Source organism: Chromobacterium sp. ATCC 53434 (assembly GCF_002848345.1).
Classification (GTDB): Bacteria; Pseudomonadota; Gammaproteobacteria; order Burkholderiales; family Chromobacteriaceae; genus Chromobacterium.
On record NZ_CP025429.1, the window covers coordinates 1,908,963 to 2,134,929 of the forward strand.

General features: G+C 64.7%; 205 protein-coding genes, 2 tRNA genes, 3 pseudogenes and 2 riboswitches (2 of these 212 only partly in view). Of the genes and pseudogenes, 115 read left to right on the forward strand and 95 right to left on the reverse strand.

Features of this window, described 5'->3' with window-relative positions; translation table 11 throughout:
- Positions 1-501, reverse strand: the beginning of a protein-coding gene (locus CXB49_RS08580; RefSeq protein ID WP_101708008.1) for a M23 family metallopeptidase. 729 nt of this gene lie to the left of the window's left edge; the window shows 501 of its 1,230 coding nt (coding positions 1-501); its start codon is at positions 499-501; its stop codon lies beyond the left edge, outside the window.
- Between the two features lie 343 nt (positions 502-844).
- On the opposite strand from CXB49_RS08580, the gene CXB49_RS08585 reads away from it, so the two are divergent.
- Positions 845-1,585, forward strand: coding sequence for a hypothetical protein (locus tag CXB49_RS08585; RefSeq protein ID WP_101708009.1), 741 nt, complete (start codon positions 845-847; stop codon positions 1,583-1,585).
- Between the two features lie 57 nt (positions 1,586-1,642).
- Here the strand turns inward: CXB49_RS08585 and CXB49_RS08590 are convergent, their stop codons facing one another.
- From CXB49_RS08590 to CXB49_RS08615, 6 genes are all read right to left on the reverse strand, one after another.
- Positions 1,643-2,938: an MFS transporter gene (locus tag CXB49_RS08590; protein WP_101708010.1), complete on the reverse strand. Its 1,296-nt coding sequence runs from the start codon at positions 2,936-2,938 to the stop codon at positions 1,643-1,645.
- A 121-nt stretch (positions 2,939-3,059) separates the two neighbouring features.
- Positions 3,060-3,734 (reverse strand): TIGR02117 family protein, encoded by a 675-nt coding sequence (locus CXB49_RS08595; protein WP_101708011.1) that lies wholly within the window; start codon positions 3,732-3,734, stop codon positions 3,060-3,062.
- A 43-nt stretch (positions 3,735-3,777) separates the two neighbouring features.
- Positions 3,778-4,392, reverse strand: coding sequence for a trimeric intracellular cation channel family protein (locus CXB49_RS08600; protein ID WP_101708012.1), 615 nt, complete (start codon positions 4,390-4,392; stop codon positions 3,778-3,780).
- Between the two features lie 154 nt (positions 4,393-4,546).
- Positions 4,547-4,644: riboswitch (glycine riboswitch) on the reverse strand.
- Between the two features lie 4 nt (positions 4,645-4,648).
- Positions 4,649-4,735, reverse strand: a riboswitch (glycine riboswitch).
- Positions 4,736-4,808: 73 nt separating this feature from the next.
- Positions 4,809-7,355 carry a DUF3141 domain-containing protein gene (locus CXB49_RS08605; protein WP_233492997.1) on the reverse strand — a complete coding sequence of 849 codons (2,547 nt, stop codon included), beginning with the start codon at positions 7,353-7,355 and terminating at the stop codon, positions 4,809-4,811.
- 358 nt (positions 7,356-7,713) lie between these two features.
- Positions 7,714-8,139, reverse strand: coding sequence for a GNAT family N-acetyltransferase (locus CXB49_RS08610; protein WP_101708013.1), 426 nt, complete (start codon positions 8,137-8,139; stop codon positions 7,714-7,716).
- Positions 8,140-8,181: 42 nt separating this feature from the next.
- Positions 8,182-9,123: a LysR substrate-binding domain-containing protein gene (locus CXB49_RS08615; protein ID WP_101708014.1), complete on the reverse strand. Its 942-nt coding sequence runs from the start codon at positions 9,121-9,123 to the stop codon at positions 8,182-8,184.
- 106 nt (positions 9,124-9,229) lie between these two features.
- Between CXB49_RS08615 and CXB49_RS08620 the strand changes: the two genes are divergently transcribed.
- Positions 9,230-9,838 carry an FMN-dependent NADH-azoreductase gene (locus tag CXB49_RS08620; RefSeq protein WP_101708015.1) on the forward strand — a complete coding sequence of 203 codons (609 nt, stop codon included), beginning with the start codon at positions 9,230-9,232 and terminating at the stop codon, positions 9,836-9,838.
- Positions 9,839-9,887: 49 nt separating this feature from the next.
- Here CXB49_RS08620 and CXB49_RS08625 read toward each other — a convergent pair whose 3' ends face one another.
- The 6 genes from CXB49_RS08625 to CXB49_RS08650 form a co-directional block, all read right to left on the reverse strand.
- A complete protein-coding gene (locus CXB49_RS08625; protein ID WP_101708016.1) occupies positions 9,888-10,679 on the reverse strand; it encodes an ABC transporter substrate-binding protein in 792 nt (263 codons plus the stop codon).
- Positions 10,680-10,711: 32 nt separating this feature from the next.
- Entirely contained in the window at positions 10,712-11,509 is a 798-nt protein-coding gene (locus CXB49_RS08630; RefSeq protein ID WP_233493000.1) for an ABC transporter substrate-binding protein, read from the reverse strand.
- Positions 11,510-11,622: 113 nt separating this feature from the next.
- Positions 11,623-12,327 carry an ABC transporter substrate-binding protein gene (locus CXB49_RS08635; protein WP_158300689.1) on the reverse strand — a complete coding sequence of 235 codons (705 nt, stop codon included), beginning with the start codon at positions 12,325-12,327 and terminating at the stop codon, positions 11,623-11,625.
- Between the two features lie 347 nt (positions 12,328-12,674).
- Positions 12,675-14,162 (reverse strand): aldehyde dehydrogenase, encoded by a 1,488-nt coding sequence (locus tag CXB49_RS08640; RefSeq protein WP_101708019.1) that lies wholly within the window; start codon positions 14,160-14,162, stop codon positions 12,675-12,677.
- Positions 14,163-14,206: 44 nt separating this feature from the next.
- Positions 14,207-14,599, reverse strand: coding sequence for a VOC family protein (locus CXB49_RS08645; RefSeq protein WP_101708020.1), 393 nt, complete (start codon positions 14,597-14,599; stop codon positions 14,207-14,209).
- A 14-nt stretch (positions 14,600-14,613) separates the two neighbouring features.
- Positions 14,614-15,159: a cupin domain-containing protein gene (locus tag CXB49_RS08650; protein ID WP_101708021.1), complete on the reverse strand. Its 546-nt coding sequence runs from the start codon at positions 15,157-15,159 to the stop codon at positions 14,614-14,616.
- A gap of 213 nt (positions 15,160-15,372) precedes the next feature.
- Here CXB49_RS08650 and ald point away from each other — a divergent pair, with 213 nt between their 5' ends.
- The 9 genes from ald (at position 15,373) to CXB49_RS08695 (ending at position 25,187) form a co-directional block, all read left to right on the forward strand.
- On the forward strand, positions 15,373-16,497 hold the full coding sequence (ald, locus tag CXB49_RS08655) for an alanine dehydrogenase (RefSeq protein WP_101708022.1): 1,125 nt from the start codon (positions 15,373-15,375) through the stop codon (positions 16,495-16,497).
- Between the two features lie 19 nt (positions 16,498-16,516).
- Positions 16,517-17,272 carry a gamma-glutamyl-gamma-aminobutyrate hydrolase family protein gene (locus CXB49_RS08660; RefSeq protein WP_101708023.1) on the forward strand — a complete coding sequence of 252 codons (756 nt, stop codon included), beginning with the start codon at positions 16,517-16,519 and terminating at the stop codon, positions 17,270-17,272.
- A 198-nt stretch (positions 17,273-17,470) separates the two neighbouring features.
- Positions 17,471-18,805, forward strand: coding sequence for a glutamine synthetase family protein (locus CXB49_RS08665; protein WP_101708024.1), 1,335 nt, complete (start codon positions 17,471-17,473; stop codon positions 18,803-18,805).
- Positions 18,806-18,930: 125 nt separating this feature from the next.
- Positions 18,931-20,310 (forward strand): aspartate aminotransferase family protein, encoded by a 1,380-nt coding sequence (locus tag CXB49_RS08670; protein WP_101708025.1) that lies wholly within the window; start codon positions 18,931-18,933, stop codon positions 20,308-20,310.
- Between the two features lie 174 nt (positions 20,311-20,484).
- Positions 20,485-21,339, forward strand: coding sequence for a flagellar motor stator protein MotA (gene motA, locus CXB49_RS08675; RefSeq protein ID WP_101708026.1), 855 nt, complete (start codon positions 20,485-20,487; stop codon positions 21,337-21,339).
- A 17-nt stretch (positions 21,340-21,356) separates the two neighbouring features.
- A complete protein-coding gene (motB, locus tag CXB49_RS08680; RefSeq protein ID WP_101708027.1) occupies positions 21,357-22,271 on the forward strand; it encodes a flagellar motor protein MotB in 915 nt (304 codons plus the stop codon).
- Between the two features lie 2 nt (positions 22,272-22,273).
- A complete protein-coding gene (locus tag CXB49_RS08685; RefSeq protein WP_101708028.1) occupies positions 22,274-23,014 on the forward strand; it encodes a class I SAM-dependent methyltransferase in 741 nt (246 codons plus the stop codon).
- Positions 23,001-24,326: an HDOD domain-containing protein gene (locus tag CXB49_RS08690; protein ID WP_101708029.1), complete on the forward strand. Its 1,326-nt coding sequence runs from the start codon at positions 23,001-23,003 to the stop codon at positions 24,324-24,326. Before CXB49_RS08685 ends, CXB49_RS08690 begins: the two co-directional genes overlap by 14 nt.
- A gap of 69 nt (positions 24,327-24,395) precedes the next feature.
- On the forward strand, positions 24,396-25,187 hold the full coding sequence (locus CXB49_RS08695) for an RNA methyltransferase (protein ID WP_101708030.1): 792 nt from the start codon (positions 24,396-24,398) through the stop codon (positions 25,185-25,187).
- On the opposite strand, the gene CXB49_RS08700 is transcribed toward CXB49_RS08695, so the two are convergent.
- From CXB49_RS08700 to CXB49_RS08820, 25 genes are all read right to left on the reverse strand, one after another.
- Positions 25,188-25,856 carry a 4'-phosphopantetheinyl transferase superfamily protein gene (locus tag CXB49_RS08700; protein WP_158300690.1) on the reverse strand — a complete coding sequence of 223 codons (669 nt, stop codon included), beginning with the start codon at positions 25,854-25,856 and terminating at the stop codon, positions 25,188-25,190.
- A 2-nt stretch (positions 25,857-25,858) separates the two neighbouring features.
- Positions 25,859-26,293 carry an excinuclease ATPase subunit gene (locus CXB49_RS08705; RefSeq protein ID WP_101708032.1) on the reverse strand — a complete coding sequence of 145 codons (435 nt, stop codon included), beginning with the start codon at positions 26,291-26,293 and terminating at the stop codon, positions 25,859-25,861.
- Between the two features lie 56 nt (positions 26,294-26,349).
- The gene (locus CXB49_RS08710) at positions 26,350-27,582 is read right to left on the reverse strand and encodes a beta-ketoacyl-ACP synthase (RefSeq protein WP_101708033.1); all 1,233 of its coding nucleotides are present in this window, start codon (positions 27,580-27,582) and stop codon (positions 26,350-26,352) included.
- Positions 27,579-28,310, reverse strand: coding sequence for a 3-oxoacyl-ACP reductase FabG (gene fabG / locus CXB49_RS08715; protein ID WP_101708034.1), 732 nt, complete (start codon positions 28,308-28,310; stop codon positions 27,579-27,581). Before fabG ends, CXB49_RS08710 begins: the two co-directional genes overlap by 4 nt.
- Complete coding sequence (locus CXB49_RS08720) at positions 28,307-28,765, reverse strand: hotdog family protein (protein WP_101708035.1); 459 nt, start codon at positions 28,763-28,765, stop codon at positions 28,307-28,309. Before CXB49_RS08720 ends, fabG begins: the two co-directional genes overlap by 4 nt.
- Positions 28,762-29,949: a beta-ketoacyl-ACP synthase gene (locus CXB49_RS08725; RefSeq protein WP_101708036.1), complete on the reverse strand. Its 1,188-nt coding sequence runs from the start codon at positions 29,947-29,949 to the stop codon at positions 28,762-28,764. The genes CXB49_RS08720 and CXB49_RS08725 overlap by 4 nt, the downstream gene beginning before the upstream one ends.
- Positions 29,950-29,956: 7 nt before the next feature.
- On the reverse strand, positions 29,957-30,511 hold the full coding sequence (locus tag CXB49_RS08730; protein ID WP_101708037.1) for a DUF3261 domain-containing protein: 555 nt from the start codon (positions 30,509-30,511) through the stop codon (positions 29,957-29,959).
- 1 nt (position 30,512) lies between these two features.
- Positions 30,513-31,610 carry a class I SAM-dependent methyltransferase gene (locus tag CXB49_RS08735; protein ID WP_101708038.1) on the reverse strand — a complete coding sequence of 366 codons (1,098 nt, stop codon included), beginning with the start codon at positions 31,608-31,610 and terminating at the stop codon, positions 30,513-30,515.
- An 18-nt stretch (positions 31,611-31,628) separates the two neighbouring features.
- Positions 31,629-33,959, reverse strand: coding sequence for an MMPL family transporter (locus CXB49_RS08740; RefSeq protein ID WP_101708039.1), 2,331 nt, complete (start codon positions 33,957-33,959; stop codon positions 31,629-31,631).
- A complete protein-coding gene (locus tag CXB49_RS08745; protein WP_158300691.1) occupies positions 33,952-34,557 on the reverse strand; it encodes an outer membrane lipoprotein carrier protein LolA in 606 nt (201 codons plus the stop codon). Before CXB49_RS08745 ends, CXB49_RS08740 begins: the two co-directional genes overlap by 8 nt.
- Positions 34,554-34,970 (reverse strand): thioesterase family protein, encoded by a 417-nt coding sequence (locus CXB49_RS08750; protein ID WP_101708041.1) that lies wholly within the window; start codon positions 34,968-34,970, stop codon positions 34,554-34,556. The genes CXB49_RS08745 and CXB49_RS08750 overlap by 4 nt, the downstream gene beginning before the upstream one ends.
- Positions 34,963-36,504, reverse strand: coding sequence for a histidine ammonia-lyase (gene hutH / locus CXB49_RS08755; RefSeq protein ID WP_101708042.1), 1,542 nt, complete (start codon positions 36,502-36,504; stop codon positions 34,963-34,965). The genes CXB49_RS08750 and hutH overlap by 8 nt, the downstream gene beginning before the upstream one ends.
- 5 nt (positions 36,505-36,509) lie before the next feature.
- Positions 36,510-37,433, reverse strand: coding sequence for an acyltransferase (locus tag CXB49_RS08760; protein ID WP_101708043.1), 924 nt, complete (start codon positions 37,431-37,433; stop codon positions 36,510-36,512).
- On the reverse strand, positions 37,430-38,164 hold the full coding sequence (locus CXB49_RS08765) for a glycosyltransferase family 2 protein (protein WP_101708044.1): 735 nt from the start codon (positions 38,162-38,164) through the stop codon (positions 37,430-37,432). The genes CXB49_RS08760 and CXB49_RS08765 overlap by 4 nt, the downstream gene beginning before the upstream one ends.
- Positions 38,158-39,822 carry an AMP-binding protein gene (locus tag CXB49_RS08770; RefSeq protein ID WP_101708045.1) on the reverse strand — a complete coding sequence of 555 codons (1,665 nt, stop codon included), beginning with the start codon at positions 39,820-39,822 and terminating at the stop codon, positions 38,158-38,160. Before CXB49_RS08770 ends, CXB49_RS08765 begins: the two co-directional genes overlap by 7 nt.
- The gene (locus tag CXB49_RS08775; protein WP_101708046.1) at positions 39,815-40,360 is read right to left on the reverse strand and encodes a hypothetical protein; all 546 of its coding nucleotides are present in this window, start codon (positions 40,358-40,360) and stop codon (positions 39,815-39,817) included. Before CXB49_RS08775 ends, CXB49_RS08770 begins: the two co-directional genes overlap by 8 nt.
- Before the next feature lie 2 nt (positions 40,361-40,362).
- Entirely contained in the window at positions 40,363-40,614 is a 252-nt protein-coding gene (locus CXB49_RS08780; protein WP_101708047.1) for an acyl carrier protein, read from the reverse strand.
- 26 nt (positions 40,615-40,640) lie between these two features.
- Complete coding sequence (locus CXB49_RS08785; RefSeq protein ID WP_101708048.1) at positions 40,641-40,901, reverse strand: phosphopantetheine-binding protein; 261 nt, start codon at positions 40,899-40,901, stop codon at positions 40,641-40,643.
- Positions 40,882-41,664 (reverse strand): 1-acyl-sn-glycerol-3-phosphate acyltransferase, encoded by a 783-nt coding sequence (locus tag CXB49_RS08790; RefSeq protein WP_101708049.1) that lies wholly within the window; start codon positions 41,662-41,664, stop codon positions 40,882-40,884. The genes CXB49_RS08785 and CXB49_RS08790 overlap by 20 nt, the downstream gene beginning before the upstream one ends.
- Positions 41,657-42,328: a beta-ketoacyl synthase chain length factor gene (locus CXB49_RS08795; protein WP_101708050.1), complete on the reverse strand. Its 672-nt coding sequence runs from the start codon at positions 42,326-42,328 to the stop codon at positions 41,657-41,659. The genes CXB49_RS08790 and CXB49_RS08795 overlap by 8 nt, the downstream gene beginning before the upstream one ends.
- A 175-nt stretch (positions 42,329-42,503) precedes the next feature.
- Positions 42,504-43,616 carry a 2-methylaconitate cis-trans isomerase PrpF family protein gene (locus tag CXB49_RS08800; protein WP_101710658.1) on the reverse strand — a complete coding sequence of 371 codons (1,113 nt, stop codon included), beginning with the start codon at positions 43,614-43,616 and terminating at the stop codon, positions 42,504-42,506.
- Positions 43,616-44,839 carry a multifunctional CCA addition/repair protein gene (locus tag CXB49_RS08805; RefSeq protein WP_101708051.1) on the reverse strand — a complete coding sequence of 408 codons (1,224 nt, stop codon included), beginning with the start codon at positions 44,837-44,839 and terminating at the stop codon, positions 43,616-43,618. Before CXB49_RS08805 ends, CXB49_RS08800 begins: the two co-directional genes overlap by 1 nt.
- Before the next feature lies 1 nt (position 44,840).
- Positions 44,841-45,782, reverse strand: a complete 942-nt coding sequence (locus CXB49_RS08810) for a complex I NDUFA9 subunit family protein (RefSeq protein ID WP_101708052.1) — start codon at positions 45,780-45,782, stop codon at positions 44,841-44,843.
- A 10-nt stretch (positions 45,783-45,792) separates the two neighbouring features.
- On the reverse strand, positions 45,793-47,682 hold the full coding sequence (locus CXB49_RS08815; RefSeq protein WP_101708053.1) for a lytic transglycosylase domain-containing protein: 1,890 nt from the start codon (positions 47,680-47,682) through the stop codon (positions 45,793-45,795).
- 133 nt (positions 47,683-47,815) lie between these two features.
- A complete protein-coding gene (locus tag CXB49_RS08820; RefSeq protein WP_101708054.1) occupies positions 47,816-48,214 on the reverse strand; it encodes a VOC family protein in 399 nt (132 codons plus the stop codon).
- A 189-nt stretch (positions 48,215-48,403) separates the two neighbouring features.
- Here CXB49_RS08820 and CXB49_RS08825 point away from each other — a divergent pair, with 189 nt between their 5' ends.
- From CXB49_RS08825 to CXB49_RS08835, 3 genes are all read left to right on the forward strand, one after another.
- Entirely contained in the window at positions 48,404-49,135 is a 732-nt protein-coding gene (locus CXB49_RS08825; protein WP_101708055.1) for a glutathione peroxidase, read from the forward strand.
- Between the two features lie 156 nt (positions 49,136-49,291).
- A complete protein-coding gene (locus tag CXB49_RS08830) occupies positions 49,292-50,686 on the forward strand; it encodes a dihydrolipoyl dehydrogenase (RefSeq protein ID WP_101708056.1) in 1,395 nt (464 codons plus the stop codon).
- A gap of 214 nt (positions 50,687-50,900) precedes the next feature.
- On the forward strand, positions 50,901-52,364 hold the full coding sequence (locus CXB49_RS08835; RefSeq protein ID WP_101708057.1) for a T3SS effector OspC family protein: 1,464 nt from the start codon (positions 50,901-50,903) through the stop codon (positions 52,362-52,364).
- 70 nt (positions 52,365-52,434) lie between these two features.
- Here the strand turns inward: CXB49_RS08835 and CXB49_RS08840 are convergent, their stop codons facing one another.
- From CXB49_RS08840 to CXB49_RS08860, 5 genes and pseudogenes are all read right to left on the reverse strand, one after another.
- Positions 52,435-53,742: an MFS transporter gene (locus CXB49_RS08840; protein WP_101708058.1), complete on the reverse strand. Its 1,308-nt coding sequence runs from the start codon at positions 53,740-53,742 to the stop codon at positions 52,435-52,437.
- Positions 53,743-54,057: 315 nt separating this feature from the next.
- Positions 54,058-55,359, reverse strand: coding sequence for a NupC/NupG family nucleoside CNT transporter (locus CXB49_RS08845; protein WP_101708059.1), 1,302 nt, complete (start codon positions 55,357-55,359; stop codon positions 54,058-54,060).
- A 129-nt stretch (positions 55,360-55,488) separates the two neighbouring features.
- A pseudogene (locus CXB49_RS24420) lies at positions 55,489-56,097 on the reverse strand (methyl-accepting chemotaxis protein); the annotation flags it as partial.
- 797 nt (positions 56,098-56,894) lie between these two features.
- Positions 56,895-57,074 carry a cbb3-type cytochrome oxidase assembly protein CcoS gene (gene ccoS / locus CXB49_RS08855; protein ID WP_101708061.1) on the reverse strand — a complete coding sequence of 60 codons (180 nt, stop codon included), beginning with the start codon at positions 57,072-57,074 and terminating at the stop codon, positions 56,895-56,897.
- Positions 57,074-59,503 carry a heavy metal translocating P-type ATPase gene (locus CXB49_RS08860; RefSeq protein WP_101708062.1) on the reverse strand — a complete coding sequence of 810 codons (2,430 nt, stop codon included), beginning with the start codon at positions 59,501-59,503 and terminating at the stop codon, positions 57,074-57,076. Before CXB49_RS08860 ends, ccoS begins: the two co-directional genes overlap by 1 nt.
- 142 nt (positions 59,504-59,645) lie before the next feature.
- On the opposite strand from CXB49_RS08860, the gene CXB49_RS08865 reads away from it, so the two are divergent.
- The gene (locus tag CXB49_RS08865; RefSeq protein WP_101708063.1) at positions 59,646-60,641 is read left to right on the forward strand and encodes an NAD(P)H-quinone oxidoreductase; all 996 of its coding nucleotides are present in this window, start codon (positions 59,646-59,648) and stop codon (positions 60,639-60,641) included.
- A gap of 7 nt (positions 60,642-60,648) precedes the next feature.
- Here the strand turns inward: CXB49_RS08865 and CXB49_RS08870 are convergent, their stop codons facing one another.
- Entirely contained in the window at positions 60,649-61,524 is an 876-nt protein-coding gene (locus CXB49_RS08870; RefSeq protein ID WP_101708064.1) for a hypothetical protein, read from the reverse strand.
- 194 nt (positions 61,525-61,718) lie between these two features.
- Here CXB49_RS08870 and typA point away from each other — a divergent pair, with 194 nt between their 5' ends.
- Positions 61,719-63,536: a translational GTPase TypA gene (gene typA / locus CXB49_RS08875; RefSeq protein ID WP_101708065.1), complete on the forward strand. Its 1,818-nt coding sequence runs from the start codon at positions 61,719-61,721 to the stop codon at positions 63,534-63,536.
- Positions 63,537-63,593: 57 nt separating this feature from the next.
- On the opposite strand, the gene CXB49_RS08880 is transcribed toward typA, so the two are convergent.
- Positions 63,594-64,127 (reverse strand): hypothetical protein, encoded by a 534-nt coding sequence (locus CXB49_RS08880; protein ID WP_101708066.1) that lies wholly within the window; start codon positions 64,125-64,127, stop codon positions 63,594-63,596.
- 256 nt (positions 64,128-64,383) lie between these two features.
- On the opposite strand from CXB49_RS08880, the gene nrdD reads away from it, so the two are divergent.
- The 4 genes from nrdD to CXB49_RS08900 all read left to right on the forward strand — a co-directional run bounded on the left by nrdD (position 64,384) and on the right by CXB49_RS08900 (position 69,146).
- Positions 64,384-66,522: an anaerobic ribonucleoside-triphosphate reductase gene (nrdD, locus tag CXB49_RS08885; protein WP_101708067.1), complete on the forward strand. Its 2,139-nt coding sequence runs from the start codon at positions 64,384-64,386 to the stop codon at positions 66,520-66,522.
- Positions 66,512-66,976 carry an anaerobic ribonucleoside-triphosphate reductase activating protein gene (gene nrdG / locus CXB49_RS08890; RefSeq protein WP_233493002.1) on the forward strand — a complete coding sequence of 155 codons (465 nt, stop codon included), beginning with the start codon at positions 66,512-66,514 and terminating at the stop codon, positions 66,974-66,976. Before nrdD ends, nrdG begins: the two co-directional genes overlap by 11 nt.
- A 69-nt stretch (positions 66,977-67,045) precedes the next feature.
- Entirely contained in the window at positions 67,046-67,825 is a 780-nt protein-coding gene (locus tag CXB49_RS08895; RefSeq protein WP_101708069.1) for an ABC transporter substrate-binding protein, read from the forward strand.
- Between the two features lie 106 nt (positions 67,826-67,931).
- On the forward strand, positions 67,932-69,146 hold the full coding sequence (locus CXB49_RS08900) for an MFS transporter (RefSeq protein WP_101708070.1): 1,215 nt from the start codon (positions 67,932-67,934) through the stop codon (positions 69,144-69,146).
- Here the strand turns inward: CXB49_RS08900 and CXB49_RS08905 are convergent.
- Positions 69,135-70,172: a nitronate monooxygenase family protein gene (locus CXB49_RS08905; RefSeq protein WP_101708071.1), complete on the reverse strand. Its 1,038-nt coding sequence runs from the start codon at positions 70,170-70,172 to the stop codon at positions 69,135-69,137. The two genes, CXB49_RS08900 and CXB49_RS08905, sit on opposite strands and share 12 nt — an antisense overlap.
- A gap of 76 nt (positions 70,173-70,248) precedes the next feature.
- Between CXB49_RS08905 and CXB49_RS08910 the strand changes: the two genes are divergently transcribed.
- The 18 genes from CXB49_RS08910 (at position 70,249) to CXB49_RS08995 (ending at position 85,587) form a co-directional block, all read left to right on the forward strand.
- On the forward strand, positions 70,249-70,440 hold the full coding sequence (locus CXB49_RS08910; protein ID WP_101708072.1) for a hypothetical protein: 192 nt from the start codon (positions 70,249-70,251) through the stop codon (positions 70,438-70,440).
- Positions 70,441-70,601: 161 nt separating this feature from the next.
- Positions 70,602-71,333 carry a 30S ribosomal protein S2 gene (rpsB, locus tag CXB49_RS08915; protein WP_101708073.1) on the forward strand — a complete coding sequence of 244 codons (732 nt, stop codon included), beginning with the start codon at positions 70,602-70,604 and terminating at the stop codon, positions 71,331-71,333.
- A gap of 74 nt (positions 71,334-71,407) precedes the next feature.
- Positions 71,408-72,274 carry a translation elongation factor Ts gene (gene tsf / locus CXB49_RS08920; RefSeq protein ID WP_101708074.1) on the forward strand — a complete coding sequence of 289 codons (867 nt, stop codon included), beginning with the start codon at positions 71,408-71,410 and terminating at the stop codon, positions 72,272-72,274.
- An 88-nt stretch (positions 72,275-72,362) separates the two neighbouring features.
- A complete protein-coding gene (pyrH, locus tag CXB49_RS08925) occupies positions 72,363-73,082 on the forward strand; it encodes a UMP kinase (protein ID WP_101708075.1) in 720 nt (239 codons plus the stop codon).
- A 78-nt stretch (positions 73,083-73,160) separates the two neighbouring features.
- Positions 73,161-73,718, forward strand: coding sequence for a ribosome recycling factor (gene frr / locus CXB49_RS08930; protein ID WP_101708076.1), 558 nt, complete (start codon positions 73,161-73,163; stop codon positions 73,716-73,718).
- Positions 73,719-73,749: 31 nt separating this feature from the next.
- Complete coding sequence (locus CXB49_RS08935; protein WP_369826574.1) at positions 73,750-74,490, forward strand: isoprenyl transferase; 741 nt, start codon at positions 73,750-73,752, stop codon at positions 74,488-74,490.
- 3 nt (positions 74,491-74,493) lie between these two features.
- On the forward strand, positions 74,494-75,300 hold the full coding sequence (locus tag CXB49_RS08940; protein ID WP_101708078.1) for a phosphatidate cytidylyltransferase: 807 nt from the start codon (positions 74,494-74,496) through the stop codon (positions 75,298-75,300).
- Between the two features lie 13 nt (positions 75,301-75,313).
- Entirely contained in the window at positions 75,314-76,498 is a 1,185-nt protein-coding gene (ispC, locus tag CXB49_RS08945) for a 1-deoxy-D-xylulose-5-phosphate reductoisomerase (RefSeq protein WP_101708079.1), read from the forward strand.
- Positions 76,492-77,835, forward strand: a complete 1,344-nt coding sequence (gene rseP, locus CXB49_RS08950; protein WP_101708080.1) for an RIP metalloprotease RseP — start codon at positions 76,492-76,494, stop codon at positions 77,833-77,835. Before ispC ends, rseP begins: the two co-directional genes overlap by 7 nt.
- 9 nt (positions 77,836-77,844) lie before the next feature.
- The gene (gene bamA / locus CXB49_RS08955; protein ID WP_101708081.1) at positions 77,845-80,160 is read left to right on the forward strand and encodes an outer membrane protein assembly factor BamA; all 2,316 of its coding nucleotides are present in this window, start codon (positions 77,845-77,847) and stop codon (positions 80,158-80,160) included.
- 21 nt (positions 80,161-80,181) lie between these two features.
- Positions 80,182-80,667 carry an OmpH family outer membrane protein gene (locus tag CXB49_RS08960; RefSeq protein ID WP_101708082.1) on the forward strand — a complete coding sequence of 162 codons (486 nt, stop codon included), beginning with the start codon at positions 80,182-80,184 and terminating at the stop codon, positions 80,665-80,667.
- A 50-nt stretch (positions 80,668-80,717) separates the two neighbouring features.
- Entirely contained in the window at positions 80,718-81,764 is a 1,047-nt protein-coding gene (gene lpxD / locus CXB49_RS08965) for a UDP-3-O-(3-hydroxymyristoyl)glucosamine N-acyltransferase (protein WP_101710659.1), read from the forward strand.
- A complete protein-coding gene (fabZ, locus tag CXB49_RS08970; protein ID WP_101708083.1) occupies positions 81,757-82,209 on the forward strand; it encodes a 3-hydroxyacyl-ACP dehydratase FabZ in 453 nt (150 codons plus the stop codon). Before lpxD ends, fabZ begins: the two co-directional genes overlap by 8 nt.
- A gap of 2 nt (positions 82,210-82,211) precedes the next feature.
- The gene (gene lpxA / locus CXB49_RS08975; protein WP_101708084.1) at positions 82,212-82,988 is read left to right on the forward strand and encodes an acyl-ACP--UDP-N-acetylglucosamine O-acyltransferase; all 777 of its coding nucleotides are present in this window, start codon (positions 82,212-82,214) and stop codon (positions 82,986-82,988) included.
- A gap of 4 nt (positions 82,989-82,992) precedes the next feature.
- Entirely contained in the window at positions 82,993-84,165 is a 1,173-nt protein-coding gene (gene lpxB / locus CXB49_RS08980; RefSeq protein WP_101708085.1) for a lipid-A-disaccharide synthase, read from the forward strand.
- Positions 84,156-84,752: a ribonuclease HII gene (gene rnhB / locus CXB49_RS08985; RefSeq protein ID WP_199406810.1), complete on the forward strand. Its 597-nt coding sequence runs from the start codon at positions 84,156-84,158 to the stop codon at positions 84,750-84,752. The genes lpxB and rnhB overlap by 10 nt, the downstream gene beginning before the upstream one ends.
- Positions 84,753-85,277, forward strand: coding sequence for a DNA-deoxyinosine glycosylase (locus CXB49_RS08990; RefSeq protein WP_101708086.1), 525 nt, complete (start codon positions 84,753-84,755; stop codon positions 85,275-85,277).
- A 94-nt stretch (positions 85,278-85,371) separates the two neighbouring features.
- Entirely contained in the window at positions 85,372-85,587 is a 216-nt protein-coding gene (locus CXB49_RS08995; protein WP_101708087.1) for a hypothetical protein, read from the forward strand.
- A gap of 12 nt (positions 85,588-85,599) precedes the next feature.
- Here CXB49_RS08995 and CXB49_RS09000 read toward each other — a convergent pair whose 3' ends face one another.
- From CXB49_RS09000 to CXB49_RS09015, 4 genes are all read right to left on the reverse strand, one after another.
- The gene (locus CXB49_RS09000; protein WP_101708088.1) at positions 85,600-87,798 is read right to left on the reverse strand and encodes a response regulator; all 2,199 of its coding nucleotides are present in this window, start codon (positions 87,796-87,798) and stop codon (positions 85,600-85,602) included.
- Between the two features lie 5 nt (positions 87,799-87,803).
- Positions 87,804-88,310 (reverse strand): molybdopterin-dependent oxidoreductase, encoded by a 507-nt coding sequence (locus CXB49_RS09005; protein ID WP_101708089.1) that lies wholly within the window; start codon positions 88,308-88,310, stop codon positions 87,804-87,806.
- Complete coding sequence (locus CXB49_RS09010; protein WP_101708090.1) at positions 88,304-89,536, reverse strand: EAL domain-containing protein; 1,233 nt, start codon at positions 89,534-89,536, stop codon at positions 88,304-88,306. The genes CXB49_RS09005 and CXB49_RS09010 overlap by 7 nt, the downstream gene beginning before the upstream one ends.
- A 143-nt stretch (positions 89,537-89,679) precedes the next feature.
- Positions 89,680-90,000, reverse strand: a complete 321-nt coding sequence (locus tag CXB49_RS09015; protein WP_101708091.1) for a hypothetical protein — start codon at positions 89,998-90,000, stop codon at positions 89,680-89,682.
- Positions 90,001-90,356: 356 nt separating this feature from the next.
- On the opposite strand from CXB49_RS09015, the gene CXB49_RS09020 reads away from it, so the two are divergent.
- Positions 90,357-91,961, forward strand: coding sequence for an NAD(P)/FAD-dependent oxidoreductase (locus CXB49_RS09020; RefSeq protein ID WP_101708092.1), 1,605 nt, complete (start codon positions 90,357-90,359; stop codon positions 91,959-91,961).
- 69 nt (positions 91,962-92,030) lie between these two features.
- Here the strand turns inward: CXB49_RS09020 and CXB49_RS09025 are convergent, their stop codons facing one another.
- A complete protein-coding gene (locus CXB49_RS09025) occupies positions 92,031-92,468 on the reverse strand; it encodes a cytidine deaminase (RefSeq protein WP_101708093.1) in 438 nt (145 codons plus the stop codon).
- Positions 92,469-92,545: 77 nt separating this feature from the next.
- The gene (locus tag CXB49_RS09030) at positions 92,546-93,469 is read right to left on the reverse strand and encodes an ArgP/LysG family DNA-binding transcriptional regulator (protein ID WP_101708094.1); all 924 of its coding nucleotides are present in this window, start codon (positions 93,467-93,469) and stop codon (positions 92,546-92,548) included.
- Between the two features lie 234 nt (positions 93,470-93,703).
- On the opposite strand from CXB49_RS09030, the gene CXB49_RS09035 reads away from it, so the two are divergent.
- Both CXB49_RS09035 and CXB49_RS09040 read left to right on the forward strand, forming a co-directional pair.
- Positions 93,704-96,079: an EAL domain-containing protein gene (locus CXB49_RS09035; protein ID WP_101708095.1), complete on the forward strand. Its 2,376-nt coding sequence runs from the start codon at positions 93,704-93,706 to the stop codon at positions 96,077-96,079.
- 68 nt (positions 96,080-96,147) lie between these two features.
- Entirely contained in the window at positions 96,148-96,783 is a 636-nt protein-coding gene (locus tag CXB49_RS09040; RefSeq protein ID WP_101708096.1) for a LysE/ArgO family amino acid transporter, read from the forward strand.
- Positions 96,784-96,998: 215 nt separating this feature from the next.
- Here CXB49_RS09040 and CXB49_RS09045 read toward each other — a convergent pair whose 3' ends face one another.
- Positions 96,999-97,874: a LysR family transcriptional regulator gene (locus tag CXB49_RS09045; protein WP_101708097.1), complete on the reverse strand. Its 876-nt coding sequence runs from the start codon at positions 97,872-97,874 to the stop codon at positions 96,999-97,001.
- A gap of 110 nt (positions 97,875-97,984) precedes the next feature.
- On the opposite strand from CXB49_RS09045, the gene CXB49_RS09050 reads away from it, so the two are divergent.
- The 3 genes from CXB49_RS09050 to CXB49_RS23355 all read left to right on the forward strand — a co-directional run bounded on the left by CXB49_RS09050 (position 97,985) and on the right by CXB49_RS23355 (position 100,158).
- Positions 97,985-98,707: an SDR family oxidoreductase gene (locus CXB49_RS09050; protein ID WP_101708098.1), complete on the forward strand. Its 723-nt coding sequence runs from the start codon at positions 97,985-97,987 to the stop codon at positions 98,705-98,707.
- A 186-nt stretch (positions 98,708-98,893) separates the two neighbouring features.
- A complete protein-coding gene (locus CXB49_RS09055) occupies positions 98,894-99,439 on the forward strand; it encodes a hypothetical protein (protein WP_101708099.1) in 546 nt (181 codons plus the stop codon).
- Positions 99,440-99,441: 2 nt separating this feature from the next.
- On the forward strand, positions 99,442-100,158 hold the full coding sequence (locus CXB49_RS23355) for a hypothetical protein (RefSeq protein WP_158300693.1): 717 nt from the start codon (positions 99,442-99,444) through the stop codon (positions 100,156-100,158).
- A 3-nt stretch (positions 100,159-100,161) separates the two neighbouring features.
- On the opposite strand, the gene pbpC is transcribed toward CXB49_RS23355, so the two are convergent.
- Complete coding sequence (pbpC, locus tag CXB49_RS09065) at positions 100,162-102,324, reverse strand: penicillin-binding protein 1C (RefSeq protein ID WP_233493004.1); 2,163 nt, start codon at positions 102,322-102,324, stop codon at positions 100,162-100,164.
- Positions 102,325-102,428: 104 nt separating this feature from the next.
- Here pbpC and CXB49_RS23360 point away from each other — a divergent pair, with 104 nt between their 5' ends.
- Positions 102,429-103,511, forward strand: coding sequence for a hypothetical protein (locus CXB49_RS23360; RefSeq protein ID WP_158300694.1), 1,083 nt, complete (start codon positions 102,429-102,431; stop codon positions 103,509-103,511).
- A gap of 17 nt (positions 103,512-103,528) precedes the next feature.
- On the opposite strand, the gene CXB49_RS09070 is transcribed toward CXB49_RS23360, so the two are convergent.
- Together CXB49_RS09070 and CXB49_RS09075 are read right to left on the reverse strand one after the other, a co-directional pair.
- On the reverse strand, positions 103,529-103,981 hold the full coding sequence (locus tag CXB49_RS09070) for an HIT family protein (RefSeq protein ID WP_101708102.1): 453 nt from the start codon (positions 103,979-103,981) through the stop codon (positions 103,529-103,531).
- A gap of 60 nt (positions 103,982-104,041) precedes the next feature.
- Complete coding sequence (locus tag CXB49_RS09075) at positions 104,042-109,723, reverse strand: alpha-2-macroglobulin (RefSeq protein WP_101708103.1); 5,682 nt, start codon at positions 109,721-109,723, stop codon at positions 104,042-104,044.
- Between the two features lie 393 nt (positions 109,724-110,116).
- Here CXB49_RS09075 and tig point away from each other — a divergent pair, with 393 nt between their 5' ends.
- The 8 genes from tig to CXB49_RS09115 all read left to right on the forward strand — a co-directional run bounded on the left by tig (position 110,117) and on the right by CXB49_RS09115 (position 118,495).
- A complete protein-coding gene (gene tig / locus CXB49_RS09080; RefSeq protein ID WP_101708104.1) occupies positions 110,117-111,424 on the forward strand; it encodes a trigger factor in 1,308 nt (435 codons plus the stop codon).
- 21 nt (positions 111,425-111,445) lie between these two features.
- On the forward strand, positions 111,446-112,078 hold the full coding sequence (clpP, locus tag CXB49_RS09085; RefSeq protein WP_101708105.1) for an ATP-dependent Clp endopeptidase proteolytic subunit ClpP: 633 nt from the start codon (positions 111,446-111,448) through the stop codon (positions 112,076-112,078).
- A gap of 16 nt (positions 112,079-112,094) precedes the next feature.
- A complete protein-coding gene (clpX, locus tag CXB49_RS09090) occupies positions 112,095-113,375 on the forward strand; it encodes an ATP-dependent Clp protease ATP-binding subunit ClpX (protein ID WP_101708106.1) in 1,281 nt (426 codons plus the stop codon).
- Between the two features lie 143 nt (positions 113,376-113,518).
- Positions 113,519-115,933, forward strand: a complete 2,415-nt coding sequence (gene lon / locus CXB49_RS09095; RefSeq protein WP_101708107.1) for an endopeptidase La — start codon at positions 113,519-113,521, stop codon at positions 115,931-115,933.
- Between the two features lie 173 nt (positions 115,934-116,106).
- Positions 116,107-116,376, forward strand: a complete 270-nt coding sequence (locus CXB49_RS09100; RefSeq protein ID WP_019101406.1) for an HU family DNA-binding protein — start codon at positions 116,107-116,109, stop codon at positions 116,374-116,376.
- Between the two features lie 48 nt (positions 116,377-116,424).
- Positions 116,425-116,500 (forward strand) — tRNA-Val (locus CXB49_RS09105).
- 6 nt (positions 116,501-116,506) lie between these two features.
- Positions 116,507-116,583: transfer RNA gene (locus CXB49_RS09110), tRNA-Asp, on the forward strand.
- A 73-nt stretch (positions 116,584-116,656) separates the two neighbouring features.
- Positions 116,657-118,495: a peptidylprolyl isomerase gene (locus CXB49_RS09115; protein WP_101708108.1), complete on the forward strand. Its 1,839-nt coding sequence runs from the start codon at positions 116,657-116,659 to the stop codon at positions 118,493-118,495.
- A 49-nt stretch (positions 118,496-118,544) separates the two neighbouring features.
- On the opposite strand, the gene CXB49_RS09120 is transcribed toward CXB49_RS09115, so the two are convergent.
- A complete protein-coding gene (locus CXB49_RS09120) occupies positions 118,545-119,468 on the reverse strand; it encodes a LysR family transcriptional regulator (protein ID WP_101708109.1) in 924 nt (307 codons plus the stop codon).
- Between the two features lie 89 nt (positions 119,469-119,557).
- Between CXB49_RS09120 and CXB49_RS09125 the strand changes: the two genes are divergently transcribed.
- From CXB49_RS09125 to narI, 12 genes are all read left to right on the forward strand, one after another.
- Positions 119,558-120,322, forward strand: coding sequence for a TSUP family transporter (locus tag CXB49_RS09125; protein ID WP_199406811.1), 765 nt, complete (start codon positions 119,558-119,560; stop codon positions 120,320-120,322).
- Positions 120,323-120,391: 69 nt separating this feature from the next.
- Positions 120,392-120,682 (forward strand): helix-hairpin-helix domain-containing protein, encoded by a 291-nt coding sequence (locus tag CXB49_RS09130; RefSeq protein ID WP_101708110.1) that lies wholly within the window; start codon positions 120,392-120,394, stop codon positions 120,680-120,682.
- On the forward strand, positions 120,670-121,305 hold the full coding sequence (locus tag CXB49_RS09135) for a paraquat-inducible protein A (RefSeq protein ID WP_101708111.1): 636 nt from the start codon (positions 120,670-120,672) through the stop codon (positions 121,303-121,305). Before CXB49_RS09130 ends, CXB49_RS09135 begins: the two co-directional genes overlap by 13 nt.
- Complete coding sequence (locus CXB49_RS09140; RefSeq protein ID WP_233493006.1) at positions 121,287-121,994, forward strand: paraquat-inducible protein A; 708 nt, start codon at positions 121,287-121,289, stop codon at positions 121,992-121,994. Before CXB49_RS09135 ends, CXB49_RS09140 begins: the two co-directional genes overlap by 19 nt.
- Positions 121,995-122,045: 51 nt before the next feature.
- Entirely contained in the window at positions 122,046-123,659 is a 1,614-nt protein-coding gene (locus CXB49_RS09145) for an intermembrane transport protein PqiB (RefSeq protein WP_101708112.1), read from the forward strand.
- A complete protein-coding gene (locus CXB49_RS09150) occupies positions 123,656-124,249 on the forward strand; it encodes a membrane integrity-associated transporter subunit PqiC (protein WP_101708113.1) in 594 nt (197 codons plus the stop codon). Before CXB49_RS09145 ends, CXB49_RS09150 begins: the two co-directional genes overlap by 4 nt.
- A gap of 252 nt (positions 124,250-124,501) precedes the next feature.
- Complete coding sequence (locus CXB49_RS09155) at positions 124,502-125,773, forward strand: nitrate/nitrite transporter (protein ID WP_101708114.1); 1,272 nt, start codon at positions 124,502-124,504, stop codon at positions 125,771-125,773.
- Positions 125,774-125,793: 20 nt separating this feature from the next.
- Complete coding sequence (locus CXB49_RS09160; RefSeq protein ID WP_199406812.1) at positions 125,794-127,173, forward strand: NarK family nitrate/nitrite MFS transporter; 1,380 nt, start codon at positions 125,794-125,796, stop codon at positions 127,171-127,173.
- A gap of 258 nt (positions 127,174-127,431) precedes the next feature.
- Positions 127,432-131,139, forward strand: coding sequence for a nitrate reductase subunit alpha (locus tag CXB49_RS09165; protein ID WP_101708116.1), 3,708 nt, complete (start codon positions 127,432-127,434; stop codon positions 131,137-131,139).
- Positions 131,136-132,686 carry a nitrate reductase subunit beta gene (narH, locus tag CXB49_RS09170; RefSeq protein ID WP_101708117.1) on the forward strand — a complete coding sequence of 517 codons (1,551 nt, stop codon included), beginning with the start codon at positions 131,136-131,138 and terminating at the stop codon, positions 132,684-132,686. Before CXB49_RS09165 ends, narH begins: the two co-directional genes overlap by 4 nt.
- A gap of 10 nt (positions 132,687-132,696) precedes the next feature.
- Entirely contained in the window at positions 132,697-133,335 is a 639-nt protein-coding gene (narJ, locus tag CXB49_RS09175) for a nitrate reductase molybdenum cofactor assembly chaperone (protein ID WP_101708118.1), read from the forward strand.
- A 178-nt stretch (positions 133,336-133,513) separates the two neighbouring features.
- Positions 133,514-134,200 (forward strand): respiratory nitrate reductase subunit gamma, encoded by a 687-nt coding sequence (gene narI / locus CXB49_RS09180; protein WP_101708119.1) that lies wholly within the window; start codon positions 133,514-133,516, stop codon positions 134,198-134,200.
- A gap of 118 nt (positions 134,201-134,318) precedes the next feature.
- On the opposite strand, the gene CXB49_RS23365 is transcribed toward narI, so the two are convergent.
- The 4 genes from CXB49_RS23365 to CXB49_RS23375 form a co-directional block, all read right to left on the reverse strand.
- A complete protein-coding gene (locus CXB49_RS23365; RefSeq protein ID WP_158300695.1) occupies positions 134,319-134,807 on the reverse strand; it encodes a hypothetical protein in 489 nt (162 codons plus the stop codon).
- 60 nt (positions 134,808-134,867) lie between these two features.
- The gene (locus tag CXB49_RS24425) at positions 134,868-135,080 is read right to left on the reverse strand and encodes an ankyrin repeat domain-containing protein (protein ID WP_101710662.1); all 213 of its coding nucleotides are present in this window, start codon (positions 135,078-135,080) and stop codon (positions 134,868-134,870) included.
- The gene (locus tag CXB49_RS23370; protein WP_158300696.1) at positions 135,064-135,306 is read right to left on the reverse strand and encodes a hypothetical protein; all 243 of its coding nucleotides are present in this window, start codon (positions 135,304-135,306) and stop codon (positions 135,064-135,066) included. Before CXB49_RS23370 ends, CXB49_RS24425 begins: the two co-directional genes overlap by 17 nt.
- A gap of 120 nt (positions 135,307-135,426) precedes the next feature.
- A complete protein-coding gene (locus CXB49_RS23375; RefSeq protein ID WP_158300697.1) occupies positions 135,427-136,041 on the reverse strand; it encodes a hypothetical protein in 615 nt (204 codons plus the stop codon).
- A 12-nt stretch (positions 136,042-136,053) separates the two neighbouring features.
- On the opposite strand from CXB49_RS23375, the gene CXB49_RS09190 reads away from it, so the two are divergent.
- Together CXB49_RS09190 and CXB49_RS09195 are read left to right on the forward strand one after the other, a co-directional pair.
- The gene (locus CXB49_RS09190; RefSeq protein WP_046158739.1) at positions 136,054-136,347 is read left to right on the forward strand and encodes a transposase; all 294 of its coding nucleotides are present in this window, start codon (positions 136,054-136,056) and stop codon (positions 136,345-136,347) included.
- Positions 136,344-137,213, forward strand: coding sequence for an IS3 family transposase (locus CXB49_RS09195; protein ID WP_101706526.1), 870 nt, complete (start codon positions 136,344-136,346; stop codon positions 137,211-137,213). The genes CXB49_RS09190 and CXB49_RS09195 overlap by 4 nt, the downstream gene beginning before the upstream one ends.
- 378 nt (positions 137,214-137,591) lie before the next feature.
- On the opposite strand, the pseudogene CXB49_RS24105 reads toward CXB49_RS09195, so the two are convergent.
- The 4 genes and pseudogenes from CXB49_RS24105 to CXB49_RS09210 form a co-directional block, all read right to left on the reverse strand.
- Positions 137,592-137,792 (reverse strand): annotated as a pseudogene (locus CXB49_RS24105) (IS110 family transposase); the annotation flags it as partial.
- A gap of 6 nt (positions 137,793-137,798) precedes the next feature.
- Complete coding sequence (locus CXB49_RS09200; protein WP_101708120.1) at positions 137,799-138,449, reverse strand: response regulator transcription factor; 651 nt, start codon at positions 138,447-138,449, stop codon at positions 137,799-137,801.
- Positions 138,446-140,350, reverse strand: a complete 1,905-nt coding sequence (locus tag CXB49_RS09205; RefSeq protein WP_233493009.1) for a type IV pili methyl-accepting chemotaxis transducer N-terminal domain-containing protein — start codon at positions 140,348-140,350, stop codon at positions 138,446-138,448. The genes CXB49_RS09200 and CXB49_RS09205 overlap by 4 nt, the downstream gene beginning before the upstream one ends.
- 133 nt (positions 140,351-140,483) lie before the next feature.
- On the reverse strand, positions 140,484-142,313 hold the full coding sequence (locus tag CXB49_RS09210) for a type IV pili methyl-accepting chemotaxis transducer N-terminal domain-containing protein (RefSeq protein ID WP_101708121.1): 1,830 nt from the start codon (positions 142,311-142,313) through the stop codon (positions 140,484-140,486).
- A gap of 163 nt (positions 142,314-142,476) precedes the next feature.
- Between CXB49_RS09210 and mobB the strand changes: the two genes are divergently transcribed.
- The gene (mobB, locus tag CXB49_RS09215; protein ID WP_101708122.1) at positions 142,477-142,977 is read left to right on the forward strand and encodes a molybdopterin-guanine dinucleotide biosynthesis protein B; all 501 of its coding nucleotides are present in this window, start codon (positions 142,477-142,479) and stop codon (positions 142,975-142,977) included.
- Positions 142,978-143,136: 159 nt separating this feature from the next.
- A complete protein-coding gene (locus CXB49_RS09220; protein WP_158300698.1) occupies positions 143,137-144,084 on the forward strand; it encodes a DMT family transporter in 948 nt (315 codons plus the stop codon).
- Between the two features lie 58 nt (positions 144,085-144,142).
- On the opposite strand, the gene CXB49_RS09225 is transcribed toward CXB49_RS09220, so the two are convergent.
- The 7 genes and pseudogenes from CXB49_RS09225 to CXB49_RS09255 all read right to left on the reverse strand — a co-directional run bounded on the left by CXB49_RS09225 (position 144,143) and on the right by CXB49_RS09255 (position 150,249).
- The gene (locus CXB49_RS09225) at positions 144,143-144,712 is read right to left on the reverse strand and encodes a hypothetical protein (protein ID WP_101708124.1); all 570 of its coding nucleotides are present in this window, start codon (positions 144,710-144,712) and stop codon (positions 144,143-144,145) included.
- On the reverse strand, positions 144,709-145,362 hold the full coding sequence (locus CXB49_RS09230; protein WP_101708125.1) for a DUF484 family protein: 654 nt from the start codon (positions 145,360-145,362) through the stop codon (positions 144,709-144,711). Before CXB49_RS09230 ends, CXB49_RS09225 begins: the two co-directional genes overlap by 4 nt.
- A 54-nt stretch (positions 145,363-145,416) precedes the next feature.
- Positions 145,417-146,247, reverse strand: a complete 831-nt coding sequence (gene dapF / locus CXB49_RS09235; RefSeq protein WP_101708126.1) for a diaminopimelate epimerase — start codon at positions 146,245-146,247, stop codon at positions 145,417-145,419.
- Between the two features lie 138 nt (positions 146,248-146,385).
- On the reverse strand, positions 146,386-147,171 hold the full coding sequence (locus tag CXB49_RS09240; RefSeq protein ID WP_101708127.1) for an anti-sigma factor: 786 nt from the start codon (positions 147,169-147,171) through the stop codon (positions 146,386-146,388).
- Complete coding sequence (locus CXB49_RS09245) at positions 147,168-147,677, reverse strand: sigma-70 family RNA polymerase sigma factor (RefSeq protein WP_369826575.1); 510 nt, start codon at positions 147,675-147,677, stop codon at positions 147,168-147,170. Before CXB49_RS09245 ends, CXB49_RS09240 begins: the two co-directional genes overlap by 4 nt.
- Positions 147,665-148,639: a YncE family protein gene (locus CXB49_RS09250; RefSeq protein ID WP_101708129.1), complete on the reverse strand. Its 975-nt coding sequence runs from the start codon at positions 148,637-148,639 to the stop codon at positions 147,665-147,667. Before CXB49_RS09250 ends, CXB49_RS09245 begins: the two co-directional genes overlap by 13 nt.
- A 385-nt stretch (positions 148,640-149,024) precedes the next feature.
- A pseudogene (locus CXB49_RS09255) lies at positions 149,025-150,249 on the reverse strand (IS256 family transposase).
- 70 nt (positions 150,250-150,319) lie between these two features.
- On the opposite strand from CXB49_RS09255, the gene CXB49_RS09260 reads away from it, so the two are divergent.
- Genes CXB49_RS09260 through CXB49_RS09270 form a run of 3 tightly spaced genes read left to right on the forward strand, consistent with a single transcriptional unit; the run spans position 150,320 to position 151,942 of the window.
- Entirely contained in the window at positions 150,320-150,898 is a 579-nt protein-coding gene (locus CXB49_RS09260; protein WP_158300699.1) for a phage tail tape measure C-terminal domain-containing protein, read from the forward strand.
- A complete protein-coding gene (locus CXB49_RS09265) occupies positions 150,898-151,245 on the forward strand; it encodes a phage tail protein (RefSeq protein ID WP_101708131.1) in 348 nt (115 codons plus the stop codon). The genes CXB49_RS09260 and CXB49_RS09265 overlap by 1 nt, the downstream gene beginning before the upstream one ends.
- A gap of 1 nt (position 151,246) precedes the next feature.
- Positions 151,247-151,942, forward strand: a complete 696-nt coding sequence (locus CXB49_RS09270; RefSeq protein WP_101708132.1) for a phage minor tail protein L — start codon at positions 151,247-151,249, stop codon at positions 151,940-151,942.
- On the opposite strand, the gene CXB49_RS09275 is transcribed toward CXB49_RS09270, so the two are convergent.
- Positions 151,874-152,920 (reverse strand): IS630 family transposase, encoded by a 1,047-nt coding sequence (locus CXB49_RS09275; RefSeq protein WP_101706528.1) that lies wholly within the window; start codon positions 152,918-152,920, stop codon positions 151,874-151,876. The genes CXB49_RS09270 and CXB49_RS09275 overlap by 69 nt on opposite strands.
- A gap of 242 nt (positions 152,921-153,162) precedes the next feature.
- Here CXB49_RS09275 and CXB49_RS09280 point away from each other — a divergent pair, with 242 nt between their 5' ends.
- The 3 genes from CXB49_RS09280 (at position 153,163) to CXB49_RS09290 (ending at position 157,340) form a co-directional block, all read left to right on the forward strand.
- Positions 153,163-154,446: an aerolysin family beta-barrel pore-forming toxin gene (locus CXB49_RS09280; protein ID WP_101708133.1), complete on the forward strand. Its 1,284-nt coding sequence runs from the start codon at positions 153,163-153,165 to the stop codon at positions 154,444-154,446.
- 200 nt (positions 154,447-154,646) lie between these two features.
- Positions 154,647-155,843 (forward strand): aerolysin family beta-barrel pore-forming toxin, encoded by a 1,197-nt coding sequence (locus CXB49_RS09285; protein WP_158300700.1) that lies wholly within the window; start codon positions 154,647-154,649, stop codon positions 155,841-155,843.
- A 165-nt stretch (positions 155,844-156,008) separates the two neighbouring features.
- Complete coding sequence (locus tag CXB49_RS09290) at positions 156,009-157,340, forward strand: DUF3422 family protein (RefSeq protein WP_158300701.1); 1,332 nt, start codon at positions 156,009-156,011, stop codon at positions 157,338-157,340.
- Positions 157,341-157,419: 79 nt separating this feature from the next.
- Here CXB49_RS09290 and CXB49_RS09295 read toward each other — a convergent pair whose 3' ends face one another.
- Positions 157,420-158,649: a DUF3443 family protein gene (locus CXB49_RS09295; RefSeq protein ID WP_158300702.1), complete on the reverse strand. Its 1,230-nt coding sequence runs from the start codon at positions 158,647-158,649 to the stop codon at positions 157,420-157,422.
- A gap of 11 nt (positions 158,650-158,660) precedes the next feature.
- A complete protein-coding gene (locus tag CXB49_RS09300) occupies positions 158,661-159,185 on the reverse strand; it encodes a DUF2844 domain-containing protein (RefSeq protein WP_101708137.1) in 525 nt (174 codons plus the stop codon).
- A gap of 561 nt (positions 159,186-159,746) precedes the next feature.
- On the opposite strand from CXB49_RS09300, the gene CXB49_RS09305 reads away from it, so the two are divergent.
- Positions 159,747-160,013, forward strand: a complete 267-nt coding sequence (locus CXB49_RS09305; protein WP_101708138.1) for a hypothetical protein — start codon at positions 159,747-159,749, stop codon at positions 160,011-160,013.
- Positions 160,014-160,108: 95 nt separating this feature from the next.
- Here CXB49_RS09305 and CXB49_RS09310 read toward each other — a convergent pair whose 3' ends face one another.
- Entirely contained in the window at positions 160,109-160,408 is a 300-nt protein-coding gene (locus CXB49_RS09310) for a hypothetical protein (protein ID WP_158300703.1), read from the reverse strand.
- Positions 160,409-161,212: 804 nt separating this feature from the next.
- On the opposite strand from CXB49_RS09310, the gene CXB49_RS09315 reads away from it, so the two are divergent.
- The 8 genes from CXB49_RS09315 (at position 161,213) to serC (ending at position 169,612) form a co-directional block, all read left to right on the forward strand.
- A complete protein-coding gene (locus CXB49_RS09315; RefSeq protein ID WP_101708140.1) occupies positions 161,213-161,962 on the forward strand; it encodes an endonuclease/exonuclease/phosphatase family protein in 750 nt (249 codons plus the stop codon).
- Between the two features lie 322 nt (positions 161,963-162,284).
- Complete coding sequence (locus CXB49_RS09320) at positions 162,285-163,022, forward strand: methionine ABC transporter ATP-binding protein (protein ID WP_101708141.1); 738 nt, start codon at positions 162,285-162,287, stop codon at positions 163,020-163,022.
- Positions 163,022-163,708, forward strand: coding sequence for a methionine ABC transporter permease (locus CXB49_RS09325; RefSeq protein WP_101708142.1), 687 nt, complete (start codon positions 163,022-163,024; stop codon positions 163,706-163,708). Before CXB49_RS09320 ends, CXB49_RS09325 begins: the two co-directional genes overlap by 1 nt.
- Before the next feature lie 34 nt (positions 163,709-163,742).
- Positions 163,743-164,552, forward strand: coding sequence for a MetQ/NlpA family ABC transporter substrate-binding protein (locus tag CXB49_RS09330; protein ID WP_101708143.1), 810 nt, complete (start codon positions 163,743-163,745; stop codon positions 164,550-164,552).
- Between the two features lie 233 nt (positions 164,553-164,785).
- Positions 164,786-167,491, forward strand: a complete 2,706-nt coding sequence (gene gyrA, locus CXB49_RS09335; protein ID WP_101708144.1) for a DNA gyrase subunit A — start codon at positions 164,786-164,788, stop codon at positions 167,489-167,491.
- Positions 167,491-167,958 carry a PaaI family thioesterase gene (locus CXB49_RS09340; protein ID WP_101708145.1) on the forward strand — a complete coding sequence of 156 codons (468 nt, stop codon included), beginning with the start codon at positions 167,491-167,493 and terminating at the stop codon, positions 167,956-167,958. The genes gyrA and CXB49_RS09340 overlap by 1 nt, the downstream gene beginning before the upstream one ends.
- Positions 167,955-168,395: a PaaI family thioesterase gene (locus tag CXB49_RS09345; RefSeq protein ID WP_101708146.1), complete on the forward strand. Its 441-nt coding sequence runs from the start codon at positions 167,955-167,957 to the stop codon at positions 168,393-168,395. Before CXB49_RS09340 ends, CXB49_RS09345 begins: the two co-directional genes overlap by 4 nt.
- Positions 168,396-168,523: 128 nt before the next feature.
- Entirely contained in the window at positions 168,524-169,612 is a 1,089-nt protein-coding gene (gene serC / locus CXB49_RS09350; protein WP_101708147.1) for a 3-phosphoserine/phosphohydroxythreonine transaminase, read from the forward strand.
- Between the two features lie 39 nt (positions 169,613-169,651).
- Here the strand turns inward: serC and CXB49_RS09355 are convergent, their stop codons facing one another.
- The 4 genes from CXB49_RS09355 to fliD all read right to left on the reverse strand — a co-directional run bounded on the left by CXB49_RS09355 (position 169,652) and on the right by fliD (position 175,358).
- On the reverse strand, positions 169,652-170,059 hold the full coding sequence (locus CXB49_RS09355) for a hypothetical protein (RefSeq protein WP_101708148.1): 408 nt from the start codon (positions 170,057-170,059) through the stop codon (positions 169,652-169,654).
- 175 nt (positions 170,060-170,234) lie between these two features.
- Positions 170,235-172,685, reverse strand: coding sequence for a S9 family peptidase (locus tag CXB49_RS09360; RefSeq protein WP_101708149.1), 2,451 nt, complete (start codon positions 172,683-172,685; stop codon positions 170,235-170,237).
- 84 nt (positions 172,686-172,769) lie between these two features.
- Positions 172,770-173,849 (reverse strand): LD-carboxypeptidase, encoded by a 1,080-nt coding sequence (locus tag CXB49_RS09365; protein WP_101708150.1) that lies wholly within the window; start codon positions 173,847-173,849, stop codon positions 172,770-172,772.
- 126 nt (positions 173,850-173,975) lie between these two features.
- On the reverse strand, positions 173,976-175,358 hold the full coding sequence (gene fliD / locus CXB49_RS09370) for a flagellar filament capping protein FliD (protein WP_101708151.1): 1,383 nt from the start codon (positions 175,356-175,358) through the stop codon (positions 173,976-173,978).
- 349 nt (positions 175,359-175,707) lie between these two features.
- Between fliD and cysD the strand changes: the two genes are divergently transcribed.
- Together cysD and cysN are read left to right on the forward strand one after the other, a co-directional pair.
- Positions 175,708-176,634, forward strand: coding sequence for a sulfate adenylyltransferase subunit CysD (gene cysD / locus CXB49_RS09375; protein ID WP_101708152.1), 927 nt, complete (start codon positions 175,708-175,710; stop codon positions 176,632-176,634).
- The gene (cysN, locus tag CXB49_RS09380; protein WP_101708153.1) at positions 176,634-178,073 is read left to right on the forward strand and encodes a sulfate adenylyltransferase subunit CysN; all 1,440 of its coding nucleotides are present in this window, start codon (positions 176,634-176,636) and stop codon (positions 178,071-178,073) included. Before cysD ends, cysN begins: the two co-directional genes overlap by 1 nt.
- A gap of 64 nt (positions 178,074-178,137) precedes the next feature.
- Here the strand turns inward: cysN and CXB49_RS09385 are convergent, their stop codons facing one another.
- The 3 genes from CXB49_RS09385 to CXB49_RS09395 all read right to left on the reverse strand — a co-directional run bounded on the left by CXB49_RS09385 (position 178,138) and on the right by CXB49_RS09395 (position 182,901).
- Complete coding sequence (locus CXB49_RS09385) at positions 178,138-179,757, reverse strand: protease pro-enzyme activation domain-containing protein (protein WP_101708154.1); 1,620 nt, start codon at positions 179,755-179,757, stop codon at positions 178,138-178,140.
- Positions 179,758-180,260: 503 nt separating this feature from the next.
- Positions 180,261-180,692 carry an organic hydroperoxide resistance protein gene (locus CXB49_RS09390; RefSeq protein ID WP_199406813.1) on the reverse strand — a complete coding sequence of 144 codons (432 nt, stop codon included), beginning with the start codon at positions 180,690-180,692 and terminating at the stop codon, positions 180,261-180,263.
- Between the two features lie 91 nt (positions 180,693-180,783).
- The gene (locus tag CXB49_RS09395) at positions 180,784-182,901 is read right to left on the reverse strand and encodes a bifunctional diguanylate cyclase/phosphodiesterase (RefSeq protein WP_101708155.1); all 2,118 of its coding nucleotides are present in this window, start codon (positions 182,899-182,901) and stop codon (positions 180,784-180,786) included.
- Between the two features lie 179 nt (positions 182,902-183,080).
- On the opposite strand from CXB49_RS09395, the gene CXB49_RS09400 reads away from it, so the two are divergent.
- The 5 genes from CXB49_RS09400 (at position 183,081) to CXB49_RS09420 (ending at position 187,328) form a co-directional block, all read left to right on the forward strand.
- Positions 183,081-183,719 (forward strand): paraquat-inducible protein A, encoded by a 639-nt coding sequence (locus CXB49_RS09400; protein WP_158300704.1) that lies wholly within the window; start codon positions 183,081-183,083, stop codon positions 183,717-183,719.
- On the forward strand, positions 183,716-184,360 hold the full coding sequence (locus CXB49_RS09405; protein ID WP_101708157.1) for a paraquat-inducible protein A: 645 nt from the start codon (positions 183,716-183,718) through the stop codon (positions 184,358-184,360). Before CXB49_RS09400 ends, CXB49_RS09405 begins: the two co-directional genes overlap by 4 nt.
- Complete coding sequence (locus CXB49_RS09410) at positions 184,335-185,960, forward strand: intermembrane transport protein PqiB (RefSeq protein WP_101708158.1); 1,626 nt, start codon at positions 184,335-184,337, stop codon at positions 185,958-185,960. Before CXB49_RS09405 ends, CXB49_RS09410 begins: the two co-directional genes overlap by 26 nt.
- Complete coding sequence (locus CXB49_RS09415) at positions 185,957-186,532, forward strand: membrane integrity-associated transporter subunit PqiC (protein WP_101708159.1); 576 nt, start codon at positions 185,957-185,959, stop codon at positions 186,530-186,532. Before CXB49_RS09410 ends, CXB49_RS09415 begins: the two co-directional genes overlap by 4 nt.
- A gap of 184 nt (positions 186,533-186,716) precedes the next feature.
- Entirely contained in the window at positions 186,717-187,328 is a 612-nt protein-coding gene (locus tag CXB49_RS09420; protein ID WP_158300705.1) for a DUF3313 domain-containing protein, read from the forward strand.
- Positions 187,329-187,443: 115 nt separating this feature from the next.
- Here CXB49_RS09420 and CXB49_RS09425 read toward each other — a convergent pair whose 3' ends face one another.
- Positions 187,444-187,845, reverse strand: a complete 402-nt coding sequence (locus CXB49_RS09425) for a hypothetical protein (protein WP_101708161.1) — start codon at positions 187,843-187,845, stop codon at positions 187,444-187,446.
- 512 nt (positions 187,846-188,357) lie between these two features.
- Here CXB49_RS09425 and CXB49_RS09430 point away from each other — a divergent pair.
- Complete coding sequence (locus CXB49_RS09430) at positions 188,358-189,497, forward strand: DUF4158 domain-containing protein (RefSeq protein WP_158300706.1); 1,140 nt, start codon at positions 188,358-188,360, stop codon at positions 189,495-189,497.
- A 311-nt stretch (positions 189,498-189,808) separates the two neighbouring features.
- On the opposite strand, the gene CXB49_RS23380 is transcribed toward CXB49_RS09430, so the two are convergent.
- Positions 189,809-189,949: a hypothetical protein gene (locus CXB49_RS23380; protein WP_158300707.1), complete on the reverse strand. Its 141-nt coding sequence runs from the start codon at positions 189,947-189,949 to the stop codon at positions 189,809-189,811.
- A 203-nt stretch (positions 189,950-190,152) separates the two neighbouring features.
- On the opposite strand from CXB49_RS23380, the gene CXB49_RS09435 reads away from it, so the two are divergent.
- The 22 genes from CXB49_RS09435 to CXB49_RS09535 all read left to right on the forward strand — a co-directional run bounded on the left by CXB49_RS09435 (position 190,153) and on the right by CXB49_RS09535 (position 217,476).
- Entirely contained in the window at positions 190,153-191,130 is a 978-nt protein-coding gene (locus tag CXB49_RS09435) for an ImpA family type VI secretion system protein (protein WP_101708163.1), read from the forward strand.
- A 27-nt stretch (positions 191,131-191,157) separates the two neighbouring features.
- Positions 191,158-191,688: a type VI secretion system contractile sheath small subunit gene (gene tssB / locus CXB49_RS09440; RefSeq protein WP_101708164.1), complete on the forward strand. Its 531-nt coding sequence runs from the start codon at positions 191,158-191,160 to the stop codon at positions 191,686-191,688.
- Complete coding sequence (gene tssC, locus CXB49_RS09445; protein ID WP_101708165.1) at positions 191,685-193,199, forward strand: type VI secretion system contractile sheath large subunit; 1,515 nt, start codon at positions 191,685-191,687, stop codon at positions 193,197-193,199. The genes tssB and tssC overlap by 4 nt, the downstream gene beginning before the upstream one ends.
- 90 nt (positions 193,200-193,289) lie before the next feature.
- Positions 193,290-193,817 carry a type VI secretion system tube protein Hcp gene (locus CXB49_RS09450; RefSeq protein ID WP_101710665.1) on the forward strand — a complete coding sequence of 176 codons (528 nt, stop codon included), beginning with the start codon at positions 193,290-193,292 and terminating at the stop codon, positions 193,815-193,817.
- An 80-nt stretch (positions 193,818-193,897) separates the two neighbouring features.
- Entirely contained in the window at positions 193,898-194,323 is a 426-nt protein-coding gene (locus CXB49_RS09455) for a GPW/gp25 family protein (RefSeq protein WP_158300708.1), read from the forward strand.
- A complete protein-coding gene (gene tssF, locus CXB49_RS09460; protein ID WP_101708167.1) occupies positions 194,320-196,182 on the forward strand; it encodes a type VI secretion system baseplate subunit TssF in 1,863 nt (620 codons plus the stop codon). The genes CXB49_RS09455 and tssF overlap by 4 nt, the downstream gene beginning before the upstream one ends.
- On the forward strand, positions 196,179-197,156 hold the full coding sequence (locus CXB49_RS09465; protein ID WP_101708168.1) for a type VI secretion system baseplate subunit TssG: 978 nt from the start codon (positions 196,179-196,181) through the stop codon (positions 197,154-197,156). The genes tssF and CXB49_RS09465 overlap by 4 nt, the downstream gene beginning before the upstream one ends.
- Complete coding sequence (gene tssH / locus CXB49_RS09470; RefSeq protein ID WP_101708169.1) at positions 197,153-199,771, forward strand: type VI secretion system ATPase TssH; 2,619 nt, start codon at positions 197,153-197,155, stop codon at positions 199,769-199,771. Before CXB49_RS09465 ends, tssH begins: the two co-directional genes overlap by 4 nt.
- Positions 199,762-202,131: a type VI secretion system Vgr family protein gene (locus CXB49_RS09475; protein WP_101708170.1), complete on the forward strand. Its 2,370-nt coding sequence runs from the start codon at positions 199,762-199,764 to the stop codon at positions 202,129-202,131. The genes tssH and CXB49_RS09475 overlap by 10 nt, the downstream gene beginning before the upstream one ends.
- On the forward strand, positions 202,131-204,344 hold the full coding sequence (locus tag CXB49_RS09480; protein ID WP_101708171.1) for a pentapeptide repeat-containing protein: 2,214 nt from the start codon (positions 202,131-202,133) through the stop codon (positions 204,342-204,344). The genes CXB49_RS09475 and CXB49_RS09480 overlap by 1 nt, the downstream gene beginning before the upstream one ends.
- Positions 204,341-205,423 (forward strand): pentapeptide repeat-containing protein, encoded by a 1,083-nt coding sequence (locus tag CXB49_RS09485; RefSeq protein WP_158300709.1) that lies wholly within the window; start codon positions 204,341-204,343, stop codon positions 205,421-205,423. The genes CXB49_RS09480 and CXB49_RS09485 overlap by 4 nt, the downstream gene beginning before the upstream one ends.
- Positions 205,420-206,016: a DUF3540 domain-containing protein gene (locus CXB49_RS09490; RefSeq protein WP_101708173.1), complete on the forward strand. Its 597-nt coding sequence runs from the start codon at positions 205,420-205,422 to the stop codon at positions 206,014-206,016. Before CXB49_RS09485 ends, CXB49_RS09490 begins: the two co-directional genes overlap by 4 nt.
- A 51-nt stretch (positions 206,017-206,067) precedes the next feature.
- Positions 206,068-206,427 (forward strand): DUF4150 domain-containing protein, encoded by a 360-nt coding sequence (locus CXB49_RS09495; RefSeq protein ID WP_233493020.1) that lies wholly within the window; start codon positions 206,068-206,070, stop codon positions 206,425-206,427.
- Complete coding sequence (locus CXB49_RS09500) at positions 206,427-206,972, forward strand: type VI secretion lipoprotein TssJ (protein WP_101708175.1); 546 nt, start codon at positions 206,427-206,429, stop codon at positions 206,970-206,972. Before CXB49_RS09495 ends, CXB49_RS09500 begins: the two co-directional genes overlap by 1 nt.
- 29 nt (positions 206,973-207,001) lie before the next feature.
- The gene (tssK, locus tag CXB49_RS09505; RefSeq protein WP_101708176.1) at positions 207,002-208,363 is read left to right on the forward strand and encodes a type VI secretion system baseplate subunit TssK; all 1,362 of its coding nucleotides are present in this window, start codon (positions 207,002-207,004) and stop codon (positions 208,361-208,363) included.
- Positions 208,364-208,389: 26 nt separating this feature from the next.
- On the forward strand, positions 208,390-210,006 hold the full coding sequence (gene icmH / locus CXB49_RS09510) for a type IVB secretion system protein IcmH/DotU (protein ID WP_101708177.1): 1,617 nt from the start codon (positions 208,390-208,392) through the stop codon (positions 210,004-210,006).
- A complete protein-coding gene (tssM, locus tag CXB49_RS09515; protein ID WP_101708178.1) occupies positions 210,003-213,458 on the forward strand; it encodes a type VI secretion system membrane subunit TssM in 3,456 nt (1,151 codons plus the stop codon). The genes icmH and tssM overlap by 4 nt, the downstream gene beginning before the upstream one ends.
- Before the next feature lie 23 nt (positions 213,459-213,481).
- The gene (locus CXB49_RS09520) at positions 213,482-213,865 is read left to right on the forward strand and encodes a DUF6277 family protein (protein WP_199406815.1); all 384 of its coding nucleotides are present in this window, start codon (positions 213,482-213,484) and stop codon (positions 213,863-213,865) included.
- A 136-nt stretch (positions 213,866-214,001) separates the two neighbouring features.
- On the forward strand, positions 214,002-214,469 hold the full coding sequence (locus CXB49_RS09525; protein WP_101708179.1) for a hypothetical protein: 468 nt from the start codon (positions 214,002-214,004) through the stop codon (positions 214,467-214,469).
- Between the two features lie 107 nt (positions 214,470-214,576).
- A complete protein-coding gene (locus tag CXB49_RS09530) occupies positions 214,577-215,722 on the forward strand; it encodes an RHS repeat-associated core domain-containing protein (RefSeq protein ID WP_101708180.1) in 1,146 nt (381 codons plus the stop codon).
- 198 nt (positions 215,723-215,920) lie between these two features.
- Entirely contained in the window at positions 215,921-216,382 is a 462-nt protein-coding gene (locus CXB49_RS23385) for a hypothetical protein (RefSeq protein WP_158300710.1), read from the forward strand.
- A gap of 47 nt (positions 216,383-216,429) precedes the next feature.
- Entirely contained in the window at positions 216,430-217,476 is a 1,047-nt protein-coding gene (locus CXB49_RS09535; RefSeq protein WP_101706528.1) for an IS630 family transposase, read from the forward strand.
- A gap of 136 nt (positions 217,477-217,612) precedes the next feature.
- On the opposite strand, the gene CXB49_RS09540 is transcribed toward CXB49_RS09535, so the two are convergent.
- The 7 genes from CXB49_RS09540 to CXB49_RS09565 all read right to left on the reverse strand — a co-directional run bounded on the left by CXB49_RS09540 (position 217,613) and on the right by CXB49_RS09565 (position 222,005).
- Positions 217,613-218,839, reverse strand: coding sequence for an IS256 family transposase (locus CXB49_RS09540; protein WP_101706537.1), 1,227 nt, complete (start codon positions 218,837-218,839; stop codon positions 217,613-217,615).
- Between the two features lie 42 nt (positions 218,840-218,881).
- Positions 218,882-219,223 (reverse strand): hypothetical protein, encoded by a 342-nt coding sequence (locus CXB49_RS23390; RefSeq protein WP_158300711.1) that lies wholly within the window; start codon positions 219,221-219,223, stop codon positions 218,882-218,884.
- A 334-nt stretch (positions 219,224-219,557) separates the two neighbouring features.
- Complete coding sequence (locus tag CXB49_RS09545; RefSeq protein ID WP_158300712.1) at positions 219,558-219,899, reverse strand: hypothetical protein; 342 nt, start codon at positions 219,897-219,899, stop codon at positions 219,558-219,560.
- Complete coding sequence (locus CXB49_RS09550; RefSeq protein WP_199406816.1) at positions 219,896-220,495, reverse strand: glycoside hydrolase family 104 protein; 600 nt, start codon at positions 220,493-220,495, stop codon at positions 219,896-219,898. The genes CXB49_RS09545 and CXB49_RS09550 overlap by 4 nt, the downstream gene beginning before the upstream one ends.
- Positions 220,488-221,033, reverse strand: coding sequence for a PAAR domain-containing protein (locus CXB49_RS09555; protein ID WP_101708182.1), 546 nt, complete (start codon positions 221,031-221,033; stop codon positions 220,488-220,490). Before CXB49_RS09555 ends, CXB49_RS09550 begins: the two co-directional genes overlap by 8 nt.
- A 359-nt stretch (positions 221,034-221,392) precedes the next feature.
- Positions 221,393-221,719, reverse strand: a complete 327-nt coding sequence (locus tag CXB49_RS09560) for a hypothetical protein (protein ID WP_101708183.1) — start codon at positions 221,717-221,719, stop codon at positions 221,393-221,395.
- A gap of 1 nt (position 221,720) precedes the next feature.
- A complete protein-coding gene (locus CXB49_RS09565; protein ID WP_158300713.1) occupies positions 221,721-222,005 on the reverse strand; it encodes a hypothetical protein in 285 nt (94 codons plus the stop codon).
- 288 nt (positions 222,006-222,293) lie between these two features.
- Between CXB49_RS09565 and CXB49_RS09570 the strand changes: the two genes are divergently transcribed.
- Positions 222,294-223,340, forward strand: a complete 1,047-nt coding sequence (locus tag CXB49_RS09570) for an IS630 family transposase (RefSeq protein WP_101706528.1) — start codon at positions 222,294-222,296, stop codon at positions 223,338-223,340.
- On the opposite strand, the gene CXB49_RS09575 is transcribed toward CXB49_RS09570, so the two are convergent.
- The 3 genes in view from CXB49_RS09575 to CXB49_RS09585 are tightly spaced (at most 4 nt apart) and all read right to left on the reverse strand, a layout consistent with a single transcriptional unit that may run on beyond the window.
- Entirely contained in the window at positions 223,272-224,573 is a 1,302-nt protein-coding gene (locus CXB49_RS09575) for a type II secretion system protein GspD (RefSeq protein WP_101708185.1), read from the reverse strand. The genes CXB49_RS09570 and CXB49_RS09575 overlap by 69 nt on opposite strands.
- Positions 224,570-225,682, reverse strand: a complete 1,113-nt coding sequence (locus CXB49_RS09580) for a zonular occludens toxin domain-containing protein (protein ID WP_101708186.1) — start codon at positions 225,680-225,682, stop codon at positions 224,570-224,572. The genes CXB49_RS09575 and CXB49_RS09580 overlap by 4 nt, the downstream gene beginning before the upstream one ends.
- A 4-nt stretch (positions 225,683-225,686) precedes the next feature.
- Positions 225,687-225,967, reverse strand: partial view of a DUF2523 family protein gene (locus tag CXB49_RS09585; RefSeq protein WP_101708187.1) — the 3' portion only. Its footprint extends 22 nt past the window's final position; 281 of the gene's 303 nt are visible here — the last part of the coding sequence; its start codon lies off the right edge, out of view; the stop codon is at positions 225,687-225,689.

Genomic DNA, 225,967 nt, shown 5'->3' on the forward strand with positions numbered 1-225,967 from the left:
GTAGCCGTGCGCGCCGCCGGTCAGGCTCCAGGCCGCGCCTTCCTGCCATGGCAGACCGAGTCCGGTGGCCTCCGGCGCCAGCCGTTTCTGCTGCCGGGTCTGGCTGAGCCAGGCGCGGCGTTCGTCCGCGCTCAGCCAGTCGGCCGGCGCGGCGGCGAGCAGCTCGGCGAAGCCGGTGTCGCCTTCCAGCGCCAGCTGCCAGCCGGCTGCTGTCTTGCGGGCCAGGAACAAGCGGGACAGCGGCACGCGGTCGTCGGCGCCGGCCAGGGTCGGCAGCGGCTGCGTCGTCGAACCCAGCACCCATTGCTTGTCCCGGCTTTCCCGATTCGTCTCGACCAGCGGGTCCGGCTGAACGCCCTTGGCCAGCGGTGCCAGCGGCGCGAGCGCGGCCGCGGCGGCCCGGCGCAGGGCCGGGTCCTGCGTTTCGGTGGCGGCCTGGGCGGCGGAGACGCCGAGGGCGAGCAGGGCGAGGGACAGCGATGGCATGGCGGCTTTGATCATCACGGACTCCTTTCTGGTTTTAGGCTTGGCCGGACTGCGACCGGCACAGGGACCATATCGGGAGCGGGGGCGGATTTCAGCTGGTCTTAAGGGGTGGCCTCGAGAGGGGAACCTTTTATCGATTCATGAGCGTATTGTTCGCTCTAGGTATTTGTTCGGAATGATTTTCCACGGCGGCGGCATATAAAACAGCTAGGCATGCAAGCATGCTCGAATACTTCCCCGAGCGGGACCGCATGGCGCCGACGCGCCGCAGCGGCTTTCCGTCCCCGGCAGTCTCGTCCCGATTTTCTTTTGATATGTCCGGATCCGGTTCAGGCCTGTTCCGGCTTGGGAGGAACTCATGTCTTCGAATACCCTGCGCATCACGGCCAGCGACAACGAGCTGTACATCATCGCCTATCAATGGGGCGCCAGCTACCAGCTGGCCCATATCCAGAGCGGCAGCGGCAATGCGGTCAACGTGAATGTCAACATCGGAACCGGCAACTACGTCGAGCCGGCGGTGCAGAACGGCGTCAACGGACCGCTGAACAGCACCTATTCGGTCAATCTGCCGGCCGGCGACTATGAGGTGATGGCGGTGGGCATCAACTGGGGCGGGCCGTGGAGTTTCGCTTTCAACGTCAACGGCGGCGCCCAGCATGCCGGCAGCGGAGGCGCCGGCAACGGCGTGGTCTGGTATACCGAGGGCGCCGGGTCCGGCGCCGGCATTCCGATCACGGTCGGGCAGTCGGCGCCGGTGGTCGAGACGGTGCAGGTCAGCACCCATCCGCCGATTCCATCCGGCCTGAAGGTGGCCTTCATGACAGGGCCGAACTCGCCGACGCCGGACGGAGAAAGCAGCACCTGCAATATCGTCAACTACAACGGCCTGAATTACTGGGCGTACTCCTATATCGACAACCGGTATTCCTTCGGCCTGGTGGGTTACCAGCCGTCGACCGGCAAATATGTCGAGCAGGAATTGAAGGGCGGGCGTTACCTGTGGAAGATCACCGTCGATGAAGTCAAGCAGACGGTGACCTTCTACGGCCAGTCCGGGCAGAACGTCACCGTGCCCTGGAGCCAGCTGCCGAAATAACGGCGCGGCGGGGACAGGACGGCCGCTCCCTGAGCGGCCGTTTTGCTTGGGCCGGACTCAGTCGGCTTCGGCGGCCGGGCGTTCGTGGAACAATATTAGCGCCAGCAGGCTGAGGCCGGTGCAAGCCATCGCGTACCAGGCCGGCGCCAGCGGATCGCCGCTGACGCTGATCAGCCAGGTGACGATGAACTGGGCGAAACCGCCGAACACGGTGACGCCGCAGGCGTAGACCACGGCCAGCCCGGTGGCTCGGCCATGGCGGGGCAGGGCCTCCATCACCAGCAGGAAGCCGGCCGGGCAGCCCAGCGCGAGGATGGTGGTCAGCAGCGTCGCCAGCAGCAGCGCGTTGCGCAGGGTCGGCTCGCCCAGCAGCAGGGCGAAACAGGGCAGGGTCAGCAACAGCAACAAGGTGTTGACGGCCAGCAGCAACGGTTTGCGGCGGCGCAGGCGGTCGGCCAGCCAGCCGGCGGGCGGCGACGCCAGCAACATCATCAGGCCGGCGGCGCAGCCGCTGAGCAGCGCGGATGATGGGGGCATGTGCAGCACCTTGCTCAGATAGGACGGCATGTAGTTGGCGATCACATAGGTATTGGCCGACATGCCCATCACCAGCATGCTGCCTAGCAGCAGCGTGCGCCGGTGTTTGCTCGCCAGCCGCAGCAGGCCGGGCTGGCGGCTGGCTTCGGGACGATGGGTCTCGTCTAGCTGGCCGCGGATATACAGTCCGAGCGGACCGATCAGCAGGCCGAACAGAAACGGCAGCCGCCAGCCCCAGCTTTCCAGCGCGTCGACGGTCAGCAGCGCGGTCAGCAGCGCGCCGCTGGCGGCGCCGACCAGCACCGCGGCGCCCTGGGTGGCGGTCTGCCAGCTGACCATGAAGCCGCGCCGGCTTTTCGGGGCGAACTCCATCAGATAGCTGGTCGAGGCGCCGATCTCGCCGCCGGCGGCGAAACCCTGCAGCAGGCGTCCGGCGACGATCAGCAGCGGCGCCGCCACGCCGATGTCGGCATGGGTGGGGGCGAGGCCGATCAGCGCGGTGCCGGCGGCCATCAGCCAGATGGTCAGCGTCAGCGCCGGCTTGCGGCCCGAGCGATCGGCGATGCGGCCTATCGCCAGGCCGCCCAACGGGCGCACCACGAAGCCGATGCCGAAGGTGGCCAGCGCCATCAGCAGTGAGCCGTACTCGCTGTCGGATGGGAAGTACAGCTTGCCTATCAGCATGGCGAAGAAGCTGAACACAGTGAAGTCGTACAGTTCCAGCCAGTTGCCCAGCGCGACGGCAATCAAGGTGCGGCGCGGGGACGCGGGGCGGATGAGGGGAGAGGGGGCGGCGACAGCCAGCGGCTTGCTCATGGCGGCTCCTGTTCTGGGTTGGCCGCCATCGGGCGGATTTTTACTTCACTATTTTATATGATAATAGCATTATTGGTTTATGTGTTGCCCGGCATGCGGGGCAAATCGAGAGCGATGGGGCTCAGTGGCCGATATGCCAGAACAGCGGCTGGCTGAACGGCGCCCACAGCGCCGTGCGCGCGCCGGCCGCGTCCAGCGCGTCGCGGACCCACTGGTTGCAGGTTTGGATAGGCGTGTAGCGGCCCATGGCCTGGTAGAAGGCGTCGTTGTCGTCGTAATGGCGGCCGGGCAGCCAGCGGGGGAGGCCGGCGGCATCGGTCGCCGCGCTGCGGCGGACGAAATCGGCGAGGCGCGCGTATTGGTCCGGCGCCAGCAGCAGCAGGCCGGCGTTTGCCGGTGCTTGCCACAGGTATTCCACGTGCAGCACGGAACGATCATAGGCCAGCGCGGCGAGCGTCTTGCCCGGGGTCAGGTCGGACCAGTTCCGCGTTTCCAGGTAGAAGGCGCGGCTGCCCCAGCCTATGGCGACATAGGGCGCGCCGCCGAAGCGGTCGGACCGCCGGAGCCGCTCGGGCGGGAACTGCGCTTTCCAGTCGGCGGCGGCGGTTTGCGCCGGCAGGACCAGGCTGGTGTGCACGCCGTTGCTGTCCAGATACACCGGCACGCCGGCGGCGGCGGGGCGCGCGTCGCGGTTGGCCGGCAGCAGGCCCAGGATCAGGGCGGCCAGCAGATAGCAGGCGGGCAGGGCGGCGGCGATGGCCGCGCCGCGCCCCAGTGCGCGAAGAAAGGGCGTCATCCGGCCATCATGGCATCGGCGCCGGACCGGCGGCAAGACCGGTTCAGTGGTTGTCGTGGCGGTAGGCGAACACCGGCAGCCGCCATTCGCGCCACAGCGCGGTCATTCGCAGCGCCAGGCCGAAGGCGAAGCTGGCGACGACGTTCCATTCGTGCTGCGCGCCCAGCCAGTTCAGACCGAGATACAGCCCGGCCACCAGCAGCGACACGCTGGCGTACAGTTCGCGCCGGAACACGATGGGGACGCGGTTGCACAGCACGTCGCGCAGAATGCCGCCGGCGATGCCGGTGATCATGCCGGCCATCACCACGATGACCGGGTGGTAATGCATGCCGAGGGCGACGTCGCAGCCTATGATGGTGAACGCCACCAGGCCGAACGCGTCCAGGATCAGGAACAACCGGTTCAGGTGGCGCATATAGCGCGAGATCAGCACGGCGGCGATGCCGCTGGCCACCACCAACAGCACGTATTCCGGGTGCTGGGTCCAGCCTATCGGGTAGCGGCCCAGCACGATGTCGCGCACGGTGCCGCCGCCCAGCGCGGTCAGGAAGGCGATGACGGTGACGCCGAAGATGTCCATGTGGCGGCGGCCGGCCGCCAGCGCGCCGGTCATCGCTTCCGCGGTGATGGCGATCAGGTAGATCAGGGTCAGCATGACGGGGCGTCCTTGCGGATGGCGGTTGCGGGCGCCGCCGGCTTGGCGGGGCGGAAAATCGGCTGCGGGCCGGGCGCGGGCAAAAGCCCGGCGCGCCGCGGGGCGGGTGCGCGGGACAAGGCAGACTCCTGGGTGGATTCCGGGCTACGGAACAGCCTCTCCCCTTGTCCTTTTACCTGAGAGTTGCATGGCCGGCGGCCACTTGCCCCTTCGGTGGGCTGCTCGGGGCAGCCTCTCTCCAATCGGCTTGATTCAATGAAACACTGCGGTACGGCTTGCCTGAGCGATTATGGGAGCTTGCGTCTTCGGCGGGGGCTGCGCCCCTCTCTCCCGCAGTTAGCCGGCCATATTAGCTTTTGCTATTTAAGTCGTCAATGCCGGGCAGGGCTGGGCCGGGTCGCCCCGGCCCAGCGGCTTCAGTGCTTGTCCGGCTCGCCGGCGACGGACTGGGCCGCGCCGTCGGGCGTGCGGCCATTGACCTTGGCCGGCCCCTTGCGGGGCGCCGCCGGCTTGGCCGCCGCCGCTTTGGGCTGGGCGTCGCCGGCGGTCTTGGCGGCGCTCTTGCGCCCGACCGTAGGCTTGACGGCTCCAGTCGCCGGTTTGGCCGCCTTGACCGCGGCGCCGTCGGATGCCGCCGGCGCCTTGCCGGAGACGGCGGGCTTGGCAGCTGTCGTCTTGGCCGAACTCGCCGGTTTGACGGCCTTGGCCGCGCTTCCGCCCGATGTCGCTTGCGCTTTGGCGGGTTTGGCCGCGGCCTTGCGCCGGCTCGCCGGCTTGACGGTCTTGGCCGGCGCCTTGCCCGGGGAGGCCGTCGGAGGTGCCGTCTCCTGGCTTGTCGGCGGCGCGGCTGCCGGCGTCTGCAGCGCCAGCGCCGAGGCGACTTCGTCCAGCCGCGCCTGGTGGATGGGCGCGATGGCGCCGCGCAGCGCCAGCAAGTCGCGGGCCAGCAGCCAGGCCTGATGGCGGCGGCGCGGATCGGGCAGCAGCAGGGCGAGGCCGCGCAGCGCGCGCGGCGCGTCCAGCCGCACCAGCGCCACCTGGCGCCGCACGATGTCCTTCAGCTGCATCAGCGTCAGCGGATACTCGTGTCGCACGTCGCGCATCACGCGGCGGATCGCGTTGAACGGCCGCTCGTCTACGACGCCGCCGCCGTTGCTGACATAGAGCAGCAGCCGCACGAAGCCGTCGGCCAGCGTGCCTTGTTCAAAGCCCGGATCCAGCGCCTCGCGCTTCAGCCGCGCCAGTTCGCGGCTTTCCCAGGCCAGGGCCCGGCTGCGCGGTTCGCTGGCGGGCGTGACGCCGACCAGGGTCGCCAGTTGAGGCGATTCGTAGATGGCGTGGAACAGCTGTTCCTGGGCGGCGTCGCGCAGATCGCGGTAGTGGTCCAGCGATTGAACGACGAAGTCGGACAGCTGCTGCTGCCAGCGCCACAGCGGATTGTCTTCGGTTATCGGCCGGCGTTGCTCGCGCACCTTGGCGGCCAGATCCGGCAGCCACCACAGCCACGGGTTTTTCGGCGAGATCAGCGTCCGCTCCAGCCGGGCCGGATGCCATTCGCGCAGCAGGCGGGCGCTGGTCTCGTTGCTGAGCGCGCGCACCGCCGGAGACAGGTAGCGGTCGTATACGCCCTGGTTGATCTCGGACACCCGCTTGACGACCTCGAAGGCGCGCTCGTCGTCGCGGCCGTCGTCCAGCGCCAGGATATCCGGCACGTCGCGCGCCTCGAAGCGGATGATGTAGCGCCCCTCGATGTATTCCAGGCCCGGCGCGTCCGGGGCGATGTCATCGATGACGGCCTCGTACAGCCCCGGCGCCAGCACGTCTATCAGGTCCAGCGCGCTGGCGAATTCGCTGTGCTCCTTGTTGGCGACGCCGGCGGACACGAAGATGCCGAGGTGGCCGACCTTGTTGTGCAGGCAGTAGACGATGGTCTGTTCGTTGTCGCGGATGTCGTCGACGCTGTCGTACAGGTCGGCGATCCAGTTCAGCGCCTGCTGCGGCGGCGTGATGTTGTCGCCCCAGGAGGCGAACACCACGATGGGGGAGCGGATGTTGCGCATGTCCACCCGCACCTTGCCGTCGTGGCTGGCTATCCTGCCGTGGACCAGCTCGTTGCCGACGAAGAGCTTCTGGGTGATCCACTCCATCTCAGCCTTGTTCAGCAGGTAGTGGCCGCCCCACCAGCGCTCGAAATCCAGGTAGCGCTGCGGCTCGGTGTCCACCTTGGCGTAGAGGTTGTACGACTTCTTCCACAGCGTGTTGGCCGGGTCCAGCTTTTCGAAATTCTCGACCAGATGGGCGCCGTCGAAATGGCCGTTGCCGAGGTCGCCGGCCAGCGAGGCGGCCCAGGTGCCGCCGTTCAGGCCCCCGGCATAGCGCATCGGGTTCTTGCCGCGCACGCCGGCCCAGTACGATAGCGGCGATCCGGCCAGCAGTATCGGGCCGACCAGGTCCGGCGCCACCGCCGCCAGCATCGCCAGCGCCCAGCCGCCCTGGCAGTTGCCGATGACGAAGGGCTTGCCGTCGCTGTCCGGATGCAGTTCGTTGACGCGTTTCAGGAAGTGTCCCTCGGCCTTGGTCACGCTTTCTATGGTCTGGCCGGGGACTGGTTGCGGGAAGAACATCACGAAATAGCAGGGATGACCCTGCTGCAGCGCGACGCCTATCTCGCTGTCCATCTTGAAGCCGCCTATGCCCGGGCCGTGGCCGGCGCGCGGATCGATGACGACGAAGGGGCGCTTGGCCGGGTCGGTGGCCGGGCTGCCGGCCGGGGGCTTGATGGCGGCCAGCGCGTAGTTGGCCGGGTCGGGCAGCTCGCGGCCGTCGACGATGATCCGGTATTCGAAGACCAGCACCGGCGGCTTGCCGCTCTCGCAGTGCTCCAGATAGGTGGCGCCGCGGCGGTACAGCGTGTCCCAGTACAGGATGCCGCGCTGGCAGGCATCCAGCCAGTAATCAAACAACGGTTGAGGGAACGGGAGCTTCCCGCCTTGAACTGCAGCAGTCGACCACATTGCAACCCCTTGTTCTTGAACGGTAGGAAAAGACGCGCGCAGCCTGTAGACGACCTTCGGAAAACGAACGCCGCCGAAGGGCGACCGTGAACGGGCCGCCGGCCGACGACAGGCCATGGCCGTCACTGTACTCGTTATTTGCTGCGATGCAATAAATGCGAACGGTCTGTCGGCGATCTGTGGCGCGCAGCCATCAACTGGCCCCGGCACGCGTGGGGGTTCGAGCCGCGGAGGCCGCCTGCAGTTCCTTGACCATCACCACGCTGGCGTAGGCCTTGTCCGGCCATTGCAGCGGCGCCTCGACGCGTTAGCCGCGTTTGGCGTAGCGCGCCACCAGATGGGCGGCCGGCTCGGCGGTGTCGAGGCGGATGCGGCGGTAGCCCTGGCGGCGGGCCCAGTCCTCGGCGGCGTCCATCAGCTGAGAGCCCAGGCCGTAGCCTCGCCAGACGGGATCGACGCCGAATTGCATCAGCACCGCGCCGTCCGGCTGGCGGAATTGCGGGCAGGACGAGGCCGGCTTCGGATGGTGCACCGTGATGGTGCCGACCAGCGCGTCTTCGCGCCAGGCCAGCAGACAGAGTCCGTCGGCTATGCGGCGGCGGGTGACGGCCGCGCTCTGGTCGACTGCGGTGTAGCGCAGGCCCATCGCCGCGAGTCCGGCGTAGGCGCGATGCAGCAGGGCCGTCAGTTGTTCGATTGAATCGGTCTCGGTCAGCGGGCGCAGGGTGAACATGTCTTTTGTTTCAGTGGCGGAAAGCACAGGGCAAAGCAAATGTCATGCCGGGCGAATGTCGGCGCGCTGCCAGTCGCCGGCCATTTCCTCGCTGATCAACTCTTCCGCGACGAAGTCTATGAAGGCGCGCACCGCCGGCGACAGGCCGCGCCGGGTCGGAAAGGCGGCGTGCAGTATGCCCCAGGGGAAGTCGTACTCGGGCAGGATGCGGCGCAGGCGGCCGTCGGCCAGCGCCTGGTGGCAGACATTGGCGGGCAGGGCGGTGACGCCGGCGCCGGCGATCGCCGCCTCCAGCAGCACGATCATGTCGTCGGTCATCAGGCGCGGGGCGTCCAGGTGAATGGTGTAGCTCTGACCGACATTGTCCAGCAGCAGCCATTGGCCGCGGCCGTCGGGCCGGCTCATCGTCAGGGCCGGCAGCGCGGCCAGCCTCTCCGGGGTCCGCGGTTCGCCGTGGCTGTCGAGAAAGGCCGGGTTGGCCACCAGGATCACCCGGCTTTTGCCCAGCCAGCGCACCACCAGGCTGGCGCTGTCCTCTATCACGTTGCGGACCCGGATCGCGACGTCGACGCCTTCCTCGATCAGGTCCACCCGGCGGTTGGTGGAGTCCAGCGCGACGCGCACCTGGGGGTGGCGGGACAGGAAGCGCGGCAACAGGGCGCTGAGCATGGTCTTGGACAGCAACTCCGGGCAGCTGACCCGTATCAGTCCGCGCGGTTCGGCGCTGCTTTGCAAAATGGCCTCGTCGGCGGCGTCGGCCTCGGCCAGCATCGCCTGGCAGTGCCGGTAATACTGGCCGCCGATTTCGGTCAGCGCCAGCCGGCGCGTGGTCCGCTGCAGCAGGCGCACGCCCAGGCGGGCCTCGAGCTCGGCCACGCGTCGGGACAGCCGCGACTTCGGAATGCCGAGCACCCGGCCGGCCGCCATGAAGCCGCCGTGTTCGACGACCTTGGCGAAGTACAGCAGATCGTTGAGGTCCTGCATGATTGTCTCATTAGTGGAACAATGTTTCCAATTCTAGCAGTCTAGTCCGGATTGTTGCGCGTGCCTATCATTGCTCCATCACAGTCCAACAACGGAAAGAACTGACATGAAACTGCTGCATCTCGACTCCAGCATCCTGGCCGACAACTCCGTCACCCGAGAACTGTCCGCCGTCGTCGCCAACACGCTGCGCCAGCGCCACGCCAATGTGGAAACCATCTACCGCGATCTGGCAGCCAACCCGATCGCCCATCTGTCCGGCGAGATCGTCGGCGCCCGCTTCTCGCCGGAATCGGACTGGACCGCGACGCAGCGCAGCGAGTCCGCGCTGAGCGAGCAGCTGATAGAGGAGTTCATCGCCGCCGACGTGCTGGTGATCGGCGCGCCGATGTACAACTTCACCATCCCGACCCAGCTGAAGAGCTGGATAGACCGGGTGGCCGCCGCCGGGCGCACCTTCAAGTACACCGAGAATGGTCCGGTGGGCCTGGTGCCGAACAAGAAGGTGGTGCTGGTGTCCGGTCGCGGCGGCGTGCACAGCGGCGAGCAGGGCAGCCTGCTGGATTTCCAGGAGGACTTCCTGGTGACGGTGCTGCGCTTCCTCGGCGTGACCGATGTGGAGATCATCCGCGCCGAGGCCATCGGCATGGGCCCGGACAAGCGCGCGACGTCCATCCATCTGGCCAAGGAAGCCATCGCCAAGCTGGCGCTGTAATCCGGCGCCCAGACGGCAAAAAGGCCCGGCATCGCCGGGCCTTTGTCGTTTAATCGAGCGGCTGCTTCAAGGACTGTTCGACGCTGGCCTCGCCCAGGTAGCGGCGCATGATCGCCCGCAGGCTGCCGTCGCGGTACATGCGCTGCAGCTCGGCGTTCCACAGCGCCGCGCTCTCCTGGCTGAAGCGGACCTTGCTCAGCGCGATGCCGCCGGCGATGATCTCGCTGTCCGGGAAGAAGTCCCGCACCGTGACTTGCTGGCCGGCCTGATGGCTTTGCAGCCAGGGATCGAAGCTGATCGGGTGGCCGAAGACCGCGGTGACCACGCCATTGCATACCATGTGGTACAGATCGTCCTCGTTGGAGGCGACGACGATCTTCCGCTGCTGGGTCAGCTCGTCCAGCAACTTGTCTTCGGCGGGGCTGTGGCGGTAGCCGCGGATCACGCCCCAGCGCAGCTCCGGCAGCTTCAGCAATTCCTGCAGCGTGTTCGCCTGCACGCCGCGGTGGAGCAGCACCATATTCTTGCTGTGGTGGTAGGGCAGCAGCCACAGATAGCGCTGGCGCTCTGGCGTGATGGTGGTGGACGCGCCGATGTCGGCCTGGCCGATTTCCAGCAGCTTCAGCACCCGCGGCCGCGGGTAGTCCGCCTCGCTCTGTATCGGGCAGCCCAGCCGCCGGGCGAGCTCGTGGATGATGTCGGGGTCGTAGCCCTTGCCCTGGTGGTAGGCGACGCCGAAGTCGTAATAGGCGATCACCAGCGGCGTGACGGGGCAGGGGTTGGGCGCCGCCCGGGCCGCGGGCAGGAACAACAGCAAGGCGCAGGCTGCCAGCCATCTCATCGGATTCTCCCGCGATGCCGGTCGGGCCGGCGTCATTCTATCGGCAGCTGCAGCATCTGTTTGACGGCGCCGTCGCTCAAGTGGCGGCGCAGAATGCTGTACAGGGTGCCGTCCTTGTACATCTTTACCAGTTCTCGATGCCAGCGTTCGGCCGCCTGCTGGCTGAAGCGCGCCTTGCTCAGCGCCAGGCCGCTGGCGATCATGTCGGTCTGCGGATACAGGTCCAGGATGACGATCTGCCGGGCCAGCAGCGGATCGCGCAGCCAGCGGCCATAGCTGAACGGCTGGGCGAAGGCGGCGGTGACGATGCCATTGGCCAGCATCTTGTACAAATCGTCCTCGTCGTCGGCCGTCACCAATTGGCGCCGCGCCGCGAGATCGGCCAGCAGCCTGTCCTGTTCCGGTCCGTGGTGGTAGCCGCGGATGGCGCCCCAGCGCAGCGTCGGGTCGCGATCCAGCTCCACCAGCGTGCGCGCCTTGACGCTGGGGTGTAGCAATACCATGTTCTTGCTATGGTTGTAGGGGTAAATCCAGGCGTAGGCCAGCCGTTCGGATGTCGGAATGGTCGAGGTGCCGATATCCAGTTGGCCGGTTTCCAGCATTTTCAGCGCCCGCAAGCGCGGCAGCTGGGTTTCGTTGGCGATCGGGCAGCGCAGTCGTTGCGCCAGTTCGTGGACCAGATCGACGTCATAGCCACGGTTGTCGCGATAGGCGGCTCCCATCTTGTAGAAGCCGATCTTGAGCGCCCCCTGCGGGCAGGCTGGACTGGTTGCGGCCTGGCAGGCCGAGGAGAGCAGCAGGGCAAACAAGAGCCGGATGTTTCGCCGCATTTCGTGTATCACCTCCATTAAGGCATTTTGCCGGCTTGCCCGCGCGATGCTTCCCTGTCCCTCCAGCCGCCCCATCGTCGCCGCGGACCTGGGGTCGGGCGATTCCGCCATCGTCAGGGAACCGGGAGGCGCAGCAGATAGTCGGTGGTTTCCTCGCTCAGCGAGCGGCGGAAAATGTCATGCAAGCTGCCGTCGCGGGACATTTTCCTCAGTTCCGCATGCCACAGTTCGGCCGCCGCTTCCGGGAAACGCTTCTTGCTCAGCGCCACGCCGCCGGCCGTCGCCTCGACATCGGGAAACAGGTCGAGCACGACCACCTGGTTGCGGATGGCCGGACTCCTGAGCCATTCGTCATAGCTGGTCGGATGGGCCAGCGCGCCGGTAATCACGCCTTCGGACAGCATCTTGTACAGGTCATGCTCGTCGATGGCCGACACGATCTTGTTTCTTTTGCCCAGTTCCGCCAGCAACTGCTCCTGCATCGGACTGAATTTCCAGCCGCGAATCACGCCCCATCTGAGCTTGGGGTCGTTCGGCAGCGAGGCCAGCGTGCGGGCCTGGACTTCGGTGCGCAGCAGCACCATGCTCTTGCTGTGTTTGTAGGGGTAGATCCAGGCGTACTGGAGGCGGTCCGGCGTCGGGGTGGCGGAGGTGGCGATGTCGATTTCGCCGATTTGCAGCAGTTTGAGTGTTCGAATCCATGGAAACACGCTTTCGCTGGCGACGGCGCAATGCAGGCGGCGCGCCAGCTCCCGTATCAGGTCCACGTCATAGCCATGGCCGTCGTGGTAGGCCAGGCCGTATTCGTAAAACCCCACTTTCAGCGGACCGGAAGGGCAGGCGGGATTGTTTTCTGCTGCATGGGCAAAGGATGTTAGCCATAAGAAACCGACAACAGTAAGTCTGTAGATTTGCTGCATGCTGACGCGCCACCCGGAAGTCTTTGATTTCAATAATAGCCGCGCTGTCGGCGGCTGCTACCCCGGTTGCGGATGGAAGTGGCGTTCGTTGCGCCCGCGCGCGCCGTTTTGCGACGGATTTGGCCGGGACGCGGCGGCCTGGGGAAAAGGCCGATGGCGGCCGGATGGCCGGTGGGCGAAAGGGGGCGGGCTGTCGTCCGAGATGGGAAGGCGCCGGCCGGGACGGGCCTGGCCGGCGCGGACGATCACAGCTTGATCAGCGTGCTCTTCAGTTCGCTGTACTTGTCCAGCGCGTGCAGCGACTTGTCGCGGCCGTTGCCGGACTGCTTGTAGCCGCCGAAGGGGAAGTTCATGTCGCCGCCCTCGTCATAGCAGTTGACCCACACGGTGCCGGCGCGCAGGCGGCGCGACACCTGGTGGGCGGTGCTGACATTGGAGGTCCACACCGCGGCCGCCAGGCCATAGGCGGTGTCGTTGGCGATGCGGATGGCGTCGTCCAGCTCGCTGAAGGTGATCACCGACAGCACCGGTCCGAAAATCTCCTCGCGGCAGATGGTCAGGTCGTCGCTCGGGCAGTCGAAGGCGGTCGGTTCGATGAACAGGCCCTTGTCGGTATGCGCGGCCTTGCCGCCCATCAGCAGCGTGGCGCCCTCGCTCAGGCCCTTGTCGATGTAGTTCAGCACCTTGCGGTACTGGATCTCGTCGACGATGGCGCCCATGCCGGTGGCCGGATCGAGCGGGTCGCCGGGGAAGAAGCCGGAGGCGGCCTTCTTGAACTCCTCGATGAAGCGTTCCTTGATGTCCTTGTGCACCAGCACGCGGGAGCCGGCGGTGCAGACCTCGCCCATATTGTAGAAGATGCCGCTGGCGGCGGAGCGCGCCGCGCGGGCCAGATCCGGGCAGTCCGGCAGAATGATGTTGGGCGATTTGCCGCCCAACTCCAGCCACGCGCGTTTCAGGTTCGACTGGGCGGCGTAGCCGGCGATCAGTTTGCCGACGGTGGTGGAGCCGGTGAAGGCGACGCAGTCGACGTCCATATGCAGCGCCAGCAGGCGGCCGACGTCGCCGGCGCCAGGCAGCACCTGGAAGATGCCGTCGGGAATGCCGGCCTCTTTGGCCAGCGCGGCGACGCGGATCGCGGTCAGCGGCGATTTCTCGGACGGCTTGACGATGACGGCGTTGCCGGCGGCCAGCGCCGGGCCGAATTTCCAGCTGGCCATCAGTATCGGGAAGTTCCACGGCACCACGGCGGCGACGACGCCGACCGGCTCGCGGGTGACCAGGCCGACCAGTTTGGGATCGACCGGCACCACTTCGCCGCCGACCTTGTCTATCGCCTCAGCGTACCAGTCCACGCAATAGGCGGAGGCCGGCACGTCGACGGCGGTGGTGTCGCCTATGGGCTTGCCGGCGTCCAGCGTTTCCAGCAGCGCCAGCTCGTCGCCGTGTTCGCGGATCAGCGCGGCGAAGCGCTTCAGGATGTCGGCGCGCTGGCGGGGCGCCAGGCCGGACCAGGCGCCGGAGTCGAAGGCGCGCCGAGCCGCCTTGACCGCCGTTTCCACTTCGGCCTCGCCGCAGTGGGCGATGTCGGCCAGCTTGGCGCCGTTGGCCGGATTGACGCAATCGAAACGTCGGCCGTCGGCGGCGGCGCGATAGGCGCCGTCGATGAAGGCGCGGCCTTCAATTTTCAGTTCTGCGGCAAATTGCTTCCATTCGGCGTGACTGCGGGACATGCTGCTCTCCTCGTCATATGGTGTTGTTTGGCGGAATCAAGCTTTCAAACGGCTATGGGACTGCAAAGTTCGATCAGCGCGCCGTCCGGCGCGCGAACGTAGGACACGGTCTGTCCCCAGGGTTTTTGCTTCGGCGCCGACAACTCGACGGCGCCGTGCGCCAGCGCTTTCGCGTGCGCCGCGGCCACGTCGTTGGTGACGAGGCCGATCTCCATGCCCAGCGGCCTGGCGGACTCGCTGGCACGGACGTGGCCGTCGGGCAGGTTGCCGGCGGCCAGTTCGTGCTGGGCGAAGGACAGCGTGGTCTCGCCGGTGTCCAGTTCGCCGTAGGCGTCGGATTCGTGCAGGAATTTGCGCTTGAGGCCGAAGGCGGCCTCGAAGAAGCGCAGCGATGCCGGCACATCCGGCACGTAAATGATGGTGTAAGCCAGCTTCAAGGTGTTTCCCCCTGTCAGAAAGTGGGCGGCGAGCTGGCGCTGACCACCTCGCAGATGTCGTCGCCGACATTGCGGAAGCGGTGAGGCAGCTTGCTGTCGAAGTAGTAGGCGTCGCCGGGGCCCAGCACCCGGCTGTCGTTGCCCACCGTCACTTCTATGCTGCCGCGTATGATGACGCCGCCTTCCTGGCCGTCGTGCACCAGCATGTCGGGCCCGGTGTCGGCGCCCGGCTGGTAGTGCTCGCGCAGGATGGCGATGTCGCGCTTGTCGTGGGCGGTGCCGACCAGCATCAGCCTGATGTCCTCGTTGCCGAGGTTGGGCAGCTCGTCTGCCTGGTAAAACACACGCGGCTGCCCCGGCTCGGCGTCGAAGGTGAAGAACTCCGCCAGCGTGATCGGCAGGCCTTCCAGCACCTTCTTCAGCGAGCTGACCGACGGGCTGACCCGGTTCTGCTCGATCAGCGAGATGGTGCCGTTGGTGACGCCGGCCCGCTTGGCGAGTTCCCGCTGCGACAGGCCGAAGCGTGTCCTGACCATTCTCAACCGTGCGCCGACGTCCATTGTTGCTGCTCCATCTATATGTTAATAATTTTAGACAAATGAGCGATTGTACCTCGTGCCGGCGGCGACGTGCTTGCTGCGTCGCAAAATCGAATATCTTTGCATGGATGAGGGTTTATAGTCAGAATCAGCTTAAACGGGCAAGCGTAATGTGAATTTTCTTAAACGGCTGTTGTTTGCCTGCCCATGGACAGAACCAGTTTGGAGACGACTATGCTGATCGGCGTTCCGAAGGAAATCAAAAACCATGAGTACCGGGTGGGTCTGACCCCGTCCGGCGTCCGCGAGCTGGTGGCGAACGGACACAAGGTGCTGGTGCAGACCCACGCAGGACTGGCCATTGGTTTTACCGACGAGCAGTACATCCAGGCGGGCGCGTCCATCGCGTCGAATGCCGAGGAGGTGTTCGAGCGCGCCGACATGATAGTCAAGGTCAAGGAGCCGCAGCCGGTCGAATGCCGGCTGCTGCGGCCGGGCCAGGTGCTGTTCACCTATCTGCACCTGGCGCCGGACCCGGAGCAGGCTAAGCTGCTGGCCGAGTCCGACGCGATCGCCATCGCCTACGAGACCGTCACCGACGAGCGCGGCGGCCTGCCGCTGCTGGCACCGATGTCCGAGGTGGCCGGCCGAATGGCGATACAGGCCGGCGCCCACGCGCTGGAGAAGGCGCAGGGCGGCCGCGGCGTGCTGCTGGGCGGCGTGCCCGGCGTGGCGCCGGCCAAGGTGGTGGTCATCGGTGGCGGCGTCGTCGGGCTGAACGCCGCGCGGATGGCGATGGGCGCCGGCGCCGACGTCACGATTCTGGACAAGTCGCTGTCCCGGCTGAAGGAAATCGACATGGTGTTCGGCGGCCGCATCAAGACGCTGATGTCCAATAGTTCCAATATCGACGACAGCATACGCGACGCCGATCTGGTGATAGGCGCGGTGCTGATCCCCGGCGCCGCGGCGCCGAAGCTGGTGACGCGGGCGATGCTGAAGACGATGAAGCCGGGCGCGGTGCTGGTCGACGTGGCGATAGACCAGGGCGGCTGTTTCGAGACCAGCCGCGCCACCACCCATCAGGATCCGATCTACACCGTCGACGGCATCGTCCACTACTGCGTGGCCAATATGCCGGGCGGCGTCGCGCGCACGTCCACCCAGGCGCTGACCAACGCCACGCTGCCGTATACGCTGGAGCTGGCCAACAAGGGCTGGCGCCAGGCGCTGCTGGACAACGCCCATCTGCGCAACGGCCTGAACATCTGTCGCGGCCGCGTCACCTACCGTGCCGTCGCGCAGGATCTGGGCCACCCCTACGTCGATCCGATCGAGGCCATCAAGGCCGCCAGCTGAAAGAGGAGCTTTGCATTCTATGTCGCAAGCAATCATCGGCATTCCGTGTGACATGAAAATGTTGGGCCTGCTGCCGTTCCACGCGGTGGGCGACAAATACATCGCGGCGGCGGCCGGCGGCGCCGGCGGCCTGCCGCTGCTGATCCCGGCGATGGGCGACGCCGACATCCTGCGCGCTACGCTGGCGACGCTGGACGGCCTGCTGCTGCCGGGCTCGCCGTCCAATGTCGAGCCCTACCATTACGGCGGCGGGTCCAGCCGCCAGGGCACGCTGCACGATCCGCGCCGCGACGCCACCACGCTGCCGCTGATCCGCATGGTGCTGGAGGCCGGCGTGCCGCTGCTGGGCATCTGCCGCGGCTTCCAGGAGATCAACGTCGCGCTGGGCGGCGAGCTGCATCAGCATGTGCAGGAGCAGCCGGGCCTGCGCGACCACCGCGAGATCGAGGGCGACGATATCGGCGCGATGTACGCGCCGGCGCACCGAGTCGACTTCGTCGACGGCGGCATGCTGGCGCGGTGGTCGGGCCGCGACGGCGACATGGTCAATTCGCTGCACCAGCAGGGCATCAAGCGGCTGGCGCCGGGCTTGGACGCCGAGGCCTACGCCGAGGACGGCCTGGTCGAGGCCTACCGCGTCCGCGACGCCAAGCGCTTCGCCTTCGCCGTGCAGTGGCACCCGGAATGGTGCTATTGGGACAATCCGGTGTCCCAGGCGATCTTCCAGGCTTTCGGCGACGCCTGCCGCGCTCGCCACGCGGAGCGCGTGGGCTAGATTCGGTGGTGTTGGCGCGCCGGTCGGTGAACCCGGCGCGCATTGCGATGACTCAATAGAGAGCCCGTTCGCGATTTTCCGCTCGCCGCGGCGCGGCCGAAAGGCCGGCGGCGCCGTCCAGTTTGTCGTGGACAGGCTCTACACACCTCCCGATCCAGAGCCGCAGCCAGCGGCCGGGGAGTCAACAGAGGAAGCGTTATGAATCACCAGATCAACGAATGGCTGCGAGAGCACCGAATCACCGAGGTCGAATGTATCGTGCCGGACATGACCGGCGTGGCGCGCGGCAAGATCGTGCCGAAGGACAAGTTCGTGTCCGATCCGGAAATGCGGCTGCCGGAAGCGGTGCTGATCCAGACCGTTACCGGCGACTATCCGGACGACAGCCTGCTCGATCTGACCGATCCGGACATGGTGCTGGAGCCGGACCCGAACACGCTGCGCTATGTGCCGTGGGCGGTCGATCCGACGGCGCAGCTGATCTACGACTGCTGCCGCGCCGACGGCAGCCCGGTGGACGTGGCGCCGCGCAATGTGCTGAAGCGCGTGCTGGGCCTGTTCGACGAGATGGGGCTGGAGCCGGTGCTGGCGCCGGAGATGGAGTTCTACCTGCTGTCGCCGAACCCGGACCCGGACATTCCGCTGGCGGCGCCGATAGGGCGCACCGGCAGGGCGGAGTTCGGCCGCCGCTCGTATTCGATAGACGCGGTCAACGAATTCGATCCGCTGTTCGAGGACATCTACGACTACTGCCACGCGCAGAACCTGGAAGTGGACACGCTGATCCACGAGATCGGCACCGCGCAGATGGAGATCAACTTCCTGCACGGCAATCCGCTGGAGCTGGCCGACCAGGTCTTCCTGTTCAAGCGCACCGTGCGCGAGGCCGCGTTCCGCCACAATATGTACGCCACCTTCATGGCCAAGCCGATGGAGAACGAGCCGGGCAGCGCGATGCACATCCATCAGAGCCTGGTCGACAAGAATACCGGCCGCAACGTGTTCACCAACGAGGACGGCAGCCCGTCCGACATCTTCTTCCAGTTCATCGCCGGCATGCAGAAATACATTCCGCAGACCATGCCGCTGTTCGCCCCCTACGTGAACTCATTCCGTCGTTTGTCTCGCTACACCGCGGCGCCGACCAATGTCGAATGGGGTTACGACAACCGCACAGTCGGACTGCGCGTGCCGCATTCGTCGCCGGCGGCGCGCCGCATCGAGAACCGGGTGCCCGGCGTCGACGTCAATCCCTATATCGCGATCGCCGCTACGCTGGCCTGCGGCTACCTGGGCATGGTCAACAAGCTCCAGCCGTCCGAGCCGAGGCAGACCGACGCCTACGAGCTGCCGTATCAGTTCCCGAACAGTTCGGAGGAATCGCTGCAGCGGCTGGCCGGCTGCCACGAGATCGCCGAGGTGCTGGGGCCGCGATTCGTCAGCATGTACGTGGCGATGAAGGAAAAGGAGTTCGCCGAGTATTTCCGCGTGATCAGCCCGTGGGAGCGCAAGTTCCTGCTGTTGCACGTTTGATGCGATCATCATGGTCTCGCGCTTAGAATCACCGAACAGACAGGACAACGAAAACAGAACGACGCCGCAGGCGCAGCAGGGGCGGACCGGTGTCCGTCCCGTCGGAGAAAACTGGAAGGATTGTTATGCAGAAACAACGTACCACCAGCCAATGGCGTGAACTGGACGCCGCCCACCACCTGCATCCGTTCACCGATACCGCATCGCTGAACCAGCAGGGCGCCCGAGTGATGACGCACGGGGACGGCGTCTATCTGTGGGATTCCGAGGGGAACAAGATCATAGACGGCATGGCCGGCCTGTGGTGTGTCAATGTCGGCTACGGCCGCAAGGACTTCGCCGAGGCGGCGCGCCGCCAGATGGACGAGCTGCCGTTCTACAACACCTTTTTCAAGACCACCCATCCGGCGGTGGTCGAGTTGTCCAGCCTGCTGGCCGAGGTGACGCCCGCCGGCTTCGACCACGTGTTCTACACCAACTCCGGCTCCGAGTCGGTGGACACGATGATAAGGATGGTGCGCCGCTACTGGGATGTGCAGGGCAAGCCGCAGAAGAAGACGCTGATCGGCCGCTGGAACGGCTATCACGGCTCGACGATAGGCGGCGCCAGCCTCGGCGGCATGAAATACATGCACGAGCAGGGCGACCTGCCGATTCCCGGCATGGCCCACATCGAGCAGCCGTGGTGGTACAAGCACGGCAAGGACATGACGCCGGAAGAGTTCGGCGTGGTGGCCGCGCGCTGGCTGGAAGAGCGGATTTTGGAGATCGGCGCCGACAAGGTGGCCGCCTTCGTCGCCGAGCCGATACAGGGCGCGGGCGGCGTCATCATCCCGCCGGCCACCTACTGGCCGGAGATCGAGCGCATCTGCCGCAAGCATGATGTGCTGATCGTCGCAGATGAGGTGATCTGCGGCTTCGGTCGCACCGGCGAATGGTTCGGCCATCAGCATTTCGGCTTCCAGCCGGACCTGTTCACTGCCGCCAAGGGCCTGTCGTCCGGCTATCTGCCGATAGGCGCGGTCTTCGTCGGCAAGCGCGTCGCCGAAGGCCTGGCCGCCGGCGGCGACTTCAACCACGGCTTCACCTACTCCGGCCATCCGGTCTGCGCCGCGGTCGCGCACGCCAATGTGGTGGCGCTGCGCGACGAGGGCATCGTCCAGCGCGTCAAGGACGACATCGGCCCGTACATGCAGCAGCGCTGGCGCGAGACTTTCAGCCGCTTCGAGCATGTCGACGACGTGCGCGGCGTCGGCATGATCCAGGCCTTCACCCTGGTGAAGAGCAAGGCGACGCGCGAGCTGTTCGCCGATTTCGGCGATGCCGGCACGCTGTGCCGCGACATCTTCTTCCGCAACAATCTGATCATGCGCGCCTGCGGCGACCATATCGTGTCGGCGCCGCCGCTGGTGATGACGCGGGCGGAGGTCGACGAAATGCTGACGGTGGCGGCGCGTTGCCTGGAGGAGTTCGAACGGACGCTGAAGGAGCGCGGCCTGGTGTGACGACGACTATGCTGGTGTGGGAACGGTAATTTTGTTCCCGTCCCGGTTTTGCAGCGGATGAAGCGGGTTGGTACAATTCCACCCGCTTTTTCTATTATTTCTATAATGAATTGCAAACAGGCTGGCGGTAATACAGACGCCGGCACGGGTAACGCACACAACAGGACTTGACGCATGTTCGTCGCAATCGGGTACATCCTTATCCTCGCATCGGTGCTTGGGGGCTTTGTCGCGGCAGGGGGGGAGTTGGCCGCGCTGATGCAGCCGCTGGAGGTGGTGATGATCGTAGGCGCCGCTCTCGGCGCCTTTGTCGTCGCCAACGGCGGCGCGCCGCTGAAGGCCACCATGAAGGCCATGCCCACCGTGTTCAAGGGCAGTCCCTACAGCAAGGCCTTCTATATGGACCTGTTCTCCTTGCTGTTCGAGATACTGACCAAGGTGCGCAAGGAGGGCCTGATGTCGATCGAGGCCGATGTCGAGAATCCCGAGGCCAGCCCGGTCTTCTCCAAGTATCCGACCGTGCTGCACGACCACCACATCGTCGAGTTCGTCTGCGACTATCTGCGGCTGATGGTCGGCGGCAATCTGAACGCCTTCGAGATCGAGAATCTGATGGATGTGGAGATCGACACCCACCACCACGAGGGCGAGGTGCCGGTCAACGCGGTCAAGGGGCTGGCGGACGGCATGCCGGCCTTCGGTATCGTCGCCGCGGTGATGGGCGTGGTGCACACGATGGCGTCGGTGGGCGCGCCGCCGGCCGAGCTGGGCATGCTGATCGCCCACGCGCTGGTGGGCACCTTCCTCGGTATTTTGCTGGCCTACGGCTTCGTCGGGCCGCTGGCGACCATCCTGGAACACAAGCTGGGCGACGGCACCCGCGTCTACCAGACCATCAAGGTCACGCTGCTGGCCAGCCTGAACGGCTACGCGCCGCAGGTGGCGGTGGAGTTCGGCCGCAAGGCCCTGACTTCGACTGATCGGCCGTCCTTCAAGGAATTGGAAGATCACGTCAAGCAGAAGAAATAAGCGGGAGCGGCACCAATATGGCAGACGAATCGCAACGGCCAATCATAGTCAAAAAGATCAAGAAGGGCGGGCACGGCCATCACGGCGGCGCCTGGAAGATCGCCTACGCCGACTTCGTGACGGCGATGATGGCCTTCTTTCTGCTGATGTGGCTGCTGGGCTCGGCCTCGCAGGGCACGCTGAACGGCATCGCCGAATACTTCAAGACGCCGCTGAAGGTGGCCTTGTCCGGCGGCGCCGGCGCCGGCGACGCCACCTCGGTGGTCAAGGGCGGCGGCAACGACCTGACCAAGCAGGCCGGCCAGGTCAACAAGGCCGGTTCCAAGAAGGAAGAGGTGATGCAGAAGCAGCAGGAACAGGCCAAGCTGAACCAGCTGCAGCAGAAGATCCAGCAGAACATCGAGCATAGCGAGCTCTTGAAGGAGTACAAGAATCAGCTGAAGCTGGAAATGACGCCGGAAGGGCTGAAGATCCAGATCGTCGACGAGCAGAACCGGCCGATGTTCGACTCCGGCAGCTCGCGGATGCTGCCGCATACCCGGGTGCTTCTGCAGCAACTGGCGCCGGACCTGAACCAGATGGCGAACAAGGTCAGCATTTCCGGCCATACCGACGCCAAGCCGTTCGCCGGCGGGCAGGGCGGCTACAGCAACTGGGAATTGTCGGCCGATCGCGCCAACACCGCGCGGCGCGAACTGGTCGCCGGCGGCCTCAGCGAAAGCAAGATACTGCGCGTGGTCGGCCTGTCCTCGGCCAATCCGCTGATCAAGAGCGACGTCTTCAGCCCGGAAAACCGCCGCATCACGATCCTGGTGCTGAACAAGGATACCGAATCGTCGATCCTGAACGACGGCTTCAAGCCGCAGATGAACCAGGAAGTGATAGGTGGGCCGGCCAGCAACGGCGAAGCGCCGGCGGCCGGCTCTCCGTAACGATGGGCCGTTTGCGCCACCCGCTGCTGCAATTGCTGGCCTGCGTCGGCGCCTGGGTGTTCATCGCGCCCGGACAGGATCTGGCCGCGTGGGCGGTGCTGCAAGGGGTGCTGGCGGCGCTGCTCGCCACGCTGTCGCGGCTGCCGGGCTGGCAGCGGGCGGCGCACGGTCTGTTCGTGCCGGCGGCGGTCTTGCTTGGACAGGCGGGCATTCCGCCGTGGTGTTATCTGCTGGCGCTGCTGGCGACGCTGGCGCTGGGGCGGAACGCCCTGGTCGAACGGGTGCCGCTGTATCGTTCGGCGCGGAAGGTGGCGGAACGGCTGGGCGCGAGGCTGGGGGACGGCTGGCGCGTGCTGGAGGCCGGCTGCGGCGATGGCCGCCTGGCGTTGCAGCTGTACCGGCTGCGGCCCGATCTCAGCCTGTCGGCGCTGGAGAACGCGCCGGGCAGCTGGCTGCTGGCGTGGCTGCGCTGGCTGGGGGCCGGCAGGCCGCCGGGGCTGGCGATAGGCTGTCGCAGCTTTTGGGGAGAGGACTGGGGGGCGTATGATGCGATCTACGTGTTCCTGTCGCCGGAGCCGATGCCGCGGGTGTGGCGCAAATTCATCGCCGAAGGCGCGCCGGGCAGCTTGCTGATCAGCAACACCTTCGTCGTGCCCGATGTCGAACCCGATGAACGGTTGCCCTTGGGCGGCCCCTTGCAAAAAGAACTATTGATCTGGCGTTACCCACATGGATCTGAATAACTGGACCAAGGCCATCGCGGAAAAGCGCTGGCCGATACTGCCGGACACGCTGGCCGAACTGCGCGACGCCTGCGCCCGGCACAGCGATCTGGTCAATTTCTCGGACCTGTCCAATCTCTGCCTGTCCGATCCCTTCCTGTTGCTGGACCTGTTGCGGGTCGTCGGTAATTCGCGCGCGCTGCAGCGCAACGAGAGCATTCCGTCGGTCGAGCAGACGCTGATGCTGATGGGGTTGGAGGCGGTGGTCAGCCGTTTCAACCGGGTCGAGGGCATGGAGCCGACGCCGGGAAAACTGGATCCCGAGGTCTACGAGGCGGTAGCCGACTGGATGGGCCGCAGCCGGGTGGCGGCGCTGCTGGTCAAGGAATGGCTGTCCATCATGGGCGATCTGAAGGTCGAGGACTGTTTCGTCGCCGCCCTGCTGTACAACCTGCCGGGCTGCCTCTACATGATCCAGCGCAACCGCCTGCCGGACAAGCCGCTGCTGCAAGAGATGTCGGAGGCCTTCGACACCGACTACGCCAAGATACTGGAAGCCTTCGTCAAGCACATGCCGTTGCCGGCCGGCTTCAACGGTCTGATCGGTCCGGGCAAGCCGAACAAGCGGCGCCAGTTGCTGAAGCTGGCCATCGCCACCGCCAATTCGCTGGAGCACGGCGTCGAGCGCAGCACCTGGCTGGTCGGCGTCGACGCCGCCGCCAAGATGATCAACGGCCATCCGGAACAGGCCTATATGGCGGTGGTGCATTCGGTGCTCAGCGTGGCGCGGCGGCCGCACGAGATAGGCTACACCTTTCCGGCGCGCGCCTTGCTGATGTTGCCCAACGACGCGCCGAAGGCCGAGATGAAGAAGGCGGCGGCGCTGGCGGACGGCGGCCAGCTGGAGAACGCGATACGCGAATCGATACGCTTCCTGGCCAACGATCTGAAGTTCGAGCGGGTGCTGTACTACCACTACGAGCACGAGCAGCACGCGCTGAAGCTGCGCTATCAAGTCGGCGTGGCGACCGACAGCCCGCTGCGCAAATTGCAGCTGGAACTGGAGCCGGGCAGCTTCTTCGGCGTTTTCGCCAGCAAGCCGCAGAGCTTCCACGCGCCGGCGGCGGTACGCCAGCAGTTGGCCAGGCGCTACGACGACGTTTTCTTCCAGCATGTCGGCGACGGCGAATTCGCGTTGATGACCCTGTTCGGCGGCCACAAGCTCAGCGGCGTGTTCTACGTCGACAATGTCCGCAGCGGCCGGGCGATAGACGACGGCACCTACCACCGCTTCAAGGACCTGGTCACCCGGCTGACGCTGCTGCCGCAATAATGCAAGAAGGCGCGGGGGCGGGTACACTCTAGCCCCTTCGCCTTTGTCCGGCTTTCAGCGGAATCCATCATGCATTACATCGCCAAGACCATCACCTCACCGCACAACGACGAAGTCAAGGCGCTGGCCCGACTGGTCCAGCACAGCCGCGACCGCCGCAAGGAGGGCGTGATGGTGCTGGAAGGCATCCACCTGGCGGAATCCTGTCTGCAGGCCGGCGGCGCGTTGCCGCGGCTGTATCTGAACGAGGCGGCGGCCGACAAGCCCGAGGTCAGGGCCTTGCTGGCCCGGTTGCCGGCCGACAGCGTGGTGGTGACGTTGCCGGAGGCGGTGATGGCCAAGGCGACGGCGCTGGCCAGCGCCGGCGAGTTGCTGGCGTTGTCGCCGCGGCCCAGGCCGCGGGCGCCGGACGCGTCGGCGGCGCGGGTGCTGCTGGAGGATATCCAGGACCCGGGCAATCTGGGTACGATACTGCGTTGCGCGGCGGCGGCCGGCGTCTGGGACGTCTTCCTGTCCAAGGGCTGCGTCGACGTGTTCTCGCCCAAGGTGCTGCGCGCCGGCATGGGCGCGCACTTCGCGCTGCGGATACACGAGCACGCCGATCTGGAGGCCGAGTTGCGCGGCTTCGCCGGCCGCAAGCTGGTCACGCATCTGGAAGGCTCCAGCTCGCTGTACGGCCACGACCTCTGCGGCGCGGTGGCCTTCGTGTTCGGCAACGAGGGCGCCGGGGTCGGCGACGCGCTGCTGGCGCTGGCCGACGCCCGCATCCGCATCCCGATGCCGGGCCACGCCGAGTCGCTGAATGTGGCGATGGCGGCGACGGTGTGCTTGTTCGAGCGGGTGCGGCAGCTGGAGGGCTGATCAGACGGCTTCAGATCGCCAGTGGCGTGGCGAGCTTCCGGCATCGGCCGGCAGCGCGAGCTCGGCGAACTGGCCGACGGCGCCGCTGAGGGCCAGCACCGCGCCGTCCTTCAGTTGCGCCGTCAGCGCGTCGGCGTTGTCGGGACGGGCGTCCAGCCAGCGAAGCGCGCGCATCGCGTCGCCGCTCAGTCCCTGGCCGCGCTGTTTCAGCCAGGCTTCGCGCAGGGTCCACATGTGCAGAAACAGGTCGGGTGCCTGGGCGGCGTTCTGCCGCAGCATTTCTTGCTCGTCCGGAGAAAAAAGCCACTCGGCGATTTGCGCGATGGAGCGCTTCGGGCTGGGCGTTTCCAGGTCCAGGCCGACCGGCTGGCGCGCCAGCGCGCATGCGACTCTCTCGCCGCTGTGGCTGATCGCGGGGAAGCAGCCGGGATGGTCTGGGAAGTACGGCGCGCCGGCCTCGCTTGCGTCCAGCGCCAAGCGCTCGGGCGCGATGCCCAGCTTTGCGCCGGCCAGCTTGCGCAGCAGCCAGCGGCTGGCCAGGAATTGCAGCCGCCGCGAAGGGCGGCGCATGGTCGACAGCCGCAGGCGCTCGGCCTGGCCCAGCCAGGCTTCGGCATCGGCCCAGTCCGGCTGGCCCAGCTCGCTCAACAGGCAGCTGTCGACCCACATCCTTACTTGCCTATCTTGGCGTATTCGCCCTTGATCGCCGCGCCGGCTATCATCGCGCCGGCATGGCATTCGATGGTCTGGCTGTCGCGGACTTCATCCTTCTTGTAGTAGCTGACGATATCCACCACGGCATTGGCGTCGTGCCGCTTGGCGGTGTTCTGGAACGAGATCAGCGTCGACAGAATGACCCAGCGGCAGGCTTGCTCGTCGGACTTGTTGAAGGCATTGGTCTTTTGATTGGACACATCGCTGCCCAGCTTTTGGCGGATGGCCGGCGTGTGCTGGCCAGCGAGGAAGAAGCGGACGGAACCGTCGAGCTTCTCCTTGGCTTCCGGCATGGCCAGCACGTCGGACAGCGCGACTTTGACCACGGTGTCGCGGGCCATCGCGTGGCCGGAGGCCAGGCACAGGGCGAGCAGGGGAATGGCGAAACGCATGTTTATGTCTCCTTGATTGATGGTCGATGCCGGCCCGGGCCGGCGCAGTAAAAAAATCAGTCGCGCCAGCGACGGAAGATCAATGAGGTGTTGATGCCGCCGAAGGCGAAGTTGTTGCTCATCGCCAACTCGGTTTCTAGGCGGCGGCCGTCTCCCGCGAGGTAGTCTAGCGGCGCGCAGCGCGGGTCGACTTCGGTCAGGTTCAGCGTCGGCGCGAACCAGCCATCGCGCATCATCTCTATCGTCATCCAGGCTTCCAGCGCGCCGCAGGCGCCCAGGGTGTGGCCCATATAGCTCTTCAGCGAGGAGATGGCGACCTTCTCGCCGAAGACGCTGTGGGTCGCCTGGGACTCGGCCACGTCGCCCTGATCGGTGGCGGTGCCGTGGGCATTGACGTAGGGGATGTCCGATGGGGCCAGGCCGGCATCGTCCAGCGCCAGCCGTATCGCGCCGGCCATCGTCTCTGCCTGCGGATGGGTGACGTGCTGGCCGTCGCTATTGGTGCCGAAGGCGAGAATCTCGGCCAGGATGTTGGCGCCGCGGGCGCGGGCGTGCTCCAACTCTTCCAGAATCAGCGTGCAGGCGCCTTCGCCCAGCACCAGGCCGTCGCGCTTGGCGTCGAACGGGCGCGGCGTCAGCTCGGGGGTGTCGTTATGCTCGGTGCTGGTGGCGAACAGGGTGTCGAACACGGCGGCCTGGGTCGGATCCAGTTCTTCCGCGCCGCCGGCTATCATCGCCAGCTGGCGGCCGCTCTGTATCGCTTCGAACGCGTAGCCTATGCCCTGGCTGCCCGAGGTGCAGGCGCTGGAGGTGGTGATCACCCGGCCGGTCACGCCGAAGAATACGCCGATGTTCACCGGCGCGGTGTGCGACATCATGCGGATATAGGTATTGGCGTTGATGCCTTCGGTGCTCTTGCACATCAGCATGCGGCCGAAATCGCCGATATTGGCCGGACAGCCGGACGAGGAGCCGTAGGAAATGCCCACCTTGCCGCTTTGCAGCAAGGGATCGTTCAAGAGGCCGGATTGCTCCAGCGCCATCTCGGTCGCGCGGGTGGCCATCAGCGCGACGCGCCCCATGCTGCGCGTGGTCTTGCGGTTATAGCGCGCGGGCAATTCGAACGGCGCGGCCGGCGCGCCGACCTGGGTCCCCAGGCCATCGTATTCGGCCCAGGGTCCCATGGTGCGCACGGCGTTGCGGCCGGATTGCAGCGAAGTCTTCACCGACGCCCAGTCGTGGCCCAGAGGGCTGATGGCGCCGATGCCGGTAATCACGACGCGCTTCATCCTACCATTCCTCCATTGACCGAGATCACCTGACGCGTGATATAGGCGGCATCCTCGCCGATCAGAAAACTGACGGCGGCGGCGACTTCTTCCGGCTTGCCGACGCGGCGGGTCGGGATCATCTTCATCGCCTCTTCCAGCACGTGCGGCTCCATCATTTCGGTGTCTATCAGGCCGGGGGCCACGCAGTTGACGGTGATGGCCCGGCTGGCCAGTTCCACCGCCAGCGCCTTGGTGGCGCCGATCACGCCGGCCTTGGCGGCGCTGTAGTTGACCTGGCCGCGATTGCCTACCAGGCCCGACACCGAAGCCAGCGTGACGATGCGGCCCGGCTTGCGACGGCGCACCAGCGGCATGGTCAGCGGCTGCAGCACATTGTAGAAGCTGCCCAGATCGGTATTGACCACCAGGTCCCAGTCCTCGGCGGGCATCGCCGGGAAGGCGTTGTCGCGCGCCAGGCCGGCGTTGCATACCACGCCGTAGTAACAGCCGTGGCTCGCGATGTCGCCGAGCAGGGCGGCGGAGGCGGCCTCGCGGTCGGTGACGTCGAATTGCAGCACCCGGGCCTGGCGGCCCATGGCGGCGATTTCGGCGGCGACGGCGTCGGCTTCGTCGCGGCGGCTGCGGCAATGCACCACCACGTCGTAGCCGTCGCGGGCCAGACGCAGGGCGATTGCACGTCCTATGCCCCGGCTGGAGCCGGTTACCAGTACGGTTTGGTTGTTCATTGCATCGATTCCTTGATGAATTGTTCTGTGTCGGAAGGTTCGAAAACCTTCAGTTGCGCGCTGGCAAGGCGTTTGCCGGCGCAATCTATGCTGCATTCAAACTGTCCCAGGCCGTTGTCGGCCAGGAATTGCAGTTCGACGCGCACTTGCAAGGCGGTATCGAATTCGAAAGCTGGCACGATGGCCTGGTAGCGACGACAGCCCAGCAGGAATCCCACCTTGGGGGCTTCGCCGCGCGCTCTGGCCTGCAGGCCCGCCCAGGCGGCGATGGCCTGGGCCATGTATTCGACGCCTACCCAGCTGCCTATCTCGCCGTCCCGGCAGAAAAGCTGGTTCGACTTCGGCGTGACTTCGGCAATCAGGCTGCTGTCGTCGGCGAAGAGCACGCGATCCAGCAGCGACATGTCGCCGGCGTGGGGCACCAGGTGCTCGATGGCGGGAATCGCGTCGCTCATCGCGTGGCCTCCAGAATCAGGCAGGCGTTGCTGCCGCCGAAGGCGAAGGAATTGCTCAGCGCGCGCCGCGGCTGGCGCGACAGGCTTTGGCCGGGGCATACCAGCCGCAACGGCGGGAGCCCTGGGTCGGTTTCGCCGTCCCATTGATGGACCGGCAGCAGGCCTTCGGCGTTGTCCTGCAGCGTCAGCCAGCAGATGGCTGCCTCCAGCGCGCCGGCCGCGCCCAGGGTGTGGCCGGTCAGCCCCTTGGTGGAGCTGGCGGCCACATCGGCGCCGAACAGCTGGCTGACGGCCAGGCTTTCCATCGCGTCGTTCTGCCGGGTGGCGGTACCGTGCAGATTGATGTAGTCGATGTCCGAAGGGACGAGCGCCGCTGTCGCCAGCGCTTCGCGCATCGCCGCCAGCGCGCCGGCGCCAGTCGGATCCGGCGCGGAAATATGGTGGGCGTCGGCGGTCTCTCCCCAGCCGGCCAGCCTGACCGCGCCGGCTTCCCGGCTGATCAGGAACAAGGCCGCGGCCTCGCCTATATGGATGCCGTCGCGGTTTCGGCTCATTGGATTGCAGCCGTTCCGGCCGACGGACTCCAGCGCGGCGAAGCCGGCCACGGTGAAGCGGCACAGCGAATCGGCGCCGCCGGCTATCACCGCGTCGCACTGGCCGCTTTTCAGCAGCCGCGCCGCGCTGGCCAGCGCCTTGGCGCTGGATGAGCAGGCGGTCGAGATCACCAGCGCCGGACCGCCGATGCCCAGAACCTCGCGCAGCAGCATCGCCGGGGAACCCAGTTCCTGCTGGCCGGGGTGGAAGTCTTCCGGCAGCGTTCCGCTTTCGCGGCGGACGAGGAAGGCGTGCTCGCTTTCCCCGATGCCGGAGGTGCTGGTGCCGAGGACGATGCCGACGCGGTTCGCGCCGAAGCGGGCGATGGCCGCGTCGACCTGCGGACGGATGTCTTCCAGCGCCGCCAGCAGCAGCGCGTTGTTGCGGCTGCGCAGCGGCAGCGGCAGATGGCTGGTCGAGGGCAGCGGGCCGTCGAACGGCGCCGATGGCCAGTCGCGGCCGTCAGGCAGCGCGAGGCGGGAGCGGGCGGCGCCGCTTGGCGGGTTGAACAGCGCCTCGCGCAGCGCCCGGTGGCCGCGGCCGGCGCTGCACAGCACGCCAAGATGGTTCAGATAGACGTCGGTCGTCATGGTGTTTTCACTGCAATGGCGCTGAGTCTATGCTCAGGCGGTAGCCTTCGCGCCGGTTGGTCAATTCGCTATGCCCCAGCCAGGCCGGCGAGGCCTGGTTTTCGATGCGCAGGGCCTCTTCGCCGTCCTGTCGCAGCACGCGCGCGCCGCTTTCCTCGTCCAGCGTCCAGCCGGCGGGCAGCGCGGCGCGCAGGGCCGGCAGCGGCCAGTAGGCCAGCTGGATGTCTCGCACGATGCGGGCCTCGTCGACGCTGGCCGGCAACAGCGGGCTGCGTTGGCTTTGCAGCGTCTTGCCGTCCCAGCTCAGCGTCAGTATCCGTTGTCCCAGCGCCAGACCGGCCAGTCTCAGTTGCGCGGCGTCTATCTCCAGCTGCACGTCCAGCGACGGCGACGCCTGGCCGTCGCGCGGGTTCAGCGGTCCGGCGCGCAGCCGCTGGACCAGACTCAGCTCGGCGCCGAAGCTGGACGGCGAGAGCGCGAGCGCCGGCAGGGCCGGGCGCGGCGGCGCGCCCTGGCAGGCGGCCAGCAGCAGAACGAGGGCGAGCAGGAGCAGGCGGCGCATATCAGTCGGCCCGTTCGAACTGTAGCAGCGTGTGGCAGTAACCGATGCCATCGCGCTCCTCCACCAGTTGCAAGCCGGCCTGTTGGCACAGGCGGATGTAGTCGTCGGCGCGGTACACCTTGCTGTTGCCGCTGGCCATCGCGGTGAAATACGGCGAGGTGTTGATCAGGCAATAGGCAGCGATATCGTATTTCTGCCGGTCCCACAATGTGTCCAGAATCATCACCCGGCCGCCGGCGGCCAGCGCGGTCGCCGCCCGGCGCAGAATGCCGGCGATGACTTCCTCGCTGAAGCAGGACAGAAACTGGCTCATCCAGACCACATCCATGCCGGACGGAAAGTCCAGCGTGGGATCCAGCATGTCGGTCGGGTGCAGCTTGACGCGATGCGACAAGCCCTGTTCCGCCAGCGTTTTTTCTATCACCGCCAGCTGGCCGGGCAGGTCCAGCAAATGCATTTCCACATCCGGGTCGTGGGCCAGCGCGGCCAGCGTGAATTTGCCGGTATTGGCGCCGATGTCCATCAGCTTGCGCGGGCGCCGCGCGAACACGTCGGGCAGGATTTCCGGAAACGAGGTGTCGGAGTAATGATGATCGAAGCGCAGCCAGCTGCTGCGGGCCGGCTCCGGCATCGTCGCCAGTCCCTGGTACAGCGTGTCCCAAGATCCCAGCGCGGCCAGACCGTGCGGTTTTTCCTCGTCCAGCGACCGTTCCAGTTCGAACAGACCCTGGTAGCAGACATCGTGGATGAAATCGAGGTTGATCTGGGTGATGGGGTCGGACAGCAGGCAATAGCCGGTCTTGTCCAGCGCGTAGCGGCCTGCGCGCAATTCGACGACGCCTGCCGACAAGCAGGTTTCCAGCAGCAGGTTCAGCGCATAGCGGCTGAGCTTGCCGTCGGCGGCCAGCTCCTCCACTGTCCGGCCGCGTTCGCCGGCCTCGGCCAGGTTTTGCAGGATGCCGCGCTTCCAGGCGAGGCGCACGCATTGGAAAACCACGGGGCCGAAAGCGATTTTCTGCGCGTCGAAACGCGCGTCCATCACGGATTGGCGCGCCGGGGCGAAGCGTTTGTCTTGCAAGGTTTGAGAGCGGGTTTCCATTGTTTCTTCGTTTCTGCTTTAAATGCTTGGGGTGAATAGCGGGTTGAGCAGCCAGCACAGGCTGATGCCGAGCAACATGGTCAGGCCGAAGGCGGCCAGCGCCGGGGTCGACGACAGCGCGAGCAGGCCGAAGGCGAGCAGCGTGCCGGCGGCGGCCAGCGTGACCGACAGGAAGGCCCGTGGGTCGGCGTCGGCGAGCAGGAACACGCCGTAGTCGACGCCCATGCCGAGTATCAGCAGCAGCGCGAGAATGGTGAACAGCTGCAGCGGCTGGCCGAACAGCGCCAGCAGCGCCACCGTCAAGACGCTGGCCAGCAGCGTCGGCAGCAGCGCGCGCCAGGCGCGGCGGCCGAAACGACGCCACAACATGGCCAGCACCAGCAGATAACTGGCGGCGATCACCCAGGTCATCAATTGGCGGTAGTGCCGCATCAGGCCGGAGATTTCCCCGACCTTGTCTATGAAGCGCACGCCCGCCACGGCAGGCGCGGCGGCGGCCAGAGCCGGCAGCGCGGCCGGGCCGGCCAGGCCGCGCAGCATCACGACGCTGGCGTAGCCGGTTCCGAAGCGGCCCAGCCATTGCGCGCGCAGCGGTTCGGACACCGGCGCGGCCAGCCAGGCATCGATGGTCAGCGGCCGCAGCGGCGGCAAGGACGGGCTTGGCATCGCTTGTCCGAGCAGGCCGGCGGCTTGTTCCAGCACGCCTCCGGGGGCGAAGACCACGCGTTGCAGCAGCGCCCGGTCGGCGGTCTGGCGCGATTCGGACGGCACCCAGTCGGATATCGCCTGCACGCCGGCGAACTTGCCGGCGGCGATCAGCGGCGCCAGCCGCGCTTTCAGGGCCTCTTCGCGTTGCAGCACCTGTTCAGGGCTGGCGCCGCTCACCAGGAAGAACTGTCCCGGACCGGCCATCTGCATCAATTCGCCGACTCGGCGCTGATCTTCCAGCAGTTGCCGGGGCGCGTTCTGCAAGGCGCGCACGTCGTCATTGGCCTGCAGTCGGACCAGGCCCGCCAGGCAGATGACGGCGGCGCAGACGGCGAACAGGATGGTGAAGCGGTTGCGGCCCCAGCGCGGCCAGGCGCGTCGCCAGTTGCCGACAGCCTGGGAAAAACCGTTGAACGGCATCTCGCCGCGGTCGGCGAACGGCAGGCAGCACAGCACGGTGGCGAAGGCGGAGAACAGGCCGGTCACGGAAAACACCGCCATCTGCCTCAGGCCGGGAAACGGCGCCAGCGCCAGCAGCCCGTAGCCTATGGCGGTGGTGGCGAAGGCCAGCCACATCGTCGAGCGCTGGCCGCGCAGCATCGCCCAGCGCTCGCCGGCGGGGCGGCCCAGGCGATAGGCGTAGTAGTTGTTGCCGTAGTTCTCGGCCACGCCTATCAGGCTGGCGCCGAACACCAGGGTGATCAGATGCAGTTTGCCGAACAGCAGCATGGTCAGCGATACGGCGCAGCCAAGGCCGGCGACGATGGACAGCGTCACCAGGATGCGCGGCCGCACGCCGTTGAAGGCCAGCACCGTCAGCAGCAGGATGCCCAGCAGGGAACCCGCGCCTATGGTGTGCACTTCGCGTTCGGCCTGGGTCGAGGCGGCGGCGGCGAACAGCGGTATGCCGGCCTCGATCACCCGCGCGCTGGGCGCGGCGGCGAGCGCCGCCTGGCGGGCCTTGGCCAGCGCCGGCAGCATCGCCTGCTGGGCCGACACTGAAAACGCCGGTCCCTGCTGCTCCAGCATCACCAGCGCATAATGCTGGTCGCCGTTGGACAGAGACAGCCGGTCGTCGCGCACGCGCACCTTGCTTTGCGACGCCCGCTCGCCCAGCCATTGCCCGTACAGATTCAGCGGATCGTCCTGCCAGCGGCCCTGCCTGGGCATGCCCACGGGCTGGAACAGCGCGGCCGCGGCCTGCTCGGCCAGCGTCGGGACCGGCGTGTTTGCCAAGCGATGCCGCGCGTCGTCGCCGAGCAGCTGGGCGCGGTAGCCGGCGTAGAAGCCCAGCCAGTCGCCGCTTTCGCGCGCGTCTATCCGGTAACGCAAGGCCAGGGGCAGGCCGGAGGCGCCGATGGCTGCGGCGTAGGCGTCGGCGGCGCGACGCGCGTCGTTCCAGCCGGACGCGCCCAGCAGCGCCACCACGCGGCGCGCGCCGGCGTCGGCCAGCTGGCGCGTGGCGTCCTGGGCCGCCGTGTCCTGGCGGTTTTGCGGCAGCATCGCCAGGATGTCGGTTTCCAGCCGGGCGCCGCCGCCCAGCCATAGCCAGCCGTTGTGGCCGGCGACGACCAGCAGCAGGGCCAGCCAGGCGGCCGCCAGCCAGCGGTGGGCGCGGGACGGGCCACCAAGCTCAGTCAAAACGGGCCTCTTCGTCGCGGCTCAGCGTCGCGGGGGCGGCGCTCTGGCCGCTGAACGCGATGCGGGTGGAGTCGCCGTTGCTTTCGTCGATGACGATGGCGCGGACATACTGGTCGCCGGACAGCTCGATCCGGCGCATCACCTTGCCCAGCGCGGCCTGCTTCGGCGTCAGCGTCAGCCGCCAGGCCTTGCCGTCCTGTCCGCCGGCGATGGCGAAGTAATTGTCCAGCGCCTGCAGATTGCCGCCCAGCAGCGAGAACATCAGTTCGTTGATCATCCGCACCGTCGGTTCTTTGGCGGCGGACAGCTGGAAGGACACGGCGCCGTTCTGGGTCGCGACGATTTCGCCGCGGGTGAGTCTGAGCCGGCTGGCGAACGGCTTCTGGGTGTCCCACAGCACGCCCTTGTCGCGCGAGACCAGGAAGACGCCGCGCGAGCGCAGCGGTTTGGCGAAACCGTTGACCTGCTTGCTCTGTTCGAATGCGCCGCGCAGCACCGCGGGGCGGGCCAGTTTCTGGCCGATGGCCGAGGCCAGGTCGGCGGCGCCGGCGGCCAGCGGCAGCAGCGCGAGACAGGCGGAGGCGATCAGTCTTTTCACGGCGCCGGCACTCCCAGTTTTTCCCACAGCACCGGCGGGCAGACGTAGAGCATCTCCTGGCTGGCCAGATCGACGGCCACTTGCACGGTGTAGGCCTTGTTGATCTTGTGGCCGGTGGCGGCGTCGCGGACCAGATAGGCTATCTTCAGCCGGTTTTCCCATTCGACTATGCTGGCCTCGATGGTCACTTTCTGGCCGAAGCGGATAGGCTGCACATACTTGAGCCGCATGTCGACGACAGGCCAGGCGTAGCCGGAGTCGCGCATCTGCGGGTAGTTGTAGTCGAAGCGCTCCAAGAGCGCGCAGCGGGCGATTTCCAGATATTTGACGTAATTGCCGTGCCAGACCACGTCCATCGGATCCAGGTTGTGGAAGGCCGGCTCCAGCTCGATCACGTGCGACAGCTCAGTCATACAGGCTCCAGGCGCGGGCGCGGATGGCCGCGATCAGCGCGATCAACTCCTTGTCCAGCGCGCGATCCTCGGCGATGCGCGGGATGCGGCCGGCCAGGTCCCGCTGCATCGCGGCCAGCGCCGGGCTCAGCGACAGTTCCGCGATCTCGCCGCGCAGCTCCACGCCCTGGCGGGCGGTGATCAGCAAGGCCGCCAGCACCTGCTCGCTCAATTCCAGCACCCGCAGCGCGTCGCGGGCGGCGATGGTGCCCATGCTGACCTTGTCCTGATTGTGGCACTCGGTGGAACGGGAGAACACCGAGGCCGGCATGGTCTGTTTCAAGGCCTCGGCGGTCCAGGCGGACGCGCTGATCTGCAACGCTTTCAGGCCGTGGTTGATCGGCGCGCGGTCGGCCGGGGCGCCGCTGAGGTTGCTCGGCAGGCCATGGTTGTAGCGGGTGTCGACCAACAGCGCCATCTGGCGGTCCATCAGGTCGGCCAGATTGGCCACGGCGTTTTTCAGGCCATCCATCGCGAAGGCGATATGGCCGCCGTAGAAATGGCCGCCATGCAGCACGCGCTCTTCGTCGGCGTCGATGATGGGATTGTCGTTGGCGCTGTTCAGCTCGTTTTCGATCAGGCCGCGCATGAAGGGCAGCGCGTCTTCCAGCACGCCGATCACGTGCGGCGCGCAGCGCAGCGAGTAGCGGTCTTGCAGCCGGCTGTCGTTGCGGCTGGGGCGGGGCGCGTCCAGATCGGCGCGGATGCGCGCGGCGGCGCGCTGCTGGCCCGGATGCGGCTTGACGGCGAACAGCGCCTCGTCGAAGTGATGGGCGTTGCCCGCCGAGGCCACCACGTTCATCGCGGTCAGCCGCGCGGCCAGCCGCGAGGCGTAGTCGGCGCGCCGCCATGCCAGGCAGGCCAGCGCGGTCATCACCGCGGTGCCGTTCATGATGGCCAGGCCTTCTTTCGGACGCAGCCGGAGCGGCGTCAGTCCGACGGCGCGGAGCGCGTCGGCGGCCGGGCCGCGTTGGCCGCGGAACATCACCTCGCGCTCGCCGCACAGCGCGGCGGCCACATAGGACAGCGGCGTCAGATCGCCGCTGGCGCCGACCGAGCCCTCGGCCGGGATCAGCGGCAGGATGTCGTGCTCCAGCAGCGCCGCCAGCTGGGCCAGCAGCGCGTAGCTGACGCCGGACACGCCGCGGCACAGCGAGGCCAGTCGCACCGCCAGCACCGCGCGGGTCTCCTCGGCGTCGAGGAAGCGCCCGGCGCCGCAGCCGTGATAGGTGTACAGATGGTGCGGCAGTTCGGCCACCAGCGCGGCCGGAATCTCCACGGTGCAGGAATCGCCGTAGCCGGTGGTGACGCCGTAGACCACGCCGTCCTCGGCCAGCAGGCGGTCGATGAAGCGGCTGCCCTTGTCTATGCGCTGGCGGAAGGCCTCGCTGTCGGACAGGCGCGCGCGCTTGTCGCCGCGGGCGATGGCGTCGATGTCGCTCAGACCGAGCCAGGAGCCGTCGAAGACGACGGTGTCGATTTGCGTATTGCTCATGATGTCTATTTCTGGTCCCAGAACGGGAAAAAGTTGAACCAGTCGTACGGCGAGGCGGCAAGCAGCCGCCCCAGCTCGTCGGCGTAACGCGCGGCGTGTCGGGCCATCTCGGTTTCGCGGCCGCTGCGCGGCAGGCGAAGCGCCTCGGCCAGCGGCAGGAAGCTCAGCCTATAACCGGGTCCGCCGCGCACGCAGGCCATCAGATACAGTGGGCAGCGCAACAGATGGGCCAGCAGATAGGGGCCGCAGGGAAAGGGCGCGTCCACGCCGAGGAAGGGCGCGCTGACGGTGCGCTCGCCCCGGACCGGCACGCGGTCGCCGGCGATGGCCACCACCTCGCCGGCGGCTATCTTTTCCTGCAGCAGCACCGCGGTGGCGGCGTTGACGTCGGTGACCTCGATCAGCCGCACCGACTGCTGCGGGTTGAGTCTGTCCAGCAGGTCGTTGAAGCGGCGGGCATGGCGGGTATGCACCAGCACGTTCACCGTCACGTCGGGCGAGTGGTCGGCCAGCGCGCGGCACAGCTCCAGGCAACCGATGTGGGCGGTGACGATCAGCACGCCGCGCCGCTGCCGCAGGCCGGCGATGATTTCGTCGGCGCCGTCTATGGCGACCTTGTCCATCGGATAATGGCCGGCGGTGGCCAAGAGCTTGTCCAGCATGGTGTCGGCGAAGCGCAGCAGATGGCGGAAAGTGTCCAGCCTGCCCGGCGACCGGCCCAGCGCGCCGCTGTACGCCTGCAGCCTTTGCAGATATTGCAGCGAGGCGGCGCGGGCCGGGGCGCAGGCCAGCCAGTAGCAGGCGACGATCGGCAGCAGGCAGGCGCGGAACAAGCGCCGCCCCAGCAGGCGGTGGACCCAGTACAGCAGCGAGATGCCGGCGACGAAGGTGTTCTCGCCGATGCCGGCCCAATGATGGGACCGCTTCATCGCCGCACCTTGCGGGCCAGCAGCAGCGGCATGCGCGGCAGCATGCCGAAGAACAGTTTGGCGTGCATGCGGCCGATGCGAAGATTGTCGCGCCACAGCTGGAAGTGCGACACACCGTCCAGCGGGTAGCTGACGCGGGTGGGCTGGTTGACGAAGCGCATGCCGCGCCAGCTCAGCCGCACCAGCACCTCGACGTCGAAATCCATCCGCAGGCCCAGCCTGACATGATCGAACAGCGGCACGGTGGCGGCCAGCGGGTAGACGCGGAAGCCGCACATCGCGTCGGCGATGTCCAGCGACAAGGTGTTGATCCAGACCCAGACGTGGGTGGCGTAGCGGCCGTAGCGGCGACTCTTGGGCGCGTCGGCGTCGTATAGCGGGCAGCCGCAGATCAGCGCCTCCGGATGGCGCCGGGCCAGATCGAGGAAGCGCGGGACGTCGGCGCCGTCGTGCTGGCCGTCGGCGTCGATTTGCAAGGCGTGGCTGAAGCCGAGCGCCTGCGCCGCGCGCAGTCCGGCTATCATCGCGCCGCCCTTGCCGCTGTTGACCGGCAGGCGGACCAGATGGATCCGTTCGTCGCCGGCGGCCAGCGCGTCCAGCACGCCGGCGCAATAGCCGTCGCTGCCGTCGTCGACCAGCACGCAGGGAAGGTCCTGGGCGCGCAGCGCGGCGACGACGCTGCCGACCGCGTCGCCATGGTTGTAAACGGGAACGACCGCGCAGATCAGCATGCGGGCTCCGAGAAGCGCAATTTGCCGCTGGCGTGCGCATGCTCGCCGCTGACGTAGCCGAAGCTGACGCAGCCGCGCTCGCGGTCGTGGCGCAGCTCCAGCCGGACGACGGCGCCCGGGTCGATGATGCGCTGGAATTTCAGGTTGTCGACGCCGCAGAAGGCCGGCGGCAGCTCGAACAGTTCGCGGGCGAAACGCACGCTCCAGTCCAGCTGGGTGACGCCGGGCAACAGCGGAAAACCGGGGAAGTGGCCGGCGAAGTCCGGCAGCGAGGCCGCGGCCTCGACTTGCAGCACCGCGTGTTCGGCGGAGCGTTCCAGCAGGGCGGCGTGCGGGCGGCTCGGCTCGAACCACGACAGCAGCGTCGCCTGGGTGATCTTGCCCTGGGCGTTGATCGGCAGGCGGAATCCGTAGCGCCAGTGGCGCGGCAGGGCCTCGGCGATCACGCTGTCCTTGATGCCGTTCAGCAGCGCGGCGGCGAAGGCGCGGCGACCGACGCGCGCCAGTTCGCTCCAGCCGGCGGCATTGGGCACCGCGGCGACGCCGAGCAGATCGCGCGCGCCGGGCAACGGCAGCGCTCGCAGCGCCTCGAACAGGCCGCTGGCGAGCAGGGCGTCCTCCACCGCGTCCAGCGACACGCGCTTCTCCTCGAGCTTGACGATGCGGTCGGCCCGGCCCAGCAAGGCGAAGCCGCCATCCTGGGCGCGGACCCGGTCGCAGGTCGCGTGCCAGCCGTCATCGGCCAGATGGGGGGAGCGCAGCGCCAGGCTCTCGCCGTCGATTCTGACTTCTATGCCGGGTAGCGCTTGCCAGGCGTCGCTCGCGTCCGCTTCGCGGCGGCGCCAGGCGATGCCGCCGGTCTCGGTGCTGCCGAACACCTCGTAAGGCGCCTGGCCCAGCGTTTCCCGGCAGTTTTGCAAGCCGGCCTCGTCCAGCGGGCCGCCGGACGAAAAAACCGCCGCCGGCCGCGCGGTCTGCCAGGCCAGCTGGCGAGGCAGACGCTTCAGGTGGGCGGGGCTGGCGATCAGCAGGCTGGGCGTGCCGTCAAGCGCGGCGAGCAGGCTTTCGGGAAAGGCGTGGCGGTTGCTGGCGAACGGCCTGCCGGCAGCCAGCGGCCACAACACGCGGAACAGCAGGCCATAGATGTGCTGGTGGGAGACGGTGGCTTCGACCCGACAGTTTGCCGGCAGCGAGCGGTCCCAGCGCTGCGACAACGTGACGGTTTCGGCGGCCAGCTGACGCAGTGTCTTGGCTATGGTCTGCGGTTCTCCGGTGGAGCCGGAGGTGAACAGCAGCAGGCCGCAATCGTCGGCCAGCGGGGCGAAAGCCTCGTCGCCGTCGGCCGCCGCTTGCTGCGGGTCCAGCCGTGGCATGCCCAGCCGGGCGATGCGCTCGCGGGTGGCGGGCAGGTCGTCGGCCGGCAGGCAGACGGTCTTGCCGGCATGCCAGGCGCCCAGCAGCGCGGCGGCGAATTCGAAGCCGTCCTCCAGATGGAGGGCGACGGCGGTTTCCGGCTGGCGGGCCAGCGCGGCGCGCCAGCGGGCGGCCAGGCGCCGCAAGTCGGCGAAGCTGTGCTCTCGTTGCCCGGAATAGGCAACGGGATGGGTGTCGGCGCGGCCTGCGCTGAGCAGCCGCTGCAGGGGGAGGAAATCAGCCATGAAAAGTATTGCGGGATTGGATGCGCCGGCGCACCAGCCATTCGCCGCCGAACAGCGCGCCCATCAGCAGATAGGAGACGCAGCCGTTGTAGGCGGTCCATACGGCATTGTCGGCCCATAGCGCGGTGGCCAGCGAGACGCCGCCGTTGACGATGAAGAAGCCGCACCATACCTGGGTGACGGCGCGCGTGTAGCGAACGCCGGCGGCGTCCAGTTCCGGCTCGGTCAGGCGGGCCAGCCGTTCGACCACCGGCGGGCCGAAGCGCAGGCTGGCGGCGAAAATGGCGAACAGGACGGCGTTGACCAGCAGTGGGTAGAGTTTCAGTGGCAGCAGGCCGTTGCCCAGCATGCTGAACGCGGCCAGCAGCAGTGTGGCGGCGCAAGCCCAGTACCATGCCCGTTGCCGCGTGCTCAGCGCGCGCAACAGCGCGATGCCGACCAGTGCGCCGGCGAGCAGTCGCGGATCGACGCGTCCCTGGCCGAAATAGATCAGGAACGGGTAGCAGAGGGTCAGCAGGCCGGCCAGCACGGTCGACATCGTTAGCCGTTTTCCTGCATCAGGCCGTGCAGAGCGTCGACCACGTCCTGCAGCGTGCGTACCGACTTGAACACGTCCGGCTGCAGGCGCTTGCCGATCAGCGGACGGAATTGCACGATCAGGTCGACCGCGTCGATGCTGTCTATGTCAAGATCCTCGCGCAGCCGCGCGTCGGGGCGGATGGCGTCGGCCTCGATTTCGAAAGTTTCCTGCAACACCTTGCTCAGGCGCTCGAAGAGTTCGTCTTTGGTCATGGCAGTCTCCGGGGTGAGTGGGGGCGTTACAGCTTGCGGGCGGTGGCGACGAAGCTCGCCAGCGCGGCGATGCTGGCGAAGTGGCGCCGGGTTTCCTCGGCGTCCGGAGACAGCGTCACGCCGTAGCGTTTCTGCAGGGCGAGGCCCAGCTCCAGCGCATCGATGGAGTCCAGCCCGAGGCCTTCCCCGAATAGCGCCGCGTCGCTTGCGATATCGTCGGCGGTGATGTCTTCGAGGTTCAGCGCGTCGATCAAGAGCGTCTTGATCTCAAGTTCCAGGTTTTGCATGCGGTTTTGATTGGCTCAGGAAAAAATCGTGCAAGTAATGGGTCAGGCTGCGGGCGGCGATAGCCTCGCCGCAGTCCTGGGTAAAGGGCTCGACCGGCAGGTCGTCTCTGACTTCTATCGTGAAGCGTATCGGTCTCGCGGGAATGCGCCACCATGGTTGACCCTTGGCAAGCCCGCGGGGTTCGCAGTGTATCGTGACCGGCGTGATGCTGCGCTGGCCTCGCACCGCGATATTGGCCGCTCCGCGCTGCAGTCTGAGCGAGCCGTCGAGCGGCGTGCGGGTGCCCTCGGGGAAAATCACCAGATTGTTGCCGGCCCGCAGCGAGTGTATGCAGTCCTGGATCAGGCCTTCGCTGGAGTCATTGCAAATATAGCCGGATGCGCGAACGGGGCCCCGGGTGAACGGGTTTCGCGCCAGCGAGGACTTCACCACGCAATCGGCGTTCGGCAGCAGGGAAATCAGGAACACCACGTCGATCAGCGTCGGATGGTTGGCCAGTATCAGCAGGCCGGACCGGTCCAGCTTTTCCGCGCCGACGATTCGGTAGCTGAGCAGGCCCAGCGCGCGCATCAGGCGAACGAAAGTCGCGAAGCTGATTTGCACGACGCGGCGCGACAGCCGGGCGCGCTTTTCGGCGTCCCAGACCAGCAGGAACAGCAGTGGAAAGACGCTCAGCGAAAACAGCGCGCCGCCCAGTCCGAACAAGGAAAAGGCGATGGCCGTGGCGAGCAGGCGCCATAAATAATTGCAGCGCTCAGTCATGTCGTTGCCAGAGCCAGGCGTGTTTGCCGCACTGATGATGATGGGAGGCGGCGTCGCCGTTCAGAAACGCCCAGGGGTGGCCCTGGTCTTCCCGGCAGCCTTGGGCGGCGCCGAGGCTGAGGCGGGGGCCCTGATCGGACAGCCGGAGCACACAGCCCCAGGCCAGCAGCGGCGAGTGTTCGGCCTCGTAGCCGGCGTACGGTTCCGGCAGCGGCGCGTCGCAAGCGATCAGACGCACCGATTCGGCGCCGTCGACCAGCATGCCCAGCGCTTCGCAGAATGCCGCCTCGACGGTTTCCGGCCCCGCCGCGATCGCGGTGTACTGGCCGCGGTGATTCGTCAGGATGCCATGCAGCGCCGCGATGGCGTTGTGCACCGACAGGCTGAACTGGGTGGGCGAGAGTCCCTCGCCGTCGCTGAGCTGGGTCAGCAATTCGATCGAGCGGGCGATGTCGCCATAGCGCGACGCGTAAACCAGCGGCGCGTCGCCGTGCTCCTGCAGGCCGAATGCGGCATGCAGCGAGGCCTTGCACAAGGGGCTCATGCGGCGGCGCTGCATCGGAGGCACTTGGGGCAAGGGCGGCTGGATTGTCTGGCTATCGATTTCGACGTGGCTGGGCCAGCTGATCAGCTTGTCGATAGAGAAATGCAGACTGGATGACATCGTGGCTTCATTGGTTCTAAATGGAATTACAGAAATCTTTAATATCGGTACACAAACAGATAGTGTGCGATTTTACATTTATAAATAAAAAAAATGAAATAAGGGAACAATTTTGCGCCCGCGATGTCTCATCTCGCGTCCGCAGGACGCGAGGAGTCGGGGCGGTTGAAGGCCGCTATTCCAGCGGAATGAAGGCTTCGCCGCGCATCAGCGGCCGGGCGGTGCGGGTCATCACCACCTCGTCGACGGTCCAGCCGAGCTCGCCCAGCCCCAGCACCGCCTCCAGCGTCTGCTGGCCGCCGGCATGGCCGAAGGTCAGCGGCATGCCGCGCACCGCGCCGCCGGCCAGCTCCGCCGCCAGCGTGCCTTCGACGGCGCAGGCGCAGGCCAGCGCGATGGCGCCGGTGCCGGAGTAGGCGTGATGGAGCCGCCGGCCCGACAGCACGCGGGCCTCGATCTGGCGCTCCGGCTCGCGGCTGGGCGCCAGGAAGCTGATCCGCGGCGTGCCGGGTCGTTCGCGTTCCGCCTCGAAAATGTCGGAAGCCAGGCCCATCGCCACCGAGGCGGTCGCGCGGGCCAGTTCCAGCCGGCGCAGCGCCGCCAGTTCGATCTCGCCGTTGCGCTCATGGCCTTGCAGGCCGAAATCGCGCGCCCGCACGAACAGGGTCGGGTTGCCGGCGTCGACCAGCGTCGCCTCGACATGGCTGCCGTCCGGCAGCTTCAGCTCGTCTATCAGCCTGCCGGTGGGAAAGAGCTCGCCGGAGCAGCCGCCTACCGGATCCAGGAAACGCAGCCGGATCGGCGCGCCCGGCGTGGCGATGCCGTCTATGCGGAAATCGCCCTGGCATACCGGCTGGCCGTTGAAGATCTCCAGCTCCGCCAGGATGCGCTTGCCGACGTTGGCCTGCCAGATGGAGAGGGTGGCGACGCCGTCTCCCGGCCGCGCCAGTCCCTCCATCACCGCGAACAACGGCACCGCCGAAGCCAGATTGCCGCAGTTGCCGGACCAGTCTATCCGCGCTTCGCGCAGGGCGACTTGGCCGAACAGGCAGTCGACGTCGCAATTTTCGCGGCGGGAAGGACTCAGGATGACCACCTTGCTGGTGCTGGACAGGCCGGCGCCCAGTCCGTCCAGTTGCAGTCCGTGAGGGTCGGGACTGCCGAGCGCGCGCAGCAGCATCGGCTCCCAGCACGCGGTGTCTTCCGGCAGCGCGTCGGCGCGAATGAACAATCCCTTGCTGGTGCCGCCTCGCATCAGCGTGGCGGGCAGGCGATAGACGTTGTCCATCAGCGGCTCTCCCATTGCTCCTTGCAGTTGGCGATGACTTCGGTCCGGGCCGCGTCCAGCGTCGCGGGAATGGCGGCCTTGTCGACGCAGGCGGCCGCTATGGCGCCGGCATCAATTTGCAGCGTAGCAGCCAGCAGCGCGGCGAGATAGTCTTTCTGCGGATATGGCGCGTCTTCGAAATGCAGCCGGCCGCGCGAATCGGCCAGGCAGGCATCCAGCATCAGCAGGAAACGTTCGGGCCGGCGCAGCGCGTCGCAGTCCTTGAACAGCCGCAGCACGGTGGCGGGCCGCAGTTGCCGCGCCTGGTGCACCTTGGTGTGATGCACCAGGGTGATATGGGCAAGATCGCGGCAGTCGCTGGGCACCCGCAGCCGGCGGCACAGCTCCGCCAGCGGGGCGATGCCGCGTTCCTCGTGGCCGATATGGCGCGGCAGCACCTCGTCCGGCGTCAGCGCCTTGCCCAGGTCGTGTCCCAGCGCGGCGAAGCGCACCGTCAGCGGATAGCCGGCCGCGGCGGCGTAGTCCAGCACCCGCATGGTGTGGTCGCCGCAGTCGATCTCCGGATGGTAGTCGGCGCGTTGCGGCACGCCGAACAGCGCGTCCACCTCGGGCAGCACGCGCGCCAGCGCGCCGCATTCGCGCAGCGTCAGCAGCATGCGAGACGGCTTGGCCTCCATCAGGCCCTTGGCCAGCTCCTGCCATACCCTTTCGGCCACCAGCGCGTCCGCCTCGCCGTCGCCCACCATCTGGCGCATCAGCGCCATCGTCTCCGGCGCCACCGCGAAGTCGAAGCGGGCGGCGAAGCGCGCCAGCCGCAGGATGCGCACCGGGTCCTCGGCGAAGGCCGGGCTGACGTGGCGCAGCACGCGCGCCTTCAGATCCGCCTGTCCGCCATACGGGTCGGTCAGGCTGCCGTCGGCCGCCTCGGCGATCGCGTTGATGGTCAGGTCGCGCCGGGCCAGGTCCTCCTCCAGCGTCACGTCGGGCGAGGTGTGGAAGGTGAAACCGTGGTAGCCCATGCCGACCTTGCGCTCGGTGCGGGCCAGCGCGTACTCCTCATGCGTCTCGGGGTGCAGGAACACCGGAAAATCCTTGCCGACCGGGCGGTAGCCGCGCGCGAGCATTTCATCCGGACCGGCGCCGACGACGACCCAATCCCTGTCCTTGACCGGCAGATTCAGCAGGCGGTCGCGCACGGCGCCGCCGACGATGTAAATCTCCATCTCAGCGCGCCGCCTTCGTCCGGTAGCCGGACATGGTGTCGTTGCGGTCGCGGCCGGCCAGCCAGTCCGGCGCCAGCGCCGACAGCGCCGCCGGCTCGAAGCCCAGCAGCTCGGACGGAAAGGGCTGCTCGGCTATATTGTCCCGCCGCAGCGAGCGCACATTGTCCCGGCTCATCAGCGTCGGTCCCGGCAGCCGCTCCATCAACGCGGCCTGCAGCATCGCCAGCGCGTCGGGCAGGCCGATCACCGGCCGCGGGTAGCCGCTGGCGCGTCCGGCCAGCCGGGCCAGCTCCGCCAGCGTGTAGATTTCCGGGCCGGCCAGGTCCAGCTTGCGGCCCGCGGTTTCGCCGCGCGCCAGGCTTTCGCAGACGGCGCGGGCCACGTCGTCGACCCAGACCGGCGCCATCCGGCAGCCGGAACCGGCCAGCGGCAGCACCGGCAGCAGCTTTTGCAGGGAGGCGAACATATTGAGGAAGGCGTCGTCTCGTCCGAACACCACGGACGGACGCAGTATGGTCCAGTCCAGCCCGCTGTTTTCCACCGCCAGCTCGCCCAGCGCCTTGGTCTGCTGATAGTCGCTGGGCGCGTCCTGGGCCGCGCCCAGGGCGCTGACATGCAATAGCCGGCGCACGCCATGCTGGCGGCAGGCGGCGGCGATTTTCTCCGGCAGCTCGGCGTGCGCCTTTTCGAACTGCGCCCGGCTGCCGTGCAGGATGCCGACCATGCTGATCACGGCGTCGTGGCCGGCGATCAGCCGCGCGAGCTCGGCGGGGGCGTGGATGTCGGCGCGGACCAGCTCGGCCGACGGCAGCACGCGGAACGCGGGCAGGTCGAGTCGGCGGCTGGCGATAGTCAGCCGGTGGCCGCGGCCGGCCAAGCGGGCGGCCAGGTGGCGGCCGATGAAGCCGCTGCCGCCTATCAGGCAAATCTTTTGTGCGCTCATGTCGTCTTCCTCAGCGCGCCGGCACCACGCCCATGCGGTTCTTCAGCGAGATGTTGGCGTGGCCGAAGGTGCTGGAGTAGTAGGCGGCGTTGGCCATCACTTTCTGCACGTAGTCGCGGGTTTCGCTGAACGGAATGGTTTCGGCGTAGATGGCGCCGTCCAGCGGCCGGTCGGCCTGCCAGTTGCGGGCGCGGCCCGGGCCGGCGTTGTAGGCGGCGGTGGCCATCACCATATTGCCGGACAGATTGTCCAGCACATAGCGTAGATACCAGGTGCCGAGCTGGACATTGGTGTCGATGTCGTTGACGGCGAAATGGGTCAGTCCTATCTTCTTGGCCGCCCATTTGGCGGTGGCCGGCATCAGCTGCATCAGGCCGGAGGCGCCGACGCCGGAACGCGCCATCGTGATGAAGCGGCTTTCCTGGCGGATCAGGCCGTAGACCCAGGCGTCGTCGATGTCGAGCTGGCCGGCGTATTTGCGCGTGATGTCACGATAGGGCGTCAGGTAGCGCAGCGAAAAGTCGTGCTCTTCCTTGGTGCGCTCCGCGCTGTAGATGGCCATGTCGTAGAAGCCTTCCTTGCGCGCGATCTCTGCGGCCGCCAAGAGCTCCATATCGTCGCGGCCGCGCATCGCCCAGCGCCATTCGCGCTGCGCGTCGGTGCGGAATTCGGGCTTGGTGTAGACCTCGGCCACGGCCAGCAGCGCCAGCGAGCGGCGGATCGCCGGGTCCGCCCGCATCTGGCTCACTTCGTCCGGGCCCGGCGTGCCTTTGCTGGCGGACGCGGACAGGCTGTTGCCCAGCTCTTCCAGCGACAACAGCGCGTAATAGCTGTGGCCGACGCTGGCCAGGCTGAACAACGGCGCGGCCTCGACCGGCCGTCCTTGCTGCTTCAGCGAGCGGGCCAGCCAGTAGCGCCAGGCGGGGCGGGACGATACTGTCTGCGGCATGCGGCGGATGATGCCGTCCAGCTGCGTCCATTGTTCCAGCCGCAGCGCCGAGCGCGCCCACCATTCCCATTGATCGGCGGTCAGCTGGCGAGCGTCGGCCTTGTCGAACCATTGCAAGGCCTGACCGGCCAGCTGCTTGCGCGCCGACAGCAGCGCCAGCTGGCCCCAGCCGAAGCCGCGGCGGTCCGGCGTCATCTCCGGCGCGGCGCGCAGCAGCGCGGAGGCGGCGCCGTCCAGATCGGTCTTGCCCTTGCGGACGATGTCAAACAGCGCGGCCTCCTGGCCGCCCGGCGTCGCCAGGCTGGCATTGGCCGGCTTGCTCAGCGCGGCGTTGTCCAGCGGCAGCTGGGTGTCGATGGCGAATTGCCGGGCCTGGCTGACGAAGTTGCCGGCCAGCAGCAGGCGGGTGCGCCGCCACAGCCAGTCCTGGTCGATCAGGCCGCGGGCATAGACGCCCTCTATCAGCCGGTTGCAGCCATCCGGCGTCGATTTGCTCTCGAGGAAACGATCGAGATTGTCCGGCTTCTGCCCCTGGCGCAGCAGCATCAGCTGGCCGTAGCAGCCGGACTCCTCGTCGCGGCCTTCCTCCGGCAGTTTCTTCCATTCCTCGGCGAAACTCGTCCAGTTTTCTCGCTGGCCCAGCTTCTTCACCCATTCATTGCGTATGCGCTCGGCCATCAGGCCGCCCGGGGCCCGCGCGAGGAAGCGCATCACCTCGACGTCGTCGTTGCGGTCCAGCGCGCGCCAGGCGAGCCAGTAGGCCGGGTAGTCCTTCAGCGGGTAGGCGGACGGCAGGCTGTCGCCGAGCTGGGCCAGTCGCGCCAGGTCGTTGGCGCGGTAGGCGTCGCGCGCGGCGAGCAGCGTGTCGTCGGGGCCGGCCAGGGCCGGCAGGGCGGCGCCGAGAGCCAGGCCCATGGCGGCCAGGCGGAAGGTGGAGGTCAAGACTTTCATGTGCATTCCGTGTGGTGGGTGGTGGCCGCGCCGGCGGGCGACCGCTGCGGACGGATGCCGTCCGCACGCATCGATATTTCACTATGACAGGCGGCGACGGCGCGTGCTGGCTTTCGCGCCGGTCCGTCGCCGCTCAGTTTTCGGTCTCGGTCTGATAGAACTCGATCGGCAACTGGTCGGGGTCGGCGCAGAAGAAAAAGCGCGCGCCGGTGTATTCGTCTGTCCGCAATGGCTCGACCGCGACGCCCTCGGCTTGCAGGCGTTCGCGCATCGCCGCCGCGTCGGCGCAGGCCAGCGCCAGGTGACGCAGGCCGCAGGCTTCCGGACGTGTCGGGCGCGGCGGCGGGGCCGGAAAGCTGAACAGCTCGATCCCGCCGCCGCCTGGCAGGGCCAAGTCGAGTTTCCAGGACTGTTTTTCCTCGCGCCAGTTCTCGGCGATCACGTCCAGGCCGAGGACGCGATGGTAGAAATCGCGCGAGCGCGCGTAGTCGGACGCGATGATGGCGATGTGGTGCAGGCCGGTGATATGCATGGCTGTTGAGGCTGGGTGTTGCCGGATGCCGCCATTTTAGCGTCGCGGCGGGCGGGCTGCCCAGCGGCGGCGATGCTTATTGAGAAAGACAATCGAAGTTCTTTGGACAATCAATTAGACGAATTTGTCGTTGGCTATCAGAATCCACTCATCGATTGAATTTAACCGAAGTCAACCCAGGAGATAAGCATGCTGCAACATCGTGAAGGCCAACGCGTACCGAACGTCACTTTCCGCATCCGCGAAAACAACGAGTGGAAAAACGTCAGCACCGACGAGCTGTTCGCCGGCAAGACCATCGCCTTGTTCTCGCTGCCGGGCGCGTTCACCCCGACCTGCTCGTCCACCCACCTGCCGCGCTACAACGAACTGGCGCCGGCATTCCGCGCCAACGGCGTCGACGCCATCCTGTGCGTGTCGGTCAACGACACCTTCGTGATGAACGAATGGGCCAGCGACCAGGAAGCCGCCAACATCGTGATGATCCCGGACGGCAACGGCGAGTTCACCGAAGGCATGGGCATGCTGGTCGACAAGGCCGATCTGGGCTTCGGCAAGCGCAGCTGGCGCTATTCGATGCTGGTCAAGGACGGCGTGGTGGAAAAGATGTTCATCGAGCCGCAGGAGCCGGGCGATCCGTTCAAGGTGTCCGACGCCGACACGATGCTGGACTACATCAACCCGACCGCCAAGAAGCCGGACCAGGTCGTGGTGTTCACCAAGGTGGGCTGCCCGCACTGCGCGCGCGCCAAGGCCGTGCTGAGCGAAAACGGCTACGAATTCGTCGAGGTGCCGCTGGACAACAAGGTGCGCGGCAAGGTGCTGGGCGCCGTGTCCGGCAAGATGACCGCCCCGCAGGTGTTCATCAACGGCGAGCTGATCGGCTCGGCCGACGAAGTGGAAAAGCGCTTCGCCAAGTAAGACGTTCGTGCCGATGGCTTCGGGCCCTGACGCCATCGGCAATCTTTGGGCCGGTACTCCTGCCGGCCGTTTTTTCCAGCTGGGATGCGGGACGGCATGTATTCCATCATGCGCAGCGTGCCGCGCCGCATCCCCGCCAGATAGAGGACAATAACGATGAAAACCGTTCATATCGACGTAGCCGTCATCGGCGCCGGCACCGCCGGCCTCGCCGCCTACCGCGCCGCCAAGGCTGGCGGCGCCTCCGCGCTGATCATCGAGGGCGGCGCGCACGGCACCACCTGCGCCCGCGTCGGCTGCATGCCGTCCAAGCTGTTGATCGCCGCCGCCGAGGCCGCCCATCATGCCGGCCACACCGATATGTTCGGCGTCCATGTCGATGGCGACATCCGCGTCGACGGCCGCGAGGTGATGGCCAGGGTCAGGAGCGAGCGCGACCGCTTCGTCGGCTTCGTCGTCCGCGGCGTCGACGGCATTCCGGCCAAAGACAAGCTGGCCGGCTATGCCCGCTTCGTCGACAACACCACGCTGCAGGTGGACAACCATACCATCGTCCAGGCCCGTCGCGTCGTGATCGCCACCGGTTCGTCGCCTTCGCTGCCGGCGCCGTTCACCGCCTTCGGCGACCGTCTGATCGTCAACGACGACGTATTCGACTGGGAGACGCTGCCGGAAAGCGTCGCGGTCTTCGGTCCCGGCGTGATCGGCCTGGAGCTGGGCCAGGCGCTGTCGCGCCTCGGGGTGCGGGTGCGCGTGTTCGGCGTCGGCGGCGGCGTCGGTCCGCTGAGCGATCCGGCGGTGCGGGCCTATGCCCGCGAGGCCTTGTCCGCGCAGTTCTATCTCGATCCGGACGCCAAGGTGCTGGAGATGGGCGTCGTCGACGGCCGGGCCAGGATACGCTTTGTCGCGCTGGACGGCGAGGAGACGACGGACAACTTCGACTATGTGCTGGCCGCCACCGGCCGCACGCCCAATGTCCGCGGCCTGGGACTGGAGAACACCAGCCTGAAGCTGGACGCCCGCGGCGTGCCGCTGTTCGACGCCCGCACGATGCAGTGCGGCGACTCTCCGGTCTTCATCGCCGGCGACGCCAACAACATCCTGCCGCTGTTGCACGAGGCGGCCGACGAGGGCAGGACCGCCGGCGCCAACGCCGCCGTCTATCCGGACGTCGGCGCCGGGCTGCGCCGCTCCACCATCGCCGTGGTGTTTTCCGATCCGCAGATGATGATGGTGGGCAGCCGCTTCGCCGACCTCGCCGACGGCGAGTTCGTCATCGGCGCGGTCAGTTTCGAGGACCAGGGCCGAAGCCGGGTGATGGGCGTCAACAGCGGTCTGCTGCATGTCTACGCCGACAAGGCGAGCGGCCGCTTCCTCGGCGCCGAGATGATAGGCCCGCGGGCCGAGAATCTGGCCCATCTGCTGGCCTGGAGCCATCAGCAGCAGTTGACCGTCGAGCGGATGCTGGACATGCCGTTCTATCACCCGGTGATAGAGGAAGGCCTGCGCACCGCCTTGCGCGACGCGGCCGCGAAGCTGGAACAGAAGTAAGCCAAGCCGGATCCCGCCGGTTTCGATGGCGGCCCGCCCGGCGCTTTTCGGCCCGCCGATGGCTTGACGCCATCGCGGGTTTTTTATTGTCAGGGCGGCGCCGACCGCCGTTGGCGGCCCGCGTTCAGGCGGGCCCGGGTGGGTGGTTTTTGCAAGCGACGGACCGGGCATTTAATAAAAATGCACGCTCACCTGATCTTGGAGCTGAGGCCCGATGCGAGTAGAAACCCATTCCCCGTCTTTCACAAACCCGAACCCGGCAGAAGCCTGCTCCGGCGACCCGACCGAGATGGGAAGCCGTCTGAGCGGCGTCAGCCGGGCGCCGTTGCCGCATGCGGCGGCCGGCCGGGACGGGGAGGCCGCGGCCGCCGGCAAAATCGGCGCTTTCTTGCGCAAGGCCGTGGCGGCGCAGTCCTATGGCCTGATGTTCGCGAACGGCAAGCTGTTCGAGGCCACCGGCGACGCGCTGGAAAAGCGGGAGCAATACGGCTTCAGCGCCTTGAAGCGGCTGGACGGCCTGTCCCGGCGCAATCTGGACGCGGTAGCGGCCAGGCTGGGCGCGCTGGATTCCGCCGAGCAGGCCTTGAAGCAACATATCATGGCCGGCGCCTGGCATTTTCGCCATCAGTCCAACGCGGCGCTGGACGATGGCGAGAAGGCGACGATCGCGTCCAATCATTTGCTGTCCCGACAGGCCCGGTCTTCTGGCGGCAACACCTTCGCCGACGACAAGGCCCTGTTGAGCAATCATGATTTCGTATTCTTCGGCGTGGAGTTCTCAGGGCGGGACAAGAACGACAAGCCGTTGAACCACAAGCACAGCACGATGGATTTCGGCGCGAACGCCTACGTTGTCTCCGACGCGCTGCCGGCGTGCCGCAATGGCTACCTGACCCTGACCGACCATTTTTTCAATAGGGTGCCCGGCGGACGCGAGGCCGAACATCAGGATTTCGTCGGGCGCTTTGCGCAGATGGGGCGGGAGTCGGGCCGCTGGATTCACGAGGGGAAGTACCGGCAGAACGCGCCCTTGTTCTGCTATCGCGACATGAAGGCCGCGGTGGCCCTGCACCTGATCGAGTTCATGCGCAATAGCCAGGACGAGGCTTTCAAGGCCTATGTGTTCGATCAAGCCACGCAGTCGGGGCCGGCGCTGGACCGGGTGCTGAACAGCGTCTTCCAGGCCGAGTTCCATATTCCGCGGCTGATGGCGACGACCGATTACGCCAAGCACCCGCTGCGCCCGATGCTGTTGAAGGAGGCGGTGGACTCGGTGAACCTGCCGGCCTTGTCGGACCTGGTTTCAAACCGGGGCGACGCGGTGACGGCGATGTGGCATGCCATCAACAAGGGAAAGGACGAGGTGGTGGCCTATTTGCTGGGCAACTGGCAGTTCGAGGCCAAGGACTTTTCCCACGCGCCGGCCGGTTTCTACCATGAGCTGAACTACGCGCTGAGCGAGTCCGGCGCCAGCGTTTATATCCTGGACCAGTTCCTGTCTCGCGGCTGGGCGGCGGTGAACGCGCCGTTCGAGCATGTGAATCGTGGCGACACGATGCTGGACAACGCGGTCAAATACGGCAATCGCGAAATGGTGGCGGCGTTGATCAAGCACGGGGCCGACCGAAACCTGCTGTCCAAGTGGCACAAGAGCGATCTGGACGCCTTGCTGGCCTAGCGTCGGCGACGCAGGCCGCATGAAAAAACCGTCCCGGTCGGGGACGGTTTTTTTTCGACGGCGGCGTGGGTCAGTTCCGCAGCGCCCGCAGCCAGTCGAAGCGCTGCCGCCAGATCGCCGGCGCGCACCAGGCGAGGTGGGCGGTGGCCAGCACGTTCAGCAGCGCCGCGGCCAGCAGCAGCATCGAAATGCTGTCGTACCATTTCAGCATCAGGGCGCTGCCGATGGCGGCCGCCACCATGTAGAAGCCGTTGATGATGTTGTTGGCGGCGACGGCCTGCGAGCGGAACTCGTCCGGGCTGCCGGTCTGCAGCCAGGTGTACAGCGGCACGGTGAAGAAGCCGCCGAAGAAGCCGAGCAGGGTCACGTCGACGATGGCGCGCCAGCTGCCGGCGCGGCCCAGGTATTCGGCCAGCGTGGCCAGCGGGCCGTGATAGGACGGTATCGCGCTCAGCGCCAGATCGCCGCCGAACAGCGTCATGCCGGCGCTGCCGACCAGCACGATGCCCAGCTGAAGTTTGCCGCGCGACAATTTGGCGCAGGCCATGGAGCCGGCGCCTATGCCTATCGAGAACAGCGCCAGCAGCAGGGTGTAGACGTCGGCGTCGCCGCCGAGGTGCAGGCGGGTGAAGGTGGGCAGCTGGGTGGTGTAGATCGCGCCCATCAGCCAGAACCAGGAAATGCCGATGATGGCGCAGCGGACGTCATCGATGCGCCAGGCCTCGCGGATCAGCCGCACCGAGTCGCCGAGGAAGTTCCACGACAGCTTCAGATGCGGCGCGCCCGGCGGCACCGAAGGCATCGCCATGCTGCTGAACAGGCCCAGCACGGAGGTGACGAGCAGCGCGCCGACGATCAGCGCCGCGCCGCTGTGGGTCAGCACGCTGCCTAGCAGCTGGCCCAGCAGGATGGCGAGAAAGGTGCCCATCTCGATCAAGCCGGTGCCGCCGACCAATTCGTGCGGCTTCAGGTATTGCGGCAGCACCGAATACTTCATCGGGCCGAAGAAGGCTGAATGGGTGCCCATCAGGAACAGCGCGGCCAGCAGCAGCGCGGCGGAGTGCGTCAGGAAGCCGGCGCCGGCCAGCAGCATGATGGCGATCTCGGCCAGCTTGATCAGCCGCGCCACCCGCGCCTTGTCGTAGCGTTCGGACAGCTTGCCGGCGCTGGCGGAAAACAGGAAGAACGGCAGGATGAAGATGCCGGCGGCCAGGTTGACCAGCTGTTGCGGCGGCAGGCCGGCGGCGGAGAGCCCGTGGAAGCTGATCAGCACCACGATGGCGGTTTTCAACATATTGTCGTTGAAGGCGCCGAGGAACTGGGTGCCGAACAGCGGCAGGAAGCGCCGGCTGGCGAAGAAGGAAAAGTCGGATTTCACGTTGGCGGATCATCGAAAGGGACGTGGACCGCATGCTAGCCGATTCACGCCCCTCTGTCAGGGTGTCGGAACCTGTCCGCGATCTTTTTCCGGCAGCGGCCCCCTCTGCTGGATGCAGGGCGCGGAAAACGGCCTGCCGCAGTGTCATTCAAAGCCATGCGCCGGCAGAAAGCGGCCCCGAAGGGCAGCCCAGCCAGGAGGCCATCTGCGGCGTTGTCGGGCTGGGCCTTGGAATGACCAAGGCCTGCCCCCTCCGCCTTGCATCTGGCCGCCTGGCTGGGCTGCGCTGCTTGAAAAAAGATCGTGCACAGGTTCTCAGAACACCGACATCCACAGGCCGGCGCAGGAGGCGGTCATGAAGCCGGTCAGCACCGAGGCCAGCAAGGCGCGCATGCCGATGGCCGCCAGCTCGTCGCGCCGCTCCGGCGCCAGCGCGCCGATGCCGGCGACGCAGATGCCCACCGACGACAGATTGGAAAAGCTGGCCAGCGCGAAGGTGGAGATCATCACCGTCGGCGCCGACAGCGCGCCGGAGGCCTTCATCTTGGCGAGGTCGAGGTAGGCGATGAACTCGTTCAGCACGATCTTCTGGCCCAGCAGGCTGCCGACGCTCAGCGTCTCATGCCAGCCCACGCCCATCAGGAAGGCGAACACGCGGAAGGCCTGGCCGGCCAAATACTGCAGCGTCAGTCCGTCGAACAGGCCGCCGGTGGAGGCGTGGATGGCGTCGTTGACGCCCAGCAAACCCCCCAGGCCGTCCCTGAGCAGATAATTGGCCAGCGCGATCAGCGCCACGATGGCCAGCAGGATGGTGGCGACGGCGGCCGCCATCTTCATGCCGTCCAGCGCGCCGCTCACCACGGCGCTGACGAAATTGCCCTCGCTCTTTTCGGCGCCGGCGACCAGCTTGCTGCACGACATCGCGTCCGGTTCGGTTTCCGGGAACACGATCTTGCAGAACACCACGGCGCCGGCGGCGTTCATGCACGAGGCGGTCAGCAGATAGGTGGCGAAACGCGCCTGTTCGGCCATGTCGTTGCCGCCGAGGAAGGCGACGTAGGCCGCCAGCACGCCGCCGGACAGCGTGGACATGCCGGCGATCATGATGCAGGCGAGCTCGGATCGCGTCATGTGGCGGATGTATGGGCGGGCCAGCAGCGGCGCCTCGGTCTGGCCGAGGAAGATATTGGCCGCCGCCACCACGCTCTCCGGACCGGAGATGCGCATGCTGCGGCGCATTGCCCACGCCAGGCCGGCCACCACCCGCTGCAGGATGCCGAAATGGTAGAGCAGGGCGCTGAAGGCGGAGAAGAAGATGATCACCGGCAAGACGGTGAAGGCGAACAGGAAGCCGAGCTTGCCGCCGGGATGGGCCAGGTCGCCGAAAATGAAGCGCGCGCCGTCGCCGGCGAAGCTCAGCACCTTGGCGAAGCCGGCGCCGAAGGCGTCGACGCCGTGATGGATGGCGGGGACGAAATTGATCAGCAGGAACAGGCCGCTCTGGATGGCCAGGCCGGTCAGCGCGGTGCGCCAGTTGACGGCGCGGCGGTTGGTGGAGCAGATATAGGCCACGCCGACCAGCAGCAGCATGCCGGCGAGTGCTTGGATGGTATTCACGGACGCCCTTAGTGTCCGACGGCGGGCAAGGCGGATGGCGCGCTGGCGGGCACCGTCGGGAAAAAGAGGGCGATTATATAAGCGGACGATAATTTGTCAATTTGTCGTTTGCCGACAAACGCTTCCGATTCAAAACAATTCGACGCCGCCGCCGGCATCGCCGCCCTTGGCGGCGTTCAGCGCCAACTCCTGGCTGCGGGCGGTGCCGCGTCGGCGGTCGTTCTGCATCGCGTCGCCGGTGTCGAACGCTTCCAGGCCCTGGCTGAGCTTCTTGGCCAGCTTGCGCAGATCGTCAGGCGACACCGACAGGATGCGGCTGGAGTCCAGCGCGTCCTGGTTCAGCTGGATCAGGATGTCACCGGACGATTTGGAGGCCTGGACCGAGCCGTTCTGCTCCATCACCGCCTGGCCTATGGCTTGCGAGGCGTGATCGATATTGCCGATGGAGGCGGTGACCTTGTCCAGTTGTTCGCGGGAGCTGCCGGCGTGGGCGGCGGCGGCGTCGGCGCGGCGGTGCGAGGCCTGCATCGCCTCGGCCACCTTGGCGGTGCCCTGCTGCACCTGTTGCATGATGCCCTGGATGTGGCGGGTGGCCTCCTGCGTGTGATGGGCCAGTTTGCGGACCTCGTCGGCCACCACGGCGAAGCCGCGGCCCATTTCGCCGGCGCGCGCCGCCTCTATCGCCGCGTTCAAGGCCAAGAGATTGGTCTGGTCGGCGATGTCTTGTATGGTCCCAAGAATGCTGCCGACTTGGCCGGAGGCCTGTTGCAGCGTGCCGACCTCCTGCGCCGATCTCTCCAGCAGCTGCGCCACCTCGGTGACGCCGTCTATCACTTCCAGTGTGGTCAGGCGGCTTTGCCGCATGTCGGCGTTGGCGTCGCCGGTGGCCTGGGTGATCTCCTCCAGGCTGGCGCGCAGCCGCTGCGCCTGTTCCATCATCGTGTCTATCGCCTCCAGCAGCACCTTGCCGTGATTGGCCTGCAGCAGGCTTTTCTGCAGCATGGTGCTGTAGGTGTCGGTCAGCTCCTGGGCCATCGGCATCAGCCTCGCCGAGGTGCTGGCGACGTCGCGGAAGGAGACGTCGGCGCGGTCCAGCAGCTGGTTGATCTTGGCGATGACGCCGTGCAGCGGATGGTCGGTCTGCAACGGTGACAGCGGCGTGCCCAGATGGATGGGCTCGTTCAGCAATTCGTCCAGCAGGCCTTCCACCGCCAGCATCGGGCCGAGCAGAAAGCGCTGGCGCAGCCATTGATGCAGCAGCACCGCCAGCACGCTGCTGACGCAGCCGCTGAGGAAGACCAGCGTGGACGAGGCCTGGGCGGCGGCGAAAGCCAGGGGCAGCAGCAGGCATAGTGGGAGGGTGAGCAGGAAGGTGCGCAGGTGCATCGCCGATCGCCGGATGAGTGACACGTGGCTTAGTTATAGGATGAAGATTTTTTCCGCCGCAAGATGGCTCGGCGCCCGCCGCGACCGTTTTCCGCGCCCGGCATCCGGCGGAAAACGGCCGCTGCCGCAAGGGGATGGTCAGCGTGTTGCTATTCGGGCGGCTCCCTGCGCGGCGCCTCCTGTCCCGGCGTGTCGTCGTCCATCAGGATGCGGTGGGCCGGGCCCTCCATATCGTCGAACTGACCGGAGCGGGTGGCCCACCAGAATATGGCGCCGATGACGAAGGCCAGCGCCAGGCTGAGCGGTATGAGCAGGTATAGGCTTTCCATCAACGGTCCCGTTTGGTCAGGCGCAGCGCGTTGCCCGCCACCAGCAGCGAGCTGAGCGCCATGCCCAGGCTGGCCAGCCACGGCGTGACGTGGCCGCTTATCGCCAGCGGCAGCGCCACGATATTATATCCCGCCGCCCACCACAGATTCTGGCGAATGACGGCCAGCGCGCGGCGGCTGACGTCGACGGCGTCGCCGACCGGGCCCAGCCGCTCGCCTATCAGCACCATGTCGCCGTTGGCGCGGGCCAGGTCGGTGCCGCCGCCCATCGCGATGGAGACGTCGGCCCGCGCCAGCACCGGCGCGTCGTTGACGCCGTCGCCTATCATCAGCACGCGCCGGCCGTCGGCCTGCAGCGCATGGACGAACTCCAGCTTGTCTTCCGGCATCGCGCGGGCGCGCCAGTGCGCGATGCCCAGCCGCTTGGCCAGCGTGGCGACGGCCTGCTCGCCGTCGCCGCTGAGCAGGCGCACCGTCAGGCCCTGAGCGCGCAGCCGGTCCACCAGCTCGATGGCGTCGTCGCGGCCGGCGTCGCCGATGGCGAAGCGCGCCCGCACGCCGTCGGCGTCGGCCAGCAGCACCTGGCTGCTGCCTGGATGCCAGTCGGCGTCGTCCTGTTGCGGGCGGCCCAGCCAGGCGGAGACGAAGGGCGCCGATCCCAGTCGCCACTCGCGGCCGTCTATGGTGGCGGCGACGCCATGGCCAGGCTGGTTGGTCGGGGATTCGGCCGGCGGCAGGTTCAGGCCGGCCGCGGCGTCGGAGATGGCCCGCGCCAGCGGGTGCTCCGAGCCCTGCTCCAGCGCGGCGGCTATCGCCAGCGCCGTTTCGCGCTCCAGCTCGCCGCGGATGTCCAGGAGCCGCATCCGGCCGTCGGTCAGCGTGCCGGTCTTGTCGAAGACCGCGTCGGTGGCGCGCGCCAGCGTTTCCAGCGCGTGGCCGCGGGCGGTCAGCACGCCCAGCGAGGCCAGGCGGCCCGAGGCGGCGGTCAGCGCCGCCGGCGTGGCCAGCGACAGCGCGCAGGGGCAGGAAATCACCAGCACCGCCACCATGATCCACAGCGCGCGGTCCGGGTCTATGAAGTGCCAGGCCAGGTAGCTGGCGGCGGCGGCGGCGAGCAGCAGCGCGACGAACCAGCTGGCGAAACGGTCGGCCAGCCGGGCCAGCCTCGGCTTCTCCGCCAGCGCCTGGTCCAGCAGCCGGACGATGCCGGCCAGCCGCGTGGCCTGGCCCGCGCGCTCCACCCGCATCACCAGCGGGCTGGCGGTGTTGACGCTGCCGGCGATCAGCGCGTCGCCGACGCGTTTCGGCACCGGCCGGCTCTCGCCGGTCAGCAGCGACTCGTCGCCGGCGCTGGCGCCGTCCAGCACGACGCCGTCGGCGGGAACGGTTTCGCCGGGCTTCAGCAGGATCACGTCGCCGGCGCTCAGGCTGGCGACGATGGCTTCGCGGCTGTCGCGGCTGTCGGGCCAGCCGTCGAGCTTGTGGGCGAAGGCCGGCACCAGCTTGACCAGGCTTTCGCTGGCGGCGCCGGCCTTGCGGCGGGCGATGCCTTCCAGATAGCGGCCGCCCAGCAGCAGAAACACGAACATCGACACCGAATCGAAATAGATGCCGTGCTCGTACTGGTTGATCAGCGCCCAGAAGCTGGCGCCGAAGGCGGTGACGATGCCGATGGCGACCGGCGTGTCCATGCCGACGCGGCCGGTTTTCAGGTCGCGCCAGGTGTTGCGATAGAAGGGCAGCGCCGAGTACAGCAGCACCGGCAGCGTCAAGATCAGGCCGGCCCAGTGCAGCAGCCACAGCATGTCGGGCGCGATGTCGCCGTCGGGCGCCAGATAGACCGGCACCGCGTACATCATCACCTGCATCATCGACAGGCCGGCCACCCACAGCCGGGTCAACGCCTGCTTGCGCTCTTTCTGCAGCAGCCTTTCCTGGCGCTCGGCGTCGTAGGGGTAGGCGCGGTAGCCGATGGCGGCGACGGCCTCCAGGATGGCGGACAGGCGGACGCGCTCGTTGTCCCAGCGCACGCGCGCGCGCTGGGTGCTGTAGTTGATGTCCACGCTGAGCACGCCGGGCAGCCGGCGCAACTGCTGCTCGTTGAGCCAGATGCAGGCGGCGCAGCTGATGCCTTCCAGCATCAGCGCGGCTTCGCGCGCCTGGCCGTCGGCGCGGTGGACGAAGCTTTGCTGCAGCTCCTCGGAGTCGTACAGGCGGATCTGCTCCAGCAGCGCCTGCGGCAAGGCGTCGGCGCGGGCGGCGCCCTCGGTGCGGTGCTGATAGTAGTCTGACAGGCCGGCGTCGATAATGGTGGCCGCCACCGCCTGGCAGCCGGCGCAGCAGGCCGCCTCTTCGCGCTGGCGGTAATGGATGGGGAAGCGGACGCCGGGCGGGACCGGCAAGCCGCAATGGAAACAGTTCTCGCTCATGACGAGGGATTGTAATCAAAGCGCGCGCGCCTTGCTTGATCCAGCTCATGGCGGCGTTTTTCAATGAGGATTATTTCCGTGCGGGGCTTGCGGCCGGGGCATCCGTCCGCATTTGTCCGATATCAAACGAGGAGATGGACGTATGGAAAAGATGCTGGCGGTGGTGCAGCGGACGCCGGGCGGCGTCGAGACGATGGAGATCGGCGAATGGGAACGGCCGCGCGCGACACCGGGCAAGCTGCTGGTGCGCGTGATGGCGGCCGGCGTCAACCGCGCCGACCTGATGCAGCGCGAGGGACGCTACCCGCCGCCGCCGGGCGCCAGTCCGCTGCTGGGGCTGGAAGTGGCCGGCTGGGTGGAGGACGTGGCCGGCGAGTCGGCGTTCCGGCCCGGCGACGCGGTGTTCGGCCTGGTGGAGGGCGGCGGCTACGCCGAGTACGCGCTGCTGGACGAGGCGTTGGCCATCGCCAAGCCGGACGAGTGGTCGTGGCTGATGGCGGCCAGCCTGCCCGAGGCCTGGATGACGGCCTGGTTCAATCTGGTGGAGAAGGCCGGGATCCGGGCCGGCGAGGCGGTGCTGATCCATGCCGGCGCCAGCGGCGTCGGCGCGGCGGCCATCCAGCTGGCCGGCCTCTTGGGCGCGCGGGCCTTCGCCAGCGCCGGCGGCGAGGAGAAGCTGGCTTTCTGCCGCGAGCTGGGCGCGGAGCGGGCATTCAATTATCGCGAGACGCCGGCTTTCGGCGCGCTGCTGAAGGACTGGGGCGGCGCCGACGTGGTGCTGGACCCGGTGGGCGCGGCGTATCTGGCCGAAAATCTGCAGGCCCTGAATCCGGACGGACGGCTGATCAACATCGGCCTGTTGGGCGGCAGCCGGGCCGAGCTGGACTTCGGCCGCCTGCTGATGAAGCGGATCAGCCTGATAGGCTCGACGCTGAGGCCGCAGCCGCTGGCGACCAAGGCCAGGCTGGCGGCGGCGCTGCGCGAGCGCATCGTGCCGGCCGTCGAGGCCGGGCGACTGCGCGCGATCGTCGATTGCAGCTTCCCGTGGACCCAGGTGGGGGACGCCCACCAGTACGTGGCGGAGAACCGCAACCTGGGCAAGGTGGCGCTGACGATGTTCGCGCCGCAGGCGGGCTAGTCGGGGCTTATTCCGACAGCGGCGACAGCGCCTCGATCAGCGCCACTTCCTGCGCGTAGCTCAGCCCCTTCATCCTGGCCAGCAGCGCTTCGCCGTCGACCTGGTGGCGCTGGTCCAGCTCGTCTTCGATGATGCGGGCCTCCACCGCCAGCCACACGCCGCGGCAGGAGGCGGCGCTGTCGAACTCCACGCTGCCGATGACGCCGGCGATCAGTCTGAGCTCGTCGTCGCTGAACAGCCGCGACAGGACGGCCTGCTCGCGGCGGACGATTTCGGCGTAGCGGTCGCAGATCTGCTGCACGCGCGTCGAATCGCCGTAGTGGGCGGCCGGCTCCTCGCTGCCGATGTCGGCGTCGCCGTGATGGAACCAGGCCTCGATCAGCGGCCGCAATTGCGGCAGATCCTCATGCCAGACCTGGGCCAGAGCCTCGCGGAATTCGGCCTGGTCGGTGAACGACAGCTCGTCGAAGGGCAGGGCCGGCAGCACGTCTTCGTCCAGCGTGCGCTTGCCTATCCAGATATGGCCGTCGTCGTCCAGCCGCGCTTCGCCGCGCCATACCGCCTGCTCCTCGGTGGCCAGGTTGTCGACGTGGATTTCGACATAGGGCAGCGGCACGTCCTGGCCCTCGTCCTCGCTGACGAAGCGCAGCGTGATGTCGAACAGGCCGTGCTTCATCACTTCCAGCAATTGCAGGCCGTCGGCGTGGCCGGCCAGCAGGTAGCGCTCGGCGTCCTCGTATACCGCCACTTCGCCAATGGCGGCGGCGGGATGGATCAGCCTGGCCCGCAGCGCGTCGGCCAGCTCGTTGGCGTCGTGGTGGCTGGCGTCGAAGCCGGCGCGGCAGGCTTCGCGCTGGTGCCACAGGGCGTTCCAGTCATACATGTTCTGTGTCCTCGTGTTGCCGGATGGCCGGCAGTGTAGCGCCAAACGCCGGCGGAGACGAATTCGGCGCGCGTTCACGAAAAAACTATGGGACTGTCATCTGTTTTTACCGAAATTTTCTTGATGATTGGCTAGCATGCTATAATCTTTCGATTTTTCTGTTTTCAGAATTCCAGCCGAAACACGCTAAACACATGACCCGACAAATCCGCAACATCGCCATCATCGCCCACGTCGACCATGGCAAGACCACCCTGGTCGACCAACTGCTGAAGCAAAGCGGCACCTTCCGCGAAAACCAGCAGGTCGACGAACGCGTAATGGACAGCAACGATCTTGAAAAAGAGCGCGGCATCACCATTCTCGCCAAGAACACCGCCATCAACTACGAAGGCGTGCACATCAACATCGTCGACACCCCGGGACACGCCGACTTCGGCGGCGAAGTGGAGCGCGTGCTGGGCATGGTGGACGGCGTGGTTCTGCTGGTGGACGCGGTCGAAGGCCCGATGCCCCAGACCCGTTTCGTCACCAAGAAGGCGCTGGCCCTCGGCCTGCGTCCTATCGTGGTGATCAACAAGATCGACCGTCCGGGCTCGCGTCCGGACTGGGTGGTGGACCAGACCTTCGACCTGTTCGACAAGCTGGGCGCCACCGACGAGCAACTGGACTTCCCGATCATCTATGCATCCGGCCTGTCCGGCTTCGCCAAGCATGAGCTGGAAGAAGAATCCAACGACATGCGTCCGCTGTTCGAGACCGTGCTGAAACACGTGCCGACGCCGGCCGGCGATGCCGAAGCGCCGCTGCAGCTGCAGATCTCCGCGCTGGACTACTCGACCTACACCGGTCGTCTGGGCCTGGGCCGCATCCTGAACGGCCGCATCAAGTCCGGTCAGCAGGTGGTGGTGATGAACCACGAAGAGCAGGTGGCCAGCGGCCGCATCAACCAGGTGCTGGGCTTCAAGGGCCTGGAGCGCGTGGAAGTGCCGGAAGCGGAAGCCGGCGACATCGTGATCATCTCCGGCATCGAGGATATCGGCATCGGCGTGACCATCTGCGACAAGGAGCAGCCGGTCGGTCTGCCGGTGCTGTCCGTGGACGAGCCGACGCTGACGATGGACTTCATGGTGAACACCTCGCCGCTGGCCGGCACCGAGGGCAAGTTCGTCACCAGCCGTCAGATCCGCGACCGCCTGAACAAGGAACTGCTGACCAACGTCGCGCTGCGCGTCGAAGACACCGGCGACGCCGATGTGTTCCGCGTGTCGGGCCGCGGCGAGCTGCACCTGACCATCCTGCTGGAAAGCATGCGCCGCGAAGGCTTTGAAATGGCCGTGGCCAAGCCGCGCGTCGTGTTCAAGGAAATCAACGGCCAGAAGTGCGAGCCGTACGAAAACCTGACCATCGACCTGGAAGACGACCACCAGGGCGGCGTGATGGAAGAAATCGGCCGCCGTCGCGGCGAGCTGACCAATATGGAATCGGACGGCATGGGCCGCACCCGCCTGGAATACCATATTCCGGCGCGCGGTCTGATCGGCTTCCAGTCCGACTTCATGACCATGACCCGCGGCACCGGCCTGATGAGCCACGTGTTCGACGACTACGCGCCGGTGAAGCCGGATCTGCCGGGCCGTCACAACGGCGTGCTGATCTCGCAGGAAAACGGCGAAGCCGTCGCCTACGCGCTGTGGAAGCTGGAAGACCGCGGCCGCATGTTCGTGTCCCCGGGCGACAAGCTGTACGAAGGCATGATCATCGGCATTCACAGCCGCGACAACGACCTGGTGGTGAACCCGGTCAAGGGCAAGCAGCTGACCAACGTCCGCGCCTCCGGCACCGACGAAGCGGTTCGCCTGACCACGCCGATCAAGCTGACGCTGGAATCCGCCGTGGAGTTCATCGACGACGACGAGCTGGTGGAAATCACGCCGAAGTCCATCCGCATCCGCAAGCGCTACCTGCAAGAGCACGAGCGCCGCAAGATGGCCAAGGTGGAAAACATCTGATCGGACCTGGTCCGGTCTGAAGCAAGCCCCGCGAAAGCGGGGCTTTTGTTTTGCGCGCTAGTTCGGTTTGGCGAGCGCGTCGTTCAGCTGCTCGAACAACTGGCGATAGACGGCCGGGTCACTGCACAGCAGCGTGCGCGAGTTGCCGTTGCTGTCCCAGACGATCTGGCGGATGTTCGCCCTGAGCAGCATCTGCCGGGGCTGCTCGCCGGGCTTCAGCGTCAGCAGCACTTCGGTGGTCTGGTGATCCGGCCTGCCCGGCAGCGGGAGCTTCCATCTCAACAGCCCGCGCAGCATCTGGCGCCCCTCGCTGACCAGCACCTCGTCTTTTTCCGCGCGGATCAGGCCGTAGTCGGCGTCGACATCGACCTGCTTGTATCCCAATCGCTCCAGCGCCCGGCGGCCGGCCTGCAGCGCCATCGGCGCGCTGGCGTCTTCCAGTCGCGCGTCCCGCGCCTGCTGATAGTCGCGCATCTCGTCGGGCGATGGCTGAACCCGCAGCTGGGTGGAGCTGTAACGCAGCAGGCGGCCCCCGTGGCCTTGAACGTGTTCGGTGTTGGCGTCTTTTGCGCGGCGGAGCAGGCGTCCCATCGGCGGTTTTCCCAAAGTCTGATGACATGCCATTTGATCGCAATTCGATGACGATTGCAATCCTTGCCGCCGCTGCCTCACTTTTAGACGACAAACACAATATATTGATCACACTCAAGTTTGGTGACCATATTTTGAAGAAAAACCGGCCCGCCAGCGGAGTAAATCGCCTACAGTATCGACGTTTCGGGGCCCGCTTGGCGCGGGCGTGTGCTATGTGGCCGGGAGCGGCCGGAAGTCGGGAGAGAACCAGGCGATGCTGCAAGTGAGCAAGCGCGATGGCGCGGTAGTGGGATTCGATATCGGCAAGATTGCCAGCGCCTGCCAGCGGGCGGCCATGGCGGCCGGGCATGTGGAGTCGGCCGGGCTGGCATTGGAAATCGCCGTCCAGCTGGAGCGCGAGTGTCGCGAACTGGCCCGCGACGGCCGGCTGGACATCCCGACCATCCAGAAGCGGGTGGAGGACGCGCTGATGCAGCGCTATCCGGAAGTGGCGCGGGTCTACATCGAGTATCGCCACGACCGCGACAATGTCCGCGCCCGCGGCTCCGAGCTGCATGCCAAGCTGATGGGCCTGGTGCACAAGACCGACCGGGAGGCCGCCACCGAGAACGCCAACAAGGACGCCAATGTGTTTCCGGTGATGCGCGACCTGATGGCCGGCATCGTGTCCAAGCAGTTTGCCGGCAATTTCCTGCCCAAGGACATCCTCGCCGCGCACGACGGCGGCGACATCCATTTCCACGATCTGGACTATTCGCCGTTCCTGCCGTTCACCAATTGCTGCCTGGTGGATCTGAAAGGCATGCTGGAGCAGGGCTTCCGCCTGGGCAACGCGCAGATCGAGAGTCCCAGGTCGATAGGGGTGGCCTGCGCCGTCACCGCGCAGATCATCGCCCAGGTGGCCAGCCATCAGTACGGCGGCACCACGATACCCAATATCGACCAGACCTTGGCGCCCTATGTGCTGAAAAGCTATCGCAAGAACCTGGACGTGGCGGCGCGGCACGGCATCGCCGAGCCGGAGCGCTACGCCAGGGAGCGGACGGAAAAGGAGTGCTACGACGGCATCCAGGCCTGCGAGTACGAGATCAACACGCTGTTCAGCTCCAACGGCCAGCAGCCCTTCGTCACCTTCTCCTTCGGCATGGGCACGGCCTGGCAGGAGCGCATCATCCAGCAGGCCATCTTGAAAGTGAGAATCAAGGGCCTGGGCAAGGAGGGCATCACGCCGGTTTTTCCCAAGCTGGTGATGTTCATCGACGCCGGCGTCAATCTGCGTCCGGGCGATCCCAATTACGACATCAAGCAACTGGCGCTGGAGTGCGCGTCCAAGCGCATGTATCCGGACATCATCTCGGCCGAGCTCAATCGCCGCATCACCGGCTCGGCGGTGCCGGTGTCGCCGATGGGTTGCCGCAGCTTCCTGCCGGTCTGGCGCGACCAGGACGGGCGGGAGGTGATGGACGGCCGCAACAATCTGGGCGTGGTCAGCCTGAACCTGCCGCGCATCGCCATCGAGGCCGCCGGCGACCAGCAGGCGTTCTGGCGCCTGCTGGCGTCCCGGCTGGAGCTGTGTTTTCGCGCGCTGATGCTGAGGGTGGAGCGGCTGCGCGGCGTCAAGGCCAATGTCGCGCCGATTCTGTATACCGAGGGCGCCTTCGGCGCGCGGCTGGATCCTGACGACGACATCATGAGCTTGTTCGACGGCGGCCGGGCCTCGATCTCCGTCGGCTACATCGGCCTGCACGAGGTCGGCGTGCTGCTGTTCGGCGCTCATCCGGCGGACAGCGCGGCGGCGCAGGACTTCCTGCACCGGGTGGTGGCGCGGATGGCCGAGGCCGCGGCGGTCTGGCGGCGGGAGACCGGCCTGGGCTTCTCCTTGTACTCGACGCCCAGCGAATCCTTGTGCCATCGCTTCTGCAAGCTGGACCGCGAACGCTTCGGCGTCGTCGCCGAGGTGACGGACAAGGGTTATTACACCAACTCCTTCCATCTGGACGTGTTCCGCAAGGCCAATCCGTTCGAGAAGATCGATTTCGAGGCCGGCTACGCCGAACTGGCCAGCGGCGGCCACATCAGCTATGTCGAACTGCCCAATATGCGGCACAACCTGAAGGCGCTGGAGACGATCTGGGACTATGCGCTGCAGCGGGTGCCTTATTTCGGCAGCAACACGCCGGTCGACTCCTGCGGCGCCTGCGGCTTCATGGGCGAGGCGACGGCCGACGCCGACGGTTTTTGCTGCCCGCAATGCGGCAACCGCGACAGCGCCTCGCTGTCGGTGACGCGGCGGGTGTGCGGCTATCTCGGCAGCCCCAACGCGCGGCCGTTCAACGCCGGCAAGCAGAAGGAAGTGATGCGCCGGGTCAAGCATTACGGCGGTGAGCATTGAGCCGGCGATGAACTACGAGCGCTACTACGTTTGCGATCTGCTCAATGGCGAGGGAGTGAGGGTGACGCTGTTCGTCACCGGCTGCCAGCACGCCTGCCCGGGCTGCCACAATCCGTCGACCTGGGACCGCAAGGCCGGCCGGCCGTTCACGGACGAGGTGCGCGAGCGCTTGCTGGATCTTTGCGCGACGCACGACGGCTTGAGCCTGTCCGGCGGCGATCCGCTGCACCCGGCCAATCGGGAGGCGGTGGGGGAGTTGTGCCGGCTGTTCCGGGCGCGCTATCCGGACAAGGACATCTGGCTGTGGACCGGCTATCGGCACGAGGAGGTGGCCGAGCTCGACGTCCTGCGCTTCGTCGACGTATTGGTGGACGGGCGCTACCGCCGCGAGCTGCCGACGAGCAAGCCCTGGCGCGGCTCCGACAATCAGCGGCTGATCCGCCTGCGTCGCTGAGTCCGCCGCGCTGGCGGGGCGCGCCGCCGCGGGCTAGTCTGGAGGGACGGCCGATGGGCGGAGGGTGGCATGCGCGGTTTCTGGCTGGGGATGGTTTGCTTGGGCTTGGCCTGCCGGGCCGTCGCGGCCGAGCCGCCGCCGGCCCGGATCGAGCTGGCCAACGGCGAGTGGGCGCCGTATCTGTCCGAGCGGCTGCCGCGGCGCGGCTTCGCCTCGCACATCGTCAGCGAGGCGTTTCGCTTGGCTGGCGTTCAGGTGGTCTACCGCTTTTATCCGTGGGCCCGGGCCGAGGCGATGGTGCGCGGCGGCGAGATCGCCGGTTCGGTGGTGTGGTCGGTCACGCCCGAGCGGCGACAGTTCGCGCTGTTCAGCGATCCGGTGGTGTCGGACGAGGAGGTGGCGTTCCATCTGGCGTCGCGGCCGATGAAGGCGGAGCGGATCGAGGACTTCTACGGCCTGGGCATGGCCACGCCGAACGGCTCGCGGCTGGGCGTCTGGCAACAGGCGGTGGATGCCGGCCGCATTCACCATTACGTCACCAAGGATGTGCAGTCCGGCATGCACCAGCTGTTGCTGGGGCGGATAGACTTCTTTCCCATTGTCCGCGCGGTCGGCCTGAGCGAGCTACGCCGGCATTTCAGCGCGACCGAGCGGGCCGCCATCGTCGCCGAGCCCCACGCCTTCTCCCGTTTCGACTACTGCCTGATGATCAGCCGCCGCCAGCCCGGCGCGGAAGCGCTGCTGGCCCGTTTCAACCAGGGTCTGGCGCGGCTGCGCGCCAGCGGCGAGTACCGCCGGCTGGAGCGGGATTTCCACGCCGGCGTCTACGATAGTCCATCCGTTCGATGACGGCTGGCAAATTGTTGCGAATTCTGTATTCCCGGCCGGCGCCTCGTGAATTCACTTATCCTGAATAAGACGCGATCGAAAAACAATTATCGCAGAGGAGAAGGCGATGGCTTGGACGAAGGAGCAAAAGCGGACGGTGCTGGCCTGCTATCTGGGCTGGACGCTGGATGCGTTCGATTTTTTCCTGATGGTCTTCGTGCTGAAGGACATCGCGCGCGAGTTCGGCACCGATATCGAGGCGGTCAGCTGGGCCACGATGCTGACGCTGGCGGCGCGGCCGGTCGGTGCGCTGATTTTCGGCCGCCTGGCCGACCGGTTCGGCCGCCGGCCGGTGCTGATGGGCAATATCGTGCTGTATTCGGTGCTGGGCTTCTCGTCGGCCTTCGCGCCCAATCTGATGGTGCTGCTGGTGCTGCGCACGCTGTTCGGCGTGGCGATGGGCGGCGAGTGGGGCGTCGGCTCCTCGCTGACGATGGAGACCATCCCGAAAGCGTCGCGCGGCTTCGTCTCCGGCCTGCTGCAGGCCGGCTATCCCAGCGGTTATCTGCTGGCGACGCTGGCTTTCGGCCAGTTGTTCGAGCATATAGGCTGGCGCGGCATGTTCATGCTGAGCCTGCTGCCGGCGCTGCTGACGCTGTACATCCGCCGCAATGTGCCGGAAAGCCCGACCTGGGAGGCGGCGCGCCATCGCGACAAGCCGGGGCTGTTGCAGGCCATCGCCGCGCAGTGGCGGCTGTCGCTGTACGCCATCGTGCTGATGACCTGCTTCAACTTCTTCTCGCACGGCACCCAGGACATGTACCCGACCTTTTTGCGGGTCCAGCACAAGTTCGATCCGCACACGGTGCAGATGATAGGCATCTGCCTGAACGTCGGCGCCATCGTCGGCGGCCTGTCCTTCGGCGCGCTGTCTGAAAAGATAGGCCGCCGCAACGCGATCACGCTGGCGGCGTTGATCGCGCTGCCGGTGCTGCCGCTGTGGGCCTTCTCCAGCACGCCGCTGATGCTGGCCGCCGGCGCCTTTCTGATGCAGATCGCCGTGCAGGGCGCCTGGGGCGTGATTCCGGTCCATCTGAACGAAATCTCGCCGATGGCGGTGCGCGCGACCTTTCCGGGTCTGATCTACCAGCTGGGCAATCTGCTGGCCTCGGTCAACAGCCCGCTGCAGGCGCACATCGCCAAGGGCAACGGCGGCGACTACGGCATGGCGATGGCCATGGTGGCCGGCATCGTCGCCGTCGCCATCGCGGTGCTGATCCGTTTCAGCGTCGAGCGCCGCGGCGAGACGATGGCGGTGGTGGAGGAACCGTCACCGCGCTGAGTCGGCCAGTCGCGCGCGGCAGCGCTCGGCCTCGGCGATGACGCGCTCGAATAGCGCCGCCACTGTCGGCACGTCGTCGATCAGGCCCTGGGCCTGGCCGATCAGCTGCACGCCTTTTTGATGGTCGCCTTCCTGTATCGCCAGCCGGATGGATTCGGTGGCGGCGCCGAACAGCGCCAGCTGCCGCAGCGCCTGCGGCTGGCTGATCATGCCGCCGATGGCGACCTTGATCACCGGCATGCCCATTCTGCCGGCCATCCTGCTGGCGCGGAAGGCGGCCGGGATCAGGCCCAGCGGCTTGCGGCAGGCGCGCCGCGCCGTCGGCGTGTCCATCATCCGGCACCACAGGCCGTCGAAATTCTTCGAGTACAGCGTGTCGGCGACGCCGCGCTGCAGCACCATGTCTTTGGTGGCGGCGTGCACCGGGCTTTCCTGCGTCATCGCCAGCCGCGAGCCCATCGCCACCGCGTCGGCGCCCAGCGCCAGCGCCGCGATCAGGCCGTCGCCGCCGGCGAAGCCGCCCGCGGCGACGATGGGCAGCGTCGACACCTTGCGGATCGCCGGAATCAGCACCAGCGAGGTGACGCTGCCGCCGTGGGCCGCCGCCTCGTGGCCGGTCACCAGCAGCGCGTCTGCGCCGCACTTCTCGGCCGAAATCGCGTGTTTTTCCATCGTCACCGTGGCCAGCACCTTGCCGCCGTAGCGGTGCGCCGCCTCGGCGATCCAGTCGCCCTTGCCCAGCGAGTAATTGATCACCGGCACCTTTTCCTCCAGCGCGACTCTGACATTGTCGGCGGCGCCGGGCATCATCAGCGTGCAACCGACGCCGAAAGGCTTGTCGCTCAGCTCGCGGATGCGGCGGATGGCCGCGCGGGTGGCCTCGGCGCTCAGCGGGCCGGTGGCGAGGATGCCGAGTCCGCCGGCGTTGCCGACGGCGGCCACCAGTTCCGGCGTGGCGATATAGCTCATGCCGGGGCAGAGCAGCGGACGTTCGATGCCGAACAGGCGGGTGAGGGCGGTGTGCATGGGGCGGGCGCGGCCGGGTTACAATGCCTTCTATTGTTGATGGTCTCGTTTCAAAATTCAAACAAATGTTTTAAATATGACGCGAATCATTGTGCTGATGGCCTGGCTGTACACCGTGTTGATGCTGTCCGTCGGGCAGCGCAGCGTGGCGGCGGGCGCCGCCGTTTTTCTGTTGTTGGGCGTGTTGCCGACCTGGTTTGTCGCGTGGACGGCACGCAATCGGCTGCGCCGTCGCCGCGCCGAGCGCGAAAACGATGGCCAGGCTTGAGCGGCGGGGCTTTCGGGTGCTACAATCTCGTGTTCCCCGCCATCCGGGTGGGGAATGTAAACCAAACTACGCACATCCGCGCCAAAGGGTGCTCGCGGCGAATCTGTTTCCCGTCGGGTTGTCTGCGCGGATGGAGGCTTAACCCTTTTAGGAGTTTTTGCATGTCCACCAACGTTACCATGCGTCAAATGCTTGAGGCCGGCGTTCACTTCGGCCACCAAACCCGCTTCTGGAACCCGAAGATGGCCAAGTACATCTTCGGCAGCCGCAACAAGATCCACATCATCAACCTGGAAAAGACCCTGCCGCTGTTCGTAGAGGCCCAGGAATATGTGCGTCGTCTGGCCGGCAACAAGGGTTCCGTGATGTTTGTGGGCACCAAGCGCCAGGCGCGTGAGATCGTCCGTGAAGAAGCTGCCCGTTGCGGCATGCCGTTTGTTGACCACCGCTGGCTGGGCGGCATGCTGACCAACTACAAGACCGTGAAGCAGTCGATCAAGCGTCTTGAAGAGAAGCGCGCCATCCTGGAATCCGCCGGCGAAACCGGTTACAACAAGAAGGAATTGCTGGACCTGCAGCGCGAAGTCGAGAAGCTCGAGCGCTCGCTGGGCGGCATCAAGGATATGAAGGGCCTGCCGGACGCCATCTTCGTTATCGACACCGGCTACCAGAAGGGTACCGTTGTTGAAGCCAAGAAGCTGGGCATCCCGGTCATCGGCGTTGTTGACACCAACAACTCCCCGGATGGCATCGATTACGTAGTGCCGGGTAACGACGACTCCTCCCGCGCGATCCGCCTGTACGCTCGCGGCATCGCCGACGCGGTGCTGGAAGGCCGCGCGCACTCGCTGCAAGAGATCGTCGCAGCTGCTGAAACGGCCCAGGCCGAGTAAGCAGACCAAAGGGGCGTAAGCCCCTTTTTTTGGACCCGATCGATTACGTAATCTCATATTTTTAGGAGTGAAGTATGGCGGAAATCACCGCAAAAATGGTTTCGGATCTGCGCGTGGCCACCGGCCTGGGCATGATGGAATGCAAGAAGGCCCTGGTCGAAGCCGAAGGCGACGCGGCCAAGGCTGAAGAAATCCTGCGTATCAAGTCCGGCAACAAGGCTTCCAAGATGGCTGGCCGCCTGGCCGCCGAAGGCATCATCGGTTCCCACGTGGAAGCCGGTGTTGGCGCCCTGGTGGAAGTGAACTGCGAAACCGACTTCGTCGCCAAGGATCCGACCTTCCTGGCCCTGGCCGCAGCAGCAGCCAAGGCTGCCGTGATCGCCAATCCGGCCGACGTCGAAGCGCTGTCCGCGGTTGAAGTCGATGGCCAGACCGTCGAAGACATCCGCAAGGCCGCCATCGCCAAGCTGGGCGAGAACATGACCATCCGCCGCTTCGTGCGCTACCAGACCGAGGGCGCGATCGCCACCTATCTGCACGGCGCGAAGATCGGCGTGATCGTCGACTACGCCGGCGCCGAGCAAGTGGGCAAGGACGTGGCCATGCACATCGCCGCCTCCAAGCCGATCTGCGTGTCCAAGGATCAGGTTCCGGCGGAAACGCTGGAGCAGGAACGCAAGATCTACTCCGCCCAGGCCGCCGAATCCGGCAAGCCGGCCGACATCGTCGCCAAGATGGTTGAAGGCCGCGTGACCAAGTATCTGGCCGAAGTGACCCTGCTGGGCCAGCCTTTCGTCAAGAACCCGGATCAGACCGTCGAGAAGCTGCTTGCCGAGCAAAAGGCTTCCGTCAAGGCGTTCGCCATGTTCGTAGTCGGCGAAGGCATTGAGAAGAAAGTAGTAGATTACGCAGCAGAAGTCGCCGCTGCTGCCAAGCTGTAAGGCTAGTCCTTACCGCCTTATCGACGGCACCCTGCCTGCAGGGTGCCGTTTTGCAAACTGAAAACACCACAGCCAATCCGAGGACATCATGAGCCAAGTTCCCGCCTACAAACGCATTCTGTTGAAACTTTCCGGCGAAGCCCTGATGGGGGATGACAGCTATGGCATCAACCGCACCATCATCGAGCAGATCGTCGGCCAGATCAAGGAAGTGGTCGAACTGGGCGTGGAGGTCGGTATCGTGATCGGCGGCGGCAACATCTTCCGCGGCGTGGCGCCGGCGGCGGCGGGCATGGACCGGGCCACCGCGGACTACATGGGCATGATGGCGACGGTGATGAACGCGCTGGCGCTGAAGGACGCGATGACCAAGGCCGGCCTGATTGCCCGCGTGCAGTCGGCACTGACGATGCAGCAGATCGCCGAGCCCTATGTGCGCGGCAAGGCGATGCAGTACCTGGAGGAGGGCAAGGTGGTGATCTTTGCCGCCGGTACCGGCAACCCCTTCTTCACCACCGACACCGCCGCCGCGCTGCGCGGCATGGAAATGAATGTCGACATCATGCTGAAGGCCACCAAGGTCGACGGCGTGTACACCGACGATCCGAAAAAGAACCCGGACGCGGTTCGCTACCAGAGCGTGACTTTCGACGAGGCCATCTCGCGCAATCTGAAGGTGATGGACGCCACCGCCTTCGCGCTGTGCCGCGATCAGCACCTGAATATCAAGGTGTTCAGCATCTTCAAGAACGGCGCGCTGCGCCGCGTCGTGCTTGGCGAAGACGAAGGCACGCTGGTACACTGCTGAGTTTGAAAATTGCTGAAGGCGAAAACGGCAATCGCCGTTTTCGCCTTGTCATTTGAAGTTTCGCTTTGGGAGTGCGACATGATTAACGACGTCAAGAAATCGGCCGAACAAAAAATGCAGAAATCGCTGGATGCGTTCAAGAACGATCTGGCCAAGGTCCGTACCGGCCGCGCCCACACCGGCATTCTGGATCATGTCATGGTTGATTATTACGGCAGCGACGTGCCGGTCAATCAGGTTGCCAACGTGACCCTGATAGACGCCCGCACCATAGGCGTGCAGCCGTGGGAAAAGCCGATGATGGCGAAGATCGAGAAGGCCATCCGCGATTCCGACCTGGGTCTGAATCCGGCGTCGATGGGCGAGATCATTCGCGTGCCGATGCCGATGCTGACCGAAGAGCGCCGCCGCGACCTGATCAAGGTGGTGCGCAGCGAGGCCGAAGGCGCCCGCGTGGCCGTGCGCAATATCCGCCGCGACTCCAATACCGAATTCAAGAATCTGCTGAAGGACAAGGCCATCACCGAGGACGACGAGCGCCGCGGCCAGGACGACATCCAGAAGCTGACCGACAAGTACACCGCAGAAATCGACAAGGCGCTGGCCGCCAAAGAAGCCGACCTGCTCGCAGTGTAATCGAGGGGCGCGCATCTTGTTTGCCGGTTCTATTACGCAGACGCCGGAGGGGCGCGAGCCTCCCCGGCATATCGCCATCATCATGGATGGCAACGGCCGTTGGGCCAAGAAACGCTTCCTGCCCCGGGTCGCCGGCCACAAGCGCGGGCTGGACGCGGTGCGCGAGGTGGTGACCGCGTGCAAGGAGATGGGCGTCGGCTATCTGACGCTGTTCGCCTTTTCCACCGAAAACTGGAGGCGGCCTCAAGAAGAGGTGAGCTTCCTGATGGACTTGTTCCTGCGCGCGTTGGAGCACGAGGTCAGCAAGCTGCACAGCAATAATATCCGTCTGCAGGTGTTGGGCTCGCGCGAGCGTTTCAGCGAGGAGCTGTCCGACCGCATCGCCCGCGCCGAGGCCAAGACGGCCGGCAACGACGGCCTGGTGCTGACCATCGCCGCCGATTACGGCGGCCGCTGGGACATCGTCAACGCGGTCAACGAGCTGATCGCCGAGGGCAAGGAGCGGGTCACCGAGGCCGAGCTGACCGAGAAACTGGCCATGTCGTGGGCGCCCGAGCCGGATTTGTTCATCCGCACCGGCGGCGAGCAGCGCATCAGCAACTTCCTGCTGTGGCAGCTGGCCTATTCCGAACTGTATTTCACCGATCTGCTGTGGCCGGATTTCGACCGCGCCGCGCTCGAGCAGGCCCTTTCCTCATACTGGCAACGTGAACGGCGCTTTGGTCGCACCAGCGAGCAATTGCCGGAACATCTGCGCCGCGACAAGCCCTGATCGATGCTGATAACGCGAATTTTGACCGCGCTGGTGCTGCTGCCGCTGATGCTGGCGGCGCTGTTCCTGTTTCCCGCCGAGGCCTGGGCGGGCTTTTCCTGGCTGATCGTCGTGCTGGCCCTGTGGGAATATTCCCGCATGGTCGGCATGCGCCTGCCGCAACAGGCGGCTTATCTTGGCTTGTCCACCTTGTTCGCCGCCGCGGCCTGGCAGGGTCACTGGCATATGAACGCGGCCGCGCACGGCGCGGTGCTGGCCTTGTGGCTGCTGCTGGTGCCGGCCTGGCTGTTCAAGCGCTGGCGCATTCCGAGCGGTCCGCTGGCCTGGGCGCTGGGCTGGGCGCTGATGCTGCCGGCCTGGTTCGCCTTCGTCGAATGGCGTCCGCAGGCGACGGCGCATGACGCGCTGGCGCTGCTGGCCGTGATGGGCCTGGTCTGGGTGGCCGACGTGGCCGCCTATTTTTCCGGCAAGGCCTTTGGCCGCCGCAAGCTGGCGCCGGCCATCAGTCCGGGCAAGAGCTGGGAGGGCGTCTACGGCGCCGTGGTCTGCGTGGCGCTGTACGTGGCGCTGGTCGATCATTTCGGCTGGCTGGACATCAGGCTGCCGCTGTGGGCGCTGTTGCTGCTGGCCCTGCCGATGACCGCCGTCAGCGTCTGCGGCGACTTGCTGGAGTCCTGGTTCAAGCGCTCGGCCGGCATCAAGGACAGCAGCCGCCTGCTGCCGGGCCATGGCGGCGTCTATGACCGCATTGACAGCCTGATCGCCGTGCTGGCGGTCGGCAACGCCCTGCGCGTATTGGGCGGCATGTAATTCTGGAATCGATATGACCAAACCTCAGGGTATTGCCGTACTGGGGGCGACCGGCAGCGTCGGCTGCAGCACGCTGGACGTGGTCGCCCGTCACCCCGAGCGCTACCGGGTGGTGGCGCTGACCGCTCATCGCCAGCTCGACAAGCTGTTCGAGCAGGCCTGCCGTTTCCGTCCCGATTATCTGGTGGTGGCCGACGCCGATGCCGCCGCCGGCCTGCGCGAGCGGCTGGCCGAGGCCGGCGTGCCCGGCGAGGTGCTGCACGGCGCCCGCGCGCTGGAACAGGTGGCGTCGCTGTCCGAGGTCGACGCGGTGATGGCCGCCATCGTCGGCGCGGCCGGCCTGCCGTCGGCGCTGGCCGCCGCGCGCGCCGGCAAGCGCATCCTGCTCGCCAACAAGGAGTCGCTGGTGGTGGCCGGCCGGCTGTTCATCGACGCGGTGCGCGCCAGCGGCGCCAGCCTGCTGCCGGTGGATAGCGAGCACAGCGCCATCTTCCAGTCGCTGCCGGCCGATTACGCCGGCGATCCGGACGCCTCCGGCATCCGCAAGATCATCCTGACCGCCTCGGGCGGGCCGTTCCGCAACAAGACGCCGGCCGAACTGGCCAATGTCGGTCCGGACGACGCCTGCCGCCATCCGAACTGGAGCATGGGACGCAAGATTTCCGTCGACTCCGCCACGCTGATGAACAAGGGCCTGGAGGTGATAGAGGCGCACTGGCTGTTTGGCGTGGCGCCGGAGCGGATCGAGGTGGTGGTCCATCCGCAGAGCGTGATCCATTCGATGGTGCAGTACCGCGATGGTTCGGTGATGGCCCAGCTCGGCTCGCCGGACATGCGCACGCCGATCGCCTGCGCGCTGGCCTGGCCCGAGCGCATCGAGGCCGGCGTCGAGTCGCTGGATTTCTTCTCCCTGTCCGATCTGACGTTTGAAAAGCCGGATCTGCAGCGCTTTCCCTGCCTGCGGCTGGCCTTCGACGCGCTGTCGGCCGGCGGCGACGCCCCGGCGGTGTTGAACGCGGCCAACGAGGTGGCGGTGGCGGCCTTTCTGGCCGGCCGCCTGCGCTTCGTCGACATTGCCCGCGTGGTGGCCGCGACGCTGCAGAGCGTGCCGCTGGCGGCCAGCGGCAGTCTGGAGGCGCTGCTGGACCGCGACGCCGAGGCCAGGCGCCGCGCCGAGGCGGAGGTGGCGGCATGCTGACCTTGCTGGCTTTCCTGGCGGCGATCGGCCTGCTGGTGACTTTTCACGAACTGGGCCACTACTGGGTGGCCAAGCTCTGCGGCGTGCGCGTGCTGCGCTTCTCCATCGGCTTCGGTTCGCCGCTGTTCCGCTTTCGTCCGCGCGAGACCGAGTGGGTGGTCTGTCCGATTCCGCTCGGCGGCTATGTCAAGATGCTGGACGAGCGCGAAGGTTTCGTCGCGCCGGCCGAGCGCGGCCGGGCGTTCAATAATCAACACGTATTGAAGCGGATGGCCATCGTGGTGGCCGGCCCGTTCGCCAATCTGCTGCTGGCGCTGCTTTTGTACTGGGGCGTGACCGCCCAGGGCGTGCCGCAGCTGAAGCCGCTGGTCGGCACGGTGATCGCGCAGACGCCGGCGGCGGCGGCCGGTTTCAAGGAAGGCGACCTGCTGCTCGGCGTCGGCGGCGTGTCGGTCTCCAGCTGGCAGGATGCCAGGCTGGCGCTGGTCGACGCGGCGATGGCCGGCGACGCGGTGACGGTCAGGGTCAGAGAGGCCTCGGGCGCCGAGCGCGAGCGCCGCATCGACGCCGGCCACTTCGGCGGCAAGGCGGTGTCGGCCTTGCAGCAGGGCGATCCCGGCCTGTCGCCGGGCCGTTATCTGCCGGTGCTGGGCGCGCTGGAGGAAAACAGCGTGGCGGCGCGCGCCGGACTGAAGAGCGGCGACAAGCTGGTCGCGGTCGGAGGCCAGCCGGTGGCGAGCTGGGAGCAATGGGTGCAGGTGGTGCGCAACAGTCCGGGCAAGGATTTGTCGCTGACCATCCACCGCGACGGCAAGCCTGTGGAAATCCGCCTGCGTCCGCAGGCGGTGACGCAGGACGACGAAGTGGTCGGGCGCATCGGCGTCGGGCCGATGCCGGACCGGGCCTGGAACGACAGCCTGGGCTTCACCCGGCATTACGACGTCGTCGGCGCGCTGGGCGCGGCCTGGCGCAAAACCGGCGATACCGCCTGGATGAGTTTGAAATTTCTCGGCAATATGTTGATCGGCCGCGCTTCGCTGGATAATCTTTCCGGACCGCTGACCATCGCCAGCGTCGCCGGGCAGACCGCCCGCGAGGGCCTGACCGCCTACCTGGAATTCCTGGCGCTGATCAGCATCAGCATCGGCGTGCTCAATCTACTGCCCATACCAGTTCTGGATGGCGGCCACTTAATGTATTATGTCGCGGAGCTGCTTAGAGGAAAGCCCGTCAGCGAACGGGCGCAAGTGCTCGGACAACGAATTGGTTTCATATTGCTGGCGTCTTTGATGGCGTTTGCCATGCTGAATGATTTCAGCCGCCTATTTGGGGGTTAAAACAAACCTATGAAATTGAAGCTACTCGCAGCGGCCGTAGCAGGCCTTTCGATGGCCGCCGTAGCCATGGCTGCCGACCCGTTTGTGATCAAGGATATCCGCGTTGAAGGCCTGCAGCGTACCGAGCCGGGCACGGTCTTCAACTACCTGCCGGTGAAGGTCGGAGACACCTTCACCGACGCCAAGGCGCAGGAATCGATCAAGGCGCTGTTCAACACCGGCTTTTTCAACGACGTCCGCGTCGAAAGCCGTGACACCACGCTGATCGTCACCGTGGCCGAACGGCCGGTGATCACCCAGCTCAACATCAACGGCGCCAAGGAATTCAGCAAGGACCAGCTGAAGAAGGCGCTGAAGGACAACGGCTTCTCCGAGTCGCTGATCTTCGATCAGGCATTGCTGGACAGCGCGGTGCAGGAGCTGAAGCGCCAGTATTACAGCCGCGGGAAGTATTCGGTGGAAATCACCCCGACCGTCACCAAGCTGGAACGCAATCGCGTGGCGGTGACGCTGGACATCAATGAGGGCGTGACCGCCCGCATCAGGGAAATCCGCATCGTCGGCGCCAACGCCTTCGCCCAGTCCAAGCTGCTCGACGAGTTCAGCCTGACGACCGGCGGCTGGCTGTCGTGGATGACCAAGGACGACCAGTACTCGAAGCAGAAGCTGACCGGCGATCTGGAGAAGCTGAAGGCTTTCTACCAGAACCAGGGCTATATGGAGTTCGGCATCGACTCGTCGCAGGTGTCGATCAGCCCGGACAAGGAAAGCATGTACCTGGTCATCAATGTGCACGAGGGCAAGAAGTTCACCGTGTCCGACGTGCGCCTGGCCGGTGACCTGAAGGTGCCGGAGCCGGAGCTGCGCAAGCTGATCCTGATCAAGAACGGCGACACCTTCAACAACGAGCTGGTGACCGAGTCGGTCAAGGCGATCAGCGACAGGCTCGGCGTCGCCGGCTACGCCTTCGCCAACGTCAACGTGCTGCCGGACATCGACCACGACAAGCAGACCGCGTCGTTCACCTTCTTCGTCGATCCGGGCCGCAAGACCTATGTCCGTCGCGTCAATGTCGCCGGCAACAGCAAGACCCGCGACGAAGTGATCCGCCGCGAGCTGCGCCAGATGGAAGGCGCGCCGTACAACGCCGCCGACGTCAAGCGAAGCAAGGAGCGCCTCGAGCTGCTCGGCTACTTCGAGGACGTCAACGTCGAGACGCCGGCCGTCGCTGACGCGCCCGACCAGGTGGACATGAACATCAGCCTGAAGGAACGCTCGACCGGCAGCATTTCCGGCAGCCTGGGCTATGTCCAGGGCGAGGGCCTGGTGCTGGGCGCCAGCATTTCGCAGAGCAATATCTTCGGCTCCGGCAAGTATATGTCGCTGAGCATGTCGACCGGCCAGGTCAACAAGAACTACGCGCTGTCGTTCACCGACCCGTATTTCACGCCGGACGGCGTCAGCCTGGGCTACGACCTGTACGATCGCGTCTACAACCCGGACGCCACGTCGATTTCCGCGTACAAGACCAGCACCATCGGCGCCGACATGCGCTTCGGGGTGCCGATCACAGAGTACGACCGCATCAATTTCACGATTGGCGCGGAAAAGACCGACATCACCACGTATTCGAACAGCCCGCAGCAGTACATCGACTTCGTCAACAAGTACGGCAGCAGCAACTACACCGTGCTTGGCACCGTGGGCTGGGGCCGCGACACCCGCGACAGCGCGCTGTGGCCGACCCGCGGCGCGTCGATCAAGGTCAACGCCGACGCCGGCCTGCCGGGCGGTTCGCTGCAGTACTACCGCCTGACGCACCAGCAGACCTGGTACTTCCCGCTGTCCAAGGACTTCACGCTGATGCTGAACGGCGAGCTGGGCTACGCCGACGGCTATGGCAAGACCCGCGTGCTGCCGTTCTTCCAGAACTTCTACATGGGCGGTCTGGGCTCGGTGCGCGGCTACGATACCAGCAGTATCGGTCCGTACGACGCTGCGTCGAACTCCTATCTCGGCGGTAACCGCAAGGCGGTGGCCAATGCGGAAATCCTGTTCCCCTTCCCGGGCATGAAGGATAATAAATCGCTGCGCGCCAGCATGTTCTTCGACGCCGGCACCTTGTGGAACACCAATCTGACGGCTCAGCAGAACGCCAGCGGCATCGTCAGCTCGGCCAGCGACGGCTTCCGTTATTCCGCCGGCCTGGCGCTGACCTGGCTGTCGCCGATGGGACCGATGAAGTTCAGTATCGCGAATCCGCTGAAGAAAGAGCCGAATGACAAGATCCAGCGCTTCCAGTTCCAGATGGGCGCGTCGTTCTAAATCGATATCCAGGACGGAATCATGAAAGCATTGAAATGGTGGCTTGCGGTACTCAGCGTTGCGGCCCTGCCGGTTCATGCTGCCGACTTCAAGCTGGGCTTCATCAATATCGAGCGCGTCTACCGGGAGGCCGGCGCCTCCGTGACCATCTATAAAAAGTTGGACAAGGAGTTCGCCAGCCGTCGCGACGAGTTGAAGAAGATGGAGTCCCGCGCGAAGGAGCTGGAGTCGATGCTGGGCAAGAGCAGCCTGTCTGCCGACGACCGCAAGCGCTATGAACGCGAGTACGCCGGCCTGGACCGCGACTACCGCGCCAAGTCGCGCGAGCTGGCCGAGGACTACAACCAGCGCCGCAACGAGGAATTCGCCAGCGTGACCGAGCGGGCCAACCGCGTGGTCAAGGATATCGCCCAGCGCGAGCAGTACGATCTGATCTTGCAGGAAGCGGTCTACATCAATCCGAAGTTCGACCTGACGCCCCAGGTGCTGAAAGAGCTGGACAAGTAAGCGTTCAACCCGTTACCGGAGAAGCCGACCCCGAGTCGGCTTTGTTTTTGATGTCCTACACACTCGAATATATCGTTGAGCGGCTCGGTGGCGAGGTGCGCGGCGGCAACCCGGCGGTGACGCGATTGGCGCCGCTGGAAAGCGCCGGCGCCGACGAGATCGCCTTCGTCGCCAACGCCAAGTTCCGCCGCCAGATGCTGGATAGCGCGGCTGGCGCGCTGATCGTCACCGAGGCACTGGCGGCCGAGCTGCCGGGGCGCCCGCTGATCGTCGCAGCCGAGCCCTACCTGTATTTCGCGCGACTGGCCACGCTGTTCCATCCGCCCAAGGCGCCGCGCGCCGGTATCCACCCGCGCGCGGTGGTCGGCGACGGCTGCCGGGTGGGCGAGGGCAGCGAGATCGCCGCCAACGTCACGCTGGGCGATAATGTGACTATCGGCGAGCGCTGCCGGCTGCTGCCGGGCGTCGTCGTCGGCGACGGCTGCGTGATCGGCGACGACGTCACGCTTTACCCCAATGTCACCGTCTACCACGGCTGCGTGATCGGCGACCGCGTCGGCGTGCACTCCGGCAGCGTCATCGGCGCCGACGGCTTCGGCCTGACCTGGGACAAGGACCACTGGTTCAAGATTCCGCAGACCGGCCGCGTGGTGCTGGAGGACGACGTCGAGATCGGCGCCAACACCACCATAGACCGCGGCGCGCTGGTCGACACCGTGATCCGAAAGGGCGCCAAGATCGACAATCTGGTGCAGATTGCCCATAACGTCGAAATCGGCGAGCATACCGCCATCGCCGGCTGCGTCGGCATCGCCGGCAGCACCAAGATAGGCGCGCGCTGCACGGTGGGCGGCGCGGCGATGTTCGTCGGCCACATCGAAGTGGCCGACCGCACCCATATCGGCGGCGGCACCCTGGTGTCCAAGACTATCCGGGAGGCGGGCAACTACGCGTCCTCCTACCCCTTGCAAAGCATGAAGGACTGGCTGTCCAACGCTGTCCACGTGCGCCATCTGAATGATTTCGCCAAGCGCGTCAAGCAGCTTGAACGAGAGCTGGAAACACTGAAAAAATCGAAGGAAGAACCTCATGAGTGAACACGCCGTCTCGATCGATGTCCGCGAGATCATGCGCTGCCTGCCGCATCGTTACCCGTTCCTGCTGGTTGACCGCGTCACCGAGCTGGAACCCAACGTGCGCATCAAGGCGCTGAAGAACGTGACGATCAACGAGCCGTTCTTCGCCGGGCACTTCGAACAATATCCGGTGATGCCGGGCGTGCTGATCATCGAGGCGCTGGCCCAGGCCGCCGGCATCCTGGCGATCAAGAGCCAGGGCGAGCGCTCGGAGAACGAACTGTATTTCTTCGTCGGCATCGACAACGCCCGTTTCAAGCGCCAGGTGGTGCCGGGCGACCAACTGGTGTTCGAAGTGACACAGATGACCGTCAAGCGCGGCATCGGCAAATATGCCGCCCGCGCGCTGGTGGACGGTCAGGTGGCCTGCGAGGCCGAGATCATGTGCGCGCGTCGAGAGGTGTGAGCATGGCCATTCATCCGACCGCAATCGTGGACCCGAAGGCGCAGATCGCCGACGACGTCGAAATCGGCGCCTATTCCATCATCGGACCGAATGTCAGCATCGGCGCCGGCAGCTGGATAGGCCCGCATGTGGTGATAGACGGCCACACCTCCATCGGCAAGAACAACCGCGTATTCCAGTTCTGCTCGCTGGGCGCCCAGCCGCAGGACAAGAAGTACGCCGGCGAGCCGACCCGGCTGGAGATCGGCGACAACAACACCATACGCGAGTTCTGCACCTTCAACACCGGTACCGCGCAGGACGTCGGCGTCACCCGCATCGGCAACGACAACTGGGTGATGGCCTATGTGCACATCGCGCACGATTGCCAGGTGGGCGACCACACCATCTTCGCCAACAACGCCACGCTGGCCGGCCACGTGCATATCGGCGACTGGGTGATTCTGGGCGGCTTCACCAGCGTGCACCAGTTCGCCATCGTCGGCGAACACGCGATGACGGCTTTCGCCAGCGCGGTGGCGCAGGACGTGCCGCCGTTCGTGATGGCGCACGGCAATCGCGCGGTGCCGTCCGGCATCAACGCCGAAGGCCTGAAGCGCCGCGGCTTCACGCCGGAACAGATCCGTCGCGTGCGCGGCGCCTACAAGACGCTGTATCGCCAAGGCCTGAGCTATGACGAGGCCAAGGCCGCCATTCTGGCCGAGGCCGCCGAAGGCCATGGCGAGCTGGAACCGTTCGTGCGTTTCTTCGGGACATCGGCGCGGGGGATCATCCGCTGAGACTATGAGCGACCACCTGTTCAAGCGCAAGGGCGCGCTGAAGGTTGCGATGGTGGCCGGAGAGGCCTCCGGCGACCTGCTCGCCGCCCATCTGATGGACGCGTTGCGGGCGCACCGCAGCGACATCGAATTCGCCGGCATCGGCGGCCCCCGGATGGAAGCCAGGGGCTTTCACAGCATGGTGCCGCAGGAGAAGCTGGCGGTGCGCGGCTATTCCGAAGTGCTGAAGAGCCTGCCGGAACTGTTGAAGATACGCCGCCGGCTGCGCGAGCAGCTGCTGGCGGAACGGCCGGACGTCTTCATCGGCGTAGACGCGCCGGACTTCAATCTGGGCCTGGAGGCCGGCTTGAAGAAGGCCGGCATCCCCACCGTCCATTACGTCAGTCCGTCGGTGTGGGCGTGGCGGCCGGAGCGGGTGCAGAAGATAGGCCGCGCCGTCAACCATGTGCTGTGCCTGTTCCCGATGGAGCCGCCGCTGTACCGCCTGGCCGGCGTGCCGGTCACCTATGTCGGCCATCCGCTGGCCAGCGAGATTCCGCTGGAACCGGACATGGAGGCGATGCGGGAACAGCTGGGCCTGCCGCAGAAGGTGCCGGTGTTCACCTTGATGCCGGGCAGCCGCAGGAGCGAGCTGGAGTTCATGGTTCCCATCTATCTGGACACGGCGCGGCTGTTGCTGCGCCAGTATCCGGACGCGCAGTTCCTGGTGCCGCTGGCCACCCGCGCCACCATGGACCTGTTCGAGCAGATGGTGTATCGCTACAAGGCGCGCGATCTGCCGATACGCAAGTTGTTCGGCCATGCGCAGATGGCGACGATCGCCAGCGACGTGGTGCTGGTCACCAGCGGCACCGCCACGCTGGAAGTCGCGCTGACCAAGCGGCCGATGGTGATCAGCTACAAGCTGTCGGCCTTCACCTACCGGCTGGTCAAGCGCAAGATCAAGCTGCCCTACGTCGGCCTGCCCAACATCCTGTGCGGGCGCTTCGTGGTGCCGGAGTTGCTGCAGAAGCAGGCCACGCCGGAAAAGCTGGCCGAGGAGATGCAGCGGCTGTACACCGACACCGCCGCGCGGACCGATATGGTGAAGACCTTCACCGAGCTGCATCTGGCGCTGCGCCAGGATACGGCCACCCGCGCCGCGCGGGCGGTGCTGGAGGTGGCGCGATGCCATTGAGCGTCCTGATGGCCGGCGTCGACGAGGCCGGCCGCGGGCCACTGGCCGGCGCGGTGTTCGCCGCGGCCGTCATCCTGGATCCGGCCAAGCCCATCGCCGGGCTTGCCGACTCCAAGGTGCTGAGCGAGGCGAGGCGCGACGCGCTCGCCATTCTGATCAAGCGCGACGCGCTGGCCTGGTGCGTCGCCAGCGCCAGCGTCGACGAGATAGACCAGCTCAACATCCTGCAGGCGACGATGCTGGCGATGAGCCGGGCGGTGGACGGCTTGTCGGTGCGTCCGGGCCTGGCCCAGATAGACGGCAACCGCGTGCCCAGGCTGCTGTCGGTGCCGGGCGAGGCCATCGTCAAGGGCGACGCCAAGGTGGCGGCGATCTCCGCCGCCTCCATCCTGGCCAAGACGGCGCGCGACGCCGAGCTGGTGGCCCTGGATGTCTTGCACCCGCAATACGGCTTCGCCCGCCACAAGGGCTATCCCACCGCCGAACACCTGGCCGCGATCGAGGCTCACGGCGTGCTGGGCGCGCACCGCAAGAGCTTCGGCCCGGTCAAGTCCTGGCTGGCGCGCCAGCAGGGCATGCTGTTCTAGATGGCGGCGGACGCGCAATCGAGCAAGCGCTGCTTTCCGCCGGTGGCGGACGCGCGCACCCGCCTGCTGATTCTCGGTTCCTTGCCCGGCGACGCTTCGCTGGCCGCCGGCCAGTATTACGCCCATCCGCGAAACCGGTTCTGGGAACTGCTGGGCCAGGCCATAGGCGTCGAATTGCGCGCGCTCGACTATCCGCGACGGCTGGAGGCCTTGCTCGCGCGCGGCGTCGGCCTGTGGGACGTGATCGCCGAAGCCGAGCGCAAGGGCAGTCTCGACGCGGCGATACGCAATCAGACCGACAACGCGTTGGTGGAACTGGCGGCGTCGCTGCCCGCGCTGCGCGCGGTGGCCTTCAATGGCGGCACCGCCGCCCGGATAGGCCGGCGCCAGCTGGGGGCGGCCGGCGAGCGGCTGAAGTTGATCGATCTGCCTTCGTCCAGCCCGGCGCACACGCTGGCGCTGGCGGACAAGCAGCGGGTCTGGTCGCCGCTCGGCGCCGCGCTCGCCGACGACGACATGCGCTGAGCGCGTCGCGAAAACTTGCAGTCCGACGCTGATTCGGACGATATTTACAGTTCTGAGCATCCGTCTCGCCCATCACCCAGCCGGAGGGTTGTCGATGAGCCGTTACTGCATCTGGTTTGTCACGGTCGACGATAGCGTCATGCGTCGCGCCGAAGTGTCCATCAACGGCGTGATCCATGGCCATGAAGTCCTGGAGGAGATCGAGTCCCGGCTGGCGCTGGATTGCGGGCTGAGCCAGGTGATGATCGTGGACTGGAAGCGTTTCGAGACGCCCGAGCAGGACGGCGGCAGGCTGGTTCGGGTGGCTTGAGCGCCCGCCGGCCTAGTGGGTCGCCGGGAACAGGTAGCCCTGATCCATGCAGGCCGCGCGCGTCTCCTTGAACGCCGTCACGGTCTGGGCGGCGGCCTGCAGCGGCGGGCCGTCCCCGCGGATGGCCTCCTGCTCCAGCCGCAGACAACGTTGCGCCAGGCTGGTGAAGCCCAGCGTCACCGCGCCGCCTTTCAGGCTGTGGGCGAGGTGGAACAGCGTTTCCGGTTCCGGAGGGAGTTCGGCGTTCAGCCGGAGTATGGTGGCTTCGTGGCCGGAGAAATACTGTTCCGCCAGCTCGCGATACGTGCCCTCTGACAGCAGGGAGACGAAGTCGGCGATGGCCTGGGCGTCGAGCAGCGGCGGCTCCAGCGGCAGCGGCGGCGAGTCCGGGCGCGGCGGGAAATGGCGCTGCAGCGTCGCCAGCAGCTGTTCGCGGCTCAGCGGCTTGGAGAGAAAGTCGTCCAGTCCGTTGTCCAGCACTCTCTGACGTGTTTCCGGAAAGGCGTCGGCGGTCAGCGCGATGATGCGCGGCTGGGTCGCCTTGCTTTGCAGCCGCAATCGCCGCGCGGCTTCCAGGCCGTCCATGCCGGGCATGTGCAGGTCCATCAGCACCAGATCGAACGGCTGGGCGGCGGCGGTCTCCAGCGCCTGCGGCCCGTCCTCGGCCAGCACCGGCATCTGATTCATCCTTTCCAGCAGCGCCTGCATGTATTTGCGGTTCACCGCATTGTCGTCCACCACCAGGATGCGCAGCGGCTGGCACAGATCGGGGAACAGCGTGGCGGCCTGGCCCGTCGCCGGCAGCTGGGGCGCGGCGCTCAGTTTCAGCGGCAGCGCCAGCTGAAAGCAGCTGCCCTGGCCTTGCACGCTGGTGGCGGTGATGCGGCCGCCCATCAACAGCGCCAGGCTCTGCGAGATTTCCAGGCCCAGGCCGCTGCCGCCGAAGTGGCGGGCGATGGAGCCGTCGCCCTGGGAGAAACGCTTGAACAGCCGCGCCATCGTCGTCGGGTCCATGCCGATGCCGGTGTCGGCTATCATCAGCAGCAGCGAGGCGTCGCCGCCGGCGGCGCCGGGCGAGCTGGAGGCGCTGACGGTGACGCCGCCGCGTTCGGTGAACTTGATGGCGTTGCTCAGCAGATTGAGCAGAATCTGCCGCAGCCGCGTCGGGTCCAGCTCCACCCATTCCGGAATTTCCGACGCCAGTTCCAGATTCAGCATCAATTGCTTGGCCTGCGCCTGCGCCGCCATCAGATTGACGATCTGCCGCAGCAGATAGCCGAGATTGCAGGTGACCGGGGCCAGTTCCAGCTTGCCCGACTCCAGCTTGCTGGCGTCCAGCACGTCGTTGAGCAGCAGCAGCAGGTGGCGGGCCGAGGCGTCGGCGGTGGCGATGTAGCTGGCCTGGCTTGGACGGGGCGCGTCGTCGGCCAGCAGCGACAGCATGCCGAGCACGCCGTTCAGCGGCGTGCGGATTTCGTGGCTCATATTGGCGAGGAAGGCGCTTTTCGCCTGACTGCCGGCCTCGGCCTGGCTGCGGGCCTCCTCGAGGCTGACGGTCAGCGACTCCAGCGCCAGCCTGCGCCCTTCCAACTGGCGCAGCTGGCGGATGACGATGAGGCCGAAGCCCAGGATCAACACCCATTCGAAGCCCATCAGCCAGTTGCCGATGGCGATCTGCTGCAGCATGGTGCGATTGCGGCTGTCCACCCGCTCCGCCACGGCCTGATTGGCTTGCAGCGACAAATCGTGCAGGCCGCCGTTCAATTGCTCCAACTGATGCTCCAGCCGCGCCAGCTCGGCCTTGTCCGGCAGGGAGGCGCGGTTTTCCAGGCTGGCGTCGCCCTGGCGGATGAAGGCGTCCAGCTGCGTCTGCATCCGCTGGTATTCCGGCAGCGCTTGCAGCAGGCTGCGGTACAGGCCGCCGCGGACGATGCCGACGCGGCTGATGAAGATGTCGTAACGTTGTTGCAACTGATCCGGAGTCAGCAAGCCGTGCTGCGCGTCGTGCAGGGCGGTCTGCAGCCGCATCTGCTCCGTTTCCAGCTGGAAGTAGGACCAGGCGATATTGTCGTCCTGGTATTGCAGGGCGCCGCTCAGTATTTGCGATTGGCGGAACTGCAGATAGGCGGCGCCGGCGAATACCGCCATCAGCGTGACGCCTATCATGATCAGCATCCGCCACGATGGGTGTTGCCGCTTGGCGTCGCCCATGCGCGTCACTCCACTTGCAGCGATTTCAGCTGCCAGGCGGAGCGATTGTAGTAGATCTCGGTCCTCAGTTCCGGCTGGCTGTCGAAGGGGTAGATGATGAACAACGGTCCCTTGTCGCGGACCGACATCGGCTTGTCGTTGAGCAGCCGGGCCAGAACCAGATCGAAGCGCGTGGCGTCTTCGATCGGAATGTCGGTCTTGTAGTCGTTCAGCGCCACCGCTTTCAGCGTCTGGCCCTTGGCGCCGACCAAGTTCAGCACGTCGCGCAAATAGGGGCCGCTGAAGCGGCTGACGCCGGGCATCCACGGCGTGTGGGTGACGACGGTGTGCTGCGGCAGCCTGCTCAGCATGGCCATGTCGAATACCGCCTCGTTGTCGCGATTCTTGTTGCTGATCTGTCCCGAGATCACCAGCACCACCTTGCCGGCGGGCATTTCCAGCGCCGGTTCGGCGCGGCCGGCCGTCGTCGCCAGCAGCAGCGACAGCCACAGGACGCGGGTGGTTTTCAGCATGGGGACACTCCTTGCGTTTCGGGGGGCGCGGCGTCGTCCTCGTCCGCCGGCAAAGGGAAGCCGCCGCGGTATTTCAGCAGCCAGCGGTGGAAGCTCTCGACGTCGATCGGCGGGGAGATGTACGAACCCTGGGCCTTTTCTATGCCCAGGCGGCGGCATAGCCGCCACTCGGTCAGCGTCGCGACGCCTTCCGCGACCACTTTCATGCCGAGCTGGCGGCCGAGTTCGGCGCTGGCGCGCAGAATCGACAGATTGGTCGGGTTGCGCGCGGCGTTGATGACGAAGCTCTTGTCGATCTTCAGCTCGGTGAACGGGATGCGCGACAGTCTGTCCATGCTGGCGAAGCCGGTGCCGAAATCGTCTATCGCCAGCTTCGCTCCTTTCAGCCGCAGCCGGGACAAGACTTCCAGCGCGCTGGTCGGGTCCGCCATCAGGCCGCTCTCGGTGACTTCGACCGTCAAGCGGCTCATGGCCAGGCCGGCGTTTTCCAGGATGGCGGCGAATTCGGCGACCAGCCCGGTCTGGTTCAGCGAAGACATCGACAGATTGATCGACACGTCCAGCGGCGGGCCGGGCAGGCGGGCGACGATGCGGGCGGCGTCGCGCAGCAGCACGCGGCTCAGTTCGGTGATCTGATCGCTGTCTTCGGCCAGTTCGATGAATTGCAGCGGACCGGTCAGTCCGAAGCGCGGGTGCTGCCAGCGCGCCAGCACCTCCACCGACAACACCTTGCCGGAGCGCATGTCCACCTGGGGCTGAAAGAACGGTTGCAGCTCGCCGTTGGCCAGGCCGGCGCGCAACTCTTCGGCGCTGGGCGCGCTGGGGGGGTGGGCGGCGCGGCGCAGCGCCGGCGGCGGCTGGTCTAGCAGCGCCTGCAGCGTCGCTTGCTGGATGGGCTTGGGGAGCACGCCGCCCAGCCATAAATCGTACAGCCTGGTCAGTTCGGCGACCGAATCGAGCACCCGCTCGTCGAAGCCGCTGGAAATCAGCACCTTGCCGGGGTAGCCGCGCTCGCCCAGATGGCGGACGAACTCGACGCCGTCCATCCGCGGCATGTCGAGGTCGCAGAAAATGGCGTCGAAATGACGGTCGCCGGCGTCGAGCTGGATCAGCGCGTCCATGCCGTCGCAAGCGACGGCGACATTGTCGTAACCCAGGCGCAGCAACACCATCACCAGAAACTGTCGGGTGACGGCGTCATCGTCCACGACCAGGATTTGCTGCATGGCCTCTCCTATCGCACGGCGGGCATGTCTAGCATTATAGCCGGGCGTTTCGGAGTGTAAGGGCGGGCGCGGGTCGGGCCGGGAGCCTGTTCAGCGAACAGGCTCAAGCGCCTGGGCGATCGCGAGCGGGCGTCGCGGGGCGTTCAGCCGGCCTGGCCGATATCCAGTTGATTGATCTTGCCGCTGGGGTCCAGGTGGAATTTGAAATAGGTGTCGAATTCGCCCCAGCGATCGCTGTGGAAGCCGCCGTAGATGTCCAGGCCCTGGTTTTCCACCCTGTCGATCCGGGTGAAGCGCTCGTGGCCCATCGCGTGCTCGCTGAATTTGCGGAAGTTGGCCGGCAGGCCGTCGTCGGTGAGGGTGGCGTCGGTGCTGAACAGTGAAATCCAGCTGGCATGATCGCCGTGTTGCAACGCCTCGATCGCCAGCCGCACCACCGGCTGGGTAAGCATTTCCAGATTCATGATGGTTCTCCTTGATACAAAAACCTTACGTCTCCGGACACCGCTCCGATTGCGGACGCGCACGGCGAAAGCCGCCTTGTCGTCGCAAGCGGAAGCGGTGAGTCAGAAACGGTCCCGATAACTTGCAGCTTTTAGTTCCTTGCCGGTCCGTCTGGAACGGGCGGCAGGGCGGCATGTCTCGTCGTCCTGGAGGTGGTGGACAGGAACGGACCCAAGGGGTCAACCGCGGCGAGAGCCACAGTACGCTATAGCCGACGCGTCGGGCGAATGCAATCGGCGCGGCCGGAGGTGCCGGCCGCGCCGATTGCCGCTACAATGGCGCCTCTTGAATAGACACCAAGCTGAACTGGATTGTTATGTTGCGTATTTCCGAACTGAAACTGCCGCTGGACCATAGCGAGGAGGAGCTGGCCGACGCCGTCGCCGGCTTCCTGAAAGTGGCGGCGGGCGACGTTCGCGGCTTTACCGTGTTCAAGCGCAGCTACGACGCGCGCAAGGGCGTGATGAGCTTGGTCTACATCATCGATGTCGATGTCGCCGACGAGGGCAGGCTGTTCGCCCGTTTCAACGGCGATCGCCGGGTGATGCCGACGCCGGATACCGGCTATTATCCGGTGGCGCAGGCGCCGGCCGATCTGAAACAGCGGCCGGTGGTGGTCGGTTTCGGCCCCTGCGGCATCTTCGCCGCGCTGATCCTGGCGCAGATGGGCTTCAAGCCCATCGTGCTGGAGCGCGGCAAGGAAGTGCGTCAGCGCACCAAGGACACCTGGGGCCTGTGGCGCAAGAGCGAGTTGAATACCGAGTCCAATGTGCAGTACGGCGAGGGCGGCGCGGGCACCTTCTCCGACGGCAAGCTGTACAGCCAGATCAAGGACCCGCGCCATCTGGGCCGCAAGGTGCTGGTCGAGTTCGTCAAGGCCGGCGCGCCGGAGGAAATCCTCTACCTCGCCCGCCCGCACATCGGCACCTTCCGCCTGGTCAGCATGGTGGAGAACATGCGCGCCGAGATCATTGAGCTCGGCGGCGAGATCCGTTTCGAACAGCGTGTGGACGACCTGATCCTCGAAGACGGCCGCGTCCGCGGCGTCAGGCTGGCCGACGGCGGCGAGGTGCTGAGCGATCACGTGGTGCTGGCGCTGGGGCACAGCGCGCGCGACACCTTCCAGATGCTGGAGAAGCGCGGCGTTTATATGGAAGCCAAGCCGTTCTCGGTCGGCGTCCGCATCGAGCATCCGCAATCGTTGATCGACCAGGCGCGCTGGGGCAAGTACGCCGGCCATCCGCTGCTGGGCGCCGCCGACTACAAGCTGGTCCATCACGCCGGCAACGGCCGCGCGGTGTACAGCTTCTGCATGTGCCCGGGCGGCACCGTGGTCGCGGCGACATCGGAAGAGAAGCGGGTGGTCACCAACGGCATGAGCCAGTACTCGCGCAACGAGCGCAACGCCAATTCCGGCTTCGTGGTCAGCATCTCGCCCGAGGTCGATTATCCGGGCGGCCCGCTGGCCGGCCTCGACTTCCAGCGCGAGCTGGAGAGCAAGGCCTATGAGCTGGGCGGCGGCGACTACTTCGCGCCGGCGCAGCTGTTGGGCGATTTCATGGCCGGCAGGGCGTCCACCAAGCTGGGCGAGGTGGAGCCGTCTTACAAGCCGGGCGTGACGATGACCGATCTCGCGCGCATCCTGCCGGACTTCTGCGTCGAGGCCATGCGCGAGGCGATCCCGCATTTCGCCCGCCAGATCCGCGGCTACGACCTCCACGACGCGGTGTTGACCGGCCTGGAAACCCGCACCAGCTCGCCGCTGCGGATCACCCGCGGCGAAGACGGCCAGAGCCTGAACATCAAGGGCCTGTTCCCGGCCGGCGAGGGCGCGGGCTACGCCGGCGGCATCCTGTCGGCCGGCGTCGACGGCATCAAGATCGCCGAGGCGGTGGCCCAGGCCATCGTGGCCGGCCGCTGACGGGCCAGCCTGCCGCCATGAAAAACGGGAACCATGCGGTTCCCGTTTTTTTATCGGCGCGCGCCGGCCTCAGCCGGCGGCGTCCTGCAGGTTCTTTGGGCCGAAGGCGCCGGGCAGCAGCGCGTCCAGCGTGGTGTCGATCACATCGTCGCTGTCGCAGATCGCCCGCACCCGCATCGTGGGGCCGAATTCGTTCAGCACCTGGCGGCAGGCGCCGCAGGGCGGGGTGGCGGAGGCGGTGGGGGTGTAGATGCAGACGGCGACGACTTCCTGCATGCCGTGATTGGCGCGCGCGGCGTAGACGGCGGTGCGCTCGGCGCAGTTGCCCAGGCTGTACGAGGCGTTTTCGACGTTGCAGCCGATGTGGATCTTGCCGCCGCCGTCCAGGATGGCGGCGCCGACGGAGAATTTGCTATAGGGCGCGTAGGCCTGGCGCGCGGCCAGTTGGGCGGCCATTTCCAGTTCGGCCCATTGCTCGCTGCTGGGTTCGTGTTGATTACGGGTCATGCTCTCTCCATAAAACCAGGTCGGCGACGGATGATGCGTCAGGGCACCGGCCTTGTCAATGCGGTCCGGCGCGGTGCTTATTGTCCCCCGATCGACGCGTGGCCATCCTTGTCCTGGCGCAAGCGGCGGCGGCAATAGGCCAGCATCGCCTCGGTCAGCGACTGCGACAGCCGCGATTCGACCCGCCAGTGGTGCCAGTACAGCGGGATGTCGATATGGCGGCCGGGGAACAGGTCGACCAGCCTGCCGCTGGCCAGATCGTCGCCCAGCATCAGCTCCGGCAACAGGCTGTAGGCCAGCCCCTGGCGCGTCAGCTCGACGAAACTCTGCGCAGACGGGACGGTGAATCCGGGAAAGCCGCCGTCATAGGCGGCCGCCTGGCGCAGGAACTGGCCGTGCACCGCATCCTTGCGGCTGAAGATGATGCTGGGCGCGCGCGCCAGCGCGGCGTGATCGACGCCGCCGGCGAAGTGGCGGGCGGCGAAAGCCGGCGTGGCCAGGCACAGATAGCGCATCGCGCCCAGATAATGCTGGATGCCGCCCTGTATCGGCGCCGGCCGGGTGCCGACGCAGCCTATCACGTGGCCGGTGCGCATCAACTCGTGGGTGTGATCCTGGTCGTCGACGACGATGTCCAGCAGCAGATTGTGCTCGGCCAGCGCCGGCGCCACGGCGTCCAGATACCAGGTGGCCAGGCTGTCGGCGTTGACGCCCACCGCCAGCGTGGTGAATTCGCGCGGACGGACGCTGGGGCTGAGCTGTTGCAGCAACTGGTTTTCCATCAGCAGCAACTGCTGGTAGTGCTGCAGCAGCTGGCGGCCGGCCTCGGTGGCTTCCGCCGGCGAGGTGCGGGTCAGCACGGGCTGGCCCAGCTGCTCCTCCAATTGGCGTATCCGTTGGGAGACGGCGGACTGGGTCAGGAACAGCTTCTTCGCCGCCTTGTCGAAACCACCGGTTTCGGCCACGGCGGCCAGCGTCTGCAATTGTCGGGGATCGATCACGGTTGAGCTCGTCGCGGCTGGTGAAACAATTGTTCGATTAATAATGCCGTTCGGCTTGCTTAAAAGCCGGCGTCGTGGCATGTTGCAGGCTGCGGCGCGGCGGGCCCTGGCAGGCGGACTTCGCCGCCGCTGCCGACAGACCACAAGATACAAGAAATACCTGCTCCTGGGCAGGTGGGCTCGATTGTAGGGGCGCCGGCGGCGCCCCGGCCACGACAGGCGCAGAAGACAAAGATGCAGACGGACGATATGGCGCTCCTGGCGGGGATGCGCCGCTTTACCGGAATCCGCGCCGAAGAGTTGGCGCGGCTGGCGCTATGCGCCGACGCCTGTTTCGCGCGACGCGAATTGCTGGCCAAGGAATTGTACTGGTACCTGCTGAAGAGCCCGCGGGAAGCGGAGCTGTTGCAGCGCCATCACGCCGCCGGCCTGGACGCGGTGGCGGACCGCTTGCTGCGGGAGTGGCAACGTCTGCTGTTCGAACCGCTGGACGCCGCGGCGGCGCGTCGGCTGCAGCGCCAGGGCGAACGCTATTGCCGCCTCGGCATCGGCGTCGATTGGCTGCTGGGCCTGCATGAGCGCGGGCAGGCCAATCTGGCCGGCAGCCTGGCCGCCGCCGGATTGCCGGCCGCCGCCGAACAAGAATTTTCCCGTTTACTGCGCAAGCGCGTGTTGTTGGAGCAGATGCTGATCCTGGACGGCTATCAGGGCAATCTGCGCAGCGAGGCCGCCGCGCGCCAAAACCGTCTCCACTCGATGTCCGGCCTGTACGCCGCGCTCAGCGGCCTCAGCCTGGCGCTGACCGACAGCGCCGACAGGCGCGCCCTGCTGCAAGCGGTGTGCGAGGTCTGCGCGCGCGAGGCCGGCTGCGCCGCCGCCTGGGTCGCGCTGCCGGACGACGATGGTCTTCGGCTGGCAGCGCTGGCCCATGGCCACGACGCGGCGGCGGGCGGGCCGATCGACGCGCTGATCCGCGCCGGCGGGCAGGGCGGCAATCCGGCTGCCCGCGCGATGCGCAGCCGCGGCACGCAAGTGATCAACGATCTGGGCGCCGAGCCGGCGTTGCGGCCGTGGAACGAGGCGCTGGGGATCGCCGGCGCCGGCAGCCTGCTGGTGGCGCCGCTGCAGGTCCGCCAGCAAGTGGCGGGCGTGCTGGCGCTGCATGCCGCCGAGGCCGGCTTCTTCGACCAGACCCGGCTGGCGCTGTTCGACGCGATGGCGCGCGAGACCGGCCGCGCGCTGGAGCGGCAGGAGGCGCTGGAGCGCAGCCACCGCGCCGAGACCGAGCTCGCCTTCCTGGCCCAGCACGACGCGCTGACCGGGCTGCCGAACCGCGGCCAGATGCAGCAGCTGATAGACCGTCTGCTGGCGGCCCGCTTCGGCGGCGGCCAGGTGGCGGTGCTGGCGATCGCGGTGGAGGGCTTCCACGAGGTCAATGCCCGGCTGGGCTACGACGGCGGCGATCTGGTGTTGTGCGAGACGGCTCGCCGCCTGCGGGAGGCCATTTATCCGTTCGGCTATGTCGGCCGAGTGGGCGCGTCGCGCTTCATCGCCTGCTCCGAGCGCATGGATCAGCTGCCGGGGCTGGTGGACCGCCTGCTGAGGCAATTGCCGTTGCCGGTGGACGCGATGGGCGCGACGGTGGAGCTGCGTTGCAGCGTCGGCGTCGCGGTCAGCTCGTCCGGGCCGGGCGACGCTGCCAGCCTGTTGCGCCGCGCCGATCTGGCGCTGAGCCGCGCCAAGGAGCAGGGCGGCGGCCACTACCGCCATTACGACGCCGCGATGGATGAGGAAATCCGCAAATTGCACGCGCTGCGCAGCGCGTTCGCGCTGGCTATCCCCCGCGGCGAGCTGGCCTTGTACTATCAACCCAAGATCAATTTGCAGACCCGCCGGGTCGAGGGCGCCGAGGCGCTGGTGCGCTGGGTGCGCGACGGCCGGAATATCGCGCCGGGAGAGTTCTTCCCGGCGATCGAGCACAGCGGCCTGATCCGCGAGCTGGACTGGTGGGTGCTGCGCGAGGCGGTGCGCCAGACCGGAGAGTGGCGCCGGCGCGGGCAGGCCATTCCGGTCAGCGTCAATCTGTCGGCCGCCACGCTGAAGCATGAGGATTTCCTGCTGACGCTGGAAGCCCTGCTGGAGGCGCATCCGCTGCCGCCCGGCTTTCTCGAGCTGGAGGTGCTGGAGAGCGTCACCCAGCAGGAGGCGGAGCAGATCACCTCCCGGCTGGAGCGCTGCCGCGACCTGGGGCTGTCGATCGCGCTGGACGATTTCGGCACCGGCGCCTCGTCGCTGGTGCATCTGCAGCAGCTGCCGTTCGACACCATCAAGATCGACCAGCGCTTCGTGCGCCTGCTGCTGGAAATGCCCGGCAACGAGGCCATCATACGCAGCATGCTGGCCTTCGCCCATTATACCGGCCGCAAGCTGGTGGTGGAGGGGGTGGAAAGCCGCGCGATCTGGCAGCGGCTGCTGGAAATCGGCTGCCACGACGGCCAGGGCTACGGCATTTCGCCGCCGCTGGCGGCGCACGAGCTGCCGGAATGGGTGCACGAATGGAGCCGGGCCGGCGAGGATGCCGAAATTATTAATTCATCTTATACGCCATAATTTTTATTAGTTTTACTTAATATGGCGACCTAGTTAATCTGCCTGCAAACGATTCAAGGGAGCAGGCAGTGTTCAATTTCAGTGTATTTCTTTCGGCGCTGGGGATTTCCTTCAGCCAGATCGTCGGCATCGGACCGCAGAACGCCTATGTGCTGCGGCAGGGCATAGGGCGCAGCCATGTGCTGCCCATCGTCGCCATCTGCATCGTCGCCGACATCCTGCTGATCGCCGCCGGCGTGTTGGGCGTCGGCAAGATCGTGGCCGGCATTCCCGGCTTCGTCGGCGCGGTCACCTGGGCCGGCGCCGCCTTCATCTTGTGGCTGGGCTTCAAATCGTTCCGCTCGGCCTTCCGCGCCGGCGGCATGACGCTGGAAGGCGGCGTCGAGCGCGACCGGAACAGCGCCATCCGCACCATTCTGGTGGTGACGCTGCTGAATCCCTATGTCTGGCTGGACACGGTGGTGCTGATAGGCAGCGTGTCCTCGGTGTACGGCACGCATGGCGCGCCGTCCTTCCTGATCGGCAGCCTCAGCGCCTCGGTGCTGTGGTTCGGCGCGATCGGCCTGTTCGCCGGCAAGCTGGCGCCGCTGTTCACCAAACCGTCCAGCTGGCGGGTGCTGGACGGCCTGATAGGCTTCGTCATGCTGTTCACCGCGTCCATGCTGATCTACAACTACGGCTTGTCGGCGCCGCTGCCGCTGTAATCCGCCAGCGCCTCCTTCAGAGCCTGTTTACGATCTTTTTGCGGCATCGACGGTATTCTGCCGGATGCAGGGCACGAAAAACGGCCCGCGGCAGTGTCGTTCACTGCAAGGGACGTTTGACAAAGCCATGCGCCGGCAGAAAACCGTCCCGAAGGGCAGGCCAGCCAGCAGGCCATCTGCCGCGTTGTCGGGCTAGGCCTTGGAATCACCAAGGCCTACGCCCTCCGCCTTGCATTTGGCCTGCTGGCTGGCCTGCGCTGCTCGTAAAAAGATCGTAAACAGGCTCTCAGCGCCTGCAGGGCCGGCAATTCCAGCGCCTGGGCCGCGTGGCACAGGCCGACGCGGCGGCTAGGCGTCGCGCCGGCCAGCAAGACGGCCTTCAGGCCCGGATGGTCGTCGGCCAGCGAGGCGGGCAACAAGGCCACGCCCAGGCCGGCCGCCGCCATATGGGCGGCCAGCCGCAGGCTGCCGGCGCGGGCGGCCACCGCCAGCGCCGGCGCGGCGGCGCCATGCAGGTCCAGCAGCCGTTGATGGCTGGGATGGTCCGGGCAGACGATCCAGTCCGTCTCGTCCAGCAGCGCCGGGTCCACCCGTTCGCGCGACGCCAGCCGGTGCGCCGCCGGCACCGCCAACACGAAATCCTCCTCCCACAGCGGCAGGAACAGCTCATCCTCGCAACGCAGATCCTCGGCCGCCAGCCTGGCGTCGCCGCAGCAGCCCTCGCGCACGTCCAGCAGGATGGCCGGGCTCGCCAGTCCGGCCCGCGCCAGCAGCGTCTCCAACTGGTTTCTGCCGATATCGGCGTCGACGCCCAGCGTCAACGGCGGGCAGTCGCGCCGCTGGCGGAACATCCGCGCCAGCGCCTCGGCCTGCGTCAGCAGGCGGCGGGCTTGCGGATACAGCAGCCGCGCGTCCTCGCTGACCGCCACGCCGCGCGGCAGCCGTTCGAACAGGGTGGCGCCCAGCGTTTCCTCCAGCTGGCGTATGGTGACCGACAGCGTCGGCTGAGTGACGAACAGCCGCTGCGCCGCCAGCGTGATGCTGCGTTCTTCGAAAACGGCGACAAAGGCCTTCAGTTGTCGAATATCCATAGATCAGGCCTATGTCAGTTAGAGATTTTTATCATTTTTCAGCATGTATGGCGGCAAATATACTCGTTGGCATCTTCTCGCATCGATAAATTTTATGGAAGGATGATCGAATGAGCAAACCCCTGATCGTGATCACCGGCGCCAGTTCCGGCATCGGCGCCGCCACCGCCCAACTGTTTTCCCAGGCCGGCCACCCCTTGTTGCTGCTGGGACGCCGGCTGGAGCGCCTGGAGGCCTTGCAACTGCCCGACACGCTGTACCGCCGGGTCGACATCGTCGACCGCGCCGCGTTGCTGGCCGCGCTGGAGGAGGCGGAAGCCCGCTTCGGTCCGGCCGACGCCATCGTCAATAATGCCGGCGTGATGCTGCTGGGCGCGATGGCCAAGCAGGACCCGGACGAATGGCAACGGATGCTGGACGTCAACGTCAAGGGACTGCTGAACGGCATACACGCGGTGCTGGCCGGCATGGTGGCGCGTGGACGCGGCACCATCATCAACGTCAGCTCCGTCGCCGGACGCAAGACCTTCCCCAGCCACGCGGTCTACTGCGGCACCAAGTTCGCCGTGCACGCGATCTCGGAAAACCTCAGGGAAGAGGTGGCCGGCAGCGGCGTCAGGGTGATCACCATCGCGCCGGGCGCGGTGGAGACCGAGTTGTTGGGCCATACCACCGACGAGGCGATCAAGGCCGGCTACCAGGACTGGAAACAGCAGATGGGCGGCGTGCTTGAGGCGGACGATGTGGCCGCCGCCATCGGCTACGCCTACCAGCAGCCGCAGCGGGTCTGCATACGCGAGATCGTGCTGGCGGCGACCGGGCAGGGCGCCTGAGGCGGCGGGCGTCCGGCAGGGCGCCCGCTTTTTCGCCGGCATGATCCGATGATTTTTCCGTCAAAATCAATACATGAAATATGCATATTGAATTTATTTTTTAGCAAAAATAATTCTTTCAAATTTACGTATTCATATCGCATAACGAAATCTCCGTGACGTTAAAACTCAAAGGAGAAAGAGATCATGACAAGGAAAATCATCAGTCTGCTGGTACTCGGCGCGGCCCTGACGGGACAGGCCGCGGTGGCGATGCCGATCAACAACAGCTATGTCCAGGCCAGCGCCGGCGAAATCCGCGGCTTCCTCGGCGGCTATTCCCGGCCGACGGTCTATCTGGACCAGTACGCCTGCGGCGAGCCGCAGCTGAGCGCGATGGCCTGCGGCCCGTACACCATCAGCGTCGGCACCGGCTTCCTGCAGCAGCAGGAGAACAGCTACGGCAACTATGTGGCCAAGTTCATCCTCGCGCATGAATGGGGCCACACCATCCAGTTCACCCGCGGCATCAACCGCCAGCCGCCGATGCAGGAGCTGCAGGCCGATTGCGTCGGCGGCACCTTCGCCAAGTACGCCGAGACCAATCTGCGCTATCCGAGCTTCATCGAGAACGCGGTCGCCTCGGCGCGCGACGCCGCCGACTACGGCGAGCACGGCACGCCGTCCCAGCGCGATTACTACTCCCGCTACGGCTACGCCAACGGCTTCTCCTCCTGCATGAACCGGATCTGACCATGAAGGGAGCACCATGGTTGATCGTCGCGGCCGTCGGGGCGGCCGTCGCGGCGGCCTGGCTGTGGCAGCCGGGGCGGTCCGGCGCGTCCGCCGCCTCGCTCCGCGCGCCGGCGGCCGTCGCTGATGGGGCGGCGGCCGCCAAAACGGCCGCGGCCGGCCGCGGTGCCGACGGCCTAAGCTTCGCCGTCGGCGGCAACCCGGGCCAGCTTGGCCAGGGCGCGGCGGCGGCGCCGCCGCCGGAGACGCCGGCCGAGAAGGCGCGCAAAGAGCAGATGCGCAAGCTCGGCTACCAGATCGAGGCGCGCTACTACCGGATGTCGCTGGCCGAGCTGCGCGAGCAGGCGCGGCTCGGCAATCCGCAGGCGCTGACGCATCTGGCGGAACGCTATCTGTTCCAGCTGGACGGCCATCCGCGCGAGCCCGACTACGAGCCGGGCTTCCGCTACCGCGACGAGGCGCGCGAGGCCTTGCAGCAGGCGTACGCGCAAGGCAACGCGCACGCGGCGGCGATGATCTCGGAAAGCTATCTGCTGGACAAACAGGTGGACGAGGCCGCCGCCTGGAATCTGGTGGCGCGTCGCGCCGGCGATGCGCTCAGCGCCGACTGGTTCCTGAAGACCAAGGACTACCAGGCGATGGGCGATCAGCAGAAGGCCGCCGCCGCCCAGCGCGCCGACCAGCTCTGGAAAACCCTGCAACAGCGCAAGCCCCGCTAGCGCTCATCGCGCGGCGCCTTGGCGCGGCTTCGGCCGCAAGGAGGCGCCGCGCACCTCGAATTTCACCGCCTCGACCACCTTGCCGTCGCCGCCGCGCAACTCCAGCCTGTGCCGGCCCGGCCACGGAAACCAAGCCAGCGCGATGCCGCTTCCCAGTTTTTTCCCGTCCAGCCACCATTGCGGCCTGGCGACGCCGCGCGCGCGCAGCACCAGGCGTTGATTGGCCGGCGGAATGTCCGGGTCGAGCGCGAACACGCTGCCGTCCACCGGCGCGGCGATGCCCGGCGCCAGGCCGGCGGCGCCGCCTTTCTGAGGCACGATCAGCGCGCGTTCGGTGCCGGCCAGGAACCATTCGGTTCGCGGCGCCGCCGTCTCGCCCTGATAGCGCACCCGCTGCCGCACTAGGCCGGGCGGCGGCGCCGGCGGCGTCGAGGCCGGTGCAGACTGCTGGGCGCGGTCCAGCACCGTCTGCCACACCGGGGCCGCGCCGTGCATGCCGGACACGTCCCACATCGGTTCGCCGCCGGCGTTGCCCACCCAGCTCGCCACGGTGAAGCGGCGCGAGAAGCCGACCGCCCAGTTGTCGCGCATATCCTTGCTGGTGCCGGTCTTCACCGCGCTCCAGTAGCGGGTGGACAGCGCGCTTTCGAGGCCGAAGGTCAGCGCGCGGGCGGTGCGGTCGGACAGGATGTCGGCGATGATGAAGCTGCTGGCGGGGTCCAGCAGCCGCGCCGGCGTCGGCGCGGCGTCGGCCAGCGTCCAGCGCGGCGCGGAGGCCAGGCCCTGATTGGCCAGCGTGCGGTAGGCGTTGGCCAGGTCCAGCAGGCGGATGTCGGCGGCGCCCAGCGCCAGACTGTAGCCGTAGTAGTCGCCGTCCTCGGTCAGGCTGGAGAAGCCCAGCTTGACCAGGCGGTCGCGCAGCGCGTTGGGGCCGACCATCGCTATCGCGCGCACCGCCGGGATGTTCAGCGACGAGGCCAGCGCGGTGCGCGCCGGCACCAGACCCTTGAAATCCTTGGAGTAGTTTTGCGGCGCGTACAGGCCGGCGCCGGTCTGCAGATCCAGCGGGCTGTCGTCCAGCAGCGAGGCGGCGGTCAGATAACGTTTTTCCAGCGCCAGCTGGTACAGGAACGGTTTCAGCGTCGAGCCGGCCTGGCGCAAGGCGGTGACGCCGTCGACCTGGGCGGCGTTGGACAGGCCGCGGCCGCTGGAGCCGACCCAGGCCAGGATGTCGCCGCTCCGGTTGTCCAGCACCACCAGCGCGCCATCCTGCACATTGCGCTGCGACAAGGCCGCCAGGTGGCGGCGCAGCGCGGCGGCGGCGAAGCGCTGCAGCGGCAGGTCCAGCGTGGTGCGTATCCTGTCGCCGGCCGCCAGACGGCGGCTCTGCAGCAGCTTCTGCGCGAAATGCGGCGCGTCCTGCTCGGCCAGCGGATTGGCGGCGCGGCTCCTGGCCAGCGCCTGGGTGGTATGGACGCCGATCACGCCGCAGTCGGGTTTGCGCCCCATGTCCTGCAGGATGCGGCAGGCGCGGGCGGCCACCCGGTCCGGCGCGGCGTTGGGCGCGCGCACCAAGGCCACCGCGATGGCCGATTCTTCCAGATTCAAGCCGGCCGGCAGTTTGCCGAACAAGGTGGACGACAGCGCCGACAGGCCGACCAGCTCGCCGCGGAAGCCGACCAGGTTCAGATAGGCCTCCAGTATCTGGGCCTTGGTCCAGTGCTTCTCCAGCCAGCCGGCGGACCAGCTCTGGCCCATCTTCTGCCACAGGCTGCGCCCGCCGCTGCCCGCTTTCAGATCGTCGTCCAAGAGGCCGGCCAGCTGCATCGTCAGCGTCGACGCGCCGCGGGTGCGGCTGTTCCACAGATTGCCCCAGGCCGCCGCCGCGACGCCGGACCAGTCGACGCCGCTGTGCTCGTAGAAGCGCCTGTCCTCGGACAGCACCAAGGCGTGACGGAAGGCAGGCGAGGTGTCGGCCAGGCCCACCCAGTCCATGCGCCGCGCCTGTTTGTCGACACGGATGCGCTGCAGCACCTGGCCGTGCCGATCCAGCAGCACCGCGTCCGACGGCTTCCAGCCGGCCTTGACCTGCTGGAAGCTGGGCTGGCTCCAGGCGGGGGCGGACAGGACGGCGAGGACGATGACGAGGATGCTGGATTTGATCACTGCTTTTCTCATGGGCTGTGTGGATCGATGCTCGGTGGAGTGGTTCCGTTTGCGAGAGGTATTGTCGCAAAGTTGCGGCAAGATGTACCGCGTGGATTATCGATATGGACCGCCTCCTGACGTTTTTGCTGCTGTCCGCATGCTTTTCTTTGCATGAAACGGTGTGCCGCGTCACTGAGGCGGCTACTGGGCGAAAGAAAGGGATTGTGCGACAGAGCCTGTATTTTCGCTTACTTTTTGCTATACATCATTGCATTATTTTGTGCGGCTTTGTGGTTGGAGTCGATGTGAAAACAAAACTCATTCTTTTTTTGTCCACATTGTCGATGGCTGCGAGCGCGCAAGTGCTTGTTATTGAATATCCAAGGCCGGAATCCAGTGGAGACAAGCGATATACCGAATACTATTGGGATGTCTTGAGATTGGCAATGAGTAGGACGCGAAGCAAGTTTGGCGAATACGCAATACGCGAATCTTTGATCGATATGAATGAAAAAAGGACCAAGAAACTAATAGAGCTTGGCGCTGATGGTGTTGATATCATGGTGCATGGGAATATTTCATCTTGGGGCGTCAAGCTGAATTCGATTCAATTTCCTCTAGATAAGGGTGTTCTTGGATATAGAATATTTCTGTTGCGTAAGGATAAGTGCGAAGAGATGCTGGCGAAGTCCAGTAATGACTTGAAAAGTTACACCATAGGACAGGGCAGCGGTTGGGAGGATATAGAGATATTGCGGGATGGGGGATTTCGCGCCGTTGATGGCGGTAGCTATGAAAATCTGTTCAAGATGCTGAGTGAGGGGCGGTTTGATTTATTCTCCAGAGGTGTGAATGAAATTAAAAATGAGCTGGATTGGAATAGAAATACTTATCCGAATTTGACGATTGAGCCCCGGTATGCAATCTATTACCCATTGGCTCGATATTTTTATGTTGCAAGAACAAGCAAGGGTGCGGAGATTAAAAAAAGACTTTTATATGGCCTTGATCGGATAAGCAAGGATGGGAGTCTGGATGCATTGTTTAATGAGAGAATTGTTCCGACCATTAGTGATTTGCATATCGGCTCAAGAGAGATATTTTACATAAAAAATCGTTTTATATCGGATCAGGATAGCAAGATTTTAAATGAAAAATTATTCAGGCCCGCCCGCGAGGCCACAAGTAAATTTCAGTGCGAATGAAATGGCGGTCGAGACTTTCAGGCTTGATCCGGCGGCCGAGCCCGCTCCAGTGCCTCATGCCTGCCTATCGCGTCTCTCAACGCCCTTGCCGTGACCTCCAGCCCGTGCGCCCGCGGCGCGGCGGCTTCCTCCGAATAGAATGCCGCGAATGGACGATCCGCGCGCCTGGGCACGACGTGCAGGTGGAAGTGGCCGAGCTCGTTGAAGACGCCGCCGTTCTGGCAGACGGTGATGCCGTCCGGGTGGTACAGCAGCTTGACGGCGCGGGAGACCAGCCCGGCCGCGGCCATGACGGCCGCCGCCTGGGCGGGGTCCAGTTCCTCCAGCTCGACGACATGCCGTTTCGGCACGATCAGCGTGTGCCCTTCGCCGAAGGGTTCGTGATCGAGGAAGCACGCCACGTGTTCGTTCTCGTAGACCATGTGCGCGGCTTCGCCGCCGTTCGCCAGTGCGCAGCCCAGACACGCCATCTTTCTCTCCCGCTTCGATAAAACGCGGCCTCTCCCCGGCGCCGGGGAGAGGCCGCGCGATCACTTGCCGTCCGTCACCTTGAACGCCGCGTTCGGCAGCATGCCGAACACGTCCGGCGCGTACATCGCCTCGACGCGGGTCGGCGGCAGTCTGAACGTGCCCGGATTGTTCAACCGCATCGTGTATTCCACCTTCAGTTCGCCGCGCGGCACATAGCTGTAGTAGGCGCGGTAGCCGGAGAAGCGGCGTTCGATGTAGTCGGCGTAGTCGCCGCCGTTGCCGGATTTGGCGTCTATCGCCGAGTCGCGGCCCAGGCCGCCGCCCTGTATCGCCGCGCCGGCCGGGATCGGGTCGTCCACCACCACCCAGCTCATATCGCTCTGGGCGCGGATTTCCAGCGTCACCTTGACCACGTCGCCGGGCTGGTACTGGCCGGCCACCTTCTGGCTGACCGGCGTCAGCGTCTTCTTGACGCTGTAGCCGGCGTAGCGCGGCGCCTTCAGCGGGATGGCGGCCTCGGCCTGGACGGTGGCCCACGGCGCGCCGGCGCCGGCGTGCTTCAGTTGCAGGCTGCCGGCGTTGCCGGCCGGCCATGGCAGCAGGCCCAGCAGCTGGACGCCTTCCTGCGGCCAGGCGAGGCCGAGGCTGGACTTGCCGAGGACGGCGCCGGTCCGGCCGGTCACCGGCACGGTTTCGAATTGGCGCGAGAACTGCGCCGTCGCCAGCGATCCCCACAGATTGGCGGTGGTCGTGCCCCAGTGGCCCTTTTGCTGGCGGGCCAGCAGGCCGGTCAGCAGCCGCGGCATGTCGGCCTGCCAGTCCGGCAGCTTGCGCACGGCCAAGAGCAGCTTGGCGGCGTTGACGTCGGCCGAGCCCATCAGCCACCAGGCGTAGTCGTCGACCTCGGTGCTGAAGCCCATCTTCGTGCCTTGATAAGTCAGGCGGGCGCGCAGCAGATTGGACGCCTCGGCGGCGCGGGCGGCGCGCTGCGGGATGTCGGCCGCGCGGCCCAGCAGCGACAGCCAGTCCACCAGCATCGCGGTGCTCATCTTCTGCGGGTTAAGCTCCAGCACGTCCAGCATCGCCGGGCGGAAGCGGCCGTAGCGCGACAGCGCCTCCATCGCCGCCAGCCGGCGCGCGTCGGCGTCCTGGCGGCTGGTGGGCAGCTCGCGTTTCAGCCGGCCTTCGACGAAGGCCGACAGGCCGTCCAGCATCTTGCCGCGCGGACCTTCCGGCATCTCGACGCCGGCCTCGTTGGCGGCCGCCAGCAGATAGCTGCTCAGCACGTCGCTGCCGCGGTCCGGCGCGCCCTCGCCGAGCGGGAAGTAGGCGGCCAGGCCGTTGCCGTCCAGATACAGCGGCAGCTCGCCCATCAGCTGATTCCAGCGCTTGCCGTCGGACAGGCCGATGGCGACCGAGCTCCTCTGTTCCAGGCAGGCGTACGGATAGTCCTCGAACCAGCGCCTGACGCCGGGCAGGCTGTTGCCCAGCCTGGCCTGCAGGCTGACGCGTATGCCGCCGCGGCCGGGCAGCGCGCCCGGCGGCATCGCCACCGGGATGGCCAGCTCCGGCGACACGCGCTGCAGCGTGGCCTGTTCCACCGTCACCGGCACCGCCGGATCGATCTGCTGGACGATGGCCAGCTTGTCGGCGGCCTTGCCGTCCACCTGCTGGGCGGCGAAGGTCCATTTCAGTTCCTTGACGCCGTCCGGCACGGTGACCGGCCAGGCGATCAGCCGCGCCTCGCCGACCGGCAGGCTGATTTCGCGCGCAGGCAGCGCCGGCAGGCCGGGCGCGCCGGCCGACACCTTGACCTTCAGCGGCTTCTCGCCGCCGTTGAGCACGGTGACGCCGGCCTGGAACTGGTCGCCCTCGCGCGCCAGCGGCGGAATGCCGGACGTCAGCTGCAGGTCTTGCGTCACGTTGAAGCCGGCCTCGCCGGTGCCGAACATGTCATTGCCGACATCGGCCACCGCCACCAGGCGGAAACGGGTCAGCGCGTCGTTGATCGGCACTTTGACGCGGGCGCCGCCGTCGGCGTCCAGCGTCACGCGCGGCAGCCAGACCAGCAGGGTGTCCAGCAGTTCGCGCGTCGGCGCCTTGCCGCCGCCGCCGCCGGGCGGCAGCGACTTGCGGCCGTAATGGCGCTTGCCGACGACTTCCAGCTGGGCGGTGGCGGTCTCGACGCCGTAGCTGTGGCGCTGGTACATCGCCTGCATCAGCTCCCAGCTGTGGTTGGGTTGCAGTTCCAGCAGCGCCTCGTCGACGGCGGCGAAGGCCACTTCGGTGCCGGCCGGCGCCGGCTTGCCGCCCGGCAGCTTGACCTGGATGGCGACGTCGGCGGTTTCGCGTATGCCGTAGCTCTTCTTCGCCGGCGTCACCGTCACGTCCAGCCGCTTGGCGGCGTCGCCGACCTGGATTTCGGCGATGCCGTACTTGAAGGCCGGCCGCGACAGATCGACCAGCGCCGTCGGCGGCGCGTAGTCGCCGCCCTCGTGCCAGTAGGCATCCCACCATTCGGACGGGCTCTTCCAGCCCCAGGTGAAGAAGGAATACCACGGCACGTCGCGGACCCGGCCGCGCACCGCCAGCACCGACACATAGACATTGGGCGTCCAGTCGGGGCCGACCTTCAGTTCTATCGTCGGGTTCTTGCCCTCCAGCTCGACGACGCGGGTCTCGAGTATGCCCTCGCGTTCGATGGCCAGCCAGGCGGTGGCCTTGCGGAACGGCATCCGCACCTGGAAGCGGGCGGTCTCGCCGGGCAGGTAGCCGGTCTTCTCCGGCAGCACGTCGATGCGGTCGTTATTGTCGACGTCGAACCACAGCTCGTCCTGGCGGCTGACCCATACCGACTGCGCCGAGCGGGCGACATTGCCCTTGTCGTCGGCGGCCTCGGCGATCAACTCCATGTCGCCGGGGTCCTTCAGATTGATGTCGCAGAATACCAGGCCGCGGCCGTCGGTGGTGCCGCTGCACACCTTGCCGCGCTCGTCGGTCTCCTTGTTGTGGTCCCAGGCGTAGAAGCCGCCGACCAGCCGCTTGCGGCTGGACAGGTAGCGGTGCTCGCGCAGGCTCACCTTGACGTCCTTGCCGGCGACGGGCTTGCCGGCGGTGTCCAGCACCACGGCCTTCAGCCGCAGCGCGCGGCCGGCGGTGATCCAGCTGTCGACGCTGACGCCGACCTGGAAGGCGGCCGGCCACAGCGGCAGGCGGCGGGTGATGGTCTGGGTCTCGCCGTTGGGGTCGCGGTAGGCGGCCTCGGTCACCAGATCGTAGCGGCGGTCCAGTTTCGGCAGCTTGTCGACGACGGCCTTGCCGTTGCCGTTGGCGTCCAGCTTCAGCGCCGCCTTGTCCAGCAGCACCTTGCCGTCCAGCGAGGCCTCGCTGTTCTCGCGGCCGCGCTGCGGCGGCGAGAAGCTGAAGTCGTCGTAGCCCTTGATACGGGTGTAGGCGTCGGCCAGCATCGCGCTGACCTCCACCGGCCAGTCTTTGGCCGGGCCGCCGTTGCCCCAGGACATCGACACATTGAGCGGCACCGTCTGGGCGCCGATATTGGCGCCCTTGGCGGTGAAGATGCGGCCGGTCATCACCGGCAGGCGGAATTCCTCGACGCGGAAGCCGCCGCTGCGCAGCGAATAGCCGTCCAGCTCCGGGCTGGCCGGCTTGCCCTGATCGGCCGAACCGCGCGTGCCCTTGCGTTCCAGGTACAGCGTGTATTCGCCGAGCTTGGCCTCTTTCGGCAGCGCGTAGCTGCTTTCGGCGTAGCGGCCGGCCCGCCAGGTCAGCGGCAGGCTGACTTCGTCGCCGCTGCCGTCGTGGACGATGCGCAACTGCTGCGGCAACTGGCTCGGTTTCAGCTGACCCAGCCCCTTGCCGGCCTGCACGCGCAGCAGATGCTTCATCGACACCGTCTCGCCGGCGCGGAACAGCGCGCGGTCCAGTATCGTGTGGGCCAGGATGGCCGGGCTGTCGGACAGGCCCTGGGTCGGGAAGGGGAAGCGCCACGATTCTATGCCGCGGTTCCAGCCGGAGCGGACGAAGGACACGTCCTCGTTGCCCTGCGCGTCCTTGGCGCGGGCGGTGACGAACAGGCCGGACAATTCCTCGTCGCCGCAGTCGCCGCCGGAGGACAGTTGGCTCTTGATCGGCGCGACGCCGTTGTCGCCGGTCTTGCCGCTCCACAGCGCCTGGCCCTTGCAGTCGTAGACGGCGACGCGGGCGCCGGGCACCGGCTTGCCCTTGTCCAGCGTGGTGACCCAGACGGCGGCGTTCTCGCCGGAGCGCTTCAGGTGCACCGCCATATTGGTGACCAGCGCGGCGGTGCGCACATACATCGGCTTGTCGGCGCCGAGCAGCGATTTGCCCAGCAGGCGCGACGACACCTCCACCACGTAGAGGCCGGGCTTGGGCAGCGGGATGCCGACGACCTCGAACGGCCATTGGCCGTTCTTGTCCGGCTGCGTCGGCAGCTTCAGCGGCACGGCGTCGCGGTTCTTGGCCAGCAGCGACACGCGCCGGCTCTCGATGGTCTTGTCCTTGCCGGCCGGCAGATTGCTCTCATGATAGCGCTGGACCTTGGCCAGCCACTGCATCATGTCGGCGTCGCCGCTCAGGCGCAGCGCCTGGCCGCCGAGCTGCACCGACTGGATCTTCAGATTGCCCTCGACGCCGCGCAGCGTGATCGGCAGCGCCGCGTCCGGGCCGGCTTCTATGATGCCGAACGGCGCGGCGGAGAACTTGGCCAGCGGCGGGTAGTCGGCGGTCTTGATCGCCAGCGGGAAGCGGCCGGCATTGGTCAGCGGCCGGCCGACCTCGTCGCGCAAGTCCTCGGGCAGCTTCAGCGTCAGCGCGGCCAGCGGCGGAAACGGCGGCGCGAAGCTGACGCTGTCCAGCGGTTCGCCCTTGCTGTGCTGCGGGGCCTCGGGCGCGCGTTCGGCGCCGCCGCCGGCCAGCCGTATCGCCAGCGCCTGCTTCTCCGGCACCGGCGAGCTGAAGTTCAGCGTGATCGGTTTGAACGGGATGCAGGCGCCCTTGGCGTTCTCGCGCTGGCAGCTCATCGCGGCGCTGAAGGCCGGACGCACCTGATAATCCTGCTTGTCCGGCTGGCTGGCGCCGCGCAGATGGACCAGGGCCAGCTTGCTGTCCGGCGCCAGCCGCTGGGCGCAGCGCACGGTCAGCACGCGGGCGGCGTCCTTTTGCAGATCCAGATGCTTGAGCAGCGCGGCGCGGTCGGCGGCGGGCAGCGTCTGCGCCGGGATGCGCTCGGCCAGGCTGGACGACTGGCAGTACAGCGACGACGGCGAGACGCCGGTCGCGTTGAAGCGCAGCACGAAGGCCTGGTCCTCCTCGATGCGGCCGTCCGATGGCCAGCTGCGCTCGACGATGGGCTGGCCGGTGAAGAAGCGGAAGGCCGCGCCGCCCACCGCCTCGCCCTGCAGGTCCTTCAGACCAGGCTTCGGGTTGAAGCGGCAGTCGGTATTGGCCGACGGCGTGTCGGGCAGATCCAGCACCCAGGTCTTGTCGTCCACCCAGTGGCTCTTGCCTTTCAGGCGGCAGCTCCAGCTGAACGGCGCCGGCGCCGCGCTGTTGCCCAGCGCGATCATGCTGCTGGAGAAGGTGGCGCGCACCTGGCGCACTTCTTTCACCTCGCCCTGCGGGCTGAAGGTGACGACCCCGGCGGCGGCGGCCGGAACGGCGAGCGCGGCGAGGAGCAGGCAGTGGCGGAGCGGTGTTTTCATGGGCTCACCATGGAGAATTGGAGCGGCATCGTCATTCTGTAAGGATATTTTCCCGGGCGGAAATGGCAAATTGCATGGCAGGCCATGATAGCAGAGGCGACCGGCGCCTGCGTGGCGGCGGCGAAATTCCTGAGCAATATCAAACGGCAAGGCCGGCGAGGCGATTCCGTTTCGATTGGAATGGTCTGCGCGCCAAGCCTGGCGCGGCATGCGGCCCGCCGCCGCCGGGTGCAGACAAGCGCGGACCGCGTGATATACTGTGCGTTTCGTTGGGTGCGTGGTGTAACTCCGCGCAGCGCCAGGCGGGCGGGAACCAGGCAAGCGCCGGGGCCGGCAAGCGGGGCGTCGTACCGTCCCAGAAGACTACAACCTGTCACATTCGAAGGATTTAACATGCAAGTACAGCTGGAAACTCTGAGCAATCTTGAGCGCCGCATCAATATCGCCCTGCCGATGGCCGGCATCGACGCGCAAATCGCCGAGCGCCTGAAGCGCGTGGCCCGTGGCGCCAAGATCCAAGGTTTCCGCCCGGGCAAGGCTCCGCTGAAGATCGTGGAAATGAACTACGGTGCCCAGGTGCGTGAAGAAGTGATGGGTGAACAGGTTCAGCAAGGCTTCTACAAGGCGGTGACCGAGCAGAAGCTGCGCGTGGCGGGCTACCCGAGCTTCGAGCCGGTGGCCGCTGGCGACGACAAGGAAAGCTTCAAGTTCGCCGCCACTTTCGAAGTTTACCCGGAAGTGAAGGTCGGCGAACTGGCCGGCAAGGAAGTTGAAAAGCCGAACACCTCGATCGGCGACGCCGAAATCGAAAAAACCATCGACATCCTGCGCAAGCAGCGCACCCGCTACAACCGCGTTGAGCGCGAAGCCGCCGAAGGCGACCGCGTGATCATCGACTTCAAGGGCGCCATCGACGGCGTGGCCTTCGAAGGCGGCTCTTCCGAGAACTTCCCGTTCGTGCTGGGCCAGGGCCAGATGCTGGCCGAGTTCGAAGCCGGCGTCGTCGGCGCCAAGGAAGGCGACATCAAGAGCGTGGAAGTGAACTTCCCCGAGGACTACCACGGCAAGGACGTGGCCGGCAAGAAAGCCGTGTTCGAGATCCTGGTGAAGAACGTGGCCGAAGCGACGCTGCCGGAAGTGAACGAAGAGTTCGCCAAGATGCTGGGCATCGCCGAGGGCGACGTGGAGAAGATGCGCGGCGAAATCCGCAAGAACGTCGAGCGCGAAGTGAAGCGCCGCCTGCAGGCCCGCATCAAGGAAAACGTGATGCAGGCGCTGATCGACGCCACCGAGCTGGAACTGCCGAAGGCGCTGATCGGCCTGGAAATCGGCCGTCTGGTCGAGCAGGCTCGTCGCGACATGCAACAGCGCGGCATGAACGTCAAGGACATGCCGTTCCCGCCGGAACTGTTCACCGCCCAGGCCGAACGCCGCGTCAAGCTGGGTCTGATCCTGTCCGAGATCGTCGAAGCCAACAAGCTGGAAGCGAAGCCGGAGCAGGTTCGCGCGATGATCACCGAATTCGCCGACAGCTACGAGCAGCCGGACGACGTGCTGGCCTGGTACTACGAGAGCGCCGACCGTCTGGAAGGCCCGACTTCGATGGTTCTGGAAGATAATGTGGTTGAATTTGTGCTGTCTCAGGCCAATGTAGTAGCCAAGGAGCTGTCCTTCGACGAACTGATGGGCAGTCAAGCCTGATAACAACTTTCGGAGTGGCCGATGAAATCTATGATGGAACCGCAAGGACTGGGCCTGGTGCCCATGGTGGTGGAACAGAGCGGTCGGGGCGAGCGCGCCTATGACATCTACTCTCGCCTGCTGAAGGAACGCATCATTTTCCTGGTCGGTCCCGTCACCGACGAATCGGCCAACCTGGTTGTGGCGCAGATGCTGTTCCTGGAGTCGGAGAATCCGGACAAGGACATCCATTTCTACATCAACTCGCCGGGCGGTTCGATTACCGCCGGCATGTCGATCTACGATACGATGAACTTCATCAAGCCGGATGTCTCCACGCTGTGCATCGGGCAGGCGGCCAGCATGGGCGCCTTCCTGCTGGCGGCGGGCACCGCGGGCAAGCGCTTCGCGCTGGAGAACAGCCGGGTGATGATCCACCAGCCGCTGTTGTACGGCGGCGGCCTGTCCGGCCAGGTGACCGACATCGAGATCCATGCCCGCGAGCTGGTCAAGGTGAAGGCCAAGATGAACGAGCTGCTGGCCAAGCACTCCGGCCAGACGCTGGAGCGTGTGCAGTCCGACACCGAACGCGACAACTTCATGTCGGCGGAAGAGGCTCGCGCGTACGGCATGATCGATAAAGTGCTGTCTTCCCGCCGGGACGTGACGGCCTAAGTAGTGGAATAGGCTAATGGCTGACAAAAACAGCAACGAGAAGCTTCTCTATTGCTCTTTCTGCGGAAAGAGCCAGCACGAGGTGCAGCGGCTGATCGCCGGCCCGCAGGTGTTCATTTGCAATGAATGCGTCGAGCTGTGCAACGACATCATCCGCGAGGAGCTGGAAAAGGGCAGCGGCAGCGATGTGGTGGGCAGCGCGTCCGCCGATCATCCGCTGCCGACGCCGCAGGAGATCCGCGCGGATCTGGACCAGTACATCATCGGCCAGGACTTCGCCAAGAAGACCCTGTCGGTGGCGGTGTACAACCACTACAAGCGGCTGTACAACAAGGGCGGCAAGGACGACGTCGAACTGGCCAAGAGCAACATCCTCTTGATCGGCCCGACCGGTTCCGGCAAGACGCTGCTGGCCCAGTCGCTGGCGCGCCTGTTGGACGTGCCCTTCGTCATCGCCGACGCCACCACGCTGACCGAGGCGGGTTATGTCGGCGAGGATGTCGAGCACATCATCCAGAAACTGCTGCAGAAGTGCGACTACGATGTGGACAAGGCCCAGCGCGGCATCGTCTACATCGACGAGATCGACAAGATCTCGCGCAAGTCTGAAAACCCGTCCATCACCCGCGACGTATCGGGCGAGGGCGTGCAGCAGGCGCTGCTGAAGCTGATCGAGGGCACGGTGGCCTCGGTGCCGCCGCAGGGCGGCCGCAAGCATCCGAACCAGGAATTCATCCAGGTGGACACCACCAACATCCTGTTCATATGCGGCGGCGCCTTCGACGGCCTGGACAAGATCGTCCGCCAGCGTTCCGAGAAGGGCGGCATCGGCTTCGGCGCCGAAGTCTCCTCCAAGGACGACGGCAAGAGCTTGACCAAGCTGTTCCAGGAAGTGGAGCCGCAGGACATCATCCGTTTCGGCCTGATTCCCGAGCTGATCGGTCGCTTGCCGGTGCTTGCGACGCTGGAGGAACTGGACGAGGAGGCTTTGGTCTCCATCCTGACCCAGCCGAAGAACGCGCTGATCAAGCAGTACCAGAAGCTGTTCTCGCTGGAATCGGTGGACCTGGAAGTGCGTCCGTCGGCGCTGCGCGTCATCGCCAAGCAGGCGCTGGCCCGCAAGACCGGCGCCCGCGGCCTGCGGTCCATCCTGGAACGCGCGCTGCTGGACACCATGTACGAGCTGCCGTCCATGCAGGATGTGGAGAAGGTCGTCGTCGACGAGAAAGTGATCGAGAAGGGCGACAAGCCGCTTTTCATCTACCGCGAAGAAGGCGGTGTGGCACAATCCGCCTGACGGCCTGGCCTGAATGTCTGAACCGCCCGGCAGGGCGGTTTTTTATTTGTCTCCGATGTAATCTGTTTTAGTATGGGGTGTTGATATTCTGGCCTTGCACCCCATTTTCCAAGCATTGTTTCCCCAAGCTAAGGTTAGGTGATATGCCGCAACCCGCAGAAATCAGAGAAGAGACCACGCTGCCGCTGTTGCCGCTGCGCGATGTGGTGGTCTTCCCGCACATGGTCATCCCGCTGTTCGTCGGGCGGGCCAAATCGATCCGTGCGCTGGAACTGGCGATGGACGAAGGCAAGCAGATCCTGCTGGTGGCGCAGCGTTCGGCCTCCAAGGACGAGCCGTCCGCCGAGGACCTGTACGGCGTCGGCACCATCGCGACGGTGCTGCAGATGCTCAAACTGCCCGACGGCACCGTCAAGGTGCTGGTCGAGGGCCGCCAGCGCGCCACCATCAACGAGGTTGGCGAGGAGGACGGCTGCTTCGTCGCCGAGTTCGCGCCGCTGTCCAGCGAGCTGGAAGAATCCAACGAGACCGAGGCGATGCGGCGCGCGCTGCTTGCCCAGTTCGAGCAGTACGTCAAGCTGAACAAGAAGATCCCGCCCGAGGTGCTGAACTCGCTGGCCGGCATCGATCGCGCCGGCCGGATGGCCGACAGCATCATCGCCCACCTGCCGCTGAAGCTGGAGCAGAAGCAGGAAGTGCTGGAGATGTTCGACGTGGCGACGCGCCTCGAGCATCTGATGTCGCAGCTGGAGGGCGAGATCGACATCCTGCAGGTGGAAAAGCGCATCCGCGGCCGCGTCAAGCGCCAGATGGAGAAGAGCCAGCGCGAGTACTACCTGAACGAGCAGGTCAAGGCCATCCAGAAAGAGCTGGGCGAGATGGACGAGGCCAGCGACCTCGACGAGCTGGAGCGCCGCATCAAGGTCGCCGGCATGAGCAAGGAAGGCCGCGAAAAGGCGCAGTCCGAGCTGAAGAAGCTGCGGATGATGTCGCCAATGTCGGCCGAGGCAACCGTGGTGCGCAACTACATCGACACGCTGCTCGATCTGCCGTGGAAGCGGAAGACCAAGATCAGCAAGGATGTGGCCGCCGCCGAAGCGGTGCTGGACGAGGATCACTTCGGCCTGGAGAAGGTCAAGGAACGCATTCTGGAGTATCTGGCGGTCCAGCAGCGCGTCGATCGCCTGAAGGCGCCGATACTGTGCCTGGTCGGGCCGCCGGGCGTCGGCAAGACCTCGCTGGGCCAGTCGCTGGCCCGCGCGACCAACCGCAAGTTCGTGCGGATGGCGCTGGGCGGCGTGCGCGACGAATCCGAGATTCGCGGCCACCGGCGCACCTATATCGGCTCGATGCCGGGCAAGGTGCTGCAGAACATGTCCAAGGTCGGCGTCAAGAACCCGCTGTTCCTGCTGGACGAAGTCGACAAGATGGGCGCCGATTTCCGCGGCGATCCGTCGTCGGCGCTGCTGGAGGTGCTGGATCCGGAGCAGAACCACGCCTTCATCGACCATTACGCCGAGGTCGAGTACGACCTGTCCGACGTGATGTTCGTCGCGACCGCCAATTCGCTGAATATTCCGCCGGCGCTGCTCGACCGGATGGAAATCATTCGTCTTTCCGGCTATACCGAGGACGAAAAGGTCAATATCGCGCTGAAGTACCTGTTGCCGAAGCAGATAGAGGCCAATGGCGTGCGCGAAGGCGAACTGGTGGTGCAGGAGTCCGCGATCCGCGATATCGTACGCTACTACACCCGCGAGGCCGGCGTGCGCAGCCTGGACCGCGAAGTGGCCAAGATCTGCCGCAAGGTGGTGACCGGCGCCTTGCTAAAACCGGCCAGGACGGGCAAGGTGACGGTGTCGGCCAAGAATCTGGACAAGTATCTGGGCGTGCGGCGCTTCGACTACGGCCTGGCCGAAGAAGAAAACCGCATCGGTCAGGTCACAGGTCTGGCGTGGACCGAGGTCGGCGGCGAGTTGCTGACGATAGAGGCGGTGTCGCTGCCGGGCAAGGGCAATATCGTTCGCACCGGCCAGCTGGGCGAAGTGATGCAGGAGTCGATCACCGCGGCGATGAGCGTGGTGCGCAGCAGGGCGAGAAGCCTGGGCATCAAGCCGGACTTCTACGAGAAGAGCGACATGCACATCCACGTGCCGGAAGGCGCGACGCCGAAGGACGGCCCGAGCGCGGGCATCGCGATGACCACGGCCATCGTGTCGGTGCTGACCGGCATTCCGGTGCGCGCCGATGTGGCGATGACCGGCGAGATCACGCTGCGCGGCGAGGTGCTGCCGATCGGCGGTCTGAAGGAAAAGTTGCTGGCTGCGCATCGCGGCGGTATCCGCCACGTGCTGATCCCCAAAGGGAACGAAAAGGACCTGGCGGAGATTCCGGCCAACATCAAGCAGAAGCTGGAGATCCACCCCGTCAAGTGGATTGACGAGGTGCTGGCGCTGGCGCTGGAGCGCCAACCGGAGGAATTGTCGCAAGAAGAACAGTCTGGCGATATTCCGCCGTCGCAGGACGCGGGCAGTGGCGTGTCGGTTTTGAAGCATTAAGAATCATGGCCTTACCGAAGCTGTGAATATCTTGTGTTTTCGCGGCTTCCAATCGTGCTTGCAAATTAGCAAAACACCCGTGGAAGCCGCTTGACACAAGGATTTCCGCCTTGCTATAAAGCAAGCGTTTTTATCCGAATTACGTAGACCGAGAACGACGAAAGGGGACTTACGTGAACAAGTCTGAACTGATTGACGCCATCGCGGCTGAAGCCGATATTTCCAAGGCTGCTGCCGCCAAGGCACTGGACGGCATGGTTGCTGCCGTTACCGATGCCCTGAAAAAAGGCGATACCGTGACTCTGGTGGGTTTTGGCACCTTCTATGTGGGCGAGCGCGCCGAGCGCAGCGGCCGCAATCCGAAGACCGGCGCCACCATCAAGATCCCGGCTGCACGTTCTCCGAAGTTCCGTGCTGGCAAGGCACTGAAAGACGCGCTATAATCGGCGGCCTTGTCGGAGCCTGATTTCGGTCGGGCCGGCAAGGCAGAGGGGCGTTTAGCTCAGTTGGTAGAGCGTCTGCCTTACAAGCAGAATGTCGGCGGTTCGACTCCGTCAACGCCCACCACGGTACGGAGTGGTAGTTCAGTTGGTCAGAATACCGGCCTGTCACGCCGGGGGTCGCGGGTTCGAGCCCCGTCCACTCCGCCAAATACACGAGAGAAGGTGAACCGGTTCAACGCGTTCACCTTTTTTTTTACAGGGGTGGCTTTAGCCAATCGTCATGTTCGAGTTTGTCCAGAACAACAAAACCGTTATCCAAGTGATCCTGGGCGCTGTGGCCCTGACCTTCGTCGGCTTCGGCGTCAGCAGCTATACCAGCGCGACCGACGATCCCTATCTGGTCAAGGTGGGCGATTCCAAGATCTATAAGCGCGACCTTGATCGCGCGCTGGAAGGGCAGCCCGGCGATCCGGCCACCCGTCAGTCGATGCTGGAAAACATGATCCGGCGCGAACTGCTGCTGGCCGACGCCCGCGCCCACGGCGCGGTGGTCAGCCCGGCGCAGCTGCACAAATTCATCTCCGCGATTCCGCTGTTCCAGCAGGACGGCCAGTTCAGCCAGGAGCGGTATCGCGAATTCCTGAACAACCGTTATCCGTCGGCCGAGGCCTTCGAGGCCGAGGTCGGCCGCGATCTGCTGGTGCAGAGCCAGCTGAGCGGCGTCGCCGGCACCCAGTTCGTCGCCAACACGGTGGTCAACCGCGTCGCCGCGCTGATGGGCGAGGGCCGCGAGTTGCAGACGCTGCTGCTGAAGCCGTCCGACTTCGCCGCCGAGGTGAAGACCGACGACGCCGCGATCAAGGCCTATTACGACGCCAACGCCAAGCGTTTCGTCACGCCGGAGCAGATCAAGCTGGACTACGTGGTGCTGTCGCAGGACGCGCTGGCGCAGAGCGTCAAGATCAGCGACGCCGACGCGCAGAAGTACTATAAGCAGCACAAGGCCGATCTGGCCGGCGAACAGCGCCGCGCCTCGCACATCCTGCTGACGGTGGCCAAGGGCGCCAAGCCGGAGCAGAAGGCCAAGGTCAAGGCCGAGGCCGAGGCCATTCTGAAAGAGGTTCGCGCCAATCCGGCCAAGTTCGCCGAACTGGCCAAGGCCAAGTCGCAGGACCCGGGCTCGGCCGAGAAGGGCGGCGACCTGGGCTTCTTCGGCCACGGCATGATGGTCAAGCCGTTCGACGACGCGGTGTTCAAGCTGAAGCCGGGCCAGATCAGCGATCTGGTGGAGACCGAGTACGGCTTCCACATCATCCGCCTGGACGAGATCAAGGCGCAGGACTTCGCCGAGGTGAAGTCGGCCGTCGTCGACAAGCTGCAGAAGCAGAAGGCCGGCGCGCTGTTCCGCGAGCAGGCCGAGAAGCTGAACGAGGTGTCCTACCAGCAGGCCGATTCGCTGAAGGGCGTCGTCGACGCGCTGAAGCTCGAGGTCAAGCATTCCGGTTGGATCCAGCGCAATCAGCCGTCGCAGGACGAGGTGTTGAGCAACGCCAAGCTGCTGACCGCGGTCTTCGGCGACGACGTGCTGAAGAAGAAGCACAATAGCGAGTCGATCGATATCGGCGGCGGTCGCCTGGTGGTGGCGCGCGTCGCCGAGCATCAACCGGAGCACCAGCAGGCCATCGCCGAAGTGCGCGATCAGATCAAGAGCGAGCTGATCGCCCGCGAAGGCGCGAAGCTGGCCGAGAAGAAGGGCCAGGCGTTGTTGGCCGAGCTGAAGGCGGGCAAGGGCGTGGACGCGCAGAAGTGGAGCGCTTCCGCCACCGTTTCGCGCCGCGCCGCCGCCGGCATGCCGGCCGCCGACGTCCGCGCCGTCTTCGCCGTGCCGGCCGGCAAGCTGCCGGCCTTCGCCGGCGTGCGCCACGATGCCGGCGACTACGCGGTCTATCGCGTCAACAAGGTGATCCCGGCGCCGGCGATCAACGACGCCGACCGCGCGCAACTGGGTGGCCTGTTGGGCGAGATCAGCGCCAACGCGCAGCTGACCGGCTATCTGAAGGCGCTGCGCGAGAAGTATCCGGTCACCGCCGGCAAGCAGTCGCTGAGCGACGCCAACTGATCCGGACCCGTCCGGACGCCAAGCCCCGCCCAGGCGGGGCTTTTTGCATTCAGCGCGGCGGGTAGCGGCCGAAGCCGCGCGAGCCGGCTTCCTGGCGCAGCGCGTCCAGCAGCAGCCTGGCCTTGCGCGGTATCGCGCGGCCGGCGAAAACCGCGTGCATCTGCGGGTCGTCGCCCTGGCTGGAGACGATGCGGTAGTCCGGGCAGAGTCGGACCAGCTCGCCTCGGGCGACCAGCGGCTCGGCCAGCCAGTCGCCGAGCCGGCCGACGCCCATGCCGGCCAGCAGCGCCTCCAGCACGCCGTTGCCGGAGTTGCTGCGGTGCCAGGCGGTGAGGTTCAGGCTGACGGTTTCGTCGCCGCCGACGAAGTTCCACGCCTTCAGCACCCGCGGCGCCGTGTGTATCACCACCCGGTGCTGCGGCAGCTCGCGCGGATGGGTCGGCGCGCCGTGGCGGCCGACATAGGCCGGGCTGGCGTACAGGTGGCGGCGGTAGTCCCACAGCGGCAGGCCGATCAGCTCGCTGGACGCCGGGAAGGCGCCGCGTATCGCGAAATCCAGCTTCTCGCGTATCGGCTCCAGTATCGAATCGCTGTACAGCACTTCGAAGCGCAGGCCGGGGTTGTCGTCGGCCAGCCGCGCCAGCGCTTCGGGCAGCAGACGGCGGCCCAGCGTCTCCGGCGCCGAGAAACGCAGCAGGCCGCGCGGCGCGCCGGCCTGCTGGCTCAACTCCTCCTCGGCCTGCTGCTGCAGGTCCAGCATCTGGCGGGCGACCGGATAATAGGCCTCGCCGGCCATTGTCAGCTCCACCTGCTTGCTGGAGCGGGCCAGCAGCATCGTGCCCAGCTCCTCCTCCAGCGCCTGCAGCGCGCGGGTGGCGCTGCTGGGCGAGGTGCCCAGGCGGCGGGCGGCGGCGACGAAGCTTTTCTGCTCCACCACCGCGCAGAACACCCGTATTCCCCATAGCGGCTTCATGACGACTCCAATATTGCGTATTTCGCAATATTACATTGCAAGCAATCGTTCCAGCCAGAACGTACAATGCGCATGAAGGAGAAATGACGATGTTGTTGAGCTTGAGTTTTCTGTGCGTGATCGCGTTCTTTGCCGGTCTGGTCGACGCCGCCGTCGGCGGCGGCGGTCTGATCCAGATTCCCGGCCTGTTCAGCGCGCTGCCCAATGTGGCGCCGGCCACCGTTTTCGGCACCAACAAGCTGGCGTCGGCCGTCGGCACGCTGTCGGCCGCCCGTTCCTATCTGCGCCGGGTGCGTCTGCCGTGGCGGCTGGTGCTGCCGACGACGGTGGCGGCTTTTGTGTTTTCCTTCGTCGGCGCCCAGGTGGTGTCGCTGATCCCCAAGGGCGTGATCCGGCCGACCGTATTGGTGCTGCTGGTGATCATGGCCGCCTACACCTTGTGGAAGAAGGATTTCGGCAAGCTGCACAAGCCGGTGGAGATAGGCCGCCGCGAAATGGCCATCGGTCTGGCCATAGGCTGCGCGATCGGCTTCTACGACGGCCTGTTCGGTCCCGGCACCGGCAGTTTCCTGATGTTTCTGTTCATCCGCTTCTTCGCCTTCGATTTCCTGCACGCGTCGGCGGCGGCCAAGGTGGTCAACCTGACCACCAATGTGGCGGCGCTGCTGTCGTTCGCGATAGGCGGCCATGTGCTGCTGGCCTACGCCTTGCCGATGGCGGCCGCCAATATGGCCGGGGCCATGGTCGGCACCCGGCTGGCGATGAAGAAGGGCGCCGGCTTCGTCCGCGTGTTGTTCCTGCTGCTGACCAGCGTGCTGATCTGCAAGCTGGGCTGGGACCTGCTGCAAGGCTGACGCCGCTTTGAACTGAGGCGGCCGCTCCTTTATCATGTAGTCTGAATGATTAAGCCACGGCCGCCTTTCATGCATCCATCCCGTTGTCCGGCGCCCGAGCGCGCGCTGGATCTGCTGCAACTGCCCAATGTCGGCGAGCGCACCGCCGCCGACCTGCGGCTGCTGGGCCTGAACCGTCCGGCTGATCTGCGCGGCCGCGATCCCCACCAGCTGTATCTGCAACTGTGCGACGCCACCGGCGAGCGCCAGGACCCCTGCGTGCTCGACGTGCTGATGTCGGTTTGTCATTACATGGATACCGGGGAAGCCCGCAACTGGTGGGGTTTTACAGCGGAGCGCAAGCGCAAATGGACGGTGTGAGCCTGGACGGCGGGCAGCTGACGGCCTGTCATGATTGCGATCTGTTGCTGCGACTGCCTGGGCCGCAGGCCGGGCGCGTGCGGGTGGACTGCCCGCGCTGCGGCGCCCTGTTGTACGAATGCTCGGACAGCGGCCCGGAAGTCGGCGTGGCGCTGCTGGCGGCCGGCGCGGTGACCTTCGTGCTCGCCAACGTCTATCCGGTGCTGACGCTGGAGATCGCCGGCAACCGCAACGCCGCCACGCTATGGCAGACCGCGCTGGCGCTGCATGGCCAGGGCATGCCGGAAGTGGCCTTGCTGGTGCTGTTCACCGGCATCGTGATGCCGGCGCTGGAGTTGGCCAGCATGCTTTATCTGCAGTTGCCGCTGCTGCTGGGCCGCGCGCTGCCCGGCTTTCCGGCGATGATGCGGCTGCGCGGCCAGGCCAGGCCCTGGTGCATGGTGGAGGTCTTCCTGCTGGGGGTGCTGGTTTCGCTGGTGAAGCTGGTCCACCTGGCCAGCGTGGAGCCGGGCATCGGTCTGTGGGCGTTTTTCGGCCTGATCGTGCTGATGGCGGCCAGCGCCAGCCGCTTCCGGCCGCATCAATTATGGGAGCGTTACCAGACATGCCGCGCTACCCGCTGAACAGCGCGGCCTCGCGCAATCTGTGCCTGTGCCACGGTTGCGGGCTGCTGGTGCGGCTGTCGCCGCGCGAGGCCGCTTGCTGCCCGCGTTGCGCGGCCGCCCTGCATCTGCGCCGCCCGGCGGCCTTGCAGTGCTGCTGGGCGCTGCTGCTGGCGGCGATGATCAGCTATTTGCCGGCCAATCTGCTGCCCATCATGGAAACCAGCGCGCTGACCGGCGTGCAGCGCGACACCATCCTCAGCGGCGTGGTCTATTTGTGGAACAATGATTCCTGGCCGCTGGCGCTGGTGGTGTTCACCGCCAGCGTGCTGGTGCCGTTGCTGAAGATACTGGCGCTGCTCTTGCTGCTGTGCAGCGTGCAATGGCGCTGGAGCTGGGCGCCGCGCCAGCGCACGCGGCTGTACCGCTTGATCGAGCTGATCGGCCCGTGGTCGATGCTGGACATTTTCGTGGTGGCGCTGATGGTGGCGCTGGTGCAGTGGCAGTCGCTGGCCAGCATCAAGGCCGGCGCCGGCGCGATAGCGTTCGGCGCGGTGGTGGTGCTGACCATGCTGGCCGCGATGAGTTTCGATCCCAGAATGATCTGGGATCCGATAGAGCCTGTTGACGATCTTTTTCCGGACAGCCCAACCGATCCGGCAGGCCAGAGGCAAGATGGAGGGCTGGGCCTTGGCGACGCAAAGGGCTGAGAAGACGACCGCTGCGGAAAGAGACCGTGAACAGGTTTTCAAAGGAATATGATGAGCAGTGACAAGCGACAAGAACAGGACGATCTGCCGCAGGCGGTGCCGGTGCGCCGCCACCGCTGGGCGCCGTCGCTGGTCTGGCTGATTCCGGCGGTGGCGGCGCTGATAGGCGGCTGGCTGGCGGTGCACGCGATCCTGGCGCGCGGCCCGACCATCACCATCGTCTTTCAGAGCGCCGAGGGCATAGAGGCCGGCAAGACCCGGATCAAGTACAAGGACGTCGACGTCGGCGAGGTGACCTCGGTCAAGCTCAGCCCGGACCGGCACGCCATCGTCGCCACCGCCCAGCTGAGCAAGGAGGCGGACAACTACCTGGTCGCCGACAGCCGTTTCTGGGTGGTCAGGCCGCGGGTGTCCGGCGGCGGCGTGTCCGGCCTGGGCACGGTGCTGTCCGGCTCCTACATCGGCATGGACATCGGCAAGAGCGAGGCGCGCAAGACCGATTTCGTCGGCCTGGAGACGCCGCCCATCATCAATGCCGACCTGCCGGGGCAGACCTTCTTCCTGCGCGCCGACAATCTGGGCTCGTTGAACACCGGCTCGCCGGTGTATTTCCGCCGGGTGCCGGTCGGGCAGGTGGTCGGCTACGAGCTGGATCCGAAAGGCGGCTTCGTCCGCGTCAGCGTCTTCATCAACGCGCCGTACGACCGCTTCGTGTCGGCCAACAGCCGTTTCTGGCACGCCAGCGGCGTCGATGTGTCGCTGGGCGCCAGCGGACTCAATATCAGCACCCAGTCGCTGGCGGCGATCGCGCTCGGCGGCATCGCCTTCGAGACGCCGCTGGCCGACAATGCCGGCGTGCCGTTGTCGGACCGCAATTTCATCCTGCACGGCAGCCGGGACAAGGCGCTGCAGAATCCCGACCGCGAGATGCAGGCGTTCCGGCTGCGCTTTCGCCAGTCGCTGCGCGGCCTGGCCGTCGGCGCGCCGGTGGACTTCCGCGGCATCGTCATCGGCGAGGTCGGCGCCATCGGCGTCGAGTACGTGCCCGAACGGAAGGATTTCGACATGACGGTGGACATCCGAACCTATCCAAGCCGGCTGGACAGCCTGTCGCGCGGCGGCCGCATCTCCGGCAAGCTGTCGCCGCAGACGCTGGTGGCCAACGGCATGCGCGCCCAGCTGCGCTCCGGCAATCTGATCACCGGCCAGCTCTACGTGGCGCTGGACTTCTTCCGCGACGCGCCGCCGGCCAAGCTGGTGGTCAAGGGCGGCGTGCCCGAACTGCCGACGATACCGGGCGATCTGGAAGAGTTGCAGCGCGTGTTGCAGCGCATCGCCAAGAAGCTGGACGCGGTGCCGTTCGACAGCATAGGCAAGGAGGCCGACGCCTCGCTGAAGTCGCTGCACCAGACGCTGGACAGCGTGAAGAAACTGTCCGACGGCCTGAACGGCGACGCGCTGCCGCAGATGCTGAAGACGCTGGACCAACTGCAGCAGACGCTGGAAAGCACCCGGCAGACGATGCGGGCCGATTCGCCGCTGCAGCAGGACGTGCGCTCCGCCGCGCAGGAAGTGAAGGAGACCGCGCGCAGCTTCCGCGCGCTGGCCGATTACCTGGACCGCCATCCCGAGGCGCTGGTGCGTGGCAAGGAGGCGCAGCCATGATGATGAGAACGATGTTCGTCGCGGCGATGGTCGCGGCGCTGACGGGCTGCGCGTCGCCGCAGTCGCGTTTCTACGGACTGGACGCGCCGGCCGCGCCGCAGGCGCCGGCGCAGTTCGGCAAGCGCGTGCTGCTGGGGCCGGTGAGCCTGCCGGCGGCGCTGGAGCGGCCGCAGCTGGTGCTGGACATGGGCAACGGCGAGCTGAAGCTGCGCGAGTTCGATCGCTGGAGCGCGCCGCTGGACCGGCTGCTGGCGCAGCGGCTCAGCCTGGGCGTGGCGCGCGCCAGCGGCGTGGCCAGCGTCTACGCCTATCCTCAGCCGGGCATGGACGGCGGAGAGCTGCGCATCGCCATCGACGTGCGCAGCCTCGGCCTGCGGCCCGGACAGGGCGCAACGCTGGAGGCCGCGTGGCAGTTGCAGAGCGCGGTCGACGGCAAAATACTGGCCCGAGGCGGCTTCAGCCGCAGCCAGCCGGTGGCGGCGAACGATCCCGGCGCGCTGGTGGCCGGTCTGCAGACGCTGTTGGACGCGCTGGCCGCCGATATCGCCGCGCCGCTGCTTCAGCATCCGGAATGGTGGCGGGCCGGCTAAGAGCCTGTTTACGATCTTTTTGCGGCATCGGCGGTTTTCTGCCGGATGCAGGGCGCGGAAAACGGCTCCAAAACGCTGACAGCAAGACTTTGCTCAGGCGCCAGGCCTCCGCCATTGGAAGTAGGCGGCCCCGGCCGGAAGAGTTACGCGGGCTCGTCATTCTGCCGGCCGATAGTCCTTCTGCGGACTAATTTCCGCTCGCGCCGTCGCCGCGTATCGTGGCAGCCATGACCACTCCACCGGTATGGCGCCATGAGCTCTTCCGCATTCCAACGCTACAGCGTGCTGACCAGCAGCACGATGGCCTTCACCGTCTGCTTCATGGTCTGGATGATGTTCGCGGTGCTGGGCATTCCGATCAAGCAGCAGCTGGGCCTCAATGAAACCGAGTTCGGCATCCTGGCGGCGACGCCGGTGCTGAGCGGCTCGCTGTGCCGGGTGCCGCTGGGCATCTGGACCGACCGCTACGGCGGCCGTCCGGTGATGTTCGCGCTGATGCTCAGCTGCGTGATCCCCATCTTCCTGATGCAGTTCGCCGGCGCTTACTGGCAGTTTCTGCTGGCCGGGCTCTTCGTCGGCCTGGCCGGCGGTTCGTTCTCGGTCGGCACGCCTTATGTGGCGCGCTGGTTCCGCAAGGAGCAGCAGGGGCTGGCCATGGGCGTCTTCGGCGCCGGCAATGCCGGCGCGGCGCTGACCAAGCTGGCGGTGCCGGCGCTGATCGTCGCCTGGGGCTGGCAGAGCGTGCCCACCGCCTACGCGCTGATCATGCTGGCCGCCGCCGTGCTGTTCTGGCTGTTCTCCTTCAGCGATCCGGCGCACAAGGCGCCGGCCACCGTCACCCTGCGCCAGCAACTGGCGCTGATGAGGCATCCGGCGGTGCTGCGCTACTGCCAGTACTACTCGGTGGTGTTCGGCGGCTATGTGGCGCTGGCGCTGTGGATGACCAAGTACTACGTCGGCGAGTACGGACTGGACTTGAAGCACGCGGCCTTGCTGGCGGCCTGCTTTTCCCTGCCGGGCGGCGCGCTGCGCGCGGCCGGCGGCTATCTGTCCGACCGTTTCGGCCCGCACGCGGTCACCTGGGCGGTGATGTGGGTGTGCTGGGTGGCCTTCTTTCTGCTGTCCTATCCGCAGACCGAGATGCGCGTCGCCACCGTGAACGGGCCAATGAGCCTGCATATCGGCCTCGACGTCTACCTGTTCACCGGCCTGTTGTTCGTGGTCGGCGTGGCGATGGCGATAGACAAGGCCTCGGTGTTCAAGTTCATCGCCGACGAGTTTCCCGATTCCATCGGCGCGGTATCCGGCGTGGTGGGCCTGTCCGGCGGCCTGGGCGGCTTCCTGCTGCCTATCTTGTTCGGCGTGCTGCTGGATCTGACCGGCATACGATCCAGCGCCTTCATGCTGCTGTACGGCACGGTGTGCGTCAGCCTGGTGTGGATGCATTTTTCCTTCAAGTCGGCGGCCGGGGCACGCGTGGCCGAATCCGCCGATTCCATTCCCTTGACCAAGGCGCGCGGCTGAGCGCGGCGCGGGAGACATTGATGACTTATCTGATCAAACACTGGGAGCCGGAGTCGGCTCCATTCTGGCGGGAGCGGGGCCGTTCGGTGGCGCGGCGCAATCTGTGGATCTCGATTCCGGCGCTGACGCTGGCCTTCGCGATCTGGCAGGTCTGGAGCGTGGCGGTGCTCAATATGCCGAATATCGGCTTCGGCTACAGCCAGAACCAGCTGTTCTGGCTGGCGGCGTTGCCGGCCTTGTCCGGCGCGACGCTGCGTATTTTCTATTCCTTCATGGTGCCGGTGTTCGGCGGCCGCAAATGGACGGCGATTTCCACCACCAGCCTGCTGGTTCCGGCCGTGGGCATCGGATTCGCGGTGCAGGACCCCAGCACCAGCTATGTGACCATGGTGGTGCTGGCGCTGTTGTGCGGCTTCGGCGGCGGCAATTTCAGCTCCAGCATGGCCAATATCAGCTTCTTTTTCCCGAAGGCTGAGAAGGGCACCGCGCTGGGCCTGAATGCCGGCCTGGGCAATCTGGGCGTATCCATCGTGCAGTTCGTCGTGCCCATCGTCATCACCATGGGCCTGTTCGGCCAGTTGGGCGGCGATCCGCAGCATTGGGCGAAAGGCGCGCTGTCCAAGCAGATGTGGTTGCAGAACGCCGGCTTCGTCTGGGTGCCGTTCATCCTGCTGTCTTCGCTGGCGGCCTGGTTCGGCATGAACGACCTGGCTTCGGCCAAGTCCTCGTTCTCCGAGCAGGCGGTGATCTTCACCCGCAAGCATAACTGGCTGATGTGCTGGCTCTATGTCGGGACTTTCGGCTCCTTCATCGGCTTCTCCGCCGGCTTTCCGCTGCTGGTCAAAGGCCAGTTCCCCGATATCGACCCCACCCGCTACGCCTTCATCGGACCCTTCGTCGGCGCGCTGGCCCGTCCGCTGGGCGGCTGGCTGGCCGACAAGATAGGCGGCGCCAAGGTGACGCAGACCGCGTTCGCGCTGATGGCGCTGGCCGTGCTCGGCGTGATCTTCTTTCTGCCGCACGGCGGCCAGGGCGGCAGCTTCTCCGGCTTCTTCGCGATGTTCCTGTGCCTGTTCGCGCTGACCGGCATCGGCAACGGCTCCACCTTCATGCAGGTGCCGGCCATCTTCCTGACGCTGCACCAGCGTCTGGCCGGGCCGGGCGAGGCGGCGCAGCGGCAGGCGACGCAGGACGCCACCCGCGAGGCGGCGGCGGTGCTGGGCTTCACCAGCGCGATCGGCGCCTACGGCGGCTTCTTCATCCCGAAGAGCTACGGCACTTCTATCGCGATGACCGGCGGCGTGGAGGCGGCGTTGTACGTGTTCATCGCCTTCTATCTGAGTTGCCTGGCGATCAACGGCTGGTATTACGCGCGCAAGAAGGCTGAGGTGCCTTGTTGAGCGGGGGCGAAGTCCGCGGCTTGCGGGGTGGATGAGATGAAGAGGCGCCTTTGGGCGCCTTTTTCATATCGGTTTTTCGTTTTACTACGAACTACTACTTAAGGCTTAGCTAGCCCCCTCCATATGCAGGCATTGCTCTCTGCTACTGGCCGATTGGACAGTTTTTCGATCAAAGATAGGCTAAGGACTATCGCAACCAGTATCAGCTGCCGGACGGCGGCGACGCGGGGCAGGGTTCCCGGCGTGCATGGAGGCAAGATGAGCCATTTTCTCGACAGACTGAATTTCCTGGGCAAGGTCAAGAGCACCTTCGCCGACGGCCACGGCGCGGTGGTGAACGAAGACCGCGGCTGGGAGGACGCCTACCGCCAGCGCTGGCAGCACGACAAGATCGTCCGCTCCACCCACGGCGTCAACTGCACCGGCTCCTGCAGCTGGAAGGTGTATGTGAAGAACGGCCTGATCACCTGGGAAACCCAGCAGACCGACTACCCGCGCACCCGTCCCGACCTGCCCAACCACGAACCGCGCGGCTGTCCGCGCGGCGCGTCCTATAGCTGGTACGTGTATTCCGCCCAGCGCGTCAAATATCCGATGCTGCGCGGCGAGCTGGCCCGGCTGTGGCGCGACGCCCGCCAGAGCTTGAGCCCGGTCGAGGCCTGGGAAAAGATCAGCCAGACGCCCGAGCTCGCCGGTCAGTACAAGTCCGCGCGCGGCCAGGGCGGTTTCGTGCGCGCCAGCTGGGACGAGGCCAACGAGATCGTCGCGGCGGCCAACGCCTTCACCATCAAGAAGTTCGGCCCGGACCGGGTGGTGGGCTTTTCGCCGATTCCGGCGATGTCCATGGTGTCCTACGCCGCCGGCAGCCGCTATCTCAGTCTGATCGGCGGCGTGCCGCTGTCGTTCTATGACTGGTATTGCGACCTGCCGCCGGCCAGCCCGCAGACCTGGGGCGAGCAGACCGACGTCGCCGAATCGGCCGACTGGTACAACTCGACCTATCTGATGGTGTGGGGCTCCAACGTGCCGATGACCCGCACGCCGGACGCCCACTTCTACACCGAGGTGCGCTACAAGGGCACCAAGACGGTGGCGGTGTCCAGCGACTTCGGCGAAATGGCCAAGTTCGGCGACATCTGGCTGGCGCCCAAACAGGGCACCGACGCCGCGCTGGCGATGGCGATGGGCCATGTGATCTTCAAGGAATTCCATCTCGACCGGCCGTCCGGCTACTTCACCGACTATATCCGCCGCTACACCGATATGCCGATGCTGGTGACGCTCAAATACGACGGCGAGCGCTGGCTGCCGGACTATTTCCTGCGCGCCTCCCACCTTGACGGCCAGCTGGGCGAGAACAACAACCCGGAGTGGAAGACGCTGCTGATCGACGAGGCCAGCGGCGACATCGTCGCACCGAATGGCGCCATCGGCTTCCGCTGGGGCCAGGCCGACGGCGAGGCCGGCAAGTGGAACCTGGAGCAGAAGGCCCAGGGCGAGCGCGAGGTGTCCGGCCAGCTGTCGCTGATAGACGATCGCGACGAGGTGGTCGGCGTCGGCTTCCCTTACTTCGGCGCCGAGCACGATGAGTTGCTGACCCGCAACGTGCCGGTGAAGAAGATCAAGCTGGCGGACGGCGGCGAGGCGCTGGTGGCCACGGTGTTCGACCTGATGGCGGCCAACTACGGCCTGGACCGCGGTCTGGGCGGCGGCAACGTCGCCATCGACTACATGGACGACGCGCCGTACACGCCGGCCTGGCAGCAAAAGCACACCGGCGTGAAGCCGGAGCTGGTGATACAGGTGGCGCGCGAGTTCGCGCAGAACGCCGATCAGACCCGCGGCAAATCGATGGTCATCGTCGGCGCGGCGCTGAACCACTGGTACCACATGGACATGACCTACCGCGGCATCATCAATATGTTGATGCTGTGCGGCTGCATCGGCCAGTCCGGCGGCGGCTGGTGCCATTACGTCGGCCAGGAAAAGCTGCGCCCGCAGACCGGCTGGGCGCCGCTGGCCTTCGCCGGCGACTGGGTCCGTCCGGCGCGGCAGATGAACGGCACCAGCTTCTTCTACGCCCATACCAGCCAGTGGCGGCATGAAAAGCTGGGCGTCGGCGAGATCCTGTGCCCGACCGCCGACGGCGAGATGGCCGGCATGGCGCTGATCGATTACAACGCCAAGGCCGAACGGATGGGCTGGCTGCCGTCGGCGCCGCAGTTGTCGACGAATCCGCTGGACGTCGTCCGCGCAGCCGAGGCGGCCGGCCAGAGTCCGGTCGACTACGCCGTGCGGGGCTTGAAGAACGGCGAGCTGGACCTGGCTTGCAACGACCCGGACAACCCGCAGAACTTCCCGCGAAACATGTTCGTCTGGCGCTCCAACATCCTGGGCAGCTCCGGCAAGGGCCACGAGTACTTCCTCAAATACCTGCTGGGCACCCAGAACGCGGTGCTGGGCTCGGAGGACGATTGCATCAAGCCGTCCGAGATCACCGTGCGTCCGGCCGCCGAGGGCAAGCTGGACCTGATGGTGGTGCTGGATTTCCGCATGTCCACCACCTGTCTGTACGGCGACATCGTGCTGCCCACCGCCACCTGGTACGAGAAGGACGACCTGAACACCTCGGACATGCACCCCTTCATCCACCCGCTGTCCGAGGCGGTGCAGCCCTTGTGGCAGGCCAGGAGCGACTGGGAGATCTACAAGGGTTTCGCCAAGAGCCTGTCCGAGATCGGCAAGGACTATCTGGGCGTGCAAAAAGACCTGGTGCTGACGCCGCTGATGCACGACAGCCCGCAGGAGTTGGGCCAGCCTTTCGATCCCAAGGATTGGAAAAAGGGCGAGTGCGAGCCGGTGCCGGGCAAGACCATGCCGGCGATGACGGTGGTGGAGCGCGACTACGGCGCGATCTACGACAAGTTCACCACCATCGGCCCGCTGCTGGAAAAGGCAGGGAACGGCGGCAAGGGCATAGGCTGGAAGACGGCGCACGAGGTGGACATTCTGCGCGGCCTGAACCAGGTGGCGCAATCCGGCGCCGGCAAGGGCCAACCCCGGCTTGAGACCGCCATCGACGCCGCGGAGATGATTTTGACGCTGGCGCCGGAGACCAACGGCCATGTGGCGGTGAAAGCCTGGGACGCGCTGTCCAAGATCACCGGCCGCGACCATACACACCTTGCCCGTCCGCGCGAGCATGACACCATTCGATTTAGAGATGTGCAGGCGCAGCCGCGCAAGATCATTTCCTCGCCGACCTGGTCCGGTCTGGAGAGCGAGGAAGTCAGCTACAACGCGGGTTACACCAATGTCCACGAGTTGATCCCGTGGCGCACGCTGACCGGCCGCCAGCAGTTCTACCAGGATCACCAGTGGATGCGGGCCTTCGGCGAGGGATTGTGTGTGTATAAGCCGGCGGTCGATTTGAAGACCACGCAGGCGGTGCTGGGCAAGCATGGCAACGGCAATCACGAGCTGGTGCTGAACTTCATCACCCCGCACCAGAAATGGGGCATACACAGCACCTATTCCGACAATCTGCGCATGCTGACGCTGAGCCGTGGCGGCCCCCACGTCTGGCTGTCCGAGATCGACGCCGCCAAGGCCGGCATCGCCGACAACGACTGGATCGAGGTATTCAACGTCAACGGCACGCTGACCGCCCGCGCGGTGGTGTCGCAGCGGGTGCCGGAAGGCATGACGCTGATGTACCACGCCCAGGAGAAGATCATCAACGTGCCGGGCGCCGAGGTATCCGGCAAGCGCGGCGGCATCCACAACTCGGTGACCCGGACCGTGACCAAGCCCACCCACATGATAGGCGGTTACGCCCAGCTGTCCTGGGGCTTCAACTACTACGGCACGGTGGGCGCCAACCGCGACGAATTCGTCGTGGTGCGCAAGATGGACAAAGTCGACTGGATGGACGAGACGGCTCCGTCCGCGGGAGAGAAGCAATGAAGATACGCGCGCAAATCGGCATGGTGCTGAACCTGGACAAGTGCATCGGCTGCCACACCTGTTCGGTCACCTGCAAGAACGTCTGGACCAGCCGCGACGGCATCGAGTACGCCTGGTTCAACAATGTGGAGACCAAGCCCGGCATCGGCTACCCGAAGGACTGGGAAAACCAGGAAAAATGGCAGGGCGGCTGGAAGCGCCGCGCCGACGGCAAGCTGGAGCCGCGCCAGGGCGGCAAGCTGAGGATCTTGGCCAATATCTTCGCCAATCCCAATCTGCCGGCGATAGACGACTACTACGAGCCGTTCACCTACGACTACGAGCATCTGCAGAACGCACCGCGGATGCGGACGCCGCCGACCGCGCGCCCGGTGTCGGTGCTGACCGGCAAGAAGATGGACAAGATCGAATGGGGCCCGAACTGGGAGGACGACCTGGGCGGCGAATTCTCCAAGCGCGCCAAGGACGCCTTGTTCGAAGGCATCCAGAAGGAGATGTACTCGGCCTTCGAGAACACCTTCATGATGTATCTGCCGCGGCTGTGCGAGCACTGCCTGAACCCGGCCTGCGTCGCCTCCTGCCCATCCGGCTCCATCTACAAGCGCGAAGACGACGGCATCGTGCTGATCGACCAGGACAAGTGCCGCGGCTGGCGGATGTGCGTGTCCGGCTGTCCGTACAAGAAGATCTATTACAACTGGACGTCAGGCAAGGCCGAGAAGTGCATCTTCTGCTATCCGCGCATCGAATCCGGCCAGCCCACCGTCTGTTCCGAAACCTGCGTCGGCCGCATCCGCTACCTGGGCGTGCTGTTGTACGACGCCGACAAGATCGAGGAGGCGGCGGCGGTCGAGGACCCGCAGGATCTGTACCAGTCGCAGCTGGACCTGTTTCTGGACCCGAATGATCCGGTCATCGCCGCCGAGGCGCTGAAGCAGGGCATCCCGCAAAGCTGGCTGGACGCCGCGCGGCGCTCGCCGGTGTACAAGATGGCGATGGAGTGGAAAGTGGCCTTCCCGCTGCACCCGGAATACCGGACCCTGCCTATGGTGTGGTACATCCCGCCGCTGTCGCCGATCCAGAGCGCGATGGAAAGCGGCCTGATAGGCGAGGGCGGGATCATTCCGGACGTGCAGAGCCTGCGGATACCGATCAAGTATCTGGCCAATCTGCTGACGGCCGGCAAGGAAGAGCCGGTAGTCAAGGCGCTGGAGACCATGGTGGCGATGCGCCGTTACATGCGCAAGAAGAGCGTGGAAAAGGTCAGCGACGCGTCGACCCTGGCCGGCACCCACCTGACCGCAAGCCAGGTGGAGGAAATGTACCAGGTGATGGCCATCGCCAATTACGAGGACCGCTTCGTGATTCCGTCCAGCCACAAGGAAATGGTGGAGAACGCCTTCGAGGACAAGGCCAGTTGCGGCTTCAGCTTCGGCAACGGCTGCTCCGGCGGCGACTCCGAGGCCAGCCTGTTCGGCAAGAAGAAGGCCACGCCCATCGTATTCCACGACATGCGGCGCGACCGCAAGTCCAACGCCGGCAACTGAGGAGAGCATCATGCGCATCCACGCCATTCTGTCCGCGCTCTTGTGCTACCCGGAGGCCGAGTTGGTCGTCGCGGCGGACGAGATCCGCGCCGAGGCGGCCGAGCACCTGCAAACCGCCAGCCTGCTGGAACCGTTGTTGCAGGCGCTGGAGAACGACGAGTTGATCGAGTCGCAGCAGCGCTACGTGCTGACTTTCGACCGCAACCCGTCGCACTCGCTGCATCTGTTCGAGCACATCCACGGCGAGGACCGCGCCCGCGGCCAGGCGATGGTGGACCTGCTGGAGGAATACCGCCGGCATGGTTTCGAGCCGGTCTGCAACGAGCTGCCGGACTACCTGCCGCTGTTCCTGGAGTTCCTGGGGCAGTGCGACAAGGCCGAGTCCGAGCGGCTGCTGAGCGACGCGGTGCATGTGATCGGCCATGTGGCCGGCAAGCTGAACGAGGCCGGCTCGGTGTACGCCGGCCTGTTCGACGCGCTGCTGACCTTGTCGCCGGTCAGGCCCGAGCCGCTGAAAGCGCCGCCGATCCGCGACATGGACGAGATGCTGGAAACCTTCGGTCCCGGCGCCGATGGCGTGGAGCCCTTGTTGCGCCCGGCGCCGCCGGCGATCGCCCCGGTCAATTTCTATCCGCGCGGCGCGCGCTAGCGTCCGGGCCGCCCTCTCTGCTTGCGGGCAAAGGGCAGGGAGAGCGGATGGGCCAGGCCGAAGGCTTGCGACCGGGGCCAAGGCCGCCATGTAGAACCTAAATCTCCCTCTCCCCTCGCGGGAGAGGGTCGGGGAGAGGGGGCGATGCCGCCCGCCCTCCGCCATGCAGGAGAAAACCATGAGCTACCTTCATCAATTTGTATTCGGCATCTACCCCTATATCGCGCTGTCCATCTTCCTGCTGGGTAGCCTGATCCGCTTCGAGCGCGAGCAGTACGGCTGGAAGAGCGAGTCGTCGCAACTGCTGTACCGCGGCCAGCTGCGCCTGGGCAGCATCTTGTTCCACCTTGGCATCATCGGCCTGTTCTTCGGCCATCTGGCCGGCCTCTTGACGCCGCTGGCGGTGTGGGACGCGCTGGGTGTGACGCACAGCTTCAAGCAGCTGTTCGCGATGAGCGCCGGCGGCCTGATGGGCGGCCTGTGCCTGATCGGCATCGTGCTGCTGTTGCATCGCCGCTTCATGTGCGACCGCCTGGCCGCCAACACCACCTGGCGCGACAAGCTGGTACTGCTGTGGATACTGGCCACGCTGTTGCTGGGCCTGTCCACCATCTTCGTGTCGGCCCGGCATCTGGACGGTCACGAAATGGTGCTGCTGATGAGCTGGGCGCAGCACATCGTCACCTTCCGCGGCGACGCGGCGGACTTCATCGTCTCCGCCTCGCCGGTGTTCAAGCTGCATCTGTTCATGGGCATGAGCCTGTTCGTGATCTTCCCGTTCACCCGGCTGGTGCACGTGTGGAGCGGCTTCGGCGCCGTGACCTATCTGGGACGCGCCTGGCAGCTGGTGCGCCCGCGCGGCTGAACGCTTCGGAATGAAAAACGCCGCGCTTCCTGAGAGGGAGCGCGGCGCTTTTTGGGTGGAGAGATCATGACGCGGGTTGGCCTGTCAGGTCATGTACATGGTCATGTTGACTGAAAGGTTAATCATGGAGTTGCTTAGAAACGAGCATTTCTAGTACGGATTCAGAATAGTTAACTCCACCACCTTGGGAGGGTTGCTTTTTTAGCTCATCCAAGACATATGCAATAACGACTTTGGCGCCTGGGCGAAATAGTTTTCGATCAGTTTTTTCATGCGTGTAAATTGATTCAAGTACAACAGAGCCGTCTTCAAGCTTTAGATTGAAGCTATTGGTTTGATCTCCCCATCGTGCATCTTGACCGGAAAACACTATTTCTAGAATCACACCTGTGACCGTTTTCACAGTCAGCCTTCCCGATCGAATGCTCTCCCACCACTGGTCAGAACCCCAAAGACCATGCGTTCCCTTGAGACCAAGAAATGGTTTGCTGGTATTAAGCGTCATCTCTTGAACCGCTTTTACATAGTCTGGCTTCCTTTTGAGCGCCCCAGCCAAGTCATAGACGCGCTTCATTGGTTCTTGAAAGGTGGTAAGGTCAAAGTGCATAAGTGATCCACTGATATGGGTCTTGAGGTGAGGGAATAGCTGTGGCTACCAAAACTTCCATCAACGCCGCTCGGGCTGCGAAATGGTGGCTGTTTCTAGAAGGGTAGCAATCATTTCGTACCCTTGTTGCCTCGCGAGATCGGCCGCGGATTTTTCGGAGGAGGTTCTAATTGTAGTATCCGCGCCATTCCCAAGAAGAAGCTTAACGTTCCCGGCGCATCCATTTTCTGCCGCACCGTGAAGGGTGGTGTATCCATCACCATTGGATTCGATTTACGTGATCGCCAGCAGCTATAGCCTGTTTCAAGTGAGCGACAGCGTCAGGCCTTTGAATTGTAGACCAGTACTGAAGCATGCTCATTGGGATTGCATCCAGGAAGATGGATGCAATTGGGATGGGCTGGCCAGTATTCGTTTCTTTCACAAGCCCTATTGCCAAGTTATTCTGCTCCAGTGCGGAACGTTCTTGTGCTGTCAGGTCGAGATTGCGATCTGTCATGATGATTCCATACTGTGGTAAGCGTTGGGCTTAGTAAGCTTAGCCCAACTTACAGCCCTGCGGCAGATGATCAGTGCAGCCGATTGCCTGCCCTCTGGATTGAATAGTTAGACTGCGTGCTCATTTTTGGTTCGTCATCATCTGGCGAAGAGCACTCTTGAGTCGTTCAATAGCCTTTGGGTTAGCCATTTCGGACAATGGGCGTTTGATATCTGCATATGGAATGGTTTTTCCATTAAGCATTGTCAAGTTACCATCCTTATAGGGCGCGATCGATGAGCCGCAATGTGTGTTAAATATGAATCCACTCCCATGGCTACCCCTTGATCCGTAGTTCTCAGGAATGACGAACCACTCACTATTAATCGGGAATTGAATGCCGTTTGCACTATCAAATGCTACGGACACATCCTGTATTTTTTCTTCAGGTATTCCTAACGCTTCGCCTGCCACTAATTGAAATTCGAAAAGAGCTTCTGTAACCTTAAATAACACTTGGCAAGATGCAGTTTCTGTCGAGCAGTCACTCTTGAGTACTATTCCTAAAAATGGAAACTTGCTATTACCATTCAGATCAATTGGGTCACTAAAGAAACCTGAAAGTGATTGGTTTGAATTCTGTAGTAATGATATTTCAGAGCACTTAACTGCGGAGGAAGCGTTGGTGAAGGATGATGCAATCTGGTCTGTCCCATTCCCCGTGGACACTAACTTAAGGTGGATAATCCCCACCAAGGAGCAGTGTTCATGACCAAGACCAGACGTACTTTCCCGGAGGCCCTCAAGCGCGAAGCGGTTGAGCAGGTACTTGCCGGCACCCCGTTACGGCATGTTGCCCAAGCCTTCGACATTACCGAGTCGCTGCTGGGCAAGTGGAAGCGTCAGCTCCAAGACGCCGGACCAGATGCCTTCCCTGGCCGAGGCAAACAGACCGGTGAAGCCGCCGAGCTCAAGCGACTGCGGGATGAGCTGGCCCGCGTTACCATGGAGCGCGATGTCCTAAAAAAGGCGCTTGCCATCTTCTCGCAACCCACGAAGTGAAATTCCGCGCGATTCACGCTCTGTCGGGCCGCTACCCGGTAGCCCCGATGTGCCAACTGTTTCGTGTGTCCCGCAGTGGCTACTATGCGTGGCTACACCGCCCACCTTCGGCGCGAGAGATGGCGAACCGACAACTACTGCGCGAAATCCGGCTGGTGCATGCCGAGGTCAACGGTATTTATGGCCATCGGCGTATCCATGCCGAACTTCTTGCACAGGGCTTCGTCTGCGGGCGACATCGCATCGCGGACTTGATGCGGCGAAACGGTATCAGGGTTAGAGCGCGTAAACGTTGGAGACCCGCGAGCGGTGGTCAACACCTTCTACCCGTGGCGCCCAATTTGCTGCAGCGACACTTTGCTGCTGGCGGCGACATCAATCAGCGCTGGGTGTCGGACATGACCTATATCCGAACCGGTGAAGGGTGGCTGTACTTGGCGGTGGTACTCGACCTGTACTCCCGGGCGATAGTGGGCTGGGCCATGCATCATCGAATGCAGCAAGAACTGGTGCATGCTGCCCTGACGATGGCAGTGGCGCGTCGCCAGCCTTCAGGAGAGGTAATTCTGCATTCGGACCGCGGGAGTCAGTACTGTGCCTTTGACTACCAGGCGTTGCTGAAGCGGCATGGGATAGTACCGAGCCACTCCCGCGCCGGGAACTGCTGGGATAATGCAGCGATGGAGAGCTTCTTCCGTTCACTGAAATCGGAACGTGTTTATCTGACCCACTACCGGAGCTACGAGGAGGCGCGTACAGATGTGTTTGATTACATCCGTTTTTACAATCACCAACGACGTCATTCGACCCTGGGGTATCTGACCCCGGTTGAGTTCGAACGCCGCCGCTCAGAGCTTAGCGCTTAACCCTCTGTCCATGGGGAGTGGGACAGACCAATCATCAGCAATAAAACTGTACATTTTTTTGAGATTTTCATTATGGGGGGCTCCATCGGCAGTCTAACTTGTAATTTAGTCACCAAAAATATCGCGTGCGAACTTAACATTTTGGCGAATGGAAAATATGCCGTCAAGATTTTGATATTGGAATCAGCCTGATGCGGGGCAGGATACTTCTTATGGAGGCCTAAAATTGGACGAAATACACCACTAGTCAGGCATGATCATTCAACTCTGAGCTTAATAGACACATGAGCGTGCAGCCGAGTAGCGCAGGTTGGCCTATCGGGCCATGCTCGCATCCATTTAGAGGTGACGACAGGGCAGTAAATACCGTCTTTCACGTCAAGTAGCTCCTACGTAGTCGGCCCGGTAAGGTTGGTGTGTTTTCAGTATGCCAAAGCACGGATGGACCAGCTTGTGCATAGCCGCTCCCAAGGCGGACACTCTTGTCTTGCCTCGGGCTAGCAATCGTTGATACAGCGACTTCACATGTGGGTTGTGTCGTATGGTGACTACTGCTGCTATATACAGTACAGCTCGAAGGCACGCTCAGACCTTGTCCAGCCCATGCTCCACGGCATAGACCGCCGCCTGCACCCGGCTGCTCAGCGACAGCTTGCGCAGGATGTTTTGCACATGGACCTTGACCGTGCTCTCGGCCAGGTCTAGCCCGCGGGCGATTTCCTTGTTGCTGGCGCCGCGCGCCAGCCAGCCCAACGTTTCCCGCTCGCGCGGGGTCAGCGCGTCGGCCTCGCTGGTCTTGGCCGTCTGCGGCTGGCGCAGCTGGGCCAATAGCTTGGCCGTCATTTCCGGCGACAGCACGCTGTCGCCGTCCACCGCGCGGCGAATGCTGTCCAGCAGGAAGTCGGCGTTGATGTTCTTCAGCAGGTAGCCGCGGGCGCCGCCGCGCATGCATTCGGCCAGATCGTCGCCGTCCTCGGACACGGTCAGCATCAGCACCGCGATGTCGGGACAGGCGCTGAGTATTTGCAGCAGCGCTTCGCGGCCGTTCATCACCGGCATGTCCAGGTCCAGCAGCACCACGTCGGGCTTCAGCAGTTCGGCCTGCTTGACGCCGTCCAGTCCGTCGGCGGCTTCGCCGACCACCAGGAAATCGTCCTGCCGCTGCAATAGCGCCTTCAAGCCGCTGCGAAACAGCGTGTGATCGTCAATCAGTAAAATGCGTATGGCTTGTGTCATGCGCTGATGCGCTCCTCTTTGGGCAGGGTCAGTTCCACCGTGGTGCCCTGTTTCGGCGCCGAGCGAATGTGGATCCGGCTGTGTATGCGGTTGGCCCGCTCTTGCATGATGGACACGCCGACATGGCTCGCGGCCTTGGCGGCGAGCTGGTCGGGGTCGAAGCCGCGGCCGTTGTCGCGGATGCGCATGCTGAAGCTGGCGGCGTTGTCTATTTCCACCTCGACTTCGCTGGCTTCGGCGTGCTTGCGGATATTGGACAGCGCCTCCTGCAGGATGAAGAACACCTGCAACTGCTGCTGCGGGTCCAGCGGCTTGCCTTCGCCGCGCATCTCCAGCCGCGTCGGCACCCGGGTCTGCTGTTCGAAGCGTTGCAGCAGCGTGCGCACCGCTTGCGGGAACTCCTGCTGGCTGATGCGGGTGCGGAAGTTGAGCAGCAACTCCCTGACGTCTTCGTAGCATTCCTGCACGCCGGTTCGAATGAAGACCAGGTTTTCGCGGGCCAGTTCCTCCTCGCGCGAATTCATCGCCTCTTCCAGCATCTGCGCTTGCAGATTGAGGAAGGACAGCGACTGGGCGATGCTGTCGTGCAGGCCCTGGGCCATCAGATTGCGTTCCTCGGACACGGCGAACTGGCGCTCGCGCGCGCTCAGCCGCTGGTTCTCTATGGCGACGCCCAGGTGCTGGCCCAGCGTTTCGATCAACAGTTGCTCCGCCATCGACAGCACGCGCTTGTCGCGGAAGTACAGCGTGAAGATGCCGACATCCTCCCGTTGACTGCGGATGTGGAACACGGCGATGGAGGCGAAGCCGGCCTTGCGGCAGTGGCGGATTTCCTCGCCCTCGAGTTCGCCGATGTGGCGCAGCACGGCAAACGGCTGCTGCATCGCCTCGCCGCAGTGGCAGGCGTCGTCGGGAATGCATTCCTCGCTTTGCGCCATATCGTCGGGCAGGCCCTGCTGGGCGATCTGGTCCAGCTTGCCGCGCGCCGCGTCCACCAGCCTGGCGTTGGCGGCGTCGGCGCCGGTCAGCCGCATCAGCCTGTCGATGAAGCCGCGGCAGGTTTCGTCCAGCGCGCGTTGCTGGTGCAGGAAGGAGCTCATATCGTACAGCGTCCTCAGCCTGAGATTCTGCTCCTCTACCTCGAAGGTCTTCTGCCTGACCTTGCTTTCCAGGTTCTGGTACAGGTCCTGCATCCGGCCGGCCATCTGGTTGAAGCCGTCGGCCAGCATGCCGAACTCGTCCTGGCGGTCCACTTTGACCCGGGTGTCCAGTTCGCCCTCGCGCAGGCGGCGTATCGCGTCGCTCAGCGCGCTGACCGGATTGATCACCATCAGGAACAGCATGTAGGCCATGGTCACCGCGCAGGCCAGCGCCATCGCGATCAGCACCATCTGGAACATCCGCAGCAGATTGGTGTGCTTCTCGTTGTCGCGCTCGAGCAGGCCGACCAGGCCGTCTATCTCGGCGACGAAGGCGTGCAGCTGCTGCGCCGAAGGCCCGGCGCCGGCGGCCTGCAGCCGCGGACGGATGTCGTTTCGCCAGCGCTGTTCCAGCAGCTGTTCCTGTTGGCGGATGTCGCGGTTGTCCGGCAGGAACAGCGGACGGGCCGGGTCGCCGTGTCTCAGCAGCCGGGCCAGCGTCTCGTCGAAGCCGCTTATCTCGGCGCGCAGCCTCTGCTCCGGCGTCTGGACGGACAGCAGATAGGCGGCGCGGAAGGTGCGCATGCGCAGGCTGCCGACATCGTTGATCGCGGCGGCGCCGCCTTCCAGTCGCCAGGACAGCGCCAGCGTGCAGCCTATCGAGACCAGGGCGACGAAAAGCGCCAGCAGGGACAGCACCAGCAGCTTGCTGGCCAGGGTACGAAAGCGGGGAAGCGCGGGGAAGATGTCGGGCATGGGCATGATGGAATGGCGAACGGCGGCGGGGCGCGAATATCCATCGCGCCATTGGTTTTGATATCGACTGTCTTAACATAGCTTTTATCGGCGACCGAGACAATCCGCCAAAAGGAGAATGCTAGGGCGCGAGGCGGTTCTAGCCGGCTTCCCGGGGCAGGATCAGCTCCACCATGGCGCCGTGCTCCGGCGCGGAGACGACGCGGATGCGGCCGTTGATGCGGCGGGCTTGCTGCCGCATGCGGGACAGGCCGGCGCGGCCCTCGTCGTGCTCGGTCGGCGGCGGATCGAAGCCGCGGCCGTTGTCGCGGATAGACAGACGGAAGCCGGCGGCGTTGTCTATTTCCACCTCAACCTGGCTGGCCGCCGCGTGCCTGCGGATATTGGACAGCGCCTCCTGCAGGATGGCGCAGGCCTGCAATTGCAGCTGAGGCGCAAGCGGCGCGCCGTCGCCGCGCGTTTCCAGCCGGGCCGGCACCCGGGTTTGCAGCTCGAAGCGGCGCAACAGCGTTTGCGCCAGCTCGGCGAAGTCCGGGGCGGCGGCGTCGGTCAGCAGGCCGCGCATGTCTTCGCCGCACTGCCGCGCGCCGGCGCGTATGGCGGCGAGGCTTTCATGGACCCCGGCCTCTGCGCGTCCGTCCAGCGCGTCCTCCAGCATCTGCGCCTGCAGGTCGAGCAGGAACAGCGACTGGACGATATTGTCACGCGCTTCGCTATGCAGCAGATGGCTGGCTCCCGATGCCGTCAGCCGCTGGCTTTCTATCGCCATGCCGACGTGATGGCCCAGTGTCTCTATCAGGGTCCGCTCCGGCTCTGACAGGGTGCGCGGCTGGTGGAAATACAGCGCGAGGACGCCGACGTCGTCGTGGCTGCTGTGGATGCGAAACAGCGCGAAGGAGGAGAAGCCGGCACACTGGCAATGAGCGAGTTCGGCTTCGTCGTCCAGTTCTAGGCGTAGCGGCGAGGTGTCGCGGTCCGGGGCGGCGCTGCTCCCCGGACTGGCCGCTTGCCCGGCCGGCAAGCCGATCTGGGCGATGGACTCCAGCGTGCCGCGCGCCGGATCGACCAGCCGCAGGCTGGCGGCATCGGCGCCGGTTCTCTCCATCAGGTGGCGGATGAAGCCCTGGCCGGTTTCGTCCAGCGGACGCGGTTGGTGCAGGAAGGAGACCATGTCGTAAAGCGCCTGCAGGTGCAGGCTCTTTTCCTCGACGGCGCGGGTTTTGTCGCGCACCTCGGCCTCCAGGTCATGGTAAAGCGCCTGCAGCCGGCCGGCCATCTGATTGACGCCATCTGCCAGTACGCCGAATTCGTCGCGATTGTCGAACTCCACTCGCGCTTCCAGCTGGCCGTCGCCGAGCCGGCTGATGGCCTGGCTCAACCGCTTGAGCGGACCGATCACTTGTCGCAACAGCAGATAGGCGATGGTCGCCGTGCCGAGCACCGTCACCGCGATCAAGCTCATCAGACACAGGCGCAACAGGCGGATGGTGTTTTCGTTGTCGCGCTCCACCATGCTGACCAAGCGGTCTATCTCCACCACGAAAGCCTGCACTTGCCGCAGCGGAGGGCCGTCGGAGCCGGGCTGCAGCAATGGCCGCAGTTGCTCGCTCCATTGCCGCTCGATCAGCCCCTCCTGGCCGCGCACCGCCGGATTGTCGGGCAGGAACAGCGGGCGCGCCGGATCGCCATGGCGCAGGCGCAGCAGAATCTGGTCGAAGGTGTCGATCTCGTTTTCCACTTGCTGGGCGGCGGCTTGGTCCGATTGCAGATAACTGAGCCGGTAGCTGCGCATGCGCAGGCTGCCGACGTCGTTGATCGCCGCGGCGCCGCCTTCCAGCCGCCAGGACAGCATCAGCGCGTAGACGATGAAGACCAGGACCGTCGCCAGCGCCAGCAAGGACATGGCCAGCAGCTTGCCCACCAGGCCGTGGAAACGGCGGGGGCGGGCGGACGGTTCGAATGGCGGCATGCATTCTCCTTTCGATGGATGGCGGACGGAGGGTGGACGCGGCACAATGCGGCAGGCGGGAGGCCGGCGGTTCAGGCCATTAGTTGATTCTAGTTTCAACAATATCAAAATCATCAAAATAGTGGCCGGCGCGCCCGGCGGCTATCGATGGACAGGAGCAGAGATGCCAACAGTACTGGGCGTGTGCGGTTATTCCGGCAGCGGCAAGACCACCCTGCTGGAGGCGTTGTTGCCGGCGTTGGCCGCGCGGGGCGTCGCGGTGTCGGTGATCAAGCACAGCCATCACGATATCGAGCTGGACACGTCGGGCAAGGACAGCTTCCGTCACCGCCGTGCCGGCGCCCGCGAGGTGATGGTGGTGTCGCCGCATCGTTTCGGCTTGTTCGCCGAGACCGAGCGCGAGTTGACGCTGGACGAGCAGATCGCGCGGTTGGCGCCGTGCGATCTGGTGCTGCTGGAAGGGCAGAAGACGCTGCCGCTGGCCAAGCTGGAAGTCTATCGGCCGGCATTGGGAAAGCCCGCCCTCCATGATGTGGATCCCGATGTTATCGCGGTGGCCTGCGACGCGCCGTTGCGCGCCGGCGTGCCGGTGCTGGACCTGAACGATGCGGAAGCGGTGGCGGACTTCATCGCCGGCTGGCTGAGCGGCGCCGCGCGCGCCTGAGGGGTGGAAAGGGTGGTCGTTGCTGTAAATATCTGATTGTTGAAATTTAATTCTTGTTTTATTATTTTTTGTAGACTTAATATCGCTATTTTTCGCGATTTTTGAGTAATTATTTTTCAGTAAATCGCTAAAATGGCGCAAATTGTTTCAAGAGTCGCCATGAAGCCCGCAATATCCCACCGCAACGCCTACATCCTGCTGACGCTGACCATGCTGATGTGGTCCACCAATTTCGTCATCGCCCGCGCCCTGCATGGGCTGATCGGTCCGTTCACGCTGGCCTTCGCCCGCTGGGGCATCGCGCTGTGCTGCCTGCTGCCGATCGCGCTGCCGCGGCTGAGGCGCGAATGGCCCGGCCTGCGCCGGCAATGGCGTTTGCTGTTGCTGCTGGGCTTGTTCGGCATCGGTCTGACCAATAGCTTCCTGTACTGGGCGGTGCGCACCACCACCGCGACCAACGCTGTCATCCTGAACAGCGCCACGCCGGTGATGGTGTTGTTGCTGGGTTCGCTGTATTTCCGCCAGCGGCTCAGCCGGCGGCAATGGAGCGGCATGGCGCTGGCCTTGTCCGGGGCCCTGCTGATCGTGCTGAAGGGCGATCCGCGCGCACTGGCCGGTTTCCATTTCGGCGGCGGCGATCTGCTGGTGCTGGCCGGCGGGCTGAGCTGGGCGGTGTATACGCTGGGCCTGCGCAAATTGAAGCCGGGCATCGATCCGCTGGTGTTGATGGCCACGCTGCTGTTGATCGGGGAGCTGCTGTTGCTGGGGCCGTTCGCCTGGGAGGCGAGCGGCTCGGGCTGGCCGTCGCTGGGCGGCGGCGCCTGGGCCAGCCTGATCTATCTGGGCCTGCTGCCGTCGGTGCTGGCCTATTTGATGTACAACCGCGCGGTGGCGGTGGTCGGGACCGCCAGGGCGGCCGGCTTCCTGTATCTGATGCCGGCCTTCGGCGCGTTGCAGTCCATCCTGCTGCTGGGCGAGGAGCTGCGCTGGTATCACGCGGCCGGCCTGGCCGCGATTTTCGGCGGCATCGCGCTCAGCTCGCTGCTGCGCGCCCGGCCCGCGGCGGATGGCGCGCCACTGCCGGCGGGCGCTGCTAAGCGGGCCTGATAAAGAAACGGGACCGGCGCGCCGGTCCCGTTTTTCGCATCGGATGAAGTCCGGCGGCTCAGGTGAAGTTCAGCAGCAGCGGCATCAGCCAGCTTTCCACCCCGGCCAGCAGCAGCGGCAGCAGCAGGCATAGCGCGGCCCAGCTCGCCCATGGCGCGCGGCAGTCCTGCGTGCGGCGGATCGCCAGCAGTTGCATGCGATAGGCGGCGTAGCCGATCGCCGCGGTCAGCGGCGGCGCCAGCACATAGACGGCCAGCGGCCGCCATTCCAGCCACGGCGACAGGCCGATCACGCCGACATGCAAGGCGAGCTGGCTGCAGAACAGCGCCGTCAGCCTGGGATCGCGGCCCGGGAAAACCAGCGCGCGCCGTTCCACCCGCATATTGGCCGGCACCCACATCGAGGCGGCCAGGCCGAGCCAGGCGTAGGGGTAGAGGAAGGGAAGCAGCAGCGGCGCGATGGAGACCGGCTCCGGGTGGCGGTCCAACAGCAGGGCCAGCACCATGTAGGCGGCGGCGAAACAGGCGATGGCGCTGCCGTCGCGGCTGCGCGTCAGCCGCCAGCACAGGTGCAGAAAGAACAGGACGACGATCAGCAGCAGCAGGAAGCCTCCCGGCGTCGCCGTCATTGCGCCTCCAGCGCGGACAACAGCGCGGCGGAGATCAGTTCGCCGATCTGGCTCAAGTACTGGGTGTGCATGTCGAAGCTGAAGCGCTGGGTGTCGTCGCTGGCCAGCACCAGAATGCCGAAGGCCTGGCCGTCGGGGCCGCGCAGCGCCACCTGGGCGAACGATTGCAGCACCGGCGTCGGCGGGAACCAGCTCAGCACCTCGTCGTTGACATAGGGGCCGCAATACGGCGCGGTCAGATTGCGCGCCAGCCCCTGGACCTCGCTTTGCGCGTTGTAGTGCTCGCCGGCGCCGTCGGCGGCCGGATGCCACAGCCTGAGCGCCACGCGCTCCAGCTGGAAGTGCTGGCGCAGGCTGCCCCGCAACGCGGCGATGCGGGATTCGAGGCCGCGGGCGGCCAGCTGGGCCAGCGTCAGCTGATGCAGCCTGGTCAGGATGCGATCGTTGTCCTGGCCGCGCTCTATCCATTGCTGCAACTGCGCCTCGAGCTGGCGGTTCTGGTCCTTCAGCTCCAGCATCTGCCTCTCGACGAAGGACACCACGACCCGCTCGCCGTTCTGCGGCGCCGACTGCAGACCGTAGCGCGCCGCCACCTGTTGCAGCAGTTCGGGATGTTCGTCGAGAAAAGCCAGGACCTGTTCGCTGTGCATGTGCCGCGCCCTTTCCAATTGTGATGCGGAAACCCGTTGGTGTCGCCGACGGGCCTAAAGTTCGATTTCGCCGCGGAAAACGGTGGCCGTCGGGCCGGTCATGATCACCGGGCTGCCTTCGCCGGCCCATTCGATCACGATGTCGCCGCCGCGGGCGTGGACCACGACGCGCGCGTCCAGCAGGCCCAGGCGGATGCCGCAGACCGCGGCCGCGCAGGCGCCGGTGCCGCAGGCCAGCGTTTCGCCGGCGCCGCGCTCGTAGACGCGCAGCCGGATCTCGCCGCGGTTGACGATCTGCATGAAGCCGGCGTTGACCCGCTGCGGGAAGGCCGGGTGGCCTTCGATCCGGGGGCCGATCTCGGCGACCGGCGCGGCGTCGATGTCGTCCACCAGCTGCACCGCGTGCGGATTGCCCATCGAGGCGATGCTGACGACGACGCTGCGCTCGCCGAGCGGCAGCGGATAGGACAGGGCTTCGGCGTCGGCCAGGAAGGGCAGGTCGGCCGGCGCGAAGCGGGGCACGCCCATGTCGACCCGGACCAGGCCGTCGCCGAGGTATTCCGGCGCGATCACGCCGCGGGCGGTTTCCACCAGGATGCGGTCCTTGCCGGTCAGCGCCTCGTCGCGGACGAAGCGGGCGAAGCAGCGCGCGCCGTTGCCGCATTGCTCGACCTCGCCGCCGTCGTTGTTGAAGATGCGGTAGCGGAAGTCGTGACCGGCCTCGCGCGCCGGCTCCACCAGCAGCAGCTGGTCGAAGCCTATGCCGAGCTGGCGGTTGCCGAGCCGGCGGATCTGCTCCGGCGAGAGGGAGACCGACTGGCGCACGCCGTCGACGACCATGAAGTCGTTGCCCAGGCCGTGCATCTTGCTGAATTTCAGTTTCATTCGGTGTCGCGTGGCGATGCGTTGCAGATGGGGCAGCTTAGCACAGCCTTTCGGGCGCGACATCTGCGGGAGAGGGGCTGCGCGGATGAGGTGACGGCGCGCGCCCATTTCCGCAGGCTGACGGAATGGGCGCGTCGCTCAACCGTCGCTCAACTGGCGTTGCGCCAGCTGGGCCAGCGCGGACAGCTGTTCTCGCGGCATGCCTGCCGACAGCGCGTATCCCTGGCCCTGGCTCCACCAGTAATAGACATTGACCGGTCCCTGGCTGGCGAAGTGGAATCCCTGTTCCGCCCGCGGTCTGACGCCGTTCGCCACGTACAGGGTCACGCGCAGCCCGGACGCGTCGTGGTACATGAACTGAGCGACAGGGCCCTGCTCGCCTGGCAGCAGCCGCCCGCCTATCAGCTCGTAGCCGGCCTGGGCCAGGCGCGGCGGCTTGATCTGGCTTTGCATGCGCCGGGAAAGCCAGGAGACCATCTGCGCTTCCTGGTCGGCGCCGATCTCGACCGGTCGCTGGATGTCGGGGCTGTAGACCACGTGGGCCATCGCGGCTTGCCGCGGCAGGCTGTCAGCCTGGCCGCTTTCCGCCACGGCGGGGCGGCTGGCCTGGTAGGCGCCTTGTCCATACCAGCCGCCTCCGACGCCCAGCGCGAACACCAGGCCGGCGGCCATGCCCTGGCGCCACCAGGCCGGCGCCGCGCGTCGCGCGGGCGGTCTGGCGGCGGCCAGCAAGCGACTCGGCACGGGCTCGCGCTCGGGCAAGGCCCAGAGTTCTCGCAGCGCCTCGTCTTGGCGCCGCCATTGATCCAGTTGCCGCGCGGTTTGCGGATGCCGCGCCAGCCAGGCTTCCATCTCTTCCGCCTCGCGCGCGGTCAACTCTCCATCGAGATAGGCTTGCAGCTTATCGGCGTTCGGTTCTGTCATGGCTCCATGCCTCCCTGTTCAGTCATCAATCGGCGCAATCCCTCCCGCCCCCGGTGCAGGCGCGACATCACGGTCCCCGCCGGCACGCCGAGCATGCTGGCCACGTCCTGATAGCGCATTTCCTCCACCACCACCAGCAGAAGCACCTCTCTTTGCTCATCCGGCAATCGGGTCAGGATGCGGCCGAGATCCCGCAGGCGCGACTCGCGCTCGTGGCCGGGCGGCACGGCCAGCCTTTCCCATTCCGCATCGGACAGTTCGGTCGCCTGCCTTGCGCGTCGGACGTGATCGACATGCCGGTTGTGCAGGATGCTGAACAACCAGGGGCGGATGTCCGATCCGGACCGCCACTGCCGCCAGTTGCGCCAGGCCCGTTCCAGCGTGTCCTGCACCAGATCGTCCGCGGCGGCCGGGTCCCGCTCCAGCACGCGCGCGTAGCGGCGCAGCCGGTCCAGGTTGTCCAGCAGGAGCTGATGAAACTGGCGCTCCGGATTCAGTGGGCCGATGGCTTGATCTCCCGGACGATGCCGCGCGTCGCCAGATCCAGCTCCGCCACGCTCAGATCGTCGTTCAGCACCCAGGCCTTGCGGCTGTCGCGGCTGAAACTGATGGCCTGGCGAGGGCCGGACAGGCCGCCGATCTCGGCCGCGGGCTTGAAGTCCGGCAGCGTGACTTCGGTGAGCGAACCGCTTTTCAGATTGCCCGCGTACAAGGCCTTGCCGTCCGGCCGCAAGGCGGCGCCGTAGGGCTCGCGGCCCACCGGCACGGCGGCGGTGATGCGGCCCGTTTTCGTGTCCACCCTGGCCAGGGTGTCGGCGCCGCTGTTGGCCGCATACAGGGTGCCGCCGTCGGCGGACACCGAGATGGCGCGTATCTTGTCGAAACCGCCGATCTCCCGGCGCAGCGTCAGCGTCGCCGTGTCCACCACGCTCAGCTTGTCGCTGCGGAAATTGGTGACATAGAGATCGGCGCCGTCGGGCGACAGCTTGACGCCTTGGCGCGGGCCGGAGAAACCGGTGATCACCTTGAGCACCCGCCAGTCGGCCAGGTCCACCACGCTGACGGTGTTGGCCGCCTGGTTGTTCACATACAGGCGGGAGCCCGAGCGGTCGATGGCGCTGCCGAACGCGCCCGGACCCAAGGCCAGGCTGGCCTCCAGCTGCAGTGTGCCGGCATTCCAGCGCTCCAGCACGCCTTTGCTGCTGTCCGTCACGTAAATGTGCTGCCCGTCCGGCGAGAAAACGATGTTGCGCGGCGTGATGAAGCCGGGAAGCGTGGCCGCGAGCCTGCCTCGGGCCAGATCGTATACCTTGAGCTCGGCGGTCTGGCTATTGCCCGCCACCGCGATGCGCTCGTTCGGGCTCACCGCCAGCGTATTGTTGCGGATGTCGGCGTCGAAGGGCTGGGCCGCGGCCGACCAGGCAACGGCCCACAATAGCGAGGCGGCCAATAAGGTGATTTTTTGCATGTTCGCTTCCACTGTGATTCGAGGTGTCGATCCGGGCTTGGCCACGGATCGGATTGGCGAAGGAACAGGACATCGGATCGTGCTCCCATCAGGGTATACGAGGCGGCGGGGACGAATATTCCCGGGGGAGCGGTTTTTTTTGCGGAAAGCGAGCTTGCAGGGCGAAGGCCGGCGGGGAGGGAGGGGCGCGGGGACGGGCCCCGCGCGGGCGTTCAGGTGAGGGGGTGAGGGATAAATCCACCAGGTAGTACCGTGATAACCGGGAACAGCTGGGATGATACGGGAAGATGCCGGACGGCAGTTTGGAAATCTATTTCACGTGTTGCAAAGAGTGGTGAGCCTATCGGCCAAGCCTGTCCGAATTTTTGTGTAAACGGGGTTTGGGTTACGCCTGTGGAATGCGTTCCTCGAACTGAATGGTAAAGCGAGTCAGCTGCCTTCCAATCCCGAATCGGCATGGTCCACTTCTGACTGATGTTCCTCAGCGCCAGATAGAACAGTTTCAGCAACGCCTCATCACTCGGGAACGAGCCCCGATTCTTGGTCAGCTTTCGCAGACTCATATTCACCGACTCGATGGCATTGGTGGTGTAGATCACTTTCCTGATCTCCGGCGGGTAGTCGAAGAATGGCGTTAACCGAGCCCAGTTGCGCCGCCAGGACTGACCAATCGGCAAATACTCATCATCCCACTTGGCCTCAAACTCACCTAGCCGCTGCTCAGCTTCGTCGAGGGTGGCCGATTGGTAGATTCGTTTCAGGTCGGCGGCTACTTCAGCACGCCGCTTCCACGACACGTAGTTCAGGCTGTGTCGCACCATGTGTACGATGCACAACTGCACGGCTGCTTTCGGGAAGACCGCCTCGATAGCCTCCGGGAAGCCCTTCAGGCCATCGACGCAGGCGATAAAGATGTCCTGTACGCCCCGGTTACGCAGTTCGGTCACGACCTGAAGCCAGAACTTGGCTCCCTCCGTCTGCGCCAGCCACATCCCCAGCACCTCCTTCTCTCCAGCCAGGGTAACGCCGATGGCGAGATAGACGGCTTTTACGCGTACAGCCCCCTCACGTACCTTCACGTGGATGCAGTCGAGGTAGATGATTGGATAAACCGAATCGAGAGGGCGAGCCTGCCAAGCTTTGACCTCTTCGGTGACGGAATCCGTGATGGAGGAGATCAGGCTGGGTGAGACCTCTGTGCCATACATTTCTTCCAGATGGGCCTGAATTTCCCGAACAGTCATCCCCCGGGCGTAAAGCGAGATGACTTTGTCGTCGAATCCGGTCCAGCGGGTCTGGTGCTTGGGAATGAGTTGCGGCTCAAAGGTACCCTGGCGGTCGCGTGGTACCTCGATAGGCAATTCACCGAACTCGCCCTTGAGGGTCTTTCGGCTCTTGCCATTCCGGGTGTTACCGGAGGGATTGAGCACCGGCTCGTGTTTGCTATGGCCAAGGTGTGCGGCCATCTCGGCATCCAGTGCTTTCTCGACCAGCAGCTTGGTGAGCTGTTTGAGCAAGCCGTTCTCGCCGATGAGGTCTTCGGGCTTCTGGTAATTGGCCAGCAAGCTGTCCAGTAGTGTGTCAGGTACGTCGTGTTTCTTCGAGCTCATTGTGTCTCCAGACTAGGTGGCAGTTTCCTGCCAAATGTCCGTTTACACAAAATTCAGTACACGCCCCAGCATGGAATCGACGCTGACTCAGTTTTTCGAGACCGGCAAGCTGGGCTGGAAGAGTTTCGCGGCGGCGATTCTGCAGGAGATCGAAAAGATCATGGTGGCGAAGGCTGCCGCCGGTTTGCTAACGCAGGCGGTAGGCTTCTTCTCTGGCATGGTGCCGACGCAATCTGCTGCGCCGGTTGAGGTCGGCACGCCGACTTGGACCGCCCAGGCCGACGGTGGGGCATGGTCGCGCGGTGTGCAATTCTTTGCAAATGGCGGCGTGTTCGACCGGCCAACCGGGTTTGCACACGCCGGCGGCCTCGGCGTTCTGGGCGAAGCTGGCCCGGAGGCTGTGATGCCGCTGACGCGCGGATCCGATGGGCGGCTGGGCGTGCGAGCGTCCGGAGGTTCGGGCGGTGGTGACATGATGATCAATCAGACGGTGATCTATCAGGATGCCGGCGGCAAGCAGACGCAAGGGGATGCCCAGGGCAGTGCGATGATGGCGGGCATGGCTGAGGCGATGAAGGGGATAGTGAAGCAAGGCATTGCCGCAGAGTTGCGCCCTGGCGGGATGATTTACAACGCGAGGAACGCATAGTGGCTGACGTTTTCACTTGGACGCCTTCGGTGAACATGGAGACCGAAACCGCGCCGGCGGTGACGGTTTCCAAGTTTGGCGACGGGTACAGCCAGCGGGCGCCGGCCGGAATCAACAGTCTGGTCGACACGTTCAACCTGGCATTCAACAATCGGACTCCGGCCGAGATTACCGCTATCGATGCCTTCCTGACGAAGCAGCGCGGCGTGTCCTGGTTCTGGTTTGCGGGAGCTGACGGCATTAAGGTCAAGGTGATCTGCCAGAAGCCATGGAAGCGAACGGACCCAGTTGCGGGAGCTGTGTCGCTGACGTGCACGTTTGAGCAGGTGTTTGACTTGGGAGTGTGAAATGCAAATCCAGCAGGATGTCCAAGGCTTCATCCTTGATGCGAGGGTGGAGCTTTTTCAATTGGCGCCGCCGCCCGGCACGCCATACCCGGTGCAGTACTTCACGCCGGCCGGCACGGACGCCAATACCAACCCGATCAGCTTCATGGGTCAGCAGTATCAGCCCTGGGCTATCCAGGCGCAGGGGTTCGAGAAAACGGTACAGGGGAGTGCGCCGCGCCCCACGCTTTCCATAGCCAATGTGGTGATGGGTGCCAACGGGCCGATCTACGGCATTTTCACGCAGCTGGTTCGGCAGTTCAAAGGCCTTGCAGGCTGGCAGGTGACGCGCATGGTGACCTACGCCAAGTTCCTTGATGGTGGCACGCTGGCCGGCACACCTGAGTTCCATCAGCAGGAGATCTGGTTCATCAACCGCCGCACGCAAGATGACGGTACGGTGCTGCAGTTCGAGCTGGTGAGCGCGCTCGATCTGGAGGGCAAGACCGTGCCGAATACCATGGCCAGCGTCTACTGCCCGGCCCAGACGCAGTATCGAAGCGCGGCGTGCGGTTACGCCGGCGCCGCCATGTTCGATGTCGACGGGAAGCAGACTATTAATCCGGCAGTCAAATACCGTACAGAAAGCTCATGCCGCGTAGCGGATTTTTTCATGCCGGAAGTACGACCGGATTCTGGCCGGCTGCTTCTGCAATGAGCGTAAATGGGACAGCACTTTCCCTTGAAGTTGACCGTCTGATCGAACCGGCTCACCTGCGCTCATTCTGGCCTTCAGGTCGCCGTTCAAGTATTCATCCGGGTTCAGTTCCGGTGAGTAGCTGGGCAGGAAGAACAACTCAATCGCCTTCTTGTTCTCTTCCTCCTCCAACCATGCTTGCACCAGCTTGCTGTGATGCACGCGCAAGTTGTCGAGGATCAAGAACACCTTCTTGCCGCCAGCATCACGGATCAGCCGCATCAGAAACTTGATCAGCACCCGGGCCGTCAAGGTCTCCCGGTACAGCATGAAGCGCATCTTGCCTTGGTTGGTAATGGCCGAAATCAAGTTGATGCGCGCTCTTTTCGATTGGGATAACACCAGAACTGGGGTTTGGCCTTTTGGGGCGTAGCCACGCGGAAAGTGCTCAACACTCGACACCGCCGATTCGTCGCCCCAGCTGATTTCAGCCATTTCCGCTTTGGCACGCGCGACGATAGCCGGGTATTCCTCCTTGAGCCATTTCTCGACTGCTGCCGGTCGCTGCTCATAAGCGCGTTTGAGCGGGCGCTGCGGCGTAAAGCCCCAGCGGGCCAAGTACAGACGGACAGTACGGATCGGCAGATCGATCAGAAACATCTGCTTGATTACAGCCTTGACCGCCTGAGCACTCCACAGGGCAAACCTCAGCTTCATCTGGTCTGGCGTGCGATCCACGATGTCCTGCTTGATCCGGGCTTCCTGCGCCTCGGTCAGCCGACGGCCGGTGCCTTCGGCGCGACCGCGCTTCTGTTCTTTGAATCCCTGCGCACCTAGTGCTGCCTCACGCACCACCCAGGCGGAAATGGTGGGGCGGCGCAGCCCGAGTTCTTCGGCAATACTGGCTTGAGACCGGCCTCGCTTGTACATCCGGATAGCGGTACGCCTCAGCTGCTCACGGGCGGCCAGTTCAAGCTTGCGCACATCGATTTTTTCCATGCCGGAAGTATACAATCTGTACGGATTATTACTGCCGAATTAATAATCCGGATGCTGTGGCTCCAGAAAAAGCTGGCCCCCCGGCCAAGACCCGTCTAGGTAGGCACCGAAAAGCATCTCAAGGCTTTGTCAATTTCGCCAAGGCAGCAGGGCTCTTGCCGCCAACATAGATCGATTTCTATGAAATAGCATGCAAAGAACCACTCCAGTTTATTTATCTAATTTCATGAAAGACATATGACATGAAGCTAGCCATAAATATTATCTCGTCTGTGATATCTCTTGTCATTTCGCAATCTTACGCCTGGGGCTCAGACGAGATTCCTCAGTACGATGATGTGGTATTTACTGAACCCGCCGTAGATAATGAGTCCACCATTCAAAAGATTGTTACGCACGACTCCTTTTTAAAACCATGGGCTAACTTAGCAAATATCATGGGCTATGCTTGGTCAAGCGGCAATACCAACCAAAATACCGAAGTTGGCAATGAGTTTGAATATCGCAGAATAAACACCAAGCTTGATGATTTATCCACGCCTGATACCAAATACCGTTACATGTTGATTGGGAAATATGACCCCAACGGCCCTGAAGGTTACTGGGCAGACAAGCGCCTCCGCATGGCGTTTTCCAACATCCAATGGAAAACCGCTCCAGGAGAAATTCAACTAAAAACCCCAGAGCTGTATAACAAGAGGCCGATCAAGACTGTCAATGTACTATTGGAAAACCACGGAGACACGGAAGACGCCGGCGTGGCCAATCTGAAATACGAATCGATGACCAGCTGGTCCAAGGCTGACAAGATCGCTGTCACGGGAAAAGTCACGTTGACCAATACATGGAATGCCAGTCTGCCTCTGCTCGCCGGCACTAATGCGTCAGTGGCGGTGGAAATCGAATCCGGTGCCGACTGGACCACCACCAACGGCACCACCACTACAATCTCGCAAAGCGCCGAGTACCAAGCACAGCTGCCCGCCAAGACCAAGCGTTTGATCACGCTGACCCTATACGAGGAAAAGGCCAATATCCCCTACACCTCGACAATGTATATGAGCTATGAGGCGGAGTTGTACAATTTCCTTCGCTATAGCGGCAACGCCCTTAATACGCATCCGACCGACAGGCCTTTTCATCTTACCCAATTTGGTGGCCGCGATGGCTTGAATGCCACGCAGGACCTGCTGTCTCAATACCGAACTCCGGCCAGCTCTGAATGGGACTGGTTATGGATGAAAAATCGCTACACGCTAGATTATGTCCGCTACGTCATCGGAACCATCAGTTCGCCCAAATTCAAACAGCAATTCAAGGGCACGTTTACTGCGGTTGACTCCACTGGTTACACCATTACTGCCGGGCCGCCAGTGCCGCTATCGACCTCGCTCAGAGCACAAACGAAAAATGGGATCCAGTACCGGGTGCTGAGCGATATCAGCGATGTGCCCGGCAGTGTGAAAAACCTGCGTTTCATGCTGAAAAAGCCGCTGTCGACGCCATCCCCGGCATCGCCATTCTAGCAAATGGTGCGTCAATGAATCTGCACGCTTGCCATTCCGCACGCATAAGCGTGGCAGTTTTCCATTTCAACGCCATCTTATTGATTTAATGAAGGACAATCAGCCATGAAATTAGCCAAATCCATTACTTCAATTACTGCGTTTTTTTCCTTAACTATTCTTATGCCTGGAGCGAGGGTGTTATCGAGATAGAACCCGACGTGCTGTATACTGAGCAGTCGGTTGATAATGAGTCCACCATCCGCAAGATCATCACCGACTATCGATTTCACAGTCCATGGGCAGAAATCGCGTATTACCTAGGCTATGCCTATGTAGGCGGCAATACCCATCCGAATACGTATGAAGATCGCCAGTTTGAATATCGAAGAATCGACACCCAGTTGGACGACTTGCGTACTCCGGCAACTGGATATCGTTATATGCTAAATAGCAAATATGACCCCAACGGTCCGGCCGCGGACGGTTATTGGGCAGACAAACGTTTCCGCATAGCATTTCTCAATATTCAATGGAAAAGCATGCCAGATGATGTGAAGTTGGAGGAGCCGCAGTTGTACAGCAAGAAACCGATCAAAACCATTAATATATTGCTGGAAAACTATGGCAAATCGGACGACGAGGGCGTAGCCACTTTGAGATACGAATCGATGATCAGTTGGTCCAAAGCCGACAAAACCAGCGTCAACGGCAAGGTCACACTGACTAATAAATGGAGTGCCGGCTTGCCGCTGATCGGCGGCACGGAAGCCGCGGTGGAAGTGGCGATCGAAGCCGGCGCTGACTGGACAACCACCAATGGCACTAACACCGCTATCGGGCAAAGCGCCGAGTACCGTGCAAAACTGCCTTCCAGGACCAAGCGTTTGATCACACTGACACTGTACGAGCAGAAAGCAGATATACCGTATACCTCAAAGATGTTCATGATTTATGATGTGGAGTTGTATAACTTTCTCCGCTACAGCGGCAATGCCTTAAATGGCCATCCGACAGATCGCCCATTCTATCTGGGAAAATTCGGTGGCCGAGACGGTCTGAATGCAGGACAAGATTTATTGTCGCAATATCATAATCCGGAAACCTCGCCCTGGGACTGGCCGTGGGTGCTGGACGAATATTCACATTCAGGAACAGAGTATTTCCTGAACCTCATCGCCAAACGCAAATTCAAGCAGCAGTTCAGTGGCGTATTTACCGCGGTCGATTCTAGCAGTTATACCATCACTGCGGGACCGGCAGTGCCGTTGCCTGCGAATGAAGGTATTGCCGCGCCTGGCGGCATTCAGTACCGGGTGCTCAGCGACATAAGCGATGTGCCCGGCAAGGTGAGGAATTTGCGCTTCAAGATGAGCCAGCCGCAAGCCAAACCGTCGTCTGCGTCGCCGTTCCAGTAGCCGACTCTATGTCCGCGCATCGAGTCAACCTGGGATTGCGGAGTTCGAAGCCGGGATGGCATGGCCATCAAGTGACGAGCAGGGCAGCTGATGGGCATCGGACGAATGTTGCAATGCAGCATTTGACGCACTATGCTGACACTGTCTTGCCCGGGAGGCCACGTCATGACCATTTCCCAGACGGCGGATACCGAAGATATCCGCCTGAACGAGCATCCGCAACGCCGGCAACTGAACCGGGAAGCCCGTCCACGCACGCAGCTGCAGCTGGCTGTCGGCATGCGCGCCAGCTACATCGCCTACCTGCATCGCCACATCAGCCGGGAGAGGGAAAACTGGTTGTACCGGGAGCTGGCGGCCCAGCTGAAGCAGGCCTGCCCGCCGCTGGACGACGGACAGCTGCTACTGGAAACGGGTTTCGGCAGCATACGCTGGGAAAGGCATGGCGAGTTTTCCTCGTTGACCATTATCGCCGACGGAGCGGAGTCCCGGCCCTTCGCCGAACCGGCCTTGCGAGAGTTGCCGGCCGACTGGGTGGCCTGGCTGCCCGGCAATGTGCTGGTAGCCGCCCATACCATGCTGCTGACTCCCGCGACCCTGCCGCTTCTCGCCGAAGATCTGGCGGTGCAGTATTTTGGCGGATACGAGCTGGTCGGCGCGGAAATCGGCGACGGCGCCGGCCGCGCTTACACCGATTTGCGCATTCACGCCGACGGTTTCTCCCGTTATGTGCTGGTCGACTATTATATGGGCCGGCGCCAGGCCGGCCGCATGTTGCAGCGGGTGCTTGAGCTGGAAACCTACCGGATGCTGGCGCTGCTGGCGTTGCCGGTGGCCAAGACCATAGGACCAGAACTGGCCAAGGTGGACGAGGAGCTGGCCGAGCTGACCGGCGCGATGTCAGCGGCCAATGCCGACAACGAGGCCCAGCAACTGCATAGACTGACCGAGCTGGCCGGCGCAGTCGAAAGCGCGCTTTCCCGCACCGACCACAGGCTCAGCGCCTCCCAGGCCTATTACGACATAGCGCGCAACCGCATCGCCGAGCTGCGCGAGCGGCGCATCCAGGGTCTTCAGCCGTTCCAGCAATTCATCGAAAGGCGGCTGGCGCCGGCGATGGACACCTGCCGCGCGGTGGCCGTGCGGCAACGCGAGCTGGCGGAGCGGGTCAATCGCGCCACAGCCTTGTTGCGCACCAGGGTCGACATTCGCCGCGAACGGCAGAACCAGGAGCTGCTCGCCTCGATGGAGCGTAGGGCCGCGACGCAGCTAAGGCTGCAACAGGCGGTGGAGGGTCTGTCCATCGCCGCCATCACCTATTACGCCGCAGGATTGCTCGCCTATCTGTTCAAGGGGGCCAAGGCCGCCGGCGTGCCTTTGAACCCCGAGGTCGCCATCGCGGCCGCAGTGCCGACGCTGGCTCTGCTTGTCGCGCTGGGTCTGCACCGGATGCGGAAAAGCCTGCACAGGGAAGAGGGCCAACCGATAAGCCGCTGACACGCCGAACCAGGCGCCCCGTGGCGCGGCGAGAAAGCGCCCGGCCGCAAGCAACGCAGCCAGCCGGGCACAGGTCTCGCTACAGTCCGTTGAACGGTCCGGTCAGAACGCTCTTTCCGTCCGCCGCCGGCACTTTCGCCCCGTCCATCGCGAAATACAGCGTCTTGCCATAGAAATAGGGCAGGCCGATCAGCACATTCTTTTTGTCGTGACCGCCCAGCTGACTCAAGACCGCGTATTTCGTGAAATCGGCCGGCACGGTCGGCGCGACGGTGAACGAGCTCGAGGTGGCCGTGCCCTTGGTGTCGGTAAACGTCATCGACACGACTTCCGACTTCGGTGGGTTGTACCACCATTCGTGAGGATAGACCGTCGACAATCCCTGCAGGCTGGGGAAGCGCAAGGCATTCGTTCCGCTGTCGAAGGCGTCGTAATAATCCTTGCCAACGAAGGTCGATGCCTCGTTCGCGCCCACCTGCAGCTTGATGCTGCTCATCCCCATCTCGTCCGGCGTTACGTAAGCGATCCTGGTATTCGGCGCCAGCTTGTTGTTATCCTCGGTGCCTATGCCCAGAATCAGCTTGCCGCTGACGGTTTCCTGCTTATTGTCGGCATGGAGCGGGTCGAGTTGCAGGATGACGCCGTTATTGTCGCTGGGCAGCAGGCTTACCGGGTTGGGAACCATCAACTCCTTGCCTACGCTCGCTTCTTCGCAGGTGGCGGCGTTGCAGGTGTAGTACAGAGGATTGCCGTCCAGAATGCTAGGCTGCACCCCTATGGTGCCGTTGGCGCCGAAATCTTCTACCGAGTCCATAACGGGTCCAGTCGATGCGCAGTCTTTGGGGGCGGCCGGTATGTCGTCATCGCCGATCACTTGGAACGGGACGCTCTTCCCGTACTGGGGATTGAGCGTCTTGCCCTGGGTCGGATCGGTGCCGAGCCAAACGTCGGCTTTCGACACTTTGCCCCAGACGGCACTGGAAACATACTGCAGACACTCGGCGACGGGCTTGCCCTGATGCGTTTCCGGCACCAGGGTCTTGCGCAGGCCCGGCTTCAGTACCGAGGAGACGATGCGCAGGCCGGCGGCGCCGGTGTCCACCAGAATGTTCGGGATGGTTTGGCAATAAGCGGCGTCGGTATGGCCTGGCGCGCACAAGGTGATGCTGACCATCGGGATATTGACGAGGGGGAAGGTATCGCTGTGCTGCACAGTCATCGGCAACACATTGGCCGGGTGAGGGACGCCGGCATGGGCGGAAGCCAGGCCGCCGGCCGCAAGCAAGGCGGCGAGGGTAATGTGGCGCATGATCATCCCTTTCATTGAATATCGCTGATGGCGACGCCTGCCGGCACTCGCTGCGGAATATAGGCTTGGCCCGAGAAGTGCGGCACTTTGCCGAAGGAGTCGACGACCAGCGTCGATGTCGAGATCGACGACACCCGTCGCGAGCGCTGGACAGGGTCTTGCGACTGAAGCGCATTTCGGTAAGTGGTGTAATTGGCGAAGCCGAACAGCTGCCGCAGATCCGGAATCACCGGACCGGTCCAGGCCACGCCGAATACGACGTCCTTATGCAGATACTCGCGCACCTCGGTACCGTTTTTGGTGATGAACTTCTTCACTTGGTAATTGCGCCCGCTCGGCGAGGCATCGACCGTCTGCTGGGTCGCTTGCTGGGTCGCGTCCTTTTTCCCCTGGACGGAGCTGGCCGCTCCATGCCCCCGCAGGGCGGAGAAATCCTGCTCGATGCTTTGGGCATTTCCCCCAAGCGCAGCCACGGCAGACAATGGCGATAATGCCAACGCCAGATAAATTGCTGTTTTTTTAAATTTCAAAGACATACCTGTAGCACTCCATGCGTATATATGGAACGGATCACAGGACACGGCGATGTGATGCCTTCCCGCTTGATCATCCGCTCCCGACTCGAATTCGCGGCGGGCATATCGCGCGCGCTCCGCCGGCAAATGGTTTGCACTTCAATGGCCGGCCGGCATATCCGGCCAAATTGAAACTACATCGCCATAAAGCACCCCCAATCAATCGTCATCCTGAATGCATCGACGCTAACTGACCGATTGGACGGTGAATGCCGGAACGGTTTTTTTCAGCCGAATCCTATGCGGAGCCACCTGGATCGGACTGCTCCGAATCGGGAGGGCGAGGACGGCGACAGGCCGTGGCTGCCGCCTAGCATGCATATGCGACTCTCGGGCCTTCGCCGGCGACATCGCCTGCCTGATGATCTGGAATTCAAGGGGAATGGAAATGACGGTTGACTTTTTCGATCCGGCGCTTTACTCAAACGATGCCGACGCGTCGCTGCCACAGCACTCCGCGACGGAGACGGCGGCGGTAAGCCGTCATGCCCTGTTAAGCAAAACCCGGCCTTTTGGACCGAAGTGATCTGGTATTTCTCGATCCGCCGGGACGCGGTTATTCCGAAGCGATCGCCCCAGCCAGAAACAAGGCTGCTGTCTATCAGCGGCTATTACGACTTCGACGTGCCGCTCTACTCGGCCGTCCTGTCGCTGCAGGACCCCAGCCTGGATCAAAAACGGGTGCGGACTACGGTGTTCGAAGGCGGCCATATGACTTACCAGACCGAGGCCTCGCGGCCGAAAATACGGGATGCGCTGATCAAAATTCTACGACGCGGACGCGCATAAATGATCGGGCAAGCCCGGCCACGCGCAGCAAGCGGCTGGCTTTAGCCGGGGACGGCAGGGAACGCCGCCGGGAGCCATGCAGGAGGGGGCGCCACTCAACCAGCCTGATCATCGGCGGACCTGTCCATATCCTTCAACTGCAGATCGTGCTGCAGCGCTTCCTGAACAATTTCAGCGAACAGCTTGCAATCGGCCTGCGTGCCGATGAACAAGATCGCTCTGCCGCCATGCTTCTCGGCCTGCTGGCGGCGATTGAAGACTCCGCGGTTGAAGTCTATGCACCGGGAAAGAAGCTCGACGCTCAGTTCTGTCCGCTCAGGCTGCCATGAGACACACCACAAGTCCTTGGACTGGATCTTCTTCAGTACGGACAGTTCCATTTCTGAAGAGTGCATGCGGAACCTCCTTGCCTTTGCGATGACGAAAGCATTCTGCCTGATGGCGCAGGCAAATGCATGTACGGTTTAAGAACCTGTTCACGATCTTTTTTCGAGCAGCGCAGCCCAGCCAGACGACCAGATGCAAGGCGGAGGGGGCAGGTCTTGCTCATTCCAAGGCCCAGCCCAACGGCAGATGGCCGCCTGGCTGGGCTGCCCTTCAGGGCCGTTTTCTGCCGACGCATGGCTTTGTCAAACGCCCCTTGCTGTGAATGACATTGCGGTGGGCCGCTTTGGGCGCCCCGCATCCGACAGAGGTGGCCGCTGCCGCAGATCGTGAACAGGTTCTAAGAGTCTGATGCCAATATCTTGCGTCAGGCCCAGTATTGCGATCGATGCGCCAATCGCCTCAAGCGGGAAGGAAGGCGAGGGCGCTGCGCCACTCCGGAAGAGCCTGGCACTGCTCCGCTATCGCCATCGGCGTGCCCGCTCCGGGCTTTACATAGGAATATTCTGAATATCCTCATCATCCCGGTATGGTATATCAATCATGGCACAAGCTACGGATGTGACGTGTTCACGTCACTGTCTTCTCCAACGGATTGCCCGGCCTTGTGCCGGGCTTTTTTTGTTCTGGCCGCCGGCTGATGGCAAGGCTGCGCGAGGTGTATGCTTAAGAATGGCTGACAGGCCCGGTTTCATGTCTGAGGCAGGGCGCGCAGGCGAGTCGGCGCAGCGCGACATCGTGATTTTTGCCAGCCGCTTTAAACGCAAGCCTGCCTCCTCCTGACAAGAGAAAACGGTCAAGATATTGATTTTCAAATGAATTCAATCTCCGTCATAACCTACAACATCCACAAAGGCATGTCCCCGCTGAACCGCCATCTGCGTGTGGACGATATGGCTGATGCATTGGCCGGCCTGGCGCCGGACATGCTGTTTCTGCAGGAAGTGCAGGGCAAGAACTTGGAGCGGGCGCTGCGTCATCAACGCTGGCCGACGCAGCCTCAGCACGATTTCCTGGCCAGCCGGCTGGCGCATCGAGCGGTGTACGGGCTGAACGCCAGTTACGAACACGGCCACCACGGCAATGCCTTGCTGACCCGCTTTCATGTCAGCCACTGGTGCAATCGCGATATTTCGGTCAACCGATTCGAGAGCCGGGGCGTGTTGCAGTGCCAGTTGCAGCCGGACGGCTGGCCGCAGCCGGTGGTGGCGCTATGCGGCCACTTCAATTTGCTGGCCTATGACAGGCGCAAGCAGTACCGCGGCCTGGCGCGCTATGTGCAGGAGGCGATAGCCGAACACACGCCGCTGATCCTGGCCGGCGATTTCAACGACTGGCGCGGCGAGGCCAGCATGCTGCTGCGGCGCGAGCTAGGCTTGCAGGAGGTGTTTTTGGAGACGCGCGGCAGCCACGCGCAAAGTTTTCCGGCGCGGATGCCGATGCTGGCGCTGGACCGCATCTATGTGCGCGGCTTGCGGGTGGAGTCGGCGCGGGTGTTGTCGGGCAAACCGTGGTCGGTGCTGTCCGACCACCTGCCGCTGTGCGCCCAGCTGAGTCCGCTGTAGGGCTGGTGCGGTTCAAATAGAAACTAAAAATTCTAAGAAAAGAACTGAATTTCATATTGCAAAGCATTTTTTGCAATATGGCGACAGTTTCATATAATTTTTAACAAGGTGGTTGACGCTAAGCGAAAAAGCATGTTCAATCTCAATCAAATTTATCGCCGATTTGAACACAGCTTGCGGGCGTAAAACAGCTAAAGCGTGGGTAGACAGACCCAGCATCACCGAATCTGTCTACATCTAATCTCCCGGACATTCCGAAGATTTCCACAGCCAAAGCCCGCCGCAGCAATCGGTGGGTTTTATGCTTTTGGGAGTGTTTGGAATGATTCATCTGCAAAATGTCCACAAACGATTTCGCCGCCCGGACGGCGGCTGGTTCGACGCCGTCGCGGAAACCTCGCTCACCGTCAAGGCGGGCGAAGTCTTCGGCCTGATCGGCTTCTCCGGCGCCGGTAAATCGACCTTGCTGCGCCTGATCAATCTGCTGGAGCGCCCGGACGCCGGCGCGGTCATCGTAGACGGTCAGGATCTGACCAGCCTGTCTCCGAAACAACTGCGCGCCGCGCGCCAAAACATCGGCATGGTGTTCCAGCAGTTCAATCTGCTGGCCAACCGGACCGTCGCCGGCAATGTGGCCTTCCCGCTGGAAATCGCAGGCTGGAGCAAGGCCGACATCGAAAAGCGCGTCGCCGAGTGCCTGGCTGTCGTCGGTCTCGAGGATCGCGCCGATCATTACCCGGCCCAGTTGTCCGGCGGCCAGAAGCAGCGCGTCGGCATCGCCCGCGCATTGGCGCCGCGACCGCACGTGATCCTGGCCGACGAGCCGACCTCGGCGCTGGATCCGAAAACCACCCAGTCCATCCTCGATTGCCTGCAGGACATCAATGCCCGCTTCGGCGTCACCGTGGTGATCGTCACCCACGAGATGCACGTGGTGCGCAGCATCTGCCACCGCGCCGCCGTGCTGGACCAGGGGCGGGTGGTCGAAGTCGTCGATGTGAACAATCGCGAAGTGGAGGCCGGCTCCGACCTGGCCCGCTCGCTGCTGGAGGCCGCGTAATGGATGCCGCAACCTTGAACGAAGCGCTGCAGAACCTGCAGTCGATGGGCCCGGAAATTCTGCAGGCCGTCCAGGAAACCGGCGTAATGCTGGGCGTCGGCCTCGCGGCAGCCATCCTGTTCGGCGGCCCGCTGGGCGTGATCCTCTATCTGTCCCAGCCAGGCCAGATGTTCGCCAACCGCGCCGTCAACGGCGTGCTCAGCTGGCTGGTCAATCTGGTGCGCTCCTTCCCCTTCATCATCCTGATGGTGGTGTTGATTCCGCTGACCCGCGCCCTGGTGGGCAGCACCATCGGCCCGGTGGCCGCGTCGGTGCCGCTGTCCTTCGCCGCGATTCCGTACTTCGCCCGCCTGGTGGAGCAGACGCTGCGCGAGATTCCGCGCGGCGTGGTGGAGGCGGCCGAGGCGATGGGCGCGAGTCCGATGCAGATCATCTTCAAGGTGCTGGTCAACGAGGCCCGCGCCGGCCTGATCTCCGGCCTGACCATCCTGACCATCAGCTTTCTCAGCTACACCGCGGTGGCGGGCGTGGTCGGCGGCGGCGGCATCGGCGACCTGGCCATCCGCTACGGCTACTACCGTTTCCAGACCGACGTGATGGTGGCAATGGTGGTGCTGCTGGTGGTGCTGGTGCAGATCATCCAGCTACTGGGCAACCGCCTGGCGGCCAAACTGGACAAACGCTGATTTTCAAGACGCGCAGAATTTAAAGGAGAAAGTAATGCGTAGATTCGTCATCAAGGCAGTTGCAGCATCCATCGTGGGCCTGGCCCTCGCAGGCCAGGCGCTGGCCGCCGATCCGGCCAAGAAGGAAATCGTCATCGGCACCACCGTCGGCGACTTCGGCGACATGGTGAAGCAGTCGATCAAGCCCATCCTGGAAAAGCAGGGCTACGCCGTCAAGCTGGTGGAATTCACCGACTACGTGCGTCCGAACCTGGCGCTGCAGGAAGGCTCGCTGGACGTCAACGTGTTCCAGCACAAGCCCTACCTCGACAACTTCGCCAAGGAGCACAAGCTGTCGCTGAAGGAGGCCTTCCAGGTGCCGACCGCGCCGCTGGGCGTCTACCCGGGCAAGCTGAAGTCGCTGAAGGACGTCAAGCCGGGCGTGACCGTGGCCGCGCCTAACGATCCGTCCAATTTCGCCCGCGCGCTGGTGATGCTGAGCGATCTGGGCTGGGTGAAGCTGAAGCCCGGCGTCAACCCGCTGACCGCCTCCGAGCGCGACATCGCCGTCAATATCAAGAAGGTGAAGATCGTTCAGTTGGAAGCCGCCCAACTGCCGCGCTCGCGCAGCGACGTGGACTTCGCCGTCATCAACGGCAACTACGCCACCAGCTCCGGCATCAAGCTGACCGACGCCGTCTTCCAAGAGAAGAGCTACGCCTACGTCAACTGGGGTGTGGTGCGCGCGGCGGACGCCGCCAAGCCGTGGGCCAAGGACGTGGTCGCCGCCTACAACTCTCCGGCGTTCAAGGCCTACACCAAGCAGAAATTCGCCGGCTACAAACTGCCGCAGGGCTGGAACTGAGTTTTCTTGTAACACTCCTGGCTACAAGACTTGCGGAGGGCTTCGGCCCTCCTTTTTTTATGCCTCCAGTCCCCGCCGCGCGCCGCCCGGCGGGCAGGCATGCGGCCGGCCTTTCATGGTAGAATGAAGGATTGCCACATCATGCTCGGCCGCCGCCACGGAGCGCGCCATCGTCGATCAGACGACGGCCCCCGTCGCGACGGCCGGATCCATCCTTACGAATCAAGACACTTATGACCGATAACCTGTTCGCCAAGGAAACGATTCCAATCAGCCTCGAAGAGGAGATGCGCCGTTCTTACCTCGATTACGCGATGAGCGTGATCGTGGGTCGGGCGCTGCCTGACGTGCGCGACGGCCTGAAGCCGGTGCACCGCCGGGTGCTGTTCGCCATGCACGAGCTGTCCAACGACTGGAACCGTGCATACAAGAAGTCGGCGCGTATCGTTGGCGACGTGATCGGTAAATACCACCCCCACGGCGATACCGCGGTGTACGACACCATCGTGCGGATGGCCCAGGACTTTTCGCTGCGCTACCCGCTGGTGGACGGCCAGGGCAACTTCGGCTCGGTCGACGGCGACAACGCCGCGGCGATGCGTTACACCGAAATCCGCATGGCGCGCATCGCGCACGAATTGCTGGCCGACATCGACAAGGAAACCGTGGATTTCGGCCCGAACTACGACGGCTCCGAGCATGAGCCGCTGATCCTGCCGGCCAAGATCCCGAACCTGCTGGTCAACGGCTCGTCCGGCATCGCCGTCGGCATGGCCACCAACATCCCGCCGCACAATCTGAACGAAGTCGTCGACGCCTGCCTGGCGCTGCTGGCCAACAGCGAGCTGACGATAGACGAGCTGATCGACATCATCCCGGCGCCGGACTTCCCGACCGCCGGCATCATCTACGGCACCGCCGGCGTCAAGGAAGGCTACCGCACCGGTCGCGGCCGGGTGATCATGCGCGCGCGCACCCATGTCGAACCCATCGGCAAGGGCGACCGCGAAGCGATCATCGTCGACGAGATTCCGTACCAGGTGAACAAGGCCCGCCTGCTGGAGCGCATCAGCGAGCTGGTGCGCGACAAGCAGATCGAGGGCATCTCCGACCTGCGCGACGAGTCGGACAAGTCCGGCATGCGCGTGGTGATCGAGCTGAAGCGCGGCGAAATGCCGGAAGTGGTGCTGAACCACCTGTTCAAGATGACCCAGCTGCAGGACAGCTTCGGCATGAATATGGTGGCGTTGGTCGACGGCCAACCGCGTCTGCTGAACCTGAAGCAGATCCTGGTCGAGTTCCTGCGCCATCGCCGCGAGGTGGTGACCCGTCGCACCATCTTCGAACTGAAGAAGGCCCGCGAGCGCGGTCATATCTTGGAAGGCCTGGCCGTCGCGCTGTCGAACGTCGACGAAATCATCGCGTTGATCAAGGCGTCCGAGGCGCCGCCGCAGGCCAAGGCCGCGTTGATGGCGCGCGTCTGGCGCTCGTCGCTGGTCGAGGAGATGCTGTCCCGTGTCGAGGGCGACAAGGCGCGTCCGGAGAACATCGACCCGGCCTTCGGCATGAAGGACGACGGCTACCACCTGTCCGACACCCAGGCCCAGGCCATCCTGGACATGCGCCTGCAGCGCCTGACCGGCCTGGAACAGGACAAGATCGTCGGCGAATACCGCGAGATCATGGACGTGATCCAGGACCTGCTGGACATTCTGGCCCGTCCGGAGCGCATCAACCAGATCATCAGCGACGAGCTGAGCGCCATCCGCGCCCAGTTCGGCGACGCGCGCCGCTCGGAAATCGAGCCTTACGGCGGCGACATCAATATCGAAGACCTGATCACCCCGCAGGACATGGTGGTCACGATTTCGCACAGCGGCTACATCAAGGCCCAGCCGATCGACGACTACAGCGCCCAGCGCCGCGGCGGCCGCGGCAAACAGGCGGCGGCCACCAAGGACAACGACTTCATCGAGACGCTGTTCGTCGCCAACACCCACGACTACGTGCTGTGCTTCTCCAGCCGCGGCCGCTGCTACTGGCGCAAGGTCTACGACCTGCCGCAGGGCGGCCGCCAGAGCCGCGGCAAGCCGATGGTCAACGTGCTGCCGCTGGAAGAGGGCGAGAAGATCAACGCGCTGCTGCCGGTCAAGGAGTTCCGCGACGACCAATACGTGTTCATGGCCACTGCCGACGGCACGGTGAAGAAGACGCCGCTGCGCGCCTTCTCCAAGCCGCGCGCGGCCGGCATCATCGCCATCAACCTGGATGAGGGCAACTATCTGGTGGGCGTGGCGCTGACCTGCGGCAAGAGCGTGGCGGGTCAGGGCGATGACGAAGATGAGGTGGTGTCCGAAGACGAAACCATCATCGAAGGCGAGCTGATCGAAGACGCCCAGTCCGTCGAGGGCGATCAGGTGATGCTGTTCTCCGACGCCGGCAAGTCGGTGCGTTTCAGCGAAAGCCAGGTGCGTCCGATGGGCCGCACCTCCCGCGGCGTGCGCGGCATGAAGCTGGGCGAAGGCCAGAAGCTGATTTCCCTGCTGGTGACCAATTCCGAAGACCAGATGGTGCTGACCGCCAGCGACGGAGGCTACGGCAAGCGCACTTGCGTCGGCGATTTCCGCCGCACCAGCCGCGGCACCCAGGGCGTGATCGCGATGGACCTGACCGACAAGACCGGCCTGAAGCTGGTGGCGGCCAGCCTGGTGGAGGAAACCGACGACATCATGCTGATCACCACCGGCGGCGTGCTGATCCGCACCAAGGTGGCGGAAGTGCGCGAGACCGGTCGTTCGGCCCAGGGCGTGCGCCTGATCAACCTGGACGACGGCGAGAAGCTGATCGGCCTGGAGATCGTCGCCGAGTCCGAAGCGGAAGCCGAAGTCGAATGCGAGGACGGCGACAGCGACGCCGCGCCGGAGCAGGGCGAGGCGTAATGATCCCGACTCCCGCCAATCCACGGGTGCTGGAGACGATGAGCCAGCTCTTCGTCTCCTTTCCGCACTGCGCCACGCTGGGCTTCGAATACGTCGGCACCGAGGGGCGCAAGCCCACCTTGCAGCTGGCCTGGCGGGAGGATCTGGTCGGCAATCCGGCCACCGGCATTCTGCACGGCGGGGTGATCACCTCGCTGGTGGACACCTGCAGCGCCATCGCCGTCACCGCCCAGCTGCCGGGCGCGGAAACCATAGCCACGCTGGATCTGCGCATCGACTATCTGAAGTCGGCGACGCCGGGCAAGGCCATACGCTGCACCGCGGAATGCTACCGGCTGGCCAGCCAGATCGCCTTCACCCGCGCGGTGTGCTATCACGACGATCCGTCCGATCCGATCGCTCACGGCGTCGCCACCTTCATGCGCGAATCGAGCCGCACCCCGATGGTGCAGGAGGGCGGGCGATGAGCGAGTTCATGCAACGCTTCGCCGAGCTGCGCGATCGCAAGGCCTATGCCGAGATCGTGGCCGCGCTGCCCTACGTCAAGCTGATGGGCACGGTGATGGCCGAGGACGAGGACGGCGAATTGCGCTTCGAATTGCCCTTCCTCGAGCGCAATGTCGGCAACACCACGCTGCCGGCGCTGCATGGCGGCCTGATAGGCGGCTTCATGGAAAGCGCGGCGATGATACACCTGATGTGGAACCGCGAATCGCTGGAGGCGCCGAAAATCGTCGACTTCTCGCTGGACTATCTGCGTCCGGGCCGGCCGCAGACCCTGTTCGCCCAGTGCGAGATCACCAAGCAGGGCAAACGGGTCGCCCATGTGCTGATCGAGGCCTGGCAGGACGATCGCTCCAAACCGGTGGCCGTGGCCCGGGCCCATTTTCTGCTGAACAATTGAACGCTCCATTCGGACTGTTCGTCAGAAAACCGGTGTTTCCCCTGGCGGGAGACGCCGGTTTTTTCATACACTCGAGATGATGGCCGGAACCGGCCCGATCCGAACACGCAAAGAGACAGAGGATAGACATGGCCAAGGTGTACAACTTTTCCGCCGGTCCCGCCGTATTGCCGCATCAGGTGCTGGCCGAGGCGCAGAGCGAATTGCTGGATTGGCACGGTTCCGGCATGAGCGTGATGGAGATGAGCCATCGGGGCAAGGAGTTCATGGAGATCATCCATGACGCCGAGCACGACCTGCGCGAACTGATGCACATCCCCGCCGGTTACAAGGCGCTGTTCCTGCAGGGCGGCGCCTCGCTGCAGTTCGCGATGGCCCCGCTGAACCTGCTGGGCGACAAGGACAGCATAGACATCGTCAACACCGGCCACTGGTCCAAGCTGGCGATCAAGGAAACCAAGCGCTACGCCAAGGTCAATGTGGTGGCCAGCAGCGAAGACCGCAATTTTTGCTATGTGCCGGACGAGGCCGCCTGGCAGCGCGACCCCAAGGCCGCCTATCTGCACTACACCTCGAACGAAACCATAGGCGGCCTGCAGTTCCCGCATATTCCCGCCGCGCTGGGCGACGTGCCGCTGGTCTGCGACATGTCGTCGGACTTTCTGTCGCGCGAGATCGACATTTCCCGCTTCGGCATGATCTACGCCGGCGCGCAGAAGAACATCGGCCCATCCGGCCTGACCGTGCTGATCATCCGCGAGGATCTGCTGGGCCGGGCGCGCGCCGACATCCCGACGATGCTGAACTATCAGGTTCACGCCGACGCCGACTCGATGTACAACACGCCGGGCACTTATCCGATCTATATCGCCGGCCTGGTGTTCAAGTGGCTGAAAGAGCAGGGCGGCGTCAAGGGCATCGCCACCCGCAACGAGGAAAAGGCCGGTCTGCTGTACCACGTCATCGACAGCAGCGGCGGTTTCTACTCCAGCCACATTGAACAGCCGTTCCGTTCGAAGATGAACGTGGTGTTCAAGCTGAAGGACGAGGCGCTGGACGAGATCTTCCTGCTGGAGGCGCGCAAGAACGGCCTGGCCCAGTTGAAGGGCCACCGCGCCGTCGGCGGCATGCGCGCGTCCATCTACAACGCGATGCCTATCGAGGGCGTCAAATCGCTGGTCAACTTCATGCTGGACTTCGCGCGGCAATACGGCTGATTCGCGCCGGCCGGGCCGGAGGCGCCGTCTTGCCCCGGCTCAGGCGACGGCCTGGCTGGGCGGCTCGTCGCGGTCGGCGTCGGCGCGGGCTCTCAGCGCCAGCCTTATGCCCCTGCTGATGTTGCCGTCGCCCAGCGCCTGGGCGATATCGATGCTTTCGGCGTCGAGATAGACATTGTGCCGCGCGCCGCCCTCCATTCTCGGCGGCGCGCCGGCATTGGAGGCGATGCCCAGCGCCATCTTCACCTGGCGCTGGTCCAGTGGCCGCAATATGCCCGAGTTGACCATGCTGTAGACGCCGTTGCTGTATTTTCTCAGCAAGGCGCCGCTCCTCCCCGCCAGCGTGATCACGCCGACGACCTCGTAGCCGGGCATATCGTCGAATTGATACAGCCTCGGTCGGCCAGGTTGCTCGATATAGATGCGGCGGCCGTTGTTGTCTCGCATGGGTTTTCTGCCCTTTGCTGCCCGTTATAATCCATTTTGTACACACCGAATCAAAGCGCAAGCCGAATATGTGTGTATGGCGGAAACCTGCGCCGCCGCTGCGACTCGTCCCGCGGACGTGAAAAAGCCCGGCGGCGCCGGGCTTCGGGCTTCAAGCCGCCGGGGCGGCCCGGCCTTAGCGCTGCGCGGCGGCCTCTTGCGCGCGGGGCTGGGCGTGCTTGACGTACTGATCCAGCCAGCGATCCTCCTCCCACAGCATGTGCAGAATCGATTCGCGGGCGCGGTAGCCGTGGCTTTCCGCCGGCAGCATCACCAGCCGCACCGTGCCGCCCAATCCCTGCAGCGCCTGGTACATCCGCTCGCTCTGCAGCGGGAAGGTGCCGGGATTGTTGTCGGCCTCGCCGTGGATCAGCAGCAGCGCGTCCTTGATCTGTTCGGCGTAATTGAACGGCGACATCGTCTGGTACACGTCCTTGGCCTGCCAGAAACTGCGCTCCTCCGACTGGAAGCCGAATGGCGTCAGCGTGCGGTTGAAGGCGCCGGAGCGGGCGATGCCGGCGCGGAACAGCCGGGTGTGGGCCAGCAGATTGGCCGTCATGAAGGAACCGTAGGAATGGCCGCCGATGGCGATGCGGTCGCGATCGGCCACGCCAAGGCGCACCACCTCGTCCACCGCCGCCTGCGCGTCCATCTTCAGTTGCGGCAGATAGCTGTCGTTGGGCTCCTGCTTGCCGACGCCGATGATGGGCATGGACGGGTCGTCCAGCACCGCGTAACCGCGCGCCAGCAGCGCTTCGGGACCCCAATAGCCGATGCGGTTGAAGCGATACGGCGAATCGGTGACCTGGCCGGCGGCGTCGGCGCTCTTGAACTCGGCTGGGTAGGCCCACATCAGCATCGGCAACGGGCCGTCGCGCTTGGCGTCGTAGCCTGGCGGCAGATACAGCGTGGCGCTCAGATCGACGCCGTCGGCGCGCTTGTAGCGCAGCTGCCGTTTCTGCACGCCCTTCAACTGCGGCGTCGGGTGCGGGAAGAAGGTCAGCTGGCGCAGGCCGTCGGCCTGATCCAGCCGCTTCAGATACAGATTGGACGGCGTTTCCACCTGTTCGCGGCTAAGCAGGGCGCGCTTGCCGTCGTCCAGCACCGCCAGCGGCTGCTCGTACCATGGCGCTTGCGAGCGCCACAGTCGGGTGGTCTTGTTGCCGGCCAGATCCAGCCGGTCGATGAAGGGCCGGTCGCCGTCCGGACTGGCGCCGTCGCCCAGCAGGTACAGGCTGCCACCGTCGGCGCTGGTCTGCAGCACCGGCTGGCCGTCGGCGTTGCTGATCAGCACCGGGCTGCCGGGATCGGCGTAACGGTCCTCCGAGCTGCGCCGGTTCAGCAACTCGGCCGGCTTGCCCGGCTCGGCCGGTCTGACGCGCCAGGTCTTCAGATCGAGCGTTTTCCACCAGTACTCGCTGACCAGGGCCAGATCGCCGCGGCCCCACTGGATGTCGGCGAAACGGCTGGCCAGCTCCTGCAGCTTGAACGGCGGCTGCTTGAACGGCGCCGTCTGCAAATACAGCGCGTCTCTGACCTGGGCGGCGACCTCCGGATCGCCGCCGTCCCGGGCCTCGGCCCAGAACAGCGTCGCCGGCGCGTCGGCGCGCCACGACACTTCGCGCGGGCCGGTTTCCACCGCGTCGTTGCCGGATGGCATCCGCTCCAGCAGCGGGCGTTGCGCCACCAGATGCAGGCTGCGGCCCTGAAGGTCGAGCACCTCGATCTTCTGCGGGAAGCGGTTGATCGGCACCAGCGTGGAATAGGGCCGCTGCAAGCGCGCCGACAGCAGATACTGGCGGTTAGGCGACGGCTGCACGGCCAGATAGCGGTCGGGCTGGCCTATCGGCCGCGCCTTGCCGTCCACGCCCACCAGCGCCAGCTGGCTGTCCAGCTGATAGTCCAGCAGATCGGCATCGTACGGCGTCTTCAGCAGATCGGGATAGGTTCGGGTTTGCGACAACTTGCCGCCCATGCTCTGCTGGACATTGGGACCGGTCGGCGCTGACGGTTTCAGCGGCGCCGGCCCCTGGCGCGTCGGAACCAGCTTCACCAGCAGCTGATTGCCCATCCAGGCGAAGCCCCGCCCGCTGACGGCGTTCAAATGGAAGGCCCCCAGCCGGCGGACCTGGGCGCTGGACGCGTCCAGCAGCCACAATTCCACCCCTTTGGCGCCCCACAACGCCAGGGCCGCGTGCTTGCCGTCCGGCGCCCACTGACTGTCGGCGATGCGGGGATGCGCCGGCAGGCCGGCCACCGCCCGGCTCTTGCCGCTGGCGATGTCGACCAGGGTCAGGCCGTTGCCGAAATCGAAGCGGCTGGCGGCGCGCATGCCCGGGTTGATCCGCAGGCCGGCCAGCCTCAGTTCCGGCTGCGAGACATCGGCGATGCCGGGCAGGCCGGGCCGGCTGGTTTGCAGAATGGTGTCGCGCTGCGGATTCAGCGACTGCAGCGGCGTGCGCGGCGCATTGACCAGCGCCGCCAATTCCGGCGGCGGCGTCTGATAACCATCGGCGGCGGCGGCCGTGCCGGAAACGAGAAAAACGGCCAGGATCGATCCGGCCAGCGGCTTGCGGCTGAGGGTCATGCAATCTCCAAGGGCAATTCAACTGACGTAAAGATGCCAAACTGCGCCATTGCGCCGCCGCCGTCAAGCGACTGGCATTTCCGCTCAGACCGCCAGGGTCTCCAACAGCGCCTGCGGCTGCAGGCCGAGCGGCGATATCGTCGGATAGTCGAGAAACTGCAGCGCGAGCCCCGACTCGTCGGCCTGGAAGCGCGCCGGGAAGCCGAGCGGCAGCGTCGTCTTGTCGGCGATATGGCCGAAGGGCAGGCCGGTGAACACCGGCACGCCGCTGATGCGGCGCAACTCGGCCACCACCGCGTCGAAGTCGTAGCGCGGATCGTAGGCGTCGACATGCTTGCGCATCGAGAAATCACCGAGGAAGATCGCCCGCTGCTTGGTCAACACGCCGGCCAGGTACAGCTGTTGCAGCATCCGCTCCACCCGGTACGGCTGCTCGCCGACGTCCTCGAGGAAGAGCAGGCCGCCCTTGATGTCCGGCAGATAGGGCGTGCCGGCCAGGCTGGACAGCACGCTGAGGTTGCCGCCCCAGAACAGGCCTTCGCCGCGGGCGCTGGCATGGGGGCCGGGCACGTTCAGGCTGCGCTGGGGCGTGGTGACGGTGCGGAAGAATTCATCGATGGCGTAGGCGCTGGGCGCGGCGCTGCCGAAATCGCCCAGCATCGGGCCGGCGAAGCTGCCGACGCCGCTCTTGGCCAGCAGCGCCAGCTGAATGGCGCTGAAATCGCTGTAGCCGACCAGCAGCGCGCGCGCTTCGCGCACGCGCGCGCCCAGGCGGGCGAGGTCCAGTTGCGGCAGCAGGCGCATCGCGCCATAGCCGCCGCGCGCGGCCAGCACCATTTCCGGCAATTGCGGCTGGGCCAGCAGACGGTTCAGATCGGCCAGCCGCTCGGCGTCGGTGCCGGCGAAGCGCTGATGGCTGCGCGCCAGCGCCTCGGTGTTCTCCAGCGCGAAACCAGCCTGCCGCAAGCGCGGCAACGCCAGTTGCTGCTGCCTGGCCGGCACGATGCCGGAGCAGGCGGTCAGATACAGGCGGTGGCCGGCGGACGGCGTGGACGGAACGTTCTGGTCTATCATGGTGCGGCATCCTTGCAAGGCGGCTGCGCCGGCGCCTATGGCCAGGCATTGCAGCAGTTGGCGGCGGGTAGGGTCGATATCGGGAATCATCAGGGTCGGACGTGTGGACTGGGCATCGGTTCCATTCGCCGCGGACGGGCGGAGGAATCTTCGGAGTATACGCCAAAAGAAAAGGCGGCCTCCAGAGTGGACGCCGCCCGTCAATGACAGAAACGCTCAGGCGATCAGATTGGCCATGCTGGTGGAGGCCTGCTCCATCTGCGCCAGTTCGCTGTTCAGATTGGAGTATTCGGTCAGCAGATTGGTCTGCTCGGTGCTCAGCTGGCTTTGCAGCTGCTGCTGCAATTGCTGCTCGGCGGTCACCTGACTGTTGATGTTGGTCTGGTCGCTGGTAATCATGCCGCCCGGCCCCAATAGCGAGTTGATTGTGGAGTTGAACACATTGCCTATGCCGGTGTTCTGCGGATTGCCGAACAGATTGCTCACCGCCGACGGATTGGCGGCCAGGGCCGCGTTGAAAGAGGTGGAGTTCAGCGACAGCGTGCCGTCGGCGTTCTGGGTGATGCCAACCTGGGCGAGGTAGGCATAGGAGTTGACCGGGTCCGCGCCCGAGACCGGCGTGCCGAGCAGGCCGGCCAGCTGGTCGTGCAAGTCGGTCAAGTCGGAGCTGATGTCGGTATTGGCCGGCGTGCTGCCGACGGTGGTGGAGCTGGTGGTGGCCGAGTTGGTGGTCGTGACCACCTGGTTGTAGGCCGATATGAAGCTTTGCAGCGTCGAGGCGATGCCCGACGTGTTCTGGCTCATATTGATCGTGGTCTGTCCCAGCTTTTCCAGCGTGATGCTGGCGCCGTTGACCACATTGGTCACGGTGTTGCTGCTGGACGAGACGCTGACGCCGTTCACCGTCATCAACGCGTTCTGGGCGTTGGTCGACTCGCCGGCGGCGGTGCTGCTTTGTTGCAGGCCGCCCAGCGTATTGCCCGATGTGCCGCTGCTGTCGGTGCCGCCGGCGGTGATCGAGAAGGTGTTGGTGGAGCCGGACTGCGACGAGTTCAGCACCAGCGAGTAATTGTTGTTGTACTGCACGACCGACGCGTTGATGCCTATGCCGGCGCTGTTGATGCTGCTGGCCATCGACGCCAGCGACACATTGCTGCCCAGCTGCACGGTGCTGCTGGTGCCGCCGACATTGAAGGTCAACGACGACGGCGCGCCGGACAGCGTGGCGTTCTGATCGGTGATGGACACGCCGCCGGAAGTCTGGTCGAAGACCAACTGCCGCGACTGCGCCATCTGCGTCACATTCAACGCATAGGTGCCGGCGGTGCCGCCGCTGGTCGAGGAGACGCTGGCGACGGTGGTGTCCGACGAGGCGGCGGTGAACTGCTGCAGAAAAGTGCCGGACGCCAGCGTGGTGGCGGCGCTCTGCAAGCTGGACAGCGCGGAACTGACCTGGCCCAGCGTGCTCAGCTCGGACTGATAGTTGCTGACGCGCTGCTGGCTTTGGGTGAGCGGCTGCGAATCGGCCTGAATCAGTTGGCTGACGATGGACTGCACGTCCAGCGGACCGGCGCTGGCGCTGATCGATGAGGATGACATGACGTCGTCTCCCTGTGGCCCGCCTGAGCTGCCATCAGACGGGCGTGTTGCTGTTTAGGGCTGTTGTCTAGTTGTCATCACGGGGTTGGCGGTCTGTCGCCGCTGTCTTGCTTCAGCATGGTGCGATATGGCACCGGTTGACGCTCTTATCGGCGCGGCCGGACAAAACTTTAGTCGAACATCTGCATTGATCTTAGCATCGGGCGCGGCCATTCGGCCTGCCCGCAATCCATATTCCTGTATTGAAGATTTTAAGATTTGCTAAGCTTATATTGATATATCCAATCGGTTTTGAATGCCCGCGAATATTTCCGGTAGATTGGCTGCAATCATAGAACAGGCTGCAAGCATGGATATCGATCAAGCAAGGCTGACCCACCTGCAACAACTGGAAGCCGAATCCATTCACATCATCCGCGAGGTGGCCGCGGAATTCGAAAACCCGGTGATGCTGTACTCGATCGGCAAGGACTCCGCGGTGATGCTGCACCTGGCGAAGAAGGCCTTCTTTCCCGGCAAGCCGCCATTCCCGCTGCTGCACGTCGACACCACCTGGAAGTTCCGCGACATGATCGCCCTCCGGGACCGGCAGGCGCGCGAAAACGGCTGGGATCTGCTGGTCCACGTCAATCAGGACGGCGTGGCCGCCGGCGTCAACCCGTTCACCGCCGGCTCGGCCCGCCATACCGACGTGATGAAGACCGAGGGTCTGAAGCAGGCGCTGAACAAGTACAAGTTCGACGCGGCCTTCGGCGGCGCCCGTCGCGACGAGGAAAAGAGCCGCGCCAAGGAGCGCGTCTACTCCTTCCGCGACAAGAACCACCGCTGGGATCCGAAGAATCAGCGTCCGGAGCTGTGGAACATCTACAACAGCCGGATAGACAAGGGGGAAAGCATACGAGTGTTCCCGCTGTCGAACTGGACCGAGCTGGACATCTGGCAATACATCTATCTGGAGAACATCGAGATCGTGCCGCTGTATTTCGCCGCCGAACGACCGGTGGTGGAGCGCGACGGCATGCTGATCATGATAGACGACGAGCGCATCCTCGAATATCTGACGCCGGAGGAGAAGGCGAGCATCACGACGCGCAAGGTGCGCTTCCGCACGCTGGGCTGCTATCCGCTGACCGGCGCGGTGGAGTCGGAGGCGGCGACGCTGCCGGAGATCATCCAGGAAATGCTGCTGACCAAGACCTCGGAGCGGCAGGGCAGGCTGATCGACCATGACAGCGCCGGCTCGATGGAAAAGAAGAAAATGGAAGGGTATTTCTGATGTCGCACCAATCCGAACTGATCGCCGGGGATATCCTGGAATACCTGCGCCAGCATGAGAACAAAGACCTGCTGCGCTTCATCACCTGTGGCAGCGTGGACGACGGCAAGTCCACGCTGATCGGCCGGCTGCTGCACGACTCCAAGCTGATCTTCGAGGACCAGCTGGCTGCGATCGCGCGCGACTCGAAGAAGTACAACACCACCGATCAGGACATCGACCTGGCGTTGCTGGTGGACGGCCTGCAGGCCGAGCGCGAGCAGGGCATCACGATAGACGTGGCCTACCGCTACTTCAGCACCGACAAGCGCAAGTTCATCATCGCCGATTGCCCGGGCCATGAGCAGTACACGCGCAATATGGCCACCGGCGCCTCCACCAGCAATCTGGCCATCATCCTGATCGACGCCAGGCGAGGCGTGCAAACACAGACCCGCCGCCACAGCCACATCGTCAGCCTACTGGGCATCCGCCACGTCATCGTCGCCGTCAACAAGATGGATCTGGTCGACTATAGCGAAGAAGTGTTCAACCGCATCCGCGACGAATACCTGACCTTCGCCGCCCACCTGAACATTCCGGACATCCGCTTCGTGCCGATCTCGGCGCTGCGCGGCGACAATGTGGTCAGCCGCACCGAGGCCGCTCCGTGGTACAAGGGCGCGACGCTGATGCATCTGCTGGAAACCATACAGATAGGCCATGACGCGCCACTGTCGGCCTTCCGGCTGCCGGTTCAATACGTCAACCGGCCCAATCTGGACTTCCGCGGCTTCTGCGGCACCATCGCCAGCGGCGCCGTCCATCCGGGCGACGCGGTGGTAGCCTTGCCGTCCGGCCGGCAGAGCCGGGTCAAGGAGATCGTCACCTTCGACGGCAAGCTGGCGCGCGCCCACGCCGGCCAGGCGGTGACGCTGACGCTGGAAGACGAGATCGACATCTCCCGCGGCGACATGCTGGTGCGCGCCGACGAGGCCCGTCCCTTCGTGTCCCGCAGCTTCAACGCCCACCTGGTGGCGATGGGCGAGACGCCGCTGCGGCCGGGCAAGGAATACGGTTTCAAGCTGGCCGGGAAGTTCGTGACCGGCCGCATCGAGGCCATCGTCCACCGCACCGACGTCAACACGCTGGTGGATAGTCCGGCCGAGGCGCTGGCCTTGAACGAGATCGGCCTGTGCCGGATCACGCTGAACAGCGCGGCGGCTTTCGATGCGTACCGCGATTGCCGCGGCAGCGGCAGCCTGATCATCATCGACCGGCAAAGCAACGGCACCGTCGCCGCCGGCATGATCGCCTCGCCGAACGACGATGCCGGCGTGGTCGAACTGACGCCGTGGCAGCGCTTCGAGCTGGAACTGGACCAGTTGCTGGGCAAGCATTTCCCGCAAATGACGCGCGCCGAACTGGCGCGCCGGCTGGCGGGAGGCGACGAGGCCTGAGCGGCCGTCCGGCAACGATGAAAACGCCCCGGCATGCCGGGGCGTTCGTCATTCACTCATCCGTTCAGAAGCCAGGCGTCTGACCGATGAAGGCGTTCAGCTTGGCGATGTTCAGGCTGCCCCATCCGGTAGCGTAATCCCAGCCCGGACCAGCGCTGTAGTCGCCGTTGCTGCCGTCGACGACGTCGTTGTACAGCGACGGATTGGCCTGGAAGTATTTGTAGAACGATGGCGCCGGGTAGCCCAGCTGATTGCCGTTGGCAGACTCGATCCGGGCCCAGAAACCGGTGAACAGCGGCGCCGCCAGGCTGGTGCCGCCGACAGGCTGCGTGCTGCCGTTGACCAGCACATTGGCGCCGGAGGCCGGATCGGCGTCGAAGGACACGTCCGGCACGCCGCGCTGGCCCGGATTGACGCTCAGCACGCCGGAGGCGGATTGCCAGGACGGCGCGCTTTCCGTGGTGCTGGGGCCGCCGCCGCCGCCGTTCCAGGTACGTTCCGACTGGTAGCCGGTGTCGCCGCTGGTGATCAGCGTGGTGCCGCCGACCGCGACCACATACGGCGATACCGCCGGGTAGCTCTGGCCGGTGGCGCCGCTGCCGCATTCGGCGGAGCCGGAGTCGCCGGTGGAGACGGAGAAGATCTGGCCCTGCGCCACCGCGCTCTGGAAGATCTGATCGTCGGCGGCGGTGGAGCCGTCGCTCTGGGAGTTGCTCTCGCACTCGCCCAGCGACACGTTCACCACCTTGGCGGCATTGTCGCTGACCGCCGAGTTCAGCGCGGCGGTGATGTCGGCGTTGCCCATCGACGACGCGACGTAGAAGTTCATCTGCTGCACCGCGCCGCCGGCGGCGGCGATGATGTCCTGGCTGTCCAGATTCCATTCCACGGTACCGTCGATGTCGGACGACGGATTGCCGGCGTTGATCACCTTGGTGTTGACCGCGTTGAAGCCGGTGCCGCTGGTGAAGGCCTGCAGATCGCTCAGCGTCTGGCTCAGATCGCCTTCGGCGATGATGCCGACGGTGGTCCCGCTGGCCGGCGGCAGACTGTCGGCGTTGTAGATGGTGGAGAAATCGGTCGGCGAGTGCGGCACGCCCTTGGCCGCCGCGCTGCGCGCCAGCGTGGTGTGGAACTGGTGCATGTTCTGCAGGCCCTGCACTGACAGCACGATGTCGCCCAGGTGGCCGGGAACCATCGCCGCGGCGGTATTGGCATACAGGCTGCGGCCGTTGACGCTGTAGCGATGCAGCGGGGTATTGAAGGCGGTCTTGACGGTGGCGGCGCTGCCGTCGGCGGTGATCAGCAGACGGTTGGGCGCGACCTTGACATTGCGGAAACCGCTGGCCTGAAGATGCCGCACCACGGCCTGGGCCTGCGCCTCGGTCGGCGCGTACTGGCTCATGAACTCGGCATGGCTCAGGCGGCGCTTGACCGCGCCGCGGAGGATGCCGGCGGTCAGCGCGTCCAGCTGCGGCTTGTTGCGCAGCTTCAGGCTGACGGCGACGCGGACCGTCTGGCCGGCCGTGGCTTCCCCGACATCGCGCGCCATGGCGCCGATCAGCGCCTTCTGCGGCTGGGCAGCCTGGGTGCGGGTCGCGACCCAGCCGGATGCGGCGTGGGCGACGGAAACGCCGAACAGGGCGGCGACTGCCAGTACGATGGTGTGTTGCTTGGCAAACATTCCACTTCTCCTTTGCAGAAAATCACGGTGAGCGATGCCTTGTGCGCATGCTCGGGAACGAGGCTTGTTTGCGTGTCGGCACGCCGCCTTTGGTTCCAGTTGTCAGCCCCCGGTGCGAGAGGCCGTCCCCCGATAGGGAGACAAGCCATTCCTAGACCATCGTCATTTAAAATGGCAAGCCGGCTTTAAATCGAGTGGATGGATTCAAGATTGGAAAAGCATGAACATAAGAATTTACTGATGAGAAATTGCCGACAGCTTGGCGATGACTTGCTGCGACAGTCCCGACAAATCCGATCATGATTCTGCCGCCCGATCGCGCTCGGCAAGGGCATCGTTGCCGTCGATCGGCAGCAATGCATCAATAATATTGACCGTTTGAATCGGACTGCCGAACCGCCGTCTCGGAAAGAGAGGCTGTACGATATGTTAGGTGAATTTTTCTTGGAGCGGAATGTGTGCATGGCTTGCCGGCGCCATCTCTGCCGCCGGCAAGCGGGGGACTATTTGAGGACGATGTCGACTTCGATATTGCCGCGGGTGGCGTTCGAGTACGGGCATACCTGGTGGGCGGCGTTCACCAGCTCCTGCGCCGTCGACCGTTCCAGCCCAGGCAGGCTGACCGTCAGTTGCGCGGCGATGCCGAAGCCCTGCGGAATCGGCCCGATCGAAACGCTGGCGTCAATCGCCGCGTCGGCCGGCACCGCGATCTTCTTCTGTCCGGCGACGTGGCGGAGCGCGCCCATGAAGCAGGCCGAATAGCCGGCCGCGAACAGCTGCTCCGGGTTGGTCGCGCCGCCGGCGCCGCCCATCGCCTTCGGCACGGCCAACTTGACGTCCAGCAGGCCGTCGTCGCTGGCCGAACGGCCGTCGCGGCCGCCGGTGGTATGCGCGCGGGCGGTATACAGCACTTTTTCCAGTTTGTTCATGCTCATGCCTCTCATGCGGGTTGAAAACGGGGCGATTATCGCCCGCGCAGAACGGCCGATGCCGCTGCGCCGTCTCAAAGGACGGCTGCGTCGCCGCCTATGGTTGCGCCGTCGCCAGCCAGCGCGCGGCGAACTCGTCGGCCGCCGTCGGACGACCGTAGTAAAAACCCTGGATCACCGTGCAGCCGGCCGAGCCCAGGAAATCCACCTGGCTGGCGTCCTCCACGCCTTCGGCCACCGTTTCCAGCCCCAGGCTGGCCGCCAGCGACACGATGCTGCGGATGATGGCTTCGCCGCCGCCGGCGCCTATGCCGAGAATGAAGGTCCGGTCTATCTTCAAGGCCTGCACCGGCAGTTGGCGCAAATAGGCCAGCGACGAGTAGCCGGTGCCGAAATCGTCTATGGACAGACGCACGCCCAAGGCGCGCAGGGCTTCCAACGCGGCCAGGGCATCGTCGGCCGCCATGATCACGCTCTCGGTGATTTCCAGCTCCAGCAGGGCCGGCGACAAGCTGTAGCGGTCCAGCACCGCCCGCACCCGCCCGGCAAAACCCTCCAGCTCCAGTTGCCGCACCGACAGATTGACCGAAACCGGGAGCAGGGCGATGCCGTCGTCGCGCCATCGGGCCAGTTGGTGGCAGGTTTTTTCCAGCACCAGCCCGCCGAGCGCCACGATCTGCCCGCTGTCTTCGGCGATGGGTATGAAGCGGGCGGGGCCAACCACGCCCAAAGCTTCGCTAGTCCAGCGCGCCAGCGCCTCCGCGCCGACCAGCGCGCCGCTGACGGAATCCACCTTGGGTTGGAAGTGCACATCGATCTCGCCGCCTTCTATCGCCTGGCGCAAGTGCCGCTCGATGGCGACGCGCTCGGCGGCGGCGGCCGACAACTGCGGCGTGTAATGCTGGCTGCGGTTGCGACCGGCGGCCTTGGCCTGATACATGGCCAGGTCGGCATTGCGCACCAGGGTGTCGACATCGGCGCCGTCGCTGAGCGCGAAGCTGATGCCGATACTGGCGGACAAATAGATATCGTTGCCATTGACCGCAAACGGCCTGTCGAACAGCGACAGCAGCGTGTGCGCCATATCGCCGGCGGCGGCCCGGTCGCCGGGCTGCGCCAGTATGCAGACGAATTCGTCGCCGCCCAGCCTGGCCAGCAGGTCGCCTGAACGGATATGGCCGGCGAGGCGGGCGGCCACCGCGATCAGCAGCTGGTCGCCGATATAGTGGCCCAGCGTGTCGTTGACATCCTTGAAGCGATCCAGATCGACGTACAGCAGCGCCAGGTCGTGCTCGCCAAGCGCGGACCGCTCCAGCAAGCGATGCAGGCGCTGCTGAAACAACAGGCGGTTGGGCAGGCCGGTCAGCGGATCGTGATGCGCCAGCCTATCCAGTGTTTCCTCGGCGCGCCGGCGTTCGGCGATCTCGTCCTCCAGCCGGCGGTTGGCGTCCTCCAGCTCGCTGGTGCGTTCGGCGACGCGATGGTCGAGGTCGCGATTGGCGTCGGCCAGCGCCCGGGCCTGCCGGGCGATGACGCGGCCGGCATGGCGAACCACCAGCATCTGGGCCACGAACAATACGCCCATCAGCGCGCAGATCGCCAGCGTCAGCCACATCAGCTGATGCGCCGTGGCCACGATGAACGGCGTGGCGTCCAGATAGATTTCCAACACGCCCTCCACCTTGCCGTCCGGTCCGTGCACCGGCACATAGGTGGAAATAATGTCGCGCTCGGTCAGCGTATGTTCGAACGCGTCGATGCTGTGGCTGTGCGCCAGCTCGCTGGCGGGGCTGTTGGACGCCGCGGAGCGGAAGCCGGGATTGTCGCTTTCGTCTTCGCCTATCTGCCGGGTGTCGGTGGAGAACAGCGTCAGCCCGTTCAAGGCGTAAACTTTCAGCTTGATCGCGTCGGTGCCCCGCATCAGGCGCACCACGGCGTCGCGCAGCTCGGCCTGGCGCGCCACCTGCCGCAGGCGGTCCGGCTGTCCGGCCAGCGGAATCAGCGGCCGAAAGCCAGGCCACAGCGAATTCTCGAAAATCTGCGCCAGCGAAGCGGCCCGGCTTTTTTCCAGCTTCAGCAACTGCTCCGCCGAGTAATGCCGAAGATAGCCGGCCATCAGCGCGGTGGCGCTTCCCATCAGCAGCAGCGACAGGATGAAGAAATAGGGCACCAGCCGGAATGGCCGGCCGGCAGCGGACGGGCGGTGTCTGACCATGGCGGGCTCGCGCGGTCACGGGATGATAGTCAGTGTAGGCCAAGAGTCAGCTTGGCATGCGCGGCGCATAGCGCTTGCCAACCGTCGAGCCGGCCGACTGTCGCCGGCGCGCGCAACCCGGTTCGATCATATATATGTATATCTTGTATGCCCTCTGTTTTTGACTAAGTTGACTGTACTTGCAAATCGAAATCGAGCGCCGCCGCCGCGAGCGGGGAAGGGAGTGCATGGGTCTGCGAGTGGTGGCTTGCCACGAGTGCGATTTGCCGTTGCGCTTGCCCGCGGATGGCCGCCTATGCTGCCCGCGCTGCGGCCATGTGCTGCGACAGGGAGGGGACGCGCGGGCGCTGCCGGCGCTGTTGATCGCCTGCATCCCGGTGTTTCTGGTGGCGAATGCATGGCCGGTCATCACACTGGAAGCGGCGGGACAGCGCGTATCGGTGACCTTGTGGCAGACGGCGCTGGCGCTGGAGGCCAACGATATGCATGGCCTGGCGGCCCTGGTACTGCTGACCGGGGTCCTGCTACCGGCGCTGGAGCTGGCATGCCTGCTGTCCATCGCCTGGCCGGCCCTGTGGCGGCGGAAGCCGCGCGGCCTGGGGCTGGCCTTGCGCTTGCAGGCCTTGCTGCGGCCATGGCGCATGATAGAAGTCTTCTTCCTGGCCATACTGGTCGCGCTGGTCAAGTTGCGCCATCTGGCCGACGTGAAAACCGAGCCGGGGCTATGGGCCTTGCTGGCCTTGATGTTGCTGCTGGCGGCCGTCGCCGGCCGCTTCGATGGAGAGGACGCATGGGCGCGTCTCGAGCGTATGGAATGAGCTCAGCCGCGGCGCGGGGGTGGTGCCAGTGCCATGGCTGCGGCCTGCTGTCCCGCCTGGCCGGCCGTCAATCGGCCTGCTGTCCGCGCTGCGGCGTGGAGCTGCACATCCGGCGGGCGCCGGGACCGCAGCGTTGCTGGGCGCTGTTGCTGGCTGCGGCGATTTGCTACCTGCCGGCCAACCTGCTGCCCATCATGGTGACATCCTCGGTAATGGGGACGCAGCGGGATACCATTCTGAGCGGAGTCGCGTATCTGTGGAGCGAGGGCTCCTGGGCGCTGGCGCTGGTGGTCCTGGCGGCCAGCGTGGTGGTGCCGTTGATGAAGATCCTGGTGCTGTTGTTGCTGGTGGTGTCGGTCCAATGGCGCTGGCGCTGGGCGCCGCTGCAGCGCGCGCGTCTGTTCCGGCTGGTGGAGGCGGTGGGGCCGTGGTCGATGCTGGATATCTTCGTTGTGGCCCTGCTGGTGGCGCTGGTGCAATGGCAGGGGCTGGCGACGATCCGGCCCGGCCTGGGGGCCGGGGCGTTCGGGCTGGTGGTGGTGCTGACGATGCTGGCGGCGATGTGTTTCGATCCCCGCTGGATCTGGGATGCGGCGGACGGGGAGGTGCGGACGAATGAACCAGGATCCCGGCGAGTCTGAAGCGCCGCTGGAGGACAGCCTGCCGCTGGCGGTCGAGGCGCCGACGCGGCGATGGTCTCCCTCCCTGATCTGGCTGCTGCCGATACTGGCCGCGGTGGTCGGCCTGGGATTGGCCGCCCAGGCGATCTTGTCGCGAGGACCGGAGGTGACCATCGCCTTCCGCAACGCCGAGGGCTTGGAGGTAGGCAAGACGCGGATCAAGTTCAAGGACGTCGAGATCGGCGAGGTAACAGCCTTGCGCGTCAGCGAGGACCGGCAATCGGTACTGGCCACGGCGCGCCTACGCAAGAGCGCGGAATCGTATCTGGTGGACGACAGCCGCTTCTGGGTCGTGCGGCCGCGAATTGCCGGCGGCAGCGTGTCCGGCCTGGGCACCTTGCTGTCCGGCGCCTACATCGCCCTCGACGTCGGCACCAGCGGCAAAGTGCGCAAAACCTTTACCGGCCTGGAGACCCCGCCAGCGATCGAAACCGATGTGCCGGGCCGCTCCTTTCACCTGATGGCCGACAATCTCGGTTCCTTGAGCGTTGGATCGCCGGTGTATTTTCGCCGGGTGCCGGTAGGCCAGCTGGCAAGCTACACATTGGAAAAATCGGGCCGTTTCGTCCGGCTGGACGTGTTCATCGCCGCGCCGTACGACCGTTTCGTCAGTGACGACAGTCGATTCTGGCACGCCAGCGGGGTCGACGTGTCGCTGAACGCGGAAGGGCTGAATGTGAATACGCAATCACTGGCTGCCATCGCGCTTGGCGGCATCGCCTTCGAGACGCCGGCGGCGGATGCGTATGCGCCGCCGCGCAAGGACGCGGTATTCCTGCTGAATGAAAATCGGACCAAAGCCTTGCAGGCGCCGGATCTGGAAGTAAAGCTGTTTCGATTGCGCTTCACGCAATCGGTCCGCGGCCTGACGGTGGGCGCCCCGGTGGATTTTCGCGGCATCGTCATCGGCGAGGTCGCGGCGATAGGCGTGGATTACGCGCCGGCGCGCCAGGACTTCGACATGACGGTGGATGTGCGGCTGTACCCCCGCCGCCTGCTGTCGCTGTCCGGTCGCTCCGGCAGACTCCAGCGCATGTCAGCGGAATCCTTGGTGCGCAATGGGCTGCGCGCCCAGCTGCGTTCCGGCAGCTTGATCACCGGGCAGTTGTATGTCGCGCTGGACTTCTTCAAGGAAGCGCCTCCCGCCCAACTGGTTCAGCGGGACGGCGTGCCCGAGCTGCCGACCATGCCCGGCGATCTGGAAGAGCTGCAACGGGTGTTGCAGCGCGTGGCGCGCCGTCTCGACAAAGTGCCGTTCGACACCATCGCAGGCCACCTGGACCAGTCCCTGCTGGCGACCAGGCAAACGCTGGACAGCGTCCGGCAACTGTCCGGCAAGCTGGACAGGGAAGGCATGCCTGCCCTGCTGAAAACCCTGGAGGCCTTGCAACGGACACTGGAGCAGACGCAGCAGATTCTGAGCCCGGACGCGCCTGCGCAACAGGATGTGCGGGCGGCCGCGCAGGAAATCACCGAGGCCGCCCGCAGTTTTCGCGCATTGACGGAGACGCTGGAGCGTCAGCCCCAGGCCTTGATTCGCGGCAAGCGGGAGGAGAAATGAAAGTCGCCCGGCTGTCCATCTTGGTGTTGGCGCTGACCGGATGCGCGGCGCCGCCGACGCATTTCCATCAGCTGGCGCCGCTGACGCCGCCCCGAACCCAGATACTGGGTCCCCGCGTCCTGCTGGGCCCGGTCAGCCTGCCGGCGGGCATGGAACGGCCGCAACTGCTGGTGGTCGATGCCGACGGGAAGCCTCGCCTGCGGGAGTTCGAGCGCTGGATCGCGCCATTGGATCATTTGCTGGCCGGGCAGTTGGCGGCGGAATTGTCCCGCATGCTGGGTTTGGCAAGCATCCATGTCTGGCCGCAGCCCGGCATGGCCCAGAGAGACTTCCGCCTGCTGGTGGATGTCAGGACCCTGCGCTTGCAACCTGGAGGCGAAGTCGAGCTGGAGGCGGCCTGGCAGTTGCTGCCCGGCGCCGGCGGCGCCGCGACGGACGGCGGGTATTTCCGGGAAACCGTGCCGGTGGCCGCGACAGACGAGGCCGCGGTGGCCGGCCTGCGGGAACTGGTTCGGCGTTTGGCGCGACAGATGGCGCCGCGCCTGAAGCTGCGCGAGGAGAGGGCGCGCTGACTGGCCTGAGCTTGATCTGTGTCGTTTGACGTCGTCCCCTCCGCCTCTATATTGAAACGGCATCGGTCGACAAAAAGCATCTTCGTGACGTTCACCACCGCAATGGAGCTCTAACGATATGAAAATCCGATTCGCTTCCGCCATCTGCATCGCGCTTTGCCTGGCCGGTCCGGCCAGGGCCGACATGCCGCCGCCGCATCAACCCGGGCTGATTCAGGACTATGCCCGGCTCCAAGAGGCGCCCGGCAAGGACGGCATCAAGCGCTATGTCGATGCCCGTTTCGACTTCAAGCCCTACAGCAAGCTCTACATCACGCCGGTGAAGGTTTTCCTGGCGGGAGGCAGCGCCGAACCGCCGGCCCCCATCGATCCTCAGGTCCTGGCCCGCATCACCGACATGTTCAAGACCGCCTTTACCGAGGAGGCGAAGCAAGACTATCAGCTGGTGAACCATCCCGGCCCGGACACGCTGCAGGTTCGTCTGGCCGTCACGGGCCTGCAGCCCGCCAAGCCCCCCATCGGCGTAACCGATTTCATCCCGATCAAGGCGCTGTTCAACTTGGGGCGGGAGGCCGCCGGCGCCGGCCCCCGCGTCGCCGAGCTGTCGGCCGAGCTTTCGGTGCTGGCGCCGGACGGCAATGAAGTCGGCGCCGCGCTCGCCACCCGCAAGTCGGAAAAAACCCTGGCGCAAAGCAGCCAGATTACCTGGCAAGATCTGGAACCCATCGTCAATGCCTGGGCCAAGCTCTTTCACCGGGGCCTGGACAACGCCAAAGCCGGTCAGCCACAGCCTTAAGAGTAGCTAATCCAAGCGCCGCACACGGCGTCGCTTGGACCTTGCAGCGCATCGGAGCCCGCTCAAGCGGGTTCCGTCACGTTTGCGACCCGATGAAAGCCCGCCGGACGCGCCGTCAGGGTTGACGGCGCTCTCCGGTGTTCGTTTGCCGCCGCGCGGGCCCCAGATAAACGGCCCGGAGCGGATCATCGCGATCGATCAGAATGTCCACCCACTCCCCGACGCGGGGTATATTGCCCAAATCTATCAACTGCTCGATCGTCAGTTCGCGATCGAGACCGCTCTGCCGCACGCGCAATTGCAGACGCATTATCGGCATCTGGTTCACCAGCAATCCGGCCTGTCGAATCGACAGCACTTCGGCCGTCAACCGGAGGCCATCGTGGACCCGACCCGACCCCCAGTTGCCGGGGCTCCAGTCGTGGGCGCGATAAAGTAGAAAACCCGCCAGCGCCAGAGAAAATATCGTCACGCCAACAGATAGAATGATGGTGTAGCGGATCCAGGATTCAAACATGCGGCTCTCCTTTTATGCCTCGTGAACAATGCGAATCATTACGACGATGACTGCATCGGCGAAACCTGCGTCGCGGCATTCCGGACAATCATAAAATTGACAACAGGCAGTCATTCTCGATTCCGATCGATTGAATATATTGCCACTTCGCCATTTTGTCTTAAATAAAATCCATTATTCTTCGGCGGCAGCCGAATGCCAGTCATTTTATTGATTTAAAATCTCTCATATTTAAAAAATACATGACTAAGCATCAATAAATTTTCGCCATTGAAGATCAGGCGGGACGATAGGGCGATTATTGGATCGGCAAGAAAAGGAAAACGGCATATCTCCGGGAACTTCAAGCCCAAACCTGTCACCAACATTAGCCGGCCAAGCCGGGCGCGCGAATCGATCCTGTCATTGCCCAAGCGCAAAAACAGCCAGCGCCCGACATGCCGCCACAACGGCGAATCACAACAGACCGTGCCTGGGGTTCTTCGCATTGGCAAAGGCTGGTGGAGAAAATCATGCCGAGACGTCAATTGCTTACGCCGTTGGAGCGCGCCAGCCTGCTGGAGCCTCCCCACGGCGAATATGAGCTTGATCAGCTAAGCGCCTTCAATACGCGGGACCTTGAAATGATTCGGCAACACCGCGGCGACGCCAACCGACTGGGCGTGGCGGTATTACTGTGTTATCTGCGCCATCCAGGCATCGCACTGGAAGAAGGCCGCCGTCCGGCGCTGCGCCTGTTGCGCAAGGTGGCCTGCGCATTGAATGCCAAAGAAGCGGACTGGGATCGCTATGCCGCGCGCGACCAGACCCGGCGGGAACACTTGGTCAAGCTCTACGCCTACTTGGGCGTGCGTCCTTACCGACCGGCGGATGGTCAGATGGTGTTGTGCCATCTGACGCAGCTGGCCATTCAAACCGATCAGGCGCTGACATTGGCGCTGGCCATGGTGGCCTGGCTTCGCCAGGGCGGCATCGTCTTGCCGACCATAGGCGTCATCGAGCGGACATGCGCGGCCGCGCGAACCCGGGGAGCGAGGCAGGTTTATCAGCAACTGAACGATGCGCTGACCGACTGCCAACGTCGGAAACTGGACGCTCTGCTGCTGCGGAGAGCGGAATGCAAGACGACGACGCTGGCCTGGCTGCGCGCGCGCGGCCGAGACGCCGCTCCCAGTCGCAAGCAACAGCAGATGGTCGAGATGCTGGGATTGCCATCCAGCCTGGCGCGTCTGGCAAGCTCCGAGCGGATATTGGCGCTGGCACACGACGGCGACGGCATCAACGGCCATCACGTGTCGGAGCCGGAAGCGCCTTACCGGATAGCGACGCTGGGAGCCATCGTGCTGCAGACGCGCGCCACGCTGCTTCGCATGCTGTCGAATCTGGAAAGGCTGAAAACGATAGACACGCTATCTTTGCCCGCCGAGGTGTCGTCGTGCATCTCCGCGCCGCGAATGAGGAGACTGGCGACCGAAGGCCGGCTGATGACGGCAAAGGATCTGGCCAAACTGGAGCCTAGACGGAGAGTGGCCACCTTGCTTGCGATGATGCTGGAACTGCGCGCCAGCCTGGTCACGGAAATCCTCGATCTGCGCGATAGCCTGTCGGGACGGCCGCCGCGATCCGATATCTCGCAACCGATGCGCCGGTAAGGCCTTGATATCTCCCCGCTTCGCCGCGAGGCGGGGTCGCGCCTCCCCGGTTTCCCTTCGCGCGTCCACGGCGCCTTTTTCGATCCGTCAAACCATTTATTCACCTCGTCTCGATCGCGCGGCGCTTGCATCGCCACATTATCGTGCAAAAAAACAATAATTCCCCACGGCCTTTTTCTGTGCACAAAATACAACGGCACGCCGACAACGCCGGATGGCCGCCATCGGAAACTTGATGCGCATCGTCCTTTGCAAGTGCTTTATTTCCAACGCCGCCTTGAAAATAAGTCTGACAGGATTGATTGCGAGAATCACTTCGCCCCCGCAAACATCGCCGCGTCTTCATCATCAAGACACGAATTCATCGCTGCGACCACAACGACTTTTCTCTCCCCGCTCCCGACATGATTCACCTCTTCATTATCTTTTTCTTGATGTTCACGTGATCGCATTTTATCTGATCCTGCTTTTCACATGCCCTGCATGCATTTTAAAAACACAGGATCAATATCGCCGTGCAATTCTCCTCGCATTCCCATCAGCTTAATCACCCAGGCTTGATTGCGATTTGTTTGGACATCGCTTAGCTATTTTCGATAACGTTGTCCCGAGCCTCTAGTCCTTTTCAGTAAATTCCTAATCAAAACCGACTGGCATGTCGCTGAAAACCGGAGGCCATCAAGGCGTAGCGGTCTGGTTTTTATCCGATTTTGCCCAGGATCCGGTCATGAGCAACGCTGCCGCAGACTTTGAAGTCGCCGAACACTCCGGCCAGGAAGACCTGGATTCGGACGCCGATTTCATTCGCATCGACGCCGTGATCTGCGAACACGACGCAGTCGGGCAGGGGCCGCTGCGAAAAGGAAGCGAGCCTTTCCATTGGCTAACGGTCGAGACGGTCAGCCGGGCGCTGTTGGCAAGATCGGCGGATGTGAGGGTGGGCGTCTGGCTGTTGAGGGCCGCGGTGGCGCAACGCGGCCTCGCCGGCGCGGCCGAAGGCCTGGCCGTGCTGGGCGAACTGGCAACGCGGCCTGCTGGAACGATACGCCCGATCGCCGCGCACGATGAGACGGCGGGCGAATTGCATGGCCCTCATCTGGCCTGGCTGTGCGGAGACGCCTTCCTGCACCAGCTGAGACACAGCCGCCTGAGCCCGGCAAGCGATGCCTCCGTGCTCCAGCTGCTAAGCAATGGACCGGCCGGCGTCTCTTTGGCCGAACAAGAAGGCGCCCGCCGCGCCCTGCAGGGAATGCGCGTCGATCTGGTCCGCCTGACGCGGCTGAGCGAACAAGAGGCTTTTGTCGAGCCGTTCGACTGCAGTCGGCTGATCGCCCTGTTGGACGATCTGGCCGCTGAGCTGTCCACGCCGGCGCCGCCTGGCGGGACAGGGCCGCCGGCATCGGCACCCTCGGACCCGGCATCGGCGGTGATGCTCTCGCGGGAGGACGTGGCGGCGGCGCTGGATTCGATCATCGCCTACTTCCGCGAACACGAACCTGGCCATCCCGCGCCGATCTTTTTGCTGCGCACCAAGCGGATGCTGGGCGCGGGCTTCGAGGACTTGATGGCTGAGCTGTTCGCCGAATCGGACGCGCTGGTGGCGAAACTGGACCGTCCCCGGCCTCCACAATAGCCATTCGATATACAGGAGACATGTGCCATGGCGCGACAGAAGGATGCGCAGAAGTTCATCGGAGAGAGCCGGGCGCCTCGCGTGCAGATCGAATACGACGTCGAGGTCTACGGTTCGCAGAAGAAAGTGGAGCTGCCTTTTGTCGCCGGCGTGCTGGCCGACCTCTCCGGTGACAACGTCGAGCCTCTGGGAGCGGTCGAGGATCGCCGCTTCACCGAAATCGACGATGAGAATTTCGATATGCGGATGGCGCAGATCGCGCCATCGCTCAGCTACCACGTCAGAAACGTGATCACCGACGATGGGACGCTGATACCGATAGACTTGAGCTTCGATTCGATGGAGTCCTTCGAGCCGGCCGCCGTGGTCAGGAAAATTCCGGAACTCGCGGTCATGCTCGAAGCCAGAAGCCAGTTGAAGGAATTGCTGACCTATATGGACGGCAAGGTGGCCGCGGAAGAATTGATCGAGCAATTGCTGAAAGACATGAATCTGTCCGACGCGGAGGCCGCGCCCGACACAGACGGGACGCCCAAGACCGACGGGGAGGCGACATGAGCGCGCAAGCCGAAGCCCGGTCGACCACCGCCGCACCGGACCAGGCGGAGGCGCCGATAGACGATGGCCTGAAAGACATCCTGAGGCGCTCGTTCAGGCCGCGCACCAGCGAGGCGGCGGAAGCGGTGCAGAGCGCGGTCCAGACCCTGCTGACCTATGCGCGGCGCAACCGGGTGGTGGTGCGCGAGGATGTCGCTCAGACGGTGGAGCAGCTGGTGGCCGAGCTGGACAAGAAAATTTCGGAACAACTGACCCTGGTTCTGCACAACGAGCATTTCCAGCGCCTGGAAGGCGCTTGGCGCGGTTTGCACTATCTGGTGTTCAACACCGACACCAAGGAAAACCTGAAGATACGTTATCTGAACATCTCGAAGAAGGAGCTGGGCAGAACGCTGCGACGCTACAAGGGCGTGGTATGGGATCAGAGTCCCATCTTCAAGATGATCTACGAACAGGAATACGGACAGTTCGGCGGCGAGCCGTTCGGCTGCCTGATCGGCGACTACCACTTCGACCACGGCATGCAGGACATTGCCGTGCTGACCGAAATGTCCAAGATATCGGCGGCGGCGCACGCGCCCTTCATCGCCGCCGCCGCGCCCAGCCTGCTGCAGATGGACGACTGGAGCGAATTGTCGAACCCGCGCGACGTCTCCAAGATATTCACCGCCACCGAGTACGCCTTCTGGCGGCGGCTCCGGGAAAGCAACGACTCGCGTTATCTGGCGCTGACGCTGCCGCGTTTCCTGGCCCGGGTCCCGTATGGACCGAAAACGCAGCCGATAGAGGAGTTCGGCTTCGAGGAGAAGGTAGACCCGGACCGCGCCGCCGATTTCTGCTGGGCGAATTCCGCGTACGCGATGGCGGCCAATATCACGCGCGCGTTCAGCACCTATGGCTGGTGCACCAAGATACGCGGCGTCGAATCCGGCGGCGCGGTCGAGGTGCTGCCCAAGTTCGTACTGCCGTCGCAGGACAACGAGGTAGAGCTGCATTGCCCGACGGAAATCGCCATCTCGGACCGCCGTGAGCACGAGTTGTCCGAGTCCGGGCTGATGCCGCTGGTCTACCGCAAGAATTCCGACATGGCGGCCTTCATCGGCGCCAAGACGGTGCACCGTCCGGCGGTGTACGAGGACGACGACGCCACCGCCAACGCCAATCTGTCGTCGCGCCTGCCATACATCTTCGCCACCTGCCGTTTCGCCCATTACCTCAAATGCATCGTGCGGGACAAGATCGGCTCCTTCAAATCGCGCGAAGACACCCAGCGCTGGCTGAACGAGTGGCTGATGAACTATGTGGACGGCGACCCGAGCATTTCCAGCGAAATCACCAAATCCAAACGCCCGCTGTCGGCGGCCGAGGTCCTCGTCGACGAATTGCCTGAAAACCCCGGCTACTACCGCGCCCAGTTCTTCCTCCGGCCGCATTTCCAGCTGGAAGGACTGACGGTGTCGTTGAGGCTGGTTTCCAAACTGCCGTCGGTGAAGCAGGAGAACACCCGCTGAGCAGTGCGGCCCGCGGCGGCAAGGACCTGAGCCGCTCGACGCCGGTATCCCGTTCAGGTCTGGCAAATCCATCACTTGGAGCATCGCGACATGGCAAACGCACTGGTTGACTACTTTCTGCAGATCGAAGGGGTTGAAGGGGAATCGACCGACCAGCAATATCCGGGACTGATACAGATCCACAGCTGGCAGTGGGCCGAGGAAAACTCGGGGAAGTGGGGCTTCGGCAGCGGCGGAGGCGCCGGCAAGGTGGAAATGAAGGATTTCGAATTCCGGATGGTGTCCAACAAGGCCTCTCCGAAGCTGTTCCTGATGTGCGCCACCGGCGAGCACATCCCGCGCGCCAAACTGATCTGCCGCAAATCCGGCAAGGGGCAGCAGGACTTCATGATCATCACCTTCGCCAGCGGCCTCGTATCGTCGTTCCGCACCCTGGGCAATATCCCGCATACCGTCATGGTCGGCGGCAGCAGCGATACCGAAAGCGTGCTGCCCACCGACGAGATCAAGATCAATTTCGCCAAGATCGAGTTCGAATATCGGGAGCAGCGCAACGACGGGACCATGGGCGCGGTGATCAAGGCAGGCTACGACCTGAAGCTGAACGCGGCGGTATAGCTCGCAATGGGCCGGGTTCTTTCTTCTCATCCTTTCGGGCGGCGTCGCAACAGCGGCGCCGGGCTGACATGACTCCACGATTGTACGATCGCCTGTCCGCCCGCCTGGGGCGCGATGCGCTCGCCACCAGTCTTTCGCGCGATCTGGCGCATCTGATGAATGCGGCCACGCGCGGGGCGGACCTGTGCCTGGCAGGCAGTCAGCTGGAGTCTTCGGTATGGAATTATGGCCAGCCGCCGCTTGCAGACGGGAAGTCGAACCAGGTCGATCCGATGCGCGTCTGCGCTCACATCCGGGAGGCGATTCGCGGCTTCGAAACGCGGCTGGACGCGGACAGCGTGGAAGTGCGCACGCGCGCCGACAGCGGTCCGTCGATGCGACAACTGCTGTATTTCGACATCACGGCGTCGATTCGCGGCGATGGAAGCGTTGTCACATTGTGTCTGGCGCTGGACTTCCTGGGCGGCTTTTTCATGTCGCGCACCGAGAGAGGCGCAATCCGATGAACTTTCTCGACCATTACAACAGCGAGCTGCGCCATCTGCGCGAGGCCGGCGCGCGCTTCGCGCGCGAGCATCCGCAGATCGCATCGTCGCTCGGCCTGCAGCCGAACTCCACCGCCGACCCCTTCGTCGAGCGCCTGCTGGAGGGCGTGGCCTTTCTTTCGGCCCGGGTACAGACCCGGCTGGACATGGAGTGCGCCGAGTTCGCGCGGCAGGCCCTGTGCCAGGTCTGCCCGCTGTATCTGAGCGCCACGCCGGCGATGTCCAGCTTCGCCTTCCACCCCGATTTCGGCTCGCCGGGGGCGTTCCGCGGCCGCCACCTGCCACGTGGCACGCTGATTCGCGCCGCGCTTCCAGGGCGGGCCCGGTCCGTCACGTTTTCGACAGCGCGCGACGTGACCCTGCTGCCGCTTCGCCTGGAGCGGGCGGAGTGTCGCCGCAGCCTGGGCGACGTGTCCGCCGAATTGGCCAGATATTTGACGCCGGCGCAGGCGGCGTTGCGGCTTAGCTTCCGCCTGGAGGGCAATACCACGCTGAAGGAGCTGGCCGAAATGACCGGAGGCGGAAAGCCTTTGCATTTGAGCCTGGCCGGCGATCTGCCGCGCGCCTACGCCCTGCACAGAACGATGCTGGTGGACACCTCCGCCTGGTACGCCATCGCCGCGGACGAGCAGGGCGAGGCGCTGTTGAACCTGCCGCTGGATAGGCTGCGCCTGTCCGCGACAGACGAAGGCGAGTCCTTATTGCCGGCCGATCCCGGCGGCCTACCGGGCCTGCGCCTGCTGCGGGAATACTTCGCCCAGCCCGCGCGCTTGCTGAGCGTGGAAATGGACGCGCTGACCCCCTTGGCGAAGAAGGCGCCGCTGGCCCGCAGTTTCGAACTGATACTCGCCTTGCGGCATCCGCCGGCCGATCTGATAGGCGAAGTCGACGCCGGCCAGTTCCGGCTGTTTGCCACGCCGGCGATCAATCTCTATCCGAAGCGGCTGGACCCGGTCCCGTATGATCCGAACCAGACCGAGCAATGGATTCCCGTCGACCGGATGCGCCCCGCCGAGCATCATTTGTGGCGGCTGCTGGAGGTGGCCGTCTGCGACAGCAACGGCCGCTCGCACGCGGCGCGCCCGGCCCTGGACGCAGGCGGCTATCAAAGCGAGGAGGCCGCGGCGCGCTACTCGCTGCGCCGCGAGCCGGCGCTTCAAAGCGAAAGCCCGCGGCAGTCGCGCCCGGACGCGCTGGGCAGCCACGATCTGATCACCATTTCCGCCTGCTCCAGCGAACTGGGCCTCGACGATATCGCGACGCTGACCGGCAAGGCGCTGGTGGCCGATCGCGGCTGGCGGCCGGAAGACCTGCCCGCGGCGGAGCTGAGCGTGGAAGGCGGCGGCGCGGCCGAGCGGGTGGAGTGCCTGTGGCCTGCCAGCGCGCCCCGGGCCATCCCGGACCTGGAACGCTGCTGGCAGGCCGTGTCGCATATTGGATTGAACTCTCTGAGCCTGAGGGGTGCGGAGCGCCAGGACATCTGCACCCGGCTGATGGAGATGCTGAGGCTGGCGGCCAAGTCCGGCGCGGCGCTGGACAGACAGCGCATAGACAGCCTGAAGTCCGCCAGCCTCCAGGCCTGCTTCATTGCGGCCGGCCGTGGCTCTCCGCAAGGATTGGTCCGCGGCGTGCGCGCTGAGATCGATATTTCCTCCGTCATGCACGCCGATCGCGGCGCCTGGCTGTTCGGCCGTCTGCTAGCGCAGACGCTTGCCCAGTCGCTGACGCTGAACGACGGCATCGAGGTCCGTGTCCTGCTGGACGGGGAGCTGGCCAGCCTGCATGGCAATACGCTGCGCGCCGATGGAGAACTGCAATGAAACGGCAGCAGTGGACGCGTGAGCTGCATCCGCACCGAAGCTTTTTCGAGCTGATGCGCCGCGTTGAAACCCTGCAACGGCAGCGGACGGAAGCGACGACGGAACGCGGCCGGGACCGCCGGCCGGACTGGCTGACGCTTGAACAGACCGCCGACATGCGTTTCGCCAGCGCCGAAGTCTCGTCGGTGCGGATAGCGGCCGAAGAGGAGGGCGCGTCGCCGCAAGTGGGCGTGGCCTGCCGTCATTTTGGCCTGTTCGCGCCCTACGGGCCGCTGCCACTCTATATCACCGAACACGCGCTGCACGAGCGCCGGCTCGAACACAACCCCGCCTTCGAGCGCTTCGTCAACCTGGCCTGCGGCGACTTGGCCTGGATGCACTACCGGGCCCGTTCCGTGATGCATCCGGCGCTGGGCTATGAACGCGGCCGCCATCCGTTCGCGGAGAGGATAAGCGCGCTGGCCTACGCCGGTCCGGACGCGGATGGAAAAATCGACCGCCACGCCGCCGCCTGCCGGCATAGCCATCCGGGCGCCTATCTGGCGCCGCGCCGATCGCTGGCGGATCTGCAAAAGATAATGGCCGGTTATTTCGACGTGCCGGTGCAGCTACTTCCCAGGCGAGGACGCTGGATCGCGTTATCGGCCGCCTCCGGCCCTTGCCGGCTGGGCCGCTGGCGGCTAGGCAGCAGGATATGGGATGTGCAGCACACGCTGGAAATCCTGATCGGGCCGATAGACGCCGCCGATTTCCCGCACTGGCAGCGGCGCGCCGACGCAGTGCTGGCGATATTTGCCGTCGCCGCCGATTTTTCCGACGGCCGGATCGGGCCGCTGATCAAGGTTCAGGTCCGCACGAGGCCGGAACTGGCAGGCAGGGTGGGGCGCATGCGCCTGGGCGTGGACGCATGGTCCCGGCCCGGAGCGGCGCTCCGGACCATCATCGTATACGACTCATTCCGGGATCCGCAGTGAACCGAGAGCGCATTTTCGGCCGTCTAGGCCCCATCGCCTACAACGCGCTGGTCGAGGCCACCGCGCTGGGACGCTCGCGCCGGCACGCGCTGGTCGATCTCGACCATTGGCTCTACAGCCTGCTGAGCCATGGCGGCAGCGACGCCGCGCTGCTGCTGGAGGCGCTGGACTGCTCGCCGTCAGTCATCCAGCAACGGATAGCCAAGGTGCTGGACACGATGGAGATCGGCGGCGATTCGCTGCGCGACATCTCGCCGGCGCTGGAACGCAGCGTGGCGCCCGCCATCACCTGGAGCCAGATCGCGGCGCCGGCCCCCAAGGTGCGCAGCGGCCACTTGCTGCTGGCCTGGCTGGACGACGCGTCCACCCGGCGCTGGCTGCTGCATCGCACCGGTCTCGAGCTGTCCCGCCTGACGCAAGATGAGATCATCGCGCGTTACGAGACGCTGGCCGGCAATTGGCCCGAGGCGGCAGGCTCGCCTTCCGTCGCGAGCGAGGCCGGCGAGGCGGCCGACCCGGCCGCCGTGCTGCGGCAATGGGCAGTCTGTCTGACCGAGCAGGCCGCCGCCGGCGAACTGGACCCGGTGATAGGGCGGGACGCCGAGTTGCGCACGGTGATAGACGTATTGTCGCGGCGGCGGCAGAACAATCCCATCCTGGTCGGCGAGGCCGGCGTGGGCAAGACCGCCATCGTAGAGGCGCTGGCGCAGCGCATTCACAGTGGCGACGTGCCGCCAGGCTTGCGCGGCGCGCAGATATGGATGCTGGACATCGCCCGGCTGCAGGCTGGTGCCGGCATGCGCGGGGAGTTCGAACAGCGGCTGCGGGCTGTGATCGACGCGGTGATAGCGTCTCCGGCGCCGGTGATCCTGTTCTGCGACGAAACCCACACGCTGATCGGCGCCGGCGGCAATGCCGGCACCGGCGACGCCGCCAATCTGATCAAGCCGATGCTGGCGCGCGGCCAGCTGCGCATGGTCGCGGCGACCACCTGGTCGGAATACAAACAGTACATAGAACCGGATTCGGCGCTGGTGCGGCGTTTCCAGGCCGTCACCGTCAACGAGCCCGACGACGATACCGCGGTGGACATGCTGCGGATGATCGCGCCGCGCTTCGCCGCCCACCACGGTGTCCACATCGCCGACGCCGCGCTACGCGCGGCCGTGGCCCTGTCCCGCCGCTATCTGCCGACCAGGCAGCTGCCGGACAAGGCGATAGGCCTGCTGGACACCGCCTGCGCCCGGGTGGCTATGAGCCAGAGCTGCCAACCGGCGGAGCTGGACCGGCTGCATCACCAGGCCTTGACGCTGGAGCAGGCGCTGGCGTGGCAGGCTCGGGACCTGCGCATGGGCTTGCCGCCCGGCCCTGACGGTGGACAGCTGGAGAACCGGCGCGCCGAACTCGCCGAGCAAGCCCTCGAATTGAACATCGAGATGCAGGCCCAGCGCGCCGAGGTCAACGCCTGGCGGGAGCGGCTGGCTCGGGAGGAGGAGGCCGACGCGGAGCAGGCCGAGGTGCTCGGCGCCGCCGAGCGCCTGGTGCGTCCGTGGGTTGATCAGCACGCGGTCGCCGAGGTGCTGTCGGAATGGACCCAAGTGCCTGTCACGCAAATGGCCCAGGACGAGGCCAGGCGGCTAATGGCCTTGCGGTGGGAACTGGATCGGCACATCCAGGGACAGGCGGCCGGCCTGGACGCCATCGTGGAGGCGCTGCAAGTTGCGCACGCCGGGCTCGGCGATCCGCAGCGCCCGCTGGCGGTGATGATGTTGACCGGTCCCACCGGCACCGGCAAGAGCCAGACAGCGGTCGCACTCGCCCAGGCGCTGTTCGGCGGCGAGCGCAACCTGCTTCGCTTCAACATGAATGAGTTCCAGGAAGCGCACACCGTCTCCACGCTCAAGGGCGCGCCGCCCGGCTATGTAGGCTTTGGCCGTGGTGGCCGGCTGACCGAGGCCGTGCGCAAAAAGCCTTACAGCGTGCTGTTGCTGGACGAGTTCGACCGCGCCCACCCGGACGTGCACGAGATGTTCTACCAGGTGTTCGACCAGGGTTGGATGGAGGACGGCGAGGGGCGGCACATCAATTTCCGCAACTGCCTGATCCTGTTGACCAGCAATCTGGGCGACGCCGAAATCGAGGCCGCCTGCGCCGGCGCGCCCGACATCGCCCAAGCGCGGCTGGACGCGATGGCGCGAAAGCGCTTGCAGCAGCGCTTCCCGCCGGCCTTGCTGGCGCGGATGCGGGTTGTCGCCTTCCGGCCGCTGGACGAGTCCGCGCTGGCCGGCATCGCGCGGCAGGCACTGGACGAGATCGGCCAGCGCCTGAGCGCCAACGGGCTGGGCTGGTCCGCGGACGCGGACGCTGCGGACTGGATCGCGCGGGCGGTGGCCCGCCATCCAGCCAGCGGTCGCGCGGTGAGGGACTTGCTGCGCCAGACTGTGATGCCGGCGATCGCGCGATGCTTGCTGGAAGCGCGCGCCGCCGACCATTCGCTGCGCAACGTGCGCCTGGGCGCGGCCGATGGACTGGAGCTGATTTTCGACGAAGCCGAGTCCCTGCAGCTCCAGCCGGGCGCGCCATCCGATACTCCAGGAGAATCCGCATGCGCTTGATCGAACTGCACAATCCACTATTGGATGCGGACTGCGTCGCGCTGAGCTTCAAGGCCGACGAGCGCCTGTCGCGGGAGCCAAGTTACCTGCTCGACATCTCCAGCACCAATCCGGCGCTGGATCTGGACGGCTTGCTGGGCTCTCAGACCCGGATCGACATCGACCTGGGCGACGAAGGCGTCCGCACCTTCCACTGCCAGGTGCTGGGAGGCTATGACACCGGCCAGACCCAGGACCGTTACACCTACACGCTGGAGCTGGGCAGCTGGCTGTCCTTTCTCGCGGAAAACCGGAACTGCCGCGTGTTCCAGCAGCAGACGGTGCCGGAGATCGTCGAACAAGTGTTCACCGGCCATCAGCGCACCGACTTCCGCTTCGAACTGGAACATACGTACGAGCCTCGAGAATATTGCGTCCAGTTCCTCGAAACCGATCTCGGCTTCGTCAAGCGGTTGCTGGAAGACGAGGGCATCTATTTCTGGATAGAGCACCAGCAGGAACGCCATGTGGTGGTGCTGTCGGACACCCAGCGCTTCGACGACCTGGCCGCGGGCTACCAGAATCTTCGCTTCCTGCCCGATGGCGACGAGTTTCGACCGGTGCCCGGAAGAGAAGGCATCCAGCGCTTGCAGCGCACGCGGCGGGTGAAGTCGAACAGCGTCGCGCTGCGCGATTTCGACTACCATGCGCCGTCCAACCGGCTGGACAGCGACGCGCAGGAACAGCAGGCCAGCCTGGAGGGCATACGGCTGGAGCATTACGACTATGCCGCCGGCTACAACACTCAGGCGGACGGCGACCGACTGGCGCGGCTGCGGCTGGAGGCGCTGCAGGCCGAGGCGCACCAGCTGATGGGCATGTCCAATACGCGGGGACTGGCGACCGGCGGCGCCTTCACGCTGGAGGGCCATCCGGACGCGGCGCGCAACCGGCGCTATTACGTCGTCGCCAGCCAGCTGACTTTTCTGCAGGACGCGCCGGACAGCAGCGGCCAGGGCCGCAATGTGGCCTGCGCGTTTCGGGCGATGATGGACGACCGGCCGTTCCGGCCGCTGCGGCTGACGCCGAAACCGATACTGCCGGGCATCCAGAGCGCGACGGTGGTCGGCCCGCTGGACTCGGAAGTCCATACCGACCCGCTGGGCCGGATACGCGTGCACTTCCACTGGGATCGCTACAAGACCCAGGAAGAGGACGCATCGTGCTGGATACGGGTGTCCCAGGCCTGGGCCGGCAAGGGCTGGGGGGTGCTGGCCATGCCCCGGGTCGGGCAGGAAGTGCTGGTGACCTATGTGGATGGCGACCTGGACCGGCCGCTGGTGACCGGCATCGTCTACAACGGCGACAACCCGACCCCGTACGAGCTGCCCAAGGACATCCGCTATACCGGACTGGTCACGCGCTCGCTGAAACACGGGCTTTACAGCAATGCCAGCCAGATCACCTTCGACGACCTGCGCGGCGCCGAGCGGGTGATGATACACGCCGAGCGCGACATGCAGAACACCACCGAGCGCAACAGCTCCACCGCGGTGGGGCAGGACATGAATCTATCGGTCAAAGGCACGTCCACCTCGGTCACCGGCGCGTCCATCGGCTACACCGCCATTTCGGTGTCCTATACCGGCCTGGCGGCGAGCTTCACCGGGGTCTCGACCAGCTTTACCGGCGTGGCTACCAACTTCACCGGCGTGGCCACCAGTTTCACCGGGGTCTCGACCAGCTTCACCGGCGTGGCCACCAGCTTCACCGGCGTGGGCACCAGCTTCACCGGCATCAACACCAGTTTTGTCGGCATCCACACCGGCTTCACCGGCGTGTCGACCACAATGACGGGCACCAGCACCTCGGTCATCGGGACCACGCAGAGCATGGTGGGCATCGATACGTCGATGAAAGGCGTCAGCGTTTCCACCGTCGGCATGTCGCAAAGCATGACAGGGGTGTCGTCGTCCTATGTCGGAACATCCAGCAGCGTCGTCGGCAGCAGCACGGCCATGACCGGCACGGCCAAGAGCATAGTCGGCACCTCGATGTCGGACATCGGTTCATCGACCAGCATTGTCGGGACGTCAATGGCCACCACCGGTTCGGCGACCAGCATCGTCGGGACCTCGATGTCCACAGTCGGTTCGTCGACCAGCACCACCGGAACGTCGACGTCGACCGTGGGCTCGGCCACGAACACCGTAGGCTCCAATATGACGACCACCGGCTCGTCCGTCACCAGCACCGGCTCCGTCTCGTCGACCACGGGCTTCAGCCGATCCGTCACCGGCGTCAGCTTTTCCTATATAGGCGTGTCCTACGCCGAAGTCGGCGTCGACCTGAAAAAACTCGGTATGCAGGTAAAAAGCTGATGCCACTACGCCATATCAAGCCGCAGGCGGCGCTCATCTCCACATCGAGGACCCAAATCGGTCCCCAGGCCATGCTGCGCATCGGCGTCGGCATCGGTTTTCGCCTGTCCGATCCGCGGATTCTGGCCCATGAGACCGCGTGCTGGGAAGCGATCAAGGCGGCGCAGCCATCGCTCGCGCTGTTCGAGCCCGCGATGCCCAAACTGCACGCCGAATGGCTGCTGCTGGGCAGCTCGACTTACCACGGCGCGGCGGAAGACGAGTCCTGGATCGACTGGCTCGCCAGCGCCGAACTTGCCGGCGTGCGCAAAACCGTATCGTGCAGGGCTTTCGGCCAGCCGGCGGCCGACGGCCATCTCCAAGCCAGCCTGGCCATCGACCACAGATACGCGGCGGCAGGCGCCGCAGCGGAGAATCCATTCGGCCTGGTGGGAACGTCCCCGCCACTGCAACAACGCCATGGTCTGGGCGACAGGCCGTCGCCGCTGGCGGCGATGGGACCGCTTGGTTGCGACTGGCCCGAGCGCAAGCAGTGGCAACCCCGGTTTGCCGGTTCGGTGGAGGCGATGGCCGGCGACGGCACGCATATGGGATGGCCGGCGGCGACCGACTTGCGCATCTTCCAGCAAGCGGCGCCGGACCAGTGGCTGGACGAGCCATGCTGGCCGGCCGATTCGCGCTATCTGCTGCGCGGCTTCGGCGATGTGGAAGGGCAGTTGCCTGCCGTACAAGCGATCGTCCTGGCCAGCCGCAGCGGAGGCTTGCTCGACGAACGGCCCGCGCTGTCCCTGCAGACGATCTGGCTGCTGCCGGACGCCGACCTGGGCGTGATGTGGTGGAACGGCGCTCTCCCGCTTGAATACGTGCTGGATGATGGCGTCGACAGGCTGGTGGTGGGATTCAAGGACCGTGCCGAATGCCTGGACTTCGAGGCGCTGGCGACATTTGCCGAACGCCGTGGGCGCACGGAAGACCAGGACCCGTTGCTATTGGCCGATCATGCGCTGATGCCGGATATCGACCGCGGCTGGGTCTGGGAGCAGATTCTAGACAAGGCGGACCACCCGCGCTTCTCGCCGCCGCCTCGCCGATACGGCGAGGTCCACGCCCGCCTGGAGCAAGGCCGGGAAACATTGCGCCAAGCCCATGCGTCCCAGGCCAAGCTGCAAGCCTTCGTCCGCGATCGAGATGGCGCGCTGGCGTCTTTGCCGCAGGCCCCCAGGGACGAGACCGACTGGCGCGCCTGGCTGCGGGGCGAGCCGGCACAATGGAAGGCGCTGACGATACGCGACGCGGACCTGAACGGATTCGGTTTTGAACGGCGCGAACTGAGGCAAGTCCGCTTCGAGCGTTGCCGACTGGATCACAGCCACTGGAAGCAATGCCTGCTGGAGGAGGTGCTTTTCGTCGATTGCTCGATGGCCGGCGTGACGATGGATGCGCTGCAATGGAAAGGCGGCCGGCTGACGCGCTGCAATCTGGGCTCCAGCATATGGAACGACACGACGCTGGATGGGGTGGGGTGGGACGATTGCCGGCTGAATGATATCGCCATCAACGGCGGCGAGTGGAAGGCGGTGACGCTGCAAGGGGAGGGCGGCGCCGGCGGCCGTGTCAATCACGCCCGTTGGCGCCAGGTCAGCTGGTGTCAGACACGGGCCGAGGATTGGTGCTTCAACGATCTACAGGCCGACGGGCTGGGCTTGATGGAATGCCGGCTGACAAATGGGCGTTTCCAGCATTGCCGGCTGCTGAAGTTCAGCGCGCTGGCCACCGATCTGACAGGCAGCCATTGGCAGCGCTGCCACTTGAGATTCGCCGTGCTTTCGCACGGCAGCGCACTGAGGCAGGCCAGGCTGGAGGATTGCGAGCTGATTTCCTGCAGCTGGCAGGAACTGCTGGCGGAGCATCTGCGCCTTGAGCGTTGCGCCTGCCTCCGGCTGCATGCTCAGCGCCTGAAGGCGCCCGACTCCCTGTGGCTGGACAGCGTGCTGGACGGCATGAATGCCATGCATGCGCAGTTGCAGCGGTCCCGGTTTGAAAACTGCGCGTTGAATGAGGCCTTGTTCTACGGCGCCGACCTGGATGGAGGAAGCGTGACAGGCTGCAATCTGATCGATGCAAAGACGGCTTGGATGCGGGGAGCGGCCGGCGAGGGCTGGCATGACAATCTGGAGACCGGCAGGCTGGAGTGGCCGAAGAGAGCGAGATGAACGACGAAACGGAAACCTCACCGAGCGAGCTGGCTCCCAGGCTGCCCGAAATCGTCCAGAACAAGCGATTCCACACACCGCCCGCGCCGAAGCTCGGCGAGACGGTTTATATCGGTTGCCATTTCGATCATGTGCACTGGCCGCGCTGCCATTTCGACTCGGTGCGCTTCGTTGATTGCCGATTCGACGGCAACCATTTCGAGAACTGCCTCTGGCGCCAGACCGGCTGCGCCGACAGCCAGTTCATCGACTGCCTGTGGAAGAACTGCGATCTGGAGCGAGTGGGCTGGCAGCGGGTCACGGCGACGAACGCCAAATGGCAGGGCGGCCGTCAACGGGAATTCTCCTGCGTAGAGTTGAATGGGAACAGATGGCTGCTGGATGACCTTCGCAGCGAACACGGCGCCTTCGTCGACTGCGAACTGCGAGAGTGGCTGCTGCAGGGCGGCGTATGGAGCGACAGTGCCTGGATCAAGAACCGGATCGACGGCCTCCACATCGCAGATGCCGAATTTCGCAACTTCATTCATGGGCAGAGCCGCTGCGCCCGCGTCAGGCTGCACCACTGCCATGGCGTGAATGCGCGCTGGATAGATTGCGAGCTTGAGGACATGGCGCTGGACCGCTGCCTGCTGAAGCAGTCCGCCTGGTCTCACAGCGCCTGGCAGGACGGGGCGATTCGTGCCAGCCGCTTGCCGGGAGCCTGCTTCGACCAGGCGAGGCTGAGTCGGGTTCGCGCGCTCGAATCCAATCTGGAACAGGCGATGTTCGACGACGCCCGGCTTGACGATTGCGTATTCGATCGAGTCGACGCGCCGCGCGTTTCCTTGAGGCGCGCGAGACTGGAGCGCGTGACGCTGGCCGGCGCGAATATGCGCGGGCTGGATGCCTGCGACGCCACGCTGGTGGATGTGGACCTGTCCGGCTGCGATTGCCGGCAGGGGCGGCTGATAGGCCAGCCACCCGGCGCGTGGTGGGCGGCGGACACCAAAGGAGCGGTGTTCGATGACGAAAAACTTGAGCAGGACCGGGCCTGGCGGCAGCAGATGCACCCCGGCCCCAGAGGAGACAAACCATGACATTGCTACGGGAAAGCATCTGGAACAGCAGCGAGCCGGCTCAGGACGCCGACCCGGTATTGCGAGCCTTGCGCGTGGAGGCGCCGCCTCCGCGGCACGGCCACGGCGTGACGACAGCCTGGATGTGTGACTCCGCCGGACAGGATGGCGAATGGCTGGTCCGGCTGCCGTCCGGCCAATTGCGCAAGGCGCGCACCGCATACAGCTGCCTGATCCGGCCGAGGCAAGGCGATCTGGTGCAATTGGCGACCGCGGGCGAAAACTGCTGGGTGCTGGCCATTCTGGAACGCCCGCAAACGGCGGACGTATGCGAGCTGGAGCTAGGCCAGGCCAGCGTGCGTCTGCATGCCGGCAATCTGCAGTTGAGCGTCGACGGAGAGCTGCGGCTGGACGGCCGGCAATTGAGCAGCCAGGCCCAGTCCATCGCCACCGCGGCGCAAGAGCGGCAGACCCATATCAGCGGCACCGACGCCGCGCACAGCGGCAGCCTGCTATTGCATGTGGACAGGCATATGGGCCTGCACGCCAACAGCGCGGCGCTCAGCTCGGCATCGCTGCTGAAGCTGGACGCCGGGCAGATTCATATCGCCTGACGGCCGAATCCAAGGAGACGCGCGATGTTCGCAAATTGTTCAGCCGGAGGCATGGCCCAGGCCTCCTCCGATGTCTGCCGCACACCGCCGGTGGGCATTCCATCGAACTATACCAATACCGCCAATAAGCCGGAGGCGGTACCCAATGTGCCGACCATCATTTACGCGGGCGGCCCCGTCCACAACCTCAACACCATCATCCCGGTCACGCATGGCGACGAGGGAGGCTCGATGGGCGGGGTGGCCTCGGGCACGGTGGCGGCGCAGTCCCGTCACGTGACGGGATCCGGCAAGGTGCTGATCCAGGGCGCCCCGCAGACCAGGCTGACCGACACCAATGTGCCCAATAAGCAGAATACGGCGGGGCAGTCGGTCAGCCCCTCGCAGACCATTACGATGACGCTAAGCTGATGGCCCCTGTCCCTGTCATCCTGCTGCGCGTGTCGCTGATATGCGCGTTGGCCGGCCTTTCCGGATGCTCGACGCTGCTCTCGCTGTTTTCGTCCCGCGATGGAGAGGCCCCTCGCGAATTGCACGTCACGCTGATGGGCGGTGGCCAGCTGAACAACAACGGCAATGGCCCGCGCCCGGTCCAGGTCTGTATATACGTGGTGCGCGACGCCAGTTGGCTGCCGTCATCCGACTTCGACGACTCGAGCTGCACACCGCGGGAGCGCAGCCGAGAGGTGCTCACGTCGGCCCGCAGCGTCATCGCGCCCGATCAGGCGCAGCAGCTGTTGCTGCCCGCTTCCGGCACCGATCCGGTCTGGTTGCTGGTCGACGCCGATTTCGCGGCGCGCCCGCCGGATTACGCGCCGCTGCGCATCAGGGTCGACGGACGCCAATTGATCCACCTGGCGGTGCTGCTGGATCGCAACCGCCTGTACGACGCCTTGCATCCCGCCGCGCCTCCACCGCGCGATTCGGCTCGCAAGCCGGCAGGCAAAGCGCGCTAAGCGCCGACCGCCAATCAGGAGGAGAAGCCGTGAGCGTCTTGCCGGTAGGGCCGGTTGCCTGGAGCGACGGCATGTTGATCGAAACCCAGCACTTTCAGCAACAGGAACGCTATCTGACGCATCAGTTCGGCTTGCGGCTGAGGCTGACCTCGAACCATGGCTGGGGTTTCGCGCGGCTGGACGTCGACACCGACGGCTTGGGTTTGGGCAGGCTTGGCCTGCGAAGCGCCGAAGGCGTGCTGCCCGACGGCACGCCGTTCGCGCTGCCTGCGCACGACCCATTGCCGGCTCCGCTGGACGCCGCCGAGGCCCAGGCCGGCGATATGGCCTGTCTGGCGCTGCCGACAGCCGGCGGCGGCGGGCCCGAAATGGCGTTTGGCGACGACGCGGCCCCGGCGCGCTACCGCGCCGTGGCCACCGAGGTGGCGGACCTCAGCACCGGGCTGGACGCGCCGGGCTCGCCGCGGAGGCTGATATTGGAAACCGGAACGATGATGAGCCGCCTGTGCTGGCAGTCTCAACTGCGCGCCGACGAAACCTTTTTGCCGTTCGCCAGGGCAGGCGGACGCAATAGCGCGATGGCCCTGATGCTGGATACGCGTTTCATTCCTCCCTTGCTCGATAGCCGCGCCCACCAGGCGCTGCGCGCGCTGATCGAGGAGTTGCAGAGCGTCCTGCAAGTGCGGCTGGCCGGCAGCGCCGGGCTGAGGGTGCTGTCCGCCGGTGGCGGGCTGGCCGATCTGATCGAGCTGATGCTGCGCCAGGGCATCGCCGAATACCGAATGCGCCTGGCGCATCTGGACGCCTTCGATCCGTTGCCGCCGGACCTGTTGTTCCAGGAACTGATCGGCCTGCTGGGCCGGCTCAGCGTGCTGCCCGGCGTCGACGACGCCTTGGCCGAGCGCCAGTTCGCCTACCGGCATGACGATTTGCAGGCCAGTTTCGAACCGCTGGCGGCGACTTTGAGATACGCGCTGGCCCGCGTGATCGAGACCCCGGTGCTGCCGCTGAAGTTCGAGGACAGAGGCGACCAAGTGCATGTTTGCGTGGTGGACGCCCAATGGCGGCTGCAAAAAATGGTGTTCGCCTTTTCCGCGGCGCTGCCGGCGGACCAGCTGCGCCAATTGCTGCCACAGCAGGCCAAGCTGGGGCCGGTGGAGCAGATTCAAAAGCTGGTGGACCTGCAACTGCCGGGCGCCCGGCTGATCCCGGTCGCCAATCCGCCACGCCAGGTGCCGTATTACGCCCAAAGCGTCTATTTCGAAGTGGAATCCAGCGATCCCTTCTGGACCCAGGCTTTCGCCGGATCGGCACTGGCATTACGCATCGTCGGCGATTTTCAGGACCTGCGCTTCGAAGCCTGGGGTCTGAGAGAAGGCAAGGTCGCCTGAGCCGATCGCTATATGAGTGAGCCGCCATGAACCTGCTGCACCATTTTTCCTCCATCTTTCGCCGGGCGTCCACCGCGCATCTGCGCAGCGGCATGGTGGAAGGCGCGATGAGGAGTCGCCTGGAAAACCTGCCCTTGCAGATGACAAGGCGGGGCGTGACGACCATAGACGAACCTCAGGACTACGATGAGCGGGAAATCATAGAGGAGGGCGAGCCCCCGCCGCGACCGGCCGCTCAGGAGGCGGCGATGCCTCGCTACGCGGCGGCGTCGGAACCCGAGGCGCTGCCGGTGATCTATCAGCGCCCCGGAGCGCGGGCCAGCCTGCTGAAGGCCGGTCAGCAGCAATCGCAGTGGCACAATCCCTTTATCTCCCACGCGATGCCGGCCGTGCTGCAACTGCAGCGGATTCTGGAAAACGCGCCGAAAAGCCAGGCCCAGCTCAGAGCCCAGCTGGGCATGGAACTGAAGCTGTACCGCGAACGCCTGGCAGGCGCCGGTTGCGAATGGCAGCAGGCCCAGGATGCCTCCTATTTGCTATGCACCTATCTAGACGAGGTTTGCAACGACGCCGCGCGCCATGCCGGGCTCCAGTCCTATGACGGCGAGCGCAGCCTGCTGGTGGAATTCCATGGCGACGCCTGGGGCGGCGAGGACGCGTTCTCCGACCTGGAACGATGGGTGCGCCACGAGCCGCTGCCTACGGACTTGCTCGCGCTGTACGAGCTGGCGCTGGCACTGGGCTGGCAGGGGCGCTACCGGGTGCTGGAGCGCGGCGACGCGCTATTGCAGGATCTGCGCTCGCAATTGCACGCGACGATCTGGCGGCAACGGGAGCCTGAGGCCCTGGGCGGCGAACTGGCCGCCCCGCCGCCGGCGCCGGCGGCGGAACCGCCTTCGGCAGCATCCCGCCGCTGGCTGACGCCGATGCGCGGCGGCGCCATCGCGCTGAGCGTGGTGGCGCTGGCCTATGGCGCCGCCAGCATAGGACTGGACGTGCAGGGCCGGCCCATCCGCGAGGCGCTGGCCGCCTGGACGCCGCCGTTGAGAACGATCAATCTGGCCACCACCTTGCCGTCCCCGCTGCCGCAACTGCTCTCCGAGGGATGGCTGGTGGCCTACAAGCACCCCCAGGGCTGGCTGCTGGTGTTTCGCAGCGATGGCGCCTTCGATGTCGGCAAGGCCAATGTGCGAGCCTCGTTCCAGAAGAACATCGAGCGTCTGGGCCTGGCTTTCGCGCCGTGGCCCGGCGATCTGGAGGTGATAGGCCATACCGACCGGCAGCCGATACAGACCAGCGAGTTCCCCAGCAACCAGCAATTGTCCGAGGCGCGCGCCCGCTCAGTGGCGGACATGCTGCGCCAGACGGCGATTCCCGGCGGCGCGCACGCACCAGACAACGCGGTGGCGCGCCGCATCGAATCTTCCGGCCGCGGGGACAACGCCCCGCTGGATCCCGCGAAAACGCCGGCGGCCTATGAGCGCAACCGTCGCGTCGACGTGTTGTGGAAAGTGGTGGATACCGCCCGCAGCCCCGACGCCAGGCCTGCAGCCCAGCCCGATCCGCTGGATCTGGCGTCCGGCGTCAGCATAGGCGACACGGCCGGTCCGCTGAATCCCGCCTACAAGGAGCGGCAGCCATGATCCGACACAGCGTGCGCATCGTCATCGCCTTGCTGATCGCGCTGGCGATCTGGTGGATAGGCCCGTTGATTTCCATCGGCGTATACCGGCCCCTGGGCTGGCAGTTGCTGAGACAGATACTGGTGGCTATCGCGCTGATCTGGGGCTTCTGGCCATCGTTGCAATGGCTGTGGAGCCGATTGACGGCAACGCCGAGACGGTTTCGCAAAACGAGTCCCCCGAAGGCCGCGTCGGAATCGGCGCCGGGCAAGCCGGACTATGTCGACGATACGCTGGCCCAGTTGGAGCGCCAGCTGGCGCGGAGCGATGGCGCGCCGATGCCGTGCTATGTGCTGCTGGGCGCCTCGGGCAGCGGCAAAAGCAGCCTTTTGGCCTGGGCGCTGAGGGACAGCGTCCACCCTCCGGTGGGGATAGGCCAGGAGCTGGGACTGGATTTCCGCCTTGGCCGCGACGCGGTCTGGCTGGACACCCAGGGCGCGTGGAGCCTTCGCGAAGGCTACGATCAGGACGCCTCAGCCAACTGGGACAAGCTGCTGGCCGGATTGAGCGCGCTTCGCGGCAAGCTTCGCGTCAGCGGCGTGGTCTTGTGCGTCGATGCCGGCGACCTGGTCTCCATGGCCGCCAAGCGCCGGAAGCAACTGGCGGTGGCGATCAGACAGCGCTTGCTGGCATTGCGCGACGGCCTGGGGCGCCACCCTGGCGTCTATCTGGCCTTGACCGGACTCGACCGCCTGGACGGCGCGGTTTCGATGCTGTCGCTGATGAGTCCCGAGCGCTGGACGCGCGGCATAGGCTTTCCATTGCAAATGGCTGGGGAAGGAGGGAAGACGGAAGCGAACACCGAATGGGACGGCGCGCTGCAGGGACTGGAAGGGCGCGTGCAAAGCCAAGTGCTGTTCTCCGCGCCGCAGGCCGGCGACATCGAGGCCAATCACGCGCAACTGCGTTTCGTGGAAACCATGGGGCGGCTGCGCCAGGCCGTGCTCGGGCTGCTACTGCCGCTGTTCGCGCCCGATGCCGGCGGAAACGGCGCGCGATTGCGCGGGGTGTGGATGGGCTCGGTGGCGGAGGTAGCCGATATCGAAGTGGACGGTCCGGACGCCTCGATCCGCCCGCTTGGCGAGCTATGGAACCCCTTGCTGCAACAGGTGGTGCTGGAAGGCGAGCTGATGGATCGGGACCTGACCGAAGAGGCTCGCCTGGCGCAGGAGCAGCCGACGCAGTCCGCGCCGCAGTCCCGTAGGCGTCGCGCGCTGAACGCGCTGCGCTGGGCCGCGATTCCCGCCTTGTCCGCCATGCTGCTGGCCTGGGTGGCTTGGGGCTATTTCGCCGAACGACATTACCTGGAATACGTCTGGGCGCAGTTCAGCGAGGGCAAGGCCCTGGCGAGGGAACAGGCCTCCGGCCCGCCCAACACCGGCTCGCCCCTGCTGGCGGTCGCGGCGCAGATGCGTTATGCGCAGGCGCAGGCCGAGAACGCCGAGCAAGGTTTGGGCACGCCGTATTTCGAGCACAGGCGGGTGGCGGAAACCGCGACCGACACCTATCACCGCCATCTGCAGAAGACGCTGATGCCCGAGCTTTACAATGAGGTGAAACGGACCCTGCTGACGCAAAGCGAAGGCAGTCCGGGCGACATCTTTCTGACGCTCAAGGTCTATCTGATGCTGTGCCGGCCTCAGTACCGTTCCGCCGACGCGCTGGAGCGCTGGATATCGAATCGCTGGGAAGCCTTGTCGGAAGGGCAGTACAGCGATGACGACAAACACATGCTGATCTCCGATGTTCGCACCCTGATCGCGCTGCCCGGGCTGCCGCCGGCGCCCGAGGATGCCAATCTGGTACAGGCCGCGCGCGCGCAGGCGGCGCAGATCCCATCCGTGACCAGGGTATTGAACCATATCCGCGACCAGGGGCTGCCGGCGCAGGTTCAGAACATTTCCCTGGCGAGGGCGGCCGGCTTCGGCTCCGCGATGAGCCTGCGCATGCGCAACGGCGTGCCGGACACCGACATGGCCGTTTCCGGCTGGTACACCCGCGCCGGTTACACCGACGTATTCCTGCCGCGGCTGGAGGCCAGCGCCCGCGCCACGCTGGAGGAGGAAAGCTGGGTGTTGCACAACGAGCCGCTGAAAGGCAATGGCTTTGAAGTCGACGGCCTGGTGCAGAAACTGGCCGACAGCGCCCGCAATCAGTTCCTGCAGGACTACATCAGCACCTGGCAAAACTTTCTGGCCAATGTCAGCGTTCGCGCCGTCACCGGGCTGGACGACGCGGCCCAACTGGCGGCGGCGATGATGAATTCTCAATCTCCGCTGGCCAATCTGGTGCGTTTCGCCGGACGGGAAACCACGCTGACCGGCAATTACGACGGCGGCATGGATAGCTGGATAGATCGCCAGAAATCGCGGCTGGAGAAAGGGCGCCGCACCGTGATAGGCGAGCTCAGCGGCGAGCACTATCGCACGACCTTGCTGCCGGAGCATGTCGTCGAAGAACACTTTCTACCGTTGAGGCAGTTGGCCAAGCAATTGGAAAACAACGACGACAAGGGCAACAACCCGCTATCCAGGCTGTTCGACACGCTGTACCGGCAACTGGGCCTGGTCAACGGCGCCTTGCAGACGGGACAGATGCTGCCGTCGCAATACGATATGTTCACCAAGCTGCGCGGCGACGCCAGCCTGCAGCCGGAGCCGGTCCGGGGCGTCATGCTGGACCTGGCCAACAGCGGTAGTTCTTCCGTCTCCAGCCAGGCGCAAACATTGATCAACCGGGGCGCCGCCGGCGCGACCCGCAACGTCTGCGACCAGGGCCTGACCGGCCGCTACCCGTTCAGGCGCGGAGCCAGCATGGACGCGGGCGTGGAAGATTTCGAGCGCTTGTTCGCGCCCCAGGGCGTGATGGCCACTTATTTCCGCGAACACCTGGCCCCCTATGTCGACACCGCCTCTCGTCCGTGGAAGGCCCGAGCCATGGACGGCGGCAAGCAAACCCTGGTCAACTCGTCGGTGATCCGCTCTTACGAAAACGCCAGCCGAATCCGCGACGCCATGCTGGACGACGGGGGCAGGCTGCGCGTGCCTGTCGTCCTGCGCTTCCTCGACATGGACCCGCAACTGGCGGAGATGCAGATGGACATCGCCGGGCAAACGCTGCGCTTCGCCCACGGTGCCACCACGCCGCAGCGCGTCGATTGGAACGGACAAAGCCAGAAACTGGCCATACGCCTGCAGATGAAATCCGTCGATGGCCGCGTCAACACCCTGCAATACGACGGCCCCTGGGCCTTGTTCCGTTTTTTCGACGCCGGCCGCAACGTAGGCGGGCTGGCCGACCGACGGGAGCGGGTGTACCAGGGCAGCCTGGGCGCGGTGCGCATCGAGTGGCAATCGCTGTCCTCGCCGTCGCCGCTGTGGTCGGGCCTGATTCAATCTTTCCGTTGTCCGTAAGCCAAACCCAAGAGGAGTCCATCATGACCAAGACCGTAGAAAACATGATCAACCCGGCCGAAATCCTGAAAGCATGCAGCGCCGCGCACGAATATGGCCAGACCGCGGGAAGTTCGGTGGCCGCCCCGTTTCTTAGCGCGGTGCCGACGATGTCCGTCGCCTCCAGCAGCAATGTCGGCAATCTGATAGACGGTGTGCAGGATGTGGGTACGAAGATGCTGGGCAATATGGGCGCCATCAAGTCGGCGATCGATCAGCAAGTGGCCGTGCATCAGGATCAGCAGCGTCGGCAGAAAACCTATGACTTCCAACCCGATATGTCCGACTTGCGTCCCAGCGACGCAAAGGGATTCCCCATCGAAATGCCCGAAGCGTTCTTCGCTCCATTCATGAATTTTAGGAAGTAGACGGTTGGGGGCGGAACAAGCGCCTGGCGCGCTGCGTGCCAGGCGTTTTCACACGGAGAGATGCTTGAAGTCCTTTGGCAACAACGGACATTGATGTTCAGGTGGCGACATGAAACATTTGGCGGCATTTATTTCAATGGCATTTCTTGCCGCCGGCAGCGCTTTTGCCCAGGAAACCGGCAACAACATCAACCCGTTCGGCAGCACCACGATGGACGGCAGAATCAAGGATTTCCCAAAGCTGAAAGTCTCCGCCGGCGTGGCCTCCGTCAGCGAAATCCACGAAGCCTGCGGCATGAGTAAGTGGATATGGGCGATCGGCGCCTTTATCCGCATCGCCAGGCATGCCGCCACCCGCGACCTGCGACATGAAGTGTCCCACACCTGCGGCGAATATCATGGCGACACCATGCCCCGCTATATCGACAACTGGAAGCAACGCACCGGCTGGCAGCCATCCGCCGACAATGTCTGCACCCCCGAATACGAGGCGGAAACCTATCAGCGACTTTATCTGGAGCTGAGGCAGGCCGGCTGGCAGCCCGGCGACGAGGAGCAGGCTAGAATCGCCGAAGACCGCGCCCGCCGCGGCGTCGGCAAATAAACAGCGGGCGTCATTTTCGGAACTGCCTTAAATCGTCCTGCCTCGATCTCGCCGGACAACTGGCCAAGTAGCTTGGGCGCTCCGATTGATTTCTTGACGGAGCGATCATGGACAGCGGTGTTTTGGGATTCAATGGCCAGCGTCTCGACCCCGTCGGCAGCGCGACTCATCTGGGCAACGGCTACCGGGCCTATAGTCCGGCGTTGATGCGATTTCATAGCCCGGACAGCCTGAGTCCGTTCGGCGCCGGCGGCGTCAATCCCTATGCCTACTGTGCCGGAGACCCGGTGAACCGGGCTGATCCATCCGGGCATCTGAGCTGGCAGGCCTGGACCGCGATAGGTCTGGGCGTCGCCGGCCTGGGGCTGGCAGCCGTGACCAAGGGGCTTTCGATCGCCGCCTCAGGCGGAATCATCGCCGCGCTGGAAAGCGCTTCGGCCGCATCGCTGGTCATAGGCGGGGCCGCGGTGGTGGCCGATGTGGCGGCGATAACCAGTGGCGCGATGGAAGAAAGCAATCCGAAAATGTCATCGATACTCGGCTGGGTGTCCCTGGGCAGGGGCGCGGTGGTCGGGGGCGCGGCCACGAGCCGCGGCATACTCCACGCCACCTCAGGCGTCCGGGCGCGGCTTGGCAGGCTGATGCATGTTGGACTCAGCGGAAAAGGGGGGCTGACGGCGGGCGCGAAACTGGCAAATCATACGCTGGAGACACTGCCTCAGGATGATCCAGGCGCTTTCAGACTGTTGCTGGCTCATTTATCCGGCAGAGATGTCGACAAGCTTCGCCAAACCTCCACCACCTTGCGCGTGGAAGTTGAACAGCATTTAGGAGACATCCGGACTTATCTGCCGACAAGAAGCACGGGGAAAATAACTGTTGCGCCACTCAACTCGGAAGCATCGATAACGGTTGAAAACGTCAACCGTGACTATGTTTTGAAAGTCAGAGAAATTGCCTTGGGAATGCACACTTATATGCCGCCCACGAAGTTGGCCAAAGCAGGCATCAAGCCGCTGTCTGAGGAATTGATGCTGACATACACCATAGATGCTTACGAGTCTTCGCCTGCGATGGAGGGCGCGTTTGGCGAGCGTGGATTCAGGACGTCAAACTTGTGGGCCGCAGCCGACGAAACCGATAGCGCATTCAAAACCGCGCTGCGGTACCAGGCGAAGAACGACGGCCTGGCAACAGAGCTTGTCGACGGGTATCAATCCACGCTCTTGAACTTTCTCGAACAATTGGAGTGACAGCCTTAGCGTCGCCGTTGGGACATGGTCATTCAGGCTATCGGGCCGAGATGAATAAGTTCGCATAATCTATATTATGTCAAATCTTGTACGTCGTATCCGGAGAGCGACACATACAACACTGACATCAATCATGTCGTTTATATACAACACACAGAGGAAACTGACAGCAGTCTACCAGCCACACCACGCCACAGCATGAAGCGCAGCCAACCATTCGCCACGTTCCCCTGCAGCCCGGACGACCTGTACCGGGCTGTTTGTTTTGGTGACGTCACCGAGATCGCCGCAGAGACCGGCGCGACACCACAGGACGTCGAAGCCTGGCGAGCCGGCCGCACCCCCGTGCCGCGTGCAGCGTTCCTATGGCTGCACCATCGCAACAGCACGAAGCTAGGCCCACAATACGGCGTATTCCGGGAATTTGAGCTATGCCCACGCGGCAACGCGCTGGTATGTCCGGCAACCGGCATCCGCGTGAACTACGCCGAAATAGCACTGCTACCAGACTACCGGCGCGCCCACCGACTGGCACAGCAGCAAGCGGAACTCATTGAAAAATTGATGAAGGAACGCGACTACTATCGCCAGAACTGCCACCGAGACGCCCGTTACGGCATGTTGCTGAGCAGGCTTTTCAATAATGACAATGAAGCCTGACTTATTAATTCGGCAGTAATAATCCGTACAGATTGTATACTTCCGGCATGGAAAAAATCGATGTGCGCAAGCTTGAACTGGCCGCCCGTGAGCAGCTGAGGCGTACCGCTATCCGGATGTACAAGCGAGGCCGGTCTCAAGCCAGTATTGCCGAAGAACTCGGGCTGCGCCGCCCCACCATTTCCGCCTGGGTGGTGCGTGAGGCAGCACTAGGTGCGCAGGGATTCAAAGAACAGAAGCGCGGTCGCGCCGAAGGCACCGGCCGTCGGCTGACCGAGGCGCAGGAAGCCCGGATCAAGCAGGACATCGTGGATCGCACGCCAGACCAGATGAAGCTGAGGTTTGCCCTGTGGAGTGCTCAGGCGGTCAAGGCTGTAATCAAGCAGATGTTTCTGATCGATCTGCCGATCCGTACTGTCCGTCTGTACTTGGCCCGCTGGGGCTTTACGCCGCAGCGCCCGCTCAAACGCGCTTATGAGCAGCGACCGGCAGCAGTCGAGAAATGGCTCAAGGAGGAATACCCGGCTATCGTCGCGCGTGCCAAAGCGGAAATGGCTGAAATCAGCTGGGGCGACGAATCGGCGGTGTCGAGTGTTGAGCACTTTCCGCGTGGCTACGCCCCAAAAGGCCAAACCCCAGTTCTGGTGTTATCCCAATCGAAAAGAGCGCGCATCAACTTGATTTCGGCCATTACCAACCAAGGCAAGATGCGCTTCATGCTGTACCGGGAGACCTTGACGGCCCGGGTGCTGATCAAGTTTCTGATGCGGCTGATCCGTGATGCTGGCGGCAAGAAGGTGTTCTTGATCCTCGACAACTTGCGCGTGCATCACAGCAAGCTGGTGCAAGCATGGTTGGAGGAGGAAGAGAACAAGAAGGCGATTGAGTTGTTCTTCCTGCCCAGCTACTCACCGGAACTGAACCCGGATGAATACTTGAACGGCGACCTGAAGGCCAGAATGAGCGCAGGTGAGCCGGTTCGATCAGACGGTCAACTTCAAGGGAAAGTGCTGTCCCATTTACGCTCATTGCAGAAGCAGCCGGCCAGAATCCGGTCGTACTTCCGGCATGAAAAAATCCGCTACGCGGCATGAGCTTTCTGTACGGTATTTGACTGCCGGATTAATAACAAAACCCAAGCAGACAAAACCGGAATCTACCGGATTTGCACGTTAAACGCGTATAGCAGAATCCAAGCCTGTCCGAATTTTTGTGTAAACGGGGTTTGGGTTACGCCTGTGGAATGCGTTCCTCGAACTGAATGGTAAAGCGAGTCAGCGCTGCCTTCCAATCCCGAATCGGCATGGTCCACTTCTGACTGATGTTCCTCAGCGCCAGATAGAACAGTTTCAGCAACGCCTCATCACTCGGGAACGAGCCCCGATTCTTGGTCAGCTTTCGCAGACTCATATTCACCGACTCGATGGCATTGGTGGTGTAGATCACTTTCCTGATCTCCGGCGGGTAGTCGAAGAATGGCGTTAACCGAGCCCAGTTGCGCCGCCAGGACTGACCAATCGGCAAATACTCATCATCCCACTTGGCCTCAAACTCACCTAGCCGCTGCTCAGCTTCGTCGAGGGTGGCCGATTGGTAGATTCGTTTCAGGTCGGCGGCTACTTCAGCACGCCGCTTCCACGACACGTAGTTCAGGCTGTGTCGCACCATGTGTACGATGCACAACTGCACGGCTGCTTTCGGGAAGACCGCCTCGATAGCCTCCGGGAAGCCCTTCAGGCCATCGACGCAGGCGATAAAGATGTCCTGTACGCCCCGGTTACGCAGTTCGGTCACGACCTGAAGCCAGAACTTGGCTCCCTCCGTCTGCGCCAGCCACATCCCCAGCACCTCCTTCTCTCCAGCCAGGGTAACGCCGATGGCGAGATAGACGGCTTTTACGCGTACAGCCCCCTCACGTACCTTCACGTGGATGCAGTCGAGGTAGATGATTGGATAAACCGAATCGAGAGGGCGAGCCTGCCAAGCTTTGACCTCTTCGGTGACGGAATCCGTGATGGAGGAGATCAGGCTGGGTGAGACCTCTGTGCCATACATTTCTTCCAGATGGGCCTGAATTTCCCGAACAGTCATCCCCCGGGCGTAAAGCGAGATGACTTTGTCGTCGAATCCGGTCCAGCGGGTCTGGTGCTTGGGAATGAGTTGCGGCTCAAAGGTACCCTGGCGGTCGCGTGGTACCTCGATAGGCAATTCACCGAACTCGCCCTTGAGGGTCTTTCGGCTCTTGCCATTCCGGGTGTTACCGGAGGGATTGAGCACCGGCTCGTGTTTGCTATGGCCAAGGTGTGCGGCCATCTCGGCATCCAGTGCTTTCTCGACCAGCAGCTTGGTGAGCTGTTTGAGCAAGCCGTTCTCGCCGATGAGGTCTTCGGGCTTCTGGTAATTGGCCAGCAAGCTGTCCAGTAGTGTGTCAGGTACGTCGTGTTTCTTCGAGCTCATTGTGTCTCCAGACTAGGTGGCAGTTTCCTGCCAAATGTCCGTTTACACAAAATTCAGTACACGCCCCAGAATCCCAGCAAACACAAACTTCATACCTATCCATGTCCCGATAACAGTTACCCAACTAAGCCAACGCTTTCGAGAAGGATTGACTATATTTTGTAGTGGCGTGAAAACCACCCAGCAGGCTAATCCAAATACCAATCCACTAAGCCCTTGCATAGCTACCTGCTGCCAATAGTGGTCAATATTATCGGTAATAGGTCGTCCGATAGCGCCCGCAATAAACCCAAAAGTTAGCCAGCGAATTAAATATGTCCGCCATAACATCCACGGTCTAGAGCTTGCTTTCACAATATCTAATTGAATGTCTTTATCTTTCATTTCAATGCACCACAAGCTGATCCGCTCAGATCGCCATGAGGTTGCGCGGCACATCCAGGCCACCGTCACGACGTTGTGTCCCCCCTGCCCCAGGGTCGCAGGCTCCAACGCTTCTGCCTACTGGAGAGCAAGACATCCTGCAATGACAATAGTACTTTTATTGCCTAAAATCAGGCCAAAATCGGGGTGTTTTGGTTCAAAATGGGAAAAAAGACGGGTAATACCAGTCACCCGTCTAGGCCGGCTTCGCCGGCCTTCTAGCGGCGGAGTCGGATGCGCGACAGGCATGAAAAAACCCGCCGAGGCGGGTCTTTGCCTTCCGTTGGCCACTACCCTACTGACACTGACTGCTCCAGTCACTGACAACCATATCCCGCAACTCCTCGCCCTTCACGAATACCGATAGACATTGGCCTCTCTTGTCCTTGTACTGGAGGATGCAGACACCAATGTCCATGGCGCAAGAGTAGACCTCTTTATATCCGGCACGGTAAAGAATCCTGTCCACGCCCACCAGCGTGCTCGGGTCTGGATTCTTGAACGGTTTCCAGCCATGCGCGACCACTGCTTTCCGCGCCGACCTGAACGCCTGGTCTTTTTTAAGGAAGGTGTCAGCTTGATCAGCCGCATAGACCGACGCACTTACCACCATTAGCAAAGCTAGAACCAGCCTCATTTGATCGCCCCACCGCTTGAAGTGTAATAACCCGCAAAGTCTTCATACTTGGCGTATGGCTGCTTGTATCGCCCCGGCTTGCCTTTGCCTTGCGGCAGTGCAGCCCAGCGTCCGGAGCAACGGCTCAGCGATGTTTCAAGATCGCCATCCACGATTGCCTCAATAGCTTTTTGCGCTCTGAAAATTTCCACAGCGATCAAGTCTTGCGTATGGGGCGAGAAGTCTGTAAGCCCCATACGCCCCCCCATATCTCGCCATGTCACCAGATTGATCTGGTACATACCCGCTGCGCTAGTCTTGCCGTCGTAGCCAGGGCCGGGGTGCGTAGAGTAATCGCTAAAGCGCCACTTGTCGTTCTTCTTACCTTTGATCGCCCCATACATGAAATCGTAGCCGCCGCCCTCGGCTTGGGCGATGGCTTTTAGGAATGCAGCCACGTTGGGATTCGCGAGGTATTCCTCGTTTTGCGCCTTACGGACGGCCTTCTTGTCTACCTTGATAACCTTGGCCTTGCTGTCCGTGCTGGGTGTGGTGGTCTTTTCAGCCACTTTGATCAAAGGCGTCTTTGTCGGTTCGCTGACGAGCGCTTCAGCCATTATCACCTCCCATGTCGAAATCACCGATATGGATTGCCACCACTTCAGCCACCTTGTGATCGTCGATCATGTGCGTGTAGCCGCTATCGTCGGAAGTACCGTGTTCTTTGCTGCCATCTGACCGAATAATCGTGTACTCGGCGCTCTTCAGCGGCTGACCTTCTTCGTCATGCAATTGGTACTTTTCGTTGAACATGAGCCCTGCGGCTACCGCTGCCGCAGCTGCGATGGCGCCGGAACTCCCTGCCCCTGTTGTTGCTGCTCCGCCGCCTTCATAGCTGCGCGTCACTTGTCCCAGCGTTGAAATCAGCGAGGCCCCGCAAGACGTCTTATGACCTTCGAGCGCTACTCCTTTTCCGCCTACGGTCCACGACGGATCCCCTTCTACAATTACGCAGTCTGTATGCCCTTGTCGCGGGCAGCTTACAGCGTCACCCACAAGCGCAACCGCTTTGCCGAACATAGTTGTCGTTGCCGATGCACTTGTAACATGGCCGCCATGATCGGTCGGATCACCCAGCCGAATAACAGGTTTCACGAATATCGCCCCGCTTTGAAAAACCGGAGGCTACGTCAAAGAAAAAGGCCTGTGCCACTAGTCCATGGTACAGGCCTGGAAAGCCAAAACCTCCCTCGCCGGGCGGCATGCCTGGGGGATGTTTGGCAAGCCAACATCCCCCCGGCCTTGCCGGGAGGGTTTTTGAGTGAGTAAGGGCGTCAAGGGCCCGAGTCCTCGCCTGCGCCTGCGGCTAGTCTGCGGGCCGCGCCAAGCCCTTGACCCCCTGCAGGCGCCCTAGCGCGCTCTACGGCGCGACAATCAGGAAAACCCTTCGGGCCGGCACGCCGGGCGTCCTGCAGCCGCAGAAATGGAAAAACCCGCCGAGGCGGGTTTTCGAACTAGCGCACCAGGTGGCGCGACAACGGCGGCGGCTCATGAAGCCACCGAACACGACGCGCACGCAAATCAATCCATCCATGCACAGACCAATAAAACTCATAGCTAGGCCGTAACCCCAAGAATAACAATCCCCCGACCCAGATCATCAACAAGCAGAACATGCCAGCAAGAGCACCCTCAAAGGCCGCTACAACAGTCCCCGCCTCACCATCGGGCAACAAGCAGATCATGCCATAGGTCAGCGCTGCAACCGCGACGGCAAGGACCAAGCGCAGCAAAACAAAAAATGCATCGGCAAGTAGATCAACAAGCCATAAACGCGACATATCACCCCTTCAATTTCGTTACCGTAACAAATTCTTTGGGCATGGCTTCAGGCCTCTTAATCCCAGCCCTGAAAAGCTTTTGTGCCGCACTGCTGAGTTCGTCACTAAGTTCAACAACACCAGACTGCAAAGCGACCGTTAATGCATTGACCAGCTCGGACCAATCAGCGTCATTTAACGTTACGGTGACAGTTTCTCGACGATGCTTGGCCTGGCGCTCCGCGTTGGTCATAGCCTTTCCAGTCGGCGGACGGCCTCGTTTCTTCGGCACCGGCAACATTTCCATCGTGGACTTATCGTTAGTGTCACGCAATTGACCACCCTCCCATTGAAACCATTTTACGTTACCGTAACGATAAATTCAATATTTTCGTTACAGTAACACATAAATACCACTGCCCATATTCTCGCGCCGAAGTCCTGCGCCGTCCGTCCTCGCTCCCGCTGCGGGCGGGCGGCGCAAGCCCCGGCGCTCAATGCTGCGCATCGGATTTACTGACCTGCAGCAGCAGCAAAATCTCATTACTACTATTAATTCGGCAGTAATAATCCGTACAGATTGTATACTTCCGGCATGGAAAAAATCGATGTGCGCAAGCTTGAACTGGCCGCCCGTGAGCAGCTGAGGCGTACCGCTATCCGGATGTACAAGCGAGGCCGGTCTCAAGCCAGTATTGCCGAAGAACTCGGGCTGCGCCGCCCCACCATTTCCGCCTGGGTGGTGCGTGAGGCAGCACTAGGTGCGCAGGGATTCAAAGAACAGAAGCGCGGTCGCGCCGAAGGCACCGGCCGTCGGCTGACCGAGGCGCAGGAAGCCCGGATCAAGCAGGACATCGTGGATCGCACGCCAGACCAGATGAAGCTGAGGTTTGCCCTGTGGAGTGCTCAGGCGGTCAAGGCTGTAATCAAGCAGATGTTTCTGATCGATCTGCCGATCCGTACTGTCCGTCTGTACTTGGCCCGCTGGGGCTTTACGCCGCAGCGCCCGCTCAAACGCGCTTATGAGCAGCGACCGGCAGCAGTCGAGAAATGGCTCAAGGAGGAATACCCGGCTATCGTCGCGCGTGCCAAAGCGGAAATGGCTGAAATCAGCTGGGGCGACGAATCGGCGGTGTCGAGTGTTGAGCACTTTCCGCGTGGCTACGCCCCAAAAGGCCAAACCCCAGTTCTGGTGTTATCCCAATCGAAAAGAGCGCGCATCAACTTGATTTCGGCCATTACCAACCAAGGCAAGATGCGCTTCATGCTGTACCGGGAGACCTTGACGGCCCGGGTGCTGATCAAGTTTCTGATGCGGCTGATCCGTGATGCTGGCGGCAAGAAGGTGTTCTTGATCCTCGACAACTTGCGCGTGCATCACAGCAAGCTGGTGCAAGCATGGTTGGAGGAGGAAGAGAACAAGAAGGCGATTGAGTTGTTCTTCCTGCCCAGCTACTCACCGGAACTGAACCCGGATGAATACTTGAACGGCGACCTGAAGGCCAGAATGAGCGCAGGTGAGCCGGTTCGATCAGACGGTCAACTTCAAGGGAAAGTGCTGTCCCATTTACGCTCATTGCAGAAGCAGCCGGCCAGAATCCGGTCGTACTTCCGGCATGAAAAAATCCGCTACGCGGCATGAGCTTTCTGTACGGTATTTGACTGCCGGATTAATAGCATCGCTAGATGAGGCATCAAACAGCCGCGGCAGGAAGCTGAAACCCTTGCGGCTCCCCTGCTCTTTGCTCTGCTGCAGGCCGCCCAGCAGCACCATATCGCCGTCCGCCAGCGCTACTGCAGTAGACAGCTCCCGCTTCGTCAGCGTGGGGCTGTTATCGACTCCCGTTTCCGTTTTGGCAAAGTCGCTGATCTGCTGACGAATGCGCATATCGATGCCTCCCGAACGTACAAACGGGGTCAGATCGAAGATCACACCCGACGAGCGGTATTCAATGGACTGAACGGGCGTCGAACCACCGTTCGGATACGAGATTGACGATACCGTCGGCACTTCCTGGCCAACAGACAAATGCGCCACCTGGCCGGAGTTGACCAAGAGCCGGCTATTCGTCACCACCTTAAACCGGCTATCGCCGGCCAAGGCGCTAAACACGGCATCAACCGTGCCAGACTTGAAGCGAATAAAACTGTCCTGCTGAGACGCCGCCGTATTGAGGCCCAGCGACAACTTACCCCCCAGGACGGACAGCAGCAGGTCGAATGCACTGCCCTCGCGCCGACCGGTATTGACCTCGTAGACCAGGCTGCGAACCATCACCTGACCTACAGGAACATCCAGCTGAGGCAGCAGCTTCTGCAGACGCACAATATCCTGCGGCTCCCCCATAAAGACGAGCACATCCCCGCCAGCCTTATCCAGCAATGCAGCCGCAGAACCCGGAACCGTAGGCGCATCCGTCCGTTGCTCAGGCGCCACCGGAACCGTCCGGTTTGCAGAAAATGCCCCCTTCACAAACGGCCCCAGGAGATCCGCCAAATAGCTGACGTCCCGAAACTTCGGGTGATAGACGAAGACGTCTGAGGCCTGCGCCTGGCCCTCCCCCTTTGGCATCACGAAATCAACGCCGGCGCGATCCTCAAGCACATAGCCCAAGCCTCGCAGAAAGTCCCGCCAGAACCCACGCAAATCGCCACGCGCGCCATCAAAACGAAACGAAACTTGCCGCTCATCCTGCAATACCTTCGGATCAAGTACATACGGGGTCTTCAACGCCTCGACATAGACCAACTGGACGACTTGAGCGACCGTCACCCCCTGGAAGTCAAACCGCACCGCCTTCGTCGACGACGGAGCCGCCACCGCAGCCTGCAGCAAGCCCAGCAGGGCCAACGCCAGAAAACGGAAGAGGCTCATTTACGGACCTCCTGAGCGCGCTGCACACCAGTCCAGCGCATCACCTTGCGGCCGTCCACCGTGCCGATCTGCGCCGCGCCCACCCCCTGGAACATCGAGGGCGACTCAACCCGCAACCGGCCGGCCCCATCAACCAAAACCACATAGCTGTCATGCTCATTGGATACGCTACCGACAATGCGCCAAGCGTCGGAAAAGTCAGACGGCGCGGACGGCGCGGGCAGGCTGTCTACGCGAGGAGCAGCCGCAGAAGCCGCCGGCGCTGACGCTGACGACTTAGATGCAACCCCATCGCCCGACGGCTTAACCGCCTCAGCGCTAACAGGATGAAAATATCGCCATGCATAATAAAGCCCCAGGGCTACAGCCACACTTAAAAAACCAACGCGAAAAAACAAGAATTTATTCTTGGCAAATACATTTTGCCTAGAATCCACCGCCAATTCCTTTGCTTTTTCGTGCGAGTAACTCTTATATAGCGCATAAATCTCTGGCCGAAGCGAAAGCGGACCGCGCTGGCTAAATGGCTTCTTGGAGATTCGCGCCCCGATATACAAGCTAACTACGTAGTGATTTTTTAGCCCGACCTCTTTAGGCTTGTGCGTAATACTGGTCATTTCAATCTTCCCCTTCAGCTGGCGGGAAAGAAGGGTAATATCAGGATCAATCACAACCAAGTCACACGTATGGCCCATCTCATTCGAAAAATGTCGATGCTCACGGAAGAAATAACTGTGCGTTCGCTTAACTCTAGTTCCGCCCTGCTCCCAATGTCGCGTAGCCTCATCAATAATCACCAAATCGCCCGGCCAAACCTTAGGGTAGTCCATAGCAGGAACAGAAGACGGCTTATCTAGCGCCTCCTGACCGGGAAAGAAATCCTCATCATCAGGTGCGCCGCGCGTGCAGTTTCGGATATGCCCAATGCAAATTATCTTCTCCGGACTGCCAAAATTCTGCGCCACATAATCATATATATCTGAAATCCTCAAACCCTCAACATTGGTCAGAACAAACCGACCGTCCGCCACCGCAGGCAGAATGACGTTTTCAACAACACCATATGTTTTCCCTGAGCCAGGACCACCACCAAATGCATTAATAGGCATAATATCAACCAATAACAGGAATGCGACGAATCATGAAGCTCAAAACATGAGCACTTAGCATTGCTGGAACTGCCGTTGTCACGCCCAGCAAATCCATAAAATACCAAACCCCAGTTGGCAGCGCAGAAAATGCTTGAGTCAAATAAATGCCAGAGGATGGAAGCAAAGTAACAAGCACATCAAAAAACTCTTTTACCACAAAATACAAAGCAAAAAACGTAACGAATTTAACAATGATCGACCGAACCAAAAAGGCCAGTGCCGCATTCATTGCAGACGACAATA

What these genes read in the sequence shown, in the direction of transcription:
- CXB49_RS08960 (WP_101708082.1), top strand. Translation starts at nt 80,182, where the DNA reads ATGAAAGCATTGAAATGGTGGCTTGCGGTACTCAGCGTTGCGGCCCTG.
- tig (WP_101708104.1), top strand. Translation starts at nt 110,117, where the DNA reads ATGCAAGTACAGCTGGAAACTCTGAGCAATCTTGAGCGCCGCATCAAT.
- CXB49_RS09345 (WP_101708146.1), top strand. Translation starts at nt 167,955, where the DNA reads ATGAGCGAGTTCATGCAACGCTTCGCCGAGCTGCGCGATCGCAAGGCC.
- CXB49_RS09150 (WP_101708113.1), top strand. Translation starts at nt 123,656, where the DNA reads ATGATGATGAGAACGATGTTCGTCGCGGCGATGGTCGCGGCGCTGACG.
- CXB49_RS09405 (WP_101708157.1), top strand. Translation starts at nt 183,716, where the DNA reads ATGAGCTCAGCCGCGGCGCGGGGGTGGTGCCAGTGCCATGGCTGCGGC.
- CXB49_RS08735 (WP_101708038.1), bottom strand. Translation starts at nt 31,610, where the DNA reads ATGGAAACCCGCTCTCAAACCTTGCAAGACAAACGCTTCGCCCCGGCG.
- lpxA (WP_101708084.1), top strand. Translation starts at nt 82,212, where the DNA reads ATGGCCATTCATCCGACCGCAATCGTGGACCCGAAGGCGCAGATCGCC.
- CXB49_RS08895 (WP_101708069.1), top strand. Translation starts at nt 67,046, where the DNA reads ATGCGCGGTTTCTGGCTGGGGATGGTTTGCTTGGGCTTGGCCTGCCGG.
- lpxB (WP_101708085.1), top strand. Translation starts at nt 82,993, where the DNA reads ATGAGCGACCACCTGTTCAAGCGCAAGGGCGCGCTGAAGGTTGCGATG.
- CXB49_RS09340 (WP_101708145.1), top strand. Translation starts at nt 167,491, where the DNA reads ATGATCCCGACTCCCGCCAATCCACGGGTGCTGGAGACGATGAGCCAG.
- tsf (WP_101708074.1), top strand. Translation starts at nt 71,408, where the DNA reads ATGGCGGAAATCACCGCAAAAATGGTTTCGGATCTGCGCGTGGCCACC.
- CXB49_RS09465 (WP_101708168.1), top strand. Translation starts at nt 196,179, where the DNA reads ATGAAACGGCAGCAGTGGACGCGTGAGCTGCATCCGCACCGAAGCTTT.
- CXB49_RS08620 (WP_101708015.1), top strand. Translation starts at nt 9,230, where the DNA reads ATGAAACTGCTGCATCTCGACTCCAGCATCCTGGCCGACAACTCCGTC.
- CXB49_RS08790 (WP_101708049.1), bottom strand. Translation starts at nt 41,664, where the DNA reads ATGACTGAGCGCTGCAATTATTTATGGCGCCTGCTCGCCACGGCCATC.
- cysN (WP_101708153.1), top strand. Translation starts at nt 176,634, where the DNA reads ATGTCGCACCAATCCGAACTGATCGCCGGGGATATCCTGGAATACCTG.
- CXB49_RS09540 (WP_101706537.1), bottom strand. Translation starts at nt 218,839, where the DNA reads ATGAGCTCGAAGAAACACGACGTACCTGACACACTACTGGACAGCTTG.
- CXB49_RS23370 (WP_158300696.1), bottom strand. Translation starts at nt 135,306, where the DNA reads ATGACAGATCGCAATCTCGACCTGACAGCACAAGAACGTTCCGCACTG.
- CXB49_RS09495 (WP_233493020.1), top strand. Translation starts at nt 206,068, where the DNA reads ATGGCCCAGGCCTCCTCCGATGTCTGCCGCACACCGCCGGTGGGCATT.
- CXB49_RS08815 (WP_101708053.1), bottom strand. Translation starts at nt 47,682, where the DNA reads ATGAAAGTCTTGACCTCCACCTTCCGCCTGGCCGCCATGGGCCTGGCT.
- CXB49_RS09410 (WP_101708158.1), top strand. Translation starts at nt 184,335, where the DNA reads ATGAACCAGGATCCCGGCGAGTCTGAAGCGCCGCTGGAGGACAGCCTG.
- CXB49_RS08830 (WP_101708056.1), top strand. Translation starts at nt 49,292, where the DNA reads ATGAAAACCGTTCATATCGACGTAGCCGTCATCGGCGCCGGCACCGCC.
- CXB49_RS09220 (WP_158300698.1), top strand. Translation starts at nt 143,137, where the DNA reads ATGAAGCCCGCAATATCCCACCGCAACGCCTACATCCTGCTGACGCTG.
- CXB49_RS09070 (WP_101708102.1), bottom strand. Translation starts at nt 103,981, where the DNA reads ATGGCGTGTCTGGGCTGCGCACTGGCGAACGGCGGCGAAGCCGCGCAC.
- fabZ (WP_101708083.1), top strand. Translation starts at nt 81,757, where the DNA reads ATGAGTGAACACGCCGTCTCGATCGATGTCCGCGAGATCATGCGCTGC.
- CXB49_RS09020 (WP_101708092.1), top strand. Translation starts at nt 90,357, where the DNA reads ATGTTGCGTATTTCCGAACTGAAACTGCCGCTGGACCATAGCGAGGAG.
- CXB49_RS08615 (WP_101708014.1), bottom strand. Translation starts at nt 9,123, where the DNA reads ATGCAGGACCTCAACGATCTGCTGTACTTCGCCAAGGTCGTCGAACAC.
- CXB49_RS08700 (WP_158300690.1), bottom strand. Translation starts at nt 25,856, where the DNA reads ATGTGGGTCGACAGCTGCCTGTTGAGCGAGCTGGGCCAGCCGGACTGG.
- CXB49_RS09580 (WP_101708186.1), bottom strand. Translation starts at nt 225,682, where the DNA reads ATGCCTATTAATGCATTTGGTGGTGGTCCTGGCTCAGGGAAAACATAT.
- CXB49_RS08775 (WP_101708046.1), bottom strand. Translation starts at nt 40,360, where the DNA reads ATGTCGACCGTGCTGGCCGGCCTGCTGACCCTCTGCTACCCGTTCCTG.
- CXB49_RS08900 (WP_101708070.1), top strand. Translation starts at nt 67,932, where the DNA reads ATGGCTTGGACGAAGGAGCAAAAGCGGACGGTGCTGGCCTGCTATCTG.
- CXB49_RS09145 (WP_101708112.1), top strand. Translation starts at nt 122,046, where the DNA reads ATGAGCAGTGACAAGCGACAAGAACAGGACGATCTGCCGCAGGCGGTG.
- CXB49_RS08685 (WP_101708028.1), top strand. Translation starts at nt 22,274, where the DNA reads ATGGGCCGTTTGCGCCACCCGCTGCTGCAATTGCTGGCCTGCGTCGGC.
- CXB49_RS08825 (WP_101708055.1), top strand. Translation starts at nt 48,404, where the DNA reads ATGCTGCAACATCGTGAAGGCCAACGCGTACCGAACGTCACTTTCCGC.
- CXB49_RS09320 (WP_101708141.1), top strand. Translation starts at nt 162,285, where the DNA reads ATGATTCATCTGCAAAATGTCCACAAACGATTTCGCCGCCCGGACGGC.
- CXB49_RS09280 (WP_101708133.1), top strand. Translation starts at nt 153,163, where the DNA reads ATGAAGCTAGCCATAAATATTATCTCGTCTGTGATATCTCTTGTCATT.
- CXB49_RS08800 (WP_101710658.1), bottom strand. Translation starts at nt 43,616, where the DNA reads ATGGACAACGTCTATCGCCTGCCCGCCACGCTGATGCGAGGCGGCACC.
- hutH (WP_101708042.1), bottom strand. Translation starts at nt 36,504, where the DNA reads ATGAGCAATACGCAAATCGACACCGTCGTCTTCGACGGCTCCTGGCTC.
- CXB49_RS09425 (WP_101708161.1), bottom strand. Translation starts at nt 187,845, where the DNA reads ATGTTTGAATCCTGGATCCGCTACACCATCATTCTATCTGTTGGCGTG.
- clpP (WP_101708105.1), top strand. Translation starts at nt 111,446, where the DNA reads ATGAAATCTATGATGGAACCGCAAGGACTGGGCCTGGTGCCCATGGTG.
- CXB49_RS08690 (WP_101708029.1), top strand. Translation starts at nt 23,001, where the DNA reads ATGGATCTGAATAACTGGACCAAGGCCATCGCGGAAAAGCGCTGGCCG.
- CXB49_RS09075 (WP_101708103.1), bottom strand. Translation starts at nt 109,723, where the DNA reads ATGAAAACACCGCTCCGCCACTGCCTGCTCCTCGCCGCGCTCGCCGTT.
- CXB49_RS08940 (WP_101708078.1), top strand. Translation starts at nt 74,494, where the DNA reads ATGCTGATAACGCGAATTTTGACCGCGCTGGTGCTGCTGCCGCTGATG.
- CXB49_RS23390 (WP_158300711.1), bottom strand. Translation starts at nt 219,223, where the DNA reads ATGAAAGATAAAGACATTCAATTAGATATTGTGAAAGCAAGCTCTAGA.
- CXB49_RS23385 (WP_158300710.1), top strand. Translation starts at nt 215,921, where the DNA reads ATGAAGCGCAGCCAACCATTCGCCACGTTCCCCTGCAGCCCGGACGAC.
- CXB49_RS09165 (WP_101708116.1), top strand. Translation starts at nt 127,432, where the DNA reads ATGAGCCATTTTCTCGACAGACTGAATTTCCTGGGCAAGGTCAAGAGC.
- CXB49_RS08865 (WP_101708063.1), top strand. Translation starts at nt 59,646, where the DNA reads ATGGAAAAGATGCTGGCGGTGGTGCAGCGGACGCCGGGCGGCGTCGAG.
- CXB49_RS08600 (WP_101708012.1), bottom strand. Translation starts at nt 4,392, where the DNA reads ATGCTGACCCTGATCTACCTGATCGCCATCACCGCGGAAGCGATGACC.
- CXB49_RS09385 (WP_101708154.1), bottom strand. Translation starts at nt 179,757, where the DNA reads ATGTTTGCCAAGCAACACACCATCGTACTGGCAGTCGCCGCCCTGTTC.
- CXB49_RS09450 (WP_101710665.1), top strand. Translation starts at nt 193,290, where the DNA reads ATGGCAAACGCACTGGTTGACTACTTTCTGCAGATCGAAGGGGTTGAA.
- CXB49_RS09360 (WP_101708149.1), bottom strand. Translation starts at nt 172,685, where the DNA reads ATGACCCTCAGCCGCAAGCCGCTGGCCGGATCGATCCTGGCCGTTTTT.
- dapF (WP_101708126.1), bottom strand. Translation starts at nt 146,247, where the DNA reads ATGAAACTGAAATTCAGCAAGATGCACGGCCTGGGCAACGACTTCATG.
- CXB49_RS23380 (WP_158300707.1), bottom strand. Translation starts at nt 189,949, where the DNA reads ATGCGATCACGTGAACATCAAGAAAAAGATAATGAAGAGGTGAATCAT.
- narI (WP_101708119.1), top strand. Translation starts at nt 133,514, where the DNA reads ATGAGCTACCTTCATCAATTTGTATTCGGCATCTACCCCTATATCGCG.
- CXB49_RS09490 (WP_101708173.1), top strand. Translation starts at nt 205,420, where the DNA reads ATGACATTGCTACGGGAAAGCATCTGGAACAGCAGCGAGCCGGCTCAG.
- CXB49_RS08760 (WP_101708043.1), bottom strand. Translation starts at nt 37,433, where the DNA reads ATGAAGCGGTCCCATCATTGGGCCGGCATCGGCGAGAACACCTTCGTC.
- rnhB (WP_199406810.1), top strand. Translation starts at nt 84,156, where the DNA reads ATGCCATTGAGCGTCCTGATGGCCGGCGTCGACGAGGCCGGCCGCGGG.
- CXB49_RS09120 (WP_101708109.1), bottom strand. Translation starts at nt 119,468, where the DNA reads ATGAAGCCGCTATGGGGAATACGGGTGTTCTGCGCGGTGGTGGAGCAG.
- CXB49_RS09035 (WP_101708095.1), top strand. Translation starts at nt 93,704, where the DNA reads ATGCAGACGGACGATATGGCGCTCCTGGCGGGGATGCGCCGCTTTACC.
- frr (WP_101708076.1), top strand. Translation starts at nt 73,161, where the DNA reads ATGATTAACGACGTCAAGAAATCGGCCGAACAAAAAATGCAGAAATCG.
- CXB49_RS23365 (WP_158300695.1), bottom strand. Translation starts at nt 134,807, where the DNA reads ATGCACTTTGACCTTACCACCTTTCAAGAACCAATGAAGCGCGTCTAT.
- CXB49_RS09525 (WP_101708179.1), top strand. Translation starts at nt 214,002, where the DNA reads ATGGCATTTCTTGCCGCCGGCAGCGCTTTTGCCCAGGAAACCGGCAAC.
- CXB49_RS08695 (WP_101708030.1), top strand. Translation starts at nt 24,396, where the DNA reads ATGCATTACATCGCCAAGACCATCACCTCACCGCACAACGACGAAGTC.
- CXB49_RS09485 (WP_158300709.1), top strand. Translation starts at nt 204,341, where the DNA reads ATGAACGACGAAACGGAAACCTCACCGAGCGAGCTGGCTCCCAGGCTG.
- CXB49_RS08670 (WP_101708025.1), top strand. Translation starts at nt 18,931, where the DNA reads ATGCAGAAACAACGTACCACCAGCCAATGGCGTGAACTGGACGCCGCC.
- CXB49_RS08705 (WP_101708032.1), bottom strand. Translation starts at nt 26,293, where the DNA reads ATGCGTTTCGCCATTCCCCTGCTCGCCCTGTGCCTGGCCTCCGGCCAC.
- CXB49_RS09330 (WP_101708143.1), top strand. Translation starts at nt 163,743, where the DNA reads ATGCGTAGATTCGTCATCAAGGCAGTTGCAGCATCCATCGTGGGCCTG.
- CXB49_RS08995 (WP_101708087.1), top strand. Translation starts at nt 85,372, where the DNA reads ATGAGCCGTTACTGCATCTGGTTTGTCACGGTCGACGATAGCGTCATG.
- CXB49_RS09010 (WP_101708090.1), bottom strand. Translation starts at nt 89,536, where the DNA reads ATGCAGCAAATCCTGGTCGTGGACGATGACGCCGTCACCCGACAGTTT.
- fliD (WP_101708151.1), bottom strand. Translation starts at nt 175,358, where the DNA reads ATGTCATCCTCATCGATCAGCGCCAGCGCCGGTCCGCTGGACGTGCAG.
- CXB49_RS08650 (WP_101708021.1), bottom strand. Translation starts at nt 15,159, where the DNA reads ATGGACGTCGGCGCACGGTTGAGAATGGTCAGGACACGCTTCGGCCTG.
- CXB49_RS09520 (WP_199406815.1), top strand. Translation starts at nt 213,482, where the DNA reads ATGACCAAGACCGTAGAAAACATGATCAACCCGGCCGAAATCCTGAAA.
- ald (WP_101708022.1), top strand. Translation starts at nt 15,373, where the DNA reads ATGCTGATCGGCGTTCCGAAGGAAATCAAAAACCATGAGTACCGGGTG.
- CXB49_RS09290 (WP_158300701.1), top strand. Translation starts at nt 156,009, where the DNA reads ATGACCATTTCCCAGACGGCGGATACCGAAGATATCCGCCTGAACGAG.
- CXB49_RS09395 (WP_101708155.1), bottom strand. Translation starts at nt 182,901, where the DNA reads ATGGTCAGACACCGCCCGTCCGCTGCCGGCCGGCCATTCCGGCTGGTG.
- CXB49_RS08765 (WP_101708044.1), bottom strand. Translation starts at nt 38,164, where the DNA reads ATGCTGATCTGCGCGGTCGTTCCCGTTTACAACCATGGCGACGCGGTC.
- CXB49_RS08810 (WP_101708052.1), bottom strand. Translation starts at nt 45,782, where the DNA reads ATGAGCGCACAAAAGATTTGCCTGATAGGCGGCAGCGGCTTCATCGGC.
- CXB49_RS09045 (WP_101708097.1), bottom strand. Translation starts at nt 97,874, where the DNA reads ATGGATATTCGACAACTGAAGGCCTTTGTCGCCGTTTTCGAAGAACGC.
- CXB49_RS09415 (WP_101708159.1), top strand. Translation starts at nt 185,957, where the DNA reads ATGAAAGTCGCCCGGCTGTCCATCTTGGTGTTGGCGCTGACCGGATGC.
- CXB49_RS09210 (WP_101708121.1), bottom strand. Translation starts at nt 142,313, where the DNA reads ATGCCGCCATTCGAACCGTCCGCCCGCCCCCGCCGTTTCCACGGCCTG.
- CXB49_RS09055 (WP_101708099.1), top strand. Translation starts at nt 98,894, where the DNA reads ATGACAAGGAAAATCATCAGTCTGCTGGTACTCGGCGCGGCCCTGACG.
- CXB49_RS09295 (WP_158300702.1), bottom strand. Translation starts at nt 158,649, where the DNA reads ATGCGCCACATTACCCTCGCCGCCTTGCTTGCGGCCGGCGGCCTGGCT.
- CXB49_RS08640 (WP_101708019.1), bottom strand. Translation starts at nt 14,162, where the DNA reads ATGTCCCGCAGTCACGCCGAATGGAAGCAATTTGCCGCAGAACTGAAA.
- fabG (WP_101708034.1), bottom strand. Translation starts at nt 28,310, where the DNA reads ATGAACAACCAAACCGTACTGGTAACCGGCTCCAGCCGGGGCATAGGA.
- rpsB (WP_101708073.1), top strand. Translation starts at nt 70,602, where the DNA reads ATGTCCACCAACGTTACCATGCGTCAAATGCTTGAGGCCGGCGTTCAC.
- CXB49_RS08610 (WP_101708013.1), bottom strand. Translation starts at nt 8,139, where the DNA reads ATGTTCACCCTGCGCCCGCTGACCGAGACCGATTCAATCGAACAACTG.
- CXB49_RS09420 (WP_158300705.1), top strand. Translation starts at nt 186,717, where the DNA reads ATGCCGCCGCCGCATCAACCCGGGCTGATTCAGGACTATGCCCGGCTC.
- ispC (WP_101708079.1), top strand. Translation starts at nt 75,314, where the DNA reads ATGACCAAACCTCAGGGTATTGCCGTACTGGGGGCGACCGGCAGCGTC.
- CXB49_RS09025 (WP_101708093.1), bottom strand. Translation starts at nt 92,468, where the DNA reads ATGACCCGTAATCAACACGAACCCAGCAGCGAGCAATGGGCCGAACTG.
- narH (WP_101708117.1), top strand. Translation starts at nt 131,136, where the DNA reads ATGAAGATACGCGCGCAAATCGGCATGGTGCTGAACCTGGACAAGTGC.
- CXB49_RS09155 (WP_101708114.1), top strand. Translation starts at nt 124,502, where the DNA reads ATGAGCTCTTCCGCATTCCAACGCTACAGCGTGCTGACCAGCAGCACG.
- tssB (WP_101708164.1), top strand. Translation starts at nt 191,158, where the DNA reads ATGGCGCGACAGAAGGATGCGCAGAAGTTCATCGGAGAGAGCCGGGCG.
- CXB49_RS09325 (WP_101708142.1), top strand. Translation starts at nt 163,022, where the DNA reads ATGGATGCCGCAACCTTGAACGAAGCGCTGCAGAACCTGCAGTCGATG.
- CXB49_RS08630 (WP_233493000.1), bottom strand. Translation starts at nt 11,509, where the DNA reads ATGCGGCGAAACATCCGGCTCTTGTTTGCCCTGCTGCTCTCCTCGGCC.
- mobB (WP_101708122.1), top strand. Translation starts at nt 142,477, where the DNA reads ATGCCAACAGTACTGGGCGTGTGCGGTTATTCCGGCAGCGGCAAGACC.
- CXB49_RS09545 (WP_158300712.1), bottom strand. Translation starts at nt 219,899, where the DNA reads ATGAGGCTGGTTCTAGCTTTGCTAATGGTGGTAAGTGCGTCGGTCTAT.
- bamA (WP_101708081.1), top strand. Translation starts at nt 77,845, where the DNA reads ATGAAATTGAAGCTACTCGCAGCGGCCGTAGCAGGCCTTTCGATGGCC.
- CXB49_RS09130 (WP_101708110.1), top strand. Translation starts at nt 120,392, where the DNA reads ATGCATCCATCCCGTTGTCCGGCGCCCGAGCGCGCGCTGGATCTGCTG.
- CXB49_RS08660 (WP_101708023.1), top strand. Translation starts at nt 16,517, where the DNA reads ATGTCGCAAGCAATCATCGGCATTCCGTGTGACATGAAAATGTTGGGC.
- CXB49_RS08625 (WP_101708016.1), bottom strand. Translation starts at nt 10,679, where the DNA reads ATGAGATGGCTGGCAGCCTGCGCCTTGCTGTTGTTCCTGCCCGCGGCC.
- CXB49_RS08820 (WP_101708054.1), bottom strand. Translation starts at nt 48,214, where the DNA reads ATGCATATCACCGGCCTGCACCACATCGCCATCATCGCGTCCGACTAC.
- CXB49_RS08880 (WP_101708066.1), bottom strand. Translation starts at nt 64,127, where the DNA reads ATGGGACGCCTGCTCCGCCGCGCAAAAGACGCCAACACCGAACACGTT.
- motA (WP_101708026.1), top strand. Translation starts at nt 20,485, where the DNA reads ATGTTCGTCGCAATCGGGTACATCCTTATCCTCGCATCGGTGCTTGGG.
- CXB49_RS08590 (WP_101708010.1), bottom strand. Translation starts at nt 2,938, where the DNA reads ATGAGCAAGCCGCTGGCTGTCGCCGCCCCCTCTCCCCTCATCCGCCCC.
- CXB49_RS09560 (WP_101708183.1), bottom strand. Translation starts at nt 221,719, where the DNA reads ATGTCGCGTTTATGGCTTGTTGATCTACTTGCCGATGCATTTTTTGTT.
- CXB49_RS09475 (WP_101708170.1), top strand. Translation starts at nt 199,762, where the DNA reads ATGCGCTTGATCGAACTGCACAATCCACTATTGGATGCGGACTGCGTC.
- CXB49_RS09565 (WP_158300713.1), bottom strand. Translation starts at nt 222,005, where the DNA reads ATGGAAATGTTGCCGGTGCCGAAGAAACGAGGCCGTCCGCCGACTGGA.
- CXB49_RS08770 (WP_101708045.1), bottom strand. Translation starts at nt 39,822, where the DNA reads ATGGCTGATTTCCTCCCCCTGCAGCGGCTGCTCAGCGCAGGCCGCGCC.
- CXB49_RS08785 (WP_101708048.1), bottom strand. Translation starts at nt 40,901, where the DNA reads ATGCAAAACCTGGAACTTGAGATCAAGACGCTCTTGATCGACGCGCTG.
- CXB49_RS08595 (WP_101708011.1), bottom strand. Translation starts at nt 3,734, where the DNA reads ATGACGCCCTTTCTTCGCGCACTGGGGCGCGGCGCGGCCATCGCCGCC.
- narJ (WP_101708118.1), top strand. Translation starts at nt 132,697, where the DNA reads ATGCGCATCCACGCCATTCTGTCCGCGCTCTTGTGCTACCCGGAGGCC.
- CXB49_RS09230 (WP_101708125.1), bottom strand. Translation starts at nt 145,362, where the DNA reads ATGCACAGCGAACAGGTCCTGGCTTTTCTCGACGAACATCCCGAACTG.
- CXB49_RS09250 (WP_101708129.1), bottom strand. Translation starts at nt 148,639, where the DNA reads ATGCAAAAAATCACCTTATTGGCCGCCTCGCTATTGTGGGCCGTTGCC.
- CXB49_RS09300 (WP_101708137.1), bottom strand. Translation starts at nt 159,185, where the DNA reads ATGTCTTTGAAATTTAAAAAAACAGCAATTTATCTGGCGTTGGCATTA.
- CXB49_RS09390 (WP_199406813.1), bottom strand. Translation starts at nt 180,692, where the DNA reads ATGAGCATGAACAAACTGGAAAAAGTGCTGTATACCGCCCGCGCGCAT.
- CXB49_RS09205 (WP_233493009.1), bottom strand. Translation starts at nt 140,350, where the DNA reads ATGCCCATGCCCGACATCTTCCCCGCGCTTCCCCGCTTTCGTACCCTG.
- CXB49_RS08720 (WP_101708035.1), bottom strand. Translation starts at nt 28,765, where the DNA reads ATGAGCGACGCGATTCCCGCCATCGAGCACCTGGTGCCCCACGCCGGC.
- CXB49_RS09550 (WP_199406816.1), bottom strand. Translation starts at nt 220,495, where the DNA reads ATGGCTGAAGCGCTCGTCAGCGAACCGACAAAGACGCCTTTGATCAAA.
- lon (WP_101708107.1), top strand. Translation starts at nt 113,519, where the DNA reads ATGCCGCAACCCGCAGAAATCAGAGAAGAGACCACGCTGCCGCTGTTG.
- CXB49_RS08730 (WP_101708037.1), bottom strand. Translation starts at nt 30,511, where the DNA reads ATGCGCCGCCTGCTCCTGCTCGCCCTCGTTCTGCTGCTGGCCGCCTGC.
- CXB49_RS09275 (WP_101706528.1), bottom strand. Translation starts at nt 152,920, where the DNA reads ATGGAAAAAATCGATGTGCGCAAGCTTGAACTGGCCGCCCGTGAGCAG.
- CXB49_RS09435 (WP_101708163.1), top strand. Translation starts at nt 190,153, where the DNA reads ATGTCGCTGAAAACCGGAGGCCATCAAGGCGTAGCGGTCTGGTTTTTA.
- CXB49_RS09225 (WP_101708124.1), bottom strand. Translation starts at nt 144,712, where the DNA reads ATGACGGCGACGCCGGGAGGCTTCCTGCTGCTGCTGATCGTCGTCCTG.
- CXB49_RS09270 (WP_101708132.1), top strand. Translation starts at nt 151,247, where the DNA reads ATGCAAATCCAGCAGGATGTCCAAGGCTTCATCCTTGATGCGAGGGTG.
- CXB49_RS09260 (WP_158300699.1), top strand. Translation starts at nt 150,320, where the DNA reads ATGGAATCGACGCTGACTCAGTTTTTCGAGACCGGCAAGCTGGGCTGG.
- CXB49_RS08795 (WP_101708050.1), bottom strand. Translation starts at nt 42,328, where the DNA reads ATGTCATCCAGTCTGCATTTCTCTATCGACAAGCTGATCAGCTGGCCC.
- CXB49_RS08665 (WP_101708024.1), top strand. Translation starts at nt 17,471, where the DNA reads ATGAATCACCAGATCAACGAATGGCTGCGAGAGCACCGAATCACCGAG.
- CXB49_RS09140 (WP_233493006.1), top strand. Translation starts at nt 121,287, where the DNA reads ATGCCGCGCTACCCGCTGAACAGCGCGGCCTCGCGCAATCTGTGCCTG.
- CXB49_RS08725 (WP_101708036.1), bottom strand. Translation starts at nt 29,949, where the DNA reads ATGACGACCGACGTCTATCTGAACCATCTTGGCGTGCTGTGCAGCGCC.
- icmH (WP_101708177.1), top strand. Translation starts at nt 208,390, where the DNA reads ATGAACCTGCTGCACCATTTTTCCTCCATCTTTCGCCGGGCGTCCACC.
- CXB49_RS09575 (WP_101708185.1), bottom strand. Translation starts at nt 224,573, where the DNA reads ATGAGCCTCTTCCGTTTTCTGGCGTTGGCCCTGCTGGGCTTGCTGCAG.
- CXB49_RS08860 (WP_101708062.1), bottom strand. Translation starts at nt 59,503, where the DNA reads ATGAGCGAGAACTGTTTCCATTGCGGCTTGCCGGTCCCGCCCGGCGTC.
- CXB49_RS09240 (WP_101708127.1), bottom strand. Translation starts at nt 147,171, where the DNA reads ATGACAGAACCGAACGCCGATAAGCTGCAAGCCTATCTCGATGGAGAG.
- serC (WP_101708147.1), top strand. Translation starts at nt 168,524, where the DNA reads ATGGCCAAGGTGTACAACTTTTCCGCCGGTCCCGCCGTATTGCCGCAT.
- clpX (WP_101708106.1), top strand. Translation starts at nt 112,095, where the DNA reads ATGGCTGACAAAAACAGCAACGAGAAGCTTCTCTATTGCTCTTTCTGC.
- CXB49_RS23360 (WP_158300694.1), top strand. Translation starts at nt 102,429, where the DNA reads ATGGACCGCCTCCTGACGTTTTTGCTGCTGTCCGCATGCTTTTCTTTG.
- CXB49_RS09355 (WP_101708148.1), bottom strand. Translation starts at nt 170,059, where the DNA reads ATGCGAGACAACAACGGCCGCCGCATCTATATCGAGCAACCTGGCCGA.
- CXB49_RS08750 (WP_101708041.1), bottom strand. Translation starts at nt 34,970, where the DNA reads ATGACTGAGCTGTCGCACGTGATCGAGCTGGAGCCGGCCTTCCACAAC.
- CXB49_RS09310 (WP_158300703.1), bottom strand. Translation starts at nt 160,408, where the DNA reads ATGCACTCTTCAGAAATGGAACTGTCCGTACTGAAGAAGATCCAGTCC.
- CXB49_RS08905 (WP_101708071.1), bottom strand. Translation starts at nt 70,172, where the DNA reads ATGCACACCGCCCTCACCCGCCTGTTCGGCATCGAACGTCCGCTGCTC.
- CXB49_RS09535 (WP_101706528.1), top strand. Translation starts at nt 216,430, where the DNA reads ATGGAAAAAATCGATGTGCGCAAGCTTGAACTGGCCGCCCGTGAGCAG.
- CXB49_RS09365 (WP_101708150.1), bottom strand. Translation starts at nt 173,849, where the DNA reads ATGATTCCCGATATCGACCCTACCCGCCGCCAACTGCTGCAATGCCTG.
- ccoS (WP_101708061.1), bottom strand. Translation starts at nt 57,074, where the DNA reads ATGGAAAGCCTATACCTGCTCATACCGCTCAGCCTGGCGCTGGCCTTC.
- CXB49_RS09530 (WP_101708180.1), top strand. Translation starts at nt 214,577, where the DNA reads ATGGACAGCGGTGTTTTGGGATTCAATGGCCAGCGTCTCGACCCCGTC.
- CXB49_RS09500 (WP_101708175.1), top strand. Translation starts at nt 206,427, where the DNA reads ATGGCCCCTGTCCCTGTCATCCTGCTGCGCGTGTCGCTGATATGCGCG.
- gyrA (WP_101708144.1), top strand. Translation starts at nt 164,786, where the DNA reads ATGACCGATAACCTGTTCGCCAAGGAAACGATTCCAATCAGCCTCGAA.
- CXB49_RS09000 (WP_101708088.1), bottom strand. Translation starts at nt 87,798, where the DNA reads ATGGGCGACGCCAAGCGGCAACACCCATCGTGGCGGATGCTGATCATG.
- motB (WP_101708027.1), top strand. Translation starts at nt 21,357, where the DNA reads ATGGCAGACGAATCGCAACGGCCAATCATAGTCAAAAAGATCAAGAAG.
- tssC (WP_101708165.1), top strand. Translation starts at nt 191,685, where the DNA reads ATGAGCGCGCAAGCCGAAGCCCGGTCGACCACCGCCGCACCGGACCAG.
- CXB49_RS09125 (WP_199406811.1), top strand. Translation starts at nt 119,558, where the DNA reads ATGTTGTTGAGCTTGAGTTTTCTGTGCGTGATCGCGTTCTTTGCCGGT.
- CXB49_RS08910 (WP_101708072.1), top strand. Translation starts at nt 70,249, where the DNA reads ATGACGCGAATCATTGTGCTGATGGCCTGGCTGTACACCGTGTTGATG.
- CXB49_RS08585 (WP_101708009.1), top strand. Translation starts at nt 845, where the DNA reads ATGTCTTCGAATACCCTGCGCATCACGGCCAGCGACAACGAGCTGTAC.
- CXB49_RS23355 (WP_158300693.1), top strand. Translation starts at nt 99,442, where the DNA reads ATGAAGGGAGCACCATGGTTGATCGTCGCGGCCGTCGGGGCGGCCGTC.
- CXB49_RS08780 (WP_101708047.1), bottom strand. Translation starts at nt 40,614, where the DNA reads ATGACCAAAGACGAACTCTTCGAGCGCCTGAGCAAGGTGTTGCAGGAA.
- CXB49_RS09160 (WP_199406812.1), top strand. Translation starts at nt 125,794, where the DNA reads ATGACTTATCTGATCAAACACTGGGAGCCGGAGTCGGCTCCATTCTGG.
- CXB49_RS09430 (WP_158300706.1), top strand. Translation starts at nt 188,358, where the DNA reads ATGCCGAGACGTCAATTGCTTACGCCGTTGGAGCGCGCCAGCCTGCTG.
- CXB49_RS08835 (WP_101708057.1), top strand. Translation starts at nt 50,901, where the DNA reads ATGCGAGTAGAAACCCATTCCCCGTCTTTCACAAACCCGAACCCGGCA.
- CXB49_RS09050 (WP_101708098.1), top strand. Translation starts at nt 97,985, where the DNA reads ATGAGCAAACCCCTGATCGTGATCACCGGCGCCAGTTCCGGCATCGGC.
- tssM (WP_101708178.1), top strand. Translation starts at nt 210,003, where the DNA reads ATGATCCGACACAGCGTGCGCATCGTCATCGCCTTGCTGATCGCGCTG.
- CXB49_RS09480 (WP_101708171.1), top strand. Translation starts at nt 202,131, where the DNA reads ATGCCACTACGCCATATCAAGCCGCAGGCGGCGCTCATCTCCACATCG.
- CXB49_RS09135 (WP_101708111.1), top strand. Translation starts at nt 120,670, where the DNA reads ATGGACGGTGTGAGCCTGGACGGCGGGCAGCTGACGGCCTGTCATGAT.
- CXB49_RS09015 (WP_101708091.1), bottom strand. Translation starts at nt 90,000, where the DNA reads ATGAATCTGGAAATGCTTACCCAGCCGGTGGTGCGGCTGGCGATCGAG.
- CXB49_RS08990 (WP_101708086.1), top strand. Translation starts at nt 84,753, where the DNA reads ATGGCGGCGGACGCGCAATCGAGCAAGCGCTGCTTTCCGCCGGTGGCG.
- CXB49_RS08870 (WP_101708064.1), bottom strand. Translation starts at nt 61,524, where the DNA reads ATGTATGACTGGAACGCCCTGTGGCACCAGCGCGAAGCCTGCCGCGCC.
- tssF (WP_101708167.1), top strand. Translation starts at nt 194,320, where the DNA reads ATGAACTTTCTCGACCATTACAACAGCGAGCTGCGCCATCTGCGCGAG.
- CXB49_RS09005 (WP_101708089.1), bottom strand. Translation starts at nt 88,310, where the DNA reads ATGCTGAAAACCACCCGCGTCCTGTGGCTGTCGCTGCTGCTGGCGACG.
- CXB49_RS09200 (WP_101708120.1), bottom strand. Translation starts at nt 138,449, where the DNA reads ATGACACAAGCCATACGCATTTTACTGATTGACGATCACACGCTGTTT.
- nrdD (WP_101708067.1), top strand. Translation starts at nt 64,384, where the DNA reads ATGCTGCAAGTGAGCAAGCGCGATGGCGCGGTAGTGGGATTCGATATC.
- CXB49_RS09190 (WP_046158739.1), top strand. Translation starts at nt 136,054, where the DNA reads ATGACCAAGACCAGACGTACTTTCCCGGAGGCCCTCAAGCGCGAAGCG.
- pyrH (WP_101708075.1), top strand. Translation starts at nt 72,363, where the DNA reads ATGAGCCAAGTTCCCGCCTACAAACGCATTCTGTTGAAACTTTCCGGC.
- rseP (WP_101708080.1), top strand. Translation starts at nt 76,492, where the DNA reads ATGCTGACCTTGCTGGCTTTCCTGGCGGCGATCGGCCTGCTGGTGACT.
- CXB49_RS09570 (WP_101706528.1), top strand. Translation starts at nt 222,294, where the DNA reads ATGGAAAAAATCGATGTGCGCAAGCTTGAACTGGCCGCCCGTGAGCAG.
- lpxD (WP_101710659.1), top strand. Translation starts at nt 80,718, where the DNA reads ATGTCCTACACACTCGAATATATCGTTGAGCGGCTCGGTGGCGAGGTG.
- CXB49_RS09315 (WP_101708140.1), top strand. Translation starts at nt 161,213, where the DNA reads ATGAATTCAATCTCCGTCATAACCTACAACATCCACAAAGGCATGTCC.
- CXB49_RS08805 (WP_101708051.1), bottom strand. Translation starts at nt 44,839, where the DNA reads ATGGAGATTTACATCGTCGGCGGCGCCGTGCGCGACCGCCTGCTGAAT.
- CXB49_RS08710 (WP_101708033.1), bottom strand. Translation starts at nt 27,582, where the DNA reads ATGAAGCGCGTCGTGATTACCGGCATCGGCGCCATCAGCCCTCTGGGC.
- CXB49_RS09115 (WP_101708108.1), top strand. Translation starts at nt 116,657, where the DNA reads ATGTTCGAGTTTGTCCAGAACAACAAAACCGTTATCCAAGTGATCCTG.
- cysD (WP_101708152.1), top strand. Translation starts at nt 175,708, where the DNA reads ATGGATATCGATCAAGCAAGGCTGACCCACCTGCAACAACTGGAAGCC.
- typA (WP_101708065.1), top strand. Translation starts at nt 61,719, where the DNA reads ATGACCCGACAAATCCGCAACATCGCCATCATCGCCCACGTCGACCAT.